This window comes from Haladaptatus caseinilyticus (genome assembly GCF_026248685.1).
GTDB lineage: Archaea > Halobacteriota > Halobacteria > Halobacteriales > Haladaptataceae > Haladaptatus > Haladaptatus caseinilyticus.
The window spans coordinates 2452943-2647751 of record NZ_CP111036.1 but is presented as its reverse complement, the minus strand read 5'-3'; the positions used below and the strand labels follow the sequence as shown (position 1 = coordinate 2647751).

The following is a 194809-nucleotide window of genomic DNA, read 5'->3' as shown; positions in this document are numbered from 1 at the left end:
CAGAAATGCATTTATCCGATGCTCGCCTTCCTTCAATTATGGTGGCCCAAACCGAGCGTGACGACCAGACATGGTACCGGTGTGAGGAATGTGGGTTGATGTTCGACGACCGGGAGGATGCGAGACAACACGAAACGAACTGTGACGCAGAAGGCCCGTCGTACATCCAGTGAGCGTTTCGAACGGATTATTTTCGATTCGCGCAGGCAGAGTACTGAAGGGAGTGGCCGTCAGTTACCGAGTATGGGATATCACACGACTATCGGTTGGTCGCTATTTACGTCCGGCGTCGTCACGCTCCTCCTCGAATGGCTTCCCTACCCTTCGCTCTACTGGGGTATCGGGTTGCTCGTGGTTGGATTCCTCATCATGACTCGACGAATCTTCTGACCGGTAACGAACTGCGATTCGAACGGGAGACGAAACCCTCGAACGGGAGGTTATTCCCGCATATCACGGACGAAATCTAGTTTTAGACCGGATCTAAAATCCACATTTGTTAACTCTAATGAATATATTCATAATCGTGCCCGGATTGGGTAAAAAATGAATGGGTGACCACCGTACCGAGTTTCTCAAGGCGTCCTGGGTCAACGTCATCACGAACGTCCTCAAAATCGTGGTAGAGGGCGGACTCGGACTGGCGTTCGGAAGCCTCGCGCTCGTCGCCGACGCCGCCCACTCCGTCGCCGATTTGTTGGCCAGTGCGGTGGTATTGGTTTGGGGTCGCCTCTCGTTCGAAGGCCCGGACAAGAACCACCCACACGGTCACGAGCGAGTCGAACCCCTCACCGCCCTCTTCGTCGGAGGGACGCTCGTTCTCCTCGGTTTGAAACTGCTTTCCGACGCATGGCAATCGATTCTCTCGACACCGGAATCAGATTACAGCATCTACCTCGTTGTGGCGCTCGGGTTCGCCTTCGTTGACCGATATTTCTGTTACTGGTATACGAAACGCGTCAATCGCACCGTGCAGTCGCCCGGCCTGTCCGCGCTCGTCGCTGACAGTAAAAACGACCTGTACACGACTGCCGCGGCAGTCGTCGGCGTCGTGGGGATGGCAGGCGGATTCCCGATCCTCGATCCACTCGCTGGCGGACTCGTCAGTCTCCTCGTCATTCACCAAGGAATCGAAGTGTCGCGCGAAAACGTCGATTATCTCATCGACTCCGCCGCCCCGGAACACATCCGCGAGGAACTGAAGGACACGATTCGGTCCCACGGCGACGTTCACGGAGTGCACGACTTCACCGCCTACTACGCCGGAACCGTCTACGAAGTCGAGTTTCACGCCGAGGTGTCGGCAAACCACACGTTTATCGAGGCCCACGACATCGAAACCGACCTCCGAGACGCGCTCATGGCGCGCGAGGAGGTCGGCGACGTTCACATCCACTTGGACCCCGGCGGACTGGGCGAGTGGAAAGAGGCGGACGAAAAGCGGGTTTCATCGTCCGTGAACTGACTTTCGGGATGGAAGTCGAACTTCGGAGCAGTGTCGCGAGCGCGGTGAGCACGAATACCTCGATTTCGACGCTCTTTCGGGTTTACCACGAATATCCGTTAGTATCCATACACGGCGAACGGCCGGAGGAAGTTCGAAAATTTCCAGTATTGGAAATCGACACAACCCGATAAGTTCACGTCGTAGTGACATCGAATCCGCCTCATATGCCCGAAATCGAGACGTATTTGGCAGCAATCGTGGTTCTCCTCGCACTCGGCGTCTCTCTGCTGGTCGGCGTCGTCGTCAGTCTTGGACCGGATGCAATGACGAGCACGTCACTGGTCGTTGTTTTGGTCGCAGTCGCCGGTATCATCGCCTACGACGTGAACCGCCGCTCAGCCTAACCCTGCTCGTTCTCGATGCTCCGCCGCCAGCTTTCCCGCGTGTTCCCGTGATTGACACGCCTCCCATCTGACCTGTTCAGCCCCGCTGTAGGACAGTTCGGTCTTCAGTTCGTCGCGGAGGACCCCAGTGCCGATGGATTCTATTTCGCCGTCCGTACCGAGTTCGTACATCCCCCATCGTTCCGGGGCGCTTCCGACCGCGGCTCTGTCGAGCGATCGCCAGCGTTTCGTGAGCGGCATCAGTCGTCCTCGTTCACGAACTCGAACGAGCGTTCCCCGATTTCGTCCTCTTCGAAGACGAAGACGCGACCACGGGCGATTTCCGGGTCGGCCTCGACTTCGATGGCGTAACCCTCCGAGCGCACCGTCACGCCCGGAAACAGTTCCTCTTCCTCGCCCGGTTCGACGATGATCCGACCGACGCCGGTCGATTCGAGGATTTCGTCGTGCGTTTTGCGGTCGTTGACGTACGTCATCACGCCTTCCGTCTCGGTCGGGTCGGTCACGAGCACCTGTACGAGTTTGCCGGGCTGCGTTCGGAGGGTATTCTGTACTTTCTGTGGAATCCCGTTGTAGAACGCTTCTCGCCCGTCGGTGTACTCGACGACGATACCGTCTTCCGTGAGTTCGACGCCGAGGGTGTCGGGGGAAACATCGTTACGGACGCTCATAATCGTGGTTTATCCGGGGATGGGGAAAAGGCCCGCGTTCCGTGTCGGGCGCACGTCGGTATTGACCGGATATCGTGGTGTAGATCGAATCAGGAAGAATCGGATATTTGCTGTATTTTCGTGCTAAAAGTGGGAATAAATAATTTTGTATTCACTGTGGCTACGTACAGCTTTGAAAACGGCCACCGGAATCAAATAATTGGAGTCAGTACCTCCGGACGATGGAATCCGCCGTAATAGCGATGCGACTGGTCGCTGGACTGCTGTTGATACTGGCAAACGGTTACTTCGTCGCCATCGAATTCGCGCTTACCCGTGTTCGTCAGTATCCGGAATCGGAGTTCGACACATCCGGTCTACGGCGGGCGTGGGAGATGACTGAGAACCTCGAACTGTATCTAACCAGCTGCCAGGTCGGTATTACCGCGTCAAGCATCGCAGTCGGAATTGTCGCGGAACCAGCATTGGCGGCCATCTTCGAGCCGATGTTCGCGGATACGGGACTTGCATCAGTCGGTGCTGGGGCACTGCTGGGGTTCCTCATTATCAATCTCGTCCACCTGACACATGGGGAACAAACTCCGACATACCTCGGTGTCGAGCGCACGAAATTCGTCTGCCGATACGGAGCAACTCCGCTATACTGGTTCTACCGCGCAATCGCCCCGATAATTACCCTCGGTGACGGCGTCGCAAAGTGGACCCTACGACTATTCGGCGTGGAAATCACAGGGGCGTGGAAAGACGCCGAAACCGACGCAATCGAATCCCGTGCTGACCTTCGGAACAAACTCGGCGATGTGCTCGATCAGGGTGATTTAGCCGACGAACGCTATCAAGAGGTTATGAATGCCCTCAAAATCGGAGAAATCGCGATACGGGATATCATGGTTCCAAGTGAGGACATCGTTTTGCTCTCGACGACGGATAGCCCCGAAGCGAACATAAAACGGGTCAAAGATAGCACGTACACACGATTCCCCTTAGTTGGGGATTCGCTTTCAGACTATCACGGCAACGTCTACATGCCCGCACTATATCGTGCGGACGACGACCTCAAGTCGGGTGAAATCACTCTCGAAGAGGTTGCACACCCACCGATGACCATCGCGGGAGACACCTCGATTAGTGACGCACTCGACCTGTTTCAGGTCGAAAACCAGGAACTCGCACTGGTGATGGAAGAGGGCGAAGTCGTCGGCCTCGTCACCGCAACCGACGCACTGGAGGAGGTCATCGGCGAACTCAGTGACCCGACCGACGAACACCCTGAATCGACCACCACGTAAGCGGTCACGAATTGCGTCTACCGCCACCCTGAAGAACTCACCCCGCGAAGCGCGGCCATGAACGGCCGCGCGAAAGCACCCGCCGCCGGAACCGTACTCAACGCACTCGCCACCGGCATCGGGTCCGCGTTCGCTATCGATGAATACACTACTGCAGAGGTCACGCTGGACGACTCGGACGGGATTCGAGGTGAAATCGCGGACGCGCCGAACGCCGACACCCGCCTCATCGAGCGGTGTGTCGAGTCGGTTCTCGACTTCGCCGACGCGGATCGGTCCCTCGGTGGAACGGTTCGTACCGAAAGTGACGTTCCGATGGCATCCGGGTTGAAGAGTTCGAGCGCCGCCGCGAACGCCACTGTCCTGGCGACGCTGTCCGCACTCGACGTGGAGATGGAACGAGAAGACGCCTGCCGACTCGGGGTGCGAGCCGCCCGCGACGTCGGCGTGACGGCAACGGGGGCGTTCGACGACGCCAGTGCGAGCATGCTCGGAGGAGTTACGGTTACCGACAACAATCGCGACGAACTGCTCGCTCGGAAGGAAGTGTCGTGGGACGTGCTCGTATTTACGCCACCGGAGCAGGCGTTCTCGTCGGATGCGGACGTTTCGCGCTGTCGACGAGTCGCACCGATGGCCGAGTTGGTAGCGGATCTCGCACTCGATGGGGAGTACGGGCGAGCGATGACGGTCAACGGGTTCGCGTTTTGTGGTGCGCTCGGGTTCCCCACCGACCCACTGCTTTCCGCCCTACCGGACGTGGATGGGGTCTCTCTCTCGGGGACCGGCCCGAGCTTCGTCGCCGTCGGCGGGCGGGAGGTTTTAGAGGATGTACAGGAAAGATGGGAATCACTGGAGGGCACAACGTGGCTAACGACGACGCAATCAGACGGGACCCGAACGATATGACGCTCGCGGAGCTCCGCGAAGAGATAGAATCCATCGACCGCGAAATCGTGGAACTCATCGCCCGACGAACCTACGTTGCCGAGACGGTGGCCCAAGTAAAATCCATCGAGGATATTCCGACGACTGACGAGGGCCAAGAGCAGAAAGTGATGGACAGAGCGGGTGAAAACGCCAAACGATTCGACGTGGATTCGAATTTAGTGAAGGCAGTTTTCAGACTACTCATCGAATTGAACAAGGTCGAACAGCGGGAGAGTCGGTAGTAGATACCAATACACCGCGTATCAGTCGTTTCGCGGATACACCTCGTAGTGCATAACGGTTGGCTCGAACTCCAACAAGAAATCCTCGTCTTCGGGGTAATACTTCGCTGATTCGATGTCCTCGCCGGCGAATCGTCGAATGGAGTCTCTCGACTCCCAAAACGAGAGCGTCAAAAAGTGGGCTTCATCCCCTTCGATACGGCGGAACACGTACGCACCGAGGTTTCCGTCGATTGATTCGTAATCGGGGATCGCCCGCTCCTTCTGGAATTCAAAGTATGCATCCGCTTTTCCTGCGGGCGTTCTCCCGTGCCATATCCGTCCTATCATAGCGGAGCTACACTTCATGTAAGCAAAAGCATTCGCTGTGATAGCGGTCCGACACTCGAGAGCCTAAAAGCACGAAGCCGATGAGAGAGCCATCCGAGAAACCACTCTACACGAGGTTCGTCCATAACAAAAACAGCGAGAAGTAGGGACAGTGCTAACTCGGACGGGAGCTCACGTTTCGGATTCCAAGTTTGAATCATGCACCGACTCGAATCGTCGCTATTTCCGCTGTGGTAACGTTCTCCCGCCACTGCTCTTGTAGTATGCTGTACACGTGAACGCCCGTCGGGTCACCGAAGTCATTCGATGGGAGCCAATTTCGGAGGACAGCATCGTGCTGTCCACAGTAGGCATCGACGTACTTCTCGATTGCACGTCGGGACTGTTCGTTTTCGGGATCGTGGCCGACGCTCACGAGGTCGAGGTCCAGCCATTCGAAGGCGACGTACGACATCGTACCGGCCCGTTCACTCGAACACCCACGTCCCCAAAACGGCTCGCGTATCCACATCCCAAACGAAGCTCGACGCTTGTCCCATTCGAGCCACTGTTCGGCGACGCCGACGAATTCGCCGTCGGATTTCGAAGAGATGGTGTAGGTCGCTCGCTCGCCGGATTCCCACGCTTCTTTGGCTGACTGTAGTTCGTCCATCGTCGCCTTCGGCGTCGCGTGTGGGTTCTCCCCGAGCGGGCGCATCACGACATCCATCTCGCCGGAACGATGATGTTCGTAGAGGTCGAGGATTTCGACCGATTCGTGAAACGGTTCGTACCGAAGCCGTTCACTTTCGGCGTCTGTAGGAAATAGGTCGTTCTGCATGGTTAGCGGTCGGAGTGAAGGATTCTTGTCGGGAGTATAAGAACCGAACTCCGTTTCGTTCGCCAGCGGTGTGAAAATCGATCCGTCCGCCGGAGCGAAGGTCGAGTGGGCAGTTAGTGCGATATCGTCTCCGTTTCGGATGGTTCCGGGACTGACTTGGTGTTCCGAATTACGATGTATCCGACGACGACGAACAGAACACCCGATGCCAAAAATACGAGGTCCCAGAGGAGAACGGGACCGGGACCGGCCGGCCAGACGTGATGAATGCCGAGGAGGTGATGATCGACGATACCCTCGATAAGGTTGAAACAGCCCCATCCGAGAACAGTGCTTCCGAGTAGCGTTCGCCCCGACCGAGGAACGACGGGGGTTCGCCATGCACGCCAGAGGAGGACGATTCCGAGAACGGTGAAGGCGTACGTGGCGACGTGAAAGAGGCCGTCGGCCATCATGTTCAGTCGGATATCGTTGGCGACGCTCGGGTTCGGATGAGAGGTCAGCATGTGGTGCCATTGAAGGATTTGGTGGATGACGATGCCGTCGAAAAAGCCGCCCAACCCCAATCCGAGAAGAACTCCGGCCCGGACGAGTGGCTTTGCTCTTTTTTGAGGTCCCAACCAGGAGTTCTCGTGGTTTCCCATAGTCGGAATTCCAAGCGAAGGGTGCAAAAGCGTCCTGCTTGCGACTGCTACCGAACGGCTAGCGGGCCGTGGGACCGGCTTTCAGCTATCGAACCGATGGGGAGTAAACGACTGTCTGTCCGGAACTGGAGCGTGCACTCATCAGCGGTGGTTTTGTCGTTCTGTCCCGAAGGTAGTAGAGGAGGGACACATGGTCGAAAAATGTGAGATCGCTGTTCCGGAGGAGGCGCTCGACGACCTCCAAACTCGATTGAACCGAACCCGATGGCCGGACGAGATCGAAGACGCGGGATGGGAATACGGTGTCAACCGTTCGTATCTCCAAGAGCTAATCGACTACTGGCGAGGTGAGTTCGATTGGGATGAACAGGAGGAGTGGATGAACGAGTTCGACCAGTATCGAACTTCCCTCGATGGGTTCGGCATTCACTTCGTTCACGAACGCGGTGAAGGGGACGAATCGATACCGCTCTTACTCCTGCACGGTTGGCCGAGTTCGTTCGTGCAGATGCTGGATATCGTTCCGATGCTGACCCGACCGTCGAACTACGATATCGACGCGTCGATATCGTTCGACGTCGTTGTCCCGTCTTTGCCGGGATACGGATTTTCCGACCGCCCGACTCGTCGCGGGATGAGCGTCCCCCATATCGCGAATCTGTTCCAGAAGCTGATGACGGAGGAGTTAGGATACGATCGATATGCGGGTCGAGGAAGCGACATCGGGGCCGGTGTGCTCGTTCAACTCGGGCTCAACTATCCGGACTCCCTGATAGGCGCTCATTTCAGTGGGACGAACCCGCGCGTCGATGAAGGTCAGATACCGGACGACCCAACTGACGCCGAAGTCGAGTTTCTCGAAAACGCCGAACGGTGGATGCGAGAGGAGGCGGCCTATGCGATGGAACAATCGACGAAACCCCAAACGCTCGCCTACGGTTTGAACGACTCACCAGTCGGTTTAGCGGCATGGATCGTCGAGAAATTTCGAACGTGGAGCGACAACGACGGCGACGTTGAAGATTCGTTCACCAAGGACGAACTGCTGACCAACTTGACTATCTATTGGACCACGGAAACGATTGCCTCCTCCGTGCGACTCTACTACGAATCTGCCCACGACCCCGGCGAATGGGGACGCCTCGACGTTCCGACGGCGATGTTGATGGCTCCGGCGGATATGTTCCCCACGCCGAGGGAGTGGGCAGAACGAACCTATCGAATCGACCGCTGGCGGGAGGCCTCTCGAGGCGGCCATTTTCTCGAATGGGAGGAACCGAAGTTGGTCGCCGACGACCTCAATTCGTTTTTCGGCTCGCTATGACGGGGGGTTTGGAGCTGTTAAGCGTTGGAACGTTCAATACTCCCACAGTCGTGCGATTCGTGGGGCGATTTCCGAATACTCCTCCTGCAGTGTCTCGACGGCAGTTTCGCCGTTGACGTTGATGACGTGAGCTTGTCCCCGGTTATCGGAGTAAACGTCCTGGAAATCGTATACGACGCCGATGATATCGACGTTCGAAGGGATTTCGTCGCTCTTCCCGAGGAATTCGACCTGCCTATCGACGTTGTATTCGACGAGTCGATTTATCGCCTCCGCTCTGTTCAGGTTCGTGGGGAGTAGTTCGACGCCGCCTTCGAGATGCGGCTTCAACAGTCCAAGGCAATGCTCGATACCGGCCGGTTCGGAGACCCCATCGGTCACGTCGTCGTACGTCGCGGTAACGGCTCCACAACCGGTGTGTCCGACGACGACGATGGTTTCCGTTCCCGTATGTTCGACCGGATAGAGAACGTCTCCCGAGACGACCTCACCGGAGTCGGTTCGCTGAACGACGCGGTTTCCGATGTTGCTACAGGTGAAGATTTGGCCGGGTTCGTCGTTCCCCCAGATGTGATCCTGTAGGACACGTGAGTCCGAACAGCAAACGGTGACAACGTCCGGATGCTGGGAATCCTGTACATCGTCGAATCGGGACTGAAACTCGGTTGCGTGCTCCGAATTGTTCTCCAGTAACTCGATGAATCTTGCGTGCACGGATGGTAGTAGTACGCTTTTGGATAATATTCTTCACGTTTCAAGGATTCGCGGCAAACTGCTATCCGCAGAGAACGAGAAGGGGCCGTCAGAAAACGGTTCGACCCCACACCCCCTTACCTTCGTACCGGGACCGTCGTGCTGGCGCGGATCCACGCTCGCTGGTTTTCGGGATCGTAAAACATCGCTACGACACCGTATTCGTCTTCGTACTCGCTGTATTCGATGTTGCTTGGTCGTTGTTCAGTCATTCTCGATTCTGGGTTGTTTGCGTACGGTTCCACACATCCCGACAGTGGGGACTGCAGAACGGATACAGGTGAAACATGCCACTGTCATCCGTCTCGGCGAGAACGGGGTGCCACGACCCGATTTCGATGGTATCACCGCAGTTCGCACAGACCTGCTCTTCACCGAGGACGTCCGGACCGTTATTGTCCGTGCGTTGCCCGTCCATCGTCACTCATCGAGGACCTCGACTGCCCCGCTGCTATGGACGTGTACCGTGTATCCGTCGAGTGAGAACTCGACGCGGGCGTTTCTTGTCCGCCGATGGAAGAGCGCATCGAGCGCGTCCGGGTCGATAACGTCGTATAAGCACGTATCGAAATCGGTCGCATCGTCGTATCCCGCTCTATCCATCACGGCAGAGAGAACGGCCAGACTCGGCTGGTCACCGTCTTGGCCGTTGGGGCGCCGTCGTACGTCTGTTCTCATGATTATTGATACGGAATGTTCGGGCAAGTCCCTTTCAGCTAGATTGAACGCCCCCTCAAACGGTGGCATCTATCTATCTAGACCCCTCGTTCGAGCAGTTGGGAGAGCAGTTTTCGTTCCGCGGCACGGAGATGATGTTGGAACGTCGGTTGAGAGATTCCGAGCGAGCGTCCCACTTCCTCGCCGGTACTCTTTCGCGGCGAATCGAAAAAGCCACTGAAGTAGGCAGCTTCCAGCGTTTCACGTTGTCTTTCGGTCAATGTTTCAGTGAGCAAAACGTCCAAATTCCCGGATTTCGATGTGTGCTCTCGCTGACGGCGACTTCGAAGTTCGATGGCGGGGAACCGACGCTGAAGTACCTCGACGAACGTTCGAATGTCAGCGTTCGCGGGCAATCGGACGATCACTCGTCCAGGCAAATCCTCTACGAAGAACGACTCAGGCACCGCACCGTGGTCGAGAAGCGTCCCGATAAAACTCGACTCCGTCAGTGTTGCTGAAAACAGCGTGGAGTCGTATCGGTCGCTGACGTGTTCGACATCGATGATTTCGAGCGAGTGAGACGCGACATCGAGTACGTCTTCGATTGCCGCATCTCGAACGGTAAAGAAGCATTTCGGTGCGCCATCGGATTCGGAAACCATGCCCTTGAACTCGACACGGCCGCCGGTTTCGGATGCGACGGACACGAAAACGATGGCAGGGTCCACCACGTCGAATTTGAGTTCGATTACGTCGCCGCCGGTGAGCGCTTTTTTGCTCTCGACTGCGTTGATCGCGTAGGCGACCGTTTGGCTCACGTCGTCGAGGACTGCACGTTCCAAGTCGTCGAACGTCCCCTTCCTGTCCGAGTAGACCGTGAGGACGCCATAGACGGCGTCTTCGTAATGAAGCGGAAGCGCACAGACCGATCGATAGCCACGTTTGAGTGCCTCACGTTGCCACGGTTCCGATGGTGGTTCACGGAGGACGTCTTGCACGACCTGTGCCCGGCCCGTCCGCATCGCGGTTCCCGTCGGGTCCGTCGAATCTATGTCGTCGGGAGTGACGGTGACCGTATCGAGAAAGCCACGGCTCACGCCCGCCGACTCACGGGGATTCACCGTTTTAGTTCCGGGGTCGTGTTCCCCGATCCACCCAAAGCGGTAAGGGCCACCGCTCGTCAGCCGAGTACAGACAGCCTGTTCGATTTCGTCGCGACTTCGTGCTTCGACGAGCGCTCGGTCGATGCCTCGAATGCTTTCGTTCAATTCGTTGAGCCGTTCGAGCGCCGCGTTCTGCCGACGGAGGGTGGCTTCGTGCTCTCGTAGAGTTCGTTCCCGGTCCGCTCGTCCCAATGCCGACTCAACCGCTGCGGCACAGAGTTCAGCGACGTCGAGTGTCGCATCGTCAGACACTTTCGTAACGAAAACACCGTGGCTGCTGAGGGGAAGGATGGCGATTTCATCGCTGAATCGCGGTTCGTTCTTGATGAACGACTGCCATGCGAGACCACCATCGTCCTCTGTCTCTAACAGTCCATCCGGGAACGTTTCGTCCGGGAGTTCACCTGCGCGAACCCGCAACGCTCGTTCGGATTCGTCGTAAAGCGCGATGAACGTCTCCGGGAGATCGAGAACCGTGGCCGCCCCTTCGACGGCGAGTGCACACACGTCGCCGGGGGTCTCTGCTTCCAGCAACTCCCGTGTGAGGTCCGAGAGCGAGCCGAGGACCTGTTCGTGTCGCTCCCGTTTCGTCACGTCTATCGCGACGCCAACGACGCGGTCTACCTCCCCTTCGCCGTTCAACACGGGTCGATAGACTACCTCGAAGACGAGATCGCCGAGTTCCGTCGTTGAGCGGACTTGTTCGCCGGAGAGTGCCGCATCGCAGTCCGCCACGATCTGTGGAACCTCGCCGTATCGATCGTACACCGACTCACCGACGACTTCGCCGTCGGTGAGTCCGAGAGACGCCAGTCCGCGACCTTCGGAGAGGGTGAACGTGCCGTCAGCGTCGAGAACGAAGAGTACGAGCGGAACGTTTTGGACGATGGTCTGATACCGCTCCACCTGAAACTCTTGTTGCTTGCGGTCCGTAACGTTCAGATGTGCAACGACGACGTATGAGTTGTCACCGGTCGTCGCACCCATGGCGTACATGATGAACCACCGTTTCTCAGTCGGCGAGTGACACGGATATTCGAGCGTAAACTCGGTCTGTTTCCCGCCGAGGATATCCCTGATTCCCGTCGCCGCTTTCCGTGCGGTCGGGTCGTTGGCGGTATCACACACGTCGAGATAGCTACTGCCAAGCGTCGTCGTCGTAAGGCCGTTTTCCCGGCCGAACTCTTCCCATGTCCCGTTCGTCGCCACTACCACGCCTCGATCATCGAGAACGGCGACGTTTACTGGGAGCGTGTCGAGTGCGAGTCGGCTGATATCGATCTGACTCACTATATTTCCCCTTCCCCCTCTTGTCGGGGGTCCGTTAGTCACCGACGAATAAAACAGTAGTGCCGACGTGCACGGGTTACATAGCTATTTGTGATAGGCAGTAACCAGTTCGTCCAGCGATTCGTGATGTTCGGTGGAGTGTGGTGCGGTAAGCGGCGAAACGCTCACTCTCCCCTCGTACACTGCCCTTCGGTCGGTTCCATCCGGGTCGGGGAGCGTCTCGTCGTCCATTTGTTCCCACGTCAAGTCGTGAAGGGTGACGACACCCCCATCGTTCGTGGCGTTCATGTCGTATACGTGCGAGGGACGCGTCACCTCCATCGACGCCGGTTCATCGCCCGGCATGGGAGCGTTGACGTTCAGATATTCGGCCTGCTCAAACACGCCCGCGTCGAGCGAGTGTTCGGTGAGATACGTCGTCGCACGGGCGGCCTCCTCGTACTCCGGTTTCGTCGTATCGTGTGGCCACATGTGGTTTGGAACGTGAAGCGAGACGGCGATTGCAGGAACGTCGAAGAACGCGGCTTCGACCGCCGCACTAACGGTTCCCGAACGGCCGAGGACGTAGGCACCGAGATTCGCACCGTTGTTACACCCCGAGACGACGATGTCCGGGTAGGGTCCGAGTTCTGTCAGTCCCGCTACGACGCAGTCGGTGGGGGTTCCCGTGACGGCGTAGCCGATTTCGTGTTCTTCGACCTCGACTTCGTAGGACATCGCCCGACCTACAGCACTCTGATCGGTTGCAGGCGCGACGGTCGTTACGTTTCCGACCTCCTGAAGCGCGTCGTACAGCGCGTGGATACCGGGGCTGTCGATCCCGTCGTCGTTCGTCAGAAGAATTTCGAGAGGGTCGCTCATGGGAGTGGGGTCGGAACGGGAGCGCAAAAGTGCACCGTTCGACTGACGGACGCCGGGAAAGTAACCGGCGAGATGGGTGAGTCGCGAGGATTGCAAAATCGACAAGAGAGCGGATGAGTGACGACAGAGGTACAAACGGTTCGAGGGGACCGTTTCCGAGTTCGTCGAATACCGATGTCAAATCCGCGTCAATAGTTCTCGCCCTATTATAATTCAGCATCGATGATTAACGAACCACATGGATTTATGTCCTGACACTGACTCTGACTAGATGGCCATGGCGGAGGGAAACGTCACTGACGCGCGGACACTCGAACTCAACTACGAGTATGCACAGCGGAATGTAGACGTGTTGTCCATTTGGTTCGAGTGTAAGCCACGAAAAACGGTTGAACTGTTGGCAGAGAACAACATTCCGTTATCACCGAACGACGAGGGGAAGTTCGGTTCGTATTACAATTACGTCCGAGAGGTCGTCGAAACGAACTAATCAGAGGCGGTCAACGACCGTCTTTTCATCGACCACGAGGTTGTACGCGTTTTCGTCTTCGTTCCAGAGTACCAACACCTCTTCGAACGAGAGGAGGCTCCCGTATGCCGCTTCCCGAAGCGCACGGTTGAGTGCCGTTTCCTTCGTCAGCACCGCGAAATGGCTGACCGTTTCGCTCCCGTCTCCGATTTTGAACACCTCGTTTCGTCCACCCGCAGACAGGGAATGGCTGAGTTTCACGGCGACGAGGCTGACACGCTCCGTCACGTGACGCTCCATCTCCGCCATCTTCGCGGAGCACGCGGGATCGGCGGTAAACTCCCGTCGTCGCATCCCATCGGTCCGCAAAATCACGTGTGAGTACTGTACGTCGACGTTGACGAACTCGCCATCGCCTCGTTCGTCCGACCCGCCACTGTCCCTCTTATCCCTGTCGTCACTCTCGTCCAGTCGTCGCTGGAACGCCGGCGTTTCGAAATCCGGTTGTACGTCGAACGACCAGCCACGGTCCTGTGGTTCCTCGTTCGGCCAGAGTCGAAGCGTCGGCGAGTAGACCGTCGTCCGGTCGGCGACGCTTCGTTCGACCTCCCGGAGACCGATACTCGCGTTTTTGTCGGCCGGAGCGATGGCAACCATCGCCCCGTCCTCGGCGAGGATATCGAGATACGTTTCCACGACCGCTTCGGGGTCGTCCACCTCGCTCAGCACGTTGGCGAACAGGACAAGGTCGTACTCGTTTTTCGAGTCGAACGTTTCCGCAGTCTCCCGATGTATCGTCGTGTGGAAGTTCTCCCGTGTTTCCTCCATCATCGCAGCGAACACGTCGACGGCCTCGCTCGGTTCGACGGCGTGATACTCGACCAAACTGTCGTTGGGATAGAAGTCGTGCAATCCGAGTGCCGGGCCGCCGACGCCAGCACCGACGTCAAGCACCCGCAGTTTTCGGGAAAGCAGACCGCGCTCCGCGAGTTCCGAGAGTGCGTACTGAACCACGGCGTAATAATCCGGAAGGTGGTAAATCGCGTAGCCGAGCGCCACGCGATAGTCGTATTCGACCGGGTTCTGTGCAAAATACTCCTGCTTGAGGCGACGAATCGTCTCGCGCAGTTCGTCGCCTGAATCGCCGTCCGGCCACCCGAGTCCGAACTCCCCAACCAGTAGGTCCTCCAGTTTCCGGCCGTATTTTTCCGGAAACGACTCGACGCCGCGAAAATCCGGCGCGATCGGTTCTTCCGAGACCGGTTCGAAAGTTCCATCGTCGCGTTCGACGAGACCCAAATCGAGCGACTGCTCGCGCAGCACCTGCCGGACCACCGCCGGATGTGGTTGCTCCTCGACGTACTCCGCTATTTCGTCCGGGTCGATGGGACGCACGTCGCGGAGGTAGAGCGCGTTTGAGCGTACCTGCTCTCGCTGGTCGGCGTTCATCGTTTTCCCTCCGGATCGGTTTCGTTCCGATACGCGTTCGTATCACCGTTCGATTTAGCGTCCCGATACAGGTGCTCGAACTCCTCCACGGTGGCGTCAGCGAGTTCGTTGGCGGCGGCCGCGACATCCTCCGCACCGTCGAAGGCGGCCTGAATGTCGGCGTAGACGCGCGAATCCCCACTGGTGACTTGGGCCGAAAGGTCGGTGAGGCAATCGTAGACGGGGGTTCGTAGCCCGTCCGGAACCGAGTTCGCGGACAGTGCAAACGCGAGGATCGCCGTGTGAGCGCTCGCTTGAACCGTTTTCATCGCCTCGTCGTGTTCGTCCGGCGTCGTCTCGACGAGCGTGTTGCCACGTGATTCGAGGGCAGAAAGGAGGTCATCGGTCACCGGTCCCGGTTCATCGACGACGACTGCCACGTTCCCGGGCGCGTTTTCGGGGCCGAACAGCGGGTGGAGACTCACGCGTTCCTTGTCGGGGACCCGCTCGGCCATCGCGGAAACGGGTTCGGCCATCACACCGGTCAGGTCGAGTAGGGCCCGTTCGGCCTTCACGGCGTGTTCTTCGATTGCCCCTTCAACTACGGGGAGGGGTACCGCGAGGCAGACCGCGTCGAACGTCTCGGATGTGTCCAGTTCGACCGCTCGTCCACCGAGTTCGTTTGCGGCGTTTTCCGCGACTGCAGGGTCTGCATCGGCGAACGCGAGGTCGCAGTGTATCGACTCGCCGAACCAGCGACCCATCGCGCCCGCTCCGACGACGAGTACGTTCATTGGAACTGGTTTGGCGTGGTTCGCCCAAAAGAGGTTCGTTTGTCCGGGTTGGGTTCAGTCCGGTCGACCCTCGTCGGGGCGTTTCACGGCACCGATCTGTTCGAACAAGCCCAATGCGTCGTCGTTGACGTGTCGCTCTTCGAGTTTGCCCTCCTTCAGGTGGTCGATGAGGATACCCGTGATTTCGATCTTCGTGTGGGTCGGTTCGATGCCGAAAATCTCGCCGTCGTGCGTCGCCCGCGTCGTATATCGCGTCGTCACTACGTCGTCTACGGCGTACATTTCGTCGACTTCCATCTTGATGTCCGAGAAGGCGTTACGGAACGTCTCGGCCAGTGCTCGATACTCGTCCGGTCCGTGAACCGGGTCACGAATCATCGGGTTGTGATAGACGAAGTCGTCGGTAACGAGGTCGGAAATCTCTTCGAGGTCCCCACCGCTGTCCCATACCTCCCTGACTTCCCTCTGGACGAGTGCTTCGTTGTCCGCGGTTCTGATACTCAAGGTGTTTCCCCCGGAAACCAGGTACACCAACCGGGACGATAAACGAAAGACATCGTTCACCCGGAAACCAGGGGAAGATTTCGGGAAACGGTGAGTGGTTCGACGCAAAATGTCGGGTCCGTAGATGATGCCTACAGCGAGAAAACCGATAGCCGAATCGAGAGGAGAAACGACACCGGACGTTTCCGCCCGGATAATCCTCGGTTCATGGGCGCGTCGTTCGTGTATACACGATCGAGTCGTTACTGTCGAACCGTTCCGGCCTAGGTAAACGGATTTCCAAGAGACGACGTTTTCATCTCCAGGAGAAGACGTTTGCATTCATGCGAGTCGAATCGAGAGCCAGGGAAAAGACACCGCTCGGTTAGGTGTCGGCCTTATTCTTCCATCTCGGGCAGTTCGACTACACCGAGTTGGACGAACATTCCCAGTTCGTCGGCGACGTCGTACCGTTCCTGGATTTTCCCGTCCTCGATTCGGTCGAAGTAGACCCCCGTCATTTCGATTCGTTCGTCGGTTGGTTCGATACCCATCATCTCACCAGTGTGGGTTCCGTATGCAGTGTACCGAACGACCACCTTGTCGTCCGCCGATACCACGTCCTCGACCGTCATTTCCATGTCGGAGAAGATATCGCGGACTTCCGCTGCCATTTCGCGGTACTCGTCACGACCTTCCATGTCCATCATCGGACTGTGGTACACGAAATCTTCCGCGACGACGTCATCCAGTACATCAAGGTTGCCACCGCTATTCCATACCTCTTCGATTTCTCGGACAACGAGCGCCTCGTTGTCCGCAGTTCTGATACTCATGGGATTCCCCTCTGCAGCGAAACGACGCCGAGTAGGGGGATAAACGACGCGGATAGTTCACCCGGAAACGAGCGAGAGACGCCGGGAAACACGGGAACGCTGGACAGACGGAGACGGATACGCTCGTGTTGGTACCAGGGTGATGGAATACGAAAACGGTGTGACTGACGGAGGTCACCGACCGTTGCTGTCGGGTGAATTGAAATTCTGCGTCGAAGACCGGATACTCACCGGCGTTTCGTCTCCCGATCATCGTATCGCCGAACGAGGGCGCCGACCCACCAGAACTTCAGCCCGAACGCGAGGATCGTCCCGACCGTCGTGCCGACGGGTCGGCGTCGCCACGCGGCGACCAGTGTGTACACGAACGCGAGTGCACTGACCGTGTTGCAGACGTTCGGATACGTGCGTCCGACCGTTCCGTTCGCCTCCTCCCGAATCCACCACCGTTCGGCGAGGACGGCGCGAGTCATCCACGCGTCTTCGGTCTCGGGTGGCGAGAATAAAAACGGATTAACCGTCGCGAAAAGGACCGCGGCGATGAGGATGCGCCAGTCGCGGCGATAGATGGCGTACACGAGGACGGGACCGGTCGGTACCCGAGTCCAACCGCTTTTCGGGTTCGAATGGCGCGCCCAAAAGAAATCCTCCAGTCGGTCCAAAAAGGGGGTGTTCATGATCGATGCTACGTTGCGGAGGGACATATCTCACTCGCGATATCGCCGACCCAGCATGTTCTCCCGAAGCGTCTCGCCGTCGTACTCCTCGCGTACGAGGCCGCGTTCACGCAGTTCCGGCACCACCAAATCGACGAAGTCTCGGAGTGTTCCGGGGCGAACGACTTCTTTGATATTGAATCCGGAGATCCCCGTTTCGTCGTGCCATCGTTCGAGTTCGTCCGCGACCTGCACCGGCGACCCGACGATGACGGGCGAGGTGGAACCGAGGCCACAGAACTCCGCCACGTCACGAACCGTCCAGTCACGCTGGGGAGCATGTTTGGTTAGGGCGTTGACTGCGCCCTGAATCGCCTCGGTTTCGATGTGTTCGACCGGTTGGTCCGGCGAGAGTTCGGAAAAATCCAAGTCCATGAACCCACCGAGCAGCGTCAGCGTCGCCTCGGTATCGACGTTTTCGCGGTATTTTTCGTACTTCGCCTCCGCGATGTCCTCCGTTTCGCCGACGATCGGCGCGATTCCGGCGAAGAAGGCGAGTTCGTTGCCGTTTCGTCCCGCATCGTCCGCGCGCTTTCGCACATCCTCGACGTAATTCTTCACGGCTTCCTTCGTCGGTTGGCTGACGAACAGCGCTTCAGCGTTGTTCGCCGCGAAGTTCCGCCCGCGTTCCGACGACCCGGCTTGGTAGAGAACTGGCGTACGTTGTGGCGACGGCTCACAACTGTGTGGGCCGGGAACCGAGAACTGCTCCCCTTCGTAGTCGATGGCGTGAACTTTCTCGGGGTTGGTGTACCGTCCTGCCTCGACATCTCTAACCACCGCACCGTCTTCCCAACTGTCCTCCCACAGTCGATAGCAGACCTGCATGAATTCCTCGGCGCGGTCGTAGCGCGTGTCGTGGTCCATTCGCTCGTCCAATCCGAGGTTTTCCGCCGCGCTTTCGAGATAGGAGGTAACGATGTTGAACGCGATACGGCCGTCGGTGATGTGGTCGAGCGTGGAAAACTCGCGGGCCAGTTGGTACGGATGGACGTAGGTCGTAGAGCGCGTCACCGCGAACCCGAGGTCGCTAGTGACGCTCGCCATCGCTGGAATCAACAGCTCCGGGTCGTTCGCGGGCGTCTGAATGGCCTTCTCTATTGCCGTGTCTCGATTGCCACCGTATACGTCGTAGATGCCACGCACGTCGGCGAAGAAGACGGCATCGAATCCCCCACGTTCCGCCAGTCGTGCGACCTCCTGCCAGTAGTTCATGTCGGTGTAGCGGTGTGATCGGTCGCCCGGCGTGCGCCAGGTACCTGCCGTGACGTGTTCCACCGCGTTCATCGTGAACAGGTTGAAGTGGATGCTCTCGTCGGTCATTCGTTGATCACGGGTTCGTTTGGACGGCGCAAATCAGAGGGGAAGGCGGCGACCTTCTCCGCCACCTGCAACGAGGACGGGAACGGTAGTCGGTGTATCGACGTGGTGTGCTGGTTTGGCCGTCGGTGAACTGTTTTCGAATTTCCAAAGGACTTGTTCGTTGTAGCTGTGTCGTTAACCGTTGCCGACAGCAAATACCCGCCTCAGTATCGCAACCGCAGTCCCCCAATCTTTCCCCGCCAGAGAAGGGGCGCACTCGTGCCTCACTTCGTTCGCCACTCGGTCGAAGCACGTTGGCGTATCTTCTCGGCGGATCGGGTACGCTACGTTGCACATGCTGGCGGACATTCGAGGCCGTTACGTCCGAGAAGTCGAGCAGACCCCCGCGGGACCACCAACGGAGTCAGTCACCGACTTGGGGACGTTGCGGGGCAGTTCGTAATCGAATCCTGCTAACAGGAGCAGTAGTAATCGCCGGTTCCGAACTCGGTTTTCATAAGCCGATATGCAGGTCCGACGTCGCTCGGGCGGTACACACCTGTCGTCAGGGCGTCCGATGTCTCGAACTCGCCGGAGAACAGACCCCGCCACTGGTTCTCGTTGAGCACGTCCGAGAAACCGGCATCGTTTGCGAGTAGTTTCAGATAATCCCCCAGATAGACCCACGTGGAGTCGTGGGTCTCCCCGGCTTCGAACTCATCGCCGACCGTGTCGGCGTAGGCCGCCCCCGGCAAGTCGGCCCCGGCCTGGACTGGCAGACTGATCCACTTCCACGGGCGGGTGTTGATGTCCAATAGAACGTACTCCTCGCGCGATTTGTCGTAAACGAATTCGGATTCGCTGATGCCGTAGTAGCCGGTTTCTTCGAGAATGGAGAGCGCACGCCCCTCGATTTCCGGTTGGTCGGTTTGTCGGACGAGACAGGACGTGCCGAACTCCTGTGGGTAACGAACGCGCGCGTTGCCGACGAAGGTAACCGGGTCACCCTCCTGCGGAACGTAGGAGGCCAGCGAACAGTCCCGCCCGGTTTCGATGTCCACCTTCTCCTGTGCCATGACGTTTATTCCGGCGTCCTCGGCCATCGCTACGACATCCAAAAACTCCTCCTCGTCGGCGACTTCGATGACGTTCGTTCCGACCGCTTCCTCGAACTCGCGCTTGAGCGCGGGTTTGACCACGAACGGGAAATCGAGGGCTGCCGCCGCATCTTCCGGATCGGTGTCGGCCATTCGGTACGTTTCGGGGTATGGAACATCCAACTCCGCTGCCTTCTCGTACAGCGATTCTTTGTCGAGGACGGCATCGATCGTTTCCCGACCGGCGAAGGGGAGACGGACGCCTTCCGGTTCCGTCCCGGCGAAGGCGTGCACCCATTCGTCCATACAGGGGAACGCGACCGGTTCGTGTCCCAGTTCGGACGCGAGTGCTTCCACGTCCTCTCGGAATCCGTCACGATCATCCAGCGGATAGGTCACCTGCCCAGCGAAATCCACGGCGTCGGAGTACGGAGCGACACCGTTCCCGTTTCGGTCGATGGCGATGACTGGAACGTCGTGCGCTGAGAGTGCGCGAGCGACGCTCAACCCTGTCACGTGTGCGTTGCAGACGATCGCTGGCGGCCTGTCGAACTTCGTCTCCGCCAGTACCCGACGGAGTCCGTCGAACGAGCGAAATTTCTCGGCCATGGAGGGACTTTTCGAACCACGCGCTAAAGCATGTTCGACTGGGCGAGGTTCTCCGGTATCTCGGAGGCATGAAAACTCGCGCCGAGTATCCCGGTTTCCGGTGGCGAAAACGGGAGGTGATCCAGCGAGACCAGTCGCTTTCCACTTACTGGTTCCACGGAGCCCTGTCGGGGTCGATGAGTCGTTCTTCTCGATCGATACTATCAATCTTTGCCACGTCTTCGTCGTCAAGTTCGACCCCTAAACTTCGCCAATTCTCCTGAATATGCTCGCTGCTAGTCGCCTTTGGGATGGCGGTGACACCCTTTTCGCGACACCATGCGAGGCTGATCTGTGCTTCGCTGGCATCGTGTTTTTCCGCGACAGAGCGAAGTTCGGGGATGTCGGCAACGTCGCCGCGGGCTATCGGCGAGTACGCGACGAGTTCCACGTCGATGTCGTCCTGGTCGCAAAACTCCCTGAGTTCCTCCTGCTGGAGCAGGGGATGCATCTCGACTTGATTAGCGAAGATGGGCTCCTCCGCGACTTCGATGGCCTCCGACAGCAGGTCCACCGTGAAGTTGCTCACGCCGATTTTCCGAATCAATCCTTCATCGCGGAGTTCCGCGAAGGCTTCGAGCGTTTCTTCGGCGTCGTACTCTCCGGTCGGCCAGTGAACGTAGAGCAAATCGATGTAATCGAGCCCCAATCGTTCGAGGCTCTCCTCGGCACTCGTGAGGACTTTGTCGTAGTCGAGATCGTCGGGGCTGACTTTCGTCGCAACGAACAGGTCGTCCCGAGGAACGTCCGATTCGGCGATAGCGTCGCCCACCGCGGATTCGTTGTCGTAACCTTCGGCAGTGTCGATGTGTCGATACCCCGTTTCAATGGCGGTCGTAACGCTCTCGACGCATTCGTCGTAATCGTCTAGTTCGTACGTTCCGAATCCGAGCATCGGCATTCCGCGTGTCGTCGGTGCCGAGAGGCCGGTCACTTCTTGACTCGTCTCTATCTGCCCCGTTTGTTCGATTTTGACGTCCATCGCCTGTTCTACCACATCGGGTGTCCGTGCGATTTCGGAGGGCTTCGCCCATATCTCGTCCAGTCCGACCGTTTTGTCGGAATACCGTCCGAAAAGGTATCCGAGTACGAAGCCCACTCCAACGGGAAGTACACGTCGAACGATACTCGGTTTTCGTGTCGTTTCTGATACACGAGCCTCGTCGGTATCGGTTTTCTGTTTGCGCATGAAGACGCAGTTCGCCAGACGGTTACTTTGCCATTGTGGCAGTCAGAATCGCATTTGGGGCGAACACCCCGAGAGCGGGTTAGTCCACGACCAGTTCGATCGGGTAATCGGTCAGGTTCTCGTAGCCGTCCTCCGTAACGACCACGAGGTCTTCGATGCGAACGCCGCCGACCGCGGGGTCGTACAGACCTGGTTCGATGGTGATGACGTGGCCCGGTTTCAGTTCACCACCGTCGGGGTTGATTTTTGGAAGTTCGTGAACATCCAACCCGACGCCGTGACCTGTGCTATGAATGAATCCTGTTTCGGTACTCGGGTCGCTTCGAAGCGTTTCGTAACCCGCGTTTTCGTACACGTCACAGACCGCATCGTGAACTGTTTTCCCCGTCGCGCCGGGTTCGACGGCATCAAGAGCGGCGTCGAACGCCTCGTGAGTGAGATTGTATCGAGCACGAATCTCGTCGGATGGTTCCCCCTTGACGAACGTTCGGGTCATGTCGGCGTGGTATTTCGATGCTTTGTCGCGTGGGAAAATGTCCACGATGATGGCTTCGTCAGCGGAAAGCGGACCCCTTCCCCGGTCGTGGGGGTCCGCCGCGGATGACCCACAGGCGACGATGGTTTCATCGAGCGCCGCCCCGTTACGCAGGAGCGTCACTTCGATTTCCTCCTTCACGCGTTCGCTGGTCAGTACCTCACCGTCGTGATAGAGAACGCCGTTTTCGACCGTCGCGGCGGCGAGCAGGTCTTCTGCGGCTTGCATGGACGCTTCGTTCGCTTTCTGTGCGACCCGAACGTGTTCGATTTCCTCGTCCGTCTTCGCCGCGCGGATGCCGGTGATGACGGCGGTCTTTTCCGGCGAGACGGTTATGCCCACGTCACGGAGGCCGTCCGCAACGCCGAGCGGGAAGCGTTCGGGAACGACCACCGATTCGACATCGTGGTCGGCGAGAAAATCTGAGAGGACGCGGCTTTTCGCCTCTTTTTGGCCGTGTTCGGCGACCTTCTCGTAGTAGCCGTAGTCGGTCATTCGCGCGACCGATTCCGCGTTGCTTTCCTTTTTCGCCCGGCCGTATTCGAGGCTAGAAACGAGCAAATGGACGCCGTCCGCGTAGAGGGTCGTGAAGGCGTCAGGCGCGTCGAATCCGGAGAGATACAACTGGTCGGAATCGGACGATGCCGCGTCGATGAGGAAGCCACCCACACCCATCGAATCCAACGCGGAATCCAGTGCCGAGAGGTCTTTGTCCATGTGTCTCGCGACAGAGGCTATCAGTAAAACGATGTCGAAGGATGAGTGTGCGATGCTCGCTCCGTTTTAAACCGTCTCCCGAGCGGTGCCGCCCGGCCTTCGTTATCGGTGTTCGGCTATCGGTGTTGTTGCGGCTTTGCTGGTGCCGACGAACGTCGTCAACCCCTGTGAAGTCCTATCGTTGACCCAAATACGGTCCACAATCCACCAGAGAAAAACCGACAGAATGAGGTAACCCACCCGAATAGAGTTCCGCAAGAATGTTCGACAAGGTTCTCGTCGCGAACCGTGGAGAAATCGCGGTTCGCGTCATGCGCGCATGCGAGGAACTCGGAATCGACACCGTCGCAGTCTACAGTGACGCCGACAGAAATGCAGGTCACGTTCGCTACGCCGACGAAGCGTACAACATCGGTCCGGCGCGAGCAGCGGATTCGTACCTCGACCACGAAGCAGTTATCGACGCCGCCGAAAAGGCTGGTGCAGACGCCATTCACCCCGGGTACGGTTTCCTCGCGGAGAACGCCGAGTTCGCCGCCAAAGTCGAGGCAACCGAAGGTGTGACGTGGGTCGGCCCGACCAGCGACTCGATGGAACAGTTGGGCGAGAAGACGAAAGCCCGTAAAGTGATGCAGGGCGCCGACGTGCCTATCGTACCGGGGACGACGGATCCGGTGACGGACCCCGAGGACGTCCGCGCGTTCGGGGAAGAACACGGCTACCCCATCGCCATCAAAGCGGAGGGTGGCGGCGGCGGCAGAGGGATGAAGGTCGTCAGAACCGAGGACGAGGTCGAAGACCAACTCGAATCCGCCCAGCGCGAGGGTGAAGCGTACTTCGACAACGATTCGGTCTATCTCGAACGCTACCTCGAACAGCCACGTCACATCGAGGTACAGATCATCGCCGACCAGTACGGTAACGTCCGGCACCTCGGCGAACGTGACTGTTCGCTCCAGCGCCGACACCAGAAAGTCATCGAGGAAGGCCCCTCGCCAGCCCTCTCGGACGCACTCCGCGAGGAAATCGGGGAAGCGGCCCGACAGGGTGTAAAAGCCTCCGAATACGTCAACGCTGGAACCGTGGAATTCCTCGTGGAGGACGGCGAGTTCTTCTTCCTCGAAGTGAATACCCGGATTCAGGTCGAACACTGCGTCACGGAGGAACTGACGGGAATCGATATCGTAAAATGGCAACTTCGCGTCGCCGCGGGCGAAGAACTCGACTTCGCACAGGATGACGTGGAACTCGAAGGGCACGCGATGGAGTTCCGTATCAACGCCGAGAACGCGGCGGCTGACTTCGCACCCGCCCGAAGCGGTTCGCTCGACGTGTACGACCCACCTGGAGGGGTCGGTGTCCGTCTGGACGACTCGCTCCGACAGGGAGACGACCTCGTGACGGATTACGACTCGATGATAGCGAAACTCATCGTTCACGGCTCCGACCGTGAGGAGTGTCTTGCACGTGGTCGAAGAGCGCTCGCGGAGTACGACATCGAGGGCGTCGTCACCATCATACCGTTCCACCGCGTCATGCTCGAAGACGAGAAATTCGTCGCTGGCGAGCACACGACAAAGTATCTGGACGAGGAACTGGACGACGAGAAGGTCGCCGAAGCGCAGGAAAAGTGGGGTTCGTCGGAGGCGGAAGCCGACGACGAAGACGTCGTCGAACGCGAGTTCACGGTCGAAGTCAACGGCAAACGCTTCGAGGTCAACTTGGAACAGCGCGGTGAAGTCGCGGCAGTTCCTGCAAACGGGAACTCCGGCGGTCAGAAACCCAAACCGGCGGGTGGCAGCGACGGCGGAAGCGAAACCGTCGTGGACGCCGAGGGCGAAACGGTCACTGCGGAAATGCAGGGGACGATTCTCGACGTGAAAGTCGAAGAAGGCGACGAAATCCAATCCGGCGACGTCGTCTGTGTTCTCGAAGCGATGAAGATGGAAAACGATGTGGTCGCCACGCGTGGTGGAACGGTGACGCAAGTCACGGTCGGTGAAGGCGACAGCGTCGATATGGGCGACGTGCTCGTCGTCGTGGACTGAGCCGTCGTAACGAACTTTCTTGCTGTCGCGTGTAAAAAGTAAGGATCGAGCCGCTCATCCGCCGATCAGTACGAGTTGACGAGGTCGATGTAGTAGTCCCAGTCCCAGTTAGAGCCGGGGTCGGTGTGCGTACTCTCCGGGACTTGAGAGTGGGCGATAATGCCGCCGTTTGCCGGGTTCGCTGCGTCGTACGGAACGCTCGACGGGTGCTGCTTCGGGACGCCGTACTGGTCACAGAGCCAGCTGGCGAGTTTGGCCGACGCCCGGTATTGTGCGTCTTCGTACGTTTCACTGACGTAGCCGCCGTGTTCGATACCGACCGAGTACGTGTTGTAGTTCGACCCGCCCGCGTGCCACGCGATGTTGATGTCGCTGACGCTTTGGTACTTGTACCCGTCCTCTGCGACGGTGTAGTGGGCGCTAACGTTAGCATCGGGGTCTTGGAACCAGTTGACCGCACTGCTGGCAGAGCCCTGGACGGTGTGGATAATGACCCAATCGATGTAGCCTGCGCCTCGGTCCGCACCGGTATAGTTACTGGAGTGAGCCGGTTCCCAGTCGACGGACGGCTTCGCTGCCGCGGTGCCGCTCGTCGCGACAGCCCCGCCGAGACCAGCGACGCCGACTGCACCCATTCGCTTCAAGATGTCGCGTCGTGTCGAATTACCGCTATTATTTTCTCCCATTGCGTCTGGATATTAACCACGTTGTTCTTTAATGCACCATCTAGCATAGTTAGTTTATAAAAAATAAAATATTAAATATACAACCGATAGCCGAGGCCTTCGCTTGCATTTCGGTGCCACCGAGTTCCACGGCCACTCGCAACGACGTGCCGACGGCCTCCGAGAAGCGGCACGCGGATGGTCGGATGATTCGAGGAGTTTTTTCGAACCCATTACCTAATCCGTCCATGGAAGAGAACCGGAGTTTCCGTGTGCTTGCGACGGACGGCTGTAGACTTCGCTTACTCGATCAAGAGACGTACGAGCCGGTTGTCACCGCAAACGACGACCATGACGCGCCAGTCGCCGACCTCCATCCGGGCTATCGTATCGACGCCGACCTCGACTGGTCCACGAAAGAGCCGACGGTCCGTTCGCTCTCGGTTCGTCGTCGAACGTTGTACACCTTTGCGGACCACGTCGAACCGGTTTTCGAGGCCGCACAGCGGACGTGGAACGAAGCACGTACGGCGGGTGATTCTATGAACAGTCGTGTGACTCGTAACACCGACAACGATGTCAACGGCGTTCTCTACGTGTTTGCCGAGGACGAATTGGGTGGACTGTTCGGGACGTTCCGCGATGGCTCTCGTCCGCTTGACCCCCTTGTGGACAAGGTCAACGAGCAGGAGGGAGATGACGACCGAGACGTGTTCGTTCTCCGCCCCGCAAACGAGGAGTTCGTCATCGTCACGATAGCACTCCAGAAGGGTGGCCAGCTTGCAGAGACGCTCCGAGAAACCTACAACTGTCCGCGACCATCCGAATCGCTTGCGTAAACGAAACGATTCTTGTCGAAAGTCCCCCTATCCACCCACATGAACGACACACGCCGGGCGATCTTGGACGCCCTCGCCGATGGCCCAATCTCCGGCCCGGAGCTCGCTAACACCCTCGACGTCTCCCGAAACGCGGTTTGGAAACACGTCGAAGCGCTACGCGAGTCGGGGTTCGAAATCGAAAGCACTGACGATGGCTACAGACTGTGTGACGTTCCTGAGTTCGGTTCGGCAGTCGAGTATGGACTGGCGGCTCCGTTCGAAATCGAGTTCCACGAGTCCATCGGGAGCACGAACGACCGGGCTCGTGAGCTGGCCTGTGACGGGGCGGCGGACATTGCCGTACTTGCGGATGAACAAATCGGTGGGAGGGGACGCCTCAACCGAGCATGGTTCGGCCCCTCCGGCGGTGTCTGGTTGAGTCTCGTTCTCCGTCCCGATATCCCGACATCTCATGCGCCACTGTTGACGCTCGCGGCCGCAGTCGCTGTGACGCGGGCCGCACGGGAAGCGGGCGTCCCGGCGGAAATCAAGTGGCCAAACGATGTCCTCGTTCCTTCCGCCGTCGCTTACGAGGGCGAGTCAGGGCAACACCCTGACGATGGGCTGGTCGGGGACGAGAAGCTCGCCGGCATCCTCACCGAGATGGAAGGGGAGGCGGGCCGCGTCTCGTGGGTCGTCGTCGGAATCGGCATAAACGTCAATATCGAAGGTGATGATTTGCCAGACGGCGCGACAAGTGTGCAAGAGGCCGCGGGAACGGTCGATCGTAGAATTTTCGTCCAACGGCTGTTGGAAGAGTTCGACACACTCCGCGTCAGCCCGGACAAAATACTGTCCGCGTGGCGCGAGCACGCGGCGACACTCGGCCAGCGGGTTCGAGTAGAAACTCCAAGCGGGAACGTGGTCGGAACGGCGATCGATATCGAATCTCCGGGAGTCCTCGTGGTGGAGACCGACGATGGCGACGTTCGAGTTCACGCTGGGGACTGTGAGCACTTGCGACCCGCGTAATCCTCACCGAGCGAGTTTAGCTACTTCCCTTCGCTTTTTCAACCGACTCGGCTTTCGGTGTCGTCTCGTTCTTTCCGACTCGAACCGTAAGAACGGGGATGGTCGATGCACGGACGACTCGTTCCGCGACACTCCCGAGCAGAAGGCGGTCGATACCGCCACGGCCGTGCGTTCCCATCACGATGAGGTCGAACCCCTCCCGCTCCGCGTACCGAACGATCTCCTTGTTCGGTGGTCCCTCCGCGAGATGCGTCGTCAGCGACACGTCGAAGTGCTCCGCGACGCGACGGACTGCCTCGAGCGCCGCTTCGCCTTCCTCTTCCAGCATATCGCTGATTCCCTCCCACGACGTTTCCATCGGAAGACTAGCGAACGTCGCGGAGTTGATAACGTATACCGCATGTAGTTCCGCCCCGTGCGCCTCCGCCAGTTCCGCAGCGTGTTCGACTACTCGCTTTGTTTCCGCCGAACCGTCGGTCGGCACGAGAATTCGGTCGTACATAGGTGCGTTAGCGAATGGCACGGTATGCGGTGTCTTAACTTGTTTGGTATCTATGACCTTCGAATCGAAACATCAGTGAGGGGGCGGTGTCTACAGGATCACGTTTGTAACGTCGCTCGAACCTGCTCGACGAACGACCGACCGAATAACGTTACGATTCCCTGTGAGATTGTCCGAGTCACCGTCGAGGACGAGCAGTTTCGCATCGCGACCGGGCTCTACGATACCGCAATTCAACCCCGCGATCCGTGCCCCGTTTCGTGTCGCCATGCGAAGGATCTCCCGCGATGAAAGGTCGGTCAACTTTGCGGTGAACTCCATTTCTCGAAACATCGATGGACTGTTCAACATTACGTTGTCCGTTCCGAGGGCGACCGTCGTCCTGTCCAGTAGTTTTCGCATCGGTGGCAGTCCGACTCCCGTAACGAGATTCGACCGTGGACAAACCGCGATTGGTATTTCGCTGTCCTCGATTCTGTCCAGGTGGATCGGTTCCGGATGGACGACGTGAACGAGGAAGTCCGGTGAGAGGTCGAGTGCCGGATTGATGTCGCTAGCATCGGCTTCCCCCGCGTGTATACCGAACAGTTTTCCGGCTCTATCCGTCGCGCGACGCTCCCGACCGAAGGTATCATCGTTCGCCCCACTCGCGCCGAACCCTTCCGCGGCCTCCATCGCATCCACCGTTCCCCTGCCGAAAATGATCGGTTCGATATCCAACCCTTCCACTGCCTCGCGAAGCGCGAATACACCTTCGACGCCGCCCTCACGAAACTCGAGGAACGACGCGGTCCCCGTCGATTGCATGAACTGTACCGACCGCCGCATCGCCTCGACTTTCTCGTTTCGAGACGTTTCACGGAGCAATCGGTGTTTGAGACCGTCCGGGGGTGCGACGAGTTCTTCCAGCGATAAACCCTCACCGGCCTCTTTCGCGATCGAATCGCCGATGTGTGTATGCGCGTTGATGAATGCAGGGAGAACGATGTTCGACGATGAGACTGATGCCTCCTCGATGGCCGTAATCGTGCCGTCTTTGACGACTACGCGCCCCTCGATCGGTTCGAAGGTGGGGCCGCGCAGTATCGTACCCTCCACGAGCATACATTGCGATTGTCAGCACCGGGTCTTAAACGCATTCGTCCGTCCGCTGAACGTGTTTTCGATCCGTGATTACCTCACTCGAAATCGTCCAGCGTGGTTCTAAAACCGGTTCGAACGTCGCTGACTAACGTTCCGTCCGTATCCAATCCGAGGACGCGCTCCGTTGCGATCCCGACGTTGTCGGTTTCGCCCGCCGGCGTGTACACACCGAGTCGCCACTGATCACGCTGAACTCGTTGCAGCGCTCGAACCAGCGTGGATTGCTCCCCGAGTGATCGGACGTCGCCGTTGACGATGACGCGTGACGAGGACTCCGTCATTCGCGGACGTCCCGGAACGTCGAGGACGACGGATTCGGGTTCGACACCCGCGTTCTCGGCGATATCGGTTTCGTACCCGCGGATGGTCTCGTGGTCGGCATCGATGATTTCGTCCGGAACGTCGGCCATTTCCGCCCAAACAGCGCGTTTGTAGAGTTCGCGATAGGACAACCGCCGGGCGAGTTCGGCGGTCTTCGGCGTCGCACGAAGCGCAACGAGAAGGTCGTGGTCGTCCATTCGACGCAACTGCTCCGCGTCGATATCGGGTTCCGAGAGCAGGCGTTCGCTCGCTCGCTGGAGCATCGATTTGCTGATGCGCGTGACGTGGTGGTTGTACACTGTCGGGTTCATCAACGCACGAGCGACCAGGAGGCTTTCCGCTGTCTGGACGTTTCCCTCCGCGAGAACGAGTTTTCCGTCGAGAAATGTCAACTCTCGGGTGAGGCGTTGGTGGTCGATCGTGCCGTACGGAACCCCCGTGTGGTGAGCGTCCCGGACGAGGTAATCCATTCTATCCACGTCCAATTCGCCCGAGACGACCTGCCCGAGTTCGCCCTCCCCGGCGATGAGGTCAGCGATGGTGTCCGGTTGCAAGTCGTTCGACCGAAGGACGTCACCGACCTCGGATTCCGTGAGCAGGTCGTGTACGTCGTCGTGGTATTTACTGGTGTGTCGATGAATGAGTTCCTCGATGGTGTGGCTGTACGGCGAGTGTCCGATGTCGTGGAGAAGGGCCGCGGCGCGGACTCGTTCCGCCTGTACACCCTCGATACCGAGGGTGGTGAGCGCTTCGCACGCGAGATGATAGACGCCGAGACTGTGTTCGAATCGGGTGTGATTCGCGGATGGATACACGAGACGGGCAGTGCCGAGTTGTGTGATATGTCGAAGTCGCTGAACTGCGGGCGTGTCCAACAGGTCCCGCGCTACCCCCACGACGTCGATGTGATCGTGGACGCTGTCCTTGATAGTCTTCATTGGATACAGGTTGGTTCGTCATCCTATAAAAATCGAAGGACGGTACAGGAGCCGGAAAGTCGGATCGTACGCCATAACAAAAAGCGACAGGAGCGACGAAAACTTAACCTCACGAGTCACAAACTCCACACCATGGTAACGTTTCTCTCCGGGGGGACGGGAACCCCAAAACTTCTCGACGGTGCGCTCTCGGTCTTCTCGGCCGCCGAGACGACCGTCGTCGGGAATACAGGTGACGACGTTGAGTTGGGAGGGCTGCTCGTCTGTCCCGACATCGACACCGTACTTTTCCAACAAGGAGACATGTTGAACCGTGAAACCTGGTGGGGAATCGCCGACGACACGACGGAAACACACGACGAGTTACAGCGACTCGCTACGTCAGCGGGACTGGCAGACGGGCCGCGATACCTCCCGGACGAACGTCAAATTTCGGGGCGGGAAATCGCGCGCTGGCGGCGATTTTCCGGCGTTGCGGAGTTCATGCTTCTGGGTGACCGCGACCGAGCAGTCCACGTCACACGGACGGGGCTGCTGGACGAGGGTCACACGTTGACTGAAACGACCCGGATTCTGGCGGATGCTTTCGATTCCCCGGTCGATGTCGTCCCGATGAGCGACGACCCGGTGGCGAGCATCGTTCGAACACCAAACACGGCGATGCATTTTCAGGAGTTTTGGGTCGCTCGCGGGGGTGAACCGAACGTCGTTGACGTAGCGTTCCGCGGTTCGAATACCGCAAAGCCCTCCCCCGCCGCGCTCGCCGCGCTGACGGACGAACCGGTCGTTATCGGACCGTCGAATCCCGTAACGAGCATCGGACCGATGCTGGCGATAGACGGCCTTCGGGAGGCACTGGAATCCGCGACCGTGGTCGCCGTTTCTCCGTTCGTCGAAGACCGCGTATTCTCCGGGCCAGCAGGAAAACTGATGGAAGCGGTCGGTTACGACCCGAGTACGGCCGGCGTGGCGGAAGCCTATCCCTTCGCTGATGCCTTCGTGTTGGACGACGACGATAGGACCAACCTCGACCGCCCAGTGATCAGGACCGACACGAGAATGGACGACATCGAGGATTCGGAGCGTGTTGCTCGCGCGGTCGAAAACGCACTGGAGGTGGCCTGATGTTCACCCCACGTGTGGCGTTGGCTAGCCTTTCCGGCGAATCCGATGCTGACTGGGCGATACAAGGATCCGAACACGTCGGTGCGGCGTTCTTGGGTGGTGTCGCACTGGACGAGAAAACGCGAGCGGCGGCCCGAGCGTTGGTATCCCGCGACCGAAGCGAGTTCCTTCCCGACGACCCGGTCGCGTTCGTTGACGACCAACTCACGTCGGTCGCAGACGTATCGATCCGTCCGGGAATCAACGTGCGCTCCGCGACGTTGCCACCGATTCGGTCGGTTTCGGAAGTGTGCCGAGCACACGACGCGATACTGGAGATAAACGCTCATTGCCGACAGGAGGAGATGTGTTCGGCGGGTGCTGGACAGTTCCTGCTCTCGCACCCCGACCGACTCTGTGAGCAGGTTCGGATGGCAACGAAGACAGGAGCGACGGTCGGCGTCAAACTTCGAACCGAGGTGCCCAGCGTAGACCTTCCGAACGTGTCTCGGCGGGTCGCCGATGCAGGAGCGGAGGTCCTTCACGTGGACGCGATGGATTCGGAGCACGTCATCGCGGACATCGCCGAGACGACGGACTGTTTCCTCATCGCGAACAACGGGGTCCGTGACGAAGAGACGGTCAGAGAATATCTCGAATATGGTGCGGACGCGGTGAGCGTCGGGCGTCCGAGCGACCGACCGGCAGTACTTTCGCGCGTGGCGAGTGCTACGGACGAATGGTTCGCGGAGGTGGTCGCATGACGCCAGCGGAACACGCACAACTCGCCTTGTTGTTGGAAGTCGCGGGCACGCCGAAACCCGGTAACGTCGATCGGGACCGGGACTTTCCGAATCTGCGATTCGAACATTTCCTCACCGGAGCGGTCGGTTCCGGGGGCGGATTGCGTGCCGCCGAAGCGGACACAACGGTCGGTGAAGCGTTCGAGAGGTCGGTGTCGGGGATGAGCCGACAGAGCGGCGGCAACACCCAGTTTGGCGCGCTGTGTTTGTTGGTTCCGTTGGTGAAAGCGAGCACATCGGGGGGCTGCTCACCCGAATCAGTAACCAACGTCGTCGAATCGACCACCGTCGAGGATGCGGAGGGCTTCTACCGCGCATTCGACCACGTGAACGTGTTCGTCGGCGACCCACCGGAGGGTGCCGACGAGTTCGACGTGCGTCGCGGAAGTGACGCGATTCCAGCGATTCGAGACGCAGAACTCACCCTGTTCGACGTGATGGAAATGGGTGCCGACGAAGACGGTATCGCCCGCGAGTGGACGAACGAGTTCGAACGAACGTTCGAAGCGGGGAAACGAATCGTCGAACTCGACGGATCGCTCTCGGGCCGTGGGGCGCGCGTCTATCTCGAACTCCTCGCGCACGAGCCGGACACTCTCGTCGCGAAAAAACACGGACGGAAGGTCGCCGAAAGCGTTCGCGTGCGAGCACAGGAAGCGTTACAGGAGGCACGTCACGGCGATTCGGAATTGGTACATGCGTTCTCGGAGTCACTGGTCGAGGACGGCATCAACCCCGGAACGACGGCCGATATCGTGGCAGGGGGACTGTTCGTTGCATTGGAGCGAGGGCAGCGGCCGTGAAAGAAGAACGCGAGTCGGGCTGGCCGATGGAACTCCAAGGCGTGACCGAATCCATCATCACGACACTCGGGCCGAACGACCTGTGGAACGTTGCAGCGCTTGGATTGCATGCGGGCGACTCAGTGACAGCGAAAACGTGGGGCAACACCCGGACTCGGCGGAACTTCCACCGGCAAGGCGGAGGGGTCGTTCAGTTCACCCGCGACCCGGTCGATTTCGTGGAAGCCACCCTTTCGATTCGAGAGGAGTCCAAACCGGTACTCGACTCGGCGGACGCGTGGGTTGAGGTCGAAGTCCAACCGATCGATTCGGGGAACTCGGGTGAAACGAACTGGGAAGAATGGGAGCTGACACCGGTTTCGAGCGAAATCGTAGACGAAAGAGTTCCGATCACCAACCGTGGCTTTTCCGCAATCGTCGAGGCGACGGTGGCCGTTTCGCGCCTCGATGTGGACGCTTACGACACCGCGGAGCTTCGGGCGCGGTTGACGTATTTCGAAGACGTGGTTCAGCGGTGTGGCGGTCCGCGTGAGCAAACGGCTTTCGAGCGGATTTACGAACTCGCAGAGTGGTAAGTCGGTTCCTTTTAGCGTCGTTTCGACCGTCGGATCGAGAATCGGTTTCTGCACGACGACTGTGTCTATTTTTTGCGGTTCTCGCGCAGTCAAATCAGTCCCCGCTGCGCATCGCGGAGTTGGTTGACGCCGGGGTCATCGAGCACGACAGTTACACAAGCTCTATCACGAGCACGAAAGCGTCGTAATCCTTCTACGAGTAGACGGCGATTCAAAAGACGTATCAAGCCCGCTCACACTACCCGCCGGGTATGCAACCTCGGTTCGTGGGACGACTATCGCTCGCCGACGCGGTCACCGTTTCGAACGCCGCACTCGGCTTTTTGGCGATTTCCATCGCGACCACGAATCCGGGGCTGGCCGCGCGCCTCGTTCTGCTGGCTGCCGTGGCGGACGGATTGGATGGCGTGCTTGCACGGCACGTCGGCAGTTCGGCGGCGGGTCAGTACCTCGATTCGCTGGCTGATGTCGCGTCGTTTGCCGTCGCGCCCGCGATGTTGGTGGTTAGCATGGTCCGCCAAACAGGGAGTTCCGATACCCTTCGCGTCGGAGTCGCAGTCGCTGGAGGGGCGCTCTTCGTCGGCATGGCAATCGTGAGACTCGGACTGTACACCGCCTATGACACCGACGACGACGTGACCGAGGGCGTCCCGACGACGCTCGCGTCGGTCATTCTCGCCGCGGGTGTGCTCGCCGGATTTACGGAACCAGTGGTGCTCGTCGCTCTCACGTACCTCCTTGCGGGGCTGATGGTCTCGACGATTACCTATCCCGACCTGTTGGCCCGCGATGCACTCATCATGGGTGTGGTCCATTCGCTCGCGGTACTCGTTCCTGATTTTCAGGGCCGAGCGTTCCCGTATGCGCTGTTGACGCTTGCACTCTTCTATCTCGTTCTCTCGCCGCATTTCTACTGGCGGACGACGACCGGGAAGACGGTTCGGGCGACAGAAGGGAAACGCTCTTGATGACTACGGTCCGATTTTTCCGCATATGAGAGCAACGGCTCAGCCGGGGGTGGACGCATGAGCGACGAAGAGGCCGAGGAGACGCAGGAAACAGCATCCGAAGCCGAAACTGTCGATGCGGAAACCATCGAGGAACAACTCGATCAGGCAGAAACGGAACTCGAAAGCGCCGAGACGGAAGCCGACCTCGACGTCGTCGAAGCCCAACTCGACAAAATCGAGGGGCTACTCGAAAGTGCGGACCTTCCGGAACCGGACGACGAAGACGAGGACGACCCCCGCGACGAACTGGAGGGGCACCTCTCCGATCTCCGCGACGAACTCGAAGACCAACGTGGCCCCTACGCCGCGGACGTTATTAGCGACATCGAGGACGCCGCTTCGACCGTCACGGACACGCGATGGACCGACGCAGGAAGCGGTGAGCTCGTCGATGTCGTCGAATCGTTCGCCGAGAGCGTACAGAGCATCCTCGACACGAACTTCAGTGTCACCCTCTCTCGAAACTCCGACGACCTCGCGGAAGTGCTCGAAAACGCCGCCACCGCGGTTGGCGATGCCGACCTCGACCCGGACGAGGATTCGGACACTATCGCGTTGCTCGTCGAAGCGACGGACGAGCTGAAACAGGGAATCGAGGACGCGGAAGAATGGAGCGACCTCGAAACGCGTGAACAGCTCGAAGCGGAGGGCTTCTACGACGTGCTCGACCACCGAAAGGACTACCCGCCGGAGTGGCACGCCTTGAAAATCTGGGAAAAGAAAGATCGAGCGGATATGGTGCTACTCGCGCTCGATTCGCTCCAATCGAACTTCATGGAACGACACTGCCTCGAATCGCTCGAACGGATGGGCAACGAGGAGGCCGTCGAACCAATGCTTCAGCGCGCGAACAGACGCGACAAGCAAGCTATCAGTATTCTCGGCAAAATCGGTAGTGACGAGGCCGTCGATACGATTATCGATTACGTTGATGCCGACCCCGGAATGGCGAAAACCGTCATCAAGGCACTCGGCGAAATCGGAAGCGACGAGACGACTCAAGCGGTCGCCGACCAACTCGTCGCCGACGATGCGGACGTTCGAAGCTATGCCGCTCGTGCCCTCGGTCGAATTGGTGACACGCGCGCTATCGATCCCCTCTCGGACACACTTTCCGACGACGAGTCGGACTCCGTTCGCGCGAGTGCCGCCTGGGCACTGAACCAGATCGGAACGGATCGTGCACTCGATGCGGTTCGTCGCTACTCCGATGACCGCTCGTTCCTTGTGCAGAGCGAGGCAGAGAAAGCACTCTGAGGGTAGTAAGGACTCCTTACTGCTATATAATCGGTCAATAACAAAGGGAGTCGCTCACCAAGTTCGGATCCAAGAGGCTCCATGGCGACCGAATCCGCCCGGCTTGGCGTGTGTCCGAACTGCGACGATAGTATTACCAATGGCTATCTTCTTATCGAGTATGAAACCGAGAGTGGGCTAGAGCGCTTTGCTGAGTGTCCTAACTGCCGGGAAATCGTTCATCCAGGACGGTAACGAATGCGGAATCAGTGAGCCAGCAGGGTTGCCAGAAACTGCAGTGCGAAACCGAGCGCGAGCAGAAACGCGCCGACACGACCGATCGACGTGTATTCTCTCACTTCCATCGGCGAAATGTCGATAGTGAAATCGTTGTAATCCGGGTCATACTCGATGTAGTCCGGAAGTTGGAAGAACTCGAAAAAGATGAGCAATGCGCCGAGGGCACCGAGCGCGTGGCCCGCCAGTTCGAGTGCAAACGGAATTTCGACCATATCAATAACGCGAACGTCGTTGTCAAAAATTTACCGTTACGAACGTTTATAACGAAAGACGGGACCACTCCGTTCCGTGTCCGTCAGGGTTATGTTCGTCGTTTGTCTCATGGTTGCGTCCATGTTCGGCACGCCTCTCGTCACGCATTCGAAAGCGACAGCATCGCAACCCGAAATCGTTGCCGTGTATCCGAATCCAGTCGCGAACGAAGATACGGGGGAGTTCGTCGTCATTTCGTTCCCTCGACGGACGAACCTCTCGACATGGTCGCTGTCTGACGGCGAGGACATCGTTCAGCTTCCGAACGCGACGGTATCCGGCCGAGTCACGTTCTCGACCGCCCCGAGTCTTACCGAAAACCTCACTGAGCAACGCGCGCTTCAGATCCGAAATCTATCGCTTGCGAACGACGGGGAAACTGTCACACTTCGCAAGCGGGCAATTTCGTCGGTTGCGGCGACTATCGTCGATTCGACCACCTACGTCGATGCACCGGAAAGCGAACTGTGGCGTCCAAAAAACGGTTCGTGGGTTCCACTGGGGGCAACCGACAGACCGGTCGTTCATGTGGATTCGACCACAGCCCGTGTCTTCGTCCTTCCGGACAGTCCCGCCGTTCCAACCGAGACCCTTCAATCGGCGGACGAGCGTATACTTTTGGCAGGTTACTCCTTTGCCTCGGAGCGAATCGCCCGCAAGCTCGTTGCCGCAGAGCGTCGCGGCGTCGAGGTTCGTGTACTCATCGACGACTCCCCCGTCGGAGGAATTACCCGTCAGCAAGCAATCGTCCTCGATAGGCTCTCGGAGCGAGGAATCCATATTGAAGTCATCGGCGGCCCACACGCACGCTACAGCTTTCATCACGCCAAGTACGCCGTCGTCGACGGCCAGGCGATGGTACTCACCGAGAATTGGAAACCGGCTGGAACCGGCGGCCGCGCAAGTCGAGGGTGGGGCGTCGTCGTCCGAGGGGAATCGGCGCGAGAACTAGCCGAAATATTCGACGCCGATAGTACGTGGAACGACACCGTTTCGTGGCAACAGTTCAGACGCGGCAAATCGTTCAAATCCGAGCCGCCTGCGAACGGGAGTTTCCCGACGCGATTCGAGCCGAAAACACTCCCAGTCGAGTCCGTCTCCGTGCTGAGCGCACCGGACAATGCAGAGGAAGGGGTCGTCTCGCTTCTTCGATCCGCAAACGAGTCGATTGTCATCCAACAGATGGCAGTTAGCGGGCCACAACAACCGTTCGTTCAAGCAACGCTGGCGGCAGCTCGTCGCGGAGTCCACGTTCGCGTTCTGCTCAGTAGTGCGTGGTATGTTCGCGAGGATAACGGGCATCTCGTACGCTGGTTGAACGAACGTGCAGAGGAGGAAGGACTCCCGCTCCAAGCGAAGCTCGCGGAGCCGAACGGGTACGAAAAAATCCACGCCAAAGGCGTCATCGTGGACGAACGTCACGTCGTCGTTGGGAGTCTCAATTGGAACAACCATTCGGCACGGGCGAATCGTGAACTCGCCCTCGTTCTCCACGGGACGCAGGTGGGGAACTACTACACAGCCGTGTTCGAGGCCGACTGGGGCGAAAGCGACGACCGATTTCCGGTCGGCCTCGCTGTCGTCGTCGTGCTGGGTGCTGCTGGTGCGGTCTGGCTCGGGAGAACGGAGGTGAACGTCGCTCAGTCGTCCGAGTTCTGATGTCCAACCGACGTGCTCTGGAGGGCTTCGTCCAGTTCCGCGTCCGCCATCTTTTCGACGAGGGCGTCGAGCACCTGCTCGCGCATCCCCTTGACGAACTTGATGCTTCCGACGACGAGGTGGCCGCCACCGCTGACGCCGCCGCCGACGATTTCCTCGTTCAGCTCCGAGACCATCTCCGGAATGTCGAGTCGGACGCCATCACTGCGGAGGACTGCGAAGTCCGGTCCGTAGCCGATGGTGATGACTGGTTCGCCCGTCTCCTGTACCTTCCGGTCGTGGATTTCACCGGTCGTTTTCCCTGGTGGTGGGTAAGTGAACCGGTAGGCATGGTTCTCGACGTCCACGCGATAGAGATGCGCCTCGCTCGCCAATCGTTCGTGTTGGACGTGAGGCATCGCAGCGTCGAGTTGCTGGTCGGTATCCGAGCGTGCGCGCTCGGCGAGGAACGAAACGAGTTCACGGTGTCGCTCCTCGTCGTCACAGCCGACGTTGAGTACGTCATTGATGAGGTTTCGTCCTGGGTCGTACTTCAGCCAGAACGCCTCGTAATCGAGTGCTTCGCCCATGTCCGTGAGGAACTCCTCGCTGTAGCCTTCGGATTCCGCGAGTTCGACGTAGTCCGTCATCGCGTTGGCCTTCGACCGGTCGGAGATGCCTGCGACGGCGGGCACGTGGCGGAGTTCGTCGGTAATGTCGGGAGAGATCATCCGTGCGAGTTCGACGCACATCATGCCCGTCGTAATCCGGTAATCCTCGTCGTAGAGATACGGGTTGACGTGACCGTCGGTGTACGGCTCGACGGCCTCCGGGTCGGGGTGATGGTGGTCGACGACGAGAATCGGGATATCGTAGTGCGCGAGATTCTCGTAGGCGGGAACGTCCTCTTCCGTGCTCCCGTTGTCGAGCATGAGCAGGAGCGGGAGTTTCTGGCCGTGTCGAGCCTGGTCTTCGAGTGCGAAGTTCAGGTCACGAGTCACGTCCTCCATCTCGTAGAAGGGCGCTTTACTCGGGAGGCGCTTGAACAGGTGACGCTTCGCGTCGGGGTCTTGGTGTGTCTCCTCGATGAATCGTTTTAGTGCGAGTTCGACTGGGAGACTAGCACACATCCCATCACCGTCTGCATGGTGGCGGACCCGGATTGGGCGGCTTTCGAGGACGGTGCGCCGGAGTTGTTTTGCGATGTCGCGCAGGTCGGGGAACAACTGTTCGAGCGCGGGCCAGTCCACAAGTGGTTCAGTTTCGTGGGGTTCAGCACGTTCGTCGAGCGCGGCTTCGAGTCGGTCGCGGACAACGTTTTCCTCGTCACCCTCCAAGGCGTTGAGGGATGAAACTTCGACCTGGAGCGCGCCCTCGCGCTCCTCGACCACGCCGACGAGGTGAACGATGTCACCGATATCGATTTCTGGGTGTGCGCGGACACCAGCATCCTCGAATGCGGCGCAGGGAACGACACCCGTGTCGTCGCTAACGTGGAAAATCGTCGGGCCGCCAGTTTGTTTTATCTGAACGACTTCGCCTTCGAGGTGAACTGTGTCACCGACTTGGTCACCGAGGGTGCCCGTTTCCGCGACTTCGTATTCGTGAGCGACTGCGACGGTTTCGTACTCGTCGGAGTCCGCGGGAACGAAGCTCAGGTCACCGTTCTCCCTGACTTCGGTAAGTCCGACGACGAGCTCGTCGTCGACGGAATACGCTCGTGAGAGGTTCGATTCGTGAACGAGGCCGGAGACCGAGTCGGAAAGGTCGACGAAGATACCGTAATCAACGACGCCGTTGACGACAGCATGGTACCGTTCACCCTCGGAAATGTCCGAGAGCGTGCAGTCCGCCGCGAGTTCGTACACGACGGGTTCGTCAGGTCCATCATCGGGACCGGAATCAGCGGTAGTCATCTTGTCCGTCCTTTCGGTGCCGCTATTTTTAACGCTTTGCAACTCGGGGTCGTGCGTGCGGAAGATAATCAAACGTAATCAAAAGAAGTCAGTCGAAATCGAAACGGGAGTCAAAACGGCGGTGCGAAACCGATAGCAATAGTGGAGCACCGTTCGCAACGTTTAGAACGCGGGCCATCGGAGTGTGTGATATGCGGCTGTTCCGGTCAAACGAGATTCTCGGTATCGCGGAGGACGCGCTGGTGTTCGCACTCGAAGCGTCCCGCGATTCTCACCCGAACGAGTACATGGGGTTCTTGCGTGGCGAGTCCGCGAGCACGCTCGGACTGGACCGCGAGGGAATCATCATTACCGACGTGCTCGTCATGCCCGGCACCAAGTCGAACAGCGTGAGTGCCACCGTAAAAACGAGCACCGTCCCCAACGATCCGAATGCAGTCGGGTCGGTACACTCACATCCAAACGGCGTCCTCCGGCCGAGCGACGCGGACTTGGTGACGTTCGGACAGGGTGACGTCCACATCATCATCGGCGCGCCATACGACCGGGACAACTGGCAGGCGTTCGACCGGGACGGCGACCCCCGACCGCTCGACGTCCTCGATGTCGAACTTCCCGACCCGGAATCGTTTTTCGACTTTACGCAGGCGGATATCGACGAGGAGTTGAGAGAGAAGTGACACACGTACTCGCACAAGGCACCTTCGACATTCTTCATCCCGGCCACGTCCATTATCTTCGCGACGCCGCGGAAATGGGTGACGAGCTATCCGTCATCATCGCTCGCCGGGAGAACGTAACACACAAACAAAAACCGATTCTTCCGAACCGCCAGCGCCGGGATATGATTCAGGCACTCGAAGTGGTCGATCACGCTCGCATCGGTCATCCCGAGGACATTTTCGTTCCGATCGAGGAGCTCGACCCTGACATCATCGCACTCGGCTACGACCAGCACCACGACGACGCAGCTATCGAGGCGGAACTCGACCGGCGTGGAATCGACTGCGTAGTTCGACGAGCTTCGCCACTCGACCCCGAGGACGCTGAGGAACTACTTTCAACGGGACGAATTATCGATCGAATTTGCGAAGAACGATGCGACTGACGATTTCGCCGGTATTAGCAACTACCTCGTTTCCACGCTCACGACTCCCGTCAACGACGCTACAGCGTGGCGAGTACACGACAAATTGAAGGTTTAGAACAATCTAATTTCGGGCAGTGATGTTGAGCGACGTGATGGAGGACTATCTGAAAGCCATCTACACGCTCCAGAAGGAAAGCGAGGAGCCGGTGGCGACCTCCGCGATCGCGGACTATCTCGGCGTGACACCACCCACCGTGACCAGCATGGTCGAAAAACTGGCCGACCGTGGCCTACTCCATCGGGAGAAGTACAAGGGGGTCGAGCTCACCGAGGAGGGTGAGACGGTCGCGCTCGAAGTGCTTCGCCACCACAGACTGCTGGAGTCGTACCTCACGGAGCATCTGGACTATTCGTGGAGCGAAGTTCACGAGGAGGCGGATCGGCTCGAACACCACATCAGCGAGGAGTTCGAACGTCGAGTCGCTGACGCGCTGGGCAACCCGACCGTCGACCCACACGGCGACCCGATTCCGGATGCCGATCTCTCACCCATCGCCGAGGACGATACGACCCGCCTCAGCGAACACGAATCCGGTGAAACAGTCGTTGTGGCGCGCGTCAGCGACCGCGACGAAGAGGAACTTCGCTATCTCTCCGATGCGGGAATCACACCCGGGACGGAACTCGAAATCGTGGACGTTGCTCCGTTCGGCATGGTGACTGTCGCAATCGGGAATCGTGAGCAGAGCCTTCCGGAAACCGTAGCTCGGTCTATTCGCGTCCGAGCAGTCCTCGAAGCATAGATGATAGGAACACCAACGCCACTCGCGACTGGACTCCAAGCGGTGATTCATCGGTATAGCGAGTACGGGCCATTGCTAGCGTCGTTTCTCGCCAACATGCTCGCGACGTTCGGCGACAAGGGACAACTCGTCGTCGTCACGCTGGCCTCCCGATACGACGCCAAGAAAGTGTTTCTCGGGGCGATGGCTGCCTTTTCCCTATGGAGCCTCCTCGAAGTCGCGCTCGGACAGTGGGTCGTCGCAGTTCTTCCGGGAGGCACTATCGGTCTCATCGCTGGATCACTCTTCATCGTGTTCGGCCTCTGGACGCTTCGGAGCGCGGTTTCGAAGTTTCGGACTGGTTCGATCGAAGCGCCGTTGCTGACTGCTGGGGGACTCGATGTCGGAGTAAGCGGTCGGTTGCTTCCGGACGGCGTGCTCGCTCGAATGGGTGCCTACGGCGGCATTCTCACGAGCTTCGTCTTCATCATGGTTGCGGAGTTCGGCGACAAGACGCAACTGCTCACTATCGACCTCGCCGCGACGTTTCCGCACGCACCAGTGTCGGTGTTCGTCGGTGTCGTGGCAGCGCTTGGGCTCAGAACCGGTGTCGATGCCCTCGTCGGTGAGCGGTTCGAACGCTGGGTGCCGACGAAATGGATGGAGCTAGTCGCGGCACTCGTCTTCCTCGGATTCGGTCTGTTCGTCCTCGCGGGGTAACTGGGTTACCGCGACCGGGGACGTTTTATCATCTCCGAAACTAAACCGAGGACAATGATCGAGTCGCTCGTCTCGGCACTCGCTGGCGTCGTTCTCGGTCTGTCGCTCGCGGCCCCGCCGGGACCGATGAATGCGGTCATCGCCGAGGAAAGCGTCCTCCGAGGGTGGTGGTCGGGGTTTTCAGCCGGATTAGGTGCGATAACCGCCGATGCCTGTTTTTTCGTCCTCGCGCTTGCTGGCGTCGTGGCCATCGTCAGAGAGGCACCGTTCGTCCGCAGCGTCATGGTCGGGGTTGGCGGCCTTCTCATGCTGTATTTTGCATACGGTGCGGCGAAGGATGCGACTGGAACGTTCACCGGCGAAGACAACGACGCGGACGCGAAGGGATTCAGAAAAGCGTTCGCGTTAGCGATTACGAATCCCTATCAGATCATCTGGTGGCTAACGGCGGGCGTCGGTCTGCTCGACTCAGGGCAGTTCGACGCGCTTTCCGGAGTTCCCGGAAGCCTCATAGTGACGACTGGGGGACCAGTCATTATCGTCGGCTTCTTCGCCGGAATCGCGCTCTGGATAAGCGGCTTTCCTGCGGCGCTGGTCGCCGCGGGAACGCGAGTGGATTCTTTCGCGCCAGCAGTCGCGTATCTGAGCGCGGGCGTCCTTGCGGTCGCGGGCATATCGTTCCTCTACGACGCGCTCATGACGGTTCTATAGATTCGTGTGGCCGACGTGCGAGTTACGACTCGCACGTCGGTGAAGTGCTCGTCCGGCAACCCCGACTCGAGTCGAATCCCGACTGTCGATCGATTCCTTCTACGGCCCGCGTCCCCGCGGCGAACTGGTCGTTTCGGCGTCCATCTCCGGAACTTCCTCTTCCAACCATTCGCGGAACCATTTCACGCGCTTGAGTCTCCGGTGGGCGATGTCGCGCGCAGTCTCACTTTGCACTCTAGAGGATGCGTCTTTTCCCCGTTCGAGAACTCGATCGACCATCTCGGCGGCTGCCATGTGCGTCCGAGCTTCGTATCCCATCCGAAGGAGCATGAGGGCCGTTCCGTTCGCACCGACCTTGTCGAGCATGTCGGCCTCGATGAGACACTGAGCTTCCTTCGAGAGGCGGGAGAGATCCCCCTGAAACGAATGGTCCTCGACGGCTTTGCAGACTTGGTCGACGAACGATTCGGGGAACTCGCCACGCGATTCGAGGTATTCACGCGCGACCCGCGCACCCTCTTCGGCGTGGACCTCTTGATCCGCATCGAGTTTGGCGATGTCGTGAAACAGCGCAGCGACGCGGGCGACATCTATGTCCGCCCCTTCCCGTTCAGCGATCGTTTCGGCGAGATTCACGACGTTGAGGATGTGGTTGAATCTGTAGTCCGCGGAGTGCCACGGATACCAGCGCATTCGACCACCACCATCCTCGTTTTTTACGCTCGCGGAAAGATACTCGTACACGAACGCTTTCATCTCCTCGAATTCCTGTTCAGAAACGGGTGACCCCTTAATTTCGACACCCATAGAAACTCCTCCGTTGGCGACAATACGTACTCATTACTGATACAAACGCACGATTCGCTCTTTAGCGTTACGACGAGAACATTAAGTGACGTCTCTTCGTCCCCTCGCACATGACCGAGGCACTATATCTCGACGACTCGTCCGACACGGAGTTCGAAGCCACGGTAGAGCGGGTCGCTGACGACCGGATCGTTCTCGACCGGACGCTGTTCTATCCGAAAGGCGGTGGCCAACCCGCTGATATGGGTGTCCTCGAAGCGAACGGGGAAACGTGGCGAGTCACCGGCGTACGAAAGAAAGACACGATCTATCACATGGTCGATGGGACCCCACCCGAGGAGGGAGCAACCATTACAGGACGAATCGATCGTGAACGGCGATACGCTCATATGCAGTATCACACTGCACAACACCTCCTGTCCGCGGTCCTGCTGAACGAATACGATGCGCAGACGACTGGCAACCAACTGTACACTGACCGTGCCCGTATCGACTGTGCCTACGAGCGGTTTACCGACGAGGAGTTCACCCATATCGAGTCGGTAATGAACGGACGTATCGAGGATGGACTCACAGTTAGCTGGTACGAGATGAGCCGCGATGAAGCGGAAGCGACCCTCGACCCGGAACGCACTCGAATCCACCTCCTCCCCGAAAGTATCCGTGAGATTCGTATCGTGGAAATCGATGACTACGACCGAACTGCTTGTGCGGGTACACACGTCGAAAACACCGCCGAGCTCGGCGAGTTCCGGATTACCGGACGGGAAACGAAGGGAACCGATGAAGAGCGATTGAAGTTCGTCCTCGACTAGTCCCGAGTCGATGGCCACTCATCCGAGAGCGGAAGTGTAGAGAGACGGTCGAGGGTCATCTCGGCAACCGCGTCGCTTCGTGCGGTGTCCTGTGTTGCATGAATATAGGCTTCTTTTGTCCCTTCCGAATCCGCGGTTGGGACGAGTCGTACCGTCGTACCAGCAGGGCCGATCTCGAACTGGAGGTATGCCTGCGGGAACGAACAGAGGGATGGAGCGATGACCTCGCGCACACCGCTCGTTTTCGTGACGGATGGAACGTGCAGATGCCCCGAGACGTGGAGCGGGACGTCGTGTCGAGCGAGTGTCGCGACCAGTTCGTCAGCATTTCGAGTTGGAAACGAACGTCGCCACGAATGGACGCCGTCTTCGCCGGAAAGGCCGGGAAGGTTGTGATGCATGACGACGATCGGTTCCTCCGTCCTCGGAAGCGTCTCGTCCAACCATGCGAGTTGGGAGTCCGAGACAGCACCGTCATGGCAATCGGCCAGCGAACCACTCGGTGTCTCTGCGCTGTTCAATCCGATAATATCGACGCCACCGACGCGTTCGAGAAAGGGCAGTTCCCCGGGAGTGTACTCCGATTCGAACGACGAAAGGGCAGGCGTTTGGTGCGTGTCGAACGACTTCGGCACGTCGTGATTGCCGGGAACGGCGACGAAAGGGATTTCGAGCGTCGAGAGGATAGAATCGAACGTTTCGAAATCCTCTACAGCACCGTCTTCCGTCAAGTCCCCTGCGAACACGACGGCATCGACGTCGCGTGCGTTCGCATCCGCGAGTACGGTTCGAAGCCGTGATTGGGTACGGTGAAAAACCTTCCACGTTCCACGCTTTTCGGCCGAGACGTGCGTGTCGGAAACGAGAGCGATGGTCGTCGGAACGTCGCTTCGAGGACGAGAAAAGCGAGCAAATACGGGACCAGAATCTGTGTGGTTATCGGGTGACTCGACGACGAGATCGGTTTGTCGATTGACGATGCTCGTACGCTCGGTTCCCATTTCGTGCTCGGACATGGCCTACCCATACTGAGTGCAGGGATGATAATGAATCTGCCGAATTAATAAATATACCGAATATAATCTATATAGTCAAGGTCAGAATGGTCGGGTACTGTTCAGGTCACGTTTAGCACACGTGTGGAACGTGCGTCTGACTGACTTTGATTACGTCGTACGTCGAAAGTGTGAGTGGGAATGAGCACGAGAAGCCTCAACAGAATCGAAACATCGACGAACGATTCGTCGTTTTACTATCTCAACAAGGTGCTACAGGTTGCAGGACTGTTCTTTTTCATAAATGGCATTTACGTTGCGTTTTTTTCCGATAACGTCTTCACGACGTTCGGTTACTATTTCGTCGTTATTGCCGCCGTCTGCGTGACGCTGGCACACGCCATCTCGCCCGAAAATCCCCTCATCTCGCCGGAGCTGCAAGCGACGATTCGACAGTTGATGAGTCGAACGGAAACAAAAACCTCGAATAACAGCCGTACGCCGCGAAGAAATACGAACAGTCGAAACGGTTTCGACGTTCGTCTCTACTTCCAAGCATTGATAGAAAAAATTAAAGTCGTTCGACCGAGTTCCAATACTTCGCGTCGTAACGGACGCGACCGACTCTGAACGGGGACCAGGGGGGGCCTTACTTTTACCGACACTATCCATAACTGGGAGCAGTCATCGCTTTCTTGAGATACGTCCATTTCGACACGGCTTGGCTCGGTTCAGCAATGGAGAGCGTTGTACAATGTTATCGTTCCGTTTTCCACGAACTCGTCGTTATCGTACACACTGAGTTTGACGTAGCCCTTCGTAAGTAGCTCATCCAGTGGAGGTGTCTCATCAAGACCGAACGTGAGCGAAATCTGTAAGGTGTCGTCGTCAGTATACGTTGCGTCCGAAACAGTCATCTCGTAGCGTCCATTTTGTTGATACTGCATGATGTTCTCAATTCGATGGTAGATATTACAGATGGAGTCGAAGGATATATGCTTTGTTTCTACTTGTCACCAATATAAAACAAAATAACGAGTTCGATTGAATCGGAATAGGCTATCGTTACCGCCTCCAAATCCAGTATAACGCACCCATATTTCGACAGTGTCGATTATCCCGCATCAGCGACTGTTTCGTCGTACAGCCGCTCTCTGCGGGTGTGTTGTCGTTACCGTCGGTAATGACAGCATGAATATTACGAAACGAGTGATTGAAACTGGCAGAAGAATATTTAGGCTCATCTCCCAAATAGTGACGTACGACATATGAATCGCCATCGTTTGACCGTTATCGTCCTTGTACTTGCCGTCGTGCTCGCTGGCTGTAGCGGCATCGGTGGGTCGGACGACCCAACTTCGACCACGACAACGACGGATGCCCCGTCTAGTACCGCAACCCAGACGAGTACCGCACCAACGAGTTCCTCGACATCGGCTGGGACCACAACGACCACGACCGCCACTACGACTGTAGCAGAGTGGGAGCCACCGAAGGGGCCGAATACCCCGATCGACGACAAGATCGGTGACAACAACCGTATCAAGAGCGTCACCGTCGTCAACAAAGTACAGGCCAAGAACGGTAACGGTGTCTCCAACTTCGACGTCGAAATCGTGGCGAACACCAGCCTTCCGGGTGTGGACCCAGAACCGCTTGTGGACGGCGACCCGTACTTCCTCGTTAGAATCAACGGCGAGCGCGTTGCACGCGGCGGCGTTCGATTCCAGCACGATGAAGGAACCTACACTGTCGAAATCGACAAGGGTGCATTCCAGCAGTTCGACTCCGGCATGCTAGAAGTCGAAGTACTCATGCTGGACAAAGACAAGAAAACTGACGATCTGTACGGCAGGTGGACAGGGACTGTCCAGTACAGTTCGGAATAAAACGCGATTTTTAGCATATCGTTTTTGATATCGTTGCTAACGAAGTAGTTCGATAGATCCGCTACCGTTGACTGTCGTACATATAGAGCGCGCTACGAAAGGACAACCAGCAGGAAGTGTCGTTTTACATAGGAAACACTGCGGAAAATTAAGTTCGAAGTAGTAGTCCCGGGCGGATTCGAACCGCCGTCAATGGCTGTCTTCCGCAACTGGAACACCAGTCACGTCCAAAGGCCATTATGATTGGCCGCTACACCACGGGACTTCGATTGCGTCTTCGGATAGTGCCTCCTCATACAAGTGCGTTACTTTTCGACCTGTTACACCGAAAGAGTAGCATTTCCTTTTTTGACATTTCGATGACAGCTCTGACAGAGCGTGATGACGTTCGTAAGGAGGTGTACATCCTGTGAGTTCTCGAAATCACGAACTCTGGTTAGATGGTAAATATCTGGTGTTTGACCGAGTTCTGACACGGTGGCACCGCATCTCTGGCAGGTTCTATCGTCCCGCTCAAGAGCCTCCCGTCTGCTGCGCTAACACATTCTGAACAATACACCCTCTCTTTGTTTGATGGATGACATCTGAACACGGTGTCGTATGTTCGATAGATAGAATCCTCTTTTGTACCACTCCAGTTTCCGTTGTTCTCGCCAGCGTTCGGTGAGCAATCTGAGCAAAACTGTTTCTGTGCTTTCTCATCGTAGAAGTGTTCTTCACAGCCAGCACAAGTTCGGTTTGGGAGCTTCTTATGATGCTTGTATGCGTGGTGAATGCGCACGCCTTGTCGTGAATCGAATGACTCACCACATGTTGGGCAGTCAACTACTAGTCAATATCGACTATGATGCTGGAAATAGTTTCTCATCAGTGATGTTGTTAGCGAACCTCAACTGAAAATCCTCACTGTCCGATTTCGCCCCCGTTATCCTCGCTCAGTCCGCTTCACCCTCGCCAATCAAATACGCACACATGTCCTCTTCAGCGTGAAAGCAGTCCGGGCACTGCGGTTCGCGGTCGATTATCGTATCGAGCCGCTCCGCTACCGTTTCGTCGATAACGCTTTCGAGTTGTTTTGCCTCCATACGAAACTCATCGACTTCGAGGACGTTAGCGAGGAAGCGTTCGAGGATGCAGTAGGTTTGAAGCGCGTCGCTGGCGCGTTCTTCGCCGTCGTCAGTGAGGGTTGCACCGCGATACTTCTCGTGTTCGACGAGTCCGCGGTCCTGGAGTTTGCCGATCATCTCGTTGACGCTCGCGGGACTCACGTCGAGTCGGTCGGCAAGGACGCCTGTCGCCGCCGGTCCATCTTCGATGCGTTGGACGAGATAAATCGCTTTGAGGTACTGGTCTGCGGTGTTCATTCTCTGGCCTCCATCAGTTTCGCCACTTCCTCGACACCCTCAGCTTCCTCCGCTCGAATCGCAGTGAGCGTTTCGAGCAGCCGGTCACGGTCGAGCGCGAACGTGGCCTCACTCGCCTCGATAGCCGTGATGAGATCGTCGTAAAACTTGTATGCCGTCTCTTCGCCGTGCAGTTGGTCGTAGAGGACGCCATCGAAATCGTCCGGGGCGGTCTGGGCGTACTGTTCGCCGACCAACAGTTCGATTTCCTCGAACGGGATCGTCTCAGCATCGAGTTCATCGATGAGTGACTCGAGACGTTCCCGATGTTCTGCTGACTCTTCACCGGATTCGGAAAGCAGTTCGCGCACATCCTTGTGGAGTTCGTCCTGCTCACGGGATGGTAGCGACTCGAAATGGCGCGCCGCCCGTGCTTCGACGAGTTCCTCCAAGACGACACCGATCTGGAGTAAGCGCGCGAGTTGGCGGTCCGATGAGACGCGCTGACCCACACTCATACCTCGGGAAAAGGGGTGGGGAAACTTAACACTCCCTGATGCAGCTTCCGAAAAAGACGCCCCGAAAACGAAAAACGGCTTAGTTACCGAGACGTTCGACGATTCTCGAATCGAGGTCTTCGCGGAGTTCTTCGACTTCGACTTCGTCCAGAACGGGGACGAAGAATCCTTCGACGAGCATGTCCTTCGCCAGTTGGGCGGGCACGCCGCGCGAGGTCATGTAGAACAGGTCCTCTTTATCGACCTGTCCGACCGTCGCGGAGTGGCTCGCTTCCGTGTCGTGGTTGTTGATGATGAGCTTCGGCGACGCATCGGCCTCGCTTCCGTCCGACAGCATGAGCGTGTTTTCACGCTGGTAGGAACTGGTGTCCCATGCTTCGGTGCCGACGTCCTGCACGCCCTCGTAGACGGAGCGTGCTTCGTCGTCGAGCACGCCACGGGTCACGAGGTCTGCGGTCGTGTGTGCGGTGTTGTGCCAGACGCGGGCTGCTACGTCGAAGTGCTGGTCGTCGTGACCGAAGAACGCGCCGACGGTCTTCGTCTCGGAGCCTTCGCCGTCGAGGTTCGTCTCGACTGAGGACTTCGTGAGACGCGACCCGAGGTTGCCCTCGATCCAGTTGAGCGTGGCGTAATCTGCGGTGTTGCCGCGCTTCAGCGTGTAGTTGTACGTCTCCTCGTCCAAATCTTGGAGGGAGCCGTACTGGACGTGGCTGTTCTCGCCAGCGACGATTTCGACGAGTCCGCTGTAGTAGCGCTCGCCGGAGAGTTCTTCGCTGTCTTGTCGCTCCAGAATCGTCACCGAACTCGATTCCTCGGTGACGACGAGCGTGTAGTTGAACAGCGATTGGCTCTGCATCGTCGTCCGGATTTTCACGTCTTCCGCATCGACGCCCTTCGGGACGTAGATGAGCGTGCCAGTCGTGAACAGCGCGGTCGAGAGCGCCGTCAGGTAGTTCTCCTGTGGGTCGATGACCGAACCGAAGTACTCCTTGACGAGGTCTTCGTGTTCGTCCAGCGCGTCCGCCATCGAGAGGACCGAGACGCCTTCCGGTTCGACTCGCTCCTTTTCTTCGGTCGCGGAAAGCGGGTCGACGAAGCTCTCGTAGTCGAGCGCGTCGAGGTTCGTCCAGTCGCGTCCCGGCGTCCGGATAACGTCCGGCATGTCGATGTCGGAAAGCGAATCGAGCGCGTCGAGCCGGGTTTCGAGCAGCCACTCGGGTTCGCCGAGGTCGCTCGAAATCTCGCGAACGGTTTCCTCCGAGAGCGTGCTGTGTACCTGCGTGCTCATCCGAGGCTCCCCTCCATTTCGAGTTCGATGAGGCGGTTGAGTTCGACCGCGTACTCGATCGGGAGTTCTTCCGTGATGGGCTCAATGAAGCCACTCACGATCATCTGTTTCGCGTCGTCGTCGTCCAACCCGCGACTCTGGAGGTAGAACACGTCCTCGTCGCCGATTTTACCGACCGTTGCCTCGTGGGCAACGTCGACGCGGTCTTCGTTGATTTCCATGTACGGCATGGTGTCCGACGTGGATTCGTTGTCGAACATCAGCGCGTCACATTCGACCGACGTGGACGAGTCCACCGCACCATCACTGATGTGGACGAGACCGCGGTAGTTCGTTCGGCCACCGTCCTTGCTGATGGATTTCGACTCGATGGTCGAGTTCGTTTTCGGCGCGTTGTGGTACACCTTCGCGCCGGTGTCGATGTTCTGACCTTTGCCAGCGAACGCGATGGAGATCTGATTTGCGCTCGCGCCACGTCCCTTCAGGATGGAACACGGGTACAGCATCGTCGCCTTCGAACCCATGCTTCCGGACACCCATTCCATGCGGCCGCCGGCTTCGACGATGGCGCGCTTGGTGTTCAGGTTGAACGTGTTCTTCGACCAGTTCTGGACGGTCGAGTACTGGACGTGAGCGTCCTCACCGACGAACACTTCGACGCCGCCGGAGTGGAGGTTGTGTCGGCCGTACTTCGGCGCGGAACAGCCTTCGATGTAGTGGACTTCGGAACCTTCCTCGGCGATGATGAGCGTGTGCTCGAACTGCCCCATCCCCTCGGAGTTCATGCGGAAGTACGCCTGGACGGGCATCTGCACCGTCACGTCCTCGGGGACGTAGACGAACGACCCGCCGGACCAGACCGCACCGTGGAGTGCCGCGAACTTGTTGTCGCTTGGCGGCACACATTTCGTCATGAAGTACTCTTTCACGAGGTCCTCGTGTTCTTGGACCGCTTGGTCCATGTTCATGAACACGACGCCCTTTTCCTCCCACTGGTCCTGCATGTTCTGGTAGACGACCTCGGACTCGTACTGGGCACCGACGCCGGAGAGCGCTTTACGCTCCGCCTCCGGAATGCCGAGCTTGTCGAACGTGTCCTTGATGTCGTCCGGGAGGTCGTCCCAATCGTCGGCACCGCCGCGGGTTTCCACGTCGGGTCGAATGTACGGGACGATTTCTTCTATATCGAGTTCTGTCAAGTCGGGCTGGCCGGGCCAGTCCGTCGGCAGGGGCATGTTCTGGTAATGTTCCAGTGCGCGGAGACGCCGCTGAAGCATCCATTCGGGTTCGTCCTTGTCCTCGCTGATGAGGCGGACGACCTCTTCGGTCAGACCCTTGTCGGATTTGACCGCGGCCCGCTGTTCTTTCTTGAACTCGAACCGTTCTTCGGTATCTGTCTCTTTCAAGTGGTCCTGTTCTGAGCTCATAGTATCACCTTACGCAGTCTGGTAGACTTCGTCGCGGACCCAGTCGTATCCCTTGTCCTCGAGTTCCTCGGCGAGTTCCGGTCCGCCTTCCATGACGATTTCCCCGTCGAGCATGATGTGAACCGTATCTGGCTCGACGTAGTCGAGGATACGCTGGTAGTGGGTAATCTGGAGGATACCAGTACCCTGTTCGTCGCGCAGTGCGTTGATTCCGTTCGAAACGTCCTGCAGACGGTCGATGTCCAGTCCGGAGTCGATTTCGTCGAGCACCGCGATGGACGGTTCGAGGATTGCGGCCTGCAAAACCTCGTTCTGCTTTTTCTCTCCGCCGGAGAAGCCAGCGTTCAGGTATCGCATCGCGAACTTCTCGTCCATGTCGAGCAGTTCCATCTTCTCTTTGAGGAGTTCCTGGAACTCGGCGACACTGACTTCACCGTCGTCGGCGGGGCCTTCCATCGGACTGGTGTCGTAGCCCGCCTCTTCCTCTTCTTCCTCCCCGTCGTCTTCCTCGAAGAGCTCTTCGCGATCTTCGAGTTTCGCGTTGAGTGCGGTACGGAGGAAGTTCGACATCGTGACGCCCTCGATTTCTGCGGGGTACTGGAACGCGAGGAAGACACCGAGCGCGGCACGCTCGTTCGGTTCCAGTTCGAGAAGGTTCCAAGTGCGCAGGTCGTCCGGAATCTCGATGTCGTCGAACTCGTCCTCTTCGATGTGGAGCAGTACCTCACCTTCGGTAACTTCGTAGGCAGGGTGTCCTGCGACGATTTTCGACGTCGTCGATTTTCCGCTCCCGTTCGGTCCCATCAGGGCGTGAATCTCGCCGGATGCTACTTCGAGATCGACGCCGTTGAGGATTTTTTCACCTTCTTCCACGACCTCTGCGTGGACATTTTTTAGTTCAAGCGTTGCCATGTTAGGTTCACCTAAGACGTATGAAGCAAGGGTATATCGTCTCATAACGGTTTCGCATTCGTATGCAATCGGTTTCTGGAAAGAAAAAATTCTTTTTCTATATCGGGAAACTCGCCCAGTTTATCCTCAATCTTGTGCCATTTAACCCAGCTACATAAAGCTGCTCAAGCCCGTCTGTTGCTGGCCCGTTTTTACTTCTTCCCAGGAAATATCGAGTGCTTCGAGGACGCGTGCAATCGGTCCCTTGAGCGTCTTATCGAGCATTTTGTCCCAGTCCACCTCGAATTCCTCGGGTATCTGGTCCGCGTACTCGAAGCAAATAACGTCCTGTTCGTGTTTGAACTCGCCGTACAGCGTATCCGGTCGAGCATCCAAATCCCTCTCCCGCTCGATTCGCTCGAAGTACGACGGATGGACTTTCTTCAGATAGAGTCGTTTCGGCTTACTCCCGCGTTGGAAGTTGGTTCCGAGGAGGAGATTGGCGTACTTCGCGCCGCGAACCTGTGCCGTGTCGGTGTCGTAGTTGTCGAGTCGCTTGCCGATTCCGCCGGGGATAGCGATTTCGTCCAAATCGACGTTGCCGCCGAGGAAGTCCTCGATAACGTCGTGAACGTAGGTTTCCACGTCATCCAAATCCTCCCCGGTCACGATCATTTCGATGACCCGCCGTTGGACTTCCTTCGTGATCGGGGCGATGTCCGAGCGTTTGTACTCGAAGCCGGTGATGTCGATATCGTCCACGTCCTTGCCTTCTTTCCAGACGATATAACCCGCATAGCGCTTTTTCTTGCCCGCCTGGAAGAACCGGCGGTACAGCTTTTCGAACTCGATTTGGAAGCGGTGTTCCTCGGCGTTCAGTTCCTCGCGTGCGAACTCGTCGTATCTCGCATTGATGTGCTCCTCGATTTCGAACGACTGGTCTAGCGCTTCTGATTTTTCGATGTCGCCCCCGAGTTCGAGCATTACGGAGTCGGTATCGCCGTACGCCACGTTGTAATCGATTTCGTTCGCCGCTGTCTCGGTGAACTCGATGACTTCCCGGCCGGTCGCGGTGATGGCAGCACCCATCTCCTTGTCGTAGAGGCGGAACTTCTCCCAGCCCAGTACGCCGTACAACGAGTTCATGATGACCTTCACCGCGGCCTGTTGACGATCGAAGATTTCGTACTCCGCGCTGTCGGGACTGTGTTCGTTCCGAAGCGATTTCTTTTCCTCACGCTCGGAAAGGGTCTCGTTGATGATTTCCCGGACGATACCGTCGGGTTCCTTCCGGAAATGGCTCCCGTTGGGCGCGACGTAAGTGTCGCCGTCGTACGCCTCGGGATCGACCGAGGTTTCCGGCGACAGGTTGAGCGTCACCATACACATCGGATACAACGACTTCAGGTCGAGCACGGTGACGTTCTCCTTGACGCCGGTAATCGGATCGAACACCGCACCCCCCTCGTAATCCTCGGCCTCGAACTGTCCCTTCGAGGGGAGCGCGAACTGACCGTGCGCTTTGTGGAGGACGTACACGTCCACCGCGTCGCCGGGCGTCGTTGCGTCTTCGAGTTTACAGCCGACGAACGAGGCGACCTCCCGCCAGAAGGTGACGATGTCCTGCTTTTTGTCGAGTTCGACACAGAGTTCCACGTCCCGAACGTTGTACTCCAGCAATCGTGTGGGGTTTTCCTCCCAGAGGTCGCCGATGTCGCCAGCGTAGCGTTCCTTGCCGACGCCGAGTTCCGTCTCACCGACAGCGTCGAGTCGATAGGAGTCGAGTTCGGTGAACTGGGTTCGCTTATAGGCGTACAGCAGGTCGAAGACGACGCGACCTTTCACGGTCGGACCACCCCAATCGCTCCGCCAGACCTCGTTCACGCGTGAGAGCCGTTCGTAGTCGAGATCGTAGTCGTGATGTTGGCCGTCGAGTCGTTCCAACCTGTCTAAGAAATACGGCGCGTCGAAGTCGTCGAAATTCCAACCGGTAAGCACGTCCGGGTCGGTGTCGTCGATGTAGTCGAGGAACGCCGACAGCATGGCTTCTTCTTCCTCGAACGTTCGAACGTCGATTTCGGGGCCGTCGCGGAGCGGTTCGTAGTCCGGCAGGCCGTCCGGCAGGTCGGCATCTCCATCGGGTGCGTCGAACAACCACGCGATGTACTCGTCCCGGTAGGAGTCGTGGCTCGTAAGACAGATTATCGGCTCTTCACCGTCCTCCGGAAAGCCGGAGCGGTCGTCCACCTCGATGTCGAACGTGTGGACACGAAGGTTTGCTTGCACCTCCGCTGCTTCGACTTCGTTCTCCTGAACGACGAGGTCGCCGTCCTCCTGCCGACGTTCCGGAATGCGTATGCCGCTTTTGATGTCCTTGTCGATGAGAAAGCGGTTCGGGAACAGGATGTCCGCTTCGTAGTGTTCGAACTGGTCGCGAATGTTCCCTACGTCGCGTGGCGTCCGACCGAATATCTTCGTCAGTTTCTCGCCGCGGATACTTTCGTACCCCTCCTCGGAACCAGTGAGACGGTCGTCGTTCAGTTTCTCCTCGGTGAGCGTTTTCGTCGGTGCATAGAAGTACGGCCGAAATCCGACGACACGGACGTGCTCGTGTTCGTCGTCCGGAGTGCGCCCGAAGACGTGGATTATCGGCGTTTCGTCGTCACCGTATCCTTCGATGGTGTAATCGACCTGCGTGACTGCCAGTTCGATTTCACCTTGCGAATCCGGAAGCCAGTCCGTATCGGCGTCAACGACAGTTGCCGTCGTGTCGTCGTTTCCTGCAACGGCGTGGGCTTCTGCCGCGGGGCGCTCGTCTCCGCCCGCGAAGTCACCAAGCCCAGATTGAGTCATGTCGGTTGTTTTTGGCGCTTCCCGGTAAAAACCCTCCCGTTTGAAACAGTGCCTGAAGGGAAAGAGACTTAATATGCTAACGCATAGCATAGGCTGAGGTCAAGCCAATGTCTGACCGTGCAACTGATGACGGAACGCTGGACCGCGCAGAAACCGAGCTACCGGCTCCCGATGAGCCGATGAGTTCGATCGAAGCCTATGAGACGGAGGACGGTGTCGTATTTTATGACGCCGAAAATCCGCTCGGTTGGCTCAAGTCGTCGAGTGCGGTCACATTGAAGAAACAGGTCTGAATCGGCGAATCACTCCGACTCCGAACGTTTTTCTTTTTACGCGCAATACATCTGGCTGGTGTTCGATAAATTCGGTCACGACGACGACGGGTCGGACGACCCGGGATATATCGACGAGCCGGATATGGCTCCGAAAGTTCGTGACCCATCCGACCGATTCGAGACGAATCCACCAGCAGCGCCGAAACCCATCGACGGGGATGCGGACCCGGAGATACAAAAGGAGTTCTGGGCACAGGTCATCCTGTTCAACATCGCCCTGTTCACCTTCTGTCTCGGACTCATGCTCGTCGGGTTCGAACGGCGATGGACGTTTGGCGGTCTCCTCATCGCCATCGGTATCATAGCGTTCACACGCGGTTACAGTCGCTATCGATCGTTCCAGAAGGACTAACCGACCGAAACAACTAGTTATAGTATGCAAACCGTTCGCGACGAATCGGGTCGCCGATACCTTCTCGTCAAACGATCCGGCGAATCGAGCCTCGTCCGGGACCCGCAAACGGGGGACGAGACATACCTCGAAAACGAGCGACTCACGTCGGTGGAGGGTGAGTCACCGCTGGAAACAGCCGCTCGCAGGGTGCCATCGCCGACTCGTCGAATCCTTACCGCAGTCCACAGCGAGCGGTCGATCGGGTTGTTGCTCGAACTCGAAAGCCGAGGGGCGGTGCCCGTTCGGGAACTCCTCACATCGTATGCTCTCTGCGAGAGCGATTTCCACGGTCTCCTTGCCGAATTTCGTGCCGCCGGGCTCGTTCGCGAGTGTCGCGTAGCTGGTGAACGCGGGTACGAATTGACCGACACAGCGATCGAAGGGCTCGAACACCTATCCCAAAAGTTCGACCAGTGAATCGCCGTGTTCGACGTGCGACCGGTTCGTCGTCGAATCCTTTTCTACCTGTACGAGGTCGTCCGCGGCACCGACCAACTCCTCGTCGTGGCTGACGACGATTATCTGTTCGACGCCCAGTTCGCGCATCGAATCCACGAGTGTAACGAGCTGTGAAACGTGACCGGAATCGAGGAACACCGTAGGTTCGTCCAGTATCAGGGGCGGCATCGGTGCGTTTCCTTCGATGCCCTCCGCGAGGAGTCGATAGATAGCACATCGCAGGCTGAGGTTGAACAACGCTCGCTCGCCGCCGGATAGCTGTTCGGGATCGAGGGGTTCACCGTCTTTCTGATAGATCGTCAGGCGGTATTCGCCATCGAGGGCGATGCGCGAGTACGAATCGTTCTGATAAACGAGGTCGAATACTTCGTTCAGCATTCGTTCCAAGCTTTCGACGTTTCGCTGGCGGAGTTCCGCACGCAGATCGCCGTACATCGCCTGTAGGTCGGCCGATTCATCGTACAGCGATTCAAGCGCGGACACGCGCGATTCGACGGCGTCACGCCGGTCACGTAGGTTTTCGAGTGCCTCGATTTCGCCACGGACGCCGCCGATTCGGTCGATGAGATCATCACGTCGTTCACGAAGGGTAGTCAACTCCGCTTCCACTTTTTCGAGATACGTTTCTGCCTTTTTCTTGTTCTCGCGTGCCTCTTCGACACGGGATTGGTCGTACGTCTCCGCTAGGTCCGCGTGCCGCGACCGCTTTTCGGCGAGACGTCTTCGCCGTTGGTCGTTCAACGCTTCGAGGTGAGTTCGCTTCTCGCTGAAACTCTCGAGTTCCCCTTCCAAATCCTCGATTTCCCCACGCAGCGATCGGATTCGCTCGATTTGTTCGCGCGACTCGACAATCACCTCCTCCTCCCGTTCGAGCTCTTCGACGGTGTCACGGTGCGTTTCAGCCTTCGATTCGAGTTCCGCCGCATCCTCCGTTCGACTTTCCGCGTCGGAGAGTAGCTCCTCGGCATCCTCGCGGAGGGTTTCGACCTGTTCTCGTTTCTCCTCGATCGCTGTCTCACGGCTGTCGATCAACTGTTCGACGTTTTGTTGGTTGTTTTCGAGTTCGTGGACGCGGTTTTCCGCGGCGACGAGCGATTCGACGGTCTCGATTTTCGATTCGAGTTCCGTCCGTCTTTCGCGGAGTTCATCGAGTTGGGATTCGAGTTCCGTCACCCGTTTACGGTCTTCGGTTATCGTATCGACGTGCGGCGATTCTTCGACCGACTGTCCGCACTCCGGACATTTCCCCGCCGAAAGCAGCTCTTCCGCTTCCTCGACCTGTTCCTTCGCGGTTCGGAGTTTCGTTCGGCACTCAGTTACATCCTCCCGACAATCGGCTAGTTCCACTCGAAGCGACTCGAGATGGTCGTCTGCTTCCCCGAATTCGACCGGCGAGTCCTCGAACGTTTCGCGCTGTGATTCGATTTCGGTATCCAGTTCGGTTAGTTTCTCGCGGCGGTTTTCGAGTTCTGTAGTCGCACTCTCGACTTCCGTGGTGAGGTGTTCGGCCCGACTTCGTTTTTCCTGCGCTCGTTTTTCGAGTTCGTCCGCGCGTTCGGCGAGATTCGACGCCTGATTGTCGAACATCTGGGCTTTCATCCGGGCGTCTTCCAGCTCCTCGCTTACCTCCTCGTCTTTCGCATCCAGTTCGGCGATTCGTGCGTCGATGGCATCTTCCGTCGCCGTATCGAGTTCCGTCTCGTCGAGCGCGGCATCGACGTCCGATTCCAACTCCGTGATTCGCTCCCGTATCTCGCTTGCCTGGCCTCGGACGGTTTCTCGTTCCTGTTCGGTTTCCGTGATCTCCGTCTGCAGCGTTTCGATATCGTCCTCGAGTGACGATAGCTCGTCACGCTTTTCATCGTACGTTTCGAGCACGTTTTTCGCGTCATCGAGGGTCTGTTGAGCGTTGTCGCGCTGTTTCTCGTACCGTTCGATATCGGCTTCCGTCTCCTTCCGATTCGATTCGAGGTCGTTCAGCGATCCGTGGAGATCCTTTTCCTCCTTCGTTTCGATTTGTGATTCGAGTTCGGAGAGACTACCACGGCGGTCGTCGAGAACGCTTTTGACGCCGAGGCGGGCATCGCTAGCCCGTTCCCGATACACCTCCAGCTTTCCTAATTGGAGGAGGTCGTCTATCATGTCCTGCCGCTGGGTCGGTGTCGCGTTGATGAGTTTGTTCACTTCGCCCTGACGGACGTACGCACAGTTGACGAACGCCTCCGCATCCATGCGAAACAGCGAGGTGATGTGGTTACGAACGTCCCGTGCACCGTCGAAACTGCCCTCGGGGGTTTCGAGGACGCACTTTGCGGTCTGGGCCGAATCCCCAGTCGCTCGAATTCGACGATGGATATGGTAGTTGCCGCCTGCGTGTTCGAACCACAGTTCGACTTCGGCGTCCTCCGCGCCGATGGTGACGATATCTTCCAACGTTCGGTCGAGTGCTCGCGCACCGTAGAGGGCAAAGAAGCACGCTTCGAGCAATGACGATTTGCCGCTCCCGTTGAGACCGTGGATGACGGTGACACCCGTGTCGAGATGCAAGTCCGCGTCTTCGTAGCATTTGAAATTCGAGAGCCGAATTCGGTCGAACCTCACAGGTAATCCTCCATCGAGACTTGGTCATCGATAGCCGTGCCCGCTGAATCCGAGGTGTCGGTGCTGTCGGTGCTGTCGGTGGAATCTCCGGCGTCCGCCGTCGCAGCCGTGTCCGCCTCTGCATCCGCCGTTTCACCGGCCGTATCGGTGGGGTCCGATGCATCGGATGCTTCTGCGGAGTCGCCTGTTTCTTTTTCGGGCTTCATTTGTCCGTTGGCGCTTACGTCAGTCGTTTCGTCGGTTCCTTCGTCCGCATCCCCCTCCTCGGAAGCGGGTTCGAACGCTTCGATCCCCTCCGAGATACGGTCGATGACGTGTTCTTCGACTGCGCTCCGAACGTTCGAGTCCGCAACTTTGCTCGCTCGAACGATTTCGTCTACGTCGTGGGCCGTCTCGCTGAGACCCATTCCACGAACCCGTTTTCTGACGGCGTCGTCCGGGTCGGCGAACGAAACCGAATGGTCACTGTCCTCCGACTCGATTTCACGTCGGTCGTTGACTCGTGCGACGAGTGCCCCTTCGTCCAATGCGAACTCCTCGACGCGCGCATGAGTGACGTCTCCGCCGTCACCGTCGATGGAAATCAGCGCGACCGAATCGTCGAGATCGTACTCCCGGACGACTTCGCGGACGCGGTCGATACCCTCCTCTCGGTCGAGCTCGACCGAGATGAATTCGAAGTCTCGGGTTTCGATTCCCCGACGAGTAATCGCCACGTCCTCGTCGAACGTGACGATGTTGTACCCACGGTCGTCGCGCTCGCTCGCGCTCGCGCGCTCGGTCGAACCACAGTACGTGACCCACGTCCCCTCGACGCGCTCTTTTCCCGGTTTGTGGTTATCGCCGAGTAACATCGCGTCGAACGATATCGACGATTCGGTAAGCACGACGTCAGCGTCCCAGTTTCCGAAGTCAAACGGGGTGAACAGTCCGTGCGCGACGAGCGCTGCATGGTCCCGCTCGTGGGGCTCGAACTCGTATTCGAGGTCGTCCCGCTTCGATTCGGGAACGTGGTCCAAGCCGTAAAACGCTGTGTCGCCGACTGAGACCGGTTTCGCACCCAGTCGGGTCGCCAACCCGAGGGTTTCGAGGAGGTCGAGCCACTGCTCGCCGCGGGTACTCTCGTGGTTTCCGACGATAGCGAGAAACGGTATCCCTGCACGGTCGAGTTTCCGAAGAACGGAAATCGTTCCGTGGAGGTCGGAGAGTCCAGGTCGGCGGTCGTGAAACAAATCGCCAGCGTGGATGACGGCGTCGAAGTCGTCTTCGATTGCGTCGTCCACGACGCGGTCGAACGCGGAGAGGAAATCGTTCCGTCGTTCGGGCGAATGGTACTGACGATACCCGATGTGGGTGTCGCCCGTGTGAATCACCCGTGTCATTGATTTGTTCGTTGGCCGCCTGCTGTTAAATGATTTCCGTGAGCGACACGACGCGGTCGTGAGAACGAGGGATGGATGGTGGAGATGACAAGCAGGGGTTCCGAAGACATGGCCGCCATTGGCCGCGTATTCAGATAAAAACGTTCGGTCTATTCGACGTCGAGGGAGTAGAGGCGTTTTCGGGCGTCCGAGAACGAAAACCGCGAGTCCACGAGGTCTTCTTCTTCGAGACGGTTCAGCGCATAGCGGACGGTACGCGGCGGAAGGAGCGTTTCGTCCGCGAGGTCACTCTGGGACATCGTCTCGTTGTATTCCAATACTTTTGCGACTAGCTTTGCACTCGGTGGAAGGTCACGGACGACCTCGGTCGAATCCGCGTCCTGTAACCGACTATTGTTCGACTGGGATAGCTCTGGCACACTCATCAATCACCTATTCCGAATACAGGGTAATAATATTTCCCTTTCTAGTTTATTACCTTCAGGAATTATCCTGATGGGCAGCAAAACACCTCGAAAAGGTCTGTCACCCGAAGCCTCTTAAGAGACAGGCACTTACCCGGAACTGATGACCGATACTGTGGATGACGTAGATCTCCCCTACGACGAGGAGAGTACGTCCAGACAGGAGAAAATAGAGGCGCTCCAAGAACGCCTCGAAGTCCTCGAATCCCAGAACGAGGAGATGCGGGACAAACTCCTCGACGCGAACGCGGAGAACAACAAGTATCAGCAAAAGCTCGAACGACTCACGCACGAGAACAAGAAGCTGAAACAATCGCCACTGTTCGTCGCCACGGTCCAGGAGGTTACGGAGGAGGGCGTGATCATCAAACAGCACGGTAACAATCAGGAAGCCGTTACCGAAGTGACTGACGAGATGCACGCCGAACTCGAACCCGACTCCCGTGTCGCAGTCAACAACTCTCTTTCTATCGTTAAGACGCTAGACGACGAAACGGACGTTCGCGCTCGCGTGATGCAGGTCACCAAGAGTCCGGAAGTGACCTACGAGGATATCGGTGGACTGAAAGAACAGATGAACGAGGTCCGCGAGACCGTCGAGATGCCGCTGGAGAACCCCGGCATGTTCGAAGACGTGGGTATCGAACCGCCATCCGGCGTCCTGCTCTACGGGCCACCTGGAACCGGGAAGACGATGCTGGCGAAGGCAGTCGCCAACCAGACCGATGCCACGTTCATCAAGATGGCCGGATCGGAACTCGTCCACAAGTTCATCGGTGAGGGTGCCAAACTCGTCCGCGACCTCTTCCAGGTCGCCCGTGATCACGAGCCAGCAGTCATCTTCATCGACGAAATCGATGCCATCGCGTCGAAGCGCACCGACTCGAAAACGTCGGGCGACGCCGAGGTGCAGCGGACGATGATGCAACTGCTCTCGGAGATGGACGGGTTCGAGGAACGCGGCGAGATCCGCATCATCGCGGCGACCAACCGCTTCGACATGCTCGACCGTGCCATCCTCCGTCCCGGTCGTTTCGACCGCCTCATCGAAGTGCCGAACCCGAACGACGAGGGTCGCGAACAGATCTTCCGCATCCACACTCGCAACATGAACGTCGCCGACGACGTGAACTACGAGCGACTCGCCGTCGAGACGGGCGACGCAAGCGGTGCCGACATCAAGGCGATCTGTACTGAAGCCGGGATGTTCGCCATCCGTGACGACCGTACCGAAATCAAGATGCAGGACTTCCTCGACGCCAAAAGCAAGATCGAAGAGGAAGACGAGGACGACGAAGTCTCGAAGACGTTCGCCTGAGGTATTCCACAGTCGGTCCTTTCGGTTTTCGTCTTTCGATTTTCGCATCTCCGAAAGCGGTTAGTATCGTGACGACAGTAACCGCTCGGTGAAACTCGAACCGGGGGCGGTCACTCATCGGCAATCACAACGACGCAAAGAAGCTACGCCAGCGAGATGAACTCCGGCATCCTACGCGCTGAAGATCAGGTACGGAACCCCAAACAGCAGAACGGTCATAACGACGAGAATAAGCAAATAGGATGCGATCGTGCTCGCCGCGGTCAGCCACGCGGGGTGGTCGAAGTCGGCTGGAAGGTTCATGTTCGACCCTTCGGCGGGATTACCTAAATCCTATCGGATGGGACTCCGTTCCGAATGTGCTATCGGATGATGTCGCCGATTCGTCGCGCCTGTCCGCCGAGCGCTGGGTTTTTTTCCACGAGGCGAAGCACCTCGTGGTCGGTTACGTCGAAGTAGGACTTCTGGGTCGCCTCCTCGATGAGGTCTTTCGACATCCGGAACTCCGTCCCCTCGTGAACTACATCGACACCCTCGTCGTCGAATGAAAGTGAAGTCATACCCCATCGTTTGCTCGCGGCAAATAAAAAAGCTACAAAACGATGTGGAATCGAAGCGGTCGCAAAAACGCTTCAGTGATTTCGGCAGACGAGCGTCAGACGTTCTCGGGAGGATTTATTACGCGGGACTCGCTGGTAGAATGTGTGCCGCTTCGCTCCGACCCACTGGATGAACTATCGATCCCCGACGGAACCACCGTCGAAGAACACGACCTTGTAACCGACGGTGACATCATCGTCGGCGCACAGAGCACTGTCGAGTTCGGCGTGCGTGGAAACCACGTCATCGCGGGCGAGCGAACGACGTTTGGCGGGCATATCGAAGCCGAGGCGGACTGTCGCCTCGACCTCTGGTCGGAAGTCGAGGGCGACGTTCTCGTTGGACAGGACGCGTACTTGGGCGAGCGCGTTCACGTCGACGGACGATTGATGGTCAGCGGAGATCTCGACATCGGCGACGACGTTCACATCGACGACGGCTTCGAAGCGAACGGATGGATCGTCATTCGGAACCCGATGCCGACCGTCGTGTTTCTCTTCGTCTATCTCTCCCAACTGCTCCGGCTCGGCGAGGAGGAAGCCGCCCAGAACGTCATCGACGAGATGCTGGAGGGAAGCGACGCGAACCCGGCGGTCATCCCTCGGGGTGCGCACGTCAGCGACGATGCGTGGCGCGTCTCGACTCCCGCAACTATCGGCGACGACTGTCGCCTCCACGGAAACATCCGTGCTGAGGAAATCGTCGTCGGCGAGGACAACGAGGTGTTCGGCAGCCTTCGTGCTCGCGGGGACATCGTCGTCGGGTCCGGGACGCGGATTCACGGCGACGTGACGACCCGAAATGGAACCGTCGTCCTCGAGGACGAGGCGGAAATCCTCGGCGACGTTTCCTGTACGGACCTCGAATTCCACGAGAACGCCACCGCCGATGGAATCATGCGTGCCCGTGGCGAGATGACGATGATTCGAAATGAGAAGCGGAAACCGACCGACGAATCCGAAACCGCCGAAGATGAGGTCGAAACGGCCGAAACGTCCCATAAGCGAGAACGCAGCACGTCCGACGGTCCTGCCCCACAAGCCTAATTTCTGACACGTTCTCGTGGTTGTTTCACAAGAGTGACAGACATCGTCAGCGAGCGGTATCGCGGAAGAATGTCAATTAGTTGTTGGTTCTCCGACAGTATAATAACGTCTGGGGGATTTGGTACAGAGTGACGCATGCAAACTAAACACACTCATGGCAGGAGGTATCGATGCACTCGGTCGTGTTGACCAAGGGCGTTCCGGACTTCCGTGAGGGCCAAGTGTCGTTCGACGAGGATGGTCACCTCGAACGGGGAAAAACACCGACCGTAATGAACCCGAACGACGAGTTCGCCCTCCAAGCCGCGCTCCAAACGAAGGTGAAGCACGGCGGGCAGGTGAGCGCGATGAGCATGGGACCGCCGGGCTATGCCGACGTCCTTAGAGAAGCGATGACGGTGTACGCCGACGACTGCTATCTCCTCTCCGACCGGGAGATGGCCGCCGCCGACACGTGGGCGACGGCAATCACCCTCTCGGCGGGCATCGAGAAAATCGGTGAACCGGATCTCATCTTTGCAGGTTTCAAAACTGCTGACGGCGAAACGGGTCAAACCGGGCCACAGACGGCGTGGTGTTTGGACTATCCGATCATCACCCACGTCATCGCGATGGAGGTGGACGAAGACGAGCGACAAGTGCGTGCGAAGCGCCTGGTGGAGGGAGACGTGGACGAAATCGAGACGGTCACCGCGCCGCTTCCGGCGTTCATCGTCACCGACCCCGAATACGAACCGTCGTACAGAAAGGCGGCCCACCGACTCCGGAAAAAGCACCTGAAAGCCGAGACGGAGATACGCGCCGAGGAGTACGAAGAGTACCTCTCGACGTGGGATCACGCCGACCTCAATCTCGACCCGGAGTATATCGGACTGGACGGGTCGCCGACGATCGTGTCGTCGGTTGACCCGATTCCGAAGGCTCCCGCCGAGCGGGACGCCACGATGGTCACGCCCGACGACGAGGACGCGATGGCGGAAGTGCTCGAAACGATGCGGCCGTTCGCGACGGGGGACTAATCATGACGGACGTAAACCCAGGCGATAGAACCGTCGAGGAACTCGAAGAGGACGTACAGACCGTCGAAGACCCCGGCACGCTGGACGACCTGCTCGCCGACGAGGAGAGTGGAAAAGACCGAAAAACGGCGAAGGAAGTCATCCAGGCCCGAATCGACGAACTCGACGATACGGGCACGGACGAAGCCGGAGACACGGGAACCGAGGGAGAGTACGAATCGACCGCGGAAGACGTGGAAGACCCCGACGAAGGCGAGGCAACGACTTCGGAATCGGACGTGTCCGATTCCGAAGCCGAGTCCGATGAAACGGACGAGGAGGAAGACGACGGCCTCAGTCACCCCACCGCGGACAAAAAACACGTCAGAGCGTTGGAGGACGGCGTCTACCGCGACATGTGGGTCTACTGCGAGACACAGGGTGGCGAACTCCTCGACGTATCGAAGGAGATGCTCGGGAAGGCCCGCGAGTTGATGGACGGCTACGAAGACGAGTACGGCGACGACGAACGGGTCGTGGCCGTCCTCGTCGGTGACGATATGCGCGACCTCGCGGAGGAATGTATCTCCCTCGGCGCCGACGTGGCAGTGTACCACGACGACGAGCGACTGGAACGATTCCGACACAAGCCGTACACGGAAATCGTCGCGGACATGGCTCGTGCGGAGACCGACTGGAAGGAGTACGACAAACCGCGTTACTTCCTCTTCCCGGCGACGAACAACGGACGCGATCTCTCCGCGCAGGTACAGGGTGAACTCGACTCCGGACTCGCGAGCGACTGTTCGGGACTCACCATCACCAACGAACTCATCAGCAATCCCGTCAAAACGGGAGAACCCGGCGAGAAGATCGATTTCGAGCGGATCCTTCACATGAAACGTCCCGACTTCTCCGGGTTCGAATATTCGACGATCCTCTGCATCGACAACCCGGATCGGGAGTTCCACCCACAAGGCTGTTCCGTGATTCCGGGGAGCTTCGATGCGATGGAAGCGGATCCCGAACGGGAAGGCGAAATCGTCTCACACGACATCGATACACCCGACGACTGGTATCGCGTCGAAGTATCGGAGTGGGATACGCTCGATACGGGCGTCGATTTGACCGGGCGCGAGGTTATCGTGGCAATCGGCCGCGGTATCGGCGACGACCCGACGGAGGGAATCGAGCTCGCGTTGGACCTCGTCGGCGCTTTCGACGACGCCGATCTCGGCCTTTCACGAGGCGTGGTTACGGCGTCGTACAGCGTGGACGGTCACGTCGAACAGTACGTGAGCGAGGAGCGCCAAATCGGCGAAACGGGTCAAATCGTCCAACCGCCGCTCTACATCGCGGCGGGTATCAGCGGCGCGATTCAGCACAAGGTCGGGATGGACGAGTCCGACACCATCATCGCCATCAACACCGATACGGACGCCGATATTCGGGACTTCAGCGATTACTTCATCGAGGGTGACCTCTTCGATGTGCTCCCCCGCCTCACGGAAGCGGTCGAGGCGGGCGAACTGAGTGCGGTCGTAGCGGAAGACGATGACTGATCGACGATGATAGAGGATTACGAACATTACGAAGCCGTCGTGGTCGGTGCCGGTCCCGGCGGGGCCGCGGCGGCCGCGACGCTCGCACGAAACGGAATCGAAACGCTCGTCCTCGAACGCGGTGTCGAGGCCGGGGCGAAAAACGTCTCCGGCGGTCTCATCTACGCCGAGGAGTCGGCTCCATACACCATCGACTCGTTGTTTCCCGACTTCCGCGAGGAGGCGGCGGAACGCCCGATTACGAGCTACAACATCCACAACGTGGCCGACGAGAAGGTGAAATCGTTCGATATCACCCGACTCCACGAACACGACACGGAGTGGTCCGACGCGGTGCTCCGGCGAAAGATGGACTCGTGGCTCGCCGATCAGGTTCACGAGATGACCAGCGAAACGGGCGGCGGCCTGCTAACCGGCGTTCGGGTGAACGGTCTGCTCCGCGAAAACGGGGAAATCGTCGGCGTCACCTGCGACGAACTCGACCCAATCAAAGCCGATTTCATCGTCGCGGCGGACGGCGTAAACAGCGAACTCGCACGCGATGCGGGACTGATGAACTGGGACGAACCGGAAGAGTGGTTCCAAGGCGTCAAAGCCGTCATCGACATGCCCGAGGACGTCATCGCGGATCGATTCGATGTCGGCTCGGACACGGGTGAGGCACACCTGTTCTCGGGGAACCTCTTCGACGACGTTCGGGGCGGTGGCTTCCTCTACACGAATCAGGATTCCCTTTCGATCGGGACCGTCTTCCACCTCGACAGCCTCGTTGCGGAGGAGGCGGAGCCACACCGACTGCTCGACAATCTGTTAACCCATCCGCTGCTCGCCCAATGGTTGAACGGCCACTACGACGAAGTGGAGTACAGCGCGAAACTCGTCCCCGATTCGAAGAAAGCAGCACATCCCGCGCCGCATCGCGGGCGACTCGTTCTCGTCGGCGACGCTGGTGGGCAGATGCAGGCGCAGGGGCCGATTATCAAGGGAATGAACCACGCCGTCAGTGCGGGCGCGCTCGCCGCCGAAGCGTTCGCGGAGGCGCGAATGCGCGGGGACTCCGAGAAGGCGGGCCGCCTCTACGAAAAGAAGCTGAAGGACGAAGGCGTGATGGGCAAACTCAGACCGCGTCAGTACCGAACCCTCGGCAAACTCGGCGAGAACGAGCAGTTGGCCGGCCTCACTGATTCCCTGCTTTCGTCGCCGATCGGACGGGCGGTGCTTCGCTCGGGAGCAATGGAGAAACAGCTCGAACGGTTGTACAGTTCCCCGTTCCTTTCCTCGATGATTCCGGATACGAAGACGCCCTACGTCACGCTTCCGACGGTTATCGCGGAGGAACTGGGCACCGAAATCGAGGACGAGAACGAAGTCGAACCGAAGAGCCTCGCCGACCGAATCGGTGACCTGACCTACGATACTGACGTGGGCAACCCGCACATTCGACTCCGGAACGACTCCTACGAAGCGAGCGGTGCAGCAGTGTCGGCCTGCCCCGTCAGCGCGAAGGATTTCGGCGGCGGCTGTTATCGCGAAGAAACCGTACAGATGAACGGTCACGAGGAGAAAATCGTGAGTCTCGACACCCAACCGTGCGTGGAGTGTGGAACGTGCGCCATCGTCGCCGAGACGGAGTGGGAGCATCCACGCGGCAACAAGGGCGTCGAGTTCAAACAAGGGTGAAGAGGAGGGACGGATGACCGAGTACCGCGACAGAATCGCTACCCTCGCCAAGCGAGCGAAAGCCGATCGTGAGTCGTTCGACCCGCCAACAAATCCGCCGGACGAAAAACGGGCGCTTTCGTTCCTGCGCTCGGGCGTCGGCGATGTGGTTGCCGTGTATATAGAGGGACGGACGGGCGAGTTCGCGCGGTTCGACGAATGGGAGATGACGCGATTGGAGCAGGCGCTGAACGACTGGCTGGCACTGTACGCGCGCTGTTACGGCTACGAAATAGAAACGGAGTGTACGGTCCGAGAAGTCGCGGAACTCGTCGTGAAGACACACGACATCCACGACGCCGTGCAATTGCTAACTCACGTTCCGAGTCCCGAGGCTCGCCGGACACGGAATTAGTCGAACGCGTTTTCGTTTCCGACGAGTTCGAACAACGGGTCGTACTCGTCCGGTAACTGCTGGCGGACCTGTTGAAACTCGCCTTCCGGAACGACTTCTGCGACGAGGGACATCACGCCCTTCGCATGAAAGAGTGCGTCCTGATTTTCGATACCCTCGCGTTCGGCGACGCGTGAAACGAACTCGTCGAAATGGAACCGTTGGCCTGATTCGGCCCGTTCGAGATACCAGTCGATTTCCATCGGGAGCGGCCCTGCGAGGTCTTTCGCTTCGCCGGGTTGCAATCGTTCGCCGAGCGTCGTCAGTGTGGCGCGAATGGCTCTTACGGTCTTTCCCTGTGTGTCCAACTTCAGTCGGTGCTGTACCTGTCCGATAAACTGACTGTAGTCCATGTTTTCCCCCCGATGCTCAAACGACGGGAAAGTACAAGAATCGAATGGCAGGAGTCGTGAATGCCCCATCGATCGATGATTGACGAAACGAAGTAGTGCAGGGAGCGATTGAGGGTAGTGACTGGCGAGGTGTTCCACGCCTTTCCGAATTGCATGGAACGGAGTACCGGGACAGTCGAGAGACGTACGTTGCGAGACGACGGCAGAGCCGCGTGTATGCAGGGCAGTAGTGGTTCAGTTCGGAAGTAGCAACAGTTAGCGGCGCAGACGAATCGGACCCCTTCGAATCTCCGCTACAACGCTTCACTACACCTTTCACCGCGCTGGCTAATCCGTCGGTAAAAATAAGTAGGAATACATGGTAACAGTGTGCATGGAGTTTTCCGAGAAGCTAGAGTTCGGCCACGAAGACCGCAAGCGCATCTACGAATACGTGGAACGGCACGGGAGGGCCGACGCGGACGAGGTACAGCAATCGCTCCGTATCGATCCCGGCGGCTTCCGCCACCACGTCGCCATCCTGCGGCGAGATGGCTACCTCTCGGAAGACGACGACGATGTCCTCACGGTTTCGCTCGAAACAGGCGCCGAAGAGGAGTTCATCGACGAAGACGTCGAGTTCGTCATCCGCCCCGCCCGACAGGAGGACCTCACCGGTATCGTCGGTGCGATTCGACAGGTTGCGGAGGAGGGAACCTATATCGTCGCCGAAACAGTCGCCGACGAAATCGACCATCAGGAGGCGTTGCTCCGGCACAACGAACTCGAATCACGGATGTTCTTCGTCGCCACGGTGAACGACGACGTGGTCGGATGGGTGCATCTGCACGCCCCGGAACTGGATAAACTCAGTCACACCGCCGAGTTGACGGTCGGCGTCCTGGACGAGTACACCGGCCACGGAATCGGGAGCCATCTGCTCGAGCGTGGCTTGGAGTGGGCCGGGTCGAACAACTACGAGAAAGTCTACCAGAGCGCTCCCTCGACCAACCAGAACGCCATCGAGTTCCTCAAGGCCCACGGGTGGGAGACCGAGGCCGTGCGTGAGGACCATTACAAAATCAACGGTGAGTACGTGGACGAAGTGATGATGGCGGTGAAGTTGTAGCGATTCGTTTCACCGTCGCCCTCAGTTCTTTCGAACCGTTCCGGAACTCGAACACTCACACGCCGAGTAGCGCGGCGAAGGCGACGAAAATCCCGGTAAGAACCGCTGAAAGGCTGATGGCTGCCGCGGTGATCTTCGCGGCAGAGATCTGGTCGGCCTGTCGGTTCGTCCGATCCGAGACGGAGCCTTCGTCGCCGAACGGCGTGAAATCGTAGCGGTTTCGCAGCGCAAGCCAAACGCAGAACCGAAACCACCCCTGAATGAACCATTCGATACCGATAGCGAGCGGGATGAACAGGCCGAACAGTGCCACCGGCGGCAGCGACAGGCGGAACCAGACGGCGAGGTAGCCTCCCGCGAGAACGAACGCGATTGCGGCGACGGCGTACCGCTGACGTTGCTGTTCTCGACTGATGTTACAAACTCCCGGTCGGTAGGATGTAGTAGTCATGGCTGGCGTTTCGGTCGATGGAAACCCCGTAGAGTGCGTTCGGTGATCGATGGCTATGCAGGTGTTCTCCGTTCGGCGTTCACGGAGTTGAATATGGCGACAGGAGACAGCACTGCCGGTAGGAATAGTGGTTACTGTGATGTCGCTTCTCGAAAAATCGGATGTCAAATCGTTGGTACCCCCACTCCCTACTGGTCGTGGTGCACGGGGAACGCGACTTCGACGGTCGCCTTGTAATTCGTAATCTGTCCGTTTTCGACGTTCGCCGTCCAGTCTTCGACTTCGATACCGTGAATCTCGTCGATGGTCTCGCTCGCCTGTTCGACCGCTTCTCGGGCGGCGTCTTCCCACGACTCTTCGGAGGTGCCGAGCACTTTGATGATTTTCACTGCCGTCATGGCATACGCTCTACGCTAGCATCGAGGTAGCGTTTTGTGGCCGCCTTTGAAGAGGTGTTCGTGTGTCGATTCACCCTCGTTAGCCACGTCGTACGATCAGCATGACCCACCATCATCTCGAAAAACCGAAAGGCAATTCCCGATATCCCTGTTACCGACGGACATGATTTCCATCGCGCTCGCGGGCAAACCCAACGCCGGGAAGTCCACGTTCTACAAGTCGGCAACGCTGGCTGACGTGGACGTGGCGAACTATCCCTTTACGACCATCGACGCGAATCGCGGCGTGAGCCACGTCCGCACCGATTGCCCCTGTCTGGAACGCGACGAACGATGTGGCAACGAACATTGCCACGACGGAAAACGCTACGTGCCCATCGAACTGCTCGACGTCGCCGGACTCGTTCCGGGGGCACACGAAGGAAGAGGGCTTGGCAACCAGTTCTTGGACGCTCTGACGAACGCGGACGCTATCGTCAACGTCGTGGACGCATCCGGTGGGACGAACGAGGAAGGAGAACCCGTCGAAGTCGGAAGCTACGACCCCGTCGAGGAAGTCGATTTTATCGAGGAGGAGATGGACCAGTGGCTCGCAGGGATCATCGAGCGTAACTGGGAAACCGTCGAACGTCAATCCCGTTCGCCCGGATTCGACATCGACGAGGCGCTCTCGGAGATGCTGACGGGGTTCGGTGCGACGGAACACGACGTGGGGGTAAGCCTCCGTGAACTCGAATATCCTCCCAATCCGGGTGAGTGGACGGACGAGCATCGTGAGGCGCTCGCCCGCGACGTCCGTGCCAGAACGAAGCCGATCATCCTCGTGGCGAACAAGGCCGATATCGCGCCCGAGGAGAACATCGAGCGACTGCGAGAAACGGGCAAACCCGTGATTCCCGCAACCGCGGAGGGTGAACTCGCCCTCAGACAGGGAGTCGAGGCTGGGGTCGTGAATTACGATTCCGGCGACGATGATTTCGAAATCATCGGCGACCTAAGCGGCCAACAGCGGGCCGGACTCGAGCGAATAAGCGAAGTCATGAATGAGTGGGGCGGAACCGGCGTGCAGGAGGCACTCGACACTGCCGTCTACGACCTCCTCGACCGAATCACGGCCTATCCAGTGCAGAACGAATCGAAGTGGACCGACGGTCAAGGTAACGTCCTTCCCGATGCGTTCTTGCTTCCGGACGGTTCAACCCCCGTTGACCTCGCGTATGCGGTTCACAGCGACATCGGTGACGGCTATCTGCATGCGGTGAACGCGAAGACGAACCGCGATATCGGCGATTCGTACGAGTTGGAGGAGGGCGACGTGATAAAAATAGTCAGCACGGCGAAGTAGAATCTCGGCTGTCGTGGTCTTCCACCAGTCGCGCGAAGTTTTCGAACACCAGTTCGCCAGTGACGTCGGCGAACGACTCGTCGGTTTCCTGCCAGCCGAAATCCCTCCCGACTCGTGGGCGCAACGAATTCGTCAACTCCGGGTGGAACTGCGTCGTCCACAGCGGCACGTCTCGATGTCGGGTGGCGAAGTGCTCGTTGTGTTCCGTCGAGGCGATCGTCTCCATTCCCTCGCCGGTTTCGACGACGTGGTCGCCGTGGACTGCCGGAAGCACCGACGAGACGCCGTCGAAAAGCGGGTCGTCCGCGAGGTCAGCGCGGACGAGTTCGTTGGTCAATCCGCGATGTTCGACCGACCCACCGAGCGCGTGGTTGACGATTTGGTGTCCGAAACAGACGCCGAGGGTCGGTATCTCGCGTTCGACCAGTTCGCGGACGAATTCGATTTCCTCGTTCATCCACGGGTACTCCGCACGCTCGTACACTCCAGCAGTGCTTCCCGAGATGATGACGCCACTCACTTCGGACAGCGACGGATGGCCCCCCTCGTTCGCGAAGTCGTGGACCGTATGCTCCGGAAGATACGACCGCATCTCGCGGCCGAAGTAGCGTAACTCGGGATCTACCTCGTTTTCCAACACGAGCAACATCGGCCGACTATCGGGGGGTGCCGATCAAAAAACTATGCCCGATAGGATCAGTCCTCGAAGAATTCGACCAGCAGTTCGTTCACCCTTTCCGGTTCGTCGTTCTGGACCCAGTGGCTCGCGTCCGGCAGTCGTTCCACCCGAATGTCGGGTACCCATCGTTCCAACCCCTCGGTCAGTTCGATTCCGAGTGCGGTGTCCTCTTCGCCCCAAATCAGTAGGGTTGGGACGGAAACGTCGGAATCGTCCCGAGAACCGCTGACTACCGTCCGGAGTTCCTGTGGTACGCGCTCACGAAAGAGAGCGCGATAGTAGTTGATGGCACCCGTCAGTGCACCCGGTTGTGCCGCAGCCTCGACATACCGTTGAACCTCGGACTCGCCGAACGCGTCCGGGTTTTCCGTGCCATCGCGGAATATCTCCTCGATCGTCGTGTAGTCACGGGCGGAGAGGAACAATTCGGGAAGCCACGGCAGTTGAAAGAAGAACATGTACCACGACCGGCGCAGTTGTTCGGGCGTGCGAAGCACGTCACGAAACCGGTCGGGATGCGGTGCGTTCAGTATGGCGAGTCGTTCGACGCGGTCCGGGTGACGGCTGGCGACTTCCCACGCGATTGCGCCACCCCAGTCGTGGCCGACGACGTGAGCCTCCTCCGCATCGAACTGGTCGATGAGTCCGACGACGTCACCGACCAGTTCGTCGAGTCGATACGCTCCGACTCCTCTCGGTTTCTCGGAGGCGTTGTACCCGCGCAGATCCGGTGCGACGACGTGATAGCCTGCGTCTGCGAGCGCCGGAATCTGGTCGCGCCACGAGTACCAAAACTCGGGAAAGCCGTGCAAGAGGACGACCAGTGGTCCGTCTCCTGCTTCGACGTAATGGAGGCGCACGCCGTTGACGACCGCTTCGTCGTGGATCAATTCGGGCATACCCGTGTCGATGAGATTTTCGTGAATAAGCGTTGAGGTATGTCCGTGTCCGAATCGTTCCTGGTTCCGATGCCGTCGGAACACCCGAGCCAGTCGTATCTCGACGAGTCGAAGCTCCAGTCCGTCATCGGCTGGTTCGATTTCGACTCGCCGAACGACGACCCGCTTCCGGTCCGAGATATCGGCGGCAAGTGGACGCTTACGGACGGACACACACACACACACACACACTCGTGCGTTCACCGCGTATCTTTTGAGGGCGGAGAAACGCCGTTTCGTTCGGGATACGGGTGAGGTTTCCATCCCCGTCTACGAACAGTGTGTCTCGTGGTGCCGGGAAGAAAACGTGACCGAAATCGCCGATTTTGCGGGCGCGTCGTCGCGAAATCGACGTTCGAGGCGGAGTGGGTAGAACGGTGTCGGTCGCTCGAATCGTCGCTATTTCCGCACCCTTTCGATGTAGTCGTCCATGTCCCGTGCGAGCGACATCGACCCGGGGCGAATCCAGAAATAGTCGTAGACGACGCCCTCGTCTTCGCCGTCGCCGGTAACCGTGTGTCGCCATTCGTCGCGGCGTTCCTCCGCGACGAGATGGAAGAAGTGACGACGGTAGGCTTTCGGCTTCTCGTAGTGGTGCCACACGTCGGTCGTCAGCGAGCGTATCGCCTCGAACTCGGTCAGCCCACTTTCCTCTTTAACCTCCCGGACGACCGCATCCCGTGGCGCTTCCCCGTCCTCGATACCACCCTTCGGAACCTGCACGCCACCCGCGGGGTCGGGATGTTCGAACACGAGCAGTTCACGCGCCTCCCGCATATCACGGGTGACGTAGGCGTATGCTTTCTCCTCGGTTGGAATTGATTCGGTCACGAGTATACTCGTTAGATGAAGGCGGACGGTGTAAGTGTCACGGTCAGGGTCGTTTCGCGAGGGTCGCTGGCAGTGTGTACGACGGGGGTCGCTGTGGTGTTGACGAAAACCATTAGGAGAGCGGCCGAAACCAAACCGCCGCGAGCAAGAGCGCGAGGAAGACGTACGACCCTCGAATCAGGAGCATCGTGGCGAGTTCAGGCCCCGCTCGATAAGCGACGGTCGCGATAACTGCGAACACAAGCACCGCGAGGATTGTACTCGGCGGGAATACCTGTGCGACGGCGAAGCCGAGGACACAGAGCAGGGAAAACGCCATGAGCGCGAACGCCGTCGTTCGCGCTCGCTCCTTCCCGAGAACGACGGCGACGGTGCGCTTCGAGATGGAGCGGTCGTACTCGTAATCCTGCGCGTCGTCGATGACTTTCACGCCCGAGAGGAGGACGAGGAAGACGCCAGCGAATGCGAGTGCGATCGGGGTGAGCGTCTCGGTTTGCGTGTAGTACCCGCCGAGGATGGCGATGGCGATGCCGAGCGGATATCCGCTGGTTGCGGAAATCGGATGCATGTCGAGTTGTGGCGCGTGGAGATAGCCGATGACCCACCCCGGAAGCGTGATGAGCGCGGCACCGATTCCGACGAAGACCCAGAGACCGACGAGGCAGGCGAAAAAGACCGCAGATGCGCCGGCCAAGAGAAGTTTACAGCCCCACTGGGTGAGTGGATGGTCGTCGTCCTCGCCTCGAATGTGAAAATCGATGTAGCCGTCCTTGACGTGGGCCGTGTAGACTCCGGCGAAGATGGCGGCCATGTGAAGTGCACCCGTCACGAGTAGGAATTCTCCGGCGAGCATGCTCCCGAACCACGATGCCGCGATGGGTGGAAGCATGAACACCGGATGTATCTGCGAGATGACGGCACGAAGGGCAGGAACTGCGCCGGTACCGTGGCGCGAAATGGGCATGTCGTCGAACCACGAGGTCAAGGGAGATAAAATCTCAGGCCAGTGGAGGACGGTGTGGAACGAAGAGGGGGAGTATCGGGATGGTTTCAACCGCGTATCTCGACGGTCGGGCACCGTGTCGTTCCCGTTCGGTTGCCGTCGGTTCCGGAGGTGACCCCGCTATCCTGAGTTCCAGTAGTAAGACGCCCGTCCCGCGTTCCGGTCGTAAACTGGCCGTCCCGCGTTTCGGTCGCTATGAACCCACTATCGGTTTCCCCCGTCGTCCGGTTCGTCTCCATGGTGTCGGTCGTACCGAACGTCGTTTCGTTGCCGCCAACTGTCCCCCCGGCTACTGTTTCGGCAGTCGGGCACGGGTTCGTCGCCCCATCTTGGTTCGCATGTGCTCCTGCGGAGAACGGGAAGACGGGTATTCCGACGATACTCATCGCAACTCCGACGACGACGACCACCACGAGGGTGGCCAGTGCTGGTGATGACTGTGTCATAAGTCGCCGGGAAATCGACCGTGACGAACGTCAGTGGCCGTAGTCGTTTTTTCCGTTTATCGAACGGAAAGCGCACAACTGTTGATTCTGGAGGTGGTTTCTGTCGCTCGGTACAAATCGTGGTTCGCCGACATGCACCTCAGGATCGATTACCGATTTCGAACCCGTTCGCTCTCGGTCGGGTCGTTTCGAGCCGAAATCGGGAAATAATCCCGTAGACGCCTCGTTTCGACGGGCCGAATTTCGACCAACGACGATTACCGAATCGCGTTCGCCGCTTCACCCATCACTTCGAGCGACTCCTTGATCTCCTCGATACCTGTCGCGTAGGAGATACGGGCGTAACCGGCACCGTTCTCGCCGAAGGCGTCACCGGGAACGACGATGACCCCCCGCGAAAGGACTTCGTCTACCCATCCCTCGGGAACTTTCGGCATCGCGTAGAACGCACCGGACGGCGTTGGCGTTTCGAGGCCGATATCCGAGAGTCCATCGAGGAGCACGTCCCTGCGCTCCTGGAACGAAGCGACCATTTCGTCCACCGGGTCTTGTGGCCCGGAGAGCGCACCTTTCGCGGCGAACTGCGCCGGAGCACTCGCGCAAGCTTGGACGTACTGGTGAACCCGGAGCATGCGCTCGATTCGGCGCTCGCTACCGGCGACCCACCCGAGTCGCCATCCGGTCATCGAGTAGGTCTTCGAGCAGGCGTTGACGATGACGACGTTGTCCGATTCGGCGAACTCCATCGGCGAGTAGTGGTCGCCCTCGAAGACGATGTGTTCGTACACCTCATCCGTGATGCAAAGGACATCGTGTTCGTCCGCGATACGGGCGAACTCGCGGATATCTTCCTCGCTGGAGACCGCGCCGGTCGGATTGCCGGGGCTGTTGATGACGAACGCGGCGGTGTCTTCGGTAATCGCTTCCTCGACTGCCGCTGGGTCGATCGTCAGGTCGTCGCGGACCGGCACCGGTTTCGGCGTCCCGCCCGCGATATGCGTCAGTGCTTCGTAGGCAACGAACCCGGGGTCGGGGTAGATAACCTCCTCGCCCGCGCTCACGTGGGCTTCCATAACGAGGTGGAGGGCTTCGCTTCCGCCCGCCGTGGCGATGATGTTCTCGGGAGGTATTTCGATATCGTTGTCGCGTTCGTGCTTCGCGCTGATAGCCTCCCTCAGTCCCAGGATTCCTTTGTTCGACGTGTAGGCGTCCGTTTCTCCCGATTCGATGGCGTCGAGGGCGGCCTGTCGCGCGTGTTTCGGTGTTGGAAAGTCGGGCTGGCCGATGCCGAGGTTGATGGCGTCCTCGCCTGCGGCCTCGAACACCTTCCGGATGCCACTTATCGATACGTGTTCGACCCTGTCCGAAAAGCCGGTCATACGCCCGAAACCACGGAGCGGGGGGCGATAATTCTTCTCCTCGGCTACTCGACCTGTGCCCGTAGCGTCTCGAGATGGTCGTCCAGCACGGAGAGGGCCGCGTCGGCATCCATATAGCCGTTTTCGTACTCCGAATACACTTTGTCGACGTCGCGGAAGAACTGTTCGAGATCAACGTCTTCGCTGTCGGTCATGGTTGGTCGAACGGGGTAGGGACGCAAAAGTATCCTGCTTGCACGTCGGTCCTGGCCGTTGCCAGCTCTTCACCCCCGAGTAACAAATTAAATACAATATTCTAGAAATAAAATTTAATATGGTTCAGTTATCGTATAGAAATGGATGAAAGAGAAATTCAACAGACGTTCGTTGATAAAATCGATCGGAACCGCAGCAACCGCGATTACGGTTCCAGCCGCGATGAGCGGTTCGGCAAGCGCGTTCACGGATGGGGAACGAGTCGCCGCGACCACGAGACTGAACACGCGGGAACAACCAGGCACTGAGTCGCCCATCGTCGCTACGGTGAACGACGGCGAAGTCGGCGAAATAATGAACGGTCCGACGACCGAAGACGGCTACACGTGGTGGGGTATCCATTGGCTCGACCGAAACGTCTGGGGCTGGTCCGTCGAGCGATACCTCCAATCCACGTCCGGCGGCGGTGGCGGCGCGGATTTCGACTGGCCGATTACGGGCTACATCACGTCACCGTACGGTGCCCGCCCCGGACATTACGCGGTTGACATCGGCGCCAACGGCAATATCGGCGAGCCGATTTACGCGGCCCGTAGCGGCGTCGTTGATATTCGAAGCTACGAATCGGGTGGCTGTGGCAACTATCTGAAGCTCGGTCACGAAAACGGCTACCAGACGATGTACTGCCACCTCAACAGCTTCGACGTGGTACAGGGCGAGAGCGTCTCCCGCGGCCAGAAGATCGGCGGCATGGGCAACACCGGGAACTCGACCGGTCCCCACCTTCACTTCACCGTCGAGCAGAACGGTACCCACCTCTCGATTCCGGGCGCTGACGGGGAGAACGTTACTGCCGGTACCGCGATTCCGAAGGACTACTCCGGAATCTGAGATCGTAACGACGGGGTAATCGAAATTGAGCTCTTGTTTTCCCCGTCGATAGCGACTCGCTGCGTCGTCCTCAAAATCATACGATCAGTCAGTTACTGGGGATGTGTCGTCCTCAGAAACCAGCGGTCGACACACCGCTACTGCAAATCGTTCTTATTGGAACATTCGGAGCGGTTGCGCCTGCGAACTCTCCTCCGATTCGGCCTGTTGCATGCGCTGGGCGAGCTGTTCTTTCTGCTGTCGAATATCCTCCGCGCGTTCCACGAGATCGTCAGTGTTCACCTCGACGTCGGCGAGCGGCGCGATGCCGTCTTTGATGAGGGTTCGGGCCGCCTCGGGGTCGGGGAACTGTGGATCGGATTGGACGATGAGACCGATACTGTCCAGACCGAGTTTTCCCGCGCGATGGAGGAGGGCACCGGTCGGCCCGCTGATCGCGCCGGTCTCACTGGGGAAATCGATATTCCGATCGTCCAGTAAAGAACTCGCCTCGCCGGTCGCGACGCCATACAATTCCGGGACATCACCTGACTGTTTTTGATGGGGGAGACCGCTGAGATACAACGGTGTCGCGTCCCTCGATTGGACCCAGGAGGAGACGCAGTTCGCGAACTGCGGTGAACTCTCGGCCGAGACGGGTACGTCGCTTTTGAGTGCGACCAGATTGCGTTCTTCGTCCGCATACAGTCGAACAGGTGGCAGAAGCTCCCGACCATCACCTTCATACACCGCGATTTCTGGGATTCCGCTGCAGTCGAGACCCGCATAGTAGGTCATGTCGAACTGTTCTACGATGTGATCCGTGGCGATTTTCCCGACCAATCCGAGGCCCGGAAGTCCCTCGATCAGCGTCGGTGCATCGAGTTCGATGTCCTCCGCGACCACGGTAATATTACTCATACACCATTGTTTGGTCGGCTTCATCTTAAATAGACGGGAGCGTTCAGATATCGAACCCGTCACGTCGCTCCGAAACCCACAAACGCCTCTCGTGCACACTGACGAGTAATGGACGCACTGGAGCGATACGAACCGATCCTTGACGACTATGAGGCGTTTCTCGCCGCCTGCGAGCGCCCCCTCCCATCGGTCGTTCGGGTAAACGGCATCAAAGCGACTCCCGAACGAGTGACCGACGCGTTCGACGCCGAGGGTGTCGAATGGGAATCACGCGAATGGAACGAGAACGTGCTCGAAATCGAAGGAAAACCGGGCAACACGTGGCCTTCGTTTCACGGGTGGACACATGGACAGGAGGAAGTCTCCTCGATTCCCGCATTCGTCCTCGACCCCGAACCGGGAGAACGCGTCCTCGATTCCTGTGCTGCACCCGGAAGCAAAACGACGCAACTCGCCGCATTGCTGGACGACGACGGACTCATCGTCGCCAACGACAGCAATCTCGGTCGTCTCTCCGCGCTGCGATTTAACACCGAACGCCTCGGGGTTACCTGTACCGCGGTGACGAACCAGGACGCTCGCAACTTCTCCCTCAAACCGTTCGATTTCGAGTCGTTCGACGCTGCACTCGTGGACGTGCCCTGTTCGTGTGAGGGGACAATTCGGAAGAACCCGACAGCACTGGATGATTGGAGTCTCGACCACATCGAAGGTGTCGCAGGCGTTCAAAAGGGAATTCTCCGGCGGGCGGTTCAGGCCACGCGAGAAGGCGGGAAGGTCGTCTACTCCACCTGTACCTTTGCGCCGGAGGAAAACGAAGCCGTCCTTGATCATGTTCTCGCGCGCGAGAACTGTCGACTGGTCGAGTACGACATCGGTCTTCGATCCGAACCCGGACTGACCGAGTGGCACGGCGACGACTACGACGAGAGCATTCGAAAGGCGAAACGATTCTACCCGCATCATAACGACACGGGCGGGTTCTTCTGCGCGAAACTGGAGGTGGGCGCATGACCGACGAATCGCGGAACGAGAAATCGAGTGCGGAACCGACGAACGATGGCCAGCGATTCGACCGCCTTCCGGTGACCGCGGAGGAGCGGGAGGTCCCCGGACGCGCGAGTAGACGGGAGATACTCGACTGGTGGGAGGAACGATTTGGAATCGAACCGAAAACATTCGACGGCTACTCCTTCTGGGAGAAAGGGAAAGGGAAGATATGGATCCTCCGCGGCGATCTCGACTCGCCGGTTCGAATCGAGGCGCTCGGAATGACGTTCCTTCGCACGCGACAGCGACATTGGAAACCGACGACGAACGCAGCACAGCGGTTCGGCGGACTTGCGACGAGAAACGTCGTCCACCTCGACGACCAACGAGCTCGTCGGTTCGTCCACGGCGAAGATCAGGAACTCGACTGGGACGGCGACTGGGGATACCTCATCGTCAGTCACGAACTCGCGGGCGGTCGAGAACCGCTCGGCGTCGGCCTGTATTTGCACGGCGAACTCCAGTCGCTCGTTCCGAAGGGGCGACAGCGCGATATCTGACGGCATCCGTTCGCTACCGTTTTCGAATCGTTCCGCCACTCAGTCCCTCCCATTCGACCGTATATCCGAGCCGTGAGAGAACGGCGCTCGCATCGTCGATTTCGGCGTCGGAGAGGAGATTCCCTACTTCGGAATACCCCATCCCGTCTTCGATACCGTCGGCCAGTTCGTCCAGGACACCGGGACGAATCAGCGTCCGTCCGACTCGTTCGTGCTCCGGAAACGCCGTGTCCTCTATCGCGTCCTCGCTGACACCATGATCGGCGGCGAGGTCGGCCAATGAAACAACGTCCGCTTCAGGCACGATTTCGTCCGGAAGCGACGCCCGACTCTCGGCGACGAGTTCCTCCTCGTACCGTCGGAGCGCATCGCGAACGTCCTTGACCCGAATCCGGTCGGAATAAGGAATCGCCTTGTGGTCGCGTGCCGTGATCGCTTCCCCGACACCGAGGGATTCGTCCACAGCGACGAGCAGTTCGTCCGCCACGGTGTCGAGTTGCGATAATTTCTTCTCGACGTACTCCGGCGTCCAAAAGCCCATGATTTCGAAGAAGACGCGGAAATCAGCGTGTCGATAGTCGAACGCGAAGTCGGGGATCATTACCCGCGAACCCGCCTCCAGCGGTTCCGGTTCGCGAACGAGGTTCCAGTCCAATCCGAGCGCGTCGAACCTCGTCGCGAACTCGCGTTCGACTTCGCTGTCGAACGCGAGTTCGCTGACTGGGTCGGTTCCCGGCCCGTTCAGTGGGTCGGCGTCGGAAAGGGTGAGTTCACGCTCGGTTCCGTGATCGTCGATGGTCGCGGTCAGATGCCACTCGTCGGCTTTTACCACGGTTCGTAGGAGCCGAGCGAATCGTGTACCGTAGCGTCGTGTGGCGCGAAAGAGCGCGTCCGGGCCGGTGACGACGACCTCCCGTCCATCGCTCGTTTTACGGATTTCGTACATCAACCGCAGTCGCTTGACGGCGGAGACGAGCGCTTTCGGGTCGGCGCTTCGAACCCGAAGTTCGGTCGCATCGAACAGCGCGGTCTGTGCGAGCGAGAGGTTGTACTGGGAAACCAGTTCGTCGGGGTTCCAACGCGAATCGAAGTTCGTGAGGATCTGTCGCTCTTCCAGGTCGGCATACAGCGAACGCTCGATGTCCTCGGGCGACGCGTCGAGTCGGTCACCAGCACGACGGAGCGCGGTTTCGCGGTCGGCGTCGCACGTGACACCGACAGCCTCAGCTTCCTCGAAGGCGACGTTTCGAGCACGTTCCGGGGGAACGGGTGCTTGTGGCTCGAAGGTCGATTCGCGTTCGAGCAGTTTGGCGAACCCGCGGACGAGTTTGAAATCCGGGGCATCGGTTTCGAGGTCGGCGAGAGCGATCTGGAGTTCCGAACGCGGGTTTCCGACGTGTCCCTGATAGGTCCCGAGGACGCGTGCGGAGAGCGGGCGGTGTGTTCGCCCGGCGAACTGTGGATGATAGCCTCCCCCGGCGCGTGACACCCGGAGCAGGTCTTTCGTAAGCACGATACCACGTACATTCGGCATCTACAAAAGGCGTCGGAATGAGAAGATTCATTCCGCATGCCCTAATGGGTCTGATGTATGCGCAGACGAAAAGCCCTCCAGCGGTTCGGACTCGTCGCTGTCGCCGCTTCGTCCGGTGGCTGTGCCGCGATTCTCGGCGGCGGTAATCAGAAAGCGGACGACGGTGATCGAAGAGTTTCGGGCAATTTGGAAACCGTCAGCATAAACGGCGTTCGAGAAGGCGACAGCGGAAACCTCGTCGTAGCTGTGAGCATCAAAAACAACGGCGACGATACGGCCTCTGCGACACTCAAAGTATCTACGATCATCGGCGAAACGGTTCACGAAAAATCGCCGAAGGTAACCGTCCCCGGTGGCCAAACGAAGGAAGTGACGATTCCGTTTGAAGTCAAATATGCGAAATACGAAAACGCTTCACACACCACCGTCAACCTCGACTTGCAGTAACTACAGCACCATCACCGTGACGAGTGCGATGACGAGTATCTTTTTGACGATGATAACCGCGATAACGGCCTGTTTCGTGGACAGCGACCGTCCCCACGAGACGAATCGGCGAACGTAGCCGGGCGACCGTGCGAGCTCTCGCGCGAGCAGTTCGAGTTCCGTTCGAAACGTTTCGGACACGGAGCCTTCCCCGTCAGTGTACGCGAGGGTAGAGACTGGAACCCATCCATCGGCAGTGTATCGAACCGTCACCGAAAGGCCTTCGAGATGGCTGACTTGTGCGAACTCGAAGCCGTGTTCGTCCGTCAGCGATTCGAGTTTGCGGACGTCACGTGCGTCGTCGAGAGCGTACACGAGCCGTTCCGAATCGGTCGTCCAGTCGAATGTGAGGGTAAGTACGACCTGGGACTCGTTTACGTGAACGTGTCGGACGGTTCCCGCTTCGGTAGTACCGTCCCGTTCTTTCTGTTTGGCAGTCAGTAGCTCGTACTCCTCGGTCGTGGGGTCGGTAGTGGTTGCTCGAGTCATCGTCCTCTCCATGCTGTCACATCGTCTCGAAAGGGGGGTCCCCCGGAAGCCATGTCAGAGGTGAATGGGGTCGCCCCCGTTTGATCGGACGGCCAAGCGGGTATTGAGTACTCCCAAGATAGTATGGAAACAATACATACTATCGATACTATTGCATCAATAGAGCGTATCGAGAATGGGTCAACCGGAATGGTGTCGTTATCGCCGACGGTTCGCGACTCGAACTTCGGCGGTCTCCTCCGTCACGACTTCGTAGAGAATCGCGCGACCACCGTCCTCCTTCGACCGGAGGATTCGACCGAGTCGTTGCGTGAATTCACGTTCGCTTCCGCTTCCGGAGAGGACGACGGCCACGTTCGCGTCGGGAACGTCTACGCCTTCATCCAGCACGTTCGACGTGATGACACGCGAATACTCACCCGACCGAAATCGACCGAGAACGTCCCTGCGCTCGGCAGCCGAGGTCTGATGGGTGATGGCGGGAATGAGAAATCGCTCCGAAAGCCGGTACACCAAGTCGTTGTGCGCCGTAAAGACGATGACGCGGTCCCCCTGGTGTCGCTCCAGAATCTCCCCGAGCGTAGTCACTTTCCCTTCGCTGTTCATCATGATGTCCCGCGCTCGTTGCTTCGCGAGCAGGGCTTCGCGGGCTTTCGGGTCACTTCCGGACCGCTTGACGAGTTCCCGATAATCGCTCCCGCTCCGCATCCGGATGTTCGACTGCGCGAGGTAATCCGTGAAAACACCCTGTTCTCGTTCGTAGCGCTCTCGCTCGTCGGGCGTGAGCTCGACGGTCAGACGTTTTACGTCGTAGGGAGCGAGATAATCGCCAGCGAGGTCGTCCACGCCGATGTCGAACACCCTCGGCCCGACGAGGTCCGTGACGACTTCGTGTGCACCGTCGGGCCGTTCGAACGTCGCCGTCAGACCCATACGTTCCGGTGCGGCGAGGAGACGGGCGATTTCACGGTAGCCTTCGCCGCCGAGGTGATGAACCTCGTCGAAAACGACGAGGCCGAATCGGTCGCCGATCTCGTCCGCCCGGAGGTACGCCGAGTCGTACGTCGAAACCGTAAGGGCTTCGACGCGCTGTTCGCCGCCGCCGAGTTGACCGATCGGAACATCGAACTCGGTTTCGAGGATTCCCCGCCACTGTTCGAGCAAGTCGATGGTCGGAACGATGACGAGCGCCGGTGTTTGACATCGTTCGATAGCTTTGACGCCGATAACCGTTTTTCCGCTTCCCGTTGGGAGTTCGAGCACGCCGCGTCGGTCCGAATTTTCCCACGAATCGAGGGCACTTTCCTGATACTCACGGAGTTCGTAGGCCGAGTACAGGAGTGGAATCTCCGGCAGATCGAGCACGGAATCGTCCGTCGTGATGTCGTGTGTATCGAGATAGTGGAGAAGGGAAGCGTATCGGAACGCCGAAGCACGCCGCGTCTTCGAGCGGGGGTCGGGTTCGGTAAACGGTACGTCACGTTCGGTTTCGACCCGAAGCGTCCCGCCCTCGAACGAGATGGTCACGTCGGCCACACCGAACGTGGGCAGGCTGCGGTCTAAAAGGTGCCGAGGCTGGCCTGCAGACGACGGTCGGTCGCACCGGGTTCGAGTTCGTAGCCGACGAGATCACGCATGTCGGTTGCGTAGGCAGTCCCTCCGTGTTCGAGGACGAGAACACGACCCTGTGTGCCGATGACGGTTCCGCTGGCCAGCGTCTCGTGGACCGGAGTGGAGTCGAGCTCTAACCGGTAATCGAAAGAGAACGTGTCGATCGGGTCGAACGCCGACAGGGCGTTTTGCCACGCCGGTTCGTCCACTGATCGGTTGAGGTCTCGAATTTTCGTCGGGACGCGGACCCGGTCCGTGAAATCGCGAGCGATTTCGGCTTCGAGTTGACGGGCAATTCGACCGTCTTTTACGGTCTGGAGATGCGCGGCGCGGTCTGCACCCTGCTCCCGGAGACGGGTGTCGAGTCGCCATTCACGGGTTACGCCGACTTTGAACGTTGCCGGAGCGAACGCCGCCAGATAAATCGCGTGATCCTCGTAACAGTCCATCTCGTCCTTGAGACAGGTGCCGGTACAGCGAGCACAGATCCACGTGCTTGTGTGGGAATCACAGTAGGGCGCGCTTGGACGAGTACAAGGGATGTGGACAGAACCGTCGAACGTTCCGGCGCAGTGTCGTTGGCCTAGCGTGTATTCGAGTTTGGAACCCCGAGCCAGTTCCTCGCGTACGAGAGAATCACCGTCGCTCACCAGCAGAGCAGGTGCGCCATCTTCCGAGACACCCGTGTCGTACCCGACGATTTGCACGGTGAGGGGTTCGTCCCGGCAAAGTAAAAGTCGTGTCGTTCGCGTTCCCTAACGTGTGGAATTTTTGATTTGTTATTTTCTGTAATTAAAATTGTACAATATAACTATATTTGAATGGTTCCAGAACGCTTTAATAACCCGTGTAGTGTATTACCGTACCGTGACTGAGAGTGGCACAGGGGAATCCGGGCAAGACGTAGTCGAAGTGAACGTTGGTTTCGACGGAAGCAGTGGTCGAAAAGCGACGATGGATGTCTCCGTCTCGGTGGTCCGCGAACTCGATTCACTCGATGTTTTGACGGTGCTTATTCCGCGGGAAAAACGAACTGAACTGGAGAACCATCCCGAAATTCGATACGTCGAAACGAACGGACAGGCAGGCGCGTTCGACGACTGAATCCGTCGGTGCGCACGTGCCAGCAGTTATTAGAATCATCTAAATCAATTATTTTAATAATTATAAATAGTAAATTATTTAAATTGGTGCGAGATTGTAGCAAATACCATGGCAAGGAAAGCTAATGGCGTTTCGCGGCGGAATGTACTCAAACTCACTGGCGGTTCACTGGCAATGGCCGGTACGGCTGGTCTCGCGTCCGCGGCACCGACCGACACGGTGGAAGTCAACGTCGGGGTCAAGAGCGGACGCGGTCGTAGCGCGGCGCTGAGCGCCGCAAGCGACGTAGTTCGCGACTTCGACTCGATCGACGTGGTGACGATTCGAGTCGCCAAGAAAGCGATTTCCGGACTACAGAGCAACCCGAACGTACGCTACGTCGAGGAAAACGGCACGATGCACGCCCTCGCGGAGACCGAGCCGTGGGGTGTCGACCGCATCGACGCAGACGTTGCCCACGCAAACGGCGAAACGGGAGCAGGTGCCGACATCGCCATCCTCGATACGGGCATCGACTCCGACCATCCCGATTTGCAGGCTAACCTCGGTGCTGGCAAAGCGTTCGTCAGCTGTAAAGGAGGACCGAGCAAGTGCCGATATGACTGGGATGACGACAACGACCACGGCACCCACTGTGCCGGTATCGCTGACGCCGTGGACAACAGCCAAGGTGTCATCGGCGTCTCGACCGAGGCGACGCTCCACGCCGTTAAAGTCCTCGACAGCCGCGGCAGCGGTACCTTCTCCGACATCGCCGCCGGTATCGAGTACGTCGCCGACCAGGGTTGGGATGTCGGGAGCATGAGTCTCGGGGCATCTTCGGGATCACAAGCGCTTCGTGATGCTTGTCAATACGCCGTGAACAATGGCGTCTTCCTCGTTGGTGCAGCGGGTAACTCGGGTCCATGTTCGGACTGTGTCGGCTATCCGGCCGCCTACCCCGAAGTGATGGCCGTCAGTTCGACGAACTCCAGCGACGACCTCTCGTCGTTCTCCAGTCAGGGGCCGGAAGTCGAAATCGCCGCACCCGGGACGGACATCTACTCGACCGTTCCCGGCGGCTACGATACGTTCTCCGGGACGTCGATGGCGACTCCACACGTCGCGGGCGCAGGTGGTCAACTAATGGCCAACGGGTCGTCGAACACGGGGGCACGCGATACGATCAAACAGACCGCCGAAGACATCGGCCTGTCGAGTAACGAGTCCGGCTCCGGCCTCCTCGACGTGGCCGCCGCACTCGGTCTCGACTCCAGCGACAACTGACCGGTCGGCCGGTTTTCGACGATCCGAACGCGTATTATCCCGAGTATTTATTTAGAGTAGAAGTTTTAAGTTAATCTATAAATAAATTGTCTTATATTAATATCATAAGATATTTATTCTATGGTAGGTTCTAACAAATAGTATGGTAAGGAAAGCCAATGGCGTTTCGCGGCGGAATGTACTCAAACTCACCGGCGGTTCACTGGCGGCAGCAGGTGCGACTGGTCTCGCGTCCGCGGCTCCGACCGACAAGGTGGAGGTCAACGTCGGATTCAACAGCGAACGCGGCCGAGCGATGGCCCGAAGCAGTGCGGACGAGGTCGTTCGGGAGTTCAACTCGATTAAAGTAATGACCATCCGAGTGCCGAAGCGGACAGCAACCGCACTCGAAAAGAACCCGAACGTGCGCTACGTCGAGGCAAACGGTACGATGGAAGCCCTCGCGGAGACCCTCCCGTGGGGCATCGACCGCGTCGACGCGGAGGTCGCTCACGCGAACGGAGACCTCGGAGCAGGTGCCGACATCGCTATCGTCGACACTGGAATCGACGACGATCATCCGGACCTACAGGACCACCTCGGTTCCGGGAAAGCCTTCGTCTCCTGTGGCAACGGCGGTTACTTCGGAAACTGTGCGTTCTCCGGGAACAGCAATTCCTGTAACAACTCGTGGTCGGACGACAACAACCACGGGACCCATTGTGCCGGTATCGCAGCAGGCGACGACAATACGGAAGGTGTCGTCGGCGTCTCGCCGAACGCAACGCTCCACGCGGTCAAAGTGCTGGACTGTGCCGGTAGCGGTTCGTTCTCCGACATCGCCGCCGGTGTCGAGTACGTTGCCGACCAAGGCTGGGACGTTGCCAGCATGAGCCTCGGTGGTTCGTCCGGTTCCGCCGCACTTCACGATGCAATCCAGTACGCCTACGACAACGGCGTCTCGCTCATCGCGGCTGCAGGTAACTCCGGCCAGTGTACCGACTGTGTCGGCTACCCGGCAGCGTACCCGGAGACCATCGCAGTGGCGTCCTCGAACGAGAGTGACGGTCAGTCTTCGTTCTCCAGCCAAGGCCCGGAAGTCGATATCATCGCACCCGGGACGGACATCTACTCGTCGGTTCCGGGTGGCTACGACACGTATTCAGGGACGTCGATGGCGACCCCGCACGTTGCCGGTGCCGTCGGCCAACTGATGGCACAGGGATACTCCGCTCGCGACGCCGAGAGTCAAATCCTGAGCACGGCGAAAGACCTCGGCCTGCCGGCGAACGAGCAAGGGCAGGGACTGCTCGACGTGGCGGCCGCACTCGGTCTCGACTCCAGCGACAACTAATCGTCCGGTAACCGTTTTTGTCTACTCTTCACTGTCGCTGAGCAGCAGTGAACGTTAGTATGTTGAACGGGGATTACTCGCCTTACGAATGTATTATTATGTCAATAGATAAATTTTAGAATTTCATATGGTAAAAATTATACCGACCGATATTCTTTATGAGGGCAATGGTAAGACAAGCCAAGACACGGCGGAACGTACTGAAGGCGACAGGGGCATCGATCATCGCGCTCGGTGGAAGCGGCGTTACCGCCGGACGTGAGGAACTCCGAGAACTGAACGTTGGGTTCGAAACTGCATCCGCACGGCAGTTTGCACTCGAGGCGTCGAACGAAGTCGTTCGAGAGTTCGAATCCATCGACGCAGTGACTATTCGTGTACCGGAACGGGCGGTCGCCGCGCTCGAAAACGCGCCGGACGTCAGCTACGTCGAAGAAAACGGCCAAATGCGTGCTCTCGCCGAAACGCTCCCGTGGGGGGTCGACCGTGTCGACGCCGACGTCGCAGGGACGAACGGTTATACCGGAGCAGGAGCGGACGTGGCAGTCATCGATACGGGAATCGACGCGGACCATCCGGACCTGCAAGCGAACCTCGGGACCGGAAAGACCTATCACGGAAGTTCGTGGTCGGACGAGAACGGTCACGGAACGCACGTCGCTGGAACCATCGCTGCAGTCAACAACTACTCCGGTGTCGGTAGCATCGCACCCGGCGCGACCCTCCACGCGGTCAAAGCCTTGGACAGTTCCGGCGTCGGGTCATACTCCGATATCGCCGCCGGAATCGAATGGGCAGCGGATCGCGGCTACGACGTCATCAATTTGAGCATCGGTGGAAGCAAGTCCTCGACGGTGGAAAACGCCGTCGAATACGCCTACAATCAGGGATCCCTTCTCGTCGGTTCTGCAGGTGGTTCCGGACCGTGTAGCGGCGGTTGTGTCGGCTATCCGGCCGCGGAACCCGAAGTCATCGCGGTCAGTGCGACGAACCAAAGCGACGACCTCTCATCGTTCTCCTCGACCGGTCCGGAAATCGAACTCGCCGCCCCCGGTTCGGACATCTACTCGACGTACTACAACGATACGTATCAGACGCTTTCTGGTACATCGATGGCGGCGGCACACGTCTCGGGTGCGGCAGCACAGGTGGCCGCTGTGGGATACTCGAATACGGATGCACGCCAACGACTTCGCGACACCGCCGAGGACCTCGGCCTTTCCGGTGACGAACAGGGATACGGTCTCGTCGATGTGGCCGCCGCACTCGGTCTAAATTCGTCCGATAACTGACTACTTCGTAGGGGAGAACGTTCCACCCCCGAAGTATTAATTTAAGACTAGATATTATAAATTAATATTTTTTACAGAGAAAAGTTTAATACAATATACCCCATTGTTGCATTCGCAATGCCACGCAACAAAGATGGTGTTTCGCGGCGAAACGTACTCAAGGCAACTGGTGGAGCAGCAGCAGCACTTTCGGTTACTGGTTTTGCAAACGCGAAGCCGAACGATTTGGTGGAGGTCAACGTCGGTTTCAAAAGCGAGCGTGGACGAACGCTTGCCCGCGACGCGGCAAGCGACGTGATTCGTGAGTTCAATTTCGATGCACTGACGATCCGTGTTCCGAAAAAGGCGGCAACCGCTTTAGAGAGCAACCCGAACGTTCGATACGTCGAAGACAACGGTACGATGCAGGCGCTCGCGGAAACCGAACCGTGGGGCATCGAACGCGTCGATGCGGACGTCGCTCACGCGAACGGTTATCTTGGCGGCGGGGCTGACGTCGCGATCATCGACACGGGTATCGATTCCGACCATCCCGACCTACAGGACTATCTCGGTGCCGGTAGAGCCTTCGTGAACTGTTCTTCGTTTTATGGTGAATGTTACTATAACTGGGACGACGACAACGGCCACGGCACCCACTGTGCCGGTATCGCGGCGGCCAACGACAACAGCCAAGGCGTCGTCGGTGTCGGGCCGAACATCACGCTCCACGCGGTCAAGGTGCTCAACTACAACGGTAGCGGATCGTACTCCGACATCGCCGCCGGTATCGAGTACGTCGCCGACCAGGGTTGGGATGTCGGGAGCATGAGCCTTGGCGGCTCGTCCGGTTCCTCGGCCCTCCGCGACGCTTGCCAGTACGCCCAGAGCAGTGGCGTCCTCCTCGTGGGTGCGGCAGGTAACTCGGGTCCATGTTCGGACTGTGTCGGCTATCCGGCCGCCTACCCCGAAGTGATGGCCGTCAGTTCGACGAACTCCAGCGACGGCCTCTCGTCGTTCTCCTCGACCGGTCCGGAAGTCGAAATCGCCGCACCCGGCTCGGACATCTACTCGACGTACCCCGACGAATCGTACAACACGCTCTCCGGAACGTCGATGGCGTGTCCACACGTCGCGGGCGCAGGAGGTCAGTTGATGGCGCAGGGCTACTCGAACTCCGGTGCACGTAGCCAGCTCAAGAACACGGCCGAAGATATCGGCCTGTCGAGTAACGAGTCCGGCTCCGGCCTCCTCGACGTGGCTGCTTCGCTCGGTCTCGACTCCAGCGACGACACGTAAACTGAAAAGCCGCTGAACCTTCTTTTGGCAGAATATATCACGATCAGCGGTTCGCTACCGCCGAGGTGTGTCGTTTTCAACGTGCACTCGTCGAATCGAGAGGATGACTACCATGTGACGCAGGCCATGGTATCATCCAACAACCTATTTGGGAAATGAATATAATATTCCGTATTGAAAAAGATTCAATTAAATCAAATCGTAGAAATCCTTTATAAGTTTTCAATCGTTTATTCCTGATGGATGGTACCAAATTCCAGCGATTCCACGAGACGAGATGTGCTCAAGCTAGCCGGCGGTTCGCTCGCAGTCGCGGGCGCGAGCGGTTTCGCGGCAGCGAAGCCCAACGACAAGGTCGAAGTGAACATCGGATTCAGTTCCGAGGGTGGCCGCAAGGCGGCACTGAACGCCGCAAACGATGTCGTTCGTGAGTTCAATTTCGACGCGCTCACGCTTCGCCTCCCCAAGAAGGCGGCTACCGCACTCGAAAAGCGGAGCGACGTTCGCTACGTCGAGGAGAACGGAACGATGCACGCCCTCGCACAGACGCTTCCGTGGGGCATCGACCGCGTCGACGCGGAGGTTGCCCATGCGAACGGTGAGACCGGCAACGGTGCGGATATCGCCATCATCGACACCGGTATCGATGACGGCCATCCGGACTTGGAAGCCAACCTCGGATCCGGTCGAGCGTTCACTGGGGGAACTAGCAGCAACCTCTGGAACGACGACAACGGCCACGGCACCCACTGTGCCGGTATCGCCAACGCGGTGAACAACAGTCAAGGCGTCGTCGGCGTCTCGACGGAGGCGACCCTCCACGCCGTGAAGGTTCTCACCGCTTCCGGTTCCGGATCGACCTCGGACGTCGCAAAGGGTATCGAGTACACGGCCGACCAGGGATGGGACGTCGGCAGTCTCAGTCTCGGTGGCGGTGAGTCGAGTACCCTCAAGGATGCCTGTGAATACGCCGCAAGCAAAGGTGTGCTCCTCGTGGCCGCGGCCGGCAACGACGGACCGTGCACGGACTGTGTCGGGTATCCCGCCGCATACGACGAGTGTATCGCCGTCAGTTCGACGAACCAGAGCGACGGCCTCTCGTCGTTCTCCAGTCAGGGGCCGGAAGTCGAAATCGCCGCACCCGGCTCGGACATCTACTCGACGTATCTCGAAGGAACGTACAACACGCTCTCCGGAACGTCGATGGCGTGTCCACACGTCTCGGGCGCAGCGGCACAACTCATCGCCAACGGCCAGAGTGCGAGTCAGGCTCGAAGCCAGCTGAAATCCACTGCCGAAGACATCGGCCTGTCGAGTAACGAATCCGGCTCCGGCCTCCTCGACGTGGCCGCCGCACTCGGACTCGATTCCTCGGACAGCACGTAATTCCGTCCGAATCCGATCAGTGCGAGGACAACCTTTTCGAATCAGCCCGTAGAACGATGAACCAATGACGCTCGAAAGCGATGTGACGGCGACGTCCAGCGACGGAAACGTCGAGTTCGAACTGACGGTTCGAAATCCCGGGGACGACACAGTTGACGTTACCTTCCGGAGCGGACTCAAAGCGGATTTCGCAGTGCTAGAAGACGATGCCGAAATCTGGCGGGCAAGCGACGGACGGATGTTCACGCAAGCACTTCAGTCGGAGACTTTCGACCCCGGAGAACGAAGGACGTTTTCGGGAGGGTGGGCCGACCCCACGCCTGGCTACTACACAGTCGTTGCCACGCTCGATATCATCGAGGAAGACGTCGAAGCGCGAACCGATTTTTCGGTCTGATCCTTCGCGGTCGTCCGCGAGTCTTACTCCAGTCTTTCGTACAGCTGCTCTGCTGCCCGACGAACTGCGTCGTCGCTACTCTGGGCGGGTTGCCAACCGAGTGCGGACAGTTTTTCGATGGAGAGACGCATCTTCGGTACGTCACCGGTCCATCCGCGATCACCGCCGGTGTACTCGTATTCCGGGTCGAGTCCCATCACATCAGCCACGATGTCGGCGATGGCGTTGACCGAGGTAGTCGTTTTCGTCCCGAGGTTGTAGGTGTTCATCGCGTCGTCGGCGTTCTCTACGACGTAGCGAATCGCCTCGGTACATTCGGTGACGTGCATGTACGACTTCTCCTGCAGTCCGTTGCCGAGAATCGTGAGCACGTCGGAGTTGTCGTCCAGCTTCTCGACGAAGTCCGGGACGACGCCGGCGCCGAACCGCGGGCCGACGATGTTTGCAAAGCGGAAGTTCCATACCGTGAAATCGTAGGAGTGGGCGAACGTCGATAGGAGTGCTTCCTCCGAGAGCTTCGCCGAACCGTAGATACTGATGGGTTCAAGGGGGGCGTAATCCTCCGGCGTCGGCCGCGGAGCCTCGCCGTACACCGTCGAAGAGGAGGTAAAGACGAAGTTCGTGACACCAACCTCGTCCATTCGTTCGAGGATGTTGTACGTCATCTCGCCGTTCTCCTCGAACTGCGGGCGCGGGTCGTCCGTGTTGACGTATTTGTCCGCCGCGGCGAAGTGAAAAACGGCGTCCAAGTCGTCGGTGATAACGTCGGCGACCCGCGTTTCGTCGGTTAAATCGGCCTGTACGAACTCCGCATCGTCGGGAATGGAGGACCGGATTCCGTTGGAGAGATCGTCCGCGACGACGACGTCGTTCTCCGCGACGAGATCTTCGACCATCTGTGACCCGACGAGTCCGGCACCGCCGGTTACGAGCACTCGTTTACCGGAAAGTTGCATGCACCAATCTGTGCTGGTTGCCGGGAAGTGTTTTCCGGTCCTTCCGAACGACCGGTATCACGCCGGTGGGTCGATCGGTTATACGGTTTGTGGCCATTTTTCAATTATTGCCAACAATGTTTATATTTATAACGCGGATTTAACCAACCGATGCCAAGTGAGACATATGGATTGATAAGTCTGCTTCCGGCACTGATCGCTATCGTACTGACGCTCGTATCACGGCAAGCGCTGCTGTCGCTGTTTGCCGGGATTTGGCTGGGCGCGACGATCCTTGCCGGGTGGAATCCCATCGCAGGTGCGGCCCGCAGTCTGGAGTTCGTCGTGGCGAACGTCACCGCGTCGTTCAACGTCAAACTGCTCCTGTTTACGTTCCTCATCGGTGCGATGCTTGGAATGATTTTCCTCTCCGGTGGGATGAAATCGGTCGCCGACGCCATCGTCAAGCGGGTCCGGACGAGTCGGCAAGCGCAACTCGGCACTTCGATTCTGGGGATGACCATCTTTTTCGACTCCTACGCCAGTACGATGATTTCGGGATCGGTGATGCGCCCCGTCACCGACCGCTTCGACGTGAGTCGGGAAAAACTGGCGTACATTCTCGATTCGACGACTGCACCGACCGCGAGTATTGCCGTCGTATCGACGTGGCTGGGATTCGAAGTGGGACTCATCCAACAGCAGTTCGATTCGCTGGGAATCCAACGAAACGCATTCGTGGTGTTCATCCAGTCGATTCCGTTCCGGTTCTACAGTCTGTTCGCGTTGGTGCTCGTGTTCGTCGTCGTCCTCACCGACTGGGATTTCGGCCCCATGCAGGCCGCCGAACGCCGTGCCCGTAACGAGGGAAAACTACTTCGTGACGACGCCAACCCCCTGATGGAGACACAGGCGAGCGACATCGAAACGCCCGATCACGTGGACCCTCGGTGGTGGTACTTCGTTTCTCCAATCGTCGTCCTCGTGTTCGTCACCGTGTTCAGCCTCTGGTTCACCGGCGGCGGTATCGGAAAGACGCAGTCGACCCTCGCCAATGCGGAGGGACTGTTCGGCTACATTTCGGCAGTACTCGGGGCGTTCAGTAATTCGCTGAAGGACGCGAATACGGCAAACGCCATCCTCTGGGCGGCGTTCGCGGGGTGTGGAACGATTCTTGCTATCCTCGCCGGGCACGCTCGTATCGAACTCGACAAAGTCAGCGATTCCATCTTCGAGGGCTTCAAGATGGTGATGTTCCCGGTCGCAATCCTCTCGCTGGCGTGGAGTATCGGCTCCGTCAGCGAACGGTTGGGCGTCGGTGACTATATCGTCAGCATCTCACAGGGAATCATCACTCCCGAACTGCTACCCGCAGTCGTCTTCCTGAGCGCCGCCATCATCAGCTTCTGCATCGGAACGTCGTGGGGGACGATGGGAATTCTGTTCCCAGTCGCCGTCCCGCTCGCACACACCATTGGCTCCCCGATCGCGATGGCTATCGGCGCCATCCTGACCGGGTCGCTGTTCGGCGACCACTGTTCGCCCATCAGCGATACCACCGTCATGTCGAGCATGTTCGCCGCGAGCGACCACGTAGACCACGTCAACACGCAGATACCATATGCGGCCTTGGCCGCTGTAATCGCGACGATGGCGTTCCTCGTTAGCGGCTACACCGGTCTTCCCGTCGGTGTCACCCTCGCCCTTGGCGTTGCACTGCTGGTCGGTGCGACGTACTTCCTCTCGGAATACGTCGGTGTGACGGACGAGGTTGGCGTCGCCCAAGTGTTCGAATAGGATTCGAAACGCCCTAACGACCACGCTTCGTTTTTTCGCCCATGCAAAACGAACCCGAGGTCACCGTCGTGCGTCTCGGCCACCGCCCCGGCCGTGACGAGCGAATGACCACACACGTCGGACTGACGGCCCGAGCGTTGGGTGCGGACCGAGTGGTGCTTCCCGACAACGCGGGAAAATCGCGCGACACGATCGCGGACATCACGGAGCGATTCGGTGGGCCGTTCGATGTCGAACTGTCGGACAGTCAGAAGGCACTCATCCGAAACTGGAAGGGGGCCGTCGTCCACCTGACGATGTATGGAGAGCGAGTGCAGGACGTAGAGCGCGAGATTCGAGCGGCGCAGAGTGACGATCCGCTTCTCGTCGTCGTCGGTGCCGAAAAGGTCTCGTTCGACGTGTACGAGGCCGCGGATTGGAACGTCGGCGTGACGAACCAACCACATTCGGAGGTCGCCGGACTGGCCGTCTTTTTGGATCGGTTGTTCGACGGTCGGGAACTCGACAGGGAGTGGGCGGATGCGGAACAACGAGTGATTCCCACGGAGACGGGAAAGCGAGTCGAACCGGTCGGCGAAGAGTAAGCCATCCGGTAACGGATTTCGAGCACAAACCAACGGTGGCGGGAAGACGTGGCGACTTGGACCGTTTTCGAGACCCGTAGCCGCGAATCAGAAACCACACACATCGACTGTCTCCCGATGGTTTTAAACAGATGAACGACCCGATATAACATATCAATGGCTTTCGAGGACCTGCTAAGCGACCCGGTGATTCAGAAGTACCTCCACGAACTAGTCGGGCCGAAGGGCATGCCGGTTGCCGCCGCGCCCCCGGACGGTGAGGTCACCGACGAAGAACTCGCGGAGGAACTCGACCTCGAACTCAACGACGTTCGCAGGGCGCTGTTCATCCTCTACGAGAACGACCTCGCGACGTATCGTCGCCTCCGGGATGAGGACTCGGGGTGGCTCACCTACCTGTGGACCTTCGAATACGACAAGATTCCGGAGAACTTAGAGGAGGAGATGTACCGCCTATTGGAAGCGCTGGAACAGCGCCAGGAGTACGAGCGAAACCACGAGTTCTATCTCTGTGAGATCTGTTCCCTCCGATTCGAGTTCGGCGAGGCGATGGACTTCGGCTTCGAGTGTCCCGAATGTGGTTCCCCGCTCGAATCGATGGAGAATTCGATGCTCGTCGAATCGATGGAAGAACGCATCGAGGAACTCGAAGGCGAACTCAACGTCGAGGTACTCGGTGCATAATGGTCGTTCTCGCAACCAAAGTGTACGTGAGTGGTGACGCAAAACGTCGGGCGCTCGACGGACTCGAATCGCTCGTCGGGAACGCCCTCGGCGATTTGGACGTGGAGTACGACATCGGCGTCCGTCACGACGATTTCGTTTCGGTTACGGTGGAGGGGGACGACGAAGTCGTCGCCCGGAACGTCCTCGCCGAGGAGTGGGGAGAAATCACGCCAAATCTCCGGGACGGAGAAACCTTCATCGGAACGCTCGAATCGTGGGACGAGGACGGAATCGTTCTCGACGCTGGACAGGAGGTTCGAATTCCGGCGGCCGAACTCGGACTCGGCCCCGGAAAGCCGACGCAAATCGTCGAGCGGTTCGGACTGGTACAACACCTCCCGATGCGGTTCGTCTACGGCGAGGACGAACCATCCCGCCTGGCCGACGAGGAGCGCGACCGCCTGTTCGACTGGACGCGCGGCACCGGACGCGTGAACGTCAACAGTGCGACACGCGGTGAGGTTCGTGCGACGGTCAATCGCGCCGGACACGCCCAGGACATCGTGACGGTCGAACGTCTCGGCGTCCTTGAACAGAGCATCATCTGTACGGAAAACACCGACCCGCCGGGACTGCTCTCTAGCATCGGCGGGTACATTCCCGCCGAGATTCGCTGCGTAATTCCATGAATCGACGGCTCGCCCTCGCGTTCGGTCTGCTCGCCGTACTCGCCGTCAGCGCGGGCTGTACGTCGATATTCGGTTCGGGGAACATCAGTGACGAACAACTCGGGGAGAACGCGACGTACGGCTGGAACACAGAGCAGAACGTCACCTACAACGTGTCCAGTAATCAGTATCAGGCCGTCTACGAGATGGGGGGGAAGACGACGCTCGAAATCCATCAGGAGGAGTCGTTTGGCGAACACGCCCCCATCGAGATTTCGGCGGTGCAGTTCCGGTATCCGAACGGAACGGTCGTGGGTCACGAAGCGATTCGGGTGAAAAAGACGAAAGAGCAGACCATCATCACGCCCCCGCAGGGGAAGGGACAGTTGGCGTACACCGCCCCGCGACAAGGGAAGACGTTCTACGTCCCGACCTATCTCAAGGACAAGACCTACGAGGTCGTCATCCCGCGAGGGATGCGGGTCGATCTGTTCCTCCTGAGTGACGTGCGACCCGGAGGATATATGACCGAAACGCAGGACGGACGGGTCCACGTTATCTGGAACGAGCCGGTCGATGGGGACAGCATCTCGGTTCGCTACTATCTCGGCCGGGACAAGTTCATCTTCGGTGGCGTCGTCGGCGTCGCGCTGATCGTCGGCCTCATCGGGCTCGCGTATTTCCGACTCCAGATCCGCGAACTCGAACGCAAACGCGAAGAGATGGGACTGAACAGAGATATTACGGACGACGACTTCGGTGGCGGGCCGCCACCGGGGATGCGGTAGCTGATAGACGGCGGACTGACGATACGATAGGGCTTTTCTTCGTCGCCAACCACCATCGAGTATGCAAATCGCGCTGATTACCGTTGGAGACGAAATCCTCTCCGGCGATACGGTCAACACGAACGCGGCGTGGTTGGGGAAGCAACTGACCGAACGCGGCGTCTCGGTGGAGCGAGTGCTCGTCGTTCCTGACCGCGTCGCCGATATCGCCCGCGTCGTTAACGAATCGCTCGCCGACCACGATGCCGTCATCGTCACGGGTGGACTCGGCCCGACACACGACGATATGACGATGGAAGGTGTCGCCGCCGCAGTCGGTGTTCCGGTAGAAGAGAACACGGATGCAGTCGAGTGGATAGAGGCGCATTCCGACTACTCGAATGCGGACCTCGTTTCGGGGACCACCCATCTCCCGAAAGGGTCGCGAATGCTTCCGAACGAGGTCGGTGTTGCCCCTGGGGCGGAAATCGAGGGCATCTACGTTCTGCCGGGCGTACCTGAAGAAATGAAGGCGATGTTCGAGCGTGTGGCAGACGAATTCGACGGCGGACCGCATTTCAGGGAGGACGTCCCGGCGGACGAACCGGAGAGCGCACTGATCGACCGATTCGAAGAACTGCAGGAACGGTTCGACGTGAAGGTCGGTAGCTATCCGGGCGATCACGTCCGCGTTACCATCGAAGGCACCGACGAGGACGAAGTTCAGCGGGCCGCCGACTGGCTACGCGATCGAGTGGAACGCCCCGAATAAACGGTCCCGAGAACGGCGAGCATTCACCGGTAGAAGTACGCCAACCACGCCGCAACCGACGCAATTCCGGCGACGAGAACGACGATACCTGCGGCGTTCGTAGGAAACGTTGCGAGTGGCGCGAGATCCGCGAGTGGAATCATGTGCGGCGGTTACCGGCGAGACGGCTTAACTCTTGACAACCCGTCCCGAAGGACCGTCGTTTCGTCCTCCCTCGGTTCGTTCCGACGATGGCACGACAGCCGGTCCATGAGAAATGGACGGCGGTTTACCACTGCCCACACGCCTTTTAGCCATGCTCCCCAACCCACTGCCATGCGAATCGGCGTGGTCGTCAATCCCATCGCTGGAATGGGTGGGCGAGTCGGTCTGAAGGGAACGGATGGAAAAGTCGCGGAAGCGCGAGAACGTGGGGCGGAACAGCGCGCACCGGACAGGGCGGTTGCTGCCTTGTCCGCACTCAAAGAGCGCGCACCCGACGCGGAGATCGTGACGTACGAAGGAGAGATGGGCGCCGAGGAAGCACGACGTTCGGGGTTCGACCCGGAAGTCGTCGGCAAACCCGGCGGGAGTGAAACGACTGCGGAAGATACTCGGAACGCGGTCCGCCAACTGGCGACGGAGGGCGTCGAGTTGATTCTATTCGTTGGGGGAGATGGGACCGCCGTAGATGTCGCCGAAACGTTGTCCGAGCTCGACGGGGAAATTCCGATGCTCGGCGTCCCAGCCGGTGTGAAAATTTATTCATCCGTATTCGCAGTCACGCCGAAGGCGGCGGGCCGAGTCGCGGCAGGATTCGATCGCCTCGAGGAGCGAGAAGTGAACGATATCGACGAGGAAGCGTATCGTGAGGGTGAGGTTCGGACCGAACTGAAAGCCGTTGCCCGCGTTCCGGTGGCGGAGTCACTCCAGTCGAGCAAGCAACTCGGCGGCGGAACCGTCGAGAGCTTGGCGGATGGAGTTGCCGACGAAGTGGAAGATGGGGTTACCTACGTGCTCGGTCCGGGCAGCACGGTCGGCGCGATAAAAACTCGGCTCGGGTTCGACGGGTCACCCCTCGGCGTGGACGTGTGGCGCGACGACAAGGTCCTCGTTCGCGATGCCAGCGAGTCGGAAATCCTGTCCGCCCTCGGAGAACGAAACGTCGTCGTCGTCTCGCCGATCGGCGGGCAAGGATTCATCTTTGGGCGTGGAAACCACCAGATTTCACCCGACGTCCTTCGTCGATCCGAGGTGGAAGTCGTCGCCTCAAGAACGAAACTCGACGGAATCGGCGTCCTCCATGTCGATACCGGTGACCAAGAGATCGATGGCTCGCTCCGTGGCTGGCGAAAAGTCCGGATCGGACGGTTCGAGCGCAGACTGTTACAGGTCCGCTGAACCCGTCTCGTAATTCGAGTGAACTATCCGGAGTGAGACATCTATTCGCATATGGCGACATTTAAGGGTTCGTAGAGAAATAAAAGGGCATGGAAACACGGAAGGTTCAGCGACTGGGACCATCGACGTTGGCGATGACCCTGCCTGCGGAATGGGCACAGAACCACGGGGTCGAAAAGGGTGATGAGGTGTCCCTCCGAATCAGCGGAAAGGGGTCGCTCACCGTCCTCCCGGAGTCGGCACACGACGACGAATCGGAGGCGACGATTCATACCGAGCAGTTGGATGCGGGGGCAGTCGAGCGGGCCATCGTTGCACAGTACGTCCTCGGACGACGAGTCATTCACGTCGTCAGCGAGGACACGCTGGAGAGCAGTCACATCAACGCAGTCTACAAAGCTGAAACGCAGTTGATGGGACTCGGTGTTATCGAGGAGACGCCCGACAGTATCGCTATTCGCTGTTCCGTCGATCCGGAGGATTTCGATTTGGACAACCTACTGGAACGGCTCGAAAACACGGGCAGCACGATGCGCGGCGAGGCGGTGAAAGCGCTGGCCCACGGGAACCCGGACCTCGCTCAACGGGCGTTGAACCGGGAGCGACAGGCGAACAAGATTTTCGTCCTCCTCCTGCGCCTCATCTTTACGGCACACGAAAACCCAACGCTCGCACGTGCGATCGGATTGGACAGCGGTTTTCCACTCATCGGCTATCGCTCGATCGCGAAGAATCTCGAACTGACTGCCGACAACGCGGAGGACATCGCGGACATCGTCCTCGAAGCGAACGGCCACACGCTCGAGGTGGACAACGGCACCATGCGCCGAATCCGGGAGTTTACCGACCACGTGGACGAAATGACAGCGCTCGCAGTCCAAGCCGCGGTCGAACGCGATTACGACCTCACCCTCGAAGTCAGACGGAAGTTCCACGAACTCGGTGATCGAGAGTCGGATATCCTCTCGGATCTCCCCGAAATGTCGAATCACGACCTTCTCCAAGTCCGGGACGTGCTCGTCAGTCTCCAACAGACTGCCCAGTACGCGATGCGAAACGCGGAAATCGCGGCGAACCTGGCGTTGAACGAGGAGAGCGAACATACGACGATAAACTGAATCGAAACCGAAGCGTGCGCTTTACCATTTTTGGGATGTTTTGGCGGGGATCGTAGTGGAACTGTGTGACCGCAGTCGCATCCGGCGGTCGAAGTCGCTTCTTTCGTCGAAGAAATCGATCCATCTACGGAACGGGGACGCTCTCGAATCGACGTACCCTCAGTCGGCGCCCACCTCCGGAGTTCCATCCACGTTGCCGATTCCGTCCCCTTTCGTCGCTGTCAATGGATTTCGGGAGGAAATCCGACACGCGAAATCGGGATGCTCCGCGAAGTGGCGAACCAACAGATGTCGTCGTGACCCAGTGATACCGGTTCGACCGATTTCCTCCGCGGCAAACTCGTCTGGCAGTCGGTCGAACAGCCTGACCATCGCATCGAAGGTTTGGAACACCTTGGCGTTTCCTGCGGAGTCGGCACTCCGGCGGGACACTTCGTAACTTCCATCATCGCGGAACGTTCCCACGGTACGGAAGAACTCCCGGCGTTCGGTCAGAGCGTCGCCGACGGCGTCTTGGAGTTCCGTCGCCGTTTCGCGAGACAGCTCGTAGGACTGTCCGTCGATATCTAGTACAATCGATTCACCGTCTCTCGTTGCCGTTACGGCACTCTCATCGCCCGAGAAGAACTCGACCAGGAGAGTGAGTACTCCGTGGCATACACGGACATGGTTCGGGCAAAATAAAAACTCTATCGGTGGCGGGAATATTCAGTAACGATCGAACCCATCGACGTCGAGCATGCTTCCGAGGAGTCCGCCATCATCCGTGGTCGTCGTCCCGTCACCGGTCGTTTCGGATGTGGTTCCACCGGCCGTCGTTCCTCCGGGCGTTGTATCATCGTTTGTCGTTTCGCTCGATGACGTCCCATCCGACGTGGTCGTTTCGTCGGTCCCTGACTCCGGAGTCGTTTCCGGTGCCGCAGTATCGTTCGCGCTCTCCAAGGCTCCCTCCGCAGAGTCGTTTTCGAAGATTTGTGTCTCGATTCGTTTCTCGTAGGTGAGCTGACGGAGCGGGACGCGAACCGTATCTCCCGACGGTAGTTCGATGTTCGCGTAGAACGTGATTTTCAGGTCCGTCTTCTGGTCGTTGTTGAGGTGGCTCACCCACCATTCGTCGAGCTTCTTATTCCGGATAACTGTCCGCATGCCGATATTCTTCTCCGACTTTGCAGGAATCGTGTACGGCCGGTCGGTTTCCCCGCTTCCAACTTCGATTCCGTTCATCGTCATCTCGTAACCGATTTCAGAAATCGTATACGTGAGCGATTTCGGATTGTACACCCGCATCTGCATCCGAATCGGTGTCCGCTCGCGCGTCATGGACCCCCAGCTGGCGCTCGTCTCGTTCACGTAGAGCACCGGATCGGAAACGAGCGGTACGCTCGCGTTTACCGGCCGCGTCTCGGTCGAATTGAACTGGCTGATGATATCAGTCTCGATGGTCCGACTGTACGGGACGTTCACGGATCGCCCCACGAGCGACGAGTGAACCTTCGACTGAATCCGAAGCGTCGTCCGTTCGTCGTTTCGGATATGGGTTGTCCACCACTTCGGTATCTTTCGATTTTGCATCCCCGTCGAGAAGTCGAGCGTCGTGTTGCCGCGGCCGAGCGCGAGGTTCGACCGATTGCCGCTCGCCATCGCTACGTCGTTCATCTCGACAGTGTAGTCTACCGACGTGTTGCCGATTCGAACGCCGAAGGGATTCGGGTTTTCCACGACGAGCGCCGTTCGTATCTCCGTCCGCTCGTCCGTTACGTTGCCGAACTCGTTGTCAACGCCCGCGACACGAGGTGCACCGAGAACACCGGAGAGCACGCCAGCACCGACGAGCGCGCCGATGAGTATCACGGCGATAAACCCTCGCTTTCCGAGCGGTAACATCGTCTTGAGTTTACCTACGACCATATTCGGGTACCGGCGAACTGGTGACAAAAAACTCCCGACTCCAGTATATGTCAAACAATGGTCTTTATTCGAGTAGAATGAACTAAGTTGGTCCTGTTGCAAGTGGATCACATGGCAGGAAATCAGGCGGTCTCGACGGATATGGGGGTTGGTCTCTCCGTGCTGTTCACGCTCGTCGCAGTCGCAGGAGCAGGGCTAACGTTCGTCACATCCGGAACCGAAACTGCGGCGTGGGGCTTCGCCATCGCCGTCATCGCCGGCATCCTCGCGGTCTCCGCGAGCCACGTCTACCCGAACTGACGCGAAATTAGCACTTGTTCTGGACAGGATAATGGTTAAGGTCGTCTGGCGCGTATGGGGAGTGAGGATGACAGAGTTCAGCGACGAGGAACGGCGTATCCTCGAATTCCTACGCGAAAGCGTGTCTGGTGGTGAGCGCTACTTCCGCGCGAAAAATATCGCCAAACACCTCGGTCTCTCCTCCAAACAGGTAGGGTCTCGGCTCCCTAAGCTCGCCGAGACGGCCGACGACGTAGATATCGAGAAGTGGGGGCGCGCCCGTTCGACAACGTGGAGAGTCAGCCCGAGCTAAGTGGCTGGCTTTTTACCACCACAGCCCAATTCTAAGCTATGACTGTCCGGGTAGAGCGGACGTTCGAACTTCCAGTTCCACCCGAGGACGTTTGGGAGTTCATCGCCGACCCGAAGCGCAGAGCCAGTGCAATAAGCGTCGTCGCCGATTACGACCCCGGTGAAGGTCATCGTGCGACGTGGCATATCAAACTACCAATCCCGTTCGTAAATCGAACCATTCCGGTGGAGACGGAAGACGTCACCCGTGAGGAGCCACGATACGTGAAATTCATCGGACGCTCGTCGGCACTTCGTGTCACTGGTGAGCACGAAATCCGATCGACTGAAGACGGCTGTCGTCTCGCCAATCGGTTCGTGGTTGAGGGTCGTGTTCCAGGTATCGAGCGATATTTCAAAAAACATCTCGACGAGGAGTTGTCGAACCTGGAAGAGGCCCTCCGAGAGGAGGTTGGCGTCACAACATGAGACTCGCACTCGCACAAATCGCTATCGAGGGCGGGGACGTCGAGTCGAATCGCGGACGCGCCGCTTCGGCCATCGAATCAGCGGCTGAGCACGACGCTGACCTCGTTGCACTCCCCGAAATTTTCAACGTCGGCTATTTCGCGTTCGACACCTATCAACGGAACGCGGAGGCACTCGACGGGCCGACGCTCACACAAATTAGCGACCTCGCGGACGAACACGACATCGCAGTTCTCGCGGGAAGCATCGTCGAAGATCTATCGCTGACGGACGGCGAGCGACCTGCTGAAGAAGGGCTTGCAAACACGTCGGTCTTCTTCGACCGCGATGGTCGCAGACAGGCGGTATATCGAAAACACCATCTATTCGGCTACGAGTCCGCCGAAGCGGAGATGCTCGTCCCCGGCGAATCGCTCGGCATTGTCGAGCTCGAGGGCGTGACTGTGGGAATGGCGACCTGTTATGATCTACGCTTTCCCGAACTCTACCGGGATATCGCCGAAGCGGGCGCGACGCTCGTGCTCGTTCCGAGTGCGTGGCCGTATCCCCGCGTCGAGCACTGGCAGATACTTTCACGCGCACGGGCAATCGAGAATCAGTGCTTCCTCGCTACGATCAACGGTTCCGGCTCGTACGACGATGCGACCCTAATCGGACGCTCCACCGTGTACGACCCGTGGGGGACTCTGCTCGCGAGCACGGGTGACGAACCGGATATGGTCGTCCGGGATATCGACCCGAAACGCGTAGAGCAGGTCCGAAAATCGTTCCCAGCGTGGCACGACAAGCGACGCTAGCCGACGGAGAAAATAAATGGCAAGATGTGGGTATTATAGCCCGATTGCGTGACCATCCGAGAGCGTCTCGGGGACGCTATGGTGGTAAGTCATCGCACCAGAGGAGGTGACGATTTTGATCGTGAACTCCTCACGTTCCTGCAGACCGCCCGTCATCGCCGTCGTGTTGAGTACGATTCTGAATCGGTCCTTCTGACTGACGAGCACGGGAAGGGAGCCCTCTTCGTCCCGAATGGCTTCGAGACCGAACTGGGTATCAGTTGCATTCGAACCCATCGTCATGATTCGTCCACCGTCCGGGCCGAGCCATTCGATGGTAGCCTGTGACAGGTTGATGTCGCCTGCACCGGAGCCTTTCATCACGGTGAGATTGACGTAATCCACCTCGTGCGTATTGTTGCCCGCATCGTAGGTGACGTTCCCCATCGTGCTAACCACATGTACGTGGTCGGTCACTTGTACGCTACTTTCTTGACCGGTTTGTTCGGCTTTCGATTGGAGGAACCCCGCCGTGTTGATGAGTACGCCCGCCGCGATCGCGGCGACCAGCACCATCGCGATGAACACGATGAGCGTTCCGATACCGACCTGACCTCGGTCCGAACGACGGTCGTCTGTGTCATTTTCTTTCATGTTTGTATTTTGCCTATTTTTGGATTATTTTCACCAGCACAGTAGTATACAGTTCGTTAGATTCGGTATTAAATCCCACAGGCTGTTATCATGTCTGAGAACCACATATTGTCCATGATAGTACATCCTTCGTGAGACTATCGGGCGGAAAACAGCGTCGCCACTTGTCACTATAGTAACGTCGGGGACCGCGATTCGTCGCTCAGTCGGCTTGTGGTGCGACCGCTTCGCGTTCGGTCGCACGCATTTCAGTCGTTATCGCGCTGGACAATGCAAAAACAGCCGCTTTGTGGTCGGTTTTCGATTTGTGAATGGACGTTGGTCGTACCCCGAGGGATTCGTATTCGTCCAATGTAATCGGTTTCCCGTTTTTCTCCTCGAAATGATTGCCAACCTCTGCAAGCAGGCCGTGAAGGTGGATGAGCTCCTGCTTCTTCATAAGCGTACGTGACTAACAGTTGCAGGGTTATATTATTATCTTGAGTCCAGTTAGCACGCCGTATACTCAACGTTCCGTTGGTTTCCGTTCGGTAGCATATTCGAACAGCGATACCCGAAGCGATTTACTGTCGTTTTATGACCGATTACGGTGAGGATACCAGTCGAAGTTCGATGGAAACGACGCATATCCGCCCCATCGAGGCTGGAAAATCTGCTAGCTGTTCGCTTACATCGAATTACTAGACCGTGATAAAAGATCGTTTTCGTGATAGTACGGGGTCCGTAACGCGCCGGACCGTTACTGAAGCTGTTTGAGCGTCTCCAAATCGCGCTCCGTTCGCGTAAATTCCGACGTTCGTCGTGTGGCATGACAGTTCGGACAGTGGAACTGCTTGTCGGGGGTCGGTAAGTCGTCGGGACTCGACTCCCAGTGTTTTCCGCATTCCGGACACAGCAATCGAACGTACGTTTCCACCATACTCTGGATATCGAGCGGTAGGAAGAAAAATCTTGTTGGCGGAGAGGCGAAAAAGAGCGGTCGCTATCCGTCTTGCTCCACCACCCAGGTCGTTTTAGAGTCGTTGGAGGTTCGTCGCGCGTGGGCCTTTATCCGCCTGTTCGATGTCGAATTCGACCTCCTGTCCTTCCTCTAAATCCGGTCCACCGATATCCTCCATGTGGAAGAATACGTCGTCGTCCGCGTCGTCAGTCTCGATAAAACCGTAACCGCCCGTATCGTTGAAGAACGTAACCGTACCTTGCGCCATTGCAAATGAACAGAGTGGAGTGACGAAGATAAGAATTGCGGCCCCAATGGAGCCATCGCATCCCCGTCTATCGAATCTGATCGCAGAACGGTTCCTGGTGATTATTACGCCGAAAGGTATAAGTTCCATACTGCAAAACTCTGTTTTAGAGATGTCTAAAACTATCGTCGTCTCCTACCAGGGGGCGTCTATTCGATGAACGAGATATTCGAGGTTTTTCTCGCGTCGGTCCGTGATGGGTACGTACAAGTGAGCGCATTCGTCGCGATTACCGTGCTTTTGTTTGGCCTCATCCAGTATCGGACCAGCGGTGCATTGGTCGAGCGACTTTCGGAGAACGACAGGCTACAACCGTTGTTTGGCGCACTTATGGGTCTTACGCCCGGATGTGGTGGTGCGATCGTCATGATGCCATTGTACGTCCGCGGAACGGTCGGTTTCGGAACCGTGGTCGCCACGCTCATCGCGACGGCTGGTGACTCCGCGTTCGTCATCCTCGCACTCGCACCGGAAGCCGCACTCTATGCGTACGGTATCGCCTTCGCCACCGCTATCATCTCGGGATACGCCATCGACCGTTTCGGGATGGGCGTCGGCCGTATCGACGACGCGGTAGCCAATATCAGCAACACGGCGACCGACGGTGGTGTCGTCAGCACGAGTCGTGGCGGCAACCCGACGCACGAATACGACACAAGCTGTGAGACGTCCGCCGCGCGAGAATCGTCCGTTCTAACGCCCCTCAGCCATGCAGTTCACGCCGTTTGGTGGGTGGCTGCAGGTATCGCACTCGTGTTGGGTGTCGTGTATCTACTCGCCGGTGCACCCGACGTTCCGCTAGCGCTCGGACCCACCTACGCTGGTGCGTTCACGGTCGTCGGAGTCACGGGAACGGCAACGTCGTTCTATATCTACTTCGTCGGCCGCCACTACCTCGGCGACGGCCACGTCGGTCGTGCCCGTGACACGTTTGCTACCGTCTACGAGACGCTCGTTCACGCCGCACAGGAGACGAGTTTCGTCACCGTCTGGGTACTGACAGCATATCTGCTGTACGAGTACTCCGTCCTCCTGTTCAACATCAACATCGGAGAGATCGCCACTAGCGTGGGCGTGATGGCACCTATCGTTGGCGCACTCATTGGACTGATTCCCGGATGTGGCCCGCAAATCGTCCTGGCGAGCGTGTACGCTGAGGGCGGGATCCCGTTCTCGGCGCTGACCGCAAACGCGATCAGTCAGGATGGCGACGCGCTCTTCCCGCTCATCGCTATCGACAAGAAGGCAGCAATCGTTGCATCGATTTACACGACAATTCCCGCACTCATCGTCGGTATCGCACTTCACGTGCTGTTCGACTTCGGTTCGGCGACTGGGTTCGGCGTGCTGGGATAGCGCGAAAAAGCGTGTTTGAACGAGTGGCTGGACTGAGCCGGCATTACTGAACGATGAACTGTCCGGCGATCTCCGTGACTTCCTCCATCGTTTTCGCCTCGTCGAACGCGTTCGGATACGGCGAAACACCGTTGAGTGCATTGAACGACGCCGCGTGGCGCGCTTCGACGCTGTGGATGGAAAGTGCCGCCGACAGGATTTCGTCGTTCTTGATGGACGGGGCCGCACCAGCGTATGCCGCAACACCCGTGTTTTCGAGTGCCTTGGCGACTTTGAGGAATTGGGCGGGCGTCTCGTAGCCGAAGTCGTAATCAGCTTCTTGGACGGGGTCGCCGCCGAGTTGTTCGATCACGTTCGTGATCTGATCGACGTGGGCCGCTTCGTGTTCTCCGACGACGCGGACCTGCTCCGGTATCTTCGCCCGCTGTTCGTCACAGATTTCACAGCCGAGCTCTGCCTGCATGAGTTCGTCGTCGCTGAAGTCCTCCAGTCCCTTCGCATAGAAGGTCGCTTCGAGGTGTTCGAGCGTTAGCGCGTAGTTCAGGATATCGATGTCTGTAGTGTCTTCTTCCATATTTCCTCCGTCTCCGCCGCTGCCGCCGCCGTCTTGGTCGCCATCGTTGCCGTGGTCGTCCGCACCGACGATGCTCGCTCCCGTCAAACCGACAGCTCCGACAGCCGCCGAACCTGCGAGGAAACCACGACGGGACGTGAGTTGTTTCCGCGCCGTTGCTCCGAGATCACCGACTGCGTCCTGCGTATCATCTGGCATGGTTGGACGTGCGCTGTGGCGCACACCACGACCAAGGGCGAAGATATAAAAGAAAATTTACCGGACTTTCACCCAAATTCATTCGAATTTCGACCATGTTTCGTCGTAAATCGAACCGAGAACAGCTATCGTGATACTACGTCGATTATCGATTCGACCGTCTCCCACTCGCGCACGACTGGCACCACCCCGACTTCCGGAGAGCACGTACCAAAGCATCCCGTCCACCGAACTTCCCGTCCCGGAAGTCCTGGGGTTCCGACTCGATCGTTTCATATGGACCGTGCGAACCGGGACATCGGTATTAATAATGAGCTACTGATACCGTCACCATCAGATATTTGGGACGGACTGGGGGATCAGTCCCACGTCGCCCAGAGGAGAAACGACAGGGCGAAAAACTCCAACACGTGAAGCGCGAGCATCGCGTGCCACGCCACAGGTGGGACTGCAGTTGCGAACCAGGCGGTACGGATCTGGTCCCACGTGTAGACGTAAAACGCCAACGCGTTTTCCGCGAGCAGGAGCACTGAGAACACCGAGAGCCCGAGCGTCTGTTTCGAGCGAAACTGCACGTAGTTCCGGAGCCAGACGTAACTCAACCCGAGAAGTAACAGCACGTTCAGTGCCGTCGAAACTCGAGCAACGTCTATCCAGAGACCCATCTGTTCCTCCCTTGTGATCGGCGACGGTTATATGCTTTCCCAGATTCAGCCATACTTTACTCCACTTTCCCGATGATTTCCTCGACGGTGTCCCAATGTTGTCGCGTTTGTCCCGTAATCAGGTACACTGCACCGTAGTCGTCCCCGCTGTTCTCGATTACCCCGTTGTCCATCAGTACATCGAGGTGATGGCGAACCGTTTTGTAATCGAGATCCAGGTCGTCGGCCAGTTGATTGGCGTTCCGCGGACGCTCATCCAGCGTGCGAAGCAGGCGGACACGATTGGCTCCGCCACGCGTACCGGTGAGTACGTACCACAGGACGCCCTCCATTATCGCCAACCGACACACCACGGACACGTAAGAGCATCGCCCAACTATATGGTGAAGAGATGTCCTTCACGGGGGACGTCGAAGAGACCGATTCTCGCCCCCGCGTCGAGCCATGCATGTCCATACGAAAACGACGCGAGTGCGTTTACGAGGTCGTCGTCGTCGCGAAAATGTCGTCCGTCTTCGAGATACGACCGTGCCATCTCCCGACAGTCAACCGCGGCCTCGCCCATCGGCGTATCGGTTGCGGGAGCGATTTCGGCCGCATCGAGCGCCTCCGAGAGGAGACGTTCGTATCGGTCCGTCTTTTCGACGATATCTGCACCCATGTAAAAGTTCTAGCACAGGGGGAAGGTAAGACCTTCGAGGCGTTTCCAACGGTCGTCTGACCCGTTTTAGCAAAGAGACGCACGCGACTGTCGAAAGCGGAAATGACGGGAGACAGCGCAAGCTAAATACACCGCGAACTGTGATATTGCACCATGAGCGAACATCCCCACGTCGAGATTTACACGAAGGAGAACTGCCCCTACTGTGACAAAGCGAAGGACCTCTTCGACGAGAAAGGAATCGAGTACGAGACGTACAACGTGACAGGTGATGATGAACTGTTCTCCGAGATGGTCGAGCGTGCTGACGGACGAAAGACAGCACCGGAGGTGTTCATCGACGACGAACTCATCGGTGGCTGGGACGAGACGAGCGCACTGGAAGAGACTGGTGAACTCGACGAAAGGCTTGGTATCGCGGCCTCGGATGGCGGCGAAACGGCCGACCCCGAACACCGGACGCTCATCGTCTCCGGAAGCGGTATCGCGGGATTGACCGCAGCAATCTACGCCGCACGCGGGAACAACGACCCGCTCATCCTCCAAGGCGACGAACCGGGGGGGCAACTGACGCTCACGACCGATGTGGAGAACTACCCCGGGTTCCCCGACGGAATCAGCGGTCCGGAACTCATCAACAACATGCAGGAGCAGGCCGAGCGGTTCGGTGCCGAAGTGAAGACGGGCATCATCGAGGACGTAGACGACACGTCCCGCCCGTTCCGTGTCGAACTCTCGAACGGCGACGTGTACACGACCGACGCGCTCATCGCGGCCAGCGGCGCGAGCGCTCGAACCCTCTCGATTCCGGGCGAGGACGATCTGATGGGCTACGGTGTTTCGACCTGCGCAACCTGTGACGGCGCGTTCTTCCGCGACGAGGAGATGGTCGTCATCGGCGGCGGTGACGCCGCGTTCGAAGAAGCGTCCTTCCTCACGAAGTTCGCGGAGAAAGTCTATCTGGTTCACCGGCGCGAAGAGTTCCGCGCGGAACAGTATTGGCAGGACCGCGTGCAGGAAAAAGTCGATGCGGGCGAAATCGAGATCATGAAAAACACCGAGGTGACGGAGATTCATGGAACGCCGGAAGACGGCGTCGATCACGTCACGATGGTCACCAATCCGGCGGGGAAACCGTCACAGAAACTCGACGATCCGGAAACGGAGGAGTTCGACTTCGACGTTGGGGCCGTCTTCCTCGCCATTGGCCACACACCGAACACGGGCTACCTCGAAGACACGGACGTGGAATTGGACGAGGAGGGCTACATCCGCACCCTCGGAGGCAAAGGTGGTGGACAGACGAAAACCGACGTGGCCGGCATCTTCGGCGCGGGCGACGTGGTTGACTTCCACTACCAACAGGCTGTGACGGCCGCGGGGATGGGCTGTAAGGCCGCACTCGACGCCGACGATTATCTGGAAACCGCCGACCTCGGTGAGACCGCCGCCACCCAAGAGGGAGCGGCGGTCTCCGACGACTGAGGTGACCGATTGAACCTGCGGATTTAGACTGCTTTTGTTCTCCTCTCTCCGTGTATGGGACGTACGGAATCGAGGGCTGTCAATGCGGACGGTAACCACAGACCCTTAACGCTTGACGACGAAAGCGACTGTATGGCAGACGCAGACGACGTTGAGACCACGACGTACACCATCGAAGGACCGGACGGTAGCGACGAACTCGAACTCCCGCCGGGACTCATCGACCTCCTCCGCGAGGAGGACGAATCGCGCGAAACGGTCGTCGGCGACATGGCGCTCGTCTCGTTCGTTCAGCAGGCACACGCCGCGGTTCACCACACCCAGGGCGAACCGGACGAGGAAGTCGTCGCCATCGAAGAAAAGGCACGAGACCTGTTCGAAGAGCGACTCGGTATCACCTTCGAACAGGCAACCGGCCACTCGCACTAAAGCTCAGTTCGGTCACCGACTTCTACGATTTCGAGCGATATCGGATAGTCGTAGCTCCGGCTGTGTTCGTACAGCGCGGTCGGGTCCGCTGTAAGCCCTTTCCACATGTCCCAATGGCTCGGGAGAAGACGGTCGAGTTGCAGTGCGTTCGCGGCAGTGATGGTTTCGTTCTCGTCGCTGTACCATTTCGTTCGCTTTGGCTCACGGGTTTGTTTGTCCGGGATTCGCCCGACGGAACCGAACGCCAGTACACCGAGGTCGATATCGTACTTCTCGCCGATGGATTCGAGCTCGTCCCCAGGTTTCGTGTCTCCGCCGTGGAAGAAGGTTCCCGCTTCGTGTTCGATGACGTACGAAACGGGATGCGTGGAATCGGGGTCGTTCGCCGGTTCGACGTGAACGGTGAACTCACCGACTTCGAAAGTGTCTCCGTCCGAGATCGCTGCGAACTGGTCGTCCGAAACGTCCCATTCGTCCGTCCAGCGTTCGTCCTCACGTGCAACGGTGAGGCTGTCGTCGGGTGCGTACAACGTCGCATTCGTGTTTTCGAGAATCGGTGCCTGACTTGGACCATGAACGTGGTCGGTGTGTTCGTGCGTCGCCAGCACTGCACCGGCTTCGGTCACGTCTTCGGGGTCGAACGGGATCGGAACCATTCGGACGGTTCGCGGTGGGTCACCGGTTCCGAGGTACGGGTCGATGAACACGGTCGTTCCGCCGTGTCCTTTCAGAATGAACCCGTTACATCCCAGATACCAGATGGCAACACCGTCCGGTGACGCGTCCTCGACTGCACGGGGGAGCCAGTCTCCCCAGTCGCTGTGAATCGCCATACGAACAACTGCCCGGTAAACGCGCCTAAGTGTTGCGTTCGCTTCTCACCGATGGGAGTAATGTGCTATCCGAAAATCGATGAATCGATGCTTCCGAATTGTTAACCAAAGACATATATTCCGTTGGTCACATTCCAGAAACGCCTGACGATAGTAACAGCACTGTCGCAGGCAGTCGGTACTGCAATGTGTCTCTGACAGGTGCGGTCAGTACTGACCGCATCCCACATTCAAACGAAACCACGAACGACGACTGACGAAGTCGAGCGATGTTTTCAACACCACCATATCCGATCACTCGATAGTGTTCGTTCGCGTATCGCACTCGATGACCCTGAAATCCCCGTTTCGAGCCTCGTGAGTTACTGGCTTCCCCACTCCGGGTCGCGGTCTTCGAGGAAGGCGTCGATTCCTTCGTTTTTGTCCTCGGAGGCGAACAACAGCGCGAACAGTTCGGCTTCGTACTCTATTCCGCTCTCCAAATCCATTCGACTACTTGCCTTGACGGCCTTTTTGGCCAATTCGAGCGCCTTCGGACTCTTGTCCGCCATCCGCCCCGCGAGTTCGTAAACGCGGCCTTCGAACGCTTCGTCCGAGCACACTTCGTCTACGAGGCCGATATCGTGAGCTTCCTCCGCGTCGATGATTTCGCCGGAGAGGACGAGTCGCATGGCCTGTCCCTCCCCTACCAGTCGAGTGAGACGCTGGGTTCCGCCGCCGCCCGGCATGATGCCGAGGTTGATTTCCGGTTGTCCGAGTTTGGCTCGTTCGTGCGCGATGCGCACGTCGCAGGCTTGGGCGAGTTCGCACCCTCCACCGAGGGCGTGACCATTGAGCGCGCCGATAACCGGTTTTTCGAGGTCGTCCACGTACTCGTACACCCGTGGACGTTTGCTGGCGTCTCGCTGCTCCATCGCGTCGCGCTGGCGTAGTTCCTTCACGTCCGCTCCGGCGACGAAGGCTTTGGCCTCGCTCGCACCGGTAAGGACGACGACGCGAACGTCGGGGGATGCTTCGACGGAATCGAGAACGTCCTTCAGTTCGGCGCGCAGTTGTGCATTCAGTGCGTTTCGCGCGTCCGGACGGTTCAGCGTGACGGTGGCGACGTACTCCTCGACGGTCGTATCGACCGTCTCGCATTCGCTTGCGACCTGTTCGGGACTGCCGGGCGCGTCGCCGTTTGCATTGCTTTCGCCGCTCATTCGTCGTCACCCTCGTTTCCATCATACTCGCCTGAAACACCCACTATTTCGCCGTCCTCCCAAACGTAGAATCCTTCACCGGTCTTCTTGCCGAGCTTTCCGGCCCGGACTTTCCGACGAAGAATCTGTGGCGGACGGAACCGTTCGCCGAGTTCCTCGCGGAGGTGTTCGAGGATGTCCAACCGAACGTCCAACCCGACCACGTCGCCGAGTTCGATGGGTCCCATCGGATGGTTGTAACCGAGTTCCATCGCGGCGTCGATGTCGCGAGGGCTGGCGACGCCTTCTTGCAGCATTCGAACGGCTTCGACGCCCAACGCGACGCCGAGACGCGAAGAGGCGAAACCTGGTGAGTCCCGGACTTCGACGCCGACCTTATCGATACCCTCGACGAATTCGTCAGCGAAGTCGACCGTTTCGCGGTCTGCCTGTTCGGGAACGACGATTTCCACGAGCTTCATGATGTGAACCGGATTGAAAAAGTGGAGTCCGATTGCTCGTGTCGGTTCGGAAAGGGCGCTGGCGATTTCGGTCAACGACAGCGAGGAGGTGTTCGATGCGATGATGGTGTCGTCGGAAACGAGCGCCTCCACGTCGGCGAACGTCTTTCGCTTGATATCCATCTCCTCCGGCACCGCCTCGACGACCATGTCAGCGTCACCGACTGCGGCTTCGAGGTCGGTGGTGCCGGAAATTCTGTCGAGGGTTGCTTCCTTTTCGGCCGCGGTTAGCTTGTCACGTTCGACGCCACCCTGCAGGTTCGCTGCGATGCTTTCGATGCCATTGTCCACGAACTCCCGTTCGATATCACGCAAGGTTACCTCGTGACCTGCCATGGCCGTAACCTGTGCGATTCCGTGCCCCATCGTCCCTGCTCCGAGTACGCCAACTTTCATCGTCAGAAGAGGCGTGGGGGCGCACGAAAAACGTTTTTCTACGCGGCTGGATTGCGGGGGTTCGCGAGACGACTCATTACCACGGCGTCCAGTCCGTTTTGCTGATTCGTTTTCGTTCTTCGATGGCGTCGATTCGTGCGATGTCTTTGTCGGACAGGTCGAGAGTCAAACTGGCGAGGTTGTCCGCGAGGTGTCTCTCACCGCTCGCTTTCGGTATCGCAGTGACACCCTTCTCCTGAAGCCACGCGAGCGAAACCTGTGATTCGCTCACGCCGTGCCTCTTCGCCACCGCCCGAATCGCAGGTACGTCGAACACTTCGCCGTGGATCAGCGGCGAGTACGCAACGAGGCGAATACCGTGACTCGCACAGTACTCTCGCAGTTCGCTCTGCTGGAGGAGTGGATGCATTTCGACTTGATTCGCGACGAGTGGCGCGTCGATGACGTCGCGCGCCTCACCGATATGTTCGGGTTCGAAGTTGCTCACGCCGACGTGTCGAACGACGCCCTCGTCGCGGAGGTGGTCGAACGCGGGGAGCGTTTCTTCGGGGTCGTAACTGAAACAGGGCCAGTGGACGTACAGGAGGTCGATGGTGTCGATTCCGAGACGGTCACAGCTTTCGTGTGCGCTTTCGATAGTGGCCTCGTAGCCGAGACTGTCGTGCCACACTTTCGTCGCGACGACGATATCTTCGCGCGGAACGTCGGCGCGAGCGATTCCGTCACCGACCGCCGACTCGTTGCCGTAGATGGCCGCCGTGTCGATGTGTCAGTAACCGAGTTCGAGCGCGGTTCGAACCGTCTCCGCACAGTTTTCCGGGTCGTCGTTTTTCCACGTGCCGAGTCCGACGGGTGGAAGTTCTTTCCCGGTAGCCGTTACATCAGTTGAATAATCCATTACGCGACAACCCCCGGCCGTCGATGCAAATGATTTCCAGTCTATGTGATACATCGAACGACCCTCTTCGACCCAGAAGAATACCGAATTCTACATTCTGAAGGTTCATCGTGCGTGAAATTTGGCAAACCGTCCGAACATATCGATGCCACAACCGTTTACAGAAAGCTTTTACCGTAACCGACAAATCGCTTAATCGTCTCGGGTAGGGGTACACGAGACAAAAATTCTTTCGAGGCTATGATCGGAGCGACATCCATACCGGAACCGGCAGGCGATATCGAAACAGCAGTTACTTGAATAATTACGAGCAGTTTCCTGACGGTTTACTGATCTCTCGATGAAAATATTTCCGTAGGGATAAATTCCAGATTCAGCGTTCATGATTATCGAATCGATTCAGCTCCACGGCGATTACATTCGATTGGAGCCACTGTCGATCGACGACCATCTCGAAGACCTCTAAACGGCGGGTGCGCATTCGAAGATCTTCCGCTGGTTCCCCGAAGACCGATCATCTCCGGAGGCGAGACGAGAATTCGTCGACGCGGCGCTCGACGCCGAAGAGAGGCAAACCGCACTCCCGTTTGCGACGGTCTTGCAGGAGACAGGTAAAGCGATTGGTTCGACACGATTCGGGAATATCGTCCCGGAGCATCGACGCGTCGAAATCGGATGGACGTGGCTCACACCCAGTCAACAGCGTACCCCGGCGAACACCGAGGCAAAATACCGCATGCTCACCCACGCCTTCGAAGAGTGGGACTGCGTCCAGGTCGAGCTAAAGACCGATTCACGGAACTAGCGCTCCAGAGACGCCATCGAACGTATCGGTGCAACTGAAGAAGGGACGCTTCGGAATCATCTGCAAACCCATCAAGGCCCCCGTGATACGGTCTATTTTAGCATTCTGGAGGACGAATGGACCGAAGTAAAACGTGACCTCGAACGCACGTATACCGAGCAGTGACGGTTTCGGGAAGACAGTTCTTTCCTTCGGGCTTCAGTTGACCGGCCGACGCTTGAACCGCCACCAGTGCAGTGTGTTAGCCCGATGTACCATTCGACTACCGGGGTCGAATTTTGAACCCGTACCTCGTCACGCCTTCCTGCGTGTAGATCTTTCGCATCGTCGTCTCCACCGAATCTCCGATTTCGAGCGTTCCGGTCGTAGCACCAGTCACTTGTGCAGGGGCGCTTGCGGTGCTCCCATCCGGTCCATCAAGCGCGACGATAGCTACGTCGAAGTCGCCTGATTTTGACTGCTGCTCCGCGAACTCCGGTGGGGCACCGCCTTGCGAAATCGTCGTCACGGCTTCGATAGTTCCCGTGCCGGTCAATCGAACCTCGTCGTACTCGACGAGCGACTTACACCCGCTGCACGCACCCTCCGGTGGGAAGTTCAGTGCGCCGCATTCGGAACATCGTCCGGCGAGCAGTCGGTGTCGCTGGTCCAAGGTGCGCCGCCACGAGGGAACGCTGACGTAGGCACCGCCGCCGCTTGGCGGCCCGGAGGTGAGTTCACCGCGCTTTCGGAGATAGTCGGCGTAGCTGATGTGGGTGTCGCCACCGAGCGCCACCGAAGTCGGTACGTCCCCTGCTTCGATCAGCAGGGCGTCCGCACCCGCGCCGCTTCCGAATGAGGCCACAAGGATTCGTTCGTGGCCGTCAGCGAAGGCGTTCGCCAAACTCAGTGGAACGCTTGCCGCGCCCGTATCGCCGAGTTCGTGGACGAGCGCACCCGCTTGAATCACCTCGGTTCCGACGCCGAGCGACCCCGCCGCGCGATACGGCAACTTTCCGTCCGGTGCTTGGATGCAAGCAACGTCCATCTCTTCGCCCTCGAAGCCGAGTTGTTCGACCGCACCGGCGAGCGTTTCGGAGAAGGCCTGTCGGTCGTAGCCCGTGACGCCGAGTCCGTCGAGGGTTTCCTCACCGGTCCCTCTGAAACGTGTTCCGGGGAACTCGCTCGCGTACTCGGCCTGCTGTACGATGCTGGCGGGACCGCCGTCGTCGAGGACGAACGCCGCTGCCCCCGCACCTGCGCCGTGCTCTTCCGGGGAATCCGGTTCTCCCCGTGGACGATCCGCGGCAACGACCAAACCGACACCGTCGTCCCACGGGCCAGCGGACAGTCCGGCCACGAGTGCTCTGGTTCCGGCGCGAGTGCTTCCCGTAAAGACGTGACGAGTCGCCGTCTCCGACACGCCAAGCATGCCACCGAGTCGAGCGGTCAGGTCCTCCTCTTCCATCGGCGGCGTAGTCGAAGCGAACGCGAGGAACGAAATGTCGGGATTTCCGGCGGCATCGAGCGCCCGTGTTCCCGCCTCGTACGCCATCGTCAGGGCGTCCTCGTCGGCTTCAGGCACAGCCTTTTCGTTGACTCCGGCGGCGTGGAACTGTCCCCACGCGTCGCGGAACTCGTCCGCCGATATCCTGAAGCGGGGTGCGTAGGCCCCAACCGCGGTAATGTTCGCATCTGCGTTCGGGTTCGTCATGCGTCCACCTCCCGTTCCCGTTCGAGCACGTGGACGACCGCCGCCCCGCCACTGCCGCCGACGTTGTGCGTGAGACCGCGAATCGCATCCTCGACCTGTCGGTTGCCGGCTTTGCCGGAGAGTTGCTTGTAGGCTTCGACCAGTTGTCCTGCACCAGTCGCGCCGATCGGATGTCCTTTCGATTTCAACCCACCGGAGGTGTTGACGGGGCGTTCACCGCCGAGTTCGGTTGCGCCTGATTCGACGAGTTCGCCGGCCTCGCCGGGTTCACAGAAGCCGAGATCCTCGTACGCCAGCAGTTCAGCGATCGCGAAGCAGTCGTGAACTTCCGCGAAATCGATGTCTTCGGGCGTGATTCCGGCCATCTCGTAGGCCTGTTCGCCCGCGTTCCGGGAAGCCGGAACCGAGGTGTACGTTTCGCGCTGGAACAGGCCAACTCGGTCGCTGGCCGCGCCGACGCCCGCAATTCGAATCGGATCGTCAGTGTACTCGTCGACGATGTCCTCGCTGACGACGAGGGCACAGGCCGCGCCGTCGGTCGTGGGGCAGCAGTGATAGAGCGTCAACGGGTCTGCGACGACTGGTGCGTTCTGAGCGTCCTCCAGCGAGCATTCGAAGCCGAGGTGGGCATGGGGATTTTTCGCACCGTTCGAGTGGTTTTTCACCGCCACACGCGAGAGATGTTCGCTGGTCGTTCCGTACTCCGCCATGTGTGCGTCGGCCATCTGGGCGTAGACACCCGCGAAGGTCGTTCCGGAGAGGCGTTCCCACTCGGTTTCGCCCGAAACGCCGAGCCAATATTTCGTCGCGTCGCTCGACGTATCGGTCATGATTTCGACGCCTCCCGCGAGAGCTACGTCCGCCATTCCACTTTTCACGGCTTGAACCGCGTGTCTCCCCGCGAATCCGCTCGCAGCACAGGCGTTCTCGACGCGGGTACAGGGGATACCATCGAGTCCGACGTGTTCCGTCACTGCTGGTCCGGAGAGACCGAGTTGTCGCCCGCCGACACCGAGCGTGCCGACGAACGCCTCGTCTACGTCGTCCGGATCGATACCCGCCGGAACGCTGTCGCAGGCCGCCTCGAAGGCAGTCCGAAAGAGCGACCGATAACTTTCGTCGGGGAACGACCCGAAATCCGTCTGGGCCGCACCGACCAAGTAGGCGTCTCGCATGACTCGAACTCGTAGGTGAGAGGAAAAATAACTGCCGTCACTCGGTCCACGTTGCCGGGAATCGGGGCATGACCGTTCGAGAAATCATCCCTCGACGAACCGCAAAACACCGCGACCGGCCAGAAATCCCACGACCGACCCGATGAGACCCAGTGATCCGAACGCGAGTACGAGCACCGGGAGCCATACGTCGCCGGACGAAGCACCTGTTATCTGCCGAATGAATGTCACGACCCCGAACGAAATCGAGGGAACCACGCCGACTGCGAGGCTAACCAGGAGGCCACCGCCCCGGAACGCGCTCAGAGCGGAAATGATGGGCGGCGCATAAAAGAGTGCGGCGGGAAGCAACAGGTCGTAGGCGAGACGTGCACCGGAACCGGTTCCGAACAGTATCACGAAGAGAAGCGCGAAAACGACACCAGCGAATCCTCCGACGAAAACCGACCAGTGGCGCACTCTCCCCTCCTGACGACCCCACAAAAGTCGTTCCGAGACAGTTATCATCGCATCGGCATGCAACGTCAAGCAAAATAAATGTTCAGCCGGAAATCGAGAAACAGTTTTCCCGTCGCTCTTCGAAGCACCGACCAGCATGGTATACAGTGACACCGAATCGGCGTCACGCGATGAGCTACGGGAACTGCAGAACGAGCGACTCGCCGAAACGGTCGCACACGCCTACGACAACGTCTCATTCTACCGAAACACGCTGGACGAGGCAGGGGTCTCGCCCGAAGATATCGAACGTGTCGAAGACGTCTCGAAACTTCCGTTCACGACGAAAGAAGATTTCCGCGACAATTACCCGGATGGGATGTTCGCGGTTCCGCGTGAGGAAATCCAGCGGATTCACGCCTCGTCGGGAACGACCGGAAAACCGAAAATCGTCTCGTACACGGAAGACGACCTCGGCGTCTGGCGCGAAGTGATGGCCCGGTCGCTCGCTGCGGCGGGCGTCAAATCGGAACACGTCGTCCAAAACGCCTACGGCTATGGTCTGTTCACCGGCGGTCTCGGGTTTCACGATGGAGTTCAGGAACTCGGTGCCTGTGTCATTCCGGTCGGGGGAGGAAACACCACCCGCCAGATCGATATGCTTCAGGATTTGGAGAGCGACGTACTCTCCTGTACACCGTCCTACTGTCTTTATCTCGCGGAGGCCGCAGAAGAGCGCGGAATCGACCCGCGAGATCTCCCGCTCTCGACGGTCGTCATCGGCGCTGAACCGTTCACCGACCCGATGCGCGAGGAAATCGAAGACGCACTCGACGTGACCGCGGTGGACGTGTACGGTCTCTCGGAGATCATCGGTCCGGGAGTCTCCATCGAATGCGCCGACGTACAGGACGGCTTGCATATCTGGGAGGACCACTTCTATCCGGAAGTCGTGGATCCGCATACGGGCGAACCGCTTCCGGAGGGCGAGGAGGGCGAACTCGTCATCACGAGTTTGACGAAGGAAGCCCTCCCAGTGCTACGCTATCGAACCGGCGACATGACCAGCCTGAACTACGAGACGTGTGGGTGCGGCAGAACCATGGTTCGGATGGGCAACGTCACCGGTCGGGCGGACGACCTGCTCATCGTTCGCGGTGTCAACGTCTACCCGAGCCAAATCGAGGAGGTCATGATCGATTTGGATGCCGTCGCACCGCACTACCGAATCGACCTGACACGGGACGGAAATCTGGACCGAATGAAGATCACGGTCGAGTATCACGAGCAGTTCGAGGCCTCACGTGACGAACTCCGCGAGGAGATTCAGGCCCGACTCGGCGAAGTATTGGACGTGAAACCCGACGAACTCGAAGTGGTCGAACCGGGCGCTATCGAACGAACCGAAGTTGGCAAAGTAAAGCGCGTGTACGACCACCGCGAGTAACGGGGAAACCGAAGAGTAAACGTCGGTCGCTGACCGTTTCCGCAGCGTTGATGTCGGCCTTCCGGGGTTACGGTTTGTACACTCGACCACGGAAAATAGCGATGTTTTCACCGTCGGCAGTCACGTCCACCCGATACGAGGCGGTTCGCCGCGTTTCGTCCTCCCGTTCGGCGACTGCGACGAGCGTTTCACCGACCTCCGCCGCGTCGAGATACGACATGTTCGTCTCTAGCGCGAGCGCCGTGTCCCCGTCCGAGTTGGACGCCGCCGCGAAGGCAACGTCCGCGAGCGAGTAGATGACGCCGCCGTGAGGCGTCCCATGAAAGTTCAGGAGGTCGTCGGAGATGCTCAGTTCGGTTCTCGCACGGCCGGATTCGAGGGTCGTGAGTTCGATTCCGAGGGTGGCACAGAACGGGTCGTTTGCGATCTTCTCGCGGCGTTCGGTGGGGATTTTCGCCATAAATCGCATCAGTGCAGTAGTTACTTATATTCTAGCCGAGTCGGTGACGACATGGCATACAGCTACGAACCGCACTACTTCGAGGACTTCGAGGAAGGGCAGACGTTCGAAAGCGTCGGTCGAACCGTGACCGAGTACGACTTCGTCATGCACTCGGCGTTCACGGGCGACTGGACGGAGCTTCATACCAACAAGCATTACGCCGAAGACGAATACTTCGGCGAGCGCGTCGCTCACGGACCGATGACGTTCTCACTGGCAACCGGTTTCGTCTACCGCTGTGGCTTCCTGGAGCGCACCGTTCTCGCGTTCCTCGGCATGAACTATATGGACATCCCCGCGCCAGTCAAAATGGACGACAGCATCTCGCTCGATATGGAAGTCATCGAAACGAAGGAACTCTCCAGCAGGGAGGACTCCGGCCTCGTCGTTATCGACACGACGATGACCAATCAGGAGGATACCATCGTCTTCGAGGGCGACATGAAGTTCCTCATCAAACGCCGCGAATAACGTCGATCCGTCCCCTTTCTGCGATCACCTGATTCCGACGCTGTCTACGTAGATGCGCTCACCGCACCCGAGGTATGCATCGTAGCCAACGCCGCCGTCCGTCCACGTCGAATCGGTCGCCGAAACGCGAGCGATGCGAACCCCGTCGACGTCACGGAGTGTCACCATGTGGTTGCCGTCCGTGCTCCAATCAACGACGAGTTCGTACCACGACCCTTGAGAAAGGCCGTATCCAGTCGAGTCCGAGTCGAGTCGGTGTGCGGTTTCGTCCTCATATCTGAACAGGATGAGGTCGTCGTTGGCGATGTCGACGCGGACGAAGTAGCGGTCATCGTGCCCCTGCACGCCGTACGAGAGGTTGCTGTCCGCCGCGCCGTCGCCACGGATCCAGTAGTTGAACGAGTCACCTGCTTCCGGGTACGTCGGCAGCCCCGTGGTGCTGATTAGTTCCGTGCTCGTGTCACCGATTTCGAGGGCGTTCGTTCCCCGTTCGGTCGGCGACGAAACCACGCGTGCACCCGACTCACTGCGGTCGAACGTGTACTCCGCGAGCGTGCCATTCTCGAACCCATCGACCAGCGTCGTGGGGGAGTACGAACAGGACGGCGGTTGACAGGACGTTCCCGATTTGTTTCGCCGACGGATGACGTTGCTGGAGTTGTCGAGGACGACGCGGTCGTCGGTCACGTCGAACGTGCTATCTACGATGCGGCTCCCGTCACAGTACTGTAACAAGACTCCATCACGGCCCGTTCCGGTTTGTTCGATGCAGCAGGATTTGAACACGGAGTCCGGGCGGCCGTAGGCACGAAGTGCGGCGCTTCCGGGATAGCCACCGGACGTATGTGCGGCGTCCCCCGTCACTTGCACGTTTATACATCGAATCGGCGCTGGTGTGGCATCCGGAGAAACCGCGTACATCGCCGCGGTGTCGTCGGTATCGATTTCGATGTGTGTGTCACGTATCTGCGTCGTCCCGCTTCCGGCGACGACGATGGCACCGTCGCTGACCGTCTCCGCGGTGAGACTCACATCGCAATTCCTGACGATGGCGTCGTGCGCGAACAGCCAGATTCCGCGCATGTTCGTGGGAAACGAATCATCGGAGTGGGGTGTATCCACGGTCACGCAACATCCCCGAACCTCGCTTCCCGCGCCGACGAGACGGACGTTCGAGATGTTGTTGTTCCGGTACTGCCCGCCGATAACGCGGACGGGTCCGGTGCTCCGTTTCGACTGGTATAGTCCGTTGTTCGGGAACCCCTCGAGTTGACAGTTCCGGAACTCCAGTTCGCCGGTCGTGTTCATCTCGACGAACGTTCCGACCGCACCGCTCCCGTCGGGTGCACCGTCGGGTGCGTGGAGATCCTTTATCAGGCCGCTTCCGGATGACGTTCGAACCCCGAAGAGAAACGGCCCTTGTGACCCGTCGTGAGTTCCGCGATGAAGGACGTCTCGGACGAGTAGACCGTCGTCGACGATGAGTTGCATCCTCGGCGCTTCCGACGCGCCGCCGACATCGTGTCTCAGACCTTCATAAAGGAGGTTGTACGAATCCTTTCCGCCGAGGGATAGCCACGCCGCACCCGAACTCGGTGTCACGTCGTCGGTAGTATCGAGAACTATCGTCGCCCCGGGTTCGACGCCAACCATCCCGAAATCGTGGAGTCCGTTGCCGAAATCGAAGGTGAAGTCGGTGACCCGAAACTCCCCCTGTGGAAACTCCAGTTTGGTATTGCTCCGGATGTTTTCGTCCAGAATTCCGTCGATGGGTTCCTCCCCGGTCGGGTCCATTCCGAGGTCGTCGACGACGTTGTACACGGTGTCGAACTGGAAATCGTCGGAGCCCACGGCTTGTGTCGTCGTATCGTCACCGGTCCCGCTTTGCGCACTTGACGCCGTGGACGTGGCGGTGCCGAGTGTTGTACCGCCCATGAGTGAGCAACTCGCCAGTTTTAGATAGGACCGCCGGTCGAACGTAGGTGGGTCGGGAGTCGGGTTTTCAGTGGTCTCGGGCATAGTATCTACCATGCACCATTTTATTTATAAAATAAGTTCATATATAATTTACCAAAATTAATTTTCACGATGGTGGTTTTTATGATCGGTGCGAAGCCGGGTCGCCTATCTTTTTAATGTCGATGCGAGAACGGTCACGTATGCCAATCGACATCCTCGCCGATGAGGACGAGCCACGAATCATCGACACCCATGCTCACCAGCCGACGAAGGAGTTTCTGGAGGACGCGGGCGGGCAGATGATGGAAGATGCCGCGAGCAAGTTCGGCGCGAAGATGGAAACGGACACGTACGATTCGTTCGTCGAGGAGTACCGCGAGGCCGGAATCGGGAGAACGATTTTGCTCGGCTGGGACGCCGAAACCAACACTGGTAACCCACCGGTTCCGAACGACTACGTCGCCGAAATCCGCGACGAGTACGACGACTTTTTCATCGGATTCGGCAGTGTTGACCCACTGAAAGACGACTGCGTCGAAGAAGCAGAGCGAGTCGTCAACGACCTCGACCTCTCCGGGTTCAAATTCCAACAGATCGCACAGGGATTCGACCCGAGCGACCCCGAACACGCCGAACTCTTTTCCACCATCGAGGACCTCGGCGTTCCCGTCGTTTTCCACGGCGGTAACTCGACACTCGGTGCTGGCGCGCCCGGCGGACGCGGTCTGAAAATCAAGTACGGAAATCCGATGCTCATCGACGACGTTGCCGCCGAACATCCCGACCTGCAGATCCTTCTCGCTCATCCTGCCTTCCCGTGGGAACAGGAACAACTGGCCATCTGCCAGCAGAAAGGAAACGTTTACATGGATCTTTCGGGCTGGTTACCGAAATACATCGACAACCAGGTGCTTCATTACGCGAAGACGCTCCTCCAAGACAAGGTGATGTTCGGTACCGACTATCCGATGATTCGACCGAAGAAATGGCTGAACCAGTTCGAAGACCTCGATTTCTCGGACGAGGTTCAGCGAAAGATCCTTTGGGAGAACGCGGAGGAGTTCCTGGGACTGTAGCACCGAACGACCGAAAATCGCGTTCCCACTGTTTTGGTCCGTTGCTACTCGTTGTAACTCCGGAACGATTCGAAAGTGCGGAATAAGTACTGCTATCCCCGGTATTCAGGCAACGTATAACAAGGAACGGTGCGGGAGGATACGCCAATTGATGATCGGACACGACGCCGGATTCGGCCCTCTCGTGAATCTTCCTTCACCCCGGACGAAGCTGGTATACCTCTATCTACATGTCGCCAACGGAGCGACGATAGAAGAACTACACGAGGTACTGGGGATGCAGTATCTGGAACTCTACAGCGCCCTTCGCGTGCTACGAGAGCGTGATTTCGTCCGAGACGAACAGAGCACGTACCGCTGTTGCGATCCCACCGAGATCGAACTCCATTCCATCGACGGTGGATTTTCACAGATACAGTAACGTCGTCCAACGGCGCGTTTCTCCACCACATAACTATGTACGAAACTACGGAATCCAGTGTTCGTGACGCGATGTCCGTACTAAATCGAACTGCCGGAAACGAGTACACCGTCCGATGGTACGACGAGAGCGATCTGTCGGGATTTCTTTCGCTCGACAACGCCGTCTTCCGGCGACACCGAAACGAACGATGGTTTCGGTGGAAATACGTGGACAACCCTTACGTCGATCACGTCCCCGTGTTCGTCGTGGAAAACGATGGAAAGATCGTCGGTGCGCGGCCGTTTCTCGCCTTCCAAATGCGGGTCGGCTCCGAGACGACACTTGCCCTCCAACCCGCAGATACCATGGTCCATCCCGAACACCGTCGCCAAGGGTTGTTTACCCGGATGACCCGGCACGCGATCGATTATTACGAGGACGGCGAGCCGGCGTTCTTTTTTAACTTCCCGAACCAGCGTTCGAGGCCCGGATATCTCAAACTCGGCTGGCAAATCGTCGGCGAACGGGAGACGTATTATCGGATTCACGACCCGTCGGCGTTGTTCGCTAGCGAGAAGGGAGTTCACTCGAACCTTCTCGACCTTAGTAGACCGCTTGCGAGCGGTCTCCACGGGATACGTCGCTCCGGGACGAAACGCTCCGGATCGTATTCGATTACTCGACACGTCGGCATCCGCGAGTCGGTTCTAACCGACCTGTACCGAGGAAATCCACCAGGCACCGTTCACGCCCTCCGCGACGAGACGTTCTACCAATGGCGGTTTGCGAGTCCTGCCTGGGAGCGAACTACCTACGTGGCCACTCGAAACGACGAACCAGTTGCCGGCGTCGTCGTGCGAACGCGAACCACGTCCGATGGGGTAACCGTGACCCAACTCGCGGATATCGTTCCACTGGTTCGAAGCGAGGCGAGAAACCGTGCGCTCTCTCGACTCTTCGAGCGCATTATAGACGATTACGCCGACTCGGACCTTCTTTCGGTCGCGAAAGGGAATATCCCACACGAACTGCTGACTCAGTTCGGGTTCGTCGGCGACACGACGCCGCCCCTGTCGTGGTTTTCGAACTTCGACTGTCGTCTCGTGGCGCTCCCGCTGAACTGCGACGGTTGGTCCGTCGGTGGCAAACGGCTAAGTCAACGGTCGAACTGGTACGTCGGATTTGGCGAGCGCGACACCGCATAGGAACCCCTTACTCGTCTCTCCGGATGCCCATAACAAAAGCCCGAGACGGAAAATGCAGCCCATAGATGGGACACAACACACGGAACGCGGTGGCATCAATCGCTCGACTGTATCGGTTCGCGCTGTTGGCGGCGAGTATGCCGGTCGTCCTCGCGGAATATTTTCGGACCGAAACGGGTTCGGAGTACGGTGTGGGATTGGTCGATAAGCTCGTCTTGGCCGCGAAGATGGCACGAAACAACGTGAAGATACAGACCGGTTCGACGTTCTTGGAACATCTCGTCATCGCCACGAAGGTTCTGACGATTCCCCGCAGCGAGGAGGGAAGCCTGGTCGAATGTGGCTGTTACAAAGGCGGGAGTACCGCGAACCTCTCGCTCGTCGCCGGACTCTGCAATCGACCGCTGGAAGTCTTCGATTCGTTCGAGGGAATGCCGGAACCGAACGAGGTTGACCGGGAACACGTCCTCGTCAAATCGGAGCAAGTTCACACGTACGACGAAGACGCGTGGGGCGCCCCGATAGAGGAGGTGCAAGAAAACATCGCACGGTATGGCGACATCTCGGTCTGTACGTTCCACAAGGGTTACTTCGACCAGTCGATGCCCTCCTTCGAAGAACCTTGCGTTCTCGTGTTCTTGGACGTGGGACTCCGGGAATCCGCCGAAACCTGTCTCGAACATCTCTGGCCACTGCTTCAATCCGGTGGTTATTGCTTTACGCACGACGTGAAGCATATGGAGATTTCCGCGCTCTTCTTCGATACCGATTGGTGGCGGCGAACGCTCGACAGGGAACCGCCCGGACTTGTCGGCGCCGGAAGCGGTCTGGGACTGCACCCAGAACACAACGGGTTCGGAAGCCTCCTCGGGTATATCGTGAAAGACCCCCAATCCGCAGTGTTCGAGATGGTATCCGACGACGGCGAAGGCGATAGTTGCGTCGAGGTCGTCCGCAAACAACAGGACGATTGAACCGATCACCGCGAGCGAAAACAGGCGCCACGAACCTGTTCATCAGAAGTCATCTATTTTCCAATTCGCTTGCGAAACGAAGCTTCCCGTCCGGGCCACAACAATCTTCCTCGTTCGCTCGAACCGCGTAACTGAGAGACGATGCAATCGCAAACCGGGGACCGGTGGGAGTACAAGACGATCAGACCTCCCCGCGGAAGTACGAAGAAGGAGTCGATAGACCCCGTCAACGACCTGAACGAACTCGGAGAAGACGGGTGGGAACTCGTCGAGACCATCGACTACGTCGGTGGCGGAACGAAGTATCTCGTTTTCAAACGGCCGAGTTGGTGGGAGGACGAAGACGAAGATGAGTGATGGGAACAACGGAAAGATAAGCACTGCGAACACAATGCGTGAGCGTGCCGGTGAGAGTCGAATCAAACTCTGGATACTGCTCGGTGCACGCCGCCTCGTCGTAACGGGCGTCATCGCGTTCATCTTTTTCGCCTCGTTCATCGTCGCTGGAGCGGTGCTCTATCCGCCCTTGAAGGCCGAAATCGCGAAGGCGGACACTATCGAGACGATGTTCTCGACAATGATCGGGGCGAACATCACTGGGACGACGCTGGTCGTCACGATCAGCCAACTGGTCATCTCGCAGGAGAACGGACCACTCGGGGATCAGCGCCAACGAATGAGCGACGCGATGGACTTTCGGAACTTCGTCGGGGAAATGCTCGGCCACACGACGCCGTCCGACCCATCGACGTTCCTCAAGAAGATAATCGACGCGACGGAGACCAGAGCGAACGAGCTCCGTGACTCTGTCAGCGAAATCGACGAGTTATGCGAGGAGCTAGACGAGTTCATCGACAGCCTCACCGGAAACGCGGATACGGTCAAGGACCAACTCGACGGGGCGACGTTCGGGACGTTCAACGTTCTGTTCGCGGCGCTCGATTTCAACTACTCGTGGAAGATCTTCCACGTCGAGCGGATGCGGGACGAGTATTCCGACAGCCTCGACGACGAGCAACATCGGAAGTTCGAACGGCTGAAAACCTCGCTATCGATGTTCGGCCCGGCACGAGAGCACATCAAGACGCTCTACTTCCAGTGGGCACTCATCGACCTCTCGCAGTTGATCCTCTACGCTGCGATTCCGGCACTCTTCGTTGCGGGAGCGATGCTCGCCTTCGTCGGAAGTGGAACGTTCACGGGAACGACGCTCGGCGTCACGGACATCCTCTGGGTCGTTTCCGGGGCGTTCACCGTGACTCTCGTTCCGTTCATGCTCCTCGTCTCGTACATCCTTCGTATCGCCACGGTCGCAAAACGAACGCTGGCAATCGGCCCGTTGATCCTGCGGGACTCACAACGATGACAGGGAAAGAGAGGATGGACGAAGGGAGGGCGGAGGGAGGAAGAACGGGCGGAACGAGGTCACTTCGTACTTCCCGTCGAACCCTGCTCGGGAGCGCTGCTGGACTCGGCATCGCCAGTTTGAGCGGGTGTGTGACACTCGGCCCGAAGGTGAGCGTTACCGGACTCGCTGACTCCGAAATCTTCAAAAAAGTATCCGTCAGCGAACCGTGGGCGAGCGGACGCGTCGTCGCGAGCGTCAGCTTTACCTCGACTGCGACAACGGAATCCGGCGTTCGGGGGCTGACCGTGATTAGCTCCAGCGGAACGGAGTTCGATACGGCGACGGTGCAGAGCGGACAGACGAAAAAGTCGATTTTCTTCCCGGTGGGGAAATCGACCCTCACGGCGGTCGATTTCGACGGAAAGACCGTCGAGACCGTCGAAGTAGCCGTTCGCGGCGACAAACTCCTCTGAGTCGGTCACGAGTTACTTGTCGTTTCCTGTCGTACCGGCAGTGGTGACTGAACGTGGGGGACTTCGACGTCGTTGTCATCGGTGGAGGAACGGGAAACAAGGTCGCGCTCGCCGCCGCGGAACGGGGGTTGGATGTGGCACTCATCGAGCGGGGCCCCATCGGGGGGACCTGTGTCAACAGGGGATGTAACCCGTCGAAAACGCTGATTCATCGTGCCGATATCGCGGAGACGATAGCGCGAGCTGACGAATTCGGAATCGAGGGTGATGTCGGCGAAATCGATTTCGAGGGAATCGTGCACGAGGTTACGGAGACGGTCGATGGAAAGTCGGAACGGATGGAGCAAACCGACCGAGATCACGACAACATCACGCTCTACCGAGAGGAGGCGCGGTTCGTCGACGAGCGAACGTTGGAAGTCGGAAGCGGCGAGCGTGTCAGTGGGGGGAAAGTCGTCGTCGCCGCCGGAGCGCAGCCGGTCGTTCCACCGGTCGATGGACTGGACGCAGTGGATTATCTCACGAGCGCGGACGCACTCCGACTCGATTCCCAACCCGAACGGATGGTCATCATCGGCGGCGGCTATATCGCCGCGGAGTTGGGGTATTTCTACGAAGCGCTCGGTACGTCGGTCGCTATCGTCGGACGGAGCGACTTGCTTCTCTCGAACGAAGACCGCGAAGTCGCGGCGACGTTCACCGAAATCGCCCGCCGCCGCCACAGGGTTTACACCGGCCACGAGGCGACCACGGTGTCGCGAAACGGCGAAGAGATCACGGTGACGGCGGAGGACAAAGACGGTCGGGAAATTTCGGTCACTGGTGACGCCCTCCTCGTCGCGGCAGGACGACGTCCGAACACCGACTCGCTCGACCCCGAGGCGGCTGGAATCGACGTCGACGATCGTGGGTTCGTGAAGACGAACGAATATCTGGAGACGAGTGCGGAAAACGTCTGGGCACAGGGCGACATCGCGGGCAACTATCAGTTCAAACATGCCGCGGATAGGGAAGCAAAGTATATCGAAACGAACGCGCTCGACGGCGAACGAGAAGCCGTCGATTATTCGAGTATGGGTCACGCCGTCTTCACATCGCCACAAGTCGCAGGGACGGGAAGGACGGAAGCGGAACTTCGAGGTGACGGGCGTAAATACGTCGTCGGTCGGTGCGCCTATGCTGACACGGTGATGGGTAAGGCGCTGAAAGAGCAAGACGGGTTCGTGAAGGTGCTCGCCGCTCCTGATGAGGGGACGATCCTCGGCTGTCACATCATCGGTCCGGATGCCTCGACCCTGATTCACGAGGTCCTGCTCTCGCTGGCGAGTGGGTCGGGAACCATCAGCGACGTGACCGACACGATTCACATCCATCCGACGTTGAGCAAGGTGGTGCTGAAAGCGTTCGAAGACGTGAATCGAACCGATTCGGTCGAAAACCCGTAGCGGACGAACGGGCGAAGGAAATCAACTCAGTCGTCGTCGGATGGGTCGTACGATTCGCAGGACCGATTTTCGATGGCGGTACCGACGGTACTGAGACACGATTCCGGTCCCGACGAGAAGGAACCAAAGAACGTGGCTCGTTCCGAGACTCGTCCACATCTCCGAGTGGAAGACCGGAAGCAACCCGCTCCAGTGACGTACGATTTGTTGCAGGATACTCGCACCCAGGAGACTCGTCACGACGGTCAGGAACGGGAGATAGAACTGCCAGACGAGAACGCCGGTGATTCCACCGACGACCACTGACCCGATGAGGGGGTCAACTATCCCGGAACCGAACGATGGGAGGGATATCGAGTGCAGGATGCTGGGATGCCCCAGCATCGAGTACGTGACCGCGGACGCGAGTGCGAAACAGAGTGCGACGATAGCAAATTGTTGCGTGGCGCGGGCGACCTGACTGCCGATGAGGCTTCCGACGATGGCGCCGACAAGCGAGACGAGCATCACATCGGGCGAGGCGACGCCGACCGGGGGTGCGACGAGGGTTCGCGCGACGAAGCTGCCTGCCAGAGCCCCGCCAAGTCCGCCGACCAATGACGTGAGTCGCGTCACGAAGGAGTACCCGAAGTACGTGAACGCGACACCGACCCCCGTCGCCAGAACGACGAGCGTCGTCGCGAGTAAATCTGTGACCATTGGATTCGAATCATACACACGTATTCCACTCCGTTAAATCGCTCGATACCCTCGAAACGAGACGTGGTCGATAGTCGCTACGGCTCCGATGCCTCACCAGTCGGGTTTTCTTCGAGCCACGTCTCTAATTCGTCTTCATACGCCTCCCACTCTGCGAGCAGGCGGTCGTACTCCTCGCGGGCCGCATCAGCACCCTGGTAGCTGGCGAGCGATTTCAACCGGTTTTTCATCCCCTTTTGACAGGCCTCGGTTTCGCCGTACCAGTCGTAGCCACACTGAACCATGGCATCGTGATACATCGTCCAGAAACCGATTCCGGGGTGATTTTCGTCGGTTTGCTCGGCGACGGCTGGTAGTTCCTCGTCGAACTCACGGAGATACGAGAGCGCGAACCGCGCCGTAAGTGGTTTCAGGCGACACTCCCACTCATCGCCGACTTCGCCTTTCGCATCCCGCTGTTGTTCGAGTAGGCTTCCATACCCTTCGTCGGTTTCCTCGTACCGGCGAAGCGTCCACGATTCGAGGCCGTCGAATCGATTCCAGTGGTCGGTCTCGCTTTCGATGAGTGCATCCGGGTCGCCCTCGAAGATGATTCGAACCAACCCGTAGTCCGGCCCCGATTCGTATTTGGCGAACTGTCGATACGCCCAGAACCAACCGGCCTCCCAGAATCCGCTCGCTTCGAAGCGAGGCCACGCGCCGGTGAGATATTCCCGGACGAACTGTTCTTCGTCTTCGCACGATTCGAACCGAAATTCGACATCTGCACCAACCATGTCTCGGGGTTCGGAGAGGGCTGAAAAATCGTTTCCGCGAAACATCTTTCTGTATATTTTTTAATGATTTCCAAAAAGTATGTCACGGAGACTACCGGATGGGCACACATGCCTCCAACGGATTCGGCCGGAATAGACGATGAAATCGCTGACGCGGCAGTCGATGCGCTCGGAACGCTCGCAAGTGAACATCGAATCGCGATCCTCCGCGAACTGGCGACGGCGGAGGAACCGCTCGCGTTTTCTGAGCTCAGAGAGCGGGTTGGAATCCGGGACACCGGTCGTTTCAACTACCATCTCACGGAACTCCGTGAACGATTCGTTCGAGAGAGTGACGGTGGCTACGAACTCGGCCACGCCGGGGAGCGCGTGATACTTGCGACTGCCGGTTTGGATGCGGAAGACGCTACCGCGCTCGCGGATGCCTACGATAGCGAGGAGAACGGCAATTGTGCCGTCTGTGGAGAGGAAGATTGCAACCGAGTGATTCACGTTCATCTCTCGGAAGTTTGAGATTGCATCTCCAACGGTAGAGTCTACGGCCTGGAGCGTCGGTCGAAAAATCAGTTCCTCATCGTATATCCGTCGGCTAGGATGAACAATATTTCGTAGTCGTTTGGTTATGTAAGCCGTAGCCCCGCCTTCCGACGGCGAGGAGAGGGTTTCGAACTAAGGATGTAGACACATCTTCACAAATATATTACAAAGATTTATTGATTACAAATTAAATCGTATATTCCATGGAGAGAAGAAATTTCCTCAAAGCAAGCGGCGTTGCAGGCATCCCGTTCTATCAGAATCGGAATACAGAGGGCGAATGCGGGGGCGAATCTAAAAATCAACAAGGGGGGAACGGACGATACGCCACCGAAATACGGGACGATTTGGAGAACCTCGACGAATATCGTCCGAAAAAGAACGCCAAATTTTTCGCTCTCGATACGGGCCAAGTTTTCATCGGAACGGGGCAAGAGTGGGTCGAGGTCGAGACGACCGGTGAGGAACCGAGATTCGAATCGGTTACTACGACTGAACTGAACGGCATCAATTATGCACCCACATCGACCGACATTCAGGCAGAAATCGATGCAGCGGCTGGTGGGGGAACAGTCCAGCTGTCACCTGGTGTCTACACCATCTCCGAACCGCTCGTAATGCGACAAGGGGTTCGACTAGTCGGGGCGGGAAATCAAGCGACGATACTCCGCCTTTCGAACGGAACAAACGACGACGTGATTCAGATACCTGCCAACGAACTGGAGTGTGAAATATCGAACCTCTACATAGACGGTAACAAAGCCAACAACACCAGTGGGTTCGGCATCCGAATCACGGGGTACAACTGGCGACCGAAGCTGTTCAACCTCATTATTCGAGATACTGCCGGAGCAGGTATTCAGTTCGAAGGAGGGACCGATAAGCTCTACGAGCCCATATTGCAGAACATCGACCAAGGCTTTGCGAACTCACATGGATTAAATACGAACGTCTGTTACGATCTCTCACTCTATAACTGTTATTTCCACGAAAACGCTGCTCAAGGAATGCGAGTACAGGGTTCAGGTCACGTCTGCCAACATCTCCACACGTTCGACAACACGAACGGTCTCTTGGTCGACGGTGCAAACGATTGCTGGTTCTATGGTACCTTCTTGGATACAAATACGAGAAACGGAGCACTCCTTCGAAATGCGACGCGAATTTTCTTCGAAGGAAGTTACGCATTCAACAACAGTACGGCAAACGCGGGAACCTACGATGGAATACAGCTCACCAATTCCCAAGACAATTATATTTTCTTCAGCACCTTTGCGGACAATCAAGGTTCATCGACACAGCGGCATGGATACTCGGAGGCGAACGGGTCTAAGGTAAACAACATTGCGTTCTGCACTGGCTACGGGAATGTTCAAGAATTGATCGGCAACCGGGACCCATCGACGATTCCGTTCCGTGTGAACGGCTATAACACGCAAACTTTTGCAAGCACGACGTTTAGCGGGGACGGGGCGACCAAGACGTTCACGATTTCGTCACACCAGTTGGCGGAAAACCCGTGGCGACAGAACATCCTTGCCTGGGCGTCACCGGTGAACGACGCTGCGAAAGAAGCGGGCCCGATAAGCATCTCTCCCGCGGATTTGAATGGCGATTACGCGTACGAAGCTCTGGAAGTACGGTTCTCATCTCCACCGCCACAGGGAACCGACAACGTCGAAATTTCGTGGTCGGCACGACTGATATAACTACACCTCACAACTCCACGAACGGGTCGTGTTTTACGGAGCGAACCTGCCAAACAGCCGAAACGAATATGTAGGATACCGTGGTAACTCGCATGTTCACCGGAGCGGTACGAAGATGGCGAGCTAATAGATTAGTCGAATGTCTATCGATGGAAAGTAGGAAATCGTACGAGGGATTGGTTGCTGGTATCATCACCGCCGTTGCTGTGTATGCGGTGTTAATTCTCAGTACCATATACCACCTCGGGATCCGACGAATTTTAGCGGTAGTAACTATCAGTATCTTTATTGCCGTAGTCGCTGCGGCGTTGTGGGAGAAGTTGTCATTCATCGGATGATCGGATTCGAATCGGACTGCTGGTTCGATAGTAACGCACCTAGTCGTCGGAGGCGAGCTCCGAGATCTTTTCGGAGCTCGGATCGACTTTTTCGGTAACGTTGAACTGCTTGACCGGAGAGAAAAATCCCCAGAGCGCCCCGACGGAGTGCAACGAGCTCAGAACGGGTCCGAGGAGGATGAGAAGGATCGAATCTTTCACATTTGCATCGTAGTAATAAATACCGAGCAAGCTCCAAACCGCCAGGAACGACGAGAGAACGATCGATCCGAATCGATAGATGAACGACGTCGGAGTGATTCCCTGAAAGAACAGAGAATTGAGCAGGAGCAACGGTATCAGCGGTGATGCACCCCAACTCGCATTTCGAGCGACGAACAGTATTCGATATCGATTCGGAAGAAGACTGAGCTGTTCGCGGGTACCTGATGCCCAACGTCGTCGTTGACGGATCATATTTCCGACCGACGGCGGCGCCTGATTGTAGAGGTGTGATTTTGCGAGACAAAACGACGCATCCCGATAATGGATCGCAATCCAGGTAAACCGGGTATCTTCGATCATCGATTCGAAATTCCACGTGATCTCGTCTTCGAGTTCCTTTCTCACGGCGAGACCGCCTCCCCACGCATAGAGTGGAATCGAGAGCTTACTGAACGCCCGTTGCTCGATTTGGAATCCCTGGCGGAATATTTCACAGAGATACGCGAGGTACGAGTCGGTTCGGACGGGATGTTCGGAATACTGGACGATGTCCGCATCAGGGATTCCCTCCAACCCCGTAGCGATAGTGTCCTCATCGAGATACAGCACGTATTCTTTCTCACAGGGAACGTGCCGTCTGGCCCATTCGACGGCTCTCGCTTTGTATCGTGCATTACACGAGAAGTCGGAAGGAACGACGTGTACGTCAGCACCTGATATCGTCATCTCCTTTTCCGCAACGACGATCCTCTCGGTAAGTTCGTCAGGTATGGAATCGACCGTGTTTTGGACGACACCTTCCGATCCGATGGTCAGTATCCGAACTTGTATTTGATCCAGTCCATGCTCTATTTCCTTCTTTTTCCAGTCTCTAGCGAGGAAAACGATTTCATAGATCCAAAATGAGGTAGTAAGTGCAAATAAAATAAGTATCGGCCAAAAAACAATATATCCGATGAGAGACCCGATTTGTACCATCGTCTGTCGAACAACCGATTAGCCAATAAACATATAGTCCGTTATCGTATGTGTGCTATTATCAATGAGACTATAGAAGACAGTAATTCTAGCAACTCACCGCTAAAATAGGTCCGACCGTACCGTGCACCGGAGCAACTCATATCAGCGACCCCGACGTATCGTTTGATCCACGGTTCCCCGAGACGAACCGAGAGACGAATATACCGTCACTACAACACCGACGAGAACATGCCTGCCAAAAGAAAAAATGTACTTCTTGGAGTTTTCCCCGGTGATCGAACAGAAGATTTGACGTCACTCGACCGGTTCGAGACTTGGTTGGGCACGCGACCCACCGTCGTTACGTTGTTCATTTCAGGGCTCTCCGACCCGAACCGGGTCGAGGCGTTCGTCGATAGTTGGATGACCCGCACATGGAATCACAGTCACGTTCCGCTAGTGACGTGGGAACCGCGGACGGAAACGGAGTCCAACGAACTCATCACGCAGCAGATCGCACGTGGAATGTACGACGAACAGATTTCGAGATTCGCATCACTGTTAGAATCGTGGATTTTTGAGCCCCCTGAAGGGCACGAGCGCAGGTTGTTCTTCCGGCCAGCACACGAAATGAACGGAGATTGGTATCCGTGGAGCGCTCGGGACGGTCGTATAACACCCAGCGATTATGTGCGGATGTGGCGCCATCTCCGTGAAATCTTCGCCGAGACGGTGATGATAGGCGAACACATACAGTGGATGTGGTCGGTGAACTGTGAAGACCGACTGGCCTACCCCGCTGAATCGTTTTATCCAGGGGACGAATACGTCGATTGGATCGGTATCGACGGGTACAATTGGGGTGACAGCCAGAAATGGTCCGAATGGAAGTCTCCATCGGAAATCTATGATCCGATGCTCGACCGGATGAAACGGTTAGCCGACAATCCGATCGCGTTTCCCGAGCTCGCCAGCAGTTCGTGCTATCGTGGCAGGTATCGAGCGAGCGAGAAGAACGCCTGGATAACGGAGTTCGGCCGCTACATCGCTTCCACTGACGTGAATTTGATAAGTTGGTTCAATATGGATAAAAATACTGATTGGGCAGTGTTCGACGGTAAAAACGGCACGAAGACAGTGACGGTAGACGGGTCTACGTGTTCGACGTATCCCGCGTACAGAACCCTTGTTACGACGGAACTGAATCCACTTGGCGGAGCGGCCCCGCGTATCTTGACGGATGAACAGTTTCTGGGAAAGTTCTAATTTCGAACGACATTGTACGTAGTTACCGTATCCAGAGACAGTAGTTCGATTATCAATGCCGTGTAGAGATTAATTCAGGACAAATACACGATATATGTTTATACCTGTGGGCGACGTATCATACTGCCATGGGAAAGAGTAGTTCACTTCGTGACCCACTGGTTCACCGGGATCAGGAGGGTACTGAGCCGCTGCTGAAGGGATATTTGGATTCTACCAAATGGTACGCGTACATAGTCAATGCGATATATGCACTTCTCACGATTATATTTGTAGTAGTCATATTTCAGAGTGCATTGAACATCTATCGAAGTCCGAGTCCGCCCCTCTTTGGTATGGATAACAGCCCAGTTTTTGGAGGCGCTCTTCTCGTTAGCACCCTTGTTATGTGGTATCTTATCAGAGACTGATATCCCGCGTTCATGGGCGGTTATATCGGTGTGACGTTTGAACTCTTTCCCTTTCTCGAATTACAGGAATCGATGAACCTGCCGCATCGTATTCGCCGACGGCCGATTCGAATCGGCGGACATGTCGTCCTTCTCGATCGATGTAAAACCCGATTGCGGTGTACTGTCGTTCGTGGACGTCGTTTGTTGCTTCGAACTTCCCTCCCTCAGTCGAACGAGCGGCGTGAGCGAACGACTTCCCGAACGACCTCCACTATCCAGTGAACGTGTGGAGGGATTCCATCTGGACAACGTCAGGTCGGGAATTTCATAGATCGAAATATTGTTTATGAGTGCAGTGTTCGACAGCATGCTCGGGTGAAAATGAAATTTAACTTTCAAAAAGATATCACGGCGTTCGATTTTTCACACCAGGGCGATTCGAAGTTCGCTCACTCGAATTCGGGCTTCCGTCCTTCGAGGAACGCAGAGACACCTTCTCTGTGAGCGGGCATGTCGTAGGCCTGTGACTGAACCATCGTCTCGTAGTCGAGTGCTTCGCGCCAATCCTTTCCGAGGTTTTCGTGCAGAGCTTGCTTGCCGAGTGCGATGGTATGGGTCGGCTGTTTCGCTAGCGTGTCGGTCAGTTCTTCTACCCGAACGTCGAGCTGTTCGTCGGGAACGGCTTCGTTGATGACGTCCAACTCGGCCGCTTCCTCGGCCGAAATCAACTCCCCAGTGAACGCGAGTTCCTTGGCCGTGCGCAAACCGACGAGTCGCGGGAGCAGGAACGTCCCCCCCATATCTGGAATCAGACCGACGTTGATGAACGAGGCCGCGAATCGGGCGGATTCGGCGGCATATGCGAAATCCGACGCCGTGACGAGTGCCATTCCGGCACCGACCGCATCGCCGTTGACCTTCGCGACGACGGGGACGGGTGCGGAAAGCACTTCGTGAACGACTCGTGAGAGCGTGTCGCGAACCCGTTCGTAGGCCTCCCGGACGTTCTCCTCGCGCTCCGCCATCGACTCGATGTCGCCACCCGCGCTGAACGCTTTTCCCTCTCCAGTCAGCACGACCGCATCGATGGATTTGGGGTCGCTCTCGGACAGGATTTCGGCGAGTTCGCCCGCGGCTTCCGGTGTGAATGCGTTTCGTACGTTGGGGCGGTCGAAGGTAACCGTTCGAATTCCGTCGTCGTCGGAGACGTGCATACGGAGAGGTCACTGCATGCACATTTAATTACTCCCCACGTGCAGTCGAGGTATGGACATCGAAGCGTTCTTCGAAGGGATGCCTTTTGCCGACCTGCTCGGCGTCGAAGTGACCGAAGCTGAAGACGGACACGCGGAGGGAACGGTCGAGATGAGAAAGGACCTGTCGTGGAATCAAGACCAACTCATGGCCCACGGCGGCGTCACGTTCACGCTCGCGGACACGGTCGGCGGCGCTGCACTCGTCTCGCTCAACGACCAGCCAGTACCCACGATCGATATGCGAATCGACTACCTCAGTGCCGGAACGGGCGACCTCTTCGCTGAGGCGGACGTAGTTCGAAACGGAAGCGACGTCGGAACCGTCGATGTCAGCGTGTACGATGAAGACGGCGAGCACATCGCGGAGGCCCGCGGTGTCTACAAAACCGGGTGACAACGCGTGAAACGACAGTTGATTTTCGTTCTCGTGGCAGCGCTCCTCGCGTCCGTGTTCGTGTTCGTTCGTCGAAAGCGGAAAAACACGGAGCTCAACCCGCCGTTCTGATCTATTTATCAACGAATTGGTCACAACCTTTTATCGCTCTGATGTGCCAGTTACTACCAGATGGGAACTGCTGAGGAAACCGTTTCTGACTCCCCGGTTCTTCGCGTTTCTGGTGGGGTTGGAGGAGAACGTCTCGCCCGCGTACTCGATAGTGCGCGCGACGAAGCGGATACGATATCTGTTGTCGGTGTCGGTCCAACAGGAATCGACGCACTCGAACCGCTCGTTTCGGTTACGAAAGAAGGGACGACTGCTATTCACTCGAACTGCACGCCGGAGCAGGTTCGACCCCTCGTGGCGGAACTTGAATCAGGGAGCATCCCTGAATCGGGGGCGGACGCTGTCGTCTCACACGAGGCCGGTCAAGCCGACTTTCCAGTGCCGGACGAAGGAACACTGTCGGTCGGTCGGCGAAACGTCCTAGCACGCTGTGGCTGGACCGACCCAACGCGCGTTTCGGACGAGGAGACACTCGTCGCCGAGAACGGGCGAGACGACCCCGAAAAAATCGTTTCTGCGGTCGAGCGGGTCGGGTTGCTTGGACGAGGCCGAGGCGACGTCCGGATGGACGAACCGATCACCGAAGAATGGAGAACCGCCCGGAAAACCGATGGCGACCCCGTGGTCGTGATCAATGCGGGTGAAATCGACGGTCGAAACCGGACCGACAGGCTCCTGTTGGAAGGCGATCCGATTTCGGTGCTCGACGGCGCGACGACGGTCGCACATGTCGTTGGTGCAGAGGATATCGTCGTCTACTGTCCGGAGTCTTCGGTCGGACTCCGACAGCACGTTCGAGATACGATCCAGGCGTTTCGGAACACGACCGCCGCCGAGAACGTAGCGATACAGGTGTTCGCGTCGCCGAGCCAGTACATCGGGTCCGAACCGACGATGGCGCTCGAAGCGCTGGAAGGCAACGACCGATTGGAGGCGAGACTCAGACCACCGACACCAGCGCAGCACGGGTTGTACGGGCGACCGACCATCGTTCATACGCCCAGAACGTTCACACAGGTTCGTCGGTTTCTCTCGTTTCCTGACGAGTTCGATGCCGACGATGCCGACCCCGGAACTAGACTCGTCACCGTCACCGGCGACGTGGCTGAGCCTGCGACGCTCGAACTGCCGACCGGAGGGTCGCTTGCTGTCGTCCGGGATGCAGTTTCGGAGGATGGAAGCTTCAAGATGGCCTGCGTCGGAGGGCAGTTCGGCGGCCTTACCTCGACCCTCGACCACTCGGCGAACGCGCCCGCGCTTGCGGGTGCACACCTCGGCACCGATGGCGTGGTCGAACTACTGAACCGATCTCGGTGTGCGGTTGCAACCGCGGGAAGGCGTGCGAAGTTCGCCGAGGACGAGAACTGCGGACGCTGTGTCCCCTGTCGAGAGGGGTCGAAGCAGCTGACGTCGATGCTTCGCGAGGTGTATTCTGGCGAGTTCGCGGACGACGCGCTCCGTGAACTCGCCCGGACGATGCGTGAGTCGAGCATCTGTTATTTCGGTCGGTCCGCATCCCGCCCCGTAACGACCGCGATGGACGAATTCGAACCGGAGTTTCACGCACACGCGGAGGGACGATGCCCGAGCGGTGCGTGTGAGGAGATCAAATCATGAGTTCAGACGAACAATCAGGAATCGAAGACACCGCTCCGGCATCGCCACAACCCGGCGTTCCGGAAATCGACGACCCGCGACCGAGTACGCCGCTGACCGAGGATTTCGTCACCGGCACCGCAAACGACCCCGAGGTCGGCGTGGAGAGCGACGGAATGAACAACGTCACGGTCGATGGTCATCCCATCGCCGTGCCGCCGGGAGCAACCCTCATCGACGCCATCGAGGCGGTCGAAACGGAGGAATATGTCCCGGCGCTTTGTTACTACGACCGCGATACCGAACAGGGTGAAAACATCGGTCCGCGGTCGGAATGTCGGACCTGCATGGTCGAAACCGACGAACACGGACTCGTTCCATCCTGTAGCTTCCCCGCGGAGGACGGCCTATCGATTCGAACCGACGCCGAGTCAGCAACGGAAGCACGGGACGTCAACCTCGATCTGGTGCTGTCGAATCACAATTTACGGTGTACGACCTGTGGGCAGAACGGGCGGTGTGAACTGCAAGACGCATCAATCGACAACGACGTGGAGGAACCGCGGTACGGCGTGCTGGAAGACCGCGACGAGTACGAACCGATAGACGATACTTCCTCGGCCATCCAAATTGACCGCAACAAATGCATCCTCTGTAACCGCTGTGTGGAAGCCTGCAACGATGTGCAGGTCGAGGGCGTCCTCCGAATCGAGGGACAGGGAGCGGACACCCGAATCGGTTTCCAGAGCGATGCAGAAACGATGCGGGACTCGACCTGTGTTTCCTGCGGTCACTGCGCGACGGTGTGCCCGACCGGTTCGCTGGTCGAACAGGGACTGACGGATTCCGCGACGCTCCCGATTCCGGGCTTTACCCAGAAGAACTCGATCGGGAAATCCATCGAGAGCGAGCACGCGGAAACCGCAGACACCTCCGATGCGCCGAACCGAAACGTGCCCGGCGAGCGCGAGGTCGAGGAGAAATCCGGCGTCGCCCGATTCATGGCGAAGGCACGAGCAAAAGCACGGGACGCGACAGAACGGATGACGGACGGGGCATTAGCCGAGTTCGAACACGTCGCCGAAGAAACCGCCGCGAGTACGATGAACGTCGGTCAGATGTTCGACATTGCGGGGGTCGTGAGCGATGCCCGTCTCTCCCGGGTCACGAAAGCCGAAACCACCTGTAACTACTGCGCCGTCGGGTGTCGGTTCGATCTGTACGGAAAGGACGGCGAAGTGTTGGGGGTTCGTCCCGCGGACGAGGACGCTACGCCTGCGAACGACTTTTCGACCTGCGTAAAAGGCAAGTTCGGGTACGATTTCGTCAACAGTCAGAATCGCCTGAAAACGCCGCTCATCCGCGAGGGAGACGAGTTCCGCGAAGCGACGTGGGATGAAGCGCTGGACAGAATACACGAGGAGCTGTCCCGAATCCGGGAGGAGAACGGCGACGACGCGGTTGCCGTCACCTCCTCGTCGAAATGCACGAACGAGGAGAACTACCTCGCCCAGAAGTTCGCCCGGCAAGTACTTCACACGAAACACGTGGACAACTGCGCCCGTCTCTGTCATTCCTCGACGGTGGCCGGACTCCAACAAACCGTCGGCTACGGCGCGATGACGAACCGAATCAATGAGGACATCGGGAAGGCCGACTGTTATCTCATCACTGGGTCGAACACGACCGAGAGCCATCCCGTGCTCGCAACGCGAATCAAGCAGAACGTTCGCGACGGTGCCGACCTGTTCGTGTTCGACCCGCGCAAAATCGGACTGGCTGGGCATGCGACTCAGTACACTCGGACGAAACCCGGCGAGGACATCGCGTGGCTGAACGGCATGGTTCGTCACATCATCGATACCGACCTCCACGACGAGGAGTTCATCGAGGAGAACACCAAGCACTTCGATCAGCTGAAGGAGAAGGTCGAACCGTTCACTCCCAAAAAAGTCGAAGAGTTAACCGACGTCTCGGCGGACGAATTGACGCACGCCGCGGAGACGATTGCGAAGGCAGACACCTGCATTTTCGGCTGGGCGATGGGGATGACCCAGCACGCCCACGGGACGAGAAACGTCCTCGCTATCACGAACCTCGCGCTCGTAACCGGCAACCTCGGCAAGCCGCGGGCAGGGCTGTCGCCCTTCCGCGGCCAGAACAACGTCCAAGGTGGGGGCGGCGACATGGGACCGGCACCGCACACCCTCCCGGGATATCAGGACCTCACCGACGACGCGATTCTGGACAAGTTCGAGGAGTCGTGGGGCGTTCGCCCGCCGGACGAAACCGGCCTTCGACTGCCCGAACAGTACGAGGCCATGAAGGAGGGCCACATCAAGGGGATGTTCATCATGGGCGAAAATCCCGTCCTCTCGGAGCCCGATATTCGCGGGGCCGAAAAGGCAATCGAAGAGTTAGATTTCCTCGCCGTACAGGACATCTTCCTCACGGAAACCGCGGAGTTCGCCGACGTGGTGCTCCCCGCCGCCTCCGCCGCGGAAAAGCATGGCACCTTCACGAACACGGAGCGTCGTATTCAGCGCGTCCGACCGGCAGTCTCGCCACCCGGCGAGGCAAAACCAGATTTGGAAATCCTTTCCGACCTCGCCGGACGGTTTGGCTTCGACTGGGACTACGACGGTCCGGCGGAAGTGATGGCCGAAATCAACGACCTCGTGCCGATTTACGGGGGGGTCACGTACGACCGCCTCGAATCGACCCCGGACGGGTTGCAGTGGCCGTGCGAGGACGAATCCGACCCCGGTACGCCGTACCTCTACGAGGAGGAGTTCAACTTCGACGACGGAAAAGCTCGGTTCGTTCCCGCGGATTACGCTGGTCCGGTCGAACTTCCCGACGAGGAGTACCCGCTGATGCTCACCTCCGGACGCGTGCTCTACCACTGGCACACCGGGACGATGACTCGCCGGGTGAACGTACTGATGGACCACGTCCCCGAGAGCTTCGTCACGGTTCATCCGGAGATGGCCGACCAACTCGGCGTGACGGATGGCGAATACGTCCGCGTCACCTCCCGTCGCGGCGACATCGTAACGAAGGCGAACGTCGAGGAAACCTCCGACCCCGGTGTCGTCTTCATCCCGATGCACTTCGCCCACGGTGCGATCAACGAACTCACACAGCACGAACTCGACCCGACATCGTACATTCCGGAGTACAAGGTTACGAGCGTTCGAATCCAACCCCTCGGACCGAACCCGGACGAGGAACCACTTCCCGTCGAACCGCCGACCGGAGCGGTCGAAGGGCGGCCTGAAGACGAAACGACGGGCGACGACTAGTCGTTTCCGACCGGTGTTTGTCGGTCGACCACGTCGTTCAGGTCGAGACGGGAGAGCAGAGATGCGATCGGACGGCCTCTCGCGTCCCAATCACGAATGTCATAGTACACGGATAGCAATCGATCGAACTCCGCGGAATCGATCCGTGTCCCCTCGTTCGAGCCATCGCAAACCGGGTTTTTGAGTGCTGACGGCAGTGCGTCGTCTTCACGCGAAAGCCCTTCCCGAACGTTGAACAGTCGCGTCAGCGTCCACACCCGTTCGCCGATTCGAAGGAGCTCGTCGCGAGAGCGCTCGATACCGAGTACCCGCAGCCACTCCTGGTCACCGTCCTTCCACAGTGCTTCACCCGCGAAATCGTCCACGACGAGACACCAGAGAAACGACCGGAGGTTCTGCTCAGCGACGACCGCCGCCGCGCGGCGGCGATCACTCCATTCTTCCGTGGCAAACACCTCTTCGAGAACCGGACGCGCCCGACGGTGGCACGCACCGCGGTCGCTGGTCGCGTAGGCCAGCGACATCGACGGCGAACGTCTGGGGTCATAGGTCGGTAAATCCATCCCTTTTACTGTCGGGATGAGTTCGTCGCCGCCGTATTTCCTCACCGCCCGATCGATACCTTCCGCGAGTACGTCACCGAGCGGTGACGAACGATGAGCGATTTCGTCCAGTAGACCACGTGCCGATTCGACGTCACCGAACTCGATATCTCGCACCAGCAGTCCGTCCTCGGCAGCACGAATCGTCCACGCGATCGCGTTGCCCGCGCTGATGAGATCGATACCGAGATCGTCGCAAGCGGAGCCGAGAACCGCCACCGCATCGAAATCGTCGATGCCAAGACCGGCACCGAGCGAGATCGACGTTGCACCCCGCGGAACCGTTTCGCCTTCGTCACTCTCGACTCGGAAGCCACCGGACACAGCAGCATCGGGACGTTCACGCCCGACGGCAGCCTCACGAATAGACTCGATTCCAATGTTATCTGCACCCTCGAACGAGCCTTCTTGCCACCCCCTCGTCGGGAGGACGCCGACTTCGTTCGCGAAATCTATCGTCTCGACGGTCTCGCTCGTGGCCTGCCAGTTTCCGATATCGGTCGAGCGATAGCGAGCCTCGGCTTCAGCGGTTGCCGTACCTTGCCCCGACTCCTCACCGTCGGCGACGACCGCCTTGAGGTTTTTCGATCCCATAACCGCACCCACGCCGCCACGGGCAGCGTGGTGGTCGCCCCCATCGGATGCGATGGTCGCATATCGAACGAGTCGTTCACCGGCGGGCCCGATGCAGGCGGTCGGGTGGTCGAAGGCTGAACACGTTTCCGTAACCGTCCCGCCCCATAGGTCCGTCGCCGACTCGATCGTCGCATCGTCGTCCTCGATTCGGAGCGTAACGGGGTCGGGGGATGTTCCAGTAATCAGAACGCCGAGATGGTCGGAAAGTGCTCGGTCGAGGGATTCCGGAACGGAACCGCCAGTGTAGGAGTCGAGGAACGTTCCGGTAAGTGGCGATTTAGTCACGATAGCGTGCCGTGATTCGCCGGGTGTCTTACCGGTCAGTGGGCCGAGCATGAACAACAGTACGTTTTCGGGACCCAGCGGGTCGATTCCCGGTTCGAGCTCTCGATAGAGGTATCGGGCGGACAGTCCTTTTCCCCCGATAAATCGTTCCAACCACGATTCGGGGATCTTTTCGCTCTCGATATTTTGAGTCGAAAGGTCGATACGGAGAAGCCTGTCGGCGAGAGCCATTCGCTAGAACGGACGGAGCGAATGGCAAAAACACTCGCGGCCATAGGCTCTTACCGACCGAGTCCATAGGGTCGGACGATGCCAGCAGCAGTCATTCTTGCGGGGGGTCGTTCGACGCGGTTTGGCGAGAAAGACAAAGCGGTTGCCGACCTCGCTGGCGTTCCGATGCTCCGCCGAGTCGCGGACAGAATCGAGGGTGTCATCGACGATCTCGTCATCAATTGTCGGGAGGATCAGCGCGAATCGATTGTCGATGCGATGCGCGACTACGCCCAGCCGATTACGTTCGCCATCGACCGTGACCCCGATCGAGGGCCGATGGCGGGAATCCGAAGCGGACTCGCGGCCTGCGACGCCGAATACGCGTTCGTCGTCGCTTGCGACATGCCGTTCGTCGATTCCGAACTGGTGAGCTACCTGTTCGAAACGGCGCACGGTTACGAAGCCGCGGTGCCCCAACTCGAAGACGGATGGTTTCAGACGACACACGCAGTCTACCAACCGAACGTGATGGTCGAAGCCTGCGATATCGCGCTCGAGCAAGACGAACGAAAAATCATCGAGCCGTTGTTCGAACTCGACTATCGAGTGGTCGACGCGGAGGACCTACGCGAGCATGGGTCGCTCGAATCGTTCGAAAATATCAACACTCGCCGGGAGTTCGACGCCGCAAGTCAACGGTTTCGTCCCTGAATTATATAACTGAAGACGCGGCCATCGCCGCCATGCGATAACCGTTGCAGTGAGGCGACTCGCGGGAGCGCGGTACATCGCTTCACGCCGTAAATCGTCCATCGTTGGTGCCGCCTGTTCGTAATTCATTTGACTACTGCTACCACAGGATTCCGAGCCGTCATCTTCGTGAGCACGACACGAGGGACGTCCGTCTCCGACAGCACCTGCTCTGCGATTTCCCTTCCGACGTTCTCCAGTCGATCGTCGTCCACCATGTTCACGACCGGAATCGCAGTCGCGCCATCGGGAACGTCCTTCAAACCTCCGTGTTCGCTCGCCAGCACTGCGGCAACGTCCGATGCGTGGATTTCTTCACCCATCTGCAGTTCGGTTAGTTTCGAGACTCGTTCGGGCCGATGGACGAACTCATCAGTCAGCGGTTTGCCGACTGCGCGAGCACTCGCAATCGGAACTACGACGTCCGCGTTCGACGGGAGCTGTGGCTCTTGCTCTTTCGGGGCTTTCAGCAATCGAGTTCGAGCACCGTCAGCTTTGACGAGAATCGAGTCGACATCGGCGTCGGAGTCGGCTAGTTCCGCCACCGTTTCCGGGTCGTAACCTCGATAACGATCGAAACGTTCCTGTTCCGGCACGACACCAACGGGCCACTCTTCGACCGATTCGAGCGCATCCTCTGGAGTTTCGGTGACGAACACGTCCGCGACCTGCTCGTCGAAGATGGGGATTCGAACCGTCGCAGTGACGACTGCGTGGTCGATACGCTGCGCCAGCGCATACAGTGTCGATTTTTTTCCACCCGCGCCGACGACACAGATGAGGTTCGAGTCGGCTGCGAGTGCCCCCACGAGGTCCATATGTCCAATTGCGAGCGTGAGCTATTTTGTCCTATTGGTCGGTGAAATCGAATCGGGAGTGTCTACTACGAGAATCGGGATCAAAACGAGAAGAAAAAATCCAAGCACGTACCCCATTACTGAGAGGCCATCCGGAAGATACTGTGCTTGTGCGACAGCCGAGTAACCGAGAACGAGGAGTGTTATTTCGGGATGTGGAGGGATATCCGTAAAGACCACGATATTGAATTCGAGAATGTCGGTTAACAATAATCTTCCGTAGCGCTATGTAGTTCGTTTTGGTATATCCGACTCGTCCGCAACTGGACGGTAACGACCGGTCAGGCAAACATCTGTGTAAACAGCGACCGCTCAGCACGATGAATTCGTTCCAAAAATGCCGACTTACTGATGCCGAGCTCGTCGGCGACTTCACTCGCAGTCGTCTCGCGAGGGACGCCGAAGTATCCCATCTCGGACGCGGTTCGGAGGGCGCGTTCTTGTGCCGGCGTGACGTCCCATTGCTGGGCAACCACCGTTTCGTCCTCGGAACCGAGTTGATGGACGCGCTTTAGCTGCATCCCGACAGTCTCCCCTGCAGCTTCGAGAACACCCTGTAGCACATCGTGGCCGACGACTGCACCGGTGAACGTCGCGCTACCATCGCGGTAGCGAAGCGATTCAGCCATGAACCCTACATCGGTCAGTTCGTGGACGACACAGGGATGTTTCGAAAGACATCTGAAATTTTGCCGACCGTCAGTCGTCGAAACGTGAAGGTATCTGATTCGGTCATCTCCGTCGAGAACTTCCACGAGACCATCGCTTTTATCGGAGGCACTGAATCGCAGGAGGGCGTATCCGTCGTCTCGATGCTGTGGGGGTTGACAGTCGATATGAACACCCGTCGTTCTCGATGCCTCGGCGAGTGGACAATCGTCCCCGGTGACGGCGAACTCGACGACGAGACACTCATCGATCATTAGAGGCTTGTTTGTATGCAGAGTATTTAAACCCCGTCTATGAGCGGGTGAAATGGTATGGGACGGGGAATATAAGGTATGAATATGGACTTAGACACCGTCAAAGAGCGGGCGGGTCCCCGGCAGTTCAGTCCCAAGGACGAAATGCCGAAGGAGTACCGCAAAGCCGCAACCCGCATGATTCAGTTCCACGCGAACTCTGAAATCATGGGAGCGTACCTCGAACGGCCGTTCATCCGACAAGCGCCGAGTCTCGACCGCAAGTTGGCATGCAGTGCAAAGGTACAGGACGAAATCGGCCACGGTCAGTTGCTCTACCGGGCCGCGGAGTCGCTCGGTATCAAAACCCGTGAGCAGATGCTCGACGAGTTAGCGAACGGCGAAGGCAAGTTCCTGAACTGTTTCCACTACAAGATGGAGAAGTGGTGGGAGACCCCGATGATCGCGTTCTTCGTGGACGGCGCAGCGATGCGCCGGCAGGCGACTCTGAAGCGGACGAGTTGGGAACCCTACGCACACGCGATGGACAAGGTGTGTTTCGAGGAAGGATTCCACGTCAAACACGGCGAGGATATCATGCGCGAACTGGCGATGGGATCGAAAAAGGAGCAGGAACTCATGCAGGACGCCTTCGAAGAGTGGTGGCCACGTATCATCCAGTTCTTCGGACCGACAAACGACAAAAGTACCCATCACGACTTTTCCGCCAACGTCGGGTTGAAAACGATGTCGAACGACGACCTTCGAAACGCGTTCCTCAACGCCTACATCCCGAAGGCGAAAAAGTACGGATTGGAGATTCCGGACGAACCCCGAATCGAGCATGACGAGGAAACGGGCACGTACAAGGTTCGTGAAGATGACCTCGACTGGGACGAGTTCTTCCAGATCGCGAAGAACAGCTACGAACCCGGTGTCGGGCAGATAAACGGCCGCAAGAACGCACAGGACGCGGTCGAATGGGTTCGTGACGTACTGGACGACTGGGAAACGGGCAGTTCGAACACGCCGGTGGCAGCTGATTAAGATGATCTGGGAAGTATTTCGGCAGGACGAGGCAGGTAAGTACCACACCCACTGCGGAAACGTTCACGCGCCGGACCGCGACATGGCGCTCATGTTCGCCCAAATTCAGCACGGACGACGCAAACCGACGAACAGTATCTGGGTCGTTCCGAAGGACGAAATCGCCGAAGTCGATGCCGACGAAACCGCTTTCGGCGGCACGACGGACAAATCCTATCGCTGGGTGATGGCGTACAACCGTATCGACACCAGTTTCGCGGAGGAAATCGAGGATTCGGAGGCAGAGCAGGAAGAGGCTGACCGCCAGCGGGGTGAGGCATAATGTCAGCACTTGCCGGACCGGACGAACTAAGCGACGAGGAGCAGGCCGCGGTCGAATCGTTGCTCTACCGCCTCGCGGACGACGAACTCGTCCTCGCGGAACGGTACACCGAATGGCAGGTTCGCGCGCCGACGCTCGAATCCGATCTCGCCATCTCGAACATCGCGCAGGACGAACTGGGCCACGCCCGACTCTGGTACGACCTCTTGCAGGATTTCGGCTACACGGAGTCCGAACTCATCTTCGAGCGCGACCCGAGCGACTTCCGACACTCGACGCTCGTGGAACTCCCGTTCGAGTCGGGCGACTGGGCCGACGCCATCGTTCGCGGATACCTCTACGATGTGGCCGAACAACTTCGACTCGAGGCGCTCGAAGATACGAGTTACCCGCGAATCGCGGACCGTGTCGCGAAAATCCGCAGCGAAGAGAACTACCACCTCGAACACGCCCAGAACTGGCTCGAACGACTAGCGAGCGACGACGACGGGAGGGACCGCGTGCAGGCGGCAGTTGACCGACTGTTCCCGTATGCCTTGACGCTGTTCGAGAATGGCGATGCGAGTACGGACATCGACGACCTCGGTATCCGAACCGAATCGCTGGAGTCGATGCGCGAACAGTGGCTCGACACCGTCGTTCCGTTCCTCGCGTCGTTGGGCATTAGCGTAGCGGATGAAATCCAGAACGGCAATCCGAACCAACTACTCCCCGAGGACCTCGGACGGGACGGGAGCCATACCGACGACTGGGACGATTTGCACGACGAGATGACGCGGTCGTACCGTGAACTCGGACGAAATGAAGCCCACCGGATCATGCCGGACCCCGACGAGGAGTAAAGATCTACGCAACCACTGGAGCACAACATGAGTAACGAACCACAAAAATACGATATCGAGTCGGAACCGACGGCTTGCGCGTACACCGACTATTCGAAGCGGGGGCAGTCGCCCGACGAGCTACCCGCAACCGGCGAGGAAGCAACCGGACTCGAAAAAAGAATCTGGGACGCCCTTTACGACATCGAAGATCCGGAGATGCCGATCAGTATCGTCGATTTAGGCCTGATCTATGGGGTCGAGGTCAAGGGAGACACGGCGACGGTCGTTATGACCCTCACGTACACCGGGTGCCCGGCGCGGAAAATGCTGACAGAGGAAATCGAGGACGCGGTTGCGGGCGTCGAGGGTGTCGAGGATGCTGATCTCGAACTCGTCTGGAGTCCGCCGTGGTCCATCGAAATGGTCACCGAGCAGGGCAAAGATGACCTGCGGGAGTTCGGACTGAGCATATGAGACGACTCGACCCGAGCGTAACGACAAGCGGCGAGGACAAGGGCGCGGAGTGTCCGTACTGTGGTTCGACCGATACGCACCGCGAGCATCCAAAAGGGCCGTCGTTGTGCCGGTCGATGCACTTCTGTAACGGCTGTGAACAGCCGTTCGAGAAGTTCGAATAGCGTCGCTCGACGGTCGATGTCAGAGGGAAGGGGGGGATGATGGCGCCGCGATTTCTGTTACGAGGTTCTTTGATATAGTATTTTTGACCGCGAATTAAATATATTGGTAAGATATGACATGGCATAGACAGGAGCCACTATTGTCGGCTGGATTCTCTTCCCGGTTGAGACAGTATACCGACAAGTATCGGTGGAGTAGTATCTATTCGGGTATTTTCGTCTAAAATTCATCTGATCGAGGCCACTACTCTCTTTGCACAGAGTGATGTAGGCCGACGTATGTCTGCAGAGCGACCAACACGAGAGGAATTGCGTCGAGGAATGACCGTCGAAATCGAGCAGACGAACGCCGAGAACGCCGATGAAGCCGAACCGCTTCGGGGGGATATCGCCAAAATCCTTTCCGAAGGGGAGACCGAACCTGGCGGCGTCAAAGTCGAACTGGAATCGGGTATCACCGGACGGGTGAAAAGCGTCGTCGTGGAGTGATTTCGCGACAGCAAACCCGGCGTAGTTACCGCGATTCGAGATCGAGCAGTCGTTTTTTGAGCGTCAAACGGTCGTCGGTGCCACCGGAGTAACCACCTAACCCGTTCGCCGCCACGACACGATGACAGGGGACGATAACCGGAACCGGATTTCGGCCACAGGCCTGACCGACGGCGACCGCAGCGGTGTCGAGCGTACCGGCGATGTCGCCGTACGTTCGGGTCTCGCCGCGCGGTACGTCCGCCATCGCATCCATGACTCGTCCGGTAAACGACTCCGGAAACTCGACGTCGAGGTCGAACTCCTCGCGGTCGCCCTCGGCGTATTCGGCGATCTGTTCGCTGATTTCGTCGGGCGAGGCCGAGACGAGCGACTCATCGATTTCGACCTCCCAACCCCAGAGTTCCGTGTGCATTACTGACTCCGAAGGATCGTCATCGGACGATGGAGCGTTCCTGGTTTACACTTCGCAACCGGTTTCGAGAGGTCGAAACTATCGAACCAGCCGACGAGTTCGAAATCACTGTCTTCGGCTATCATTCGGAACTCTTGTGGTGCGAAGGTCTTAATTTCGTGCTCCTCGCGGAAGGTGTGTATTTCTTCGCCATCGTCTACTTTCGTCGTAATCCTCTGACGGGCTAACTGTTCCGCCGCGTTCGTCGGTTCCTGCTCGATACCGAATTCGACAGTCGTGTCCCCACGCGTCGTCTCCCATTCGTGTGTCGAAGAAGTCCCGCCGGGAAAGTCGATAGAGCCGTCGATGCAATACAGTGACCCAGGGGTCAGTGAATCCGCAACGGATTCGAGGTGGGTCCGAAGTGCGTCGTTCGAATCGAGATAGAGCGATCCGAGCGCACAAAAGGCGAAATCGACTCGTTCCGGGAGGTAGAAGTCGGCCATATCTCGTTTCAGAAATGTCGCCTCGATATCGTATTTGCGAGCCTTTTCGATGGAGTGGGAAATCATCTCGGAGGAGTTATCGAGCCCTGTGAATTCGTATCCACGAGCGTCGAGTTCGATGAGGTACGGCGATGGCCCGCAGGCGATTTCAAAAACCGAGTCTACATCGGTCGTTCCGTCACCAAATCGATCGATACAGTTTTCGAAGAAATCCACTTCGTCAGACACGTCCCGGAAGTCGAAGGCAATTTCGTAGTACTCCGGATGCGCGTAGAGACCGGCCATAGGTGCCAACTCTGGGGACAGGTCTTAATGACTTTCATCGGGGCGAGCGCCGTTAGATGAGCCTTTTCGACGGGTTTGATTTTGGAACAGTGACTTTCGTTTTGGATATGTCGATGTGAGAAACAGGTCCGTTTCGGTCATCGAACCGATCTCGAATAGCCGTTTCGCTCGTTCTCCGGTCTCCCGGTGCACGGTGTGATCAGAGGGAAACAGCATCTCAAAATCACGGAAGACATCGGAAACGTAGGTTTAAACGAGAAGCCGAACAACCCACGAGCATGACCGAATTAGACGCCGACGGGTGGTTTGCAGGCGTCTCGCCGGATGACGCAGATGCGGGCGCACGAGCTATCCGGGAGGGGAATGCCGATACACCGAGCGACTGGCCACAGCAAGCCGTCGAGGTGGACTTTGCTACGGACGAATCGGACTACTACGCCAAATTACGGACAGCTAGCATTCGGGCAACCCGTGAGGCAGTCACGGAACGCGAACGGGCGGACGACCGCCAACTCGTTCACGCGGTTCGTGCGATGGACGACTGCGAATCCGAGGCGAACGAACTCGCCGAACGAGTCGCTGAATGGGCCGGTACCCTCTACCCAGAGGCGAGGACTGGCATCGACTATGCACGAACGCTCGCCGATAGTGATCCGGAAACAACAGTCGAAGAGCGATTGGTATCGCTTGCTCAGCGCGTCGTGGATCTCGCGGACGAACGTGACGACCTCCGAACGTTCGTGGAGCGGCAAGCCCCCGCAGTCGCACCGAACCTCGCAGACCTCGCCGGACCGGTGCTCGCCGCACGACTCATCGCGTTGGCGGGAGGTCTCGAATCGCTTGCGAAGATGCCCGGCGGAACGGTGCAGGTTCTCGGAGCGGAAAACGCCCTGTTCGCGCATCTCCGCGGGCATGCGTCCTCGCCAAAACACGGAATCATCTACACGCACGAGTACGTCCGAAACACCGCTCACGACCAGCGCGGGTCGGCGGCCCGCACGCTTTCGGGCAAACTCGTCATCGCGGCTCGAATCGACCACTATTCGGGGGAGCACAACCCCGAACTGAAGGAGGAACTCGACCGCCGTATGGAGGCGATTCGGTCACGAGGTGATGACGAATGAGTGATAACGATCACAAATCGGACCTTCCAACAGGTGTCGAGCGCAGACAGTTCGGCGGTGAGAACCGACTCGCGACGCGAGGGTCGCCCGTGTACGGCGAACCAACCGACGGTGGCTGGCGGTGCTGGGACGCCCGGCGCTCGAAACTGGCCGCGATGATGGAACACGGCATGGAAACCGGCCTGTTGGGAGATGAGACGGTACTTTACCTCGGGGCGGCCAGCGGAACGACCGTGAGCCACGTGGCCGACTTCTCGGGTGCGACCTATGGGGTCGAATTCGCGCCACGGCCGACCCGGGACTTGCTCGACGTAGCGGAATCCCGCGAGAACCTCTTCCCGCTGCTAAAAGACGCCCGAAAACCGGCGACCTACGCGCACGTCGTCGAGGCAAACGTCGATATCATCATTCAAGACGTGGCGACTCGCGGGCAAGCACGAGTCGCCTGCGAGAACCGACAGTTCCTCAAAGACGATGGACGACTTCTTCTCGCGGTGAAAGCCAGAAGTGAGGACGTGGCGAGCGACCCGGAGACCGTGTTCGACCACGCACAGGACTCCCTCCGGGAACAGTACGAAATCGTGGAAACACGGCGGCTCGAACCGTTCCACACCGACCATCTCGGTGTCGTCGCAGTTCCCCGGTAGGGGTCGCCGTCTCCGGAAGTATTTACGTGTCCGGTTGCTAATTTCCGAGAAATGGATTTGGGTTCGGCCGAGAATTTCACGGAAATGGGCACCCTTGGCGTCGAAGAGGAGTTCTTCGTCGTCGATGAGCGAGGCGTCCCAACCGCAGGCACTGACGAACTCGTCTACGAGACCGACCCTCCGAAAATCCTCACAGACCGTCTCGACCACGAGTTGTTCAAATGCGTCATCGAAACGCAGACTCCGAAGACGACGCTCGCGGACGTCGAAGAGGACGTTCGCGCGGTCCGCGAAGCGCTCGTTGAGCACGCGGGGTCGCAAGGATTTGGCATCGCCGCGGCAGGTCTCCACCCGGGTGCGAAGTGGCGAGAACTGAAACACGCGGAGAAGGAGCGATATCGAGCGCAGCTCGAACGTATCCAGTATCCACAACACCGAAACACGACCGCAGGGTTGCACGTTCACGTCGGCGTTGACGACGCGGACGCGGCGGTTTGGGTGGCGAACGAAATCCGTTGGTATCTTCCCGTAATGTTGGCGCTCTCCGTTAATTCGCCGTACTGGGACGGTTACGACACGGGACTGCAATCCGCACGCGCAAAGATTTTTGAGGGGCTCCCGAACACTGGAATGCCAACCGATTTCGATTCCTTCGAGGAGTTCTCGGAGTTCGAGCGGATGATGGTTGAATGTGGGTCGATAAACGACCGTGGTGAACTCTGGTACGACGTACGTCCTCACTCCGGACATGGGACCGTCGAAGTTCGAACGCCGGACGGGCAGGCCGACCCGGAGCGAGTGTTAGCATTCGTCGAGTATACCCACGCACTCATCACGGATCTCGTCGAACGATACGAGGACGGCGAAACGGGCTACCGTCACCGCCGGGAACTACTGGACGAGAACAAGTGGCGCGCGATGCGGTACGGTCACGAGGCCTCGTTCATCCGTCGGGACCGCGAGGGAGAAATCTCGCTCGGGGCAGTCGTCGAGCGTGAATGTGACCGGCTTGGCATCTCCGGTATCGGGGACCTCTACGACGGCGAAAGCGGTTCGGAGTGCCAACGACGTATCCGCACCGAAAACGGATTCGAGGCGCTTTGCGAGTCACTTCTTCTGTAAGCAAGTTTTTTACCCGACACTGACTTTTGTCCTTCTGGGAACGACATGTCTGGGGATGACATCGACAACGACCGAAACGACGCCGACGACGCTGGTGACGAGATACCCGTCGATACGGGTGGGGATGAAGAGTCGAACGATGAGAAGCCACTGTCGCGCGGACGAAAACGCCTCGGAGAGGAGGCCGACAAGGCTGTCGAAGGGTTCGACCAGGGGATCGTCGATCTGCTTTCGTGGGTGCTCGATACCGAAACCCGCGCTCGGATTTACGTGTACCTTCGAAAACACCCGGGGAGTACGAGCGAGGAAATCGCCGAGGGGACGGGTCTGTATCCGAGTACGGTCCGCGAATCGTTGGCCGAACTGCACGAGGAAACAAAGGTTAGCCGTGAGAAACGCGAGAGTGCCGGAGCCGGAAACAACCCTTACGAGTATACCGCAATCGCGCCGAGCGAACTCGTCGGCAGTATCGTCGATCAGGTGCAGGGAGAACTCAACACCGTGTTCAATCTCGACAGCCATCTGAACGACGAGGCGACCGAGACGGAACCCGTGAGTATCGAAGTCGAAGATATTTCCGACGGCGCCCATGAGGGGACAGACGAGGACGACCGGGACGAGTCGGACGAAGAGTAAATTTGGGACGTTTGCAGTCGGGGATCGCGGGCGTTCACCCGTACAGGGGAGGGCAAAGTACACCATTCGCTACGACGACTAGTCCGACGAACGATGACCAACTCGGAACCGGTATCTTCGGACGGGATGACTGTCGGGCGTGTTGCCCTGCGTGTGAACGACCTCGACCGAACGAGCGAATTCTACGAAACCGTGGTCGGCCTCGAACTACAACGAAAAACAGGTGACCACGCCATTCTCGGCGCAGGGGGTGAACAGTTACTCGAACTAGCGGAGGACGTGGACGCGCCGAAACGGAAGCAAAACGAAACGGGCCTCTTTCATACGGCATTTCTCGTTCCGTCACGAAGCGCACTCGGGGATACACTCGTTCGTATCGAGAGCGAATGGGAGTTGAGCGGGGCCTCCGACCACCGTGTGAGTGAGGCGCTGTATCTATCCGATCCGGAAGGAAATGGCGTCGAGGTGTACTGTGACCGTCAGCGCGAAGCGTGGCCGACCGATGACAACGGTCGGGTTCGGATGGAAACACTACCGCTCGACACCGACGACCTCCGCAGGGAGCGGTCGGGAGCAAAAACTGTTCCGGCAGGAACGGTGGTTGGACACGTCCATCTCGAAGTGTCGTCCATACCCTCTGCACGCGAATTCTACGCTGATACGGTTGGCTTAACTGTGCGACAAGAGTATGGGCCGTCGGCGCTCTTTCTCGCCGCCGCCGACTATCACCATCACATCGGGCTAAACGTCTGGAATCATCGAACCGAACCCGCCAAGGGATGTGGGTTGGAGTGGTTCGAACTGCTCGTCCCGAATCGCGACGTATTGGGAGCGATACGGGAGCGGCTTGCGGCGCGGGACATCACGACGAACCGAATCGACCGTGGCTTCGAAGTGTCCGACCCGGATGGAATCAGTATTCATCTACTCACTGATGAATGAAATGAGAGGTATTACCGGAACGTCGTCCCTGAAATAGAATCGGATTGCATATACGACCTCTTTTTTATCCGAGACAACGCCTTTGGACCCTGTTTCACCCTCATATAGTACAAAATTATGATAATTATTCGACGAGGATATCGGCGCATGTTTTATATATCCTTTCTTGGATGTGAACTGTATGAGTGATTTCAGGAACGGAAATGAAGTAATAACGAGTTCCGAACACGGTGTCACGATCGAGAAATCGTTCGACGGCGATGAGTTTGCAGTTCCTGCAATCCGATTCGAGGTTCGTTCTGATTGTGACGAAGCGATGACCGTCCGAATAACCGACCGAATTCCGGAGGATTTCCCGATGGATAACGTCGGTTTCCATCCCGAATACGAGAACGAAAACTGGACCGCGTACAAAGACCACCGCGTTCAGTTCGATCGCACGCTCGAACCCAACGAGGAGTTGACCACCGTTTACGGAATTCGTCTCTCGGACTGGCAGGACGCCGAGTCGTTCCTCATCGAACCGACGATCAAAGAGGTCGCCCCCGTAGCAACCGATGCAAGTGACGAGACGGAGGGCCAGATAGAAGAACACACCATCACGGATATCGTCTCGGAGGATAGCAGTCAGGTCGTTCGCGACGTTATCGCCGGTGACAGTGGCCTTCCCGGACTGGATGAAAATGGGAAGACGGCAGACTCACTCGCAGATACTAACGACCCGCTTGCAGAGACCGCGGACGACTCACCATCGAATAACCCGGATGAGCCATTTGCGGAATCTACGACCGCTGACTCGGAGGGGGAAATACTCGACGACCCGTCCGATACATCTCTCGAACCGACCGACGATGTCCTCGACGAACCGGATGACGATATTCTCGAACCTCCCGAAGAGGACGACACCGTGGAGAAAATGCAACCAGCATCACCACCGCGTCCCGGAAGCGTCGCGGCGGCGTTGGCCGACGAGATCCGTGCTGGCGAGGTGAACGATGCCGACCTCAAACTCATTCAACAGGAACTCGATCTCGATACACCCGAAAGCACGAACGTCCGTATCCGCCATCTCCAGTCCCGCGTGGATGACCTCTTCGCGTACACCGAGGCGCTCGAAGAGTTCATCGATGATAACGGCACGGCTCAGTCGATCATCGACGGGTTCGAAGGCGAAGTGGAATCCCTCCGTGGTGAAGTAGAAACGATGAACGACGACATCGATATGGTAAAAGACGAAGGCGCGCAAGTCCGCGCACGCGTTGCCGACCTCGAATCGGACCTCGATGACCTCGATGGAGAGTTTGATGACGTAAACGACCTTGGCGAAAACCTCGGATCGCTCGAAACACAACTCGACGACTTAGAAGACCTCGTCGCCACGAACACACAGGAAGCGTCCGCATTGGACGACGAAATCGAGGACCTGCGCGATGACTTCGACAGCGTGAACGACCTCGAAGCGGAAATCGAGGACCTCTCTGAGAGTATCGAAGACATCGATGAACTCTCGAAAACCGTCTCCGATGTTTCCGATTCGATGTCGGAAACCGAATCACAGTTGAGCACGAAAATCAGCACGCTTCGGTCGGATATCGCCGATGTCGAAGACGATTTGAACGAAATCGAAAAACTGCAATCGGATATCTCGGATATCGAAAACGAACTGGTCGAGTTCCGTGAGTGGCGCGACCAACTCGGCTCCGTCTTCGGCGGAAACTAAACGATCGTCGCCGAGAACGAACCCCTTTTTATACACTTGCGGGTGCAGGCACGAATGACCTGACCTCGGATACGCTTGGTATTACACGAGGAAAACAAGCCATGACGCCACATTCGGTGTCCAGCCCGGTACGTAACTCGGACGACGACCATCATCTGTACGGCGCTCCACAGCACGAAGTCACCGATCCGGGAGATCCCGACGAGACGCTGTACGGAACCCCACAGCACGAAACTGACGAGTCATTGGGCGATTTCGAACTGTTCCGACTCGGATACGCCACATTCGATTACCGTGAGTTCACCGGTGGTAACCAAATCGACGGTGAGGATGTTGCGGCGGCGGCGAGTATCCACCCACACAGAGCACAGTCGTAAAATCCGATGTCACGGAATTCGGAACGGAACACGATACGGCCTCAGAAACAACCGAAAGCGTTGGTGAGCGTCGCTACCAGCGAGAGCAGCGAATAGTGGCCGTCATTCCTTCCCGTCGCCAGGACCGACCGCGAGCGCGTTTTTAACGAGGCTTCGATGACCGCGTCGGAGTCGCTCCGAAATCGCTTGGTGTGAAATGTTCAAATTGTCGGAGAGGTCATCCGCAGTTGCATCCCGCGGAACGTCGTAATACCCCGCTTCGAGCGCCATCAACAACGTTTCATGTTGTTCTTCAGTCAGACCGAACAGTCCGTGGCGTGTCTCGCTCATTTCGTAGATGTTGCGGACGTCGAGTGAAAGCCCCGACTCCTCGCAGAACTCATAGGTCGCGGACAGGGCGTCCCGGGTAGGAAAGAGAATCCGAAGTCGCCAGCGGTTTTCTTTCCCGCGGAGGTTCAGTATCGTCGCTTCCTCCTCGATGAGGATATGAATGACGACGCGAATCTGATCCACCCAGTTCATTCGGTAGAGACGCTCATCACCCAGGTCTTCGAGTATCCTGAGTTCATCGACACTCGGATCGTTTTCGAGCGCATCGTTCAACGCATCGAAATCGTCCGCAGTCGCCCAGATGTAAGGTAACACATGCTTCGAGTCGTGAGCAGCGACGCGAACGACATCGAATTCGGCGTCCGGAACCTGTTCCAACGTCTTTCTCAACGCGAATTCTTGAGCCGGTATCTCCACCTCCGCAATAGTACTCATATGAATTCAGAAGTCAGCAAGGGTGATACATGCTACGGCTACGTCATTCCGTCACAGATTGCTGAAAGTATAACACGCCAGCCATCCAGGAGTTGATATGGACGACGAAATGGCCGACGCCATCGAGAAGATAGAGGGGATGGGCGTTCCCCCGTGGCACGCGATGTCCATCGAAAGTGCCCGCAGAATCGAGGACGACGTGTTTACCGCGGACGAGCGAGAGGGGATACATTTCGTCCGTAACCTGTCGATAACCGGACCGAGGGGAGATATTCCGATTCGCGTGTATCGACCCGACGTGCAGGAAGCCCCAGTCGTCGTGTTCTATCACGGCGGCGGGTGGGTACTCGGAACGCTCGACTCCATCGACGGGGTGTGTCGAGAACTGGCGAACCGAGCGAACTGTGTCGTCGTCTCGGTCGATTATCGACTCGCACCGGAACATCCGTTCCCTGCTGGCGTAGACGACGCGTTTGCCGCGCTCGAATGGGTCGAAAGTCACGCCGATTCGTTCGGCGGTGACCCGAGTAGACTGGGCGTTGCGGGCACGAGTGCAGGCGGCAACCTCGCGGCGGTTACCGCACTTCGCGCGCACGAGTTCGATGGCCCGTCGCTCGCACATCAGTGTCTGCTATATCCAATCACGAATCACGCGTTCGATACCGACTCCTACGTCGAAAACGGGGATGGTCCGCTCCTTAGTCGGGCGGACATGGAATGGTTCTGGGACCACTACCTCCGAAGTCCCGTCGATGGTGCGAATCCGTTCGCGTCGCCGCTTCGCGCGAGTGACCTCTCGGGACTTCCACCCGCGACTGTCGTCACCTGTGGCTACGACCCGCTCCGCGATGAGGGGATCGCTTACGCCGACCGCCTTGCGGAGGCTGATGTGCAAGTGCGACACAACCACTATCCCGGGATGGCGCACGGATTTTTGAGTCTCACGGATATGGTTTCGACTGCGGATGAGGCGATGGACGCGGTAGCGGAATCGATTCAGTCGAGTCTGGAATAACGGTTGCAGCGATTCGGGTAGATACGCGATAGCGACGGATTTCGAAACCGATGTCGTACTTTCTTTCAGTTTCCCCTTCTCTGCTTTGACTCGCAGCAATCGGTCGCACTCCCCAAATAGTAGGTTCGAGTTCGACGTCTCGAACTATCGGACCCGAACAGCGCAGTGCATCACCCTGACTTTTTCGTGTCATGATATCTCGGTCCGTTTCGACGAATTCTTGGTGGGCACCGAACAGATGAAATTGGTATAGCAATATTTGATTTATTCGAGCGGTAGTTGACATCGAAACGCGAGTGAAACAACCATCTGCAGTCGAAAAATAGTCGAATAGCCACTCCTCGAATCAGTTCATGACTGAGGGGGTGGCGATGTCATCCGTCAATGACGGCTTACCGGAGAGAAATGGGTGGTTTCGCCGTAGGATTCGACTTCCGAGACGGGCTGTTGTTGAAAAGCCATCGCTCGTTCGAATCATTCTCGTAGCAGTTCACCATGAGACACCTTTTCCGTCACCGGGTCGGTATCGATATCTAAAAAGGGATAAACGAAAAAGGGAGGTCAGAAACGTTCGGACGAGTCGAATCAGTTATCGCTTTCCGCCCTTCGCAGCCTCTTCGGCGGACATCGGAACGGCTTTCGGGGGCTTCATCTTCGCTTGTTCCCCAGTTCGAGTGTTCTTGGTCTCGACTTCGCCACCCTTCGTGGTAGCGAATCCACCCTGGATGTCGGAGTTGATGACTTCCGTCGTACCGTACCACGACCAGACGCCTCGGTTGTTGACCGCGCCGGGGCTCGAACAGTTCTCACCGCACGGGGGCGTACTGTCGTCGACTTCCACCACGGTGTTTTTGACGTACGGGGTTCGGTCGCCTTTCGCGTTCATTCGGATGTTCGCGATGTTGTTCGAACGGAAGTACGAATCTTCCACGTTCGTGATACCGTAGGCACCCTGACTGCCGGGGCCTGACGCGTACAGACCGTTGTTGACAGCGTTAGCGAGATGCATTCGCTTGATGTTGATGACGCCCTGGTGCGGCAGATTGGCGTTCACCCAGACACCGCCACCGCTTTCTTTCGCCTTGATACCGTCGCCCATATAAACGTTTTCGATGAGCCCCTCGCCATCCTTGGACTCGACGCCGGGCATCATGATGAAGCTCTCACCGCTGTGCTGTCCCTTGATACCGACGTTTCGAATCGTCCAGCCGCTTCCACTCGTCGTGAACGCGACACCGGCCCCCTCTGCAGTTACGTCGATGAGCTTGTTTTCGTACGTCTGCCCATCGCCGACGGAGATGGCCTTGTGCTCGCCAGCCGAGACGGTAATCGTCTCGTACTCCTTCGCTCCTGCAACGGTGCTCACGCCCGCGGCACCGGTTGCGGCAATCGCGGAGCCAGCCAGCTTCAGATACGAACGTCGATTGAGTAACGATCCGTTGTGTGTCTTGTCGTTCTCGTAGTCGCGTGCCATGCAGGTTCAACGTGAGGTTGGTGACCTATAAGGGTAGCGATTTTCGTTCAATGTCGGACTAACAATTTATAAGTTGCCCCTGTAGAGGGGTGCAGCTGCCGATACAGCGGCATCTGAGAAACAGACCACAGCCCGGTGCACAGCATGACACAACGTCACAATAACGGCCCATCTCTCGGAGGTTTGCGGTCGTTACCCCGTCCCTACGAACACGTTACTGGGATGTATATTCCGATGGCTTCCGGGGAGTATGAGCTATCGAGTCACGTCCCCCACGTCAAGGGAAGACGACCTGTGGTAAGCGAACACTACCGAGAGCTAACGACGGAGTATAACAAAGTATCTCGGAGAGGGCGTTTTAACGGAATGAAAGACGGGACTACTGGTAGACGACCCGGACTCGATTTCGGCGTCGAAACGCCAATACTCGGTGTCACGGAACGCATTGAGGGGAAACTAGCGACCGTCGGTTCGCTTCCGGGGAACGGTCGATGAGTTCCGACGTTCCACGAACCGTCGTTCTCGGGTTCGATGCACTCGACTTCGAGTACTTGGACGAGTTCGACGCGGAGCTACCAAACTTCTCTCGACTTCGCTCCGATGGCATCGACGCACCGCTTCGTTCGACGCATCCCCCATGGACCGGAAGCGCATGGCCCTCGATGTACACGGGAAGCGACCCGACGCAACACAACGCGTTCGGTTTTTTCGATTACACGAACTCCTATCCCGACGAGGCCAGCATCATCACCCGCAACGACGTGGCCGCACCCGCCCTTTGGAACTACCTGACGGCAATAGACGAACCGTCGATCGTCCTCAACGTCCCGGTCACACACCCTGCAGAACCGCTTACGGGGGCGCTCGTTCCGGGCTACCTCGCACCTGAGGACGCCGATGGCTACCCGGAGACCATCCGAGACGAACTGTCGGACGCCCTCGGCGAGGAGTACAGCATCTACTCCAAAGGCGAGATGTCGAGCAATAAATCGGAAAAGCTCGATGGATACGTCCATGCGATCGGGCTACGCGCACGCGCGGCCAAGTATCTCCTCGAGAACTGGGACTGGCGCGTGGCCGTCGTTCAAGTACAAAAGACCGATGCTGTCTTCCACAACTTCGACGACCCAACCGCGTTCCGCAGAGTGTATCGTACGGCCGACGAGCTCGTCGGAACCGTCTTAAAAACCGCACCGGACGCGAACGTCGTCGTCTGTTCCGACCACGGAATGGGTATCACGGATGGCTACAAAATATTCGTCAACGAGATACTTCGAGAACACGGGTTCGTCGAGGCCGCCGCAAACGGCGACGACCACGGAACCGGGTTAGCGACGGTGAAGGATTCGCTCGTCGAACCGGAGGCACGTGACGACTCCGAGTCGGACCGAACTCTCACACGGACCGCGTTGACGAAGGGCGTGACAGGACTCAGCGCAGTCGGAATCACGCCCGGCAAAGTGTACACGACCGCACAACGGTTCGGATTGGGTTCCGCACTGAAACGAGCAGTTCCGCAGAACGTGATCGCAGTCGCGGATCAAACCGTCGATTGGCGTGGTTCGAAGGCGTACTGTCGCGCACTGGGCGAGCTCGGCGTTCGCATCAATCTCGAAGGGCGCGACCCCGAGGGCGTGGTTCCCGAATCGGAGTACGAGAATGTTCGGTCCGAACTCATCGAAATCCTCTCGGAAGTCAGAACCCCGGATGGAAAACCGGCGTTCGAGTTCGTGAAACGGGCCGAGGCTGTCTCCTCGGGTTCCGATCCGAAGAGCGGACCGGACGTCGTATTCATGCCGACGGAAATGAACCATCTCGTCCTCCCGAGCCTCGTCGGCGAGCGGTTCCTCCCGGTCGAGGAGTACAATCACAAACCGGACGGTGTGTTCATCGGCGCCGGGCCGAGCTTCGACGAAACCGCGACCCTCGCCGAACTCTCGCTCTCGGACGTCGCACCGATCGCTATGGCGGCGGCAGGCCTTCCCGTTCCCGAACAAATGACCGGAGCGGTTCCGGATGGATTGCTGGCCGGCGCGATAGAAACGAAAGCATACACCGACGTTGAGTTCGGCACGGATGGGAACGTGGGCACCGAAGGACAGGTCGAATCGAGACTCGAAGACCTCGGCTATCTCTAAATCATGGGTGAGCAACGAGAGCTTCGGAACCTCCTTTCGAGTGCGAGTCTCGTGTTCGTCGGTGCCGCCATCGCCTCCGTTGCGAAACTACTCGAACGGATCGTCCTCGGGCGGAGTCTATCGACGGCCGCATTCGGCGAAGTGAACATCGCGCTCACGACGATGTCGTTGGGGGTTACGTTCGCACTCGTCGGGTTCGGGCAGGGAATCCCGCGGTACATGTCCCGATACGAGGACGAGCGAGACGTTCGAGGTGCGTGGTTGACCGGCCTGCTCTTCGCCGGCGTGGTCGCAGTCGCGGTGGCCAGCGTTCTGTACTTCAAGGCCGACTTCATCACCGCGAACCTCTTCGACAAGGGTGATTCGAGCAACCTCGTCCCCGTGTTCGTCCTCGCGATTCCACTCGTCGTCGGCTATCAGGTCGGTGTCGGCGGCATCCGTGGGTTCGAGAACACGATTTACAAAACGTACGTTGGCGACCTGCTGTACCCCTTCGGCCGAATATTTCTGCTCGTCGGGTTGCTAGCGCTTGGGTTCGGTCCGGTGGCGGCGGGGTATGCGTACCTCATCAGCGCTGCCGTCGCGTTCGTCGCCGCCCACTATCTATTGAATCGATTGTTGCCACTCGTCGGGGAGTTCAGACTCCACATGCGAGAAATGGCGCTGTTTTCCGCACCGCTCGTGGTTTCGTCAGTGCTCGCCGACCTCCTCACCCGAACCGACACCGTGATGCTCGGATTTTTCAAAACCTCGCATCAGGTTGGATTGTACGCAGCGGCCTACCCGCTCGCTAACAGCCTGCTCATCGCGCTCTCGTCGTTCGGATTTCTGTATCTTCCGCTGGCGTCTCGTCTCGACGCGAACGGCGAGCGGGACGAGATATCGTCGATTTATCAACTCACGACGAAGTGGATTTTCGTCGTGACCTTTCCAGCGTTCCTCCTGTTCGTAACCTTCCCGGCGGACATCCTGACCGTCTTCTTCGGCGAGCGATACGCAGGCGGCGCGTTGGCCTTGGTCATCCTTTCGCTCGGGTTTTTCACCAACGCCGCCGGTGGTCGAAACCGTGAGACGCTTTCAGCCCTTGGCCATACGGGGATGATACTCACGGGTAACGCGCTCGCGTTCGGCCTCAACCTCGTTTTGAACCTCGTTTTGATTCCTGCACACGGGTTCGTCGGCGCCGCGGTCGCATCCGCCATCGCAAACGTCACGCTCAACGTCTTCATGTTCGCGGTGCTATGGCTGAAATTCGGTATCACGCCGTTTTCCCGGTGGACCGTCCGAACGATGACGCGCGTGCCACTTCTGCTGTTTCCTCCGGCAGTGGTCGTCTCACGAATGGTTTCGCTTTCCGTCATTACGCTTCCGCTCGCACTCGCCATCGCCGCCGTCGGGACCCTCATCGCCGTCTCCGCAGCGGATTGTCTCCAACCGGAGGACAGAGTCGTCGTCGACTTCGTCGAAAAGATCACAAAGACGAAACTGCCGTTTCTGCACGGCTACGTTCCCGAAGCGACCGACTGAGCGTTTTTCGGTCACGATGTGTGCTACATTACGAATCCTATCGGGAGAGGCGGCCGTAGCAAAAGAACGATGATGCCCGCAATCAACGAGACGGCACCTGTCGCACTCGAAAACTCCCTGCCCCACGTGGGCGGGAGTCGTTCGACCGTTACGACCGTGGTGAGCGCGACCATCCAGAAGTAGTTCATCTCGCCGAAGAAGGGCATCAGGAAGAAAAACGGACCGAGGCAGACGAGAATGCAACTTATACCGTGTTCGAATCCCTTCTTCTGGCCGTCCGCGGCACGCGCAGGCCCCGGTTCGACACGTGCACAGCAGGTTCGGAGTCGCGATTGTTTGACAGTCGAAAGTTGATACAACCCGGTCAGCACGAGCACTCCGCCGATGACTGCGTGAGTGTGTGCCCGCGTGAATCCGTAGATACCGCCGGGAAGCACCGCATGGAATCCGAGTGGAACCATCGCGGAGCGACTGCTACAATCACCCGTTCGAAAGTTCTATGAAAAGGGGGAAGATCGTGAATTACCAATTCGCCACTAGCCGCTCGACGTCGCCTCCTCCCTACACCGAATAATATAGCGAAATGCAGTATATTCGTCCTGAATCGAAAGTAAAAACGATACCAAACAATCGAAGAGTGGAAAAAGCCCACACGATCGCTGTAGCAAACTTATCGCCGGACAAAGCGCCCTGAGCGGACTGATAATGAAATGTTCGTGAGGGCCCGAACAACGAGTTTCCGTAGTAAGCCTGTGCGAACGAAGGTAACTAACCAAGCATCATTCCGGATTCCGGCGAGCATCAGTAGCTGTCACCCTGTTTTACCTCATTGCAACGCTTGGTGCAGAGATACTACAACTGATCCCCTGCAAATGGCATCAACTATCGGTCGAGGGGCCGCGTTCGAGAGTGAAAGGCTCAGAGGAACGACATCGGGAAAACCAACCAGAAGCGATATGCCACCTCCAACTATTATTGGGAGAATCGAACCCCAACCGAGTTTTTGGTGAGCAACGGCGAGAATGTTTCACTAGACCTAACCACAGTTATGTCCCGAACGACGAACCGATCAGGTGTCAAAAAACGTGGCGAGAAATATAACGATCGACTATGCATGATTTTGGCCTCTGGCTGAAAACGATATCTCGTTCGATGGTACTAAATCAGCCACGGTTACAGCCCCAGAATTGTAGATATGTACTATCTACGGGTGAGAATAGAGACACAGACAGGGAGATAAAGTCCCTTATCACTCTTTATGGGACAACTTGATATACTGGGAGTGGGACGTGCAACCATGGCCGACGAAACGAGCAGAGCTGTCGTTAAAACATACATTCCGGAGTATCAAAAGGACGATTGGCAGTCACATGCGGACGAACTCGACATGAGCCAGAGCGAGTTCGTTAGGGCCATGGTACAGGCCGGAAGAAAGGGGTTCGAAATGGATCCCGTGCAGACCCAACCCGAGGGGTCCAACCCCAGGGGTGACGAGCTGAAAACACGGTTGCTCGAAATCCTCGCATCGGAGGGGCATCTGTCATGGGACGAACTGGTCGAACGCCTCGCGGGCGATTTCGAGGACAAACTGGAAGACGAACTCAACGAGCTCCAGTCGACAAACCGAGTTCAGTATAGTGGGCGACACGGAGGTTACGAACTGGTCGGAGGTATCGATGGCCACGCGTAATTCCGACAGTCCGAATCCCGAGGACCCGGTTGGTTATTTCCTTCAGGATTTACTCTATCACGGAAAGAGCGAACGAACCAGAGCGGCATACAAACGAGTCCTGCGCCGCTTCGAAGCGTTCCTTGGTGACCCCGAGGTAAATCCTTCTGGCCGCAGTGTGACGCCAGCGTCAGCTACCCAGCGCGATTGTATGGCGTGGATTCACACCCTCCGCGGAAACCATGCCGAAAGCACCATCGCCACGTATGCGTCCTATCTCCACCGGTTTTACACGTACATGACACAGGTCGGTGCGTTCGACTCGAATCCCATGGCACTCGTGGTTGAGGAGATGCACGAATCCATCGACAAAGACCCGATGCGCCGCGAAATTTCGGTGGCGGACATGCGAAAATTCACCGCAAATGTCACCCACCCACTGGAGCGCGCTGTCGTCCTCACTCTATTGAAGACCGGAATGCGTGTCGGCGAAGTCAGCAACCTCGATCTTCGGGATGTGAATCTCGCCGATGAAAATGTGCAGCGGGCATACACTGTCGGTGATCGCCCGCAACTCGATGGCCGGCCCGACTCGATTTTCATCGCGGCGGATGCGATCAGGGGAGAAGTCGTCAACGGCGAAGAACGCACAGCCTCGAACAAGCGGAAGCGAGAGACCATCGTTCCGGTGGACAGCGAACTCAAAAAAGTACTCATCCGATGGCTTGCGATTCGTCCGGACGTCCGATCATCCGCGGAACCACTGTTCGTCAGCACAAGCGGCGATTGGGGCGCACGTCTCACGCCGAAAATGATTCGAAATATCGTCGAACGTCATGCCCGTGAGTGGGGTTGGCATCGAACCGGAGGTGGTGCCGAGGAAAACGTCACTCCCCACTATTTCCGTCACTTTTTCACGACGCATCTTCGCGACCGGACCGGTGACCGTGGAATCGTGAAATACCTCCGTGGCGACGTCGCGAGCGATATCATCGACACGTACACTCACAATTGGGGCGACCGAGTACGAGAAGTATATGAAGCGAACGTCTACTCGCTGCTGTAGCAATGAAAAGCGCGCCGAGAGTTCCGGAATCGTTCGAAATATCGATTCGTGCCTCGCCAACGGCGGTTGGAACGGTCGAAACGTCGTCAGTCGCGGTACCAAACGAATACGGGGATAGATTCCAATAACGCTATTTGCCGACCAACATTCTTCGGTAGACCAATGAATAGAACACCGGAATCGGAGACGCAGATATATCGATTGGAAAGTGAATTCCACGGTAAGAAGTGGAATTAATTTATCAGTTGCCGGACGGAGCACGTCCCACTTCGAATAAATAAATCATATGCTGCGATACCAAACGATCGTATTGCGAGCAGTCCGTGCGCTGCAAATCGTTATCCGAAATAGGGGCTGTAATCCCCATTACCGCGTAGATATGGGGGTTACCAGTATTCTGTCCCCGATAGGCTCAGTCTGATAATTTGAAAGTTCTATGCGCTTTATCAGTGGTTCCCACCTACAGGTGCGTGAGGGAGAGATGTCCGAGAACAAAAACGACGACACGAAATCGGTAGAATCGGAAGAACGACGCTCGTTCATGAAGAAGGGCGCACTCGCGACGGGTGCGCTCGCGCTGGGTCTCGGTAGTGCCGGAACCGCTGCCGCGCAGGACGGAAATTCGGTGCTGGTCTACACGTACGACTACCACCCGAACGTTCCGTTCCGCGTTACCAACAGCCTCGAAGCATCGACGGTCGTTCGGCTACTACAGCGCCCTGGCGGCGGCGACGTGCCCGAGATCAGCCAGCCTGACGACTACAGCGGTTGGGTCATTCGCTACGACCTCGGTGGTCAAGACGCCGCGATCACGACGGTCATGTTCTCGCGCAGTGCGAGCCTCAGCAGGGGCGACCGTCGTCGGTTCGCCGGTGACGCGACCATCTTCAGCAGCGAACTCAACCTGCTCAGCACGACACTGCAGGGTGGTGGAAACGGCGGGACCTCGACGACGCAGAGCGGCGGGAACAACTCGTCCAACTAAAACACGGGTCGACTTTTTTATAATAGAGTGGGAGACCTCAGTCGTCAGCAGTGGCCACTGGTTCGTGTTCGATATTGGTTCCTAGAACGTCGAGGAATTGCGCTAGCCACTCCACGTGGTCACTCTAATCGCGACCGGTTACCAGATTTCCGTCGGTCGTCACGCCGTCGTAATACTCACCGCCAGCATCCTCGACATCGGTCTTCAGCGCCGAGTATGCGGAGCACGTCCGCCCTTCGATGATGTCAGCAGCAGCGAGAATCTGGGCGGCATGGCAAATGGCGGCGATGGGTTTGTTCTCGTCATCGAACTGTTCGACGATCTCGATGACCTCGTCGTAGGTTCGCAGATACTCCGGAGCGCGACCACCTGGGATAACGAGTCCGTCATAGTCGTCGGGGTCGATATCGTCGAACGAAGCGGAGAGTACGAAATCGTGGCCGCGTGACTCGACATAGGTCTGATCTCCCCGAAACTCGTGAATCGCGGTTTTGATGGCATCATCTCCGTCTTTTTCCAGACACACTGCATCTACATCGTGGCCAACCGCCTGCAGTGCCTGAAACGGAACCATGATTTCGTAATCTTCGCCGAAATCACCGACTATCATCAGGAGTTTCTTTCCTGGCATCCGTTGGGGTACAACGAATTTGGTAAAATATATATCGGCGATCGAAGCGGCTAACACGTGTTCTGATACTGTTTTTGGCAAACCTAAAATTCAAGTACTGTCCGTGGCTATCCGAGGATAGATGCAACCCGAAGCACGGGACGGCAGCGAGTTCACGTTCGACGACGTGAGTGTCGTCATGGGAACATACAACGAGGAGGCGGCAATCAGGTCAGTGCTCGCTGATATCGATCGTGTAACGGACGGAAGGGCGGAAGTCGTCTGTGTCGATGGGTCATCCGACGAAACGCCCGAAATCGCGGCGGAACACGGTGCCCGTGTCATCCGACAACAACCGCAAGGATACGGCATCGCGGTGCGGGCCGCTCTGCTCGCGCCGGACCGACCGGTCGTCGTAACCACGGACTGCGACGACACCTATCCGATGGACCAGTTGCCCGAATTCCTCGACCTGCTGAACGAGGGCTACGACGTGGTGAGCGGCGATAGACTATACTATGGTGCGGATGCCATGCCGGAGATCAACCGGTGGGGAAATCGGGCGTTCGCCGTCCTCGCATCCGTGTTGATGGGAAAGCGCGTTCACGACACGACGACGGGAATGCGTGCCTATCGTCGGGACGTTATCGAAACGATAGACTGGACGCAGAACACCGGTCTTTCGGCGGAGTTATTGATTCGGCCGCTCATGCGGGGATATCGGGTTCGAGAGATTCCTATCGACTACGCCGAGCGAAAGGGGGAGACGAAACTCGACCCATTTTCAGGTGGGGCCGAAATCGCGGGGTCCATCGCAAAGGTCGCACTCCAAGAACGATTCCGTTGAGCCGTCAACGAAGATGGTGGGAGAATCCATCACGCTGAACCGTTCAACCGTGTTGTAAGGGAGACGTCGGGCCGGGTTTCGTCCGGAAGGTAGGTAATCCCATCATCACCGCAATTTCTCGGGACGCGACAGAGCCCTCGGTACGGTGACAGCGCCCGAATCGTCCCGTCTCGTCGTTCGACTGGGAGCCGAATAATGTAGGAAAAACCGGTTCCGTCGGCGTTTTCGACGTACACCTCGACAGCAAGCGTGTCGGTTCGACCGACTGGAATCGCCGCGTCGTTCCCCACTGAGCGAACAGTCGAACCGTCCAATCGTGCGCGTCCGTCGGAGACGACGAGACGAAATCGCGCCGAATCGTCGCCATCGGCGACGTAGTACGTATCCCCCTCGTCAGACGCCAGTCGTATCGACGCCGAATCGACTGCTTGCGGAAGTCCGACGGTCGTATGGAGAGATACCGAGTCACCGCGAACCGCTCTGACCCGCTGGAGTCGTGGTTCGACCGCGGTTCCGGAGTACGGTTCCCACTGCCCGCGGTAGACGTACCGATACAGGGTGCGATTCGGATAGCTATCGACGACGGCGAATCGTCGGGGACCGTCGAGCGCGTACACGACCTCCCCGTCGAACCCCGGGTCGTTTCGGAACGATTGAAACGGGTGGTTCAGCCAATCGCCGTGCGTCGTCGGGACGAAGACGAGAGCGTTCTCGAACGAGCGATTTTCGACGGGTTCGTACGCCACCTGATACTGGTCGGTAACCGTTGCGTTCGCCTGAAGCGGGGCCGTCGCAAGCGAAGCAGTTACACCGGCAAACACGGACGCAGAAAGGACGAGAATGGTGACAAACACCGTTCTCGTCCGGCGGGTTCGGACGAATCTATCCACCCGGTTTCGAAGCCATCGGGAAAGGGTGATGGCACCGAACGCTCCGAAAACGGCCATCGGGAGGAGGATATCGAAGTGATAGTACGGACCGAGGAAGTGAATCAGACCGTCGTTTGGATCGGAGAGCGTAGCGACGATGTTCCGGTTTCCCCAAAAGTAGACGTTGCCGAGAGGGATGGAAACGAACAGCCCTGCGAGGATCGCTCGCGCTTGATTCTGCGTGAATCGGTCCCGCCAATGGTTCGAATGGCTCCGGTGAATCCCGGCGACGAGACCGACTGCCGCCAGCCCCGTTCCGAGGATACCACCGGCAACCCACCTGGTGAACAAGGCGGCGAGAACCCCTGCGTTCGATCGCAGCGCGAGTCCAACGGTATACTGCTGTTCGTAATCGAGCAGTTTTCGGTGTCCGAAGCCCAGCCCATCGAGGGGAGCGAAGGCTTCGTACGGGAATACGAACGGAGAGCCGGTGACGATGGCATTGTATCCTAGCGTGATGCCGACACCGAACAGTCCGGTGACGCCAGTGATTGTGAGTCGTGAAACGACGTCGCGGTCGAACCATGTCGCCCGAGCCGCGTGGAGTGCGTGAACGACGAACGGCGCGGCGAACAATATCGCGGTGTACGGTCGAGAGAAAAACGAGATGCCGATGGCACTACCGGCGAGAACCGAATAGCCCCGCGATTCGAGACGGGCGGAACGGAAGTACGCGAACGCGAACAGGAGGTTCCAGAGCGTCGTCGGCGCGTAGGGAAGAAAGATCGCGGAGTCCACGATAAACAACGGTGACGTGGCAAGCAAGATGGCGGCGATCACCCCAGTCCTGCGGTCGAATGACTCGGTGGTAATCGCATACGTGAGTCCAACGTTGGCGGCGGCGATGGCGGCCAGCGAAAGACGAGCGTTTCCGGCGAGCGTTCCGAGTGCGAACATGGCCGCCGGGACGGGTGCGTACTTCGGGAAGAGCCGTCCGCCATCCCGCACGAAGAACCACGGTCGGAACGCGTCGGGAACGGGGGGATGGAGAAACAGGTTCCCCTCGATCAGCATCGCCGCTTGCTGGAGATAAACGCCCTCGTCGTGGTTGAGGGAGTGATACGGAAACAGCTTCGTTGCGATGAAGAACACGACGACCGCGGTGACGATCGAGAGCAAAGTGGCGAGAATTCGGGCGCGCCGTCGCGTCGTCATCTCACTGGGTCGGATACCACGCGAGTGTGTGATCAGCGACCAGTTCGACGTTCACGGGTTGGCCGATTTCGAAGTCCTTGACGTGATTGTGTTGACAGTAGACGACTTCGCCGGAACCGAGTTCGACATGATAGACGAAGGATGGACCGGTGTACTGCCGGTGGACGATGTGGCCGTCGGCGGCATCGCCTTCGGTTGCTCGGGCCTTGAGGTCGTCCGGTCGGACGAGAACGTCCACGATGGCCCCATCGTATTCCTCCGAAAGTCCTTCGAGTTGGTTGGTTTTGAACGTCCTGATGGATGTATCGACGTGGCCGTCACTCAGTCGTCCGGAGACGAACCCTGCCTGGCCGAGGAAACCAGCGACGAACCGTGACTCGGGGTGTTCGAAGACGATTTCGGGCCGGCCCACTTGCTCGATACGACCCTCGTTCATTACGGCCACCCGGTCGCTGATGGAGAGCGCTTCCTCCTGGTCGTGGGTAACCGAGACGGCGGTGACTCCCGCTTCCTTTATGATGGCGCGAACCTCCTCGCGCATCTCGACGCGGAGTTTCACGTCGAGGTTCGAAAACGGTTCGTCGAGCAGGAGTATTTCGGGTTCGGGAGCGAGCGAACGAGCGAGTGCCACACGCTGTTTCTGACCGCCGGAAAGCTGGTCAGGCGTTCGGTCTCGATGACTTTCCAGACCGACGAGGTCGAGCAGTTCGGTGACGCGTTTTTGTGTTGCCGCATCGTCCTCCTCCGTGAGTCCAAAGGCGATGTTTTCTGCGATAGTGAGGTGAGGAAAGAGCGCGAAATCTTGGAAGACGATGCCCACATCGCGGCTCTCCGGTTCGACGAATTCGTCGCCGGTAATTCGGTCGCCACGGAGGCGAATCTCCCCGCCGTCGGGACGTTCCAGTCCGGCCATCATCCGGAGGGTTGTCGTTTTCCCACACCCGGATGGGCCGAGCATGGTGAGTAGTTCTCCCTCCCGAACGTCGAGCGAGAGGTTCTCGACGGCCGTCTCGGAACCGTACTCCTTGGCGATATCGTCGAGTTCGAGAACCGGCTCCGCCTGGTTTTCAGTTTCGTGTGGTTCGTGTTCGGTCGATGGTGATCGAAGCGTACTATTTGACATCGTAGTCCTCCCGTTTTATGATGATGAGCAGCGACAGGCCGGAGATAGCGACAAGCACGAGCGCCGGTATCGCCGCTTTGTCGTAGAGTCCAGATGCTTGAACCTGCCAGATGTAGGTGACGAGCGTCTCGAACTCCGGTGGGCGGAGGATGAGCGTCGCCGGAAGTTCTTTCATCGTCGTCAGGAACACGAGCGCCGCACCCGCCGCGACACCCGGTGCGATGAGCGGAAGCGTCACCTTCCGGAACGCCGCCGCCGGCGAATGACCGAGCGTCTGTGCCGCCTCCGTCAGTTTCGGATCCACTTGCACGACCGACGAACCGACCGCGCCGACGGCCTGCGGCAGGAATCGAACGACGTACGCGAAGAGAAGAAGCGGTATCGTCTGATAGAGTGCAGGTGCGTAAGCGGACCCAAACGAGACGAGCGACAATCCTAGCACGACGCCGGGTATCGCGTACCCAACGTAGGTTGCACGGTCCAAGACGTTCGAAAGGGTCGAGGAGTGTCGGGCAGCGAAATACGCGACGGGCACCGCGGCGATGATCGCCGCGAGTGCTGCAAGTCCCGAAACAGCGACGGAACTCCACGCGTACTGCCACTGGAAGGTAAATGTACTCGAACCGTACGTCGGCTCGACACGCTGCATCCAGTATGCCAGCATTCCGAGCGGAACGACGAGGCAGAGAAATGCGACGACGGAACTGAACAGCAGCGCGGGATAGCGCCATGGTCCGAGTTTGAACGTCGCCGACCGGTTCGAACTTCTGGTACCGGTTTTCGCCCCGGCACTAATTCGGGACTCCAACGCGAGAATGACGACGGTGACGGCGACGAGTTGGAGCGAGAGTAACGCCGCAGGGTCGCGACCCCAAGCGTTGTACTGGACGTAGATCTGCTGGGTAAACACCTCGAATTGCATAATCATCGGCGTTCCGAAGTCGGACAGTGCATAAAGGCCGACGAGGAGCGAGCCAGCCGCGATGCCGGGGAGTATCTGGGGAACGGTGACGCGCTTGAACGCCTCCCAGCGCGAGTGGTTGAGTGTGCGTGCGGCTTCCACGAGTGTCGAGTCGAAAGACAGCAGCGACGCTCGCGTCGTCAGGAAGACGTAGGGGTAGGTGAACAGCGTCAGCACGAGCGCCGTACCGGTGAAGCCGTAGATCGATGGGATCGATTGGATTCCCAGCGGCGCGAGCGCGTCGGCGAGTTCACCCTGCGGGCCAAGCGCGGAGGCGTACGTGAACGCGCCGATGTAGCTTGGAATGACGAGCGGCAGCGCGCCGACGACCGTCCAGAATCGTCGAAATGGTAAATCGGTCTGCACGGTCAGCACCGCGAGCGGGACGCCGATCAGGATGGAACCGGCGGTCACGGCGGTCACGAGGGCAGCACTGTTCGCGACCACCGTTAGCGTCGCACCGGCGGTGAGGTTCGATACGATTGCGTTCGGGTTCATCCCGAGGACGCGAACGACTAACCAAAGGATGGGAAAGAGGACGGCTGTGGCGACGGCCCCACTGACGAGCGTCAGTCCGATTGGATACGACTCGCTGCTGTCCGTGTCGGATGCAGCCAGTCGCTGGAGTCGGTCGCGTGTCGCCATACGATTACAGCACTCCCACCTCACGCATCAGTTCCAGAGTCGGTTGGACGTTCGAGAGTTTTGAGAGGTCCATCTCCGGTGGGCGAAGCTTCTCGATCGGTGGCAGACCACCGACCGGTTTCACGCCCGAAATCATCGGGTAGCCGAGCGTAACCGTCGCGAAGAACTCCTGTGCCTCCGAGGAGAGGAGGTGGAGTGCGAAGTTGCCTGCGAGTTCTTTCTGATCAGTTCCCTTGATGATTTCGGCGCCGGAGACGTTCACAAGCGCGCCCGCGTCGTTTTTCGTGAACGCGAGGTCTATCGGAGCGTCCGGTCGCTGGGATTGTACGCGGAGGGCATAATAATGGTTGGCGAACCCGGCCGCGATTTCGCCGTCGGCGACGGCGTTCGAAACGAGGAATTCGTCCTTGTACGTCGTCGCCTTCTGGTTTTTCATCCCTTGGAGCCACGCCTTCGTTTTCTTATCACCGTTCAACACGCGCATCGCGGTGATGAACGACTGGAATGCACCGTAACTCGGTGCCCAACCCATCGCGCCATCGAACCGCTGCTGGTTCGGTAGTGCAAAGATATCGTCCGGGATGTCAGATCGAGATAGTTTATCCGTGTTGTAGGGGATGGTACGGGCTCGCCCTTCGATACCGACCCAGCTCCCGTTCGGACCACGGTAGTGGGGTTGAACCTTCTTCAACACCGTCCGTGGGAGCGAAACCGTTGCTCCGCTGTCGGCCACGACGCCGAGCGAGCCGGCGTCGATGGAGAGAAACAGATCGGCTCTGCTCCCACTGCCCTTGGTTTCTTCGATGATGGTGTTGGCCAACGATGCCGAGCTATCGGTTTTGACGAGGATTTCGAGGTCAGGATATTTGCCGTCGATGTACTCGATGAGGCGTTGATACAGGCCACCCTCTCCGCCACCGAGATAGAGCGTAAGTTTGCCTGCGAGGTTCGGCATGTCGTCCATGGAGGTCCCACCCGGTGTCGGGCGGTTTTCGACGAGGGGGCCGGAACCCATGATGTCGCTCTTGCTGACGTTGTTCGTCTCGTCCTTGTTCCCGCCAGTGCCCGGCAGTGATGTACATCCAGCGAGTCCGAAAATCATCGTCGCCGCAGTCGTAGCGAGAACCGACCGCCGACCGACCTCCATTCGGTCAGGGCCGTCGACACCGTTATCACTCATTACTAAAATTAGGCCAGCCTAAAGCGTTTATACCTACCGGTTTTCGGATCGTCTATGAGGAGAACGGGCAATTGTGGACGGTCAGTCGTCCGCCGGAATGGGTTCACGAACTGCGTCGAGTGCGTCGAGACAGGCCAACCAGTCGTGCATGTATTCGCCGATGTAGGTGAAAAACTCCCCGTTCTCGTACTCTGACCAGTCGCCCGAGACGAGAGCGTCTGCCATCGCGGAGAAGACGTCTGCATAGCAGTCCGCTCCTTCTCCCGTTCCGTCGATGATATCCCAGAGATGTTCGTTCAGTTCCAATCCGGCAACCTCGTTTTGAAGGTCGCCGAAGGTCGAACGTGGAGCCTTGTTGTGCTCACAGAGCGGCCCGCCGTTGTAAATCTGCGTGCCGAGGAGGTCACAGGCCCGTTTCAGGAATACCCCGCTCCAAATATCGTCGAACCGTCCCACGTTCCACGGGTTGTCGTCCATCGGGAGTTGGTAGAACGCCGGAACGACTTCCCGACGAAACGCGAGGTTCATCGAGCATACCGTGAGGTAGTTTCCGGGTTCCGCGACGAAATCCCCCTCGAAATCGTCCCGCGAGGTGCGGGTCTGGGCCTGTCCTTGTAGATCGCCGTCCATCAGGATTCGAACTGCATCGAGGTCGGGCACGTTCGTCCAGAGACCCTGTGAAGCGACCACGTCGGAAACCTGCGTCGTCTCGGTTTCGACGTGCTCGTCCATCGCGGCGTACGGGTATCCACGAGGGTACAGCCCGTGTTCGTCGGCGTTCTGGTAGAGCACGTTCACCCATTGCTCGTCGGAGGACACCTGCTCTATTTCGCCGTCGAACTGGAGATTACGAAGATGTCGACCGAAAAAGTCGTCCTCGGCGTGCGGAAGGGTATCGTCGTCGATGAAAAAGCCATACTCGAAATCGCCAGCCCAGAGATACAGCAGGCCGAAACTCGTCTGGGCGTGACTGGCCGCCGGAATCAGATGGCTGTACTCCGAGATTCCGTGCGATTCGAACCACTCATCCCGACGGGTTCCGTCGAACACTTCCCCGGAAACACCCTCATCATCGAGCATCGCGGCCATCTCGTTGCCGTCGCAGAAATCCTCCGTGACCAGCACCACGTGCAGTCGGTTCAGATCGAAACCGTGCTCGCGAGCGTTGTCGAAGTACTCCCGCATGCACTCGTACTCCCGAATCGTCGGGACGACGACACAGATATCCTCCTCGGTCATGCTCTCGTGTGCCTCTTGCTCTGTTCTGGTTTAGGCCCTCCTAAAAGCTTGTCTATCTGATCGGCGAGAGCGTTCTTGTCCGACCCATGATAGCAGACGACAAAATCAAATAACCGACCATCCATTGTCGAACGAATGCAAATCGACTACCAGCGCGAACTTTCGGATTTCGAGTGGGATATCCCGGAGACCTACAATCTCCCGGCAGTCATCGAATCGCATGCAGAGGCGTTCGGCGACCGACTTGCGATAAAGTTCCGCGACGACGAAGGAACGGAGGAAAGCCGGACCTATGCAGACTTGCGCGACGACATGAATCGGTTCGCAAACGCCCTCGAATCGCTCGGCATCGGCGAAGGTGACCGGATGATGCACCTCCTGCCGCGTCATCCCGACGTGTTCGCGATTCAACTCGGGGCGCTACAACGCGGTGCGATTCTGGTTCCGTGTTCGGCCATGCTGAAGCCGAAAGACCTCCAGTTCCGCGCGAACGACTGCGAGGCGACTACCATCGTTTGTCACGACGAACTCACGGACATGGTCGAACCGATTCTGGACGAGACACCCCTCGACACGATGATCGTGCTCGACGGGTCGCGGACGGGCAACTGGGAGTCGTTCGCGGCTCTGCTCGATGGCGAATCGACGCAGCACGATGGTCCGGATATCGGGGCACAGTCACCCATGTCCATCAATTACACCAGCGGGACGACGGGCCAACCGAAACCCGTCCTCCACCGCCACCGCTGGATGCACTGCTTCGAGCGCGTCAACGGACGCTACTGGTGGGGCGTCGAACAAGGGATGGATTTCGAGAACGAACTCCTCTGGGCGACGACGGGTACCGGATGGGCCAAATGGTTCTGGAGTCCGGTCGGCGTCGCGCTGACGACGGGTGCACCGCAGTTCGTATATCAGGGCGATTTCGACCCAGAAACGTTCCTTTCCCTGATGGAAGAAGAGGGTGTCACCCGACTCTGTGCGGTACCGACCCAGTATCGGATGTTTACGCAGGAAGACGACATGGCCGATTACGACCTTTCGCTGAAGGAGGTCGTTTCCGCCGGCGAACCGCTGAACCGCGAGCCGATTCAAGCGTTCGACGACGCCTTCGGCGTGACGCCGCGGGACGGCTACGGCCAGACCGAAACGGTCGCATTGGTGACGAACTATCCCGGGATCGACGTACAACCGGGAAGTATGGGCAAGCCGACGCCCGGCCTCGGAACGACCATTATCGACACGGTGGACGACGAGGAAGTCGAGCAGGGGGAAATCGGTGAAATCGCGGTGCCCGTCGATAGCCCCGCGATTTTCGACGGCTACTTCGAGAAACCGGCATTGGACGAGAAGACGTTCTCGGGTGCCTACTACCGAACCGGCGACTTGGCGAGCGAGGACGAGGAGGGTCGATTCTTCTTCGAGGGGCGAGCGGACGACATCATCATCTCCTCGGGCTACCGGATCGGCCCGTTCGAGGTCGAAGACGCCCTCGTCGGACATTCGGCGGTCGCTGAGGCGGCCGCAGTCGGCAGCCCCCACGAAGAACGTGGGAACGTCGTCAAAGCATACGTCATCCTCGCGGATGGCTACGAAGGTAGTGACGAACTCGTGGCGGAGCTCCAAGAGTACATGAAAGAAGAGACCGCTCCGTACAAATATCCGCGTAGAATCGAATTCGTGGACGAATTACCGAAGACGTCCAGCGGAAAAATCAGGCGCATCGAACTCCGTGACCAGGAACAGGCGAAGTTCGGATAGTTCACCGCACCGCTCACCACCCCTTTACGTTCCGGCTAGTTGATCGCGTACCCCTTTTCGCGGAGTACGTCCGCGACGCGTTCTCGATGGTTGCCTTGGAGTTCGATCGCTCCGTCGTGTATGGTTCCACCGGTTGCCATCTTTCGTTTGAGTTCCGACGCGAGTTCTTTCAGGTTAACCGAATCGGTGTCGAACCCCTCTACGATGGTCACCGGTTTGTCGTAGCGTCGTTTTTCGATTCGAATCGTGAGGCGTTGTTCGGTTCGCCCCAGGTCCTCGTCGATGCCGAGTTCTTCCGGCAATCCCGTGATAGATTTGAAGTCGTCTTTTGCCACGGCAAGCAAAAGTACGGTATGCATCGTCTTGGCTCTGTCTCACGTCACTCGGCGGACGGAGTCGGTGTTCTTTCCGAATCTCAAGATTCTAAACCCACCCGCGCGTCGTCTGTGCTATGAACCGAGTCGCAGTCATCGGCGCGTCGATGACGGAGTTCGGAAAGCGCGAGGGATGGATACGCGATCTCCTCGCGGAGGCCGGGCAGGATTGTCTAGACGACGCTGGCGTCTCGCCGCTCGACGTGGAACATCTCTACGTCTCGAACATGGCGAGTGGCGAGTTCGAGGGGCAAACAGGGATTCCGAACGCACTGGCACACGATTTGGGCGCGCTGCCGGCGTACACCCAACGAATCGACCAGACGAGCGCGAGCGGCGGGGCTGGAATCTACGCCTCGTGGCAATCGGTCGCATCGGGTGCGAGCGATCTGACGATGCTCGTCGGTGGTGAGAAGATGACCCACAAAACGACCGCCGAATCGACGGACGTGATCGCCTCGCTCACGCATCCCGAGGAGTACAAACACGGCGTCACGCTCCCGAGTTTTGCGGGGCTGACCGCACGGAGATACCTCTACGAGTACGACGCCCCACGCGAGAGCTTGGCGAGGGTGGCCGTAAAGAACCACAAGAACGGCGTCGATAATCCCCATGCACAGTTCCGCAAAGAGGTAGCCCTGGAAACGGTAATGGACTCACCCATCGTCGCCGACCCACTCCGACTGTACGATTTCTGTCCGATTACGGACGGGAGCGCGGCACTCATGTTCTGTCCCGAATCGAAGGCAAAGGAGTACACGGACGATTACACGGTCATTTCGGGTATCGCAGGCGCGACCGACACCCACGTCGTCCACCAGCGTACCGACCCGACGGTGATGGGTGCGGCATACGAGAGTAGCGAACTCGCGTACCAGATGGCGGAACGGGACCCGGACGACGTAGACGTAGCGGAACTCCACGATATGTTCACCATCCTCGAGTTCCTGCAGAGCGAAGCCGTCGGGTTCTTCGACCAGGGTACGGGGTGGAAGGCAGTGGAGGAGGGTGTCACCGAACGGGACGGAGAGCTTCCCATCAACACCTCCGGCGGCCTGAAATCCAAAGGACACCCACTCGGTGCGAGCGGAGTCGCACAGGCGTACGAACTCCACCAACAGTTGCTCGGCGAGGCCGGAAAACGACAGGTCGATGCGGAAGTCGCACTGGCCTGCAACGTCGGTGGATTCGGCAACTGCGTCACCACTACCATCATGGAGGCACGATAATCATGCCACTGAACGCACATCGCTGCTCGAACGGCCATCTCTCGATTCCGGGTCATCCACGCTGCCCGGAGTGTGCCGAACCGCAGAACGGAACGACCGATTTGACCGACAAAACTGCCGAAGTCGTGACGTGGACAACCAGCACCGCGACCCCGCCCGGCGTCCGTCAGCCGAATCACCTCGCAATCGTCGAGTTCGAGGTGGACGGCGAATCGGTGCGGACGATCGGCCAGTTGACGACCGGAGACGTAGAGATCGGTGACGAGGTTCGACCAGTCTACGCCGAGGAGCTCCGTGACCCGAACGCCGGTATTCGAGAGACGGCAAGCCAGGAGTGGGACGGCTATCGGTTCGAACCTGTGGAGTAAACGGAGCGACCGCTGATTTTTTGGGGAAGATAACTTCAATCACAGGGAATAGAGAACCCCGACAATCCGACCCACATATAGGGAAATCCTACTCCTCGGAATCGTCGGAACCGTCGGCAGCTGTACCCGCATCCGAGTCGTCGCTCTTCTCCGAATCGTCGTCTAACTCGGCCGCAGAATCGCCAACGTCCCCGTCCCGGACGCCGAGTTCGTCTCGAATCGAGCGCAGTTCGGCGTCCACATCGACCTGCGGTTTTTCCTCGTCGTCCTCGGTTTCCTCGGCCTCCGCGTCCGCTCCCTTCATCGCCTCGCGGCCCTCGTCCGCTTGTTCTTTCCCGGTCGAAATCTCCTCACGGATGTCGTCGCTGAGTCTGCGTGCGTCCTCGAGAATCCGCCGGGCACCTGGCTCCTGTGGCAGGCCACCTTCGGTTAGTGCGCCCTCGACTTCATCGAGCGTGGATTGGAGGCGGTCGAGCGTCGCCCGACTCGCTTGTCCGGCACGGGAACCGAGTTCGGAGCGCGCTTCGCGGGTCGAATCGTATTCGGGGTCAACGAGGCGGATGATTTGCTGGAGCGCTTTGAGGGCGCGGACGTTCGCCTCCAGCATCGTGATGAGCGTCGGGAGTGCGTACTCGCTCGTGAACGAAAGCACTTCGCGGGGCGTCGGCGGTCGTGGGAGACCGAACGCTCCTCGCGGCGGCCGTCGGAGTTCCGTTTGGAGGTCGCGCAACATCGTCTCCAACTCCTCGATTCGCTCTTCGAGGTCGTCCGGGTCGTCTGCCATAGCCGGATGTTCGCACCGCAGGACAAAAATATTGGTTGGTCAGAATCCTTCCCTGAGATACACGTTCTCACGGGGGAACAGGGCACCGAGGTGGGCGTGCGCGTCCTTGGACTCGATAATGAGGGAACCGAATCGTTCCGCATCGTCGACCGAGTAGTATCCAGCGACGAGCTGCGAGAGCGTGTTCACGTCGAGTGTCACGTCGGGGGTGGCGTCGGTGCGGTCACAGAGAACGATGTCCTCCGTATCGAGTTCGAAGGTGCCGTCGTTCCAATCCACGAGCGGGTCGGTGACGCGAAGGACGATATTCCCGGTCGCTCCGTCAGGATACGAGATAGTCTCAAGCGCCCGGGAGACATCCACGAGTCGGAACATGGCCCCGGTTCGAACATTACACTCGACATCGCGTGGGTTGGCCGCCAAGTCGAGTAGGGCGGTGCTCTCTGGTTCCTGAATCACCACGCTATCGACTTGTGAATCGTGATACCGCATAAACCGAAGCAGATGGCGGTAGGTTTCCTCGTCCGTGTATGCCAGCTCCCGGACGTTGAGTTTTCTACCGTCCTCGGTTTCTTCGATGTCGTAGACGAGATAGCCGCGCACTGCAACGTTTGGCTCGCTCTCACCGTTCGATTCCTCGTCGCCTTCCATCCACGCATACACGTATGGATCCTTGGTCCAGCTTTCGAACACTCGATGTCGCCACCACTCCTCCGTTCGATCGATGGTGAGGGCGTACCGCTCGCTGTGGGCGTCGAAGGCAGATACGAGTAGTTCCCAGTCATCGGCCTCGACACGGCGGAACTCGCCCGCCGATTCGGTATCGAGTGTGAGGGCGTCCGGTGTCGTCTCGTATCGTGTGTACTTGGTCGCCGTGCCCCAACCGTACTTTCGATAAAATTCGGACGAAAAGGGCCAAAGAGCGGAAAAGTACACCTCGTTCTCGCGGTATTCGGCAAGCGAATCGGTGAGCATCTGCTGTACCAGTCCTCTACGACGACTCTCGGGTGGTGAGGCGACGGCGGACAGGCCAGCCATTTCGTGCCATTCGCCGCGAATACGCGCGGAGAACCAATGATGCTTGCAGACACAGAGGAGATCGTCGTCGTCGAACAGTCCGCGCCTATCACCGAGTTCCGGTTTATCGCCTTCATCCTCGTCGGACTTCGGACCCTTTTCGGGCTGAAACGCGTAGTGCAAAAATTCCTCGTATTCCTGCTTTCGTTTTGCGGGAATCGGTCGATATTCGGGCATATTTGGAGGTAGATGTGAACTGAGAAATAAGTTCGTATAGAACACATAAACTCTATTTTGCGATATTAAATGCGAATATGAGTCCGATATTGATAGTGACAAACCGCCAGCGGACGCATGAGAGTTTATCTCGGCGAATAGCGTTTCTAGAGGTATGAGTCTGGACGTGAGCACGCCCGATGCGCCGACAATCGACGGGGAGCGTGAAGACCAGTACGAACCCGACGGGGCAAAGCGGAGTGACCTACAGGAGTACCTCGATGGCGAGGAAAACGCATGGGAAGAGGGGTTCAGTGAATGGGCAGCAGAGACGCCGCTTTCGGAGGAGTCCTATCGAATCATCCTCGAACTCGGTCTCCTGGACCGACTCGATTTCTTCTGGGACGCCGAAACCGAGGAAGTCAGATATGAATCCCCGGAAATCGGTGATGGGTGGCTGAATCTCCATCCATCGCTTGACTCGTGGTCGGCCGTCTCCGAGATAAACGAGGAGTTGGACGACCTAGGTGAGACGGTTGCCGGGGTCCTCACCGACTATTACGTCGCGTGGGAGGCGGAAAAAGAAGTAACGAAAACATTCGGCGACCAGTACAACGGTCGTGACGATGCGCTTTCGGAAAACGAGCGCGATCGGGACGAGTGACGGGTGCGAGTATCGGTCGAAACGCTATACTGCCCGTCGATACTGTTGTGGCCACTCGACTCGATCTTCGGCATCGAGTTCCTCAGCGGCGTGAAGCGTGAAGTACGGGTCGCGGAGGTGCTCGCGTCCGATGACGGCGAGGTCCGCGCGCTCGTTTCGGATGAGTGCGTCGGCCTGTGCAGGTTCCGTGATACCGCCGACTGCGCCAACGGGAAGGTCGGTCTGCTCGCGGATCTCCTCGGCATATGGTACCTGATAATTTGGGCCGGTAGTTGGGATCTGTTGGTCGGGATGCAGACCACCGGCACTTACGTCGATGAGGTCGGCCACGTCGGCAAGCCGGTCCGCCAGTCGAACGGAGTCCGCAACCGTCCAGGAATCACGGTCCGGAAGCCAATCGGTTGCTGAGATACGAACGAACACGGGTTTGTCGTCGGGCCATATTTGTCGAACGGTTTCGGTCACTTCGCGGACGAGACGGGTTCTGTTTTCGAAGCTTCCACCGTACTCGTCGTCACGGTGGTTCGTAACGGGCGAAAGAAATTCGTGAAGGAGGTAGCCATGAGCGGCGTGCACTTCGGCGATTTCGAATCCGGCGTTGAGGGAGTGCTGTGCCGCGGTTCCGAATGCATCCACGACGGTATCGATGTCGTCCGTCGTCAGTTCGCGGATTTGAGGCGGGTTGGTATCGTAGGGCCAGGGGGTGGCACTTGGTGCGATCGTTTCCCATCCGCCATCGTCGGATTGAACTGGCGTGCTTCCTTCCCATGGCCGGGACTTGCTCGCTTTTCGACCTGCGTGCGCAAGTTGAATCGCGGGAACGGCTCCTCGTTCGCGGATGAACCCTGCGACCGGTTCGAGAGCCGCAGCGTGCTCGTCGCTCCAAATTCCGAGGTCGTTCGGCGAGATGCGGCCACGAGGTTCGACAGCGGTCGCTTCCGTCATTACGATTCCAGCGCCACCAGTTGCGCGACTTCCGAGGTGAACCCGATGCCAATCGGTTGCCAGACCGTCTTCCGCACAGGAATACTGACACATCGGGGAAACCATCACTCGATTTCGTGCCGTGCTATTCCGAAACGAAAGGGAACTAAAGAGGTCGTCAGCCATCAACGACCCATACACGTTCATCACTGAAAACAGCTACAAACACCGCCGTGTTTGCCGATATCCATGATCGTCATACCCGAAAATTTATAATACAGAGGGATGAATGTGTGAAACAATGCAGTATCGGGGCGAAAGTAGTACCCACACGTCCGAGACGGCAGCCGTTTTTACTCGGACACTGGCGGGACTCAAACGTCGAGGAAGCGGACTTCTCCTAGTTGGACCACAACCAGTGATGGGGCCAGCCTGTGACCGATTTCTCGGTGAATCACGGACCGAGCCTCGACAGCGGTTGTTCGTTCAAACCGACGGGAAAAGGGAATGTGCCCACGGCGCGTGTGGGAACACCCATTCGAACGGCGGTCGTGTGAAAATCATCGAACGATCGACTCACACACGAAGTGCCACGACAGTGGCGGATGATTACCACGAGGAAACCGGAATCGGTGACGATCCGGACAGAGTAGTCCTCACGAGTGGGAGCCTTCCCCGGCTTGGAATCACGGTTTCCGAATGTATCGATGAGTTCGAACGCGAACGAGGCGAACTGGCCTCGGGAGAACTTCGAGTATGCTTCGATTCGCTCGCACCGCTTTTAGCGGACCACGACCAGGAGTCAGTGTTCCGATTCCTTCACATTTTGACTGCCCGCGTCCGAAACGTCAACGGGATGGCTCACTTCCATCTTCCAGGTCAAATGGATTCAGCGATCGTCAACACGCTTGCCCCCGTTTTCGACGCCGTCGTCGAAGTACGGATGAGGGGTGGACAGGCCGAGCAGCGATGGAAGTTAGTCCAACAAGACGTGACGACGGACTGGTTAGCGCTCTGAATCGCGTGACCGTGATCGAATGTCAGTCGGTCAGTAGCCACGGATGTCGGTTGGTCAAACGAGAGGCGACACGTCGCTCCTCCATTGGAGCGAACCGGTCGAGTTCTCTGAGTCGGGTAATATCCTCACCTGTTATCCGCTCGAACAGCGGTGTGTCGAGGAGATGGACGATACCAGGAAGCGTCTGCTGCCCGTGCAGTCGTTGACGGCGCCGTCGTTTGCCCTCGGCGATTCGTTCGCCAGGATCGAGCGAGTGGTCGTAGGATTCGATTATCGGATACCAACCATCCCGAACGGCGTGACTCGTATATCGAGAAACGGCCGCTCGTTTTTCTCGATGGAGGGTACCGTCCGACGCTTGTTTTCCGGTATCGGGGACCGATTCGAGAAGCCCGTCGTGAGCGCTCAGCAGTCGATGGAGCTGTTCGATGGAGCGTGAGAGTTCCTCGGTGACCGTCAACCGAAACCGTTTCTCGGCTTCCTCGTCGTAGCGATAAAACTTCCCCCGAACGTCGTGTTCGAAGGACCGGGCCTCCAAATACTGATCGTTGATTTCGCTCAGTACGTCGAGGTACTCCAGTTTTCGCTCGGGCGACGGTGAGCGAAGAGCAACAACACCCCGTCCAACGTTGACCAATGCGCTGAGGCACTGCTCGCCCCGATAATGGAAAAACCTGTATCGGCCATCACTTCGCTCGACCAAATCTCGAGACCCTCGAAAGAAACCCTTCGAAACCATGTGATAGTTGGTATTTCGTTCGAGTGATGTAGTATAAATGTTTCACCGGGATTATCACGAGAAATAATTTGCGGAGCTGGAAAGCGCTAAACAACTCCAAGGAGAGTGCTACGATGCTTCAGGCCGTATTGGGGATGGTGTTTCGACTGTGGCCAGAGTCGCGTTTCGGGCTGTATGGCAAACGACATCCCCAACTCACTCCCAAAGCGTGAGTGAATCGTGGGCGAGAAAGTGGTCCATTTCGTGTGCAAACTCCTCCAGTTTCACGAGCCGCTCGCGGAGTATCTCACCGGTGGCATGGTCTCCGACGCTTTCGGATAGGTCGATATGACTACTGACGCTCTCGATTATATCGCCGTATGCTTCGAGATCGTTTTTCATCGACGTACGCGCGTCGTAGACGTCCTCCCCCTCGAACGGAATCGGGCTGTGGTGTTCGAGCATCGCCGGACCACTTACCGGAACGCCTCCGAGTGCCTGAATTCGTTCCGCAATTTCGTCGGCCGAATACTCCGCCTCTTCCGCGGCCTCCCCCCAGAACAGATGGAGTTCACGATACTGTGGGCCGCTACCGTTCCAGTGGTGTTTTCGAAGTTGGTGATAGAGAACGTACATCGCTGCAAGATCGATGTTCAACGCTTCGACAACTAGTTCTGCCTTGTCGATATCCAATCGAATGGCGTTCTTTTCGATGGTTCCCGCCCGCTGTCGGACCTGTTGCTGTCGGCTCATCGTACCCCCAAATCCGGTACATCCGCGGCCGGCATAAAAATATTCGCTCGGAACGAACTCTTCGAGACGAACACCGTTCGGTTCAGATGTCCTCGTTTAGGGCACTGTTATTCGATTCGCTGAATCGGATTTTTTACTGTGGTACGATAGCGTTCGACATATCAGGTGCTAAAAGCAATCCAAAGTCATTAATCCAGTTGTGAGTAAATAATTTACCGACGGAGTGCTAAGGGATAGCTATGACACAGAAACGCCTCCATCGTCGGGAGCAGTTGTACATCGACGGCGAGTGGTTGGATGCCGATAACGAGCTCGAAGTCACCGATCTCGCAGACGGCGGTATTTTTGCCGAAGTCGCCGCGGCTGATGCCGAACAAGCCGAGGAAGCACTTGCCACTGCACAGCGTGCCCAGGCCGAGATGCGCGAGACGACGATACCACAACGTGCTGAATGGATGGAAACCATCGCCGACGGACTTCTCGAGCGAAAAGAAGAGTTGGCGGAGGTTATCGTCCGCGAAGCCGGCAAGCCGATCTCGAGTGCCCGTGGTGAAGTCGAGAGCGCCGCGGAGCGATTCCGCCGCGCTGCGGAGGAAGCACACGACCTCCGCGGCGAGTATCGTGAAGGAACGACGCGTGGACACGAAGGGTGGGAAGCGATCGTGAAGCCGGAGCCGATCGGAACCATCTTGGCGATTACGCCGTATAATTACCCCCTCTCAACGACCGCGTTGGAGGTAGCCCCCGCGTTGGCGGCGGGGAACTGCGTCATTCTCAAACCAGCGAGCAAAACGCCGGTGAGTGCGGCCATTCTCGCCGAGGTGATCTCAGAAATGGATCTTCCCGACGGTGCGTTCAATTTCACGCCCGGCAATGCGAGCGAAATCGGTGACCTCCTCGTCGGTGACGACCGCGTGAACATGATTACGATGACTGGTTCCAGTGCGGCGGGAAAGCACGTCGCACGGAAAAGTGGAATGGCGAATCTGCACATGGAACTCGGGGGGAACGCACCCGCCGTGGTCTTCCCCGACGCCGACCTCTCGGACGTTGCTGGGGCCTGCACGAAAGGTTCGTTCAAGTATGCTGGACAACGTTGTTCTGCCGTGAGTCGTGTCGTCGCCCACGAATCCGTTCACGACGAGGTCGTCGAACGGATCGATGCGACGATGGATGGCTGGACCGCGGGCGACCTCTTCGACGAAGACACACAGATGGGGCCACTTATCAGCGAAGAGCAGGCGGATTGGGTCGAAGAACTCGTAGAAGATGCGGTCGAAAAAGGTGCGAACCTGATTCGAGGCGGGGAGCGCGACGGTCAGTTCTTCGAACCGACTCTGTTAGCGAACGTCCCTCACGACGCCCGGATTATCCACGAAGAGCAGTTCGGCCCCGTTGCGGCAGTTACCACGTTCGAGACGGAGGAAGAAGCCCTCGATATCTCGAACGGCGGCGACTTGGCGCTCGATGCGGCGGTGTTCACCGCGGACTACGACCGTGCGCGTCGGATGGCCGACAAACTCGACGCCGGAGCAGTTCGAATCAACGGCGCACCGAGTCACGGACTCGGTGACATCCCATTCGGTGGCAACAAAGACTCAGGCATCGGTCGGCAGGGCCTCCACCTGACGATCGAAGAAATGGTCCGACGAAAGAGCATCATCCTCTAACCGATCGTTCGCGCTTATTTGTCATTTATGATTAGTTACCAGTCTAGTTAGTTATCATTAGATCAATCAGTATTTGCCAGTCTCGCTCTACGGGCTTTGCACATCGATTACTCTCTCGCGTTTGTTCTATCGTACCCCGATCCGAATGTCCATCGAGGTCGATCCCCCATCGTTCCTCTGTGTCAGACAACGTATGCGTTAGACCCCTCCGTTCCGCTGTATTTTGGTGTCCCAAATGCACACGGCAGAAGGGGGTGTGACGGTTTGAGCCCATCGTTCCACCGTTTTCTCCGTTTTCTTCGTTTTTCGGACCCCGCCGTTCCGTTGTTTTCCGCATGATCAGTCCTTCGAAAGACCCCGTCGTTCCGCTGTTATTCGTGCGTCGATCGTGGACGAGTTTGCCGTCGGGTAAAATTACCTGCTGGACGATTATGCGGGGAGCGATACGCAACCACAGAACAAGAAGTCTTGCGGAGTAGCAGTCCACCCGCCATCGATGAACGGTTTCGTAATCGCCTTCCTCCGGGACACTGTTTCTCATATCGCACACACCGTCGTTCCGCTGTCTTTGGATTGCTCGATCTCGCTTGTTCCCGGTGTTGTCTGCTTGGACGGTGATTCTGTCCGACCTCATCGTTCCGTTGTTCTCTATAGGCGTACGGATTTCTCGGAATGGGTGGGATTCCGTTGTTTCCGGTGTCTCGGTTGTTTTTATACCCACCCCCACCCCTTCGTTCCGCTGTATTTTCAGAAAGAGGGAGGGGAGGAAAGATAGAAACGACCGATAGGCGAATTATACAGCGACTATTTCGGTGAAATAGTCTATTATACCTGGTTTACGGGTACTGTTGTATCGATGGTGGCTTGAATCTTCCTATTCTAGAGCTGGCTCTTACACCCCCCGTACTCATTCTCGCTGATACAGCGGAACAGAGGGGTGGGGGTTGTACTTAAACAACCGTGTCAAAAGAAACAAACGAAACATAGGAACAGGTGGTTCCGATCGGTTTTCGGCGTAATCGACTGCCGCATAAAACCGATGAGAACACGGATAGCATCGTCATACACCCTGAGTAGCTAAAACAGACGATTCTCACGAAACTCAGGAAACATAGGAACGGGTGGTTCGGAAGGGTTATCAATCCGCCCCGTTTGCGGTGGAGTAATGGGTTCATTCGAGTTCGTCCGCGAACACTCCCCCTACAAACATCGGGAGGCACTGCTCGACGATTACACTCCGGACACGTTGGTCGGTCGGGACTCCGAACTAGCGGAATATCACGGTGCACTGCAACCAGCTATCTACGGTGAACAACCCGACAACATCTTTCTCTATGGAAAAGCCGGTGTCGGCAAGACCGCTGCAACACGATTTCTCCTCAACAAACTCGAACACAACGCCGACGACTACGACGACCTCGATATCTTCACGGAACTCGTCAACTGCGATGGTCTCAACTCCAGCTATCGTGTCGCCAGTCATCTGGTAAACACCCTTCGTGACCCAGCGAACCGCATCAGCGAAACCGGCTATTCGCGGTCGCAGGTCTACGAGCTTATGTGGGACGAACTCGACAGTCACGGCGGCATCATCCTCTTGGTGCTGGACGAAATCGACCACCTCAAAGACGATAGTATCCTCTACCAACTTTCCCGTGCACGAGAGAACGAGAACCTCACCGAAGCCCGAATCGGCCTTATCGGCATCAGTAACGACCTCACGTTCCGGGACGGCCTTTCCCCGAAGGTTCGTTCGTCGCTCTGTGAGCGCTCGATTTCCTTTTCCACTTACGACGCGAACGAACTCCGTGCAGTACTCGAACAGCGCAGGGAAGTCGCGTTCAAGGACGACGTGCTGACGGACGACGTGATTCCTCTCTGTGCGGCGTTCGGCGCGCAGGAATCCGGTGATGCGCGAAAAGCACTCGACTTGCTCCTAAAAGCGGGCGACCTCGCACGAGAGGAAAACGCGGCACAGGTGTCCGAAGA

212 protein-coding genes, 1 tRNA gene and 2 pseudogenes (1 of these 215 only partly in view) are annotated in these 194809 nt (G+C 58.2%); 113 read left to right on the top strand and 102 right to left on the bottom strand.

What is annotated here, in order from left to right; genetic code table 11:
- Window positions 1-38 precede the first annotated feature (38 nt).
- The 4 genes from OOF89_RS14345 (at window position 39) to OOF89_RS14330 (ending at window position 1851) form a co-directional block, all read left to right on the top strand.
- The gene (locus tag OOF89_RS14345) at window positions 39-173 is read left to right on the top strand and encodes a DUF7128 family protein (RefSeq protein WP_266077391.1); all 135 of its coding nucleotides are present in this window, start codon (window positions 39-41) and stop codon (window positions 171-173) included.
- Between the two features lie 70 nt (window positions 174-243).
- Entirely contained in the window at window positions 244-390 is a 147-nt protein-coding gene (locus OOF89_RS14340; protein WP_266077389.1) for a hypothetical protein, read from the top strand.
- A gap of 160 nt (window positions 391-550) precedes the next feature.
- Window positions 551-1465 carry a cation diffusion facilitator family transporter gene (locus OOF89_RS14335; protein WP_266077387.1) on the top strand — a complete coding sequence of 305 codons (915 nt, stop codon included), beginning with the start codon at window positions 551-553 and terminating at the stop codon, window positions 1463-1465.
- 206 nt (window positions 1466-1671) lie between these two features.
- The gene (locus OOF89_RS14330; protein WP_266077385.1) at window positions 1672-1851 is read left to right on the top strand and encodes a hypothetical protein; all 180 of its coding nucleotides are present in this window, start codon (window positions 1672-1674) and stop codon (window positions 1849-1851) included.
- Here OOF89_RS14330 and OOF89_RS14325 read toward each other — a convergent pair.
- Together OOF89_RS14325 and OOF89_RS14320 are read right to left on the bottom strand one after the other, a co-directional pair.
- A complete protein-coding gene (locus OOF89_RS14325) occupies window positions 1843-2091 on the bottom strand; it encodes a DUF7508 domain-containing protein (protein ID WP_266077384.1) in 249 nt (82 codons plus the stop codon). The two genes, OOF89_RS14330 and OOF89_RS14325, sit on opposite strands and share 9 nt — an antisense overlap.
- Window positions 2091-2522, bottom strand: coding sequence for a DUF5796 family protein (locus OOF89_RS14320; RefSeq protein ID WP_266077382.1), 432 nt, complete (start codon window positions 2520-2522; stop codon window positions 2091-2093). The genes OOF89_RS14325 and OOF89_RS14320 overlap by 1 nt, the downstream gene beginning before the upstream one ends.
- A gap of 221 nt (window positions 2523-2743) precedes the next feature.
- Here OOF89_RS14320 and OOF89_RS14315 point away from each other — a divergent pair, with 221 nt between their 5' ends.
- Genes OOF89_RS14315 through OOF89_RS14305 form a run of 3 tightly spaced genes read left to right on the top strand, consistent with a single transcriptional unit; the run spans window position 2744 to window position 4983 of the window.
- Window positions 2744-3811: a CNNM domain-containing protein gene (locus OOF89_RS14315; RefSeq protein WP_266077380.1), complete on the top strand. Its 1068-nt coding sequence runs from the start codon at window positions 2744-2746 to the stop codon at window positions 3809-3811.
- A 57-nt stretch (window positions 3812-3868) separates the two neighbouring features.
- Window positions 3869-4720 carry a shikimate kinase gene (locus tag OOF89_RS14310; RefSeq protein ID WP_266077378.1) on the top strand — a complete coding sequence of 284 codons (852 nt, stop codon included), beginning with the start codon at window positions 3869-3871 and terminating at the stop codon, window positions 4718-4720.
- Entirely contained in the window at window positions 4717-4983 is a 267-nt protein-coding gene (locus tag OOF89_RS14305) for a chorismate mutase (protein ID WP_266079804.1), read from the top strand. The genes OOF89_RS14310 and OOF89_RS14305 overlap by 4 nt, the downstream gene beginning before the upstream one ends.
- Before the next feature lie 21 nt (window positions 4984-5004).
- On the opposite strand, the gene OOF89_RS14300 is transcribed toward OOF89_RS14305, so the two are convergent.
- From OOF89_RS14300 to OOF89_RS14290, 3 genes are all read right to left on the bottom strand, one after another.
- The gene (locus OOF89_RS14300; protein ID WP_266077376.1) at window positions 5005-5313 is read right to left on the bottom strand and encodes an antibiotic biosynthesis monooxygenase family protein; all 309 of its coding nucleotides are present in this window, start codon (window positions 5311-5313) and stop codon (window positions 5005-5007) included.
- Between the two features lie 196 nt (window positions 5314-5509).
- Window positions 5510-6133, bottom strand: coding sequence for a GNAT family N-acetyltransferase (locus OOF89_RS14295; protein ID WP_266077374.1), 624 nt, complete (start codon window positions 6131-6133; stop codon window positions 5510-5512).
- A gap of 113 nt (window positions 6134-6246) precedes the next feature.
- Window positions 6247-6777, bottom strand: a complete 531-nt coding sequence (locus tag OOF89_RS14290; protein ID WP_266077372.1) for a DUF2243 domain-containing protein — start codon at window positions 6775-6777, stop codon at window positions 6247-6249.
- A gap of 190 nt (window positions 6778-6967) precedes the next feature.
- Between OOF89_RS14290 and OOF89_RS14285 the strand changes: the two genes are divergently transcribed.
- Complete coding sequence (locus OOF89_RS14285; protein WP_266077370.1) at window positions 6968-8101, top strand: epoxide hydrolase family protein; 1134 nt, start codon at window positions 6968-6970, stop codon at window positions 8099-8101.
- A gap of 33 nt (window positions 8102-8134) precedes the next feature.
- Here OOF89_RS14285 and OOF89_RS14280 read toward each other — a convergent pair whose 3' ends face one another.
- The 6 genes from OOF89_RS14280 to surE form a co-directional block, all read right to left on the bottom strand.
- A complete protein-coding gene (locus OOF89_RS14280; RefSeq protein WP_266077368.1) occupies window positions 8135-8815 on the bottom strand; it encodes a carbonic anhydrase in 681 nt (226 codons plus the stop codon).
- A 116-nt stretch (window positions 8816-8931) separates the two neighbouring features.
- Entirely contained in the window at window positions 8932-9066 is a 135-nt protein-coding gene (locus OOF89_RS14275; protein ID WP_266077367.1) for a DUF7331 family protein, read from the bottom strand.
- On the bottom strand, window positions 9063-9272 hold the full coding sequence (locus OOF89_RS14270) for a DUF7576 family protein (RefSeq protein ID WP_266077365.1): 210 nt from the start codon (window positions 9270-9272) through the stop codon (window positions 9063-9065). Before OOF89_RS14270 ends, OOF89_RS14275 begins: the two co-directional genes overlap by 4 nt.
- A gap of 2 nt (window positions 9273-9274) precedes the next feature.
- The gene (locus tag OOF89_RS14265) at window positions 9275-9532 is read right to left on the bottom strand and encodes a HalOD1 output domain-containing protein (protein ID WP_266077363.1); all 258 of its coding nucleotides are present in this window, start codon (window positions 9530-9532) and stop codon (window positions 9275-9277) included.
- A 77-nt stretch (window positions 9533-9609) separates the two neighbouring features.
- The gene (locus tag OOF89_RS14260; protein WP_266077361.1) at window positions 9610-11967 is read right to left on the bottom strand and encodes a bacterio-opsin activator domain-containing protein; all 2358 of its coding nucleotides are present in this window, start codon (window positions 11965-11967) and stop codon (window positions 9610-9612) included.
- Window positions 11968-12051: 84 nt separating this feature from the next.
- Window positions 12052-12828, bottom strand: coding sequence for a 5'/3'-nucleotidase SurE (gene surE, locus OOF89_RS14255; protein ID WP_266077360.1), 777 nt, complete (start codon window positions 12826-12828; stop codon window positions 12052-12054).
- Between the two features lie 271 nt (window positions 12829-13099).
- On the opposite strand from surE, the gene OOF89_RS14250 reads away from it, so the two are divergent.
- Window positions 13100-13318 carry a hypothetical protein gene (locus tag OOF89_RS14250; RefSeq protein ID WP_266077357.1) on the top strand — a complete coding sequence of 73 codons (219 nt, stop codon included), beginning with the start codon at window positions 13100-13102 and terminating at the stop codon, window positions 13316-13318.
- Here OOF89_RS14250 and OOF89_RS14245 read toward each other — a convergent pair whose 3' ends face one another.
- From OOF89_RS14245 to OOF89_RS14200, 10 genes are all read right to left on the bottom strand, one after another.
- Complete coding sequence (locus OOF89_RS14245) at window positions 13319-14746, bottom strand: small ribosomal subunit Rsm22 family protein (protein ID WP_266077355.1); 1428 nt, start codon at window positions 14744-14746, stop codon at window positions 13319-13321.
- Window positions 14743-15519 carry a prephenate dehydrogenase/arogenate dehydrogenase family protein gene (locus tag OOF89_RS14240; RefSeq protein ID WP_266077353.1) on the bottom strand — a complete coding sequence of 259 codons (777 nt, stop codon included), beginning with the start codon at window positions 15517-15519 and terminating at the stop codon, window positions 14743-14745. The genes OOF89_RS14245 and OOF89_RS14240 overlap by 4 nt, the downstream gene beginning before the upstream one ends.
- Before the next feature lie 54 nt (window positions 15520-15573).
- On the bottom strand, window positions 15574-16023 hold the full coding sequence (locus OOF89_RS14235) for an ester cyclase (protein WP_266077351.1): 450 nt from the start codon (window positions 16021-16023) through the stop codon (window positions 15574-15576).
- A gap of 377 nt (window positions 16024-16400) precedes the next feature.
- Complete coding sequence (locus OOF89_RS14230) at window positions 16401-16838, bottom strand: ester cyclase (RefSeq protein ID WP_266077349.1); 438 nt, start codon at window positions 16836-16838, stop codon at window positions 16401-16403.
- 227 nt (window positions 16839-17065) lie between these two features.
- Window positions 17066-17515 carry a DUF6653 family protein gene (locus tag OOF89_RS14225; RefSeq protein WP_407661618.1) on the bottom strand — a complete coding sequence of 150 codons (450 nt, stop codon included), beginning with the start codon at window positions 17513-17515 and terminating at the stop codon, window positions 17066-17068.
- Window positions 17516-17545: 30 nt separating this feature from the next.
- Window positions 17546-18877 (bottom strand): LLM class flavin-dependent oxidoreductase, encoded by a 1332-nt coding sequence (locus OOF89_RS14220; protein ID WP_266077346.1) that lies wholly within the window; start codon window positions 18875-18877, stop codon window positions 17546-17548.
- A 452-nt stretch (window positions 18878-19329) separates the two neighbouring features.
- The gene (locus tag OOF89_RS14215) at window positions 19330-20562 is read right to left on the bottom strand and encodes a carboxylate--amine ligase (protein ID WP_266077344.1); all 1233 of its coding nucleotides are present in this window, start codon (window positions 20560-20562) and stop codon (window positions 19330-19332) included.
- 23 nt (window positions 20563-20585) lie between these two features.
- Window positions 20586-20720 (bottom strand): hypothetical protein, encoded by a 135-nt coding sequence (locus tag OOF89_RS14210; protein ID WP_266077342.1) that lies wholly within the window; start codon window positions 20718-20720, stop codon window positions 20586-20588.
- Window positions 20708-21502 (bottom strand): aldo/keto reductase, encoded by a 795-nt coding sequence (locus OOF89_RS14205; protein WP_266079801.1) that lies wholly within the window; start codon window positions 21500-21502, stop codon window positions 20708-20710. The genes OOF89_RS14210 and OOF89_RS14205 overlap by 13 nt, the downstream gene beginning before the upstream one ends.
- Before the next feature lie 367 nt (window positions 21503-21869).
- Window positions 21870-23042, bottom strand: a complete 1173-nt coding sequence (locus OOF89_RS14200; protein WP_266077338.1) for a M24 family metallopeptidase — start codon at window positions 23040-23042, stop codon at window positions 21870-21872.
- 260 nt (window positions 23043-23302) lie between these two features.
- Here OOF89_RS14200 and OOF89_RS14195 point away from each other — a divergent pair, with 260 nt between their 5' ends.
- Entirely contained in the window at window positions 23303-25090 is a 1788-nt protein-coding gene (locus tag OOF89_RS14195) for an acetyl-CoA carboxylase biotin carboxylase subunit (protein ID WP_266077336.1), read from the top strand.
- A 65-nt stretch (window positions 25091-25155) separates the two neighbouring features.
- On the opposite strand, the gene OOF89_RS14190 is transcribed toward OOF89_RS14195, so the two are convergent.
- Window positions 25156-25776 carry an N-acetylmuramoyl-L-alanine amidase gene (locus OOF89_RS14190; RefSeq protein ID WP_266077334.1) on the bottom strand — a complete coding sequence of 207 codons (621 nt, stop codon included), beginning with the start codon at window positions 25774-25776 and terminating at the stop codon, window positions 25156-25158.
- A 227-nt stretch (window positions 25777-26003) separates the two neighbouring features.
- Here OOF89_RS14190 and OOF89_RS14185 point away from each other — a divergent pair, with 227 nt between their 5' ends.
- Both OOF89_RS14185 and OOF89_RS14180 read left to right on the top strand, forming a co-directional pair.
- Window positions 26004-26594 carry a DUF6663 family protein gene (locus tag OOF89_RS14185; protein WP_266077332.1) on the top strand — a complete coding sequence of 197 codons (591 nt, stop codon included), beginning with the start codon at window positions 26004-26006 and terminating at the stop codon, window positions 26592-26594.
- A 39-nt stretch (window positions 26595-26633) separates the two neighbouring features.
- Complete coding sequence (locus OOF89_RS14180; RefSeq protein ID WP_266077331.1) at window positions 26634-27608, top strand: biotin--[acetyl-CoA-carboxylase] ligase; 975 nt, start codon at window positions 26634-26636, stop codon at window positions 27606-27608.
- Window positions 27609-27624: 16 nt separating this feature from the next.
- Here the strand turns inward: OOF89_RS14180 and OOF89_RS14175 are convergent, their stop codons facing one another.
- From OOF89_RS14175 to OOF89_RS14165, 3 genes are all read right to left on the bottom strand, one after another.
- Entirely contained in the window at window positions 27625-28110 is a 486-nt protein-coding gene (locus tag OOF89_RS14175) for a universal stress protein (RefSeq protein WP_266077330.1), read from the bottom strand.
- Between the two features lie 90 nt (window positions 28111-28200).
- Window positions 28201-29214, bottom strand: coding sequence for an amidohydrolase family protein (locus OOF89_RS14170; RefSeq protein WP_266077328.1), 1014 nt, complete (start codon window positions 29212-29214; stop codon window positions 28201-28203).
- 74 nt (window positions 29215-29288) lie between these two features.
- On the bottom strand, window positions 29289-30512 hold the full coding sequence (locus tag OOF89_RS14165; protein WP_266077325.1) for an HD domain-containing protein: 1224 nt from the start codon (window positions 30510-30512) through the stop codon (window positions 29289-29291).
- A gap of 132 nt (window positions 30513-30644) precedes the next feature.
- Here OOF89_RS14165 and cofD point away from each other — a divergent pair, with 132 nt between their 5' ends.
- The 7 genes from cofD to OOF89_RS24760 all read left to right on the top strand — a co-directional run bounded on the left by cofD (window position 30645) and on the right by OOF89_RS24760 (window position 36298).
- The gene (cofD, locus tag OOF89_RS14160) at window positions 30645-31637 is read left to right on the top strand and encodes a 2-phospho-L-lactate transferase (protein ID WP_266077323.1); all 993 of its coding nucleotides are present in this window, start codon (window positions 30645-30647) and stop codon (window positions 31635-31637) included.
- On the top strand, window positions 31637-32380 hold the full coding sequence (locus tag OOF89_RS14155) for a tRNA-dihydrouridine synthase (RefSeq protein ID WP_266077321.1): 744 nt from the start codon (window positions 31637-31639) through the stop codon (window positions 32378-32380). The genes cofD and OOF89_RS14155 overlap by 1 nt, the downstream gene beginning before the upstream one ends.
- Complete coding sequence (locus OOF89_RS14150) at window positions 32377-33222, top strand: triphosphoribosyl-dephospho-CoA synthase (protein ID WP_266077319.1); 846 nt, start codon at window positions 32377-32379, stop codon at window positions 33220-33222. The genes OOF89_RS14155 and OOF89_RS14150 overlap by 4 nt, the downstream gene beginning before the upstream one ends.
- A gap of 26 nt (window positions 33223-33248) precedes the next feature.
- Window positions 33249-33797 carry a DUF447 domain-containing protein gene (locus OOF89_RS14145; RefSeq protein ID WP_266079799.1) on the top strand — a complete coding sequence of 183 codons (549 nt, stop codon included), beginning with the start codon at window positions 33249-33251 and terminating at the stop codon, window positions 33795-33797.
- A gap of 251 nt (window positions 33798-34048) precedes the next feature.
- Window positions 34049-34765 carry a protein sorting system archaetidylserine synthase gene (locus OOF89_RS14140; RefSeq protein WP_266077317.1) on the top strand — a complete coding sequence of 239 codons (717 nt, stop codon included), beginning with the start codon at window positions 34049-34051 and terminating at the stop codon, window positions 34763-34765.
- A 57-nt stretch (window positions 34766-34822) separates the two neighbouring features.
- Window positions 34823-36064 (top strand): HEAT repeat domain-containing protein, encoded by a 1242-nt coding sequence (locus OOF89_RS14135; RefSeq protein WP_266077316.1) that lies wholly within the window; start codon window positions 34823-34825, stop codon window positions 36062-36064.
- 81 nt (window positions 36065-36145) lie between these two features.
- Window positions 36146-36298, top strand: coding sequence for a DUF7837 family putative zinc-binding protein (locus OOF89_RS24760; RefSeq protein ID WP_456071279.1), 153 nt, complete (start codon window positions 36146-36148; stop codon window positions 36296-36298).
- A gap of 11 nt (window positions 36299-36309) precedes the next feature.
- Here OOF89_RS24760 and OOF89_RS14130 read toward each other — a convergent pair whose 3' ends face one another.
- Complete coding sequence (locus OOF89_RS14130; RefSeq protein WP_266077315.1) at window positions 36310-36555, bottom strand: hypothetical protein; 246 nt, start codon at window positions 36553-36555, stop codon at window positions 36310-36312.
- A 76-nt stretch (window positions 36556-36631) separates the two neighbouring features.
- On the opposite strand from OOF89_RS14130, the gene OOF89_RS14125 reads away from it, so the two are divergent.
- Window positions 36632-38254, top strand: coding sequence for a phospholipase D-like domain-containing protein (locus tag OOF89_RS14125; RefSeq protein WP_266077314.1), 1623 nt, complete (start codon window positions 36632-36634; stop codon window positions 38252-38254).
- On the opposite strand, the gene OOF89_RS14120 is transcribed toward OOF89_RS14125, so the two are convergent.
- A complete protein-coding gene (locus tag OOF89_RS14120; RefSeq protein WP_266077313.1) occupies window positions 38236-40149 on the bottom strand; it encodes a DHH family phosphoesterase in 1914 nt (637 codons plus the stop codon). The two genes, OOF89_RS14125 and OOF89_RS14120, sit on opposite strands and share 19 nt — an antisense overlap.
- Before the next feature lie 191 nt (window positions 40150-40340).
- Between OOF89_RS14120 and OOF89_RS14115 the strand changes: the two genes are divergently transcribed.
- The 5 genes from OOF89_RS14115 (at window position 40341) to OOF89_RS14095 (ending at window position 43452) form a co-directional block, all read left to right on the top strand.
- Window positions 40341-40829 (top strand): Mov34/MPN/PAD-1 family protein, encoded by a 489-nt coding sequence (locus OOF89_RS14115; RefSeq protein ID WP_266077312.1) that lies wholly within the window; start codon window positions 40341-40343, stop codon window positions 40827-40829.
- Window positions 40826-41257 (top strand): FAD synthase, encoded by a 432-nt coding sequence (locus OOF89_RS14110; protein WP_266077311.1) that lies wholly within the window; start codon window positions 40826-40828, stop codon window positions 41255-41257. The genes OOF89_RS14115 and OOF89_RS14110 overlap by 4 nt, the downstream gene beginning before the upstream one ends.
- A 119-nt stretch (window positions 41258-41376) precedes the next feature.
- On the top strand, window positions 41377-42042 hold the full coding sequence (locus OOF89_RS14105; protein WP_266077310.1) for a metal-dependent transcriptional regulator: 666 nt from the start codon (window positions 41377-41379) through the stop codon (window positions 42040-42042).
- Window positions 42043-42741: a TMEM165/GDT1 family protein gene (locus OOF89_RS14100; protein WP_266077309.1), complete on the top strand. Its 699-nt coding sequence runs from the start codon at window positions 42043-42045 to the stop codon at window positions 42739-42741.
- Between the two features lie 54 nt (window positions 42742-42795).
- On the top strand, window positions 42796-43452 hold the full coding sequence (locus OOF89_RS14095; RefSeq protein WP_266077308.1) for a LysE family translocator: 657 nt from the start codon (window positions 42796-42798) through the stop codon (window positions 43450-43452).
- Between the two features lie 99 nt (window positions 43453-43551).
- Here OOF89_RS14095 and OOF89_RS14090 read toward each other — a convergent pair whose 3' ends face one another.
- The gene (locus OOF89_RS14090; protein ID WP_266077307.1) at window positions 43552-44259 is read right to left on the bottom strand and encodes an HD domain-containing protein; all 708 of its coding nucleotides are present in this window, start codon (window positions 44257-44259) and stop codon (window positions 43552-43554) included.
- 110 nt (window positions 44260-44369) lie between these two features.
- On the opposite strand from OOF89_RS14090, the gene OOF89_RS14085 reads away from it, so the two are divergent.
- Window positions 44370-45074, top strand: coding sequence for an alanyl-tRNA editing protein (locus OOF89_RS14085; RefSeq protein WP_266077306.1), 705 nt, complete (start codon window positions 44370-44372; stop codon window positions 45072-45074).
- Here OOF89_RS14085 and OOF89_RS14080 read toward each other — a convergent pair.
- Complete coding sequence (locus OOF89_RS14080) at window positions 45071-46090, bottom strand: metallophosphoesterase family protein (RefSeq protein WP_266077305.1); 1020 nt, start codon at window positions 46088-46090, stop codon at window positions 45071-45073. The two genes, OOF89_RS14085 and OOF89_RS14080, sit on opposite strands and share 4 nt — an antisense overlap.
- A 180-nt stretch (window positions 46091-46270) precedes the next feature.
- On the opposite strand from OOF89_RS14080, the gene OOF89_RS14075 reads away from it, so the two are divergent.
- On the top strand, window positions 46271-46699 hold the full coding sequence (locus OOF89_RS14075; RefSeq protein WP_266077304.1) for a hypothetical protein: 429 nt from the start codon (window positions 46271-46273) through the stop codon (window positions 46697-46699).
- Window positions 46700-46800: 101 nt separating this feature from the next.
- Here OOF89_RS14075 and OOF89_RS14070 read toward each other — a convergent pair whose 3' ends face one another.
- Window positions 46801-46986: a hypothetical protein gene (locus tag OOF89_RS14070; protein WP_266077303.1), complete on the bottom strand. Its 186-nt coding sequence runs from the start codon at window positions 46984-46986 to the stop codon at window positions 46801-46803.
- Between the two features lie 351 nt (window positions 46987-47337).
- Here OOF89_RS14070 and OOF89_RS14065 point away from each other — a divergent pair, with 351 nt between their 5' ends.
- Window positions 47338-47958: a hypothetical protein gene (locus OOF89_RS14065; protein WP_266077302.1), complete on the top strand. Its 621-nt coding sequence runs from the start codon at window positions 47338-47340 to the stop codon at window positions 47956-47958.
- Between the two features lie 163 nt (window positions 47959-48121).
- Here the strand turns inward: OOF89_RS14065 and OOF89_RS14060 are convergent.
- From OOF89_RS14060 to OOF89_RS14025, 8 genes are all read right to left on the bottom strand, one after another.
- Window positions 48122-48223, bottom strand: a tRNA-Gln gene (locus tag OOF89_RS14060).
- A gap of 55 nt (window positions 48224-48278) precedes the next feature.
- Complete coding sequence (locus tag OOF89_RS14055; protein WP_407661571.1) at window positions 48279-48434, bottom strand: hypothetical protein; 156 nt, start codon at window positions 48432-48434, stop codon at window positions 48279-48281.
- Window positions 48435-48893: 459 nt separating this feature from the next.
- Window positions 48894-49322 (bottom strand): metal-dependent transcriptional regulator, encoded by a 429-nt coding sequence (locus tag OOF89_RS14050; RefSeq protein ID WP_266077301.1) that lies wholly within the window; start codon window positions 49320-49322, stop codon window positions 48894-48896.
- On the bottom strand, window positions 49319-49819 hold the full coding sequence (locus OOF89_RS14045) for a ferritin-like domain-containing protein (RefSeq protein WP_266077300.1): 501 nt from the start codon (window positions 49817-49819) through the stop codon (window positions 49319-49321). The genes OOF89_RS14050 and OOF89_RS14045 overlap by 4 nt, the downstream gene beginning before the upstream one ends.
- A gap of 79 nt (window positions 49820-49898) precedes the next feature.
- Complete coding sequence (sufD, locus tag OOF89_RS14040; protein ID WP_266077299.1) at window positions 49899-51107, bottom strand: Fe-S cluster assembly protein SufD; 1209 nt, start codon at window positions 51105-51107, stop codon at window positions 49899-49901.
- Window positions 51104-52534, bottom strand: coding sequence for a Fe-S cluster assembly protein SufB (sufB, locus tag OOF89_RS14035; protein WP_266077298.1), 1431 nt, complete (start codon window positions 52532-52534; stop codon window positions 51104-51106). Before sufB ends, sufD begins: the two co-directional genes overlap by 4 nt.
- Window positions 52535-52543: 9 nt before the next feature.
- A complete protein-coding gene (locus tag OOF89_RS14030) occupies window positions 52544-53446 on the bottom strand; it encodes an ABC transporter ATP-binding protein (protein ID WP_266077297.1) in 903 nt (300 codons plus the stop codon).
- 150 nt (window positions 53447-53596) lie between these two features.
- Window positions 53597-56278 (bottom strand): DNA-directed DNA polymerase, encoded by a 2682-nt coding sequence (locus OOF89_RS14025; RefSeq protein ID WP_266077296.1) that lies wholly within the window; start codon window positions 56276-56278, stop codon window positions 53597-53599.
- A 107-nt stretch (window positions 56279-56385) separates the two neighbouring features.
- On the opposite strand from OOF89_RS14025, the gene OOF89_RS14020 reads away from it, so the two are divergent.
- Genes OOF89_RS14020 through OOF89_RS14010 form a run of 3 tightly spaced genes read left to right on the top strand, consistent with a single transcriptional unit; the run spans window position 56386 to window position 57424 of the window.
- The gene (locus OOF89_RS14020; protein ID WP_266077295.1) at window positions 56386-56571 is read left to right on the top strand and encodes a DUF7331 family protein; all 186 of its coding nucleotides are present in this window, start codon (window positions 56386-56388) and stop codon (window positions 56569-56571) included.
- 58 nt (window positions 56572-56629) lie between these two features.
- Window positions 56630-56965 (top strand): DUF7322 domain-containing protein, encoded by a 336-nt coding sequence (locus OOF89_RS14015; RefSeq protein ID WP_266077293.1) that lies wholly within the window; start codon window positions 56630-56632, stop codon window positions 56963-56965.
- A 24-nt stretch (window positions 56966-56989) separates the two neighbouring features.
- Complete coding sequence (locus OOF89_RS14010) at window positions 56990-57424, top strand: DUF7346 family protein (protein ID WP_266077291.1); 435 nt, start codon at window positions 56990-56992, stop codon at window positions 57422-57424.
- Here the strand turns inward: OOF89_RS14010 and rad50 are convergent.
- From rad50 to OOF89_RS13995, 3 genes are all read right to left on the bottom strand, one after another.
- A complete protein-coding gene (rad50, locus tag OOF89_RS14005) occupies window positions 57401-60067 on the bottom strand; it encodes a DNA double-strand break repair ATPase Rad50 (RefSeq protein ID WP_266077289.1) in 2667 nt (888 codons plus the stop codon). The genes OOF89_RS14010 and rad50 overlap by 24 nt on opposite strands.
- The gene (gene mre11 / locus OOF89_RS14000; protein WP_266077288.1) at window positions 60064-61449 is read right to left on the bottom strand and encodes a DNA double-strand break repair protein Mre11; all 1386 of its coding nucleotides are present in this window, start codon (window positions 61447-61449) and stop codon (window positions 60064-60066) included. Before mre11 ends, rad50 begins: the two co-directional genes overlap by 4 nt.
- A 149-nt stretch (window positions 61450-61598) precedes the next feature.
- Window positions 61599-61874 (bottom strand): MarR family transcriptional regulator, encoded by a 276-nt coding sequence (locus OOF89_RS13995; protein ID WP_266077286.1) that lies wholly within the window; start codon window positions 61872-61874, stop codon window positions 61599-61601.
- Window positions 61875-62016: 142 nt separating this feature from the next.
- On the opposite strand from OOF89_RS13995, the gene pan1 reads away from it, so the two are divergent.
- On the top strand, window positions 62017-63231 hold the full coding sequence (gene pan1 / locus OOF89_RS13990) for a proteasome-activating nucleotidase Pan1 (protein WP_266077284.1): 1215 nt from the start codon (window positions 62017-62019) through the stop codon (window positions 63229-63231).
- Window positions 63232-63402: 171 nt separating this feature from the next.
- On the opposite strand, the gene OOF89_RS13985 is transcribed toward pan1, so the two are convergent.
- Together OOF89_RS13985 and OOF89_RS13980 are read right to left on the bottom strand one after the other, a co-directional pair.
- On the bottom strand, window positions 63403-63534 hold the full coding sequence (locus OOF89_RS13985; RefSeq protein ID WP_266077282.1) for a hypothetical protein: 132 nt from the start codon (window positions 63532-63534) through the stop codon (window positions 63403-63405).
- A 59-nt stretch (window positions 63535-63593) separates the two neighbouring features.
- On the bottom strand, window positions 63594-63791 hold the full coding sequence (locus tag OOF89_RS13980) for a DUF5800 family protein (protein ID WP_266077280.1): 198 nt from the start codon (window positions 63789-63791) through the stop codon (window positions 63594-63596).
- Between the two features lie 144 nt (window positions 63792-63935).
- On the opposite strand from OOF89_RS13980, the gene OOF89_RS13975 reads away from it, so the two are divergent.
- The 5 genes from OOF89_RS13975 (at window position 63936) to OOF89_RS13955 (ending at window position 69511) form a co-directional block, all read left to right on the top strand.
- Entirely contained in the window at window positions 63936-64877 is a 942-nt protein-coding gene (locus OOF89_RS13975) for a polymer-forming cytoskeletal protein (RefSeq protein WP_266077278.1), read from the top strand.
- Between the two features lie 170 nt (window positions 64878-65047).
- Window positions 65048-65896, top strand: coding sequence for an electron transfer flavoprotein subunit beta/FixA family protein (locus OOF89_RS13970; RefSeq protein ID WP_266077276.1), 849 nt, complete (start codon window positions 65048-65050; stop codon window positions 65894-65896).
- A gap of 2 nt (window positions 65897-65898) precedes the next feature.
- Window positions 65899-67437 (top strand): electron transfer flavoprotein subunit alpha/FixB family protein, encoded by a 1539-nt coding sequence (locus tag OOF89_RS13965; RefSeq protein ID WP_266077274.1) that lies wholly within the window; start codon window positions 65899-65901, stop codon window positions 67435-67437.
- 6 nt (window positions 67438-67443) lie between these two features.
- The gene (locus OOF89_RS13960) at window positions 67444-69117 is read left to right on the top strand and encodes an FAD-dependent monooxygenase (protein ID WP_266077272.1); all 1674 of its coding nucleotides are present in this window, start codon (window positions 67444-67446) and stop codon (window positions 69115-69117) included.
- Window positions 69118-69130: 13 nt separating this feature from the next.
- Window positions 69131-69511 carry a hypothetical protein gene (locus OOF89_RS13955; protein WP_266077270.1) on the top strand — a complete coding sequence of 127 codons (381 nt, stop codon included), beginning with the start codon at window positions 69131-69133 and terminating at the stop codon, window positions 69509-69511.
- On the opposite strand, the gene OOF89_RS13950 is transcribed toward OOF89_RS13955, so the two are convergent.
- A complete protein-coding gene (locus OOF89_RS13950; protein WP_266077268.1) occupies window positions 69508-69903 on the bottom strand; it encodes a DUF2267 domain-containing protein in 396 nt (131 codons plus the stop codon). The two genes, OOF89_RS13955 and OOF89_RS13950, sit on opposite strands and share 4 nt — an antisense overlap.
- Before the next feature lie 373 nt (window positions 69904-70276).
- Here OOF89_RS13950 and OOF89_RS13945 point away from each other — a divergent pair, with 373 nt between their 5' ends.
- On the top strand, window positions 70277-71011 hold the full coding sequence (locus OOF89_RS13945) for a GNAT family N-acetyltransferase (RefSeq protein WP_266077266.1): 735 nt from the start codon (window positions 70277-70279) through the stop codon (window positions 71009-71011).
- A gap of 55 nt (window positions 71012-71066) precedes the next feature.
- On the opposite strand, the gene OOF89_RS13940 is transcribed toward OOF89_RS13945, so the two are convergent.
- Window positions 71067-71462, bottom strand: coding sequence for a hypothetical protein (locus OOF89_RS13940; RefSeq protein ID WP_266077264.1), 396 nt, complete (start codon window positions 71460-71462; stop codon window positions 71067-71069).
- 188 nt (window positions 71463-71650) lie between these two features.
- Window positions 71651-71860 carry a dodecin family protein gene (locus OOF89_RS13935; RefSeq protein ID WP_266077262.1) on the bottom strand — a complete coding sequence of 70 codons (210 nt, stop codon included), beginning with the start codon at window positions 71858-71860 and terminating at the stop codon, window positions 71651-71653.
- A gap of 163 nt (window positions 71861-72023) precedes the next feature.
- On the opposite strand from OOF89_RS13935, the gene OOF89_RS13930 reads away from it, so the two are divergent.
- Window positions 72024-73205, top strand: a complete 1182-nt coding sequence (locus OOF89_RS13930) for a redox-regulated ATPase YchF (protein ID WP_266077260.1) — start codon at window positions 72024-72026, stop codon at window positions 73203-73205.
- Here OOF89_RS13930 and OOF89_RS13925 read toward each other — a convergent pair.
- Together OOF89_RS13925 and OOF89_RS13920 are read right to left on the bottom strand one after the other, a co-directional pair.
- Entirely contained in the window at window positions 73189-73854 is a 666-nt protein-coding gene (locus tag OOF89_RS13925; protein WP_266077258.1) for a type 1 glutamine amidotransferase, read from the bottom strand. The genes OOF89_RS13930 and OOF89_RS13925 overlap by 17 nt on opposite strands.
- Before the next feature lie 47 nt (window positions 73855-73901).
- Complete coding sequence (locus OOF89_RS13920; RefSeq protein WP_266077256.1) at window positions 73902-74783, bottom strand: alpha/beta fold hydrolase; 882 nt, start codon at window positions 74781-74783, stop codon at window positions 73902-73904.
- Between the two features lie 45 nt (window positions 74784-74828).
- On the opposite strand from OOF89_RS13920, the gene OOF89_RS13915 reads away from it, so the two are divergent.
- Entirely contained in the window at window positions 74829-75077 is a 249-nt protein-coding gene (locus tag OOF89_RS13915) for a hypothetical protein (RefSeq protein ID WP_266077254.1), read from the top strand.
- Between the two features lie 144 nt (window positions 75078-75221).
- On the opposite strand, the gene OOF89_RS13910 is transcribed toward OOF89_RS13915, so the two are convergent.
- The 5 genes from OOF89_RS13910 to OOF89_RS13890 all read right to left on the bottom strand — a co-directional run bounded on the left by OOF89_RS13910 (window position 75222) and on the right by OOF89_RS13890 (window position 78675).
- Window positions 75222-75653, bottom strand: coding sequence for an NUDIX hydrolase (locus tag OOF89_RS13910; protein ID WP_266077253.1), 432 nt, complete (start codon window positions 75651-75653; stop codon window positions 75222-75224).
- 112 nt (window positions 75654-75765) lie between these two features.
- The gene (locus tag OOF89_RS13905; protein WP_266077251.1) at window positions 75766-76617 is read right to left on the bottom strand and encodes a UbiA family prenyltransferase; all 852 of its coding nucleotides are present in this window, start codon (window positions 76615-76617) and stop codon (window positions 75766-75768) included.
- An 86-nt stretch (window positions 76618-76703) separates the two neighbouring features.
- Window positions 76704-77102, bottom strand: a complete 399-nt coding sequence (locus tag OOF89_RS13900; protein WP_266077249.1) for a hypothetical protein — start codon at window positions 77100-77102, stop codon at window positions 76704-76706.
- Window positions 77103-77359: 257 nt separating this feature from the next.
- Window positions 77360-78481, bottom strand: coding sequence for a pyridoxal phosphate-dependent aminotransferase (locus OOF89_RS13895; RefSeq protein WP_266077247.1), 1122 nt, complete (start codon window positions 78479-78481; stop codon window positions 77360-77362).
- Window positions 78482-78525: 44 nt separating this feature from the next.
- Entirely contained in the window at window positions 78526-78675 is a 150-nt protein-coding gene (locus OOF89_RS13890) for a hypothetical protein (RefSeq protein ID WP_266077245.1), read from the bottom strand.
- Between the two features lie 145 nt (window positions 78676-78820).
- Here OOF89_RS13890 and OOF89_RS13885 point away from each other — a divergent pair, with 145 nt between their 5' ends.
- Window positions 78821-79567 (top strand): M23 family metallopeptidase, encoded by a 747-nt coding sequence (locus tag OOF89_RS13885; RefSeq protein WP_266077242.1) that lies wholly within the window; start codon window positions 78821-78823, stop codon window positions 79565-79567.
- 153 nt (window positions 79568-79720) lie between these two features.
- Here OOF89_RS13885 and OOF89_RS13880 read toward each other — a convergent pair whose 3' ends face one another.
- Window positions 79721-80467 (bottom strand): proteasome assembly chaperone family protein, encoded by a 747-nt coding sequence (locus OOF89_RS13880; RefSeq protein WP_266077240.1) that lies wholly within the window; start codon window positions 80465-80467, stop codon window positions 79721-79723.
- A 108-nt stretch (window positions 80468-80575) separates the two neighbouring features.
- Between OOF89_RS13880 and OOF89_RS13875 the strand changes: the two genes are divergently transcribed.
- Complete coding sequence (locus tag OOF89_RS13875) at window positions 80576-81481, top strand: RsmB/NOP family class I SAM-dependent RNA methyltransferase (protein WP_266077238.1); 906 nt, start codon at window positions 80576-80578, stop codon at window positions 81479-81481.
- Window positions 81478-82017 (top strand): DUF7122 family protein, encoded by a 540-nt coding sequence (locus tag OOF89_RS13870; protein ID WP_266077236.1) that lies wholly within the window; start codon window positions 81478-81480, stop codon window positions 82015-82017. The genes OOF89_RS13875 and OOF89_RS13870 overlap by 4 nt, the downstream gene beginning before the upstream one ends.
- 13 nt (window positions 82018-82030) lie before the next feature.
- On the opposite strand, the gene OOF89_RS13865 is transcribed toward OOF89_RS13870, so the two are convergent.
- Complete coding sequence (locus OOF89_RS13865) at window positions 82031-83530, bottom strand: DUF790 family protein (protein WP_266079798.1); 1500 nt, start codon at window positions 83528-83530, stop codon at window positions 82031-82033.
- 78 nt (window positions 83531-83608) lie between these two features.
- Between OOF89_RS13865 and OOF89_RS13860 the strand changes: the two genes are divergently transcribed.
- Window positions 83609-83998 (top strand): hypothetical protein, encoded by a 390-nt coding sequence (locus OOF89_RS13860; protein ID WP_266077235.1) that lies wholly within the window; start codon window positions 83609-83611, stop codon window positions 83996-83998.
- Here OOF89_RS13860 and OOF89_RS13855 read toward each other — a convergent pair whose 3' ends face one another.
- The 3 genes from OOF89_RS13855 to OOF89_RS13845 all read right to left on the bottom strand — a co-directional run bounded on the left by OOF89_RS13855 (window position 83999) and on the right by OOF89_RS13845 (window position 86844).
- Window positions 83999-84526: a hypothetical protein gene (locus tag OOF89_RS13855; RefSeq protein WP_266077234.1), complete on the bottom strand. Its 528-nt coding sequence runs from the start codon at window positions 84524-84526 to the stop codon at window positions 83999-84001.
- Between the two features lie 198 nt (window positions 84527-84724).
- Window positions 84725-86062: a DEAD/DEAH box helicase gene (locus OOF89_RS13850; protein WP_266077232.1), complete on the bottom strand. Its 1338-nt coding sequence runs from the start codon at window positions 86060-86062 to the stop codon at window positions 84725-84727.
- A gap of 23 nt (window positions 86063-86085) precedes the next feature.
- Complete coding sequence (locus tag OOF89_RS13845; RefSeq protein WP_266077230.1) at window positions 86086-86844, bottom strand: DUF2797 domain-containing protein; 759 nt, start codon at window positions 86842-86844, stop codon at window positions 86086-86088.
- Window positions 86845-87004: 160 nt separating this feature from the next.
- Between OOF89_RS13845 and OOF89_RS13840 the strand changes: the two genes are divergently transcribed.
- The 7 genes from OOF89_RS13840 to OOF89_RS13810 all read left to right on the top strand — a co-directional run bounded on the left by OOF89_RS13840 (window position 87005) and on the right by OOF89_RS13810 (window position 94193).
- Entirely contained in the window at window positions 87005-87241 is a 237-nt protein-coding gene (locus OOF89_RS13840) for a hypothetical protein (RefSeq protein WP_266077228.1), read from the top strand.
- Window positions 87242-87349: 108 nt separating this feature from the next.
- Complete coding sequence (locus OOF89_RS13835; RefSeq protein ID WP_266077226.1) at window positions 87350-88507, top strand: S8 family peptidase; 1158 nt, start codon at window positions 87350-87352, stop codon at window positions 88505-88507.
- 142 nt (window positions 88508-88649) lie between these two features.
- Window positions 88650-89840 carry a S8 family peptidase gene (locus tag OOF89_RS13830; protein WP_266077213.1) on the top strand — a complete coding sequence of 397 codons (1191 nt, stop codon included), beginning with the start codon at window positions 88650-88652 and terminating at the stop codon, window positions 89838-89840.
- Window positions 89841-90007: 167 nt separating this feature from the next.
- Window positions 90008-91132, top strand: a complete 1125-nt coding sequence (locus OOF89_RS13825; RefSeq protein WP_266077212.1) for a S8 family peptidase — start codon at window positions 90008-90010, stop codon at window positions 91130-91132.
- A gap of 117 nt (window positions 91133-91249) precedes the next feature.
- A complete protein-coding gene (locus OOF89_RS13820; protein ID WP_266077211.1) occupies window positions 91250-92410 on the top strand; it encodes a S8 family peptidase in 1161 nt (386 codons plus the stop codon).
- Window positions 92411-92653: 243 nt separating this feature from the next.
- The gene (locus OOF89_RS13815) at window positions 92654-93796 is read left to right on the top strand and encodes a S8 family peptidase (protein ID WP_407661570.1); all 1143 of its coding nucleotides are present in this window, start codon (window positions 92654-92656) and stop codon (window positions 93794-93796) included.
- Between the two features lie 64 nt (window positions 93797-93860).
- Window positions 93861-94193 (top strand): BsuPI-related putative proteinase inhibitor, encoded by a 333-nt coding sequence (locus OOF89_RS13810; RefSeq protein WP_266077209.1) that lies wholly within the window; start codon window positions 93861-93863, stop codon window positions 94191-94193.
- Window positions 94194-94216: 23 nt separating this feature from the next.
- On the opposite strand, the gene OOF89_RS13805 is transcribed toward OOF89_RS13810, so the two are convergent.
- A complete protein-coding gene (locus OOF89_RS13805; RefSeq protein ID WP_266077208.1) occupies window positions 94217-95149 on the bottom strand; it encodes an NAD-dependent epimerase/dehydratase family protein in 933 nt (310 codons plus the stop codon).
- A 150-nt stretch (window positions 95150-95299) separates the two neighbouring features.
- Between OOF89_RS13805 and OOF89_RS13800 the strand changes: the two genes are divergently transcribed.
- The 8 genes from OOF89_RS13800 (at window position 95300) to OOF89_RS13765 (ending at window position 102880) form a co-directional block, all read left to right on the top strand.
- Window positions 95300-96925: a Na+/H+ antiporter NhaC family protein gene (locus OOF89_RS13800; protein ID WP_266077206.1), complete on the top strand. Its 1626-nt coding sequence runs from the start codon at window positions 95300-95302 to the stop codon at window positions 96923-96925.
- Window positions 96926-96966: 41 nt separating this feature from the next.
- Entirely contained in the window at window positions 96967-97509 is a 543-nt protein-coding gene (locus tag OOF89_RS13795) for a tRNA (cytidine(56)-2'-O)-methyltransferase (RefSeq protein WP_266077204.1), read from the top strand.
- Between the two features lie 156 nt (window positions 97510-97665).
- The gene (gene tfe / locus OOF89_RS13790) at window positions 97666-98193 is read left to right on the top strand and encodes a transcription factor E (RefSeq protein ID WP_266077202.1); all 528 of its coding nucleotides are present in this window, start codon (window positions 97666-97668) and stop codon (window positions 98191-98193) included.
- Window positions 98193-98864: a DUF2110 family protein gene (locus OOF89_RS13785; protein WP_266077200.1), complete on the top strand. Its 672-nt coding sequence runs from the start codon at window positions 98193-98195 to the stop codon at window positions 98862-98864. The genes tfe and OOF89_RS13785 overlap by 1 nt, the downstream gene beginning before the upstream one ends.
- Window positions 98861-99631, top strand: a complete 771-nt coding sequence (locus OOF89_RS13780) for a DUF5803 family protein (protein ID WP_266077198.1) — start codon at window positions 98861-98863, stop codon at window positions 99629-99631. The genes OOF89_RS13785 and OOF89_RS13780 overlap by 4 nt, the downstream gene beginning before the upstream one ends.
- Before the next feature lie 61 nt (window positions 99632-99692).
- Window positions 99693-100382: a competence/damage-inducible protein A gene (locus OOF89_RS13775; RefSeq protein ID WP_266077196.1), complete on the top strand. Its 690-nt coding sequence runs from the start codon at window positions 99693-99695 to the stop codon at window positions 100380-100382.
- Between the two features lie 315 nt (window positions 100383-100697).
- Complete coding sequence (locus tag OOF89_RS13770) at window positions 100698-101762, top strand: ATP-NAD kinase family protein (protein ID WP_266077194.1); 1065 nt, start codon at window positions 100698-100700, stop codon at window positions 101760-101762.
- A gap of 89 nt (window positions 101763-101851) precedes the next feature.
- On the top strand, window positions 101852-102880 hold the full coding sequence (locus OOF89_RS13765) for a phosphate signaling complex PhoU family protein (protein WP_266077192.1): 1029 nt from the start codon (window positions 101852-101854) through the stop codon (window positions 102878-102880).
- A gap of 159 nt (window positions 102881-103039) precedes the next feature.
- Here the strand turns inward: OOF89_RS13765 and OOF89_RS13760 are convergent, their stop codons facing one another.
- Together OOF89_RS13760 and OOF89_RS13755 are read right to left on the bottom strand one after the other, a co-directional pair.
- Window positions 103040-103423 carry a DUF7528 family protein gene (locus tag OOF89_RS13760; RefSeq protein WP_407661616.1) on the bottom strand — a complete coding sequence of 128 codons (384 nt, stop codon included), beginning with the start codon at window positions 103421-103423 and terminating at the stop codon, window positions 103040-103042.
- Between the two features lie 165 nt (window positions 103424-103588).
- Window positions 103589-104788, bottom strand: a complete 1200-nt coding sequence (locus OOF89_RS13755) for an LEA type 2 family protein (RefSeq protein ID WP_266077188.1) — start codon at window positions 104786-104788, stop codon at window positions 103589-103591.
- A 111-nt stretch (window positions 104789-104899) separates the two neighbouring features.
- Here OOF89_RS13755 and OOF89_RS13750 point away from each other — a divergent pair, with 111 nt between their 5' ends.
- From OOF89_RS13750 to OOF89_RS13735, 4 genes are all read left to right on the top strand, one after another.
- Window positions 104900-105088, top strand: coding sequence for a DUF7525 family protein (locus tag OOF89_RS13750; RefSeq protein WP_266077186.1), 189 nt, complete (start codon window positions 104900-104902; stop codon window positions 105086-105088).
- 67 nt (window positions 105089-105155) lie between these two features.
- Entirely contained in the window at window positions 105156-105380 is a 225-nt protein-coding gene (locus OOF89_RS13745; protein WP_266077184.1) for a DUF7123 family protein, read from the top strand.
- A 38-nt stretch (window positions 105381-105418) separates the two neighbouring features.
- A complete protein-coding gene (locus OOF89_RS13740) occupies window positions 105419-105847 on the top strand; it encodes an SRPBCC family protein (protein WP_266077182.1) in 429 nt (142 codons plus the stop codon).
- Window positions 105844-106644, top strand: coding sequence for a carbon-nitrogen family hydrolase (locus OOF89_RS13735; protein WP_266077180.1), 801 nt, complete (start codon window positions 105844-105846; stop codon window positions 106642-106644). Before OOF89_RS13740 ends, OOF89_RS13735 begins: the two co-directional genes overlap by 4 nt.
- Before the next feature lie 33 nt (window positions 106645-106677).
- On the opposite strand, the gene OOF89_RS13730 is transcribed toward OOF89_RS13735, so the two are convergent.
- The 4 genes from OOF89_RS13730 to OOF89_RS13715 form a co-directional block, all read right to left on the bottom strand.
- Window positions 106678-107277: an archaellin/type IV pilin N-terminal domain-containing protein gene (locus OOF89_RS13730; RefSeq protein ID WP_266077178.1), complete on the bottom strand. Its 600-nt coding sequence runs from the start codon at window positions 107275-107277 to the stop codon at window positions 106678-106680.
- Between the two features lie 202 nt (window positions 107278-107479).
- Window positions 107480-107716, bottom strand: coding sequence for a UPF0058 family protein (locus OOF89_RS13725; RefSeq protein ID WP_266077176.1), 237 nt, complete (start codon window positions 107714-107716; stop codon window positions 107480-107482).
- A 300-nt stretch (window positions 107717-108016) separates the two neighbouring features.
- Window positions 108017-108196, bottom strand: a complete 180-nt coding sequence (locus tag OOF89_RS13720; RefSeq protein ID WP_266077174.1) for a DUF7836 family putative zinc-binding protein — start codon at window positions 108194-108196, stop codon at window positions 108017-108019.
- A 94-nt stretch (window positions 108197-108290) separates the two neighbouring features.
- Window positions 108291-108485, bottom strand: a complete 195-nt coding sequence (locus OOF89_RS13715; protein WP_049970639.1) for a cold-shock protein — start codon at window positions 108483-108485, stop codon at window positions 108291-108293.
- Window positions 108486-108680: 195 nt separating this feature from the next.
- On the opposite strand from OOF89_RS13715, the gene OOF89_RS13710 reads away from it, so the two are divergent.
- On the top strand, window positions 108681-109880 hold the full coding sequence (locus OOF89_RS13710) for a putative manganese transporter (RefSeq protein WP_266077170.1): 1200 nt from the start codon (window positions 108681-108683) through the stop codon (window positions 109878-109880).
- Window positions 109881-109923: 43 nt separating this feature from the next.
- Here the strand turns inward: OOF89_RS13710 and OOF89_RS13705 are convergent, their stop codons facing one another.
- The 4 genes from OOF89_RS13705 to OOF89_RS13690 all read right to left on the bottom strand — a co-directional run bounded on the left by OOF89_RS13705 (window position 109924) and on the right by OOF89_RS13690 (window position 111978).
- Entirely contained in the window at window positions 109924-110652 is a 729-nt protein-coding gene (locus tag OOF89_RS13705) for a ferritin-like domain-containing protein (protein WP_266077168.1), read from the bottom strand.
- Window positions 110653-111011: 359 nt separating this feature from the next.
- Entirely contained in the window at window positions 111012-111317 is a 306-nt protein-coding gene (locus OOF89_RS13700) for a hypothetical protein (RefSeq protein ID WP_266077166.1), read from the bottom strand.
- Between the two features lie 56 nt (window positions 111318-111373).
- Entirely contained in the window at window positions 111374-111649 is a 276-nt protein-coding gene (locus OOF89_RS13695) for an ArsR/SmtB family transcription factor (protein ID WP_266077164.1), read from the bottom strand.
- A gap of 44 nt (window positions 111650-111693) precedes the next feature.
- On the bottom strand, window positions 111694-111978 hold the full coding sequence (locus OOF89_RS13690) for a DUF357 domain-containing protein (RefSeq protein WP_266077162.1): 285 nt from the start codon (window positions 111976-111978) through the stop codon (window positions 111694-111696).
- A gap of 153 nt (window positions 111979-112131) precedes the next feature.
- Between OOF89_RS13690 and OOF89_RS13685 the strand changes: the two genes are divergently transcribed.
- Window positions 112132-113463 (top strand): FAD-dependent oxidoreductase, encoded by a 1332-nt coding sequence (locus OOF89_RS13685; RefSeq protein ID WP_266077160.1) that lies wholly within the window; start codon window positions 112132-112134, stop codon window positions 113461-113463.
- A 132-nt stretch (window positions 113464-113595) separates the two neighbouring features.
- Window positions 113596-113892, top strand: a complete 297-nt coding sequence (locus tag OOF89_RS13680; RefSeq protein WP_266077158.1) for a DUF7545 family protein — start codon at window positions 113596-113598, stop codon at window positions 113890-113892.
- Here the strand turns inward: OOF89_RS13680 and OOF89_RS13675 are convergent.
- The 4 genes and pseudogenes from OOF89_RS13675 to OOF89_RS13660 form a co-directional block, all read right to left on the bottom strand.
- Window positions 113889-114725 carry an MBL fold metallo-hydrolase gene (locus OOF89_RS13675; protein ID WP_266077156.1) on the bottom strand — a complete coding sequence of 279 codons (837 nt, stop codon included), beginning with the start codon at window positions 114723-114725 and terminating at the stop codon, window positions 113889-113891. The two genes, OOF89_RS13680 and OOF89_RS13675, sit on opposite strands and share 4 nt — an antisense overlap.
- Window positions 114726-115087: 362 nt before the next feature.
- The gene (locus OOF89_RS13670) at window positions 115088-115927 is read right to left on the bottom strand and encodes an enoyl-CoA hydratase/isomerase family protein (protein ID WP_266077154.1); all 840 of its coding nucleotides are present in this window, start codon (window positions 115925-115927) and stop codon (window positions 115088-115090) included.
- Window positions 115924-116823 carry a 3-hydroxyacyl-CoA dehydrogenase family protein gene (locus tag OOF89_RS13665; RefSeq protein WP_266077152.1) on the bottom strand — a complete coding sequence of 300 codons (900 nt, stop codon included), beginning with the start codon at window positions 116821-116823 and terminating at the stop codon, window positions 115924-115926. Before OOF89_RS13665 ends, OOF89_RS13670 begins: the two co-directional genes overlap by 4 nt.
- A 76-nt stretch (window positions 116824-116899) precedes the next feature.
- Window positions 116900-117721, bottom strand: a pseudogene (locus OOF89_RS13660) (aldo/keto reductase).
- A 487-nt stretch (window positions 117722-118208) separates the two neighbouring features.
- On the opposite strand from OOF89_RS13660, the gene OOF89_RS13655 reads away from it, so the two are divergent.
- Window positions 118209-118526 (top strand): GNAT family N-acetyltransferase, encoded by a 318-nt coding sequence (locus tag OOF89_RS13655; RefSeq protein WP_266079796.1) that lies wholly within the window; start codon window positions 118209-118211, stop codon window positions 118524-118526.
- Between the two features lie 262 nt (window positions 118527-118788).
- Here OOF89_RS13655 and OOF89_RS13650 read toward each other — a convergent pair whose 3' ends face one another.
- The 3 genes from OOF89_RS13650 to OOF89_RS13640 form a co-directional block, all read right to left on the bottom strand.
- Window positions 118789-120219 carry a zinc ribbon domain-containing protein gene (locus OOF89_RS13650; protein ID WP_266077150.1) on the bottom strand — a complete coding sequence of 477 codons (1431 nt, stop codon included), beginning with the start codon at window positions 120217-120219 and terminating at the stop codon, window positions 118789-118791.
- Window positions 120216-121394, bottom strand: a complete 1179-nt coding sequence (locus OOF89_RS13645; RefSeq protein ID WP_266077148.1) for a thiolase domain-containing protein — start codon at window positions 121392-121394, stop codon at window positions 120216-120218. The genes OOF89_RS13650 and OOF89_RS13645 overlap by 4 nt, the downstream gene beginning before the upstream one ends.
- Window positions 121395-121478: 84 nt before the next feature.
- Window positions 121479-121901: a hypothetical protein gene (locus OOF89_RS13640; RefSeq protein WP_266077147.1), complete on the bottom strand. Its 423-nt coding sequence runs from the start codon at window positions 121899-121901 to the stop codon at window positions 121479-121481.
- 88 nt (window positions 121902-121989) lie between these two features.
- Between OOF89_RS13640 and paaK the strand changes: the two genes are divergently transcribed.
- Window positions 121990-123279 (top strand): phenylacetate--CoA ligase PaaK, encoded by a 1290-nt coding sequence (paaK, locus tag OOF89_RS13635; RefSeq protein ID WP_266077145.1) that lies wholly within the window; start codon window positions 121990-121992, stop codon window positions 123277-123279.
- Window positions 123280-123346: 67 nt separating this feature from the next.
- On the opposite strand, the gene OOF89_RS13630 is transcribed toward paaK, so the two are convergent.
- A complete protein-coding gene (locus OOF89_RS13630) occupies window positions 123347-123739 on the bottom strand; it encodes a hotdog fold thioesterase (RefSeq protein WP_266077143.1) in 393 nt (130 codons plus the stop codon).
- A gap of 51 nt (window positions 123740-123790) precedes the next feature.
- Between OOF89_RS13630 and OOF89_RS13625 the strand changes: the two genes are divergently transcribed.
- Window positions 123791-124252: a MaoC/PaaZ C-terminal domain-containing protein gene (locus OOF89_RS13625; protein WP_266077141.1), complete on the top strand. Its 462-nt coding sequence runs from the start codon at window positions 123791-123793 to the stop codon at window positions 124250-124252.
- A gap of 24 nt (window positions 124253-124276) precedes the next feature.
- On the opposite strand, the gene OOF89_RS13620 is transcribed toward OOF89_RS13625, so the two are convergent.
- A complete protein-coding gene (locus tag OOF89_RS13620; RefSeq protein WP_266077139.1) occupies window positions 124277-126271 on the bottom strand; it encodes a hypothetical protein in 1995 nt (664 codons plus the stop codon).
- Between the two features lie 140 nt (window positions 126272-126411).
- Between OOF89_RS13620 and OOF89_RS13615 the strand changes: the two genes are divergently transcribed.
- From OOF89_RS13615 to OOF89_RS13580, 8 genes are all read left to right on the top strand, one after another.
- The gene (locus tag OOF89_RS13615; RefSeq protein ID WP_266077137.1) at window positions 126412-127287 is read left to right on the top strand and encodes an amidohydrolase family protein; all 876 of its coding nucleotides are present in this window, start codon (window positions 126412-126414) and stop codon (window positions 127285-127287) included.
- 151 nt (window positions 127288-127438) lie between these two features.
- Window positions 127439-127708: a helix-turn-helix domain-containing protein gene (locus tag OOF89_RS13610; protein WP_266077135.1), complete on the top strand. Its 270-nt coding sequence runs from the start codon at window positions 127439-127441 to the stop codon at window positions 127706-127708.
- 35 nt (window positions 127709-127743) lie between these two features.
- Complete coding sequence (locus tag OOF89_RS13605) at window positions 127744-128895, top strand: GNAT family N-acetyltransferase (protein WP_266077133.1); 1152 nt, start codon at window positions 127744-127746, stop codon at window positions 128893-128895.
- A gap of 65 nt (window positions 128896-128960) precedes the next feature.
- Window positions 128961-129869: a TylF/MycF/NovP-related O-methyltransferase gene (locus OOF89_RS13600; RefSeq protein WP_266077131.1), complete on the top strand. Its 909-nt coding sequence runs from the start codon at window positions 128961-128963 to the stop codon at window positions 129867-129869.
- A gap of 141 nt (window positions 129870-130010) precedes the next feature.
- On the top strand, window positions 130011-130226 hold the full coding sequence (locus OOF89_RS13595; protein ID WP_266077129.1) for a DUF4177 domain-containing protein: 216 nt from the start codon (window positions 130011-130013) through the stop codon (window positions 130224-130226).
- A complete protein-coding gene (locus tag OOF89_RS13590) occupies window positions 130219-131235 on the top strand; it encodes a hypothetical protein (protein ID WP_266077127.1) in 1017 nt (338 codons plus the stop codon). The genes OOF89_RS13595 and OOF89_RS13590 overlap by 8 nt, the downstream gene beginning before the upstream one ends.
- The gene (locus OOF89_RS13585; RefSeq protein WP_266077125.1) at window positions 131232-131690 is read left to right on the top strand and encodes a hypothetical protein; all 459 of its coding nucleotides are present in this window, start codon (window positions 131232-131234) and stop codon (window positions 131688-131690) included. The genes OOF89_RS13590 and OOF89_RS13585 overlap by 4 nt, the downstream gene beginning before the upstream one ends.
- 53 nt (window positions 131691-131743) lie before the next feature.
- On the top strand, window positions 131744-133135 hold the full coding sequence (locus tag OOF89_RS13580) for a dihydrolipoyl dehydrogenase family protein (RefSeq protein ID WP_266077123.1): 1392 nt from the start codon (window positions 131744-131746) through the stop codon (window positions 133133-133135).
- A gap of 21 nt (window positions 133136-133156) precedes the next feature.
- Here OOF89_RS13580 and OOF89_RS13575 read toward each other — a convergent pair whose 3' ends face one another.
- Window positions 133157-133834, bottom strand: a complete 678-nt coding sequence (locus OOF89_RS13575) for a hypothetical protein (RefSeq protein ID WP_266077121.1) — start codon at window positions 133832-133834, stop codon at window positions 133157-133159.
- Window positions 133835-133911: 77 nt separating this feature from the next.
- Entirely contained in the window at window positions 133912-134610 is a 699-nt protein-coding gene (locus OOF89_RS13570) for a hypothetical protein (RefSeq protein ID WP_266077119.1), read from the bottom strand.
- Window positions 134611-134718: 108 nt separating this feature from the next.
- Between OOF89_RS13570 and OOF89_RS13565 the strand changes: the two genes are divergently transcribed.
- Together OOF89_RS13565 and OOF89_RS13560 are read left to right on the top strand one after the other, a co-directional pair.
- A complete protein-coding gene (locus OOF89_RS13565) occupies window positions 134719-135123 on the top strand; it encodes a DUF7347 domain-containing protein (RefSeq protein ID WP_266077117.1) in 405 nt (134 codons plus the stop codon).
- 227 nt (window positions 135124-135350) lie between these two features.
- On the top strand, window positions 135351-136856 hold the full coding sequence (locus OOF89_RS13560; RefSeq protein WP_266077115.1) for a glycosyl hydrolase family 28-related protein: 1506 nt from the start codon (window positions 135351-135353) through the stop codon (window positions 136854-136856).
- A gap of 377 nt (window positions 136857-137233) precedes the next feature.
- Here OOF89_RS13560 and OOF89_RS13555 read toward each other — a convergent pair whose 3' ends face one another.
- A complete protein-coding gene (locus OOF89_RS13555; RefSeq protein WP_266077113.1) occupies window positions 137234-138376 on the bottom strand; it encodes a glycosyltransferase family 2 protein in 1143 nt (380 codons plus the stop codon).
- A 231-nt stretch (window positions 138377-138607) separates the two neighbouring features.
- On the opposite strand from OOF89_RS13555, the gene OOF89_RS13550 reads away from it, so the two are divergent.
- On the top strand, window positions 138608-139624 hold the full coding sequence (locus OOF89_RS13550; RefSeq protein ID WP_266077111.1) for a glycoside hydrolase family 26 protein: 1017 nt from the start codon (window positions 138608-138610) through the stop codon (window positions 139622-139624).
- An 841-nt stretch (window positions 139625-140465) separates the two neighbouring features.
- Here OOF89_RS13550 and OOF89_RS13545 read toward each other — a convergent pair.
- Window positions 140466-141230 (bottom strand): enoyl-CoA hydratase/isomerase family protein, encoded by a 765-nt coding sequence (locus OOF89_RS13545; protein WP_266077109.1) that lies wholly within the window; start codon window positions 141228-141230, stop codon window positions 140466-140468.
- Between the two features lie 52 nt (window positions 141231-141282).
- On the opposite strand from OOF89_RS13545, the gene OOF89_RS13540 reads away from it, so the two are divergent.
- From OOF89_RS13540 to fdhF, 4 genes are read left to right on the top strand one after another with little or no spacing between them, the layout of a single operon-like run.
- The gene (locus tag OOF89_RS13540; RefSeq protein ID WP_266077107.1) at window positions 141283-141666 is read left to right on the top strand and encodes a PaaI family thioesterase; all 384 of its coding nucleotides are present in this window, start codon (window positions 141283-141285) and stop codon (window positions 141664-141666) included.
- Between the two features lie 6 nt (window positions 141667-141672).
- The gene (locus OOF89_RS13535) at window positions 141673-141777 is read left to right on the top strand and encodes an LPXTG cell wall anchor domain-containing protein (protein WP_266077105.1); all 105 of its coding nucleotides are present in this window, start codon (window positions 141673-141675) and stop codon (window positions 141775-141777) included.
- 60 nt (window positions 141778-141837) lie between these two features.
- Window positions 141838-143394 (top strand): NADH-ubiquinone oxidoreductase-F iron-sulfur binding region domain-containing protein, encoded by a 1557-nt coding sequence (locus tag OOF89_RS13530; RefSeq protein WP_266077102.1) that lies wholly within the window; start codon window positions 141838-141840, stop codon window positions 143392-143394.
- On the top strand, window positions 143391-146678 hold the full coding sequence (fdhF, locus tag OOF89_RS13525; protein ID WP_266077099.1) for a formate dehydrogenase subunit alpha: 3288 nt from the start codon (window positions 143391-143393) through the stop codon (window positions 146676-146678). Before OOF89_RS13530 ends, fdhF begins: the two co-directional genes overlap by 4 nt.
- Here fdhF and OOF89_RS13520 read toward each other — a convergent pair.
- Window positions 146675-148432 carry an aldehyde ferredoxin oxidoreductase family protein gene (locus OOF89_RS13520; RefSeq protein WP_266077097.1) on the bottom strand — a complete coding sequence of 586 codons (1758 nt, stop codon included), beginning with the start codon at window positions 148430-148432 and terminating at the stop codon, window positions 146675-146677. The genes fdhF and OOF89_RS13520 overlap by 4 nt on opposite strands.
- Window positions 148433-148510: 78 nt before the next feature.
- On the opposite strand from OOF89_RS13520, the gene OOF89_RS13515 reads away from it, so the two are divergent.
- On the top strand, window positions 148511-149125 hold the full coding sequence (locus tag OOF89_RS13515) for a molybdenum cofactor guanylyltransferase (protein WP_266077094.1): 615 nt from the start codon (window positions 148511-148513) through the stop codon (window positions 149123-149125).
- Between the two features lie 125 nt (window positions 149126-149250).
- Here OOF89_RS13515 and yqeC read toward each other — a convergent pair whose 3' ends face one another.
- Window positions 149251-149982, bottom strand: coding sequence for a selenium cofactor biosynthesis protein YqeC (yqeC, locus tag OOF89_RS13510; RefSeq protein WP_266077091.1), 732 nt, complete (start codon window positions 149980-149982; stop codon window positions 149251-149253).
- 320 nt (window positions 149983-150302) lie between these two features.
- Window positions 150303-150944 carry a helix-turn-helix domain-containing protein gene (locus tag OOF89_RS13505; RefSeq protein ID WP_266077088.1) on the bottom strand — a complete coding sequence of 214 codons (642 nt, stop codon included), beginning with the start codon at window positions 150942-150944 and terminating at the stop codon, window positions 150303-150305.
- Between the two features lie 84 nt (window positions 150945-151028).
- Between OOF89_RS13505 and paaA the strand changes: the two genes are divergently transcribed.
- From paaA to OOF89_RS13475, 6 genes are all read left to right on the top strand, one after another.
- Entirely contained in the window at window positions 151029-151970 is a 942-nt protein-coding gene (gene paaA, locus OOF89_RS13500; protein ID WP_266077085.1) for a 1,2-phenylacetyl-CoA epoxidase subunit PaaA, read from the top strand.
- A gap of 1 nt (window position 151971) precedes the next feature.
- The gene (paaB, locus tag OOF89_RS13495) at window positions 151972-152292 is read left to right on the top strand and encodes a 1,2-phenylacetyl-CoA epoxidase subunit PaaB (protein ID WP_266077083.1); all 321 of its coding nucleotides are present in this window, start codon (window positions 151972-151974) and stop codon (window positions 152290-152292) included.
- Window positions 152292-153134: a 1,2-phenylacetyl-CoA epoxidase subunit PaaC gene (gene paaC, locus OOF89_RS13490; protein WP_266077080.1), complete on the top strand. Its 843-nt coding sequence runs from the start codon at window positions 152292-152294 to the stop codon at window positions 153132-153134. The genes paaB and paaC overlap by 1 nt, the downstream gene beginning before the upstream one ends.
- 27 nt (window positions 153135-153161) lie before the next feature.
- Entirely contained in the window at window positions 153162-153590 is a 429-nt protein-coding gene (gene paaD, locus OOF89_RS13485; RefSeq protein WP_266077077.1) for a 1,2-phenylacetyl-CoA epoxidase subunit PaaD, read from the top strand.
- Entirely contained in the window at window positions 153587-153754 is a 168-nt protein-coding gene (gene paaE / locus OOF89_RS13480; protein ID WP_266077074.1) for a 1,2-phenylacetyl-CoA epoxidase subunit PaaE, read from the top strand. The genes paaD and paaE overlap by 4 nt, the downstream gene beginning before the upstream one ends.
- 279 nt (window positions 153755-154033) lie before the next feature.
- Window positions 154034-154243, top strand: coding sequence for a DUF2196 domain-containing protein (locus tag OOF89_RS13475; RefSeq protein ID WP_266077072.1), 210 nt, complete (start codon window positions 154034-154036; stop codon window positions 154241-154243).
- A 25-nt stretch (window positions 154244-154268) separates the two neighbouring features.
- Here the strand turns inward: OOF89_RS13475 and OOF89_RS13470 are convergent, their stop codons facing one another.
- Together OOF89_RS13470 and OOF89_RS13465 are read right to left on the bottom strand one after the other, a co-directional pair.
- Window positions 154269-154658, bottom strand: a complete 390-nt coding sequence (locus OOF89_RS13470) for a methylated-DNA--[protein]-cysteine S-methyltransferase (protein WP_266077069.1) — start codon at window positions 154656-154658, stop codon at window positions 154269-154271.
- A complete protein-coding gene (locus OOF89_RS13465) occupies window positions 154658-155428 on the bottom strand; it encodes a class I SAM-dependent methyltransferase (RefSeq protein ID WP_266077066.1) in 771 nt (256 codons plus the stop codon). Before OOF89_RS13465 ends, OOF89_RS13470 begins: the two co-directional genes overlap by 1 nt.
- A gap of 278 nt (window positions 155429-155706) precedes the next feature.
- On the opposite strand from OOF89_RS13465, the gene OOF89_RS13460 reads away from it, so the two are divergent.
- The 7 genes from OOF89_RS13460 to OOF89_RS13430 all read left to right on the top strand — a co-directional run bounded on the left by OOF89_RS13460 (window position 155707) and on the right by OOF89_RS13430 (window position 161996).
- Window positions 155707-156552: an NOP5/NOP56 family protein gene (locus OOF89_RS13460; RefSeq protein ID WP_266077063.1), complete on the top strand. Its 846-nt coding sequence runs from the start codon at window positions 155707-155709 to the stop codon at window positions 156550-156552.
- On the top strand, window positions 156549-157199 hold the full coding sequence (locus OOF89_RS13455; RefSeq protein ID WP_266077060.1) for a fibrillarin-like rRNA/tRNA 2'-O-methyltransferase: 651 nt from the start codon (window positions 156549-156551) through the stop codon (window positions 157197-157199). The genes OOF89_RS13460 and OOF89_RS13455 overlap by 4 nt, the downstream gene beginning before the upstream one ends.
- A gap of 51 nt (window positions 157200-157250) precedes the next feature.
- Window positions 157251-158321: a glutamate--cysteine ligase gene (locus OOF89_RS13450; RefSeq protein ID WP_266077059.1), complete on the top strand. Its 1071-nt coding sequence runs from the start codon at window positions 157251-157253 to the stop codon at window positions 158319-158321.
- Window positions 158322-158366: 45 nt separating this feature from the next.
- Window positions 158367-158957: a winged helix-turn-helix domain-containing protein gene (locus tag OOF89_RS13445; RefSeq protein ID WP_266077056.1), complete on the top strand. Its 591-nt coding sequence runs from the start codon at window positions 158367-158369 to the stop codon at window positions 158955-158957.
- A gap of 93 nt (window positions 158958-159050) precedes the next feature.
- The gene (locus OOF89_RS13440; protein WP_266077054.1) at window positions 159051-159899 is read left to right on the top strand and encodes a VOC family protein; all 849 of its coding nucleotides are present in this window, start codon (window positions 159051-159053) and stop codon (window positions 159897-159899) included.
- A 181-nt stretch (window positions 159900-160080) separates the two neighbouring features.
- Window positions 160081-161619 carry an AAA family ATPase gene (locus OOF89_RS13435; RefSeq protein ID WP_266077051.1) on the top strand — a complete coding sequence of 513 codons (1539 nt, stop codon included), beginning with the start codon at window positions 160081-160083 and terminating at the stop codon, window positions 161617-161619.
- 101 nt (window positions 161620-161720) lie between these two features.
- Window positions 161721-161996 (top strand): hypothetical protein, encoded by a 276-nt coding sequence (locus OOF89_RS13430; protein ID WP_266077048.1) that lies wholly within the window; start codon window positions 161721-161723, stop codon window positions 161994-161996.
- 102 nt (window positions 161997-162098) lie between these two features.
- On the opposite strand, the gene OOF89_RS13425 is transcribed toward OOF89_RS13430, so the two are convergent.
- Window positions 162099-162761 carry a helix-turn-helix domain-containing protein gene (locus OOF89_RS13425; RefSeq protein WP_266077046.1) on the bottom strand — a complete coding sequence of 221 codons (663 nt, stop codon included), beginning with the start codon at window positions 162759-162761 and terminating at the stop codon, window positions 162099-162101.
- A gap of 97 nt (window positions 162762-162858) precedes the next feature.
- Here OOF89_RS13425 and OOF89_RS13420 point away from each other — a divergent pair, with 97 nt between their 5' ends.
- The gene (locus tag OOF89_RS13420) at window positions 162859-163776 is read left to right on the top strand and encodes an alpha/beta hydrolase (RefSeq protein WP_266077043.1); all 918 of its coding nucleotides are present in this window, start codon (window positions 162859-162861) and stop codon (window positions 163774-163776) included.
- Between the two features lie 589 nt (window positions 163777-164365).
- On the opposite strand, the gene OOF89_RS13415 is transcribed toward OOF89_RS13420, so the two are convergent.
- Window positions 164366-165250: a hypothetical protein gene (locus tag OOF89_RS13415; RefSeq protein WP_266077041.1), complete on the bottom strand. Its 885-nt coding sequence runs from the start codon at window positions 165248-165250 to the stop codon at window positions 164366-164368.
- Window positions 165251-165616: 366 nt separating this feature from the next.
- Here OOF89_RS13415 and OOF89_RS13410 point away from each other — a divergent pair, with 366 nt between their 5' ends.
- The 3 genes from OOF89_RS13410 to OOF89_RS13400 are packed head-to-tail and all read left to right on the top strand — an operon-like array spanning window position 165617 to window position 168915.
- Window positions 165617-165745: a hypothetical protein gene (locus OOF89_RS13410; protein ID WP_266077038.1), complete on the top strand. Its 129-nt coding sequence runs from the start codon at window positions 165617-165619 to the stop codon at window positions 165743-165745.
- Window positions 165742-167388: an alkaline phosphatase family protein gene (locus tag OOF89_RS13405; protein ID WP_266077035.1), complete on the top strand. Its 1647-nt coding sequence runs from the start codon at window positions 165742-165744 to the stop codon at window positions 167386-167388. Before OOF89_RS13410 ends, OOF89_RS13405 begins: the two co-directional genes overlap by 4 nt.
- Before the next feature lie 3 nt (window positions 167389-167391).
- Window positions 167392-168915, top strand: a complete 1524-nt coding sequence (locus OOF89_RS13400; RefSeq protein WP_266077032.1) for a flippase — start codon at window positions 167392-167394, stop codon at window positions 168913-168915.
- Window positions 168916-168938: 23 nt separating this feature from the next.
- On the opposite strand, the gene OOF89_RS13395 is transcribed toward OOF89_RS13400, so the two are convergent.
- Window positions 168939-169376 carry a copper chaperone gene (locus OOF89_RS13395; RefSeq protein WP_266077029.1) on the bottom strand — a complete coding sequence of 146 codons (438 nt, stop codon included), beginning with the start codon at window positions 169374-169376 and terminating at the stop codon, window positions 168939-168941.
- An 836-nt stretch (window positions 169377-170212) separates the two neighbouring features.
- Between OOF89_RS13395 and OOF89_RS13390 the strand changes: the two genes are divergently transcribed.
- The 3 genes from OOF89_RS13390 (at window position 170213) to OOF89_RS13380 (ending at window position 172635) form a co-directional block, all read left to right on the top strand.
- Window positions 170213-170605 carry a DUF5805 domain-containing protein gene (locus tag OOF89_RS13390; RefSeq protein ID WP_266077026.1) on the top strand — a complete coding sequence of 131 codons (393 nt, stop codon included), beginning with the start codon at window positions 170213-170215 and terminating at the stop codon, window positions 170603-170605.
- Entirely contained in the window at window positions 170592-171650 is a 1059-nt protein-coding gene (locus OOF89_RS13385) for a tyrosine-type recombinase/integrase (protein ID WP_266077024.1), read from the top strand. Before OOF89_RS13390 ends, OOF89_RS13385 begins: the two co-directional genes overlap by 14 nt.
- A 481-nt stretch (window positions 171651-172131) precedes the next feature.
- Window positions 172132-172635, top strand: coding sequence for a twin-arginine translocation signal domain-containing protein (locus OOF89_RS13380; RefSeq protein ID WP_266077021.1), 504 nt, complete (start codon window positions 172132-172134; stop codon window positions 172633-172635).
- A 37-nt stretch (window positions 172636-172672) separates the two neighbouring features.
- Here OOF89_RS13380 and OOF89_RS13375 read toward each other — a convergent pair.
- Window positions 172673-173266 (bottom strand): annotated as a pseudogene (locus tag OOF89_RS13375) (DJ-1/PfpI family protein).
- 121 nt (window positions 173267-173387) lie between these two features.
- On the opposite strand from OOF89_RS13375, the gene OOF89_RS13370 reads away from it, so the two are divergent.
- On the top strand, window positions 173388-174092 hold the full coding sequence (locus OOF89_RS13370; RefSeq protein WP_266077016.1) for a dolichyl-phosphate hexose transferase: 705 nt from the start codon (window positions 173388-173390) through the stop codon (window positions 174090-174092).
- Between the two features lie 29 nt (window positions 174093-174121).
- Here OOF89_RS13370 and OOF89_RS13365 read toward each other — a convergent pair whose 3' ends face one another.
- The 5 genes from OOF89_RS13365 to OOF89_RS13345 form a co-directional block, all read right to left on the bottom strand.
- Complete coding sequence (locus tag OOF89_RS13365; RefSeq protein ID WP_266077014.1) at window positions 174122-176176, bottom strand: ArnT family glycosyltransferase; 2055 nt, start codon at window positions 176174-176176, stop codon at window positions 174122-174124.
- Window position 176177: 1 nt separating this feature from the next.
- Window positions 176178-177299, bottom strand: a complete 1122-nt coding sequence (locus OOF89_RS13360; protein ID WP_266077012.1) for an ABC transporter ATP-binding protein — start codon at window positions 177297-177299, stop codon at window positions 176178-176180.
- Window positions 177289-178905, bottom strand: a complete 1617-nt coding sequence (locus tag OOF89_RS13355) for an ABC transporter permease (RefSeq protein ID WP_266077010.1) — start codon at window positions 178903-178905, stop codon at window positions 177289-177291. Before OOF89_RS13355 ends, OOF89_RS13360 begins: the two co-directional genes overlap by 11 nt.
- Window positions 178906-178909: 4 nt before the next feature.
- Window positions 178910-180085: an extracellular solute-binding protein gene (locus tag OOF89_RS13350; protein WP_266077009.1), complete on the bottom strand. Its 1176-nt coding sequence runs from the start codon at window positions 180083-180085 to the stop codon at window positions 178910-178912.
- An 81-nt stretch (window positions 180086-180166) separates the two neighbouring features.
- On the bottom strand, window positions 180167-181324 hold the full coding sequence (locus tag OOF89_RS13345) for an alpha-1 4-glucan-protein synthase (protein ID WP_266077006.1): 1158 nt from the start codon (window positions 181322-181324) through the stop codon (window positions 180167-180169).
- A 135-nt stretch (window positions 181325-181459) separates the two neighbouring features.
- Between OOF89_RS13345 and OOF89_RS13340 the strand changes: the two genes are divergently transcribed.
- Window positions 181460-183085 (top strand): acyl-CoA synthetase, encoded by a 1626-nt coding sequence (locus tag OOF89_RS13340; RefSeq protein ID WP_266077004.1) that lies wholly within the window; start codon window positions 181460-181462, stop codon window positions 183083-183085.
- 35 nt (window positions 183086-183120) lie between these two features.
- Here the strand turns inward: OOF89_RS13340 and yciH are convergent, their stop codons facing one another.
- Window positions 183121-183444, bottom strand: a complete 324-nt coding sequence (gene yciH, locus OOF89_RS13335; protein ID WP_266077003.1) for a stress response translation initiation inhibitor YciH — start codon at window positions 183442-183444, stop codon at window positions 183121-183123.
- Window positions 183445-183536: 92 nt separating this feature from the next.
- Between yciH and OOF89_RS13330 the strand changes: the two genes are divergently transcribed.
- Both OOF89_RS13330 and OOF89_RS13325 read left to right on the top strand, forming a co-directional pair.
- Window positions 183537-184688, top strand: a complete 1152-nt coding sequence (locus OOF89_RS13330; RefSeq protein WP_266077001.1) for a thiolase family protein — start codon at window positions 183537-183539, stop codon at window positions 184686-184688.
- 2 nt (window positions 184689-184690) lie between these two features.
- Window positions 184691-185056 carry a Zn-ribbon domain-containing OB-fold protein gene (locus OOF89_RS13325; RefSeq protein WP_266076999.1) on the top strand — a complete coding sequence of 122 codons (366 nt, stop codon included), beginning with the start codon at window positions 184691-184693 and terminating at the stop codon, window positions 185054-185056.
- A gap of 88 nt (window positions 185057-185144) precedes the next feature.
- Here the strand turns inward: OOF89_RS13325 and OOF89_RS13320 are convergent, their stop codons facing one another.
- Both OOF89_RS13320 and OOF89_RS13315 read right to left on the bottom strand, forming a co-directional pair.
- Window positions 185145-185840, bottom strand: coding sequence for a DUF7547 family protein (locus OOF89_RS13320; protein ID WP_266076997.1), 696 nt, complete (start codon window positions 185838-185840; stop codon window positions 185145-185147).
- A 39-nt stretch (window positions 185841-185879) separates the two neighbouring features.
- Window positions 185880-187094, bottom strand: a complete 1215-nt coding sequence (locus OOF89_RS13315; RefSeq protein WP_266076994.1) for a GNAT family N-acetyltransferase — start codon at window positions 187092-187094, stop codon at window positions 185880-185882.
- Window positions 187095-187248: 154 nt separating this feature from the next.
- Here OOF89_RS13315 and OOF89_RS13310 point away from each other — a divergent pair, with 154 nt between their 5' ends.
- Window positions 187249-187737 (top strand): hypothetical protein, encoded by a 489-nt coding sequence (locus OOF89_RS13310; protein WP_266076991.1) that lies wholly within the window; start codon window positions 187249-187251, stop codon window positions 187735-187737.
- Window positions 187738-187761: 24 nt separating this feature from the next.
- On the opposite strand, the gene OOF89_RS13305 is transcribed toward OOF89_RS13310, so the two are convergent.
- A complete protein-coding gene (locus OOF89_RS13305; protein ID WP_266076988.1) occupies window positions 187762-188847 on the bottom strand; it encodes an NADH:flavin oxidoreductase/NADH oxidase in 1086 nt (361 codons plus the stop codon).
- A 115-nt stretch (window positions 188848-188962) separates the two neighbouring features.
- Between OOF89_RS13305 and OOF89_RS13300 the strand changes: the two genes are divergently transcribed.
- Entirely contained in the window at window positions 188963-189679 is a 717-nt protein-coding gene (locus OOF89_RS13300; protein ID WP_266076986.1) for a DUF7504 family protein, read from the top strand.
- A gap of 22 nt (window positions 189680-189701) precedes the next feature.
- Here OOF89_RS13300 and OOF89_RS13295 read toward each other — a convergent pair whose 3' ends face one another.
- The gene (locus OOF89_RS13295) at window positions 189702-190382 is read right to left on the bottom strand and encodes a hypothetical protein (RefSeq protein WP_266076983.1); all 681 of its coding nucleotides are present in this window, start codon (window positions 190380-190382) and stop codon (window positions 189702-189704) included.
- A gap of 231 nt (window positions 190383-190613) precedes the next feature.
- Complete coding sequence (dpsA, locus tag OOF89_RS13290; protein WP_266076980.1) at window positions 190614-191150, bottom strand: DNA starvation/stationary phase protection protein DpsA; 537 nt, start codon at window positions 191148-191150, stop codon at window positions 190614-190616.
- A gap of 239 nt (window positions 191151-191389) precedes the next feature.
- Between dpsA and OOF89_RS13285 the strand changes: the two genes are divergently transcribed.
- Entirely contained in the window at window positions 191390-192820 is a 1431-nt protein-coding gene (locus tag OOF89_RS13285) for an aldehyde dehydrogenase family protein (protein ID WP_266076978.1), read from the top strand.
- 1165 nt (window positions 192821-193985) lie between these two features.
- Window positions 193986-194809: the 5' portion of a Cdc6/Cdc18 family protein gene (locus OOF89_RS13280; RefSeq protein ID WP_266076976.1), read on the top strand. The gene runs 391 nt beyond the window's last position; only the first 824 of its 1215 coding nucleotides appear in the window; it begins with the start codon at window positions 193986-193988; its stop codon lies beyond the right edge, outside the window.

Bases quoted from the DNA above. Each gene is read 5' to 3' on its own strand.
- OOF89_RS14345 (WP_266077391.1), top strand. From the start codon at position 39: ATGGTGGCCCAAACCGAGCGTGACGACCAGACATGGTACCGGTGTGAG.
- OOF89_RS14340 (WP_266077389.1), top strand. From the start codon at position 244: ATGGGATATCACACGACTATCGGTTGGTCGCTATTTACGTCCGGCGTC.
- OOF89_RS14335 (WP_266077387.1), top strand. From the start codon at position 551: ATGGGTGACCACCGTACCGAGTTTCTCAAGGCGTCCTGGGTCAACGTC.
- OOF89_RS14330 (WP_266077385.1), top strand. From the start codon at position 1,672: ATGCCCGAAATCGAGACGTATTTGGCAGCAATCGTGGTTCTCCTCGCA.
- OOF89_RS14325 (WP_266077384.1), bottom strand. From the start codon at position 2,091: ATGCCGCTCACGAAACGCTGGCGATCGCTCGACAGAGCCGCGGTCGGA.
- OOF89_RS14320 (WP_266077382.1), bottom strand. From the start codon at position 2,522: ATGAGCGTCCGTAACGATGTTTCCCCCGACACCCTCGGCGTCGAACTC.
- OOF89_RS14315 (WP_266077380.1), top strand. From the start codon at position 2,744: ATGGAATCCGCCGTAATAGCGATGCGACTGGTCGCTGGACTGCTGTTG.
- OOF89_RS14310 (WP_266077378.1), top strand. From the start codon at position 3,869: ATGAACGGCCGCGCGAAAGCACCCGCCGCCGGAACCGTACTCAACGCA.
- OOF89_RS14305 (WP_266079804.1), top strand. From the start codon at position 4,717: ATGACGCTCGCGGAGCTCCGCGAAGAGATAGAATCCATCGACCGCGAA.
- OOF89_RS14300 (WP_266077376.1), bottom strand. From the start codon at position 5,313: ATGATAGGACGGATATGGCACGGGAGAACGCCCGCAGGAAAAGCGGAT.
- OOF89_RS14295 (WP_266077374.1), bottom strand. From the start codon at position 6,133: ATGCAGAACGACCTATTTCCTACAGACGCCGAAAGTGAACGGCTTCGG.
- OOF89_RS14290 (WP_266077372.1), bottom strand. From the start codon at position 6,777: ATGGGAAACCACGAGAACTCCTGGTTGGGACCTCAAAAAAGAGCAAAG.
- OOF89_RS14285 (WP_266077370.1), top strand. From the start codon at position 6,968: ATGGTCGAAAAATGTGAGATCGCTGTTCCGGAGGAGGCGCTCGACGAC.
- OOF89_RS14275 (WP_266077367.1), bottom strand. From the start codon at position 9,066: ATGACTGAACAACGACCAAGCAACATCGAATACAGCGAGTACGAAGAC.
- OOF89_RS14270 (WP_266077365.1), bottom strand. From the start codon at position 9,272: ATGGACGGGCAACGCACGGACAATAACGGTCCGGACGTCCTCGGTGAA.
- OOF89_RS14265 (WP_266077363.1), bottom strand. From the start codon at position 9,532: ATGAGAACAGACGTACGACGGCGCCCCAACGGCCAAGACGGTGACCAG.
- surE (WP_266077360.1), bottom strand. From the start codon at position 12,828: ATGAGCGACCCTCTCGAAATTCTTCTGACGAACGACGACGGGATCGAC.
- OOF89_RS14250 (WP_266077357.1), top strand. From the start codon at position 13,100: ATGGCCATGGCGGAGGGAAACGTCACTGACGCGCGGACACTCGAACTC.
- OOF89_RS14245 (WP_266077355.1), bottom strand. From the start codon at position 14,746: ATGAACGCCGACCAGCGAGAGCAGGTACGCTCAAACGCGCTCTACCTC.
- OOF89_RS14240 (WP_266077353.1), bottom strand. From the start codon at position 15,519: ATGAACGTACTCGTCGTCGGAGCGGGCGCGATGGGTCGCTGGTTCGGC.
- OOF89_RS14230 (WP_266077349.1), bottom strand. From the start codon at position 16,838: ATGAGTATCAGAACTGCGGACAACGAGGCGCTCGTTGTCCGAGAAATC.
- OOF89_RS14225 (WP_407661618.1), bottom strand. From the start codon at position 17,515: ATGAACACCCCCTTTTTGGACCGACTGGAGGATTTCTTTTGGGCGCGC.
- OOF89_RS14220 (WP_266077346.1), bottom strand. From the start codon at position 18,877: ATGACCGACGAGAGCATCCACTTCAACCTGTTCACGATGAACGCGGTG.
- OOF89_RS14215 (WP_266077344.1), bottom strand. From the start codon at position 20,562: ATGGCCGAGAAATTTCGCTCGTTCGACGGACTCCGTCGGGTACTGGCG.
- OOF89_RS14205 (WP_266079801.1), bottom strand. From the start codon at position 21,502: ATGCCGATGCTCGGATTCGGAACGTACGAACTAGACGATTACGACGAA.
- OOF89_RS14200 (WP_266077338.1), bottom strand. From the start codon at position 23,042: ATGGACAAAGACCTCTCGGCACTGGATTCCGCGTTGGATTCGATGGGT.
- OOF89_RS14195 (WP_266077336.1), top strand. From the start codon at position 23,303: ATGTTCGACAAGGTTCTCGTCGCGAACCGTGGAGAAATCGCGGTTCGC.
- OOF89_RS14190 (WP_266077334.1), bottom strand. From the start codon at position 25,776: ATGGGAGAAAATAATAGCGGTAATTCGACACGACGCGACATCTTGAAG.
- OOF89_RS14185 (WP_266077332.1), top strand. From the start codon at position 26,004: ATGGAAGAGAACCGGAGTTTCCGTGTGCTTGCGACGGACGGCTGTAGA.
- OOF89_RS14180 (WP_266077331.1), top strand. From the start codon at position 26,634: ATGAACGACACACGCCGGGCGATCTTGGACGCCCTCGCCGATGGCCCA.
- OOF89_RS14175 (WP_266077330.1), bottom strand. From the start codon at position 28,110: ATGTACGACCGAATTCTCGTGCCGACCGACGGTTCGGCGGAAACAAAG.
- OOF89_RS14170 (WP_266077328.1), bottom strand. From the start codon at position 29,214: ATGCTCGTGGAGGGTACGATACTGCGCGGCCCCACCTTCGAACCGATC.
- OOF89_RS14165 (WP_266077325.1), bottom strand. From the start codon at position 30,512: ATGAAGACTATCAAGGACAGCGTCCACGATCACATCGACGTCGTGGGG.
- cofD (WP_266077323.1), top strand. From the start codon at position 30,645: ATGGTAACGTTTCTCTCCGGGGGGACGGGAACCCCAAAACTTCTCGAC.
- OOF89_RS14155 (WP_266077321.1), top strand. From the start codon at position 31,637: ATGTTCACCCCACGTGTGGCGTTGGCTAGCCTTTCCGGCGAATCCGAT.
- OOF89_RS14150 (WP_266077319.1), top strand. From the start codon at position 32,377: ATGACGCCAGCGGAACACGCACAACTCGCCTTGTTGTTGGAAGTCGCG.
- OOF89_RS14145 (WP_266079799.1), top strand. From the start codon at position 33,249: ATGGAACTCCAAGGCGTGACCGAATCCATCATCACGACACTCGGGCCG.
- OOF89_RS14140 (WP_266077317.1), top strand. From the start codon at position 34,049: ATGCAACCTCGGTTCGTGGGACGACTATCGCTCGCCGACGCGGTCACC.
- OOF89_RS14135 (WP_266077316.1), top strand. From the start codon at position 34,823: ATGAGCGACGAAGAGGCCGAGGAGACGCAGGAAACAGCATCCGAAGCC.
- OOF89_RS24760 (WP_456071279.1), top strand. From the start codon at position 36,146: ATGGCGACCGAATCCGCCCGGCTTGGCGTGTGTCCGAACTGCGACGAT.
- OOF89_RS14130 (WP_266077315.1), bottom strand. From the start codon at position 36,555: ATGGTCGAAATTCCGTTTGCACTCGAACTGGCGGGCCACGCGCTCGGT.
- OOF89_RS14120 (WP_266077313.1), bottom strand. From the start codon at position 40,149: ATGACTACCGCTGATTCCGGTCCCGATGATGGACCTGACGAACCCGTC.
- OOF89_RS14115 (WP_266077312.1), top strand. From the start codon at position 40,341: ATGCGGCTGTTCCGGTCAAACGAGATTCTCGGTATCGCGGAGGACGCG.
- OOF89_RS14105 (WP_266077310.1), top strand. From the start codon at position 41,377: ATGTTGAGCGACGTGATGGAGGACTATCTGAAAGCCATCTACACGCTC.
- OOF89_RS14100 (WP_266077309.1), top strand. From the start codon at position 42,043: ATGATAGGAACACCAACGCCACTCGCGACTGGACTCCAAGCGGTGATT.
- OOF89_RS14095 (WP_266077308.1), top strand. From the start codon at position 42,796: ATGATCGAGTCGCTCGTCTCGGCACTCGCTGGCGTCGTTCTCGGTCTG.
- OOF89_RS14090 (WP_266077307.1), bottom strand. From the start codon at position 44,259: ATGGGTGTCGAAATTAAGGGGTCACCCGTTTCTGAACAGGAATTCGAG.
- OOF89_RS14085 (WP_266077306.1), top strand. From the start codon at position 44,370: ATGACCGAGGCACTATATCTCGACGACTCGTCCGACACGGAGTTCGAA.
- OOF89_RS14080 (WP_266077305.1), bottom strand. From the start codon at position 46,090: ATGTCCGAGCACGAAATGGGAACCGAGCGTACGAGCATCGTCAATCGA.
- OOF89_RS14075 (WP_266077304.1), top strand. From the start codon at position 46,271: ATGAGCACGAGAAGCCTCAACAGAATCGAAACATCGACGAACGATTCG.
- OOF89_RS14070 (WP_266077303.1), bottom strand. From the start codon at position 46,986: ATGACTGTTTCGGACGCAACGTATACTGACGACGACACCTTACAGATT.
- OOF89_RS14065 (WP_266077302.1), top strand. From the start codon at position 47,338: ATGAATCGCCATCGTTTGACCGTTATCGTCCTTGTACTTGCCGTCGTG.
- OOF89_RS14050 (WP_266077301.1), bottom strand. From the start codon at position 49,322: ATGAACACCGCAGACCAGTACCTCAAAGCGATTTATCTCGTCCAACGC.
- OOF89_RS14045 (WP_266077300.1), bottom strand. From the start codon at position 49,819: ATGAGTGTGGGTCAGCGCGTCTCATCGGACCGCCAACTCGCGCGCTTA.
- sufD (WP_266077299.1), bottom strand. From the start codon at position 51,107: ATGAGCACGCAGGTACACAGCACGCTCTCGGAGGAAACCGTTCGCGAG.
- sufB (WP_266077298.1), bottom strand. From the start codon at position 52,534: ATGAGCTCAGAACAGGACCACTTGAAAGAGACAGATACCGAAGAACGG.
- OOF89_RS14030 (WP_266077297.1), bottom strand. From the start codon at position 53,446: ATGGCAACGCTTGAACTAAAAAATGTCCACGCAGAGGTCGTGGAAGAA.
- OOF89_RS14025 (WP_266077296.1), bottom strand. From the start codon at position 56,278: ATGACTCAATCTGGGCTTGGTGACTTCGCGGGCGGAGACGAGCGCCCC.
- OOF89_RS14020 (WP_266077295.1), top strand. From the start codon at position 56,386: ATGTCTGACCGTGCAACTGATGACGGAACGCTGGACCGCGCAGAAACC.
- OOF89_RS14010 (WP_266077291.1), top strand. From the start codon at position 56,990: ATGCAAACCGTTCGCGACGAATCGGGTCGCCGATACCTTCTCGTCAAA.
- mre11 (WP_266077288.1), bottom strand. From the start codon at position 61,449: ATGACACGGGTGATTCACACGGGCGACACCCACATCGGGTATCGTCAG.
- OOF89_RS13995 (WP_266077286.1), bottom strand. From the start codon at position 61,874: ATGAGTGTGCCAGAGCTATCCCAGTCGAACAATAGTCGGTTACAGGAC.
- pan1 (WP_266077284.1), top strand. From the start codon at position 62,017: ATGACCGATACTGTGGATGACGTAGATCTCCCCTACGACGAGGAGAGT.
- OOF89_RS13985 (WP_266077282.1), bottom strand. From the start codon at position 63,534: ATGAACCTTCCAGCCGACTTCGACCACCCCGCGTGGCTGACCGCGGCG.
- OOF89_RS13980 (WP_266077280.1), bottom strand. From the start codon at position 63,791: ATGACTTCACTTTCATTCGACGACGAGGGTGTCGATGTAGTTCACGAG.
- OOF89_RS13970 (WP_266077276.1), top strand. From the start codon at position 65,048: ATGCACTCGGTCGTGTTGACCAAGGGCGTTCCGGACTTCCGTGAGGGC.
- OOF89_RS13965 (WP_266077274.1), top strand. From the start codon at position 65,899: ATGACGGACGTAAACCCAGGCGATAGAACCGTCGAGGAACTCGAAGAG.
- OOF89_RS13960 (WP_266077272.1), top strand. From the start codon at position 67,444: ATGATAGAGGATTACGAACATTACGAAGCCGTCGTGGTCGGTGCCGGT.
- OOF89_RS13955 (WP_266077270.1), top strand. From the start codon at position 69,131: ATGACCGAGTACCGCGACAGAATCGCTACCCTCGCCAAGCGAGCGAAA.
- OOF89_RS13950 (WP_266077268.1), bottom strand. From the start codon at position 69,903: ATGGACTACAGTCAGTTTATCGGACAGGTACAGCACCGACTGAAGTTG.
- OOF89_RS13945 (WP_266077266.1), top strand. From the start codon at position 70,277: ATGGAGTTTTCCGAGAAGCTAGAGTTCGGCCACGAAGACCGCAAGCGC.
- OOF89_RS13940 (WP_266077264.1), bottom strand. From the start codon at position 71,462: ATGACTACTACATCCTACCGACCGGGAGTTTGTAACATCAGTCGAGAA.
- OOF89_RS13935 (WP_266077262.1), bottom strand. From the start codon at position 71,860: ATGACGGCAGTGAAAATCATCAAAGTGCTCGGCACCTCCGAAGAGTCG.
- OOF89_RS13930 (WP_266077260.1), top strand. From the start codon at position 72,024: ATGATTTCCATCGCGCTCGCGGGCAAACCCAACGCCGGGAAGTCCACG.
- OOF89_RS13925 (WP_266077258.1), bottom strand. From the start codon at position 73,854: ATGTTGCTCGTGTTGGAAAACGAGGTAGATCCCGAGTTACGCTACTTC.
- OOF89_RS13920 (WP_266077256.1), bottom strand. From the start codon at position 74,783: ATGCCCGAATTGATCCACGACGAAGCGGTCGTCAACGGCGTGCGCCTC.
- OOF89_RS13905 (WP_266077251.1), bottom strand. From the start codon at position 76,617: ATGCCCATTTCGCGCCACGGTACCGGCGCAGTTCCTGCCCTTCGTGCC.
- OOF89_RS13900 (WP_266077249.1), bottom strand. From the start codon at position 77,102: ATGACACAGTCATCACCAGCACTGGCCACCCTCGTGGTGGTCGTCGTC.
- OOF89_RS13895 (WP_266077247.1), bottom strand. From the start codon at position 78,481: ATGACCGGCTTTTCGGACAGGGTCGAACACGTATCGATAAGTGGCATC.
- OOF89_RS13890 (WP_266077245.1), bottom strand. From the start codon at position 78,675: ATGACCGACAGCGAAGACGTTGATCTCGAACAGTTCTTCCGCGACGTC.
- OOF89_RS13885 (WP_266077242.1), top strand. From the start codon at position 78,821: ATGAAAGAGAAATTCAACAGACGTTCGTTGATAAAATCGATCGGAACC.
- OOF89_RS13880 (WP_266077240.1), bottom strand. From the start codon at position 80,467: ATGAGTAATATTACCGTGGTCGCGGAGGACATCGAACTCGATGCACCG.
- OOF89_RS13875 (WP_266077238.1), top strand. From the start codon at position 80,576: ATGGACGCACTGGAGCGATACGAACCGATCCTTGACGACTATGAGGCG.
- OOF89_RS13870 (WP_266077236.1), top strand. From the start codon at position 81,478: ATGACCGACGAATCGCGGAACGAGAAATCGAGTGCGGAACCGACGAAC.
- OOF89_RS13860 (WP_266077235.1), top strand. From the start codon at position 83,609: ATGCGCAGACGAAAAGCCCTCCAGCGGTTCGGACTCGTCGCTGTCGCC.
- OOF89_RS13855 (WP_266077234.1), bottom strand. From the start codon at position 84,526: ATGACTCGAGCAACCACTACCGACCCCACGACCGAGGAGTACGAGCTA.
- OOF89_RS13835 (WP_266077226.1), top strand. From the start codon at position 87,350: ATGGCAAGGAAAGCTAATGGCGTTTCGCGGCGGAATGTACTCAAACTC.
- OOF89_RS13830 (WP_266077213.1), top strand. From the start codon at position 88,650: ATGGTAAGGAAAGCCAATGGCGTTTCGCGGCGGAATGTACTCAAACTC.
- OOF89_RS13825 (WP_266077212.1), top strand. From the start codon at position 90,008: ATGGTAAGACAAGCCAAGACACGGCGGAACGTACTGAAGGCGACAGGG.
- OOF89_RS13820 (WP_266077211.1), top strand. From the start codon at position 91,250: ATGCCACGCAACAAAGATGGTGTTTCGCGGCGAAACGTACTCAAGGCA.
- OOF89_RS13815 (WP_407661570.1), top strand. From the start codon at position 92,654: ATGGTACCAAATTCCAGCGATTCCACGAGACGAGATGTGCTCAAGCTA.
- OOF89_RS13810 (WP_266077209.1), top strand. From the start codon at position 93,861: ATGACGCTCGAAAGCGATGTGACGGCGACGTCCAGCGACGGAAACGTC.
- OOF89_RS13805 (WP_266077208.1), bottom strand. From the start codon at position 95,149: ATGCAACTTTCCGGTAAACGAGTGCTCGTAACCGGCGGTGCCGGACTC.
- OOF89_RS13800 (WP_266077206.1), top strand. From the start codon at position 95,300: ATGCCAAGTGAGACATATGGATTGATAAGTCTGCTTCCGGCACTGATC.
- OOF89_RS13795 (WP_266077204.1), top strand. From the start codon at position 96,967: ATGCAAAACGAACCCGAGGTCACCGTCGTGCGTCTCGGCCACCGCCCC.
- tfe (WP_266077202.1), top strand. From the start codon at position 97,666: ATGGCTTTCGAGGACCTGCTAAGCGACCCGGTGATTCAGAAGTACCTC.
- OOF89_RS13785 (WP_266077200.1), top strand. From the start codon at position 98,193: ATGGTCGTTCTCGCAACCAAAGTGTACGTGAGTGGTGACGCAAAACGT.
- OOF89_RS13780 (WP_266077198.1), top strand. From the start codon at position 98,861: ATGAATCGACGGCTCGCCCTCGCGTTCGGTCTGCTCGCCGTACTCGCC.
- OOF89_RS13775 (WP_266077196.1), top strand. From the start codon at position 99,693: ATGCAAATCGCGCTGATTACCGTTGGAGACGAAATCCTCTCCGGCGAT.
- OOF89_RS13770 (WP_266077194.1), top strand. From the start codon at position 100,698: ATGCGAATCGGCGTGGTCGTCAATCCCATCGCTGGAATGGGTGGGCGA.
- OOF89_RS13765 (WP_266077192.1), top strand. From the start codon at position 101,852: ATGGAAACACGGAAGGTTCAGCGACTGGGACCATCGACGTTGGCGATG.
- OOF89_RS13755 (WP_266077188.1), bottom strand. From the start codon at position 104,788: ATGGTCGTAGGTAAACTCAAGACGATGTTACCGCTCGGAAAGCGAGGG.
- OOF89_RS13750 (WP_266077186.1), top strand. From the start codon at position 104,900: ATGGCAGGAAATCAGGCGGTCTCGACGGATATGGGGGTTGGTCTCTCC.
- OOF89_RS13745 (WP_266077184.1), top strand. From the start codon at position 105,156: ATGACAGAGTTCAGCGACGAGGAACGGCGTATCCTCGAATTCCTACGC.
- OOF89_RS13740 (WP_266077182.1), top strand. From the start codon at position 105,419: ATGACTGTCCGGGTAGAGCGGACGTTCGAACTTCCAGTTCCACCCGAG.
- OOF89_RS13735 (WP_266077180.1), top strand. From the start codon at position 105,844: ATGAGACTCGCACTCGCACAAATCGCTATCGAGGGCGGGGACGTCGAG.
- OOF89_RS13730 (WP_266077178.1), bottom strand. From the start codon at position 107,277: ATGAAAGAAAATGACACAGACGACCGTCGTTCGGACCGAGGTCAGGTC.
- OOF89_RS13725 (WP_266077176.1), bottom strand. From the start codon at position 107,716: ATGAAGAAGCAGGAGCTCATCCACCTTCACGGCCTGCTTGCAGAGGTT.
- OOF89_RS13720 (WP_266077174.1), bottom strand. From the start codon at position 108,196: ATGGTGGAAACGTACGTTCGATTGCTGTGTCCGGAATGCGGAAAACAC.
- OOF89_RS13715 (WP_049970639.1), bottom strand. From the start codon at position 108,485: ATGGCGCAAGGTACGGTTACGTTCTTCAACGATACGGGCGGTTACGGT.
- OOF89_RS13710 (WP_266077170.1), top strand. From the start codon at position 108,681: ATGAACGAGATATTCGAGGTTTTTCTCGCGTCGGTCCGTGATGGGTAC.
- OOF89_RS13705 (WP_266077168.1), bottom strand. From the start codon at position 110,652: ATGCCAGATGATACGCAGGACGCAGTCGGTGATCTCGGAGCAACGGCG.
- OOF89_RS13700 (WP_266077166.1), bottom strand. From the start codon at position 111,317: ATGGGTCTCTGGATAGACGTTGCTCGAGTTTCGACGGCACTGAACGTG.
- OOF89_RS13695 (WP_266077164.1), bottom strand. From the start codon at position 111,649: ATGGAGGGCGTCCTGTGGTACGTACTCACCGGTACGCGTGGCGGAGCC.
- OOF89_RS13690 (WP_266077162.1), bottom strand. From the start codon at position 111,978: ATGGGTGCAGATATCGTCGAAAAGACGGACCGATACGAACGTCTCCTC.
- OOF89_RS13685 (WP_266077160.1), top strand. From the start codon at position 112,132: ATGAGCGAACATCCCCACGTCGAGATTTACACGAAGGAGAACTGCCCC.
- OOF89_RS13680 (WP_266077158.1), top strand. From the start codon at position 113,596: ATGGCAGACGCAGACGACGTTGAGACCACGACGTACACCATCGAAGGA.
- OOF89_RS13675 (WP_266077156.1), bottom strand. From the start codon at position 114,725: ATGGCGATTCACAGCGACTGGGGAGACTGGCTCCCCCGTGCAGTCGAG.
- OOF89_RS13670 (WP_266077154.1), bottom strand. From the start codon at position 115,927: ATGAGCGGCGAAAGCAATGCAAACGGCGACGCGCCCGGCAGTCCCGAA.
- OOF89_RS13665 (WP_266077152.1), bottom strand. From the start codon at position 116,823: ATGAAAGTTGGCGTACTCGGAGCAGGGACGATGGGGCACGGAATCGCA.
- OOF89_RS13650 (WP_266077150.1), bottom strand. From the start codon at position 120,219: ATGACGAACCCGAACGCAGATGCGAACATTACCGCGGTTGGGGCCTAC.
- OOF89_RS13645 (WP_266077148.1), bottom strand. From the start codon at position 121,394: ATGCGAGACGCCTACTTGGTCGGTGCGGCCCAGACGGATTTCGGGTCG.
- OOF89_RS13640 (WP_266077147.1), bottom strand. From the start codon at position 121,901: ATGATAACTGTCTCGGAACGACTTTTGTGGGGTCGTCAGGAGGGGAGA.
- paaK (WP_266077145.1), top strand. From the start codon at position 121,990: ATGGTATACAGTGACACCGAATCGGCGTCACGCGATGAGCTACGGGAA.
- OOF89_RS13630 (WP_266077143.1), bottom strand. From the start codon at position 123,739: ATGGCGAAAATCCCCACCGAACGCCGCGAGAAGATCGCAAACGACCCG.
- OOF89_RS13625 (WP_266077141.1), top strand. From the start codon at position 123,791: ATGGCATACAGCTACGAACCGCACTACTTCGAGGACTTCGAGGAAGGG.
- OOF89_RS13620 (WP_266077139.1), bottom strand. From the start codon at position 126,271: ATGCCCGAGACCACTGAAAACCCGACTCCCGACCCACCTACGTTCGAC.
- OOF89_RS13615 (WP_266077137.1), top strand. From the start codon at position 126,412: ATGCCAATCGACATCCTCGCCGATGAGGACGAGCCACGAATCATCGAC.
- OOF89_RS13610 (WP_266077135.1), top strand. From the start codon at position 127,439: ATGATCGGACACGACGCCGGATTCGGCCCTCTCGTGAATCTTCCTTCA.
- OOF89_RS13605 (WP_266077133.1), top strand. From the start codon at position 127,744: ATGTACGAAACTACGGAATCCAGTGTTCGTGACGCGATGTCCGTACTA.
- OOF89_RS13600 (WP_266077131.1), top strand. From the start codon at position 128,961: ATGGGACACAACACACGGAACGCGGTGGCATCAATCGCTCGACTGTAT.
- OOF89_RS13595 (WP_266077129.1), top strand. From the start codon at position 130,011: ATGCAATCGCAAACCGGGGACCGGTGGGAGTACAAGACGATCAGACCT.
- OOF89_RS13590 (WP_266077127.1), top strand. From the start codon at position 130,219: ATGAGTGATGGGAACAACGGAAAGATAAGCACTGCGAACACAATGCGT.
- OOF89_RS13585 (WP_266077125.1), top strand. From the start codon at position 131,232: ATGACAGGGAAAGAGAGGATGGACGAAGGGAGGGCGGAGGGAGGAAGA.
- OOF89_RS13575 (WP_266077121.1), bottom strand. From the start codon at position 133,834: ATGGTCACAGATTTACTCGCGACGACGCTCGTCGTTCTGGCGACGGGG.
- OOF89_RS13570 (WP_266077119.1), bottom strand. From the start codon at position 134,610: ATGGTTGGTGCAGATGTCGAATTTCGGTTCGAATCGTGCGAAGACGAA.
- OOF89_RS13565 (WP_266077117.1), top strand. From the start codon at position 134,719: ATGCCTCCAACGGATTCGGCCGGAATAGACGATGAAATCGCTGACGCG.
- OOF89_RS13560 (WP_266077115.1), top strand. From the start codon at position 135,351: ATGGAGAGAAGAAATTTCCTCAAAGCAAGCGGCGTTGCAGGCATCCCG.
- OOF89_RS13555 (WP_266077113.1), bottom strand. From the start codon at position 138,376: ATGGTACAAATCGGGTCTCTCATCGGATATATTGTTTTTTGGCCGATA.
- OOF89_RS13550 (WP_266077111.1), top strand. From the start codon at position 138,608: ATGCCTGCCAAAAGAAAAAATGTACTTCTTGGAGTTTTCCCCGGTGAT.
- OOF89_RS13545 (WP_266077109.1), bottom strand. From the start codon at position 141,230: ATGCACGTCTCCGACGACGACGGAATTCGAACGGTTACCTTCGACCGC.
- OOF89_RS13540 (WP_266077107.1), top strand. From the start codon at position 141,283: ATGGACATCGAAGCGTTCTTCGAAGGGATGCCTTTTGCCGACCTGCTC.
- OOF89_RS13530 (WP_266077102.1), top strand. From the start codon at position 141,838: ATGGGAACTGCTGAGGAAACCGTTTCTGACTCCCCGGTTCTTCGCGTT.
- fdhF (WP_266077099.1), top strand. From the start codon at position 143,391: ATGAGTTCAGACGAACAATCAGGAATCGAAGACACCGCTCCGGCATCG.
- OOF89_RS13520 (WP_266077097.1), bottom strand. From the start codon at position 148,432: ATGGCTCTCGCCGACAGGCTTCTCCGTATCGACCTTTCGACTCAAAAT.
- OOF89_RS13515 (WP_266077094.1), top strand. From the start codon at position 148,511: ATGCCAGCAGCAGTCATTCTTGCGGGGGGTCGTTCGACGCGGTTTGGC.
- yqeC (WP_266077091.1), bottom strand. From the start codon at position 149,982: ATGGACCTCGTGGGGGCACTCGCAGCCGACTCGAACCTCATCTGTGTC.
- OOF89_RS13505 (WP_266077088.1), bottom strand. From the start codon at position 150,944: ATGATCGATGAGTGTCTCGTCGTCGAGTTCGCCGTCACCGGGGACGAT.
- paaA (WP_266077085.1), top strand. From the start codon at position 151,029: ATGGACTTAGACACCGTCAAAGAGCGGGCGGGTCCCCGGCAGTTCAGT.
- paaB (WP_266077083.1), top strand. From the start codon at position 151,972: ATGATCTGGGAAGTATTTCGGCAGGACGAGGCAGGTAAGTACCACACC.
- paaC (WP_266077080.1), top strand. From the start codon at position 152,292: ATGTCAGCACTTGCCGGACCGGACGAACTAAGCGACGAGGAGCAGGCC.
- paaD (WP_266077077.1), top strand. From the start codon at position 153,162: ATGAGTAACGAACCACAAAAATACGATATCGAGTCGGAACCGACGGCT.
- paaE (WP_266077074.1), top strand. From the start codon at position 153,587: ATGAGACGACTCGACCCGAGCGTAACGACAAGCGGCGAGGACAAGGGC.
- OOF89_RS13475 (WP_266077072.1), top strand. From the start codon at position 154,034: ATGTCTGCAGAGCGACCAACACGAGAGGAATTGCGTCGAGGAATGACC.
- OOF89_RS13470 (WP_266077069.1), bottom strand. From the start codon at position 154,658: ATGCACACGGAACTCTGGGGTTGGGAGGTCGAAATCGATGAGTCGCTC.
- OOF89_RS13465 (WP_266077066.1), bottom strand. From the start codon at position 155,428: ATGGCCGGTCTCTACGCGCATCCGGAGTACTACGAAATTGCCTTCGAC.
- OOF89_RS13460 (WP_266077063.1), top strand. From the start codon at position 155,707: ATGACCGAATTAGACGCCGACGGGTGGTTTGCAGGCGTCTCGCCGGAT.
- OOF89_RS13455 (WP_266077060.1), top strand. From the start codon at position 156,549: ATGAGTGATAACGATCACAAATCGGACCTTCCAACAGGTGTCGAGCGC.
- OOF89_RS13450 (WP_266077059.1), top strand. From the start codon at position 157,251: ATGGATTTGGGTTCGGCCGAGAATTTCACGGAAATGGGCACCCTTGGC.
- OOF89_RS13445 (WP_266077056.1), top strand. From the start codon at position 158,367: ATGTCTGGGGATGACATCGACAACGACCGAAACGACGCCGACGACGCT.
- OOF89_RS13440 (WP_266077054.1), top strand. From the start codon at position 159,051: ATGACCAACTCGGAACCGGTATCTTCGGACGGGATGACTGTCGGGCGT.
- OOF89_RS13435 (WP_266077051.1), top strand. From the start codon at position 160,081: ATGAGTGATTTCAGGAACGGAAATGAAGTAATAACGAGTTCCGAACAC.
- OOF89_RS13430 (WP_266077048.1), top strand. From the start codon at position 161,721: ATGACGCCACATTCGGTGTCCAGCCCGGTACGTAACTCGGACGACGAC.
- OOF89_RS13425 (WP_266077046.1), bottom strand. From the start codon at position 162,761: ATGAGTACTATTGCGGAGGTGGAGATACCGGCTCAAGAATTCGCGTTG.
- OOF89_RS13420 (WP_266077043.1), top strand. From the start codon at position 162,859: ATGGACGACGAAATGGCCGACGCCATCGAGAAGATAGAGGGGATGGGC.
- OOF89_RS13415 (WP_266077041.1), bottom strand. From the start codon at position 165,250: ATGGCACGCGACTACGAGAACGACAAGACACACAACGGATCGTTACTC.
- OOF89_RS13410 (WP_266077038.1), top strand. From the start codon at position 165,617: ATGAAAGACGGGACTACTGGTAGACGACCCGGACTCGATTTCGGCGTC.
- OOF89_RS13405 (WP_266077035.1), top strand. From the start codon at position 165,742: ATGAGTTCCGACGTTCCACGAACCGTCGTTCTCGGGTTCGATGCACTC.
- OOF89_RS13400 (WP_266077032.1), top strand. From the start codon at position 167,392: ATGGGTGAGCAACGAGAGCTTCGGAACCTCCTTTCGAGTGCGAGTCTC.
- OOF89_RS13395 (WP_266077029.1), bottom strand. From the start codon at position 169,376: ATGGTTCCACTCGGATTCCATGCGGTGCTTCCCGGCGGTATCTACGGA.
- OOF89_RS13390 (WP_266077026.1), top strand. From the start codon at position 170,213: ATGGCCGACGAAACGAGCAGAGCTGTCGTTAAAACATACATTCCGGAG.
- OOF89_RS13385 (WP_266077024.1), top strand. From the start codon at position 170,592: ATGGCCACGCGTAATTCCGACAGTCCGAATCCCGAGGACCCGGTTGGT.
- OOF89_RS13380 (WP_266077021.1), top strand. From the start codon at position 172,132: ATGTCCGAGAACAAAAACGACGACACGAAATCGGTAGAATCGGAAGAA.
- OOF89_RS13370 (WP_266077016.1), top strand. From the start codon at position 173,388: ATGCAACCCGAAGCACGGGACGGCAGCGAGTTCACGTTCGACGACGTG.
- OOF89_RS13365 (WP_266077014.1), bottom strand. From the start codon at position 176,176: ATGACGACGCGACGGCGCGCCCGAATTCTCGCCACTTTGCTCTCGATC.
- OOF89_RS13360 (WP_266077012.1), bottom strand. From the start codon at position 177,299: ATGTCAAATAGTACGCTTCGATCACCATCGACCGAACACGAACCACAC.
- OOF89_RS13355 (WP_266077010.1), bottom strand. From the start codon at position 178,905: ATGGCGACACGCGACCGACTCCAGCGACTGGCTGCATCCGACACGGAC.
- OOF89_RS13350 (WP_266077009.1), bottom strand. From the start codon at position 180,085: ATGAGTGATAACGGTGTCGACGGCCCTGACCGAATGGAGGTCGGTCGG.
- OOF89_RS13345 (WP_266077006.1), bottom strand. From the start codon at position 181,324: ATGACCGAGGAGGATATCTGTGTCGTCGTCCCGACGATTCGGGAGTAC.
- OOF89_RS13340 (WP_266077004.1), top strand. From the start codon at position 181,460: ATGCAAATCGACTACCAGCGCGAACTTTCGGATTTCGAGTGGGATATC.
- yciH (WP_266077003.1), bottom strand. From the start codon at position 183,444: ATGCATACCGTACTTTTGCTTGCCGTGGCAAAAGACGACTTCAAATCT.
- OOF89_RS13330 (WP_266077001.1), top strand. From the start codon at position 183,537: ATGAACCGAGTCGCAGTCATCGGCGCGTCGATGACGGAGTTCGGAAAG.
- OOF89_RS13325 (WP_266076999.1), top strand. From the start codon at position 184,691: ATGCCACTGAACGCACATCGCTGCTCGAACGGCCATCTCTCGATTCCG.
- OOF89_RS13320 (WP_266076997.1), bottom strand. From the start codon at position 185,840: ATGGCAGACGACCCGGACGACCTCGAAGAGCGAATCGAGGAGTTGGAG.
- OOF89_RS13315 (WP_266076994.1), bottom strand. From the start codon at position 187,094: ATGCCCGAATATCGACCGATTCCCGCAAAACGAAAGCAGGAATACGAG.
- OOF89_RS13310 (WP_266076991.1), top strand. From the start codon at position 187,249: ATGAGTCTGGACGTGAGCACGCCCGATGCGCCGACAATCGACGGGGAG.
- OOF89_RS13305 (WP_266076988.1), bottom strand. From the start codon at position 188,847: ATGGCTGACGACCTCTTTAGTTCCCTTTCGTTTCGGAATAGCACGGCA.
- OOF89_RS13300 (WP_266076986.1), top strand. From the start codon at position 188,963: ATGCAGTATCGGGGCGAAAGTAGTACCCACACGTCCGAGACGGCAGCC.
- dpsA (WP_266076980.1), bottom strand. From the start codon at position 191,150: ATGAGCCGACAGCAACAGGTCCGACAGCGGGCGGGAACCATCGAAAAG.
- OOF89_RS13285 (WP_266076978.1), top strand. From the start codon at position 191,390: ATGACACAGAAACGCCTCCATCGTCGGGAGCAGTTGTACATCGACGGC.